General features: G+C 48.7%; 166 protein-coding genes, 1 tRNA gene and 1 rRNA gene (1 of these 168 cut by a window edge). 105 read left to right on the top strand and 63 right to left on the bottom strand.

Annotation, left to right across the window (positions count from 1 at the left end):
- Positions 1-83: ribosomal RNA gene (gene rrf / locus ACXAGX_RS12285) — 5S ribosomal RNA — on the top strand; the annotation flags it as partial.
- A gap of 68 nt (positions 84-151) precedes the next feature.
- Here rrf and ACXAGX_RS12280 read toward each other — a convergent pair.
- The 7 genes from ACXAGX_RS12280 to ACXAGX_RS12250 form a co-directional block, all read right to left on the bottom strand.
- The gene (locus tag ACXAGX_RS12280; RefSeq protein WP_474838644.1) at positions 152-694 is read right to left on the bottom strand and encodes an acyloxyacyl hydrolase; all 543 of its coding nucleotides are present in this window, start codon (positions 692-694) and stop codon (positions 152-154) included.
- A gap of 162 nt (positions 695-856) precedes the next feature.
- Positions 857-3,931 carry an error-prone DNA polymerase gene (locus ACXAGX_RS12275; RefSeq protein WP_474838658.1) on the bottom strand — a complete coding sequence of 1,025 codons (3,075 nt, stop codon included), beginning with the start codon at positions 3,929-3,931 and terminating at the stop codon, positions 857-859.
- Between the two features lies 1 nt (position 3,932).
- Entirely contained in the window at positions 3,933-5,333 is a 1,401-nt protein-coding gene (locus ACXAGX_RS12270) for a Y-family DNA polymerase (RefSeq protein ID WP_474838642.1), read from the bottom strand.
- A complete protein-coding gene (locus tag ACXAGX_RS12265) occupies positions 5,326-6,009 on the bottom strand; it encodes a recombinase RecA (RefSeq protein WP_474838640.1) in 684 nt (227 codons plus the stop codon). Before ACXAGX_RS12265 ends, ACXAGX_RS12270 begins: the two co-directional genes overlap by 8 nt.
- 72 nt (positions 6,010-6,081) lie before the next feature.
- A complete protein-coding gene (locus ACXAGX_RS12260; RefSeq protein WP_474838638.1) occupies positions 6,082-6,576 on the bottom strand; it encodes a hypothetical protein in 495 nt (164 codons plus the stop codon).
- Between the two features lie 28 nt (positions 6,577-6,604).
- A complete protein-coding gene (locus ACXAGX_RS12255) occupies positions 6,605-6,931 on the bottom strand; it encodes a DUF1820 family protein (protein WP_070126101.1) in 327 nt (108 codons plus the stop codon).
- 48 nt (positions 6,932-6,979) lie between these two features.
- Positions 6,980-7,549: a TetR/AcrR family transcriptional regulator gene (locus ACXAGX_RS12250; protein WP_474838635.1), complete on the bottom strand. Its 570-nt coding sequence runs from the start codon at positions 7,547-7,549 to the stop codon at positions 6,980-6,982.
- A 133-nt stretch (positions 7,550-7,682) separates the two neighbouring features.
- Here ACXAGX_RS12250 and ACXAGX_RS12245 point away from each other — a divergent pair, with 133 nt between their 5' ends.
- The gene (locus ACXAGX_RS12245) at positions 7,683-9,317 is read left to right on the top strand and encodes a M28 family metallopeptidase (RefSeq protein ID WP_474838633.1); all 1,635 of its coding nucleotides are present in this window, start codon (positions 7,683-7,685) and stop codon (positions 9,315-9,317) included.
- 86 nt (positions 9,318-9,403) lie between these two features.
- Here the strand turns inward: ACXAGX_RS12245 and slmA are convergent, their stop codons facing one another.
- Both slmA and coaBC read right to left on the bottom strand, forming a co-directional pair.
- Positions 9,404-9,991 (bottom strand): nucleoid occlusion factor SlmA, encoded by a 588-nt coding sequence (gene slmA, locus ACXAGX_RS12240; protein ID WP_474824157.1) that lies wholly within the window; start codon positions 9,989-9,991, stop codon positions 9,404-9,406.
- A gap of 114 nt (positions 9,992-10,105) precedes the next feature.
- On the bottom strand, positions 10,106-11,311 hold the full coding sequence (gene coaBC / locus ACXAGX_RS12235) for a bifunctional phosphopantothenoylcysteine decarboxylase/phosphopantothenate--cysteine ligase CoaBC (protein ID WP_474838631.1): 1,206 nt from the start codon (positions 11,309-11,311) through the stop codon (positions 10,106-10,108).
- Between the two features lie 145 nt (positions 11,312-11,456).
- Between coaBC and radC the strand changes: the two genes are divergently transcribed.
- The 9 genes from radC to mutM all read left to right on the top strand — a co-directional run bounded on the left by radC (position 11,457) and on the right by mutM (position 18,718).
- The gene (radC, locus tag ACXAGX_RS12230; protein WP_070126096.1) at positions 11,457-12,134 is read left to right on the top strand and encodes a RadC family protein; all 678 of its coding nucleotides are present in this window, start codon (positions 11,457-11,459) and stop codon (positions 12,132-12,134) included.
- 168 nt (positions 12,135-12,302) lie between these two features.
- The gene (locus ACXAGX_RS12225) at positions 12,303-12,656 is read left to right on the top strand and encodes a hypothetical protein (RefSeq protein WP_474838629.1); all 354 of its coding nucleotides are present in this window, start codon (positions 12,303-12,305) and stop codon (positions 12,654-12,656) included.
- 123 nt (positions 12,657-12,779) lie between these two features.
- The gene (locus ACXAGX_RS12220) at positions 12,780-13,463 is read left to right on the top strand and encodes a YjbF family lipoprotein (RefSeq protein WP_474838627.1); all 684 of its coding nucleotides are present in this window, start codon (positions 12,780-12,782) and stop codon (positions 13,461-13,463) included.
- Positions 13,460-14,191 (top strand): capsule biosynthesis GfcC family protein, encoded by a 732-nt coding sequence (locus ACXAGX_RS12215; protein WP_474838625.1) that lies wholly within the window; start codon positions 13,460-13,462, stop codon positions 14,189-14,191. Before ACXAGX_RS12220 ends, ACXAGX_RS12215 begins: the two co-directional genes overlap by 4 nt.
- Positions 14,188-16,293, top strand: a complete 2,106-nt coding sequence (locus tag ACXAGX_RS12210) for a YjbH domain-containing protein (RefSeq protein ID WP_474838623.1) — start codon at positions 14,188-14,190, stop codon at positions 16,291-16,293. The genes ACXAGX_RS12215 and ACXAGX_RS12210 overlap by 4 nt, the downstream gene beginning before the upstream one ends.
- A gap of 297 nt (positions 16,294-16,590) precedes the next feature.
- Positions 16,591-16,827 carry a 50S ribosomal protein L28 gene (gene rpmB, locus ACXAGX_RS12205; RefSeq protein WP_070126092.1) on the top strand — a complete coding sequence of 79 codons (237 nt, stop codon included), beginning with the start codon at positions 16,591-16,593 and terminating at the stop codon, positions 16,825-16,827.
- 11 nt (positions 16,828-16,838) lie between these two features.
- Positions 16,839-16,994 carry a 50S ribosomal protein L33 gene (gene rpmG / locus ACXAGX_RS12200; protein WP_012516577.1) on the top strand — a complete coding sequence of 52 codons (156 nt, stop codon included), beginning with the start codon at positions 16,839-16,841 and terminating at the stop codon, positions 16,992-16,994.
- Positions 16,995-17,422: 428 nt separating this feature from the next.
- On the top strand, positions 17,423-17,905 hold the full coding sequence (locus ACXAGX_RS12195; RefSeq protein WP_474838621.1) for a hypothetical protein: 483 nt from the start codon (positions 17,423-17,425) through the stop codon (positions 17,903-17,905).
- A 3-nt stretch (positions 17,906-17,908) separates the two neighbouring features.
- Complete coding sequence (mutM, locus tag ACXAGX_RS12190; protein WP_474838619.1) at positions 17,909-18,718, top strand: bifunctional DNA-formamidopyrimidine glycosylase/DNA-(apurinic or apyrimidinic site) lyase; 810 nt, start codon at positions 17,909-17,911, stop codon at positions 18,716-18,718.
- A 176-nt stretch (positions 18,719-18,894) separates the two neighbouring features.
- Here mutM and coaD read toward each other — a convergent pair whose 3' ends face one another.
- On the bottom strand, positions 18,895-19,380 hold the full coding sequence (gene coaD / locus ACXAGX_RS12185) for a pantetheine-phosphate adenylyltransferase (protein WP_070126089.1): 486 nt from the start codon (positions 19,378-19,380) through the stop codon (positions 18,895-18,897).
- A 60-nt stretch (positions 19,381-19,440) separates the two neighbouring features.
- A complete protein-coding gene (locus ACXAGX_RS12180) occupies positions 19,441-20,154 on the bottom strand; it encodes a 3-deoxy-D-manno-octulosonic acid kinase (protein ID WP_474824136.1) in 714 nt (237 codons plus the stop codon).
- A gap of 93 nt (positions 20,155-20,247) precedes the next feature.
- Here ACXAGX_RS12180 and ACXAGX_RS12175 point away from each other — a divergent pair, with 93 nt between their 5' ends.
- From ACXAGX_RS12175 to glpG, 8 genes are all read left to right on the top strand, one after another.
- Positions 20,248-21,261, top strand: coding sequence for a glycosyltransferase family 9 protein (locus ACXAGX_RS12175; protein WP_474838656.1), 1,014 nt, complete (start codon positions 20,248-20,250; stop codon positions 21,259-21,261).
- Positions 21,262-21,440: 179 nt separating this feature from the next.
- Positions 21,441-21,830 (top strand): type 2 periplasmic-binding domain-containing protein, encoded by a 390-nt coding sequence (locus ACXAGX_RS12170; RefSeq protein WP_474838616.1) that lies wholly within the window; start codon positions 21,441-21,443, stop codon positions 21,828-21,830.
- Positions 21,827-23,014 (top strand): TonB-dependent receptor, encoded by a 1,188-nt coding sequence (locus tag ACXAGX_RS12165; protein WP_474838614.1) that lies wholly within the window; start codon positions 21,827-21,829, stop codon positions 23,012-23,014. The genes ACXAGX_RS12170 and ACXAGX_RS12165 overlap by 4 nt, the downstream gene beginning before the upstream one ends.
- A complete protein-coding gene (locus ACXAGX_RS12160) occupies positions 22,984-25,497 on the top strand; it encodes a putative bifunctional diguanylate cyclase/phosphodiesterase (protein ID WP_474838612.1) in 2,514 nt (837 codons plus the stop codon). Before ACXAGX_RS12165 ends, ACXAGX_RS12160 begins: the two co-directional genes overlap by 31 nt.
- Positions 25,498-25,641: 144 nt before the next feature.
- Positions 25,642-26,835, top strand: coding sequence for a glycine C-acetyltransferase (locus tag ACXAGX_RS12155; RefSeq protein WP_474838610.1), 1,194 nt, complete (start codon positions 25,642-25,644; stop codon positions 26,833-26,835).
- The gene (tdh, locus tag ACXAGX_RS12150) at positions 26,836-27,858 is read left to right on the top strand and encodes an L-threonine 3-dehydrogenase (protein ID WP_070126085.1); all 1,023 of its coding nucleotides are present in this window, start codon (positions 26,836-26,838) and stop codon (positions 27,856-27,858) included.
- A 5-nt stretch (positions 27,859-27,863) separates the two neighbouring features.
- Positions 27,864-28,175, top strand: coding sequence for a thiosulfate sulfurtransferase GlpE (gene glpE, locus ACXAGX_RS12145; RefSeq protein WP_070126084.1), 312 nt, complete (start codon positions 27,864-27,866; stop codon positions 28,173-28,175).
- A 2-nt stretch (positions 28,176-28,177) separates the two neighbouring features.
- The gene (gene glpG, locus ACXAGX_RS12140; RefSeq protein ID WP_474838607.1) at positions 28,178-29,041 is read left to right on the top strand and encodes a rhomboid family intramembrane serine protease GlpG; all 864 of its coding nucleotides are present in this window, start codon (positions 28,178-28,180) and stop codon (positions 29,039-29,041) included.
- A 19-nt stretch (positions 29,042-29,060) separates the two neighbouring features.
- Here the strand turns inward: glpG and ACXAGX_RS12135 are convergent, their stop codons facing one another.
- Positions 29,061-29,474, bottom strand: coding sequence for a flagellar basal body-associated protein FliL (locus ACXAGX_RS12135; RefSeq protein WP_474824120.1), 414 nt, complete (start codon positions 29,472-29,474; stop codon positions 29,061-29,063).
- A gap of 173 nt (positions 29,475-29,647) precedes the next feature.
- Here ACXAGX_RS12135 and ACXAGX_RS12130 point away from each other — a divergent pair, with 173 nt between their 5' ends.
- Both ACXAGX_RS12130 and ubiA read left to right on the top strand, forming a co-directional pair.
- Positions 29,648-30,187 carry a chorismate--pyruvate lyase family protein gene (locus ACXAGX_RS12130; RefSeq protein ID WP_474824118.1) on the top strand — a complete coding sequence of 180 codons (540 nt, stop codon included), beginning with the start codon at positions 29,648-29,650 and terminating at the stop codon, positions 30,185-30,187.
- A gap of 2 nt (positions 30,188-30,189) precedes the next feature.
- Positions 30,190-31,071 carry a 4-hydroxybenzoate octaprenyltransferase gene (gene ubiA / locus ACXAGX_RS12125; RefSeq protein WP_474838605.1) on the top strand — a complete coding sequence of 294 codons (882 nt, stop codon included), beginning with the start codon at positions 30,190-30,192 and terminating at the stop codon, positions 31,069-31,071.
- Positions 31,072-31,140: 69 nt separating this feature from the next.
- Here the strand turns inward: ubiA and ubiK are convergent, their stop codons facing one another.
- Positions 31,141-31,401, bottom strand: a complete 261-nt coding sequence (ubiK, locus tag ACXAGX_RS12120) for a ubiquinone biosynthesis accessory factor UbiK (RefSeq protein ID WP_070126080.1) — start codon at positions 31,399-31,401, stop codon at positions 31,141-31,143.
- Positions 31,402-31,520: 119 nt separating this feature from the next.
- On the opposite strand from ubiK, the gene rep reads away from it, so the two are divergent.
- On the top strand, positions 31,521-33,536 hold the full coding sequence (gene rep / locus ACXAGX_RS12115) for a DNA helicase Rep (RefSeq protein WP_474838603.1): 2,016 nt from the start codon (positions 31,521-31,523) through the stop codon (positions 33,534-33,536).
- A gap of 13 nt (positions 33,537-33,549) precedes the next feature.
- On the opposite strand, the gene ACXAGX_RS12110 is transcribed toward rep, so the two are convergent.
- Positions 33,550-36,147 carry a sensor domain-containing phosphodiesterase gene (locus tag ACXAGX_RS12110; protein ID WP_474838601.1) on the bottom strand — a complete coding sequence of 866 codons (2,598 nt, stop codon included), beginning with the start codon at positions 36,145-36,147 and terminating at the stop codon, positions 33,550-33,552.
- Positions 36,148-36,324: 177 nt separating this feature from the next.
- Positions 36,325-36,723 (bottom strand): c-type cytochrome, encoded by a 399-nt coding sequence (locus ACXAGX_RS12105; protein WP_474838599.1) that lies wholly within the window; start codon positions 36,721-36,723, stop codon positions 36,325-36,327.
- 355 nt (positions 36,724-37,078) lie between these two features.
- On the opposite strand from ACXAGX_RS12105, the gene ACXAGX_RS12100 reads away from it, so the two are divergent.
- Genes ACXAGX_RS12100 through ACXAGX_RS12075 form a run of 6 tightly spaced genes read left to right on the top strand, consistent with a single transcriptional unit; the run spans position 37,079 to position 43,665 of the window.
- Positions 37,079-38,443, top strand: a complete 1,365-nt coding sequence (locus ACXAGX_RS12100) for an O-antigen ligase family protein (protein ID WP_474824107.1) — start codon at positions 37,079-37,081, stop codon at positions 38,441-38,443.
- 13 nt (positions 38,444-38,456) lie between these two features.
- Positions 38,457-39,386 (top strand): glycosyltransferase family 2 protein, encoded by a 930-nt coding sequence (locus tag ACXAGX_RS12095; RefSeq protein ID WP_474824105.1) that lies wholly within the window; start codon positions 38,457-38,459, stop codon positions 39,384-39,386.
- On the top strand, positions 39,387-40,337 hold the full coding sequence (locus ACXAGX_RS12090; protein WP_474824103.1) for a sulfotransferase family protein: 951 nt from the start codon (positions 39,387-39,389) through the stop codon (positions 40,335-40,337).
- Between the two features lie 7 nt (positions 40,338-40,344).
- Entirely contained in the window at positions 40,345-41,271 is a 927-nt protein-coding gene (locus ACXAGX_RS12085; protein WP_474838597.1) for a glycosyltransferase family 2 protein, read from the top strand.
- A gap of 53 nt (positions 41,272-41,324) precedes the next feature.
- Positions 41,325-42,170, top strand: coding sequence for a sulfotransferase domain-containing protein (locus tag ACXAGX_RS12080; protein WP_070126072.1), 846 nt, complete (start codon positions 41,325-41,327; stop codon positions 42,168-42,170).
- A 19-nt stretch (positions 42,171-42,189) separates the two neighbouring features.
- Complete coding sequence (locus tag ACXAGX_RS12075) at positions 42,190-43,665, top strand: lipopolysaccharide biosynthesis protein (RefSeq protein WP_474838595.1); 1,476 nt, start codon at positions 42,190-42,192, stop codon at positions 43,663-43,665.
- A gap of 8 nt (positions 43,666-43,673) precedes the next feature.
- Here the strand turns inward: ACXAGX_RS12075 and ACXAGX_RS12070 are convergent, their stop codons facing one another.
- The 4 genes from ACXAGX_RS12070 to ACXAGX_RS12055 all read right to left on the bottom strand — a co-directional run bounded on the left by ACXAGX_RS12070 (position 43,674) and on the right by ACXAGX_RS12055 (position 47,757).
- Positions 43,674-44,465: a hypothetical protein gene (locus ACXAGX_RS12070; RefSeq protein WP_474838593.1), complete on the bottom strand. Its 792-nt coding sequence runs from the start codon at positions 44,463-44,465 to the stop codon at positions 43,674-43,676.
- Entirely contained in the window at positions 44,462-45,424 is a 963-nt protein-coding gene (locus tag ACXAGX_RS12065) for a hypothetical protein (protein WP_474824093.1), read from the bottom strand. Before ACXAGX_RS12065 ends, ACXAGX_RS12070 begins: the two co-directional genes overlap by 4 nt.
- 104 nt (positions 45,425-45,528) lie before the next feature.
- A complete protein-coding gene (locus tag ACXAGX_RS12060; RefSeq protein ID WP_474838591.1) occupies positions 45,529-47,142 on the bottom strand; it encodes a right-handed parallel beta-helix repeat-containing protein in 1,614 nt (537 codons plus the stop codon).
- 78 nt (positions 47,143-47,220) lie between these two features.
- Positions 47,221-47,757, bottom strand: a complete 537-nt coding sequence (locus ACXAGX_RS12055) for an acyltransferase (protein ID WP_474838589.1) — start codon at positions 47,755-47,757, stop codon at positions 47,221-47,223.
- 237 nt (positions 47,758-47,994) lie between these two features.
- On the opposite strand from ACXAGX_RS12055, the gene ACXAGX_RS12050 reads away from it, so the two are divergent.
- Positions 47,995-48,071 (top strand) — tRNA-Arg (locus ACXAGX_RS12050).
- An 87-nt stretch (positions 48,072-48,158) separates the two neighbouring features.
- On the opposite strand, the gene ACXAGX_RS12045 is transcribed toward ACXAGX_RS12050, so the two are convergent.
- From ACXAGX_RS12045 to ACXAGX_RS12025, 5 genes are all read right to left on the bottom strand, one after another.
- Positions 48,159-50,099, bottom strand: coding sequence for a DUF262 domain-containing protein (locus ACXAGX_RS12045; protein ID WP_474838587.1), 1,941 nt, complete (start codon positions 50,097-50,099; stop codon positions 48,159-48,161).
- A complete protein-coding gene (locus ACXAGX_RS12040) occupies positions 50,096-51,472 on the bottom strand; it encodes a DUF262 domain-containing protein (RefSeq protein ID WP_474838585.1) in 1,377 nt (458 codons plus the stop codon). Before ACXAGX_RS12040 ends, ACXAGX_RS12045 begins: the two co-directional genes overlap by 4 nt.
- 189 nt (positions 51,473-51,661) lie before the next feature.
- Positions 51,662-53,716 (bottom strand): AAA family ATPase, encoded by a 2,055-nt coding sequence (locus ACXAGX_RS12035; RefSeq protein ID WP_474838583.1) that lies wholly within the window; start codon positions 53,714-53,716, stop codon positions 51,662-51,664.
- Positions 53,717-53,793: 77 nt separating this feature from the next.
- A complete protein-coding gene (locus tag ACXAGX_RS12030; protein WP_474838581.1) occupies positions 53,794-54,786 on the bottom strand; it encodes a helix-turn-helix transcriptional regulator in 993 nt (330 codons plus the stop codon).
- An 88-nt stretch (positions 54,787-54,874) separates the two neighbouring features.
- The gene (locus ACXAGX_RS12025; protein ID WP_474838579.1) at positions 54,875-55,687 is read right to left on the bottom strand and encodes a hypothetical protein; all 813 of its coding nucleotides are present in this window, start codon (positions 55,685-55,687) and stop codon (positions 54,875-54,877) included.
- A 338-nt stretch (positions 55,688-56,025) separates the two neighbouring features.
- On the opposite strand from ACXAGX_RS12025, the gene ACXAGX_RS12020 reads away from it, so the two are divergent.
- The 4 genes from ACXAGX_RS12020 (at position 56,026) to ACXAGX_RS12005 (ending at position 59,793) form a co-directional block, all read left to right on the top strand.
- Positions 56,026-56,454, top strand: a complete 429-nt coding sequence (locus ACXAGX_RS12020) for a DUF3010 family protein (protein WP_474838577.1) — start codon at positions 56,026-56,028, stop codon at positions 56,452-56,454.
- 66 nt (positions 56,455-56,520) lie between these two features.
- Complete coding sequence (locus ACXAGX_RS12015; protein WP_474838575.1) at positions 56,521-58,212, top strand: class I SAM-dependent methyltransferase; 1,692 nt, start codon at positions 56,521-56,523, stop codon at positions 58,210-58,212.
- Between the two features lie 202 nt (positions 58,213-58,414).
- Positions 58,415-58,570 carry a hypothetical protein gene (locus ACXAGX_RS12010; protein WP_474838573.1) on the top strand — a complete coding sequence of 52 codons (156 nt, stop codon included), beginning with the start codon at positions 58,415-58,417 and terminating at the stop codon, positions 58,568-58,570.
- A 380-nt stretch (positions 58,571-58,950) separates the two neighbouring features.
- Positions 58,951-59,793 carry a DNA ligase gene (locus tag ACXAGX_RS12005; RefSeq protein ID WP_474838571.1) on the top strand — a complete coding sequence of 281 codons (843 nt, stop codon included), beginning with the start codon at positions 58,951-58,953 and terminating at the stop codon, positions 59,791-59,793.
- 21 nt (positions 59,794-59,814) lie between these two features.
- Here the strand turns inward: ACXAGX_RS12005 and ACXAGX_RS12000 are convergent, their stop codons facing one another.
- Positions 59,815-61,530 (bottom strand): SulP family inorganic anion transporter, encoded by a 1,716-nt coding sequence (locus ACXAGX_RS12000; protein WP_474838569.1) that lies wholly within the window; start codon positions 61,528-61,530, stop codon positions 59,815-59,817.
- A gap of 244 nt (positions 61,531-61,774) precedes the next feature.
- Between ACXAGX_RS12000 and ACXAGX_RS11995 the strand changes: the two genes are divergently transcribed.
- The 7 genes from ACXAGX_RS11995 to ACXAGX_RS11965 all read left to right on the top strand — a co-directional run bounded on the left by ACXAGX_RS11995 (position 61,775) and on the right by ACXAGX_RS11965 (position 68,634).
- Positions 61,775-62,674, top strand: a complete 900-nt coding sequence (locus ACXAGX_RS11995) for a LysR family transcriptional regulator (RefSeq protein ID WP_070126055.1) — start codon at positions 61,775-61,777, stop codon at positions 62,672-62,674.
- Between the two features lie 91 nt (positions 62,675-62,765).
- Positions 62,766-63,995, top strand: a complete 1,230-nt coding sequence (locus tag ACXAGX_RS11990; protein ID WP_474838567.1) for an amidohydrolase family protein — start codon at positions 62,766-62,768, stop codon at positions 63,993-63,995.
- A 22-nt stretch (positions 63,996-64,017) separates the two neighbouring features.
- The gene (mhpA, locus tag ACXAGX_RS11985) at positions 64,018-65,595 is read left to right on the top strand and encodes a bifunctional 3-(3-hydroxy-phenyl)propionate/3-hydroxycinnamic acid hydroxylase MhpA (protein WP_474838565.1); all 1,578 of its coding nucleotides are present in this window, start codon (positions 64,018-64,020) and stop codon (positions 65,593-65,595) included.
- Positions 65,592-66,020 (top strand): GlcG/HbpS family heme-binding protein, encoded by a 429-nt coding sequence (locus ACXAGX_RS11980; RefSeq protein ID WP_474824064.1) that lies wholly within the window; start codon positions 65,592-65,594, stop codon positions 66,018-66,020. The genes mhpA and ACXAGX_RS11980 overlap by 4 nt, the downstream gene beginning before the upstream one ends.
- On the top strand, positions 66,021-66,908 hold the full coding sequence (locus ACXAGX_RS11975; protein ID WP_474838563.1) for a VOC family protein: 888 nt from the start codon (positions 66,021-66,023) through the stop codon (positions 66,906-66,908).
- Between the two features lie 22 nt (positions 66,909-66,930).
- Positions 66,931-67,755, top strand: a complete 825-nt coding sequence (locus tag ACXAGX_RS11970) for a fumarylacetoacetate hydrolase family protein (protein WP_474838561.1) — start codon at positions 66,931-66,933, stop codon at positions 67,753-67,755.
- Positions 67,756-67,773: 18 nt separating this feature from the next.
- Complete coding sequence (locus ACXAGX_RS11965) at positions 67,774-68,634, top strand: alpha/beta hydrolase (RefSeq protein WP_474838559.1); 861 nt, start codon at positions 67,774-67,776, stop codon at positions 68,632-68,634.
- 109 nt (positions 68,635-68,743) lie between these two features.
- Here the strand turns inward: ACXAGX_RS11965 and ACXAGX_RS11960 are convergent, their stop codons facing one another.
- Entirely contained in the window at positions 68,744-69,358 is a 615-nt protein-coding gene (locus ACXAGX_RS11960; RefSeq protein ID WP_474838557.1) for a glutathione S-transferase family protein, read from the bottom strand.
- Between the two features lie 6 nt (positions 69,359-69,364).
- A complete protein-coding gene (locus ACXAGX_RS11955) occupies positions 69,365-70,681 on the bottom strand; it encodes a glycoside hydrolase family 1 protein (protein ID WP_474838555.1) in 1,317 nt (438 codons plus the stop codon).
- 260 nt (positions 70,682-70,941) lie between these two features.
- Here ACXAGX_RS11955 and ACXAGX_RS11950 point away from each other — a divergent pair, with 260 nt between their 5' ends.
- Both ACXAGX_RS11950 and ACXAGX_RS11945 read left to right on the top strand, forming a co-directional pair.
- Entirely contained in the window at positions 70,942-71,442 is a 501-nt protein-coding gene (locus ACXAGX_RS11950; RefSeq protein WP_474838554.1) for a hypothetical protein, read from the top strand.
- Positions 71,443-71,614: 172 nt separating this feature from the next.
- The gene (locus ACXAGX_RS11945; RefSeq protein WP_474838552.1) at positions 71,615-71,851 is read left to right on the top strand and encodes an Lrp/AsnC ligand binding domain-containing protein; all 237 of its coding nucleotides are present in this window, start codon (positions 71,615-71,617) and stop codon (positions 71,849-71,851) included.
- Between the two features lie 83 nt (positions 71,852-71,934).
- Here the strand turns inward: ACXAGX_RS11945 and ACXAGX_RS11940 are convergent, their stop codons facing one another.
- The 6 genes from ACXAGX_RS11940 to ACXAGX_RS11915 form a co-directional block, all read right to left on the bottom strand.
- Positions 71,935-73,554, bottom strand: a complete 1,620-nt coding sequence (locus ACXAGX_RS11940; protein WP_474838550.1) for an alpha-N-arabinofuranosidase — start codon at positions 73,552-73,554, stop codon at positions 71,935-71,937.
- Positions 73,555-73,627: 73 nt separating this feature from the next.
- Positions 73,628-76,966 carry a glycosyl hydrolase gene (locus ACXAGX_RS11935; RefSeq protein ID WP_474838548.1) on the bottom strand — a complete coding sequence of 1,113 codons (3,339 nt, stop codon included), beginning with the start codon at positions 76,964-76,966 and terminating at the stop codon, positions 73,628-73,630.
- Positions 76,967-77,035: 69 nt separating this feature from the next.
- The gene (locus ACXAGX_RS11930) at positions 77,036-79,645 is read right to left on the bottom strand and encodes a TonB-dependent receptor plug domain-containing protein (RefSeq protein WP_474838546.1); all 2,610 of its coding nucleotides are present in this window, start codon (positions 79,643-79,645) and stop codon (positions 77,036-77,038) included.
- A 209-nt stretch (positions 79,646-79,854) separates the two neighbouring features.
- A complete protein-coding gene (locus ACXAGX_RS11925) occupies positions 79,855-80,526 on the bottom strand; it encodes an HAD family hydrolase (protein WP_474838544.1) in 672 nt (223 codons plus the stop codon).
- 37 nt (positions 80,527-80,563) lie between these two features.
- Positions 80,564-82,603 (bottom strand): phosphocholine-specific phospholipase C, encoded by a 2,040-nt coding sequence (locus tag ACXAGX_RS11920; protein ID WP_474838542.1) that lies wholly within the window; start codon positions 82,601-82,603, stop codon positions 80,564-80,566.
- Between the two features lie 90 nt (positions 82,604-82,693).
- Positions 82,694-85,033, bottom strand: a complete 2,340-nt coding sequence (locus ACXAGX_RS11915; protein WP_474824038.1) for a TonB-dependent receptor — start codon at positions 85,031-85,033, stop codon at positions 82,694-82,696.
- Positions 85,034-85,238: 205 nt separating this feature from the next.
- Between ACXAGX_RS11915 and ACXAGX_RS11910 the strand changes: the two genes are divergently transcribed.
- Together ACXAGX_RS11910 and ACXAGX_RS11905 are read left to right on the top strand one after the other, a co-directional pair.
- Complete coding sequence (locus ACXAGX_RS11910; RefSeq protein ID WP_474838540.1) at positions 85,239-85,997, top strand: DeoR/GlpR family DNA-binding transcription regulator; 759 nt, start codon at positions 85,239-85,241, stop codon at positions 85,995-85,997.
- Positions 85,998-86,054: 57 nt separating this feature from the next.
- Positions 86,055-87,362 (top strand): DUF5690 family protein, encoded by a 1,308-nt coding sequence (locus ACXAGX_RS11905; protein WP_474838538.1) that lies wholly within the window; start codon positions 86,055-86,057, stop codon positions 87,360-87,362.
- Here ACXAGX_RS11905 and ACXAGX_RS11900 read toward each other — a convergent pair.
- Positions 87,313-90,690 carry an ATP-binding protein gene (locus tag ACXAGX_RS11900; RefSeq protein WP_474838536.1) on the bottom strand — a complete coding sequence of 1,126 codons (3,378 nt, stop codon included), beginning with the start codon at positions 90,688-90,690 and terminating at the stop codon, positions 87,313-87,315. The two genes, ACXAGX_RS11905 and ACXAGX_RS11900, sit on opposite strands and share 50 nt — an antisense overlap.
- A 302-nt stretch (positions 90,691-90,992) precedes the next feature.
- On the opposite strand from ACXAGX_RS11900, the gene urtA reads away from it, so the two are divergent.
- The 14 genes from urtA (at position 90,993) to ACXAGX_RS11830 (ending at position 103,716) form a co-directional block, all read left to right on the top strand.
- Positions 90,993-92,279 (top strand): urea ABC transporter substrate-binding protein, encoded by a 1,287-nt coding sequence (urtA, locus tag ACXAGX_RS11895; RefSeq protein WP_070126030.1) that lies wholly within the window; start codon positions 90,993-90,995, stop codon positions 92,277-92,279.
- Positions 92,280-92,395: 116 nt separating this feature from the next.
- Complete coding sequence (gene urtB / locus ACXAGX_RS11890) at positions 92,396-93,997, top strand: urea ABC transporter permease subunit UrtB (RefSeq protein ID WP_474838534.1); 1,602 nt, start codon at positions 92,396-92,398, stop codon at positions 93,995-93,997.
- On the top strand, positions 93,997-95,109 hold the full coding sequence (gene urtC / locus ACXAGX_RS11885) for an urea ABC transporter permease subunit UrtC (RefSeq protein ID WP_474838532.1): 1,113 nt from the start codon (positions 93,997-93,999) through the stop codon (positions 95,107-95,109). The genes urtB and urtC overlap by 1 nt, the downstream gene beginning before the upstream one ends.
- Complete coding sequence (gene urtD / locus ACXAGX_RS11880; RefSeq protein WP_474838531.1) at positions 95,106-95,903, top strand: urea ABC transporter ATP-binding protein UrtD; 798 nt, start codon at positions 95,106-95,108, stop codon at positions 95,901-95,903. The genes urtC and urtD overlap by 4 nt, the downstream gene beginning before the upstream one ends.
- The gene (urtE, locus tag ACXAGX_RS11875; protein ID WP_474824023.1) at positions 95,896-96,591 is read left to right on the top strand and encodes an urea ABC transporter ATP-binding subunit UrtE; all 696 of its coding nucleotides are present in this window, start codon (positions 95,896-95,898) and stop codon (positions 96,589-96,591) included. Before urtD ends, urtE begins: the two co-directional genes overlap by 8 nt.
- 6 nt (positions 96,592-96,597) lie before the next feature.
- Positions 96,598-97,491, top strand: a complete 894-nt coding sequence (locus ACXAGX_RS11870) for an urease accessory protein UreD (RefSeq protein ID WP_474824020.1) — start codon at positions 96,598-96,600, stop codon at positions 97,489-97,491.
- A 21-nt stretch (positions 97,492-97,512) separates the two neighbouring features.
- Positions 97,513-97,815 (top strand): urease subunit gamma, encoded by a 303-nt coding sequence (ureA, locus tag ACXAGX_RS11865; protein ID WP_070126025.1) that lies wholly within the window; start codon positions 97,513-97,515, stop codon positions 97,813-97,815.
- Positions 97,816-97,828: 13 nt separating this feature from the next.
- The gene (locus ACXAGX_RS11860) at positions 97,829-98,167 is read left to right on the top strand and encodes an urease subunit beta (protein WP_474824178.1); all 339 of its coding nucleotides are present in this window, start codon (positions 97,829-97,831) and stop codon (positions 98,165-98,167) included.
- Positions 98,154-99,857, top strand: coding sequence for an urease subunit alpha (gene ureC / locus ACXAGX_RS11855; RefSeq protein WP_474838529.1), 1,704 nt, complete (start codon positions 98,154-98,156; stop codon positions 99,855-99,857). Before ACXAGX_RS11860 ends, ureC begins: the two co-directional genes overlap by 14 nt.
- A gap of 9 nt (positions 99,858-99,866) precedes the next feature.
- Entirely contained in the window at positions 99,867-100,418 is a 552-nt protein-coding gene (gene ureE / locus ACXAGX_RS11850; RefSeq protein WP_474838527.1) for an urease accessory protein UreE, read from the top strand.
- On the top strand, positions 100,351-101,103 hold the full coding sequence (locus tag ACXAGX_RS11845) for an urease accessory protein UreF (RefSeq protein ID WP_474838526.1): 753 nt from the start codon (positions 100,351-100,353) through the stop codon (positions 101,101-101,103). Before ureE ends, ACXAGX_RS11845 begins: the two co-directional genes overlap by 68 nt.
- A gap of 26 nt (positions 101,104-101,129) precedes the next feature.
- A complete protein-coding gene (ureG, locus tag ACXAGX_RS11840) occupies positions 101,130-101,741 on the top strand; it encodes an urease accessory protein UreG (protein ID WP_474838524.1) in 612 nt (203 codons plus the stop codon).
- Positions 101,742-101,756: 15 nt separating this feature from the next.
- Positions 101,757-101,939 carry a hypothetical protein gene (locus ACXAGX_RS11835; protein ID WP_474838522.1) on the top strand — a complete coding sequence of 61 codons (183 nt, stop codon included), beginning with the start codon at positions 101,757-101,759 and terminating at the stop codon, positions 101,937-101,939.
- 301 nt (positions 101,940-102,240) lie between these two features.
- The gene (locus ACXAGX_RS11830) at positions 102,241-103,716 is read left to right on the top strand and encodes a serine hydrolase (RefSeq protein WP_474838520.1); all 1,476 of its coding nucleotides are present in this window, start codon (positions 102,241-102,243) and stop codon (positions 103,714-103,716) included.
- A gap of 65 nt (positions 103,717-103,781) precedes the next feature.
- Here the strand turns inward: ACXAGX_RS11830 and ACXAGX_RS11825 are convergent, their stop codons facing one another.
- On the bottom strand, positions 103,782-105,875 hold the full coding sequence (locus ACXAGX_RS11825; RefSeq protein ID WP_474838518.1) for a TonB-dependent receptor: 2,094 nt from the start codon (positions 105,873-105,875) through the stop codon (positions 103,782-103,784).
- A 113-nt stretch (positions 105,876-105,988) separates the two neighbouring features.
- On the opposite strand from ACXAGX_RS11825, the gene ACXAGX_RS11820 reads away from it, so the two are divergent.
- From ACXAGX_RS11820 to ACXAGX_RS11770, 11 genes are all read left to right on the top strand, one after another.
- A complete protein-coding gene (locus ACXAGX_RS11820; protein WP_474838515.1) occupies positions 105,989-106,426 on the top strand; it encodes a BlaI/MecI/CopY family transcriptional regulator in 438 nt (145 codons plus the stop codon).
- Positions 106,426-107,346: a M56 family metallopeptidase gene (locus ACXAGX_RS11815; protein ID WP_474838513.1), complete on the top strand. Its 921-nt coding sequence runs from the start codon at positions 106,426-106,428 to the stop codon at positions 107,344-107,346. The genes ACXAGX_RS11820 and ACXAGX_RS11815 overlap by 1 nt, the downstream gene beginning before the upstream one ends.
- A gap of 186 nt (positions 107,347-107,532) precedes the next feature.
- The gene (locus tag ACXAGX_RS11810; protein ID WP_070126016.1) at positions 107,533-108,426 is read left to right on the top strand and encodes a response regulator transcription factor; all 894 of its coding nucleotides are present in this window, start codon (positions 107,533-107,535) and stop codon (positions 108,424-108,426) included.
- Between the two features lie 7 nt (positions 108,427-108,433).
- Complete coding sequence (locus ACXAGX_RS11805; RefSeq protein WP_474838511.1) at positions 108,434-109,999, top strand: tetratricopeptide repeat-containing sulfotransferase family protein; 1,566 nt, start codon at positions 108,434-108,436, stop codon at positions 109,997-109,999.
- A gap of 224 nt (positions 110,000-110,223) precedes the next feature.
- The gene (locus ACXAGX_RS11800) at positions 110,224-112,659 is read left to right on the top strand and encodes a TonB-dependent receptor (protein WP_474823996.1); all 2,436 of its coding nucleotides are present in this window, start codon (positions 110,224-110,226) and stop codon (positions 112,657-112,659) included.
- 54 nt (positions 112,660-112,713) lie between these two features.
- On the top strand, positions 112,714-114,186 hold the full coding sequence (locus ACXAGX_RS11795) for an agmatinase family protein (RefSeq protein ID WP_245680383.1): 1,473 nt from the start codon (positions 112,714-112,716) through the stop codon (positions 114,184-114,186).
- A gap of 73 nt (positions 114,187-114,259) precedes the next feature.
- Positions 114,260-115,051 carry a peptidyl-prolyl cis-trans isomerase gene (locus ACXAGX_RS11790; protein ID WP_474823993.1) on the top strand — a complete coding sequence of 264 codons (792 nt, stop codon included), beginning with the start codon at positions 114,260-114,262 and terminating at the stop codon, positions 115,049-115,051.
- Between the two features lie 3 nt (positions 115,052-115,054).
- On the top strand, positions 115,055-116,062 hold the full coding sequence (locus ACXAGX_RS11785) for a HupE/UreJ family protein (protein ID WP_474823991.1): 1,008 nt from the start codon (positions 115,055-115,057) through the stop codon (positions 116,060-116,062).
- A 41-nt stretch (positions 116,063-116,103) separates the two neighbouring features.
- Entirely contained in the window at positions 116,104-117,585 is a 1,482-nt protein-coding gene (locus ACXAGX_RS11780) for an agmatinase family protein (RefSeq protein WP_474823989.1), read from the top strand.
- A 194-nt stretch (positions 117,586-117,779) separates the two neighbouring features.
- Positions 117,780-119,294: an agmatinase family protein gene (locus ACXAGX_RS11775; RefSeq protein ID WP_474823987.1), complete on the top strand. Its 1,515-nt coding sequence runs from the start codon at positions 117,780-117,782 to the stop codon at positions 119,292-119,294.
- The gene (locus ACXAGX_RS11770) at positions 119,284-120,756 is read left to right on the top strand and encodes an agmatinase family protein (protein WP_474838509.1); all 1,473 of its coding nucleotides are present in this window, start codon (positions 119,284-119,286) and stop codon (positions 120,754-120,756) included. The genes ACXAGX_RS11775 and ACXAGX_RS11770 overlap by 11 nt, the downstream gene beginning before the upstream one ends.
- A 95-nt stretch (positions 120,757-120,851) precedes the next feature.
- On the opposite strand, the gene ACXAGX_RS11765 is transcribed toward ACXAGX_RS11770, so the two are convergent.
- The 7 genes from ACXAGX_RS11765 to ACXAGX_RS11735 form a co-directional block, all read right to left on the bottom strand.
- A complete protein-coding gene (locus ACXAGX_RS11765) occupies positions 120,852-121,862 on the bottom strand; it encodes a LysR family transcriptional regulator (RefSeq protein ID WP_474838507.1) in 1,011 nt (336 codons plus the stop codon).
- Between the two features lie 68 nt (positions 121,863-121,930).
- Positions 121,931-122,431 carry a c-type cytochrome gene (locus tag ACXAGX_RS11760; RefSeq protein ID WP_474838505.1) on the bottom strand — a complete coding sequence of 167 codons (501 nt, stop codon included), beginning with the start codon at positions 122,429-122,431 and terminating at the stop codon, positions 121,931-121,933.
- A 60-nt stretch (positions 122,432-122,491) separates the two neighbouring features.
- Complete coding sequence (locus ACXAGX_RS11755; RefSeq protein ID WP_070126007.1) at positions 122,492-123,040, bottom strand: methylamine dehydrogenase light chain; 549 nt, start codon at positions 123,038-123,040, stop codon at positions 122,492-122,494.
- A gap of 17 nt (positions 123,041-123,057) precedes the next feature.
- On the bottom strand, positions 123,058-123,663 hold the full coding sequence (locus ACXAGX_RS11750) for a thioredoxin-like domain-containing protein (RefSeq protein WP_070126006.1): 606 nt from the start codon (positions 123,661-123,663) through the stop codon (positions 123,058-123,060).
- A 13-nt stretch (positions 123,664-123,676) separates the two neighbouring features.
- Positions 123,677-124,213: a MauE/DoxX family redox-associated membrane protein gene (locus ACXAGX_RS11745; protein WP_474823977.1), complete on the bottom strand. Its 537-nt coding sequence runs from the start codon at positions 124,211-124,213 to the stop codon at positions 123,677-123,679.
- 9 nt (positions 124,214-124,222) lie between these two features.
- Positions 124,223-125,341 (bottom strand): amine dehydrogenase large subunit, encoded by a 1,119-nt coding sequence (locus ACXAGX_RS11740; protein ID WP_474823975.1) that lies wholly within the window; start codon positions 125,339-125,341, stop codon positions 124,223-124,225.
- Between the two features lie 77 nt (positions 125,342-125,418).
- Entirely contained in the window at positions 125,419-127,668 is a 2,250-nt protein-coding gene (locus tag ACXAGX_RS11735; RefSeq protein WP_474838503.1) for a TonB-dependent receptor, read from the bottom strand.
- 698 nt (positions 127,669-128,366) lie between these two features.
- On the opposite strand from ACXAGX_RS11735, the gene ACXAGX_RS11730 reads away from it, so the two are divergent.
- Entirely contained in the window at positions 128,367-128,672 is a 306-nt protein-coding gene (locus ACXAGX_RS11730; protein ID WP_474838501.1) for a c-type cytochrome, read from the top strand.
- 100 nt (positions 128,673-128,772) lie between these two features.
- Entirely contained in the window at positions 128,773-129,891 is a 1,119-nt protein-coding gene (gene glf / locus ACXAGX_RS11725) for a UDP-galactopyranose mutase (protein ID WP_474838500.1), read from the top strand.
- A gap of 65 nt (positions 129,892-129,956) precedes the next feature.
- On the opposite strand, the gene ACXAGX_RS11720 is transcribed toward glf, so the two are convergent.
- A complete protein-coding gene (locus ACXAGX_RS11720; protein ID WP_474838498.1) occupies positions 129,957-130,976 on the bottom strand; it encodes a glycosyltransferase in 1,020 nt (339 codons plus the stop codon).
- Between the two features lie 267 nt (positions 130,977-131,243).
- On the opposite strand from ACXAGX_RS11720, the gene ACXAGX_RS11715 reads away from it, so the two are divergent.
- On the top strand, positions 131,244-132,173 hold the full coding sequence (locus ACXAGX_RS11715; protein WP_474838496.1) for an AraC family transcriptional regulator: 930 nt from the start codon (positions 131,244-131,246) through the stop codon (positions 132,171-132,173).
- A 1-nt stretch (position 132,174) separates the two neighbouring features.
- On the opposite strand, the gene ACXAGX_RS11710 is transcribed toward ACXAGX_RS11715, so the two are convergent.
- The 4 genes from ACXAGX_RS11710 to ACXAGX_RS11695 all read right to left on the bottom strand — a co-directional run bounded on the left by ACXAGX_RS11710 (position 132,175) and on the right by ACXAGX_RS11695 (position 135,625).
- Positions 132,175-132,981, bottom strand: coding sequence for a sensor histidine kinase (locus ACXAGX_RS11710; protein ID WP_474823961.1), 807 nt, complete (start codon positions 132,979-132,981; stop codon positions 132,175-132,177).
- Positions 132,982-133,152: 171 nt separating this feature from the next.
- Positions 133,153-133,515 (bottom strand): RidA family protein, encoded by a 363-nt coding sequence (locus ACXAGX_RS11705; protein WP_474838494.1) that lies wholly within the window; start codon positions 133,513-133,515, stop codon positions 133,153-133,155.
- Positions 133,516-133,608: 93 nt separating this feature from the next.
- On the bottom strand, positions 133,609-134,388 hold the full coding sequence (locus ACXAGX_RS11700; RefSeq protein WP_474823957.1) for a glycosyltransferase family 2 protein: 780 nt from the start codon (positions 134,386-134,388) through the stop codon (positions 133,609-133,611).
- 139 nt (positions 134,389-134,527) lie between these two features.
- Positions 134,528-135,625 (bottom strand): MBL fold metallo-hydrolase, encoded by a 1,098-nt coding sequence (locus ACXAGX_RS11695; protein ID WP_474838492.1) that lies wholly within the window; start codon positions 135,623-135,625, stop codon positions 134,528-134,530.
- Positions 135,626-135,844: 219 nt separating this feature from the next.
- Here ACXAGX_RS11695 and ACXAGX_RS11690 point away from each other — a divergent pair, with 219 nt between their 5' ends.
- The 5 genes from ACXAGX_RS11690 to ACXAGX_RS11670 all read left to right on the top strand — a co-directional run bounded on the left by ACXAGX_RS11690 (position 135,845) and on the right by ACXAGX_RS11670 (position 144,650).
- Positions 135,845-136,051, top strand: coding sequence for a ParD-like family protein (locus tag ACXAGX_RS11690; RefSeq protein ID WP_070125995.1), 207 nt, complete (start codon positions 135,845-135,847; stop codon positions 136,049-136,051).
- Positions 136,044-136,814 (top strand): type I methionyl aminopeptidase, encoded by a 771-nt coding sequence (gene map / locus ACXAGX_RS11685; RefSeq protein WP_474838490.1) that lies wholly within the window; start codon positions 136,044-136,046, stop codon positions 136,812-136,814. The genes ACXAGX_RS11690 and map overlap by 8 nt, the downstream gene beginning before the upstream one ends.
- Before the next feature lie 414 nt (positions 136,815-137,228).
- Positions 137,229-140,111, top strand: a complete 2,883-nt coding sequence (locus ACXAGX_RS11680; protein ID WP_474838488.1) for a TonB-dependent receptor — start codon at positions 137,229-137,231, stop codon at positions 140,109-140,111.
- Complete coding sequence (locus tag ACXAGX_RS11675; protein WP_474838486.1) at positions 140,101-142,788, top strand: family 78 glycoside hydrolase catalytic domain; 2,688 nt, start codon at positions 140,101-140,103, stop codon at positions 142,786-142,788. Before ACXAGX_RS11680 ends, ACXAGX_RS11675 begins: the two co-directional genes overlap by 11 nt.
- 29 nt (positions 142,789-142,817) lie before the next feature.
- Entirely contained in the window at positions 142,818-144,650 is a 1,833-nt protein-coding gene (locus ACXAGX_RS11670) for a glycoside hydrolase family 2 protein (RefSeq protein ID WP_474823945.1), read from the top strand.
- Between the two features lie 116 nt (positions 144,651-144,766).
- On the opposite strand, the gene ACXAGX_RS11665 is transcribed toward ACXAGX_RS11670, so the two are convergent.
- The gene (locus tag ACXAGX_RS11665) at positions 144,767-146,779 is read right to left on the bottom strand and encodes a glycoside hydrolase family 3 protein (RefSeq protein ID WP_474838484.1); all 2,013 of its coding nucleotides are present in this window, start codon (positions 146,777-146,779) and stop codon (positions 144,767-144,769) included.
- Between the two features lie 23 nt (positions 146,780-146,802).
- Positions 146,803-150,435, bottom strand: coding sequence for a family 78 glycoside hydrolase catalytic domain (locus ACXAGX_RS11660; RefSeq protein ID WP_474838482.1), 3,633 nt, complete (start codon positions 150,433-150,435; stop codon positions 146,803-146,805).
- A gap of 488 nt (positions 150,436-150,923) precedes the next feature.
- Between ACXAGX_RS11660 and ACXAGX_RS11655 the strand changes: the two genes are divergently transcribed.
- The 8 genes from ACXAGX_RS11655 (at position 150,924) to ACXAGX_RS11620 (ending at position 163,280) form a co-directional block, all read left to right on the top strand.
- On the top strand, positions 150,924-153,584 hold the full coding sequence (locus tag ACXAGX_RS11655) for a TonB-dependent receptor plug domain-containing protein (RefSeq protein WP_474838480.1): 2,661 nt from the start codon (positions 150,924-150,926) through the stop codon (positions 153,582-153,584).
- Positions 153,585-153,706: 122 nt separating this feature from the next.
- Positions 153,707-155,086: an FGGY-family carbohydrate kinase gene (locus ACXAGX_RS11650; RefSeq protein WP_474823936.1), complete on the top strand. Its 1,380-nt coding sequence runs from the start codon at positions 153,707-153,709 to the stop codon at positions 155,084-155,086.
- Between the two features lie 99 nt (positions 155,087-155,185).
- Positions 155,186-155,971 (top strand): DeoR/GlpR family DNA-binding transcription regulator, encoded by a 786-nt coding sequence (locus ACXAGX_RS11645; protein ID WP_474823934.1) that lies wholly within the window; start codon positions 155,186-155,188, stop codon positions 155,969-155,971.
- A gap of 302 nt (positions 155,972-156,273) precedes the next feature.
- Positions 156,274-158,466 carry a bifunctional rhamnulose-1-phosphate aldolase/short-chain dehydrogenase gene (locus ACXAGX_RS11640; protein WP_474823932.1) on the top strand — a complete coding sequence of 731 codons (2,193 nt, stop codon included), beginning with the start codon at positions 156,274-156,276 and terminating at the stop codon, positions 158,464-158,466.
- Positions 158,467-158,476: 10 nt separating this feature from the next.
- Entirely contained in the window at positions 158,477-159,772 is a 1,296-nt protein-coding gene (gene rhaI / locus ACXAGX_RS11635) for an L-rhamnose catabolism isomerase (RefSeq protein ID WP_474823930.1), read from the top strand.
- Positions 159,773-159,868: 96 nt separating this feature from the next.
- Positions 159,869-161,014 carry an alpha-hydroxy acid oxidase gene (locus ACXAGX_RS11630; protein WP_474823928.1) on the top strand — a complete coding sequence of 382 codons (1,146 nt, stop codon included), beginning with the start codon at positions 159,869-159,871 and terminating at the stop codon, positions 161,012-161,014.
- Positions 161,015-161,287: 273 nt separating this feature from the next.
- On the top strand, positions 161,288-162,346 hold the full coding sequence (rhaT, locus tag ACXAGX_RS11625) for an L-rhamnose/proton symporter RhaT (protein ID WP_474838478.1): 1,059 nt from the start codon (positions 161,288-161,290) through the stop codon (positions 162,344-162,346).
- A 259-nt stretch (positions 162,347-162,605) separates the two neighbouring features.
- A complete protein-coding gene (locus ACXAGX_RS11620; protein WP_474823924.1) occupies positions 162,606-163,280 on the top strand; it encodes a hypothetical protein in 675 nt (224 codons plus the stop codon).
- A 116-nt stretch (positions 163,281-163,396) separates the two neighbouring features.
- On the opposite strand, the gene ACXAGX_RS11615 is transcribed toward ACXAGX_RS11620, so the two are convergent.
- A complete protein-coding gene (locus ACXAGX_RS11615) occupies positions 163,397-163,810 on the bottom strand; it encodes a TraR/DksA C4-type zinc finger protein (protein ID WP_474838476.1) in 414 nt (137 codons plus the stop codon).
- Positions 163,811-163,935: 125 nt separating this feature from the next.
- Here ACXAGX_RS11615 and ACXAGX_RS11610 point away from each other — a divergent pair, with 125 nt between their 5' ends.
- The 7 genes from ACXAGX_RS11610 (at position 163,936) to ACXAGX_RS11580 (ending at position 171,672) form a co-directional block, all read left to right on the top strand.
- Positions 163,936-166,329: a TonB-dependent receptor gene (locus ACXAGX_RS11610; protein WP_474838474.1), complete on the top strand. Its 2,394-nt coding sequence runs from the start codon at positions 163,936-163,938 to the stop codon at positions 166,327-166,329.
- A 32-nt stretch (positions 166,330-166,361) separates the two neighbouring features.
- Positions 166,362-167,723 (top strand): 5-methyltetrahydrofolate--homocysteine methyltransferase, encoded by a 1,362-nt coding sequence (locus tag ACXAGX_RS11605; RefSeq protein WP_474838472.1) that lies wholly within the window; start codon positions 166,362-166,364, stop codon positions 167,721-167,723.
- A gap of 148 nt (positions 167,724-167,871) precedes the next feature.
- Positions 167,872-168,372, top strand: coding sequence for a ZrgA family zinc uptake protein (locus ACXAGX_RS11600; RefSeq protein ID WP_474838470.1), 501 nt, complete (start codon positions 167,872-167,874; stop codon positions 168,370-168,372).
- Between the two features lie 39 nt (positions 168,373-168,411).
- On the top strand, positions 168,412-168,798 hold the full coding sequence (locus ACXAGX_RS11595) for a MerC domain-containing protein (RefSeq protein ID WP_474838468.1): 387 nt from the start codon (positions 168,412-168,414) through the stop codon (positions 168,796-168,798).
- Positions 168,799-168,838: 40 nt separating this feature from the next.
- Positions 168,839-170,041, top strand: a complete 1,203-nt coding sequence (gene zigA / locus ACXAGX_RS11590; protein ID WP_474838466.1) for a zinc metallochaperone GTPase ZigA — start codon at positions 168,839-168,841, stop codon at positions 170,039-170,041.
- Positions 170,041-170,694 carry a DUF1826 domain-containing protein gene (locus ACXAGX_RS11585; RefSeq protein ID WP_474823909.1) on the top strand — a complete coding sequence of 218 codons (654 nt, stop codon included), beginning with the start codon at positions 170,041-170,043 and terminating at the stop codon, positions 170,692-170,694. The genes zigA and ACXAGX_RS11585 overlap by 1 nt, the downstream gene beginning before the upstream one ends.
- 36 nt (positions 170,695-170,730) lie before the next feature.
- Complete coding sequence (locus tag ACXAGX_RS11580; protein ID WP_474823907.1) at positions 170,731-171,672, top strand: endonuclease/exonuclease/phosphatase family protein; 942 nt, start codon at positions 170,731-170,733, stop codon at positions 171,670-171,672.
- A 46-nt stretch (positions 171,673-171,718) separates the two neighbouring features.
- Here the strand turns inward: ACXAGX_RS11580 and ACXAGX_RS11575 are convergent, their stop codons facing one another.
- Genes ACXAGX_RS11575 through ACXAGX_RS11565 form a run of 3 tightly spaced genes read right to left on the bottom strand, consistent with a single transcriptional unit; the run spans position 171,719 to position 173,425 of the window.
- Positions 171,719-172,423 (bottom strand): DUF3299 domain-containing protein, encoded by a 705-nt coding sequence (locus ACXAGX_RS11575; RefSeq protein ID WP_474838464.1) that lies wholly within the window; start codon positions 172,421-172,423, stop codon positions 171,719-171,721.
- Positions 172,420-172,869: a hypothetical protein gene (locus ACXAGX_RS11570; protein WP_474838462.1), complete on the bottom strand. Its 450-nt coding sequence runs from the start codon at positions 172,867-172,869 to the stop codon at positions 172,420-172,422. Before ACXAGX_RS11570 ends, ACXAGX_RS11575 begins: the two co-directional genes overlap by 4 nt.
- Positions 172,859-173,425, bottom strand: coding sequence for a DUF3299 domain-containing protein (locus tag ACXAGX_RS11565; protein WP_474838460.1), 567 nt, complete (start codon positions 173,423-173,425; stop codon positions 172,859-172,861). Before ACXAGX_RS11565 ends, ACXAGX_RS11570 begins: the two co-directional genes overlap by 11 nt.
- A gap of 80 nt (positions 173,426-173,505) precedes the next feature.
- Here ACXAGX_RS11565 and ACXAGX_RS11560 point away from each other — a divergent pair, with 80 nt between their 5' ends.
- Positions 173,506-174,210, top strand: a complete 705-nt coding sequence (locus tag ACXAGX_RS11560) for an ABC transporter ATP-binding protein (protein WP_474838458.1) — start codon at positions 173,506-173,508, stop codon at positions 174,208-174,210.
- Positions 174,210-175,445, top strand: a complete 1,236-nt coding sequence (locus ACXAGX_RS11555) for an ABC transporter permease (protein ID WP_474838456.1) — start codon at positions 174,210-174,212, stop codon at positions 175,443-175,445. The genes ACXAGX_RS11560 and ACXAGX_RS11555 overlap by 1 nt, the downstream gene beginning before the upstream one ends.
- Positions 175,446-175,479: 34 nt before the next feature.
- On the opposite strand, the gene yjeH is transcribed toward ACXAGX_RS11555, so the two are convergent.
- Complete coding sequence (gene yjeH, locus ACXAGX_RS11550; RefSeq protein WP_474838654.1) at positions 175,480-176,742, bottom strand: L-methionine/branched-chain amino acid transporter; 1,263 nt, start codon at positions 176,740-176,742, stop codon at positions 175,480-175,482.
- A gap of 156 nt (positions 176,743-176,898) precedes the next feature.
- On the opposite strand from yjeH, the gene ACXAGX_RS11545 reads away from it, so the two are divergent.
- Positions 176,899-177,318, top strand: coding sequence for an Lrp/AsnC family transcriptional regulator (locus ACXAGX_RS11545; protein ID WP_119499538.1), 420 nt, complete (start codon positions 176,899-176,901; stop codon positions 177,316-177,318).
- Positions 177,319-177,356: 38 nt separating this feature from the next.
- Here ACXAGX_RS11545 and ACXAGX_RS11540 read toward each other — a convergent pair whose 3' ends face one another.
- Together ACXAGX_RS11540 and ACXAGX_RS11535 are read right to left on the bottom strand one after the other, a co-directional pair.
- On the bottom strand, positions 177,357-178,472 hold the full coding sequence (locus tag ACXAGX_RS11540) for a PepSY-associated TM helix domain-containing protein (protein ID WP_474838454.1): 1,116 nt from the start codon (positions 178,470-178,472) through the stop codon (positions 177,357-177,359).
- Positions 178,473-178,476: 4 nt separating this feature from the next.
- Positions 178,477-180,543 (bottom strand): TonB-dependent receptor, encoded by a 2,067-nt coding sequence (locus tag ACXAGX_RS11535; protein WP_474838452.1) that lies wholly within the window; start codon positions 180,541-180,543, stop codon positions 178,477-178,479.
- 63 nt (positions 180,544-180,606) lie between these two features.
- Here ACXAGX_RS11535 and ACXAGX_RS11530 point away from each other — a divergent pair, with 63 nt between their 5' ends.
- From ACXAGX_RS11530 to ACXAGX_RS11510, 5 genes are all read left to right on the top strand, one after another.
- Positions 180,607-181,557: a LysR family transcriptional regulator gene (locus ACXAGX_RS11530; protein WP_474838450.1), complete on the top strand. Its 951-nt coding sequence runs from the start codon at positions 180,607-180,609 to the stop codon at positions 181,555-181,557.
- Positions 181,558-181,657: 100 nt separating this feature from the next.
- The gene (locus ACXAGX_RS11525) at positions 181,658-182,269 is read left to right on the top strand and encodes a LysE family translocator (protein WP_474823887.1); all 612 of its coding nucleotides are present in this window, start codon (positions 181,658-181,660) and stop codon (positions 182,267-182,269) included.
- Positions 182,270-182,491: 222 nt separating this feature from the next.
- Positions 182,492-182,950 carry a hypothetical protein gene (locus ACXAGX_RS11520; RefSeq protein WP_474838448.1) on the top strand — a complete coding sequence of 153 codons (459 nt, stop codon included), beginning with the start codon at positions 182,492-182,494 and terminating at the stop codon, positions 182,948-182,950.
- Between the two features lie 749 nt (positions 182,951-183,699).
- Positions 183,700-186,765: a TonB-dependent receptor gene (locus ACXAGX_RS11515; RefSeq protein ID WP_474823881.1), complete on the top strand. Its 3,066-nt coding sequence runs from the start codon at positions 183,700-183,702 to the stop codon at positions 186,763-186,765.
- A 208-nt stretch (positions 186,766-186,973) separates the two neighbouring features.
- Positions 186,974-187,621, top strand: a complete 648-nt coding sequence (locus ACXAGX_RS11510) for a Qnr family pentapeptide repeat protein (protein ID WP_070125973.1) — start codon at positions 186,974-186,976, stop codon at positions 187,619-187,621.
- Between the two features lie 194 nt (positions 187,622-187,815).
- Here the strand turns inward: ACXAGX_RS11510 and ACXAGX_RS11505 are convergent, their stop codons facing one another.
- A complete protein-coding gene (locus ACXAGX_RS11505) occupies positions 187,816-188,679 on the bottom strand; it encodes a LysR family transcriptional regulator (protein WP_474823878.1) in 864 nt (287 codons plus the stop codon).
- 112 nt (positions 188,680-188,791) lie between these two features.
- Between ACXAGX_RS11505 and ACXAGX_RS11500 the strand changes: the two genes are divergently transcribed.
- From ACXAGX_RS11500 to ACXAGX_RS11485, 4 genes are all read left to right on the top strand, one after another.
- A complete protein-coding gene (locus ACXAGX_RS11500; RefSeq protein ID WP_474823876.1) occupies positions 188,792-189,106 on the top strand; it encodes a DMT family transporter in 315 nt (104 codons plus the stop codon).
- Positions 189,107-189,445: 339 nt separating this feature from the next.
- On the top strand, positions 189,446-189,670 hold the full coding sequence (locus ACXAGX_RS11495) for a hypothetical protein (protein ID WP_474823874.1): 225 nt from the start codon (positions 189,446-189,448) through the stop codon (positions 189,668-189,670).
- A 22-nt stretch (positions 189,671-189,692) separates the two neighbouring features.
- Positions 189,693-189,899 carry a hypothetical protein gene (locus ACXAGX_RS11490; protein WP_474838446.1) on the top strand — a complete coding sequence of 69 codons (207 nt, stop codon included), beginning with the start codon at positions 189,693-189,695 and terminating at the stop codon, positions 189,897-189,899.
- On the top strand, positions 189,887-190,042 hold the full coding sequence (locus ACXAGX_RS11485; RefSeq protein WP_474838444.1) for a hypothetical protein: 156 nt from the start codon (positions 189,887-189,889) through the stop codon (positions 190,040-190,042). The genes ACXAGX_RS11490 and ACXAGX_RS11485 overlap by 13 nt, the downstream gene beginning before the upstream one ends.
- Positions 190,043-190,102: 60 nt before the next feature.
- Here ACXAGX_RS11485 and ACXAGX_RS11480 read toward each other — a convergent pair whose 3' ends face one another.
- From ACXAGX_RS11480 to ACXAGX_RS11465, 4 genes are all read right to left on the bottom strand, one after another.
- On the bottom strand, positions 190,103-192,583 hold the full coding sequence (locus ACXAGX_RS11480) for a TonB-dependent receptor (protein WP_474823870.1): 2,481 nt from the start codon (positions 192,581-192,583) through the stop codon (positions 190,103-190,105).
- A 264-nt stretch (positions 192,584-192,847) separates the two neighbouring features.
- Positions 192,848-194,689, bottom strand: coding sequence for a tannase/feruloyl esterase family alpha/beta hydrolase (locus tag ACXAGX_RS11475; protein WP_474838442.1), 1,842 nt, complete (start codon positions 194,687-194,689; stop codon positions 192,848-192,850).
- Positions 194,690-194,698: 9 nt separating this feature from the next.
- The gene (locus ACXAGX_RS11470; RefSeq protein ID WP_474838440.1) at positions 194,699-195,955 is read right to left on the bottom strand and encodes a gallate dioxygenase; all 1,257 of its coding nucleotides are present in this window, start codon (positions 195,953-195,955) and stop codon (positions 194,699-194,701) included.
- Positions 195,956-195,958: 3 nt separating this feature from the next.
- Positions 195,959-197,209: an MFS transporter gene (locus ACXAGX_RS11465; RefSeq protein WP_474838438.1), complete on the bottom strand. Its 1,251-nt coding sequence runs from the start codon at positions 197,207-197,209 to the stop codon at positions 195,959-195,961.
- A 178-nt stretch (positions 197,210-197,387) separates the two neighbouring features.
- On the opposite strand from ACXAGX_RS11465, the gene ACXAGX_RS11460 reads away from it, so the two are divergent.
- The gene (locus ACXAGX_RS11460) at positions 197,388-198,290 is read left to right on the top strand and encodes a LysR family transcriptional regulator (protein WP_474823864.1); all 903 of its coding nucleotides are present in this window, start codon (positions 197,388-197,390) and stop codon (positions 198,288-198,290) included.
- 7 nt (positions 198,291-198,297) lie between these two features.
- Here ACXAGX_RS11460 and ACXAGX_RS11455 read toward each other — a convergent pair whose 3' ends face one another.
- Both ACXAGX_RS11455 and ACXAGX_RS11450 read right to left on the bottom strand, forming a co-directional pair.
- Positions 198,298-198,999: a FadR/GntR family transcriptional regulator gene (locus tag ACXAGX_RS11455; RefSeq protein WP_474823862.1), complete on the bottom strand. Its 702-nt coding sequence runs from the start codon at positions 198,997-198,999 to the stop codon at positions 198,298-198,300.
- 128 nt (positions 199,000-199,127) lie between these two features.
- Positions 199,128-200,968: the 3' portion of a methyl-accepting chemotaxis protein gene (locus tag ACXAGX_RS11450; RefSeq protein WP_474838436.1), read on the bottom strand. Its footprint extends 142 nt past the window's final position; the window shows 1,841 of its 1,983 coding nt (coding positions 143-1,983); its start codon lies beyond the right edge, outside the window — the gene reads right to left on this strand; the stop codon is at positions 199,128-199,130.

Below are 200,968 nucleotides of genomic sequence, written 5' to 3'. Positions count from 1 at the left end.
CCCATTCCGAACTCAGAAGTGAAACGCGTTAGCGGCGATGGTAGTGTGGGGCTTCCCCATGTGAGAGTAGCACACCGTCAGGCTCCCAATTATGAAAAAGCCCGCTCATTCGAGCGGGCTTTTTGCGTTTAAAGCCGTATAAAATAACGTTTTAAAAATGATAAGAATAAGACACGTTCAGAAAATCGAGTCCTGGATTGTCGCTGTTTAAACCACCATTTGAGTAATGCATATAGCGTAATGCTATCTGGTTATTCTCTTGTTCATCGAGACTCAGCAAAAAGCCTAGACGATCCTCGAACTGATAATGTGAACCAATATTTTTTCCTGCAAAGTGTCTGTCGTTTACTAAGCTGGCGCCAATGCCTGCTTCAAGGTAAAGAGGATACTTGTCATAGACGGTTGTAAGTCGTTTCATGATAACAGGGGAAATGGCGACAGCAAGGTTGGTGGCATGGCTGTTATCTTCACCATACTCCCATATATTAAAGCTGGCTTCCCAATAAAGTTTAATGTCACCAAACCAATCAGTGTAGAGATCATAAGACAAAGGACGATAGGCAAGTCGAACTCCGTCAATGTTGTCTGAGCCGTGTAAGTAATCGACAGCGACAGCTTGCCTGCCGGCATGGGCACTTAGTGAAAAGGCGGTGAGTATGATTGCGATGAATAAGTTTCGACGAACAAAAAGCATGATTCCTCCTCAGGTATTACCATACAAAAGGCAAAATACAGACCAGAGGAACGTGCATTTAAAATCAATAACTTAATGTTACGCTAATATATTAACATTCGTTAGTGTTTGTAAATTTGGGTAAAGATTAGAAAATATTTCATTGCCTAGTCAACTTAAAGATTAGTGAAAGTCTCTTGATCGAACGTTAATAGAGTCCAACCAATCTGTTCGATCAGTAAGTTTGCCGGCAATAATATGAATAACGCCTTCTGGCGAACGTTCGAGAATGCCGTCTACCTGCAAAAGTTGGGCTTTCAGGTAGGCTTGTTGTTGATGTCTGGCTGTGTTTTGCCACACCACAATATTCATATTGCCGGTATGGTCTTCCAAAGTGAAAAAAGTTGCGCCTGAGGCCGTACCGGGTGACTGCCTACACGTTACGCAGCCAATAACATGTATAACCGATCGGTTGTCACATTCATTAAGTTGATTAGCCAATCGAAGATTTTTTATTGCATGTTTTCTTAGCACTAACTCTATCGGGTGATGTTTCAGTGATAAAGATGTAGATGCATAATCTTCAAGCAAAGAATCGGTGTCATTTGGCAAAAAGTCGAAAGGCAACTGTTCGGCACTATTTCTGAACAAGGGGAGGGAAGTGTGGCTGTTCATCATTTGCCATCTTGCCTGATAACGGTTTCCTGCGATAGAAGAGAAAGCATCTGCACTGGCAAGTGCTGATAAATCTTTTTCAGATACGGCCTGTTGTTTAATGTGATCGAGGGTTTTAAATCCTGAAGAAGGCCTGTTCGTCAAAAGTGTTTGTATTGCTTCGGAGGATAAGTTCTTTACCAGATTCATGCCTAGCCTTATTGCTTTGTCCCCATTATTAAATACTAAAGTATGCTCTACTTCAGATGCATTTATACATACCGGTAGCACGGGGATACGGTGTCGCCTGGCATCTTGAATCAGTTGGCTGGCAGAATAAAATCCCATGGGAAGGCTATTTAGCAGCGCAATATAAAACTCAGCTGGGAAGTAATGCTTCAACCAACAGGACACGTAAGCAAGCACTGCAAATGACGCGGAATGTGACTCGGGAAAGCCATACCCACCAAACCCTTTGATTTGCTCAAATAGTTGTTCGGCAAAACTTTCAGAGTAACCTCTACCTGTCATGCCTTTTATAAGTCTGTCTCGAAACTCATAAATACGACCGTCTTTTTTCCAGCTTGCCATTGCACGGCGAAGCTGGTCGGCTTCACCCCCAGAGAAACCAGCTGCAACCATGGCGAGTTGTATTACCTGTTCTTGAAATATCGGCACTCCCATGGTTCTTGAAAGCACACTTTTTACTTCCTCTGAAGGGTAAGACACGGTTTCTCTGCCGTGTCTACGTAGCAAGTAAGGGTGCACCATGTCTCCCTGAATAGGGCCAGGCCGTACGATAGCTATCTGCACAACCAAATCATAATAGCAGCGTGGCCTGAGTCGGGGCAGCATGGTCATTTGTGCCCGTGATTCAATCTGAAAGGTACCCACGGTGTCGGCTTCGCAGATCATATCGTATACCTGCTGGTCGTCACCTAATCGCGTAATAAAAGGAATGGATACTTCCTGAGGATATTGTTTATTGATCAGCGCAAACGCTTTGCGAATAGCGGTAAGCATGCCAAGGGCGAGCACATCGACTTTCAAAAGCCCGAGTGTTTCAAGATCATCTTTATCCCATTGAATTACTGTTCGCTCAGACATAGCCGCATTTTCCACGGGCACCAGTTCATAAAGTGGTCCGGCTGAAATGACAAAGCCGCCAACATGCTGAGAAAGATGACGGGGGAATCCGACAATTTGTTCCACTAAACTGATTAATTGCTTAACCTTGCTGTTAGCAGACGACAGGCCGCAGTTTTCAATTTGCGTTTGCCAGGGAACCGTACGGTCACGGCGATTGATGTTTTTAATCACATAATCGAGCTGCGACTCAGCAAAGCCTAGAGCTTTACCCACTTCACGGAAGGCGCTTTTAAAACGAAAGGAAATCACGGTGGCAGCAAGGGCGGTTCGCTCCCTGCCGTACTTACTGTAAATATATTGAATGACTTCTTCGCGGCGACTGTGCTCAAAGTCTACATCTATATCGGGTGGCTCATCCCTTTCTTTGGAAATGAAGCGTTCAAACAATACGTTTATTTGCCGAGGATCGACGGCAGTAATCTCCAAGCAATAACACACTACTGAATTGGCCGCTGAACCTCGCCCTTGATACAAAATGCGGTTATCTCGGGCGAATTGAACAATATCGAAAATCGTCAGGAAGAAGTATTCGTACTGTTGTTCTTCAATAAGTTGTAGTTCCTTTTCAATGGTGGCCCGGATTGCGGGTGAAATCCCTTCAGAAAAGCGACGAAGAATACCGGCCTCAACACACTCTCGAAGGTAAGAGATTGCGGTGTAGCCATCAGGGACTAATTCTGATGGGTACTGATAACGAAGCTCATCTAAGTTGAATGTGCATAGTGAAGCAATTCGCACACTTTCTGCCAGCCACTTTGAAGGCAGCAGTTTTTTTAACTTAATCAGTGGTCTTAAACTTTGTTCAGCATTGGAAATCGCACTTTGTCCTAGCTTTTCTACTGTGGTGTTATTTCTAATGGCGTGCATAACTTGCTGCAAAGCCAGCCGATCATTGTGATGGAATAAAGCATGACTGCACGCGGTGATGGGCAGCGCATAGTCTGTATGTAAACGCTCGTATTCCGCAAACCGGATGTGATCATGGCCATCCAGGCGTCGCTGCGCGCCAATCCAAACTCTTGATTGATGATGCCTCAGTAGCCACTTAGCCCAGTGCTCATTTAATGCAGGATCTTTATCAGGAAGCCAGATGATGAGGCAGTGTTGAATGGTTTTTAAATCCCATTCAGCCAGTTGGTACTCACCCTTTGGGCTTCGTCTTCTCGCATTCGTTATGATGCGGCACAGTTCGCTATAAGCCGCTTTAGTTGGACAAAGTAATACGCAGGTTAATGTGTCACTAAGGGTAAATAAACTGCCCGTTATTAACTTAACCGGCAAATTATGCCGTTTAATTTCGCTATGCGCTCTAACAACGCCTGCCACGGAACATTCGTCGGTGATAGCCAATGCTTCGTAGCCCATAAATGACGCAGTTGTAACCAGTTCTTCCGGGCTGGATGCGCCGGTAAGAAAACTGAAATTACTTTGGCAAACCAGTTCCGCGTATTGCATGTCAGGCATACCAGCCATTTAAGAACCAGTTACCATTTTCCCGGAAGATTTGAATGCGCTGACCGTGTTGATTTCTGCCGATGAAGTAGTCACGTTTTTCTTTATTTTCATCCCACCAACCTGACTCAATTCTGACGGGCCCAAATTCAATATTTGGGGAATCGGTAAGCGGCTGCGGGTGTTTCAGCAAGTAGGTTGGGGTAAATTCTTCGAGATTGTCCTGCGTATTATCGGACTCACTTTCAACACCTGATGTAAAACGGTGATCCTGTAATGTGTGAGGTGCCGATATCGCGTCTTCGCCCAGTCTCGCTGCCAGTCGACCGAATAGAAGTTGGCGGGCAAAAAGATGCTTTCTGGAATTGAAGAAGTCAGCAGTGTCTGCCGCATAAGATTGTGGCTTTTCACTGCTAAATTCAAAATGCGTAACGGGTGCGGGTAGCTCAAGGGTTTCAAGCTTGAGTTTAATCAGTTGCTGCCACTCTGAAAAACTAAAACGGACATCAGATTTGCGGACTGATATTGGCATTTCAGGCGCTTCGCGAAAATACAGAGTAATGTTAATCGCCTGGCTACCGGCATTCCGCAGGCGCAGAAATAATTCCATATCTCTGAGGCATTGATCGATGTATCGCTGCAAACGTGTGGCATCTTCTACTTCGTAAGATAAGAGTACCGAATGAGAAAAGTTCGCGGGTGGATGATAAAACAACCGCTGAGGCTGACTTTCACCGCGTAGCGCAAAAAGGTATTTGAGCAGCTCGCTATCGAAACGCTTACCTAACTCGGTAGGAGGCAATTTCAGTAGTTCTCCTGCATGATGAATCCCGGCTCGTTGAAGGGAGTTGGTGTGTTTATCTGCAATCGACAAGGCTTGTACAGGTAACGCACCCAACATGTTCTCTATTTTCTTATCGCATAAGAGAAAAGAACTCTGCCCCCTTTTTGCCAGTGCTTCAGCGTTCTCAGGGCTCCAGCCACAGGCAAAAATGAAGTTAACTTTTCTTTGAAGCAGCGTCTTCTTTATTGCTAGCCAGATTTGTTGATAATCGCCGTAATACCGGACTAAATTATCAATACGAATGAAAAGACGACAGGGTGGTTGCAGGGAAATTTCTGCTGCGCATTGATAGAGACTTGCAGCCAGAAGCCGAAGTTGTGATTGTTCTATCTCTTCGACATAGTCGATGACAGTGAGGTTTTCACATAATGCCGCAGCATGGGCCAGCCCCATACCGACTTCAATACCCACTTTACGGGCACAGTTATTTACCTGCAGCACATTGTTGCTAGCCTGATGGTAAGCCACTGCTGGTTGTTCATAAGGCACGCTGCCATTCGCCTTGGCGTTATCAAGGGTTAACCGAAAGAAATGCAGGCACAGCCATCGTTGCCTAGCCATGTAGGGCATCGTCTTGTGAATGCACGGAATACTTACGCATCAAGCTAGTGATTGTGGTGTTATTTGGCGTGAAGCTGATAGGCACGACAATGTTTTGCTTCGGCCAGCCGCCCTGAAGCTTGCGTATATTGACCTGTAGACCTTCGTCTATGGCAGTAATAGTCAAATCCAGCGGTACCGGCAGAGCTGCGGATCGTTGATTTTCGGGTTCAAAAATGACCACCAGACACTCATGTTGTGCAGCGGCCACTTGTAGGCGTCTAACCTGAGCTGCGTTGGTACGTTCGCACCAAAGCAGTAATACCGAGCATGAAGCTGATTTTATGGCCTCTTCAGCCGCCCAGAGGCTTAATTCAGAGGAGGTCGACACCACATGCACATTTTCCGGCACGACATTTACCCTGCGTAGACTATTTGTAATCAAAACCCCCGGAGGATTTACAAACAGGTAAAAAGCGTTTTCACCTGTTTGCGTAAAAACATTTTTTAGCAACGAAAGCTCGCCAATGCCGGTGCGCCCACTTATACGCACAACGCCGTATTCAGGGAAGCCTCCAAGAATAGCTTCATCCAGCGGCAAGTATCCCGTGGCCAGCCTGCGAGACTGACCGATAGGAGCTTGATTTCCACGCCATATAGCGGGGTGCTTTTCAACTAAAGAAAGGAGACTTGCCATATAATTTACCTGTATATATATACAGTATTATAGGCAGAAGAATGGATTGATCAATACGTGTCTGATGGGAATTTATTCTTGTGGGCTAGATGCCCGTGGCGTCAATAAAGACAGGGTCATGATATCGCAAGCTTTTATAAAGCCATCAGCATGATTTTGTACCCAACTTATGCGTACATCATTAGGCTGTTCCTGCATCATGGCTTTAATATCATCCATGCTGAGTTCTGAGTCTCTGATTGCAACGGTGAGTGCTTGTTCAATAGAAAGGCCCTTTTCACAGGCATCAAATATTATTTTGGCTGATGAGCTCGTGATGAGCATCATAACCTCGTAATTTTTGCCGCTTATCAACCCCTTCTTGCTGGCCTGTTCAACTCTCTCGGTGAAGATTTTCTGTAGTGTTCTGGCTGTGATGCTAAGCACCGAATAAGCGGTGTTGGCTTTTTCAGCGTTTTGCCTGGCAAGACCACGGTTTGCACTGATTTGTTTATGCAGACTTTGTACTTTAAAAACAAAAAAAATCAGGATCAGAACTAACACGGCGATAATGCTGAATGCTAACAATGAACTGCCTCCTGATTCGTTGTAATGATTAATCTTTCCCTGGCGTATAAATAGGGCCCGGGAATGCGGTTACCTTATCGGAAAGTTGAGTAATCTTAGCAGTTCCCTGCTTTTTAACCGTATCTATGCGAAGAACATTGTGCATTGGAATATAAGTTCTTTCGACGTCGGAGAATTCTGACTTCAGTTTTTCATGACTGGTATCTACCACCAGACTTGTGTGGTTGTCCCAGACAAAATTTCCAATTTCGACAAAGCCAAAAAGACTACCCTGGCTAAGTTCTCGAACATACAGTTCATAACGTTCGCCATTGCTGATGAACTGAATGCGATAAATAGGTTCATTACTGCTCATGTTGAAAAACCTGATGTGACAACGGGAGCATGATTTTACGATAATTAACTAAAGCTGCAATGGGGTTAATAAGGCTTCAGTGGCAATGACCATCTCTTCTTTATTTTCAGCAAGAATGCCATTCACGGCAAAACCCTGCACGTAGCTGGTAAGTTGCAACGCAGCAGACTCAATATTGATTTCCGCTTTGATTTCACCGTTAAGACGCGCCTTTTCAAGACAACCGATGAAGTCCAGTTGAAGCCTGTCGAGATAATGTCTGCCCATTTCCCTTACTGTAGCGTCTTGTTTGCCGAGTTCGCATACACAATTTATTAGCAGGCAACCACGGCTGTAAACCAAAGGAATGTAACGCAGAAAGAAAGTATTGATCGCGGTGATGCCTTGGTGTGTCTCAAGTTCATTTACAACAGGCATCAATTGCGTGGTTTGATAGTGCTCAAGTACCTTATAAAGAAACTGTTGTTTAGAGCCGAATTCAAGATAAAACCCCCGCCGATTGAACGAGGTTCGGGCAATGATTTCATCCATGATCGCGCCATGAAAGCTATACTCGAGGAATATGTCCACGGCTTGCTGGAGAATTTCTTCTATGTCGTACTGTGCGCTTCTTGGCATAAGGTATATTTCTGTCAGTCCCTCTATTCAGCGTAGCGTAAACCATAGAACTATCAAGGGATATCGTTATTCACCTTGCTTATATCAGTCTCTAGGTTAACATGCTCGTGGTTTAAGCAGTTTGAAGACTATTATGATTAAAAAAATCCTTCTGGGCAGTTTGGTTGCGTTATCGTCGCTGGCCGCTAGCGCACAAGATAATGCACCGGAGAGCCATTTCTCTCCAGATACGAACAGAATTAAATCCCACCTTTATTTCCTGGCAGATGATCTACTGGAAGGGCGAGATACCGGCTCCCGGGGCCATAACATCGCGGCACTTTACATTGCCACTGAATTTGCCAAATACGGATTGAAGCCAGCAGGAACAGAAGGTTTTATGCAGCCTGTTCCGTTCCGTAAAGCAAACTTAGTACAAGAATCGCCGTCATTTGATTTTGAAAGTGAGAGCGGTAGCTTTTCATTGTCTTATCCGAAGGACTTTATTACCGGCCCTGATTTATTGTCTTTGGAATCCAACGTGAAAGGTGAGTTGGTTTTTGTGGGCTATGGGATTGTGGCGGAAGAGTTAAATCATAACGACTATGCCGATCTCGACGTAGACGGCAAAATTGTCGTTGTGTTATCGGGTAAACCGGCTTCTTTTCCTAGTGAAGAAGGGGCGCACTTTGGTTCTGGATACCAAAAGCAAAGTTATGCCGCTGAGCGTGGTGCCATTGGCATGATTACCTTGTCTACTCCCATTGCTGAAAAAGTACGCCCTTATCAGAGCCAGCTTAATTATATTCATACGCCGAGAATGGCGTGGCTTAATGATGAAGGTGTACCAGCCAACACGTTCGAACAATTAAAAGGCAGTGCTTTTTTGAGTATGCCAGCCGCTGAGCAGCTTTTTGCTAACGCTCCGGTATCGCTGAATGATATCTATGCGGCTCTCGAAGAAGATAAGTCACCGAAAGGATTTGCTATTCCAGGACAGATTTCGCTTTCGAAGAAGAGCCTGCATTCGCAGATTGTCAGTCCTAATGTGGTTGGCGTGGTAGAAGGCAGCGATCCTGAACTGAAAAATGAATATGTAGTTTTCTCTGCGCACTCTGATCATATTGGTTTCGCGCAGACGGTGAAAAAAGACAACATCAACAATGGTGCCATGGATAACGCGTCTGGTACTGCGGTTATGTTAGAGACTGCCCGTTTATTTAGTAATCTGGAACAGAAACCAAAGCGTTCAATTCTGTTTGTTTCGGTAACCGGTGAAGAGAAAGGCTTGCTGGGAGCGGATTACTTTGCCCGCAACCCAACCGTACCTGTTACCTCGATGGTTGCCGATGTGAATCTGGATATGCCTATCCTGACTTACCCGTTTGCTGACGTTATTGCTTTTGGTGCAAGTCACAGTGATATGAAAAAGTCGGTAGAGGAAGCGGCAGGTAACGCCGGCATTACGTTAAGTGATGATCCTTGGCCGCAACAAGCGTTGTTTACTCGCTCTGATCACTACGCATTTGTAAAACAGGGTGTGCCTTCAGTATTTATGGTGCCAGGGTTACAGTCGAAAGATCCTGATGTCGACGGCAGTAAGATATTTGGTGAATTTTTATCGACCCATTATCACAAGCCAAGTGATGATGTGAATCAGCCTTTTAACTGGGACGCAGCGAAGACTTTCACACAGGTAAACGCTGAGATTGGTCTCACGTTGGCTACTCAAGCACAACGACCTCAGTGGAACGAAGGGGACTTCTTCGGAAATACTTTTGGGCAGTAAGCGTTCAGTGATAACTGCTACAGAGTGTTAGGAAAGCTAAAACAAAAAGAGCGCTTTGATTCATTATCTCAGCGCTCCTTTTTTATTTAGATAAAGACCTGCTTAAACATCTGCCACTGTTCAGAGAACTGCTCCGTTGGCTTGCGGGTAAAGCCGCTGCGAATAAACTGGTTGATGCGTCCGTCTACATAGCAAATCATCATGTTAGCTACCACGCCTTCGTCAGCCGCCAGTGTGCGACCCTCGCGCAGTTTACGCTCTCTGAGAATTTGCTTGAGCTGGGTTTCCAGTCTTTCGAACAGTTTTGCAATGCGAGCTCTCAGGCGGTCCTGTTCACCCATCAGCGCATCACCATTGAGGATGCGGGTAATGCCCGGATTCTTCTCTGCGAAGCCCAGCATAAGGTGCAGGATTAACTGACAACGGGCAGCTGAATCTTTTTCTTCGTTAAGAATTTTGTTGATACGTGAGAATAACGTTTCTTCTATAAATTCTATTAACCCTTCAAACATGCGGGCTTTACTTGGAAAATGACGGTACAACGCTGCTTCTGATACACCGACTTTTTCGGCGAGTTTAGCTGTTGTAATACGCTGGCCCTGATTGGTTTCCAGCATACCGGCCAGGGCTTGCAGGATCTGAGCTCGGCGATTAGGTTTCTTTACCGCAGGCATAAGGCGAGTGTTTCCTCTGCTACCGGACCCGAAATACGCAGGTCCATGTTCCATTTTAAGTGGTTTGTTTTTATTTATTTGGTCACGCAGAAAACGTTATCGACCAGCAAACCATTATTTTGATTGTTTATTATTATATTGTTTTGTAATCAGGCCAATTAGCTGTTCGGCTAGTGTGGTCTTGGGGGCTGGTGGTAGTTTTTTATCTCCATCCTGCCAGATTACATGTAGCGCATTTTTATCGCTGTTAAAGCCGAGACCTTCAACGGTGATGTCATTAGCGGCAATCATGTCGAGGTTTTTCTTTTCCAGCTTTCCTCTGGCATATTCTTCCACATTTTGACTTTCCGCTGCAAAGCCAACGGTAAAGGGGGCGGGTGAAAGCGCAGCCACAGTTTTAAGAATATCAGGGTTTTTAACAAAAGTAAGTGTTAACTCATCATTGGATTTCTTTATCTTATTGGCCGCTTGATGGGCTATGCGATAGTCGGCTACCGCTGCCGCTGCAATAAAGATATCGGTATCACGCATTTCTGCCTGTACCGCTTTCAGCATGTCTTCAGCTGAGCTTACATTTACCCGCTTTACGGCGGGAGGCGTAGCTAAAGACACGGGTCCTGAAACCAGAACAACGTTAGCACCTTGTTCGGCTGCCGCTTGTGCGACAGCGTATCCCATTTTGCCGCTGCTATGATTGGAAATGTAGCGTACCGGATCGATAGGTTCCCGGGTGGGACCGGCGGTAATGACAACCTTTTTTCCTGCTAAAAGGTGGCCTGATGATGCAGCGATGAGTGCAGAAACAATGTCTTCTGGCTCAGCCATTCTGCCAGGACCGACATCTCCGCACGCTTGCTCGCCTGCTGCGGGGCCAATGAAGTTGATCGCCTGAAGTTGTAGCTTGTGAAAATTGTCCTGGGTTGGACGCGCTCGCCACATCTGTTGGTTCATCGCCGGTGCAATAAATACTTTGGCCGTGGTTGCGAGATAAAGGGTAGAGAGTAAGTCGTCGGCTAGTCCGTGCGCCAGTTTAGCCATACAGTGCGCGGTGGCTGGAGCTACCAGCAATATATCCGCCCATTTAGCCAGTTCAATATGGCCCATGCCTGCCTCAGCTTGTTCATCTAGCAACTGGCTATGCACCTGATTTCCGGAGACGGCTTGCAATGAAAGGGCGCTAACAAACTCTGCAGCGCCTTTCGTGAGGACAACCCTGACATCGGCACCTTCTGCCTTCAATTTTCTAACTAGATCCGGCGTTTTATAAGCGGCAATGCCGCCGGTTACACCCACTAAAATCTTTTTATTGAACAATTGCATAGTACAGTATTTAACCAGTTAGATTAAAACAAGACTACCAGATGTTTGCCGCTCACGACAATGTGCATGAGATCTGTCATTTCAGACAGTAGTGAGTTTACCGAACCGGCTATAGGCTATGAGCATATTGAAGAGAGGTTAAATCATGCTAGATATTCGCTCCTGGCCACTCATGGAAAGGCCCAGAGAAAAACTATTTATTAAAGGTGCATCTTCATTGAGTGATGCTGAAATACTCGCTGTGTTATTTGGCAGCGGTATTGGCGGGCAGGGGGCGCTGTGCATTGCCCACGAGCTACTCGAACAACTCGGTTCCTTGCGTAGTATCGTACATGCAAGCAAAACCGAGCTTTGCAATATCAAAGGCGTTGGAGAAATGAAGGTTGCCCAGTTAACAGCAGTAAAAGAAATTTCGCGACGGGTATTAGAGTCGACTTTACAAGAACGTCCGGTTTTTAATCAGGTGAGTGACGTAGAAGATTTCTTGCTCACAACCCTAAGGCACGAGCAAAAAGAGCATTTCGGTATACTTTGCTTGAACAGTCAGCATCACCTCATTGCGTTTAGAAACTTATTTTCAGGCACACTCAATGCAGCTGCTGTGTATCCTAGAGAGATAGTGCGTCAGGTAATCGAAGATAACGCCGCCGCAGTAATTTTGGTCCATAATCATCCTTCCGGCGTACCAGACCCTAGCGATGCTGATATAAGATTAACCCGCGATGTGAAACATGCTTTAAATCTTATAGACGTCAATGTGTTAGACCACTTTATCGTGGGTGACGCCACAATATGTTCATTGGCGCAGAAAGGATTGATGTAATTTTGATCCTTGCTATACTGAAGACTGCGATCCTGTCAGATCGTCGGCGATCCATGCGGCGAGCATGTGAAACGTATATTTTTTACGACCAAACTATGTTTAAAGAGTGGTCAGCTCTTGATTAATACTTTAGCATAGGGCGTCGGTGGATTATAAATAAGGACAATTATGAAACAGTCATTAATTTCATTAGCTCTTGGTGCGACCATGGCTTTTGGTGCAGTAGCACAAGACGACGGAGCTGAAGGCGGCGTAACCACTGGTGCGATTGCTACTGGTGTTGCTGTAGCTGGCGTTCTTGCAGCTGTAGTAAGTAACAACCGCGGTTCAGCAGATATCATCGATGATGGTGATAACGGTACTGACCCAACTTGTAACGACGGTGACGACCTGGTTGACGGTTCTTGCGTAGGTTCTACTACTACTCTGACTGAAACTGTTACTGTATCTGGTACGCAAACTGTAACAATCACAGTTCCTGTATCAGTTAGCTATACATACGCACCTTCTACTGCGCAGTAATTGCTAAATGCTTTTCGAAAGCCGCCCTATTTTGGAGCGGCTTTTTTATTTCCAATCATTAAGTCCGTCATCCGCGTGCTAATCATCAAATGCTAATTTTCAAATATAGTGACGTCTAGGAATATGTTCCGAAGGATTCTTCTACTACTCTCGTTCTGCACTTTTCTCGCAGGGTGTTCAAATACAAACAGAGCTTACTTCGATTCGATCAAGCTCGCTTTTCAACAACGAGACATCACCGCATCACCTGAAAAAATCAGAAATAACAAAAAGGATTTGATTGCTGTTAAGCATGGCGAGCGATATCAAGTCATCATGGCGCTTGCTTTCTCTGAAAATGGTATTGATACATGGCGTTCTGCGGATAATGCCCTCTTTTTCTTGCAAAACGACGTCATTGTTCAAACACATGGCTTAAATAATGATTTGGTGTACCAGTCTAATTTAAATGCAAACCCATTGGCGGCTGATAGTGCCACACAAACCGACTGGCATTATATCACCGACATTGAAGGCTACGGATACGGCCTTGATGTAGAGACAAGTTGGCGTCGAGCCGGTGAGGAATCGCTAAAGGTGCTTTCAAATGACTTCAATACCAACCTTATTGAGCAGCACGTGAAGTACACCGGTGCAAAGCCTTTTTATGAGTCTGAGCTGTCATGGATTAACCGGTACTGGTTTGATAAATCAAGCGGTGAATTGCTGAAGTCTGAGCAAAAGATTTCGCCTGCGAACGACTGGATTCGCATCACTTTCCTGAGTCGGGCGCAACGTCTTATCGATGCCGGGAGCGAAACAAAATGAAACGACTTATCACGCTCTTTTTATTCGCAGTAGTGTCAGCAAAAGCGTTGGCTGTGATTGATATCGATTTAAACGGGCAGCACTACCGTTATCTTAATCCGGTACGCCTATCACTTATTCTGCAAGTTAACGCGAAAAATGGTGATTGGTATTGGCCCGCCAGTGCTATCTACAAAATTGACCAGGAATATACCGAGTCGCTGCGTCAGGACGTGCTGCAATCTATTGATTCATTGGCGGTTGATTTAAGTGTCAACGACGATAAAGCCATTGCGCTGAATGCACTGCGTCAGCAGGTTCAGCAATGGACATTGGCTAAGCGATTGCCGGTAACCGTAAACAAAAACGCCGCACGGATTGATCCCAGTCTGAATCCTATGTTTCAGGACGGTAACTACATTATGCGCCTAAGTGGCAGGCCAACTGCGGTGTGGATGAGCGGTATGGTGTCGACACCGGGCTCTTACGAATACCGTAATCAGCATACTGCGGCAGATTATGCCGAAGGCGTAAAATTACGAAACTATGCTGACCCCGATTTTGTGTACGTGATTTCTCCTCGTGGAGAAGTGAGTAAACTGAATGTGGCATATTGGGGAGAATCTTATTCCCAACTCATGCCAGGAAGTCAGATATTTGTACCATTATTCAGTTGGTTATTGTCGCCAGCCGTTGAAGAGTTAAATGAGAAAGTTGCGGCGCTAGCCGTGCACAGGGTGTTGCCATGAAGTTGTTTAAAGGAATGCCCTCGCGGTGCGCAATTGCTGTAGCGGCGGCTTGTGTCAGTCAATCTGCGTTCAGTGATGACGCGGTTTCACTGCAAGTGAAACCTTCTCAAATGGTTCAAGGGGGCACTGGGCTCATTCAAACGCCAACATCCAGAATGGGTGAGGTGGGCGATTTGTACATGAACTACACCGACAACAACGAATATCGTTTCTGGTCGGTTAACCTGCAGCTTTTCGACTGGATGCAAGCGACTGCACGCTATACCGACGTACGAACGCGCCTTTACAGCGATGTACCAAGTTTCAGCGGCGACCAAACCTTAAAAGACAAAGGCCTGGATGTGAAATTCAGATTGCTTGAAGAAGGTTACTATTTCCCCGAAGTCTCGTTAGGTTTTCGTGATTTTGGTGGTACAGGCTTTTTTGAGAGTGAGTACGTAACCGCTTCTAAAGCTTATGGTCCTTTCGACTTTCACCTTGGTCTCGGTTGGGGTTACATGGGTACCGCCGACGATATTACCAATCCGTTTTGTAAGATCCGCGACAGTTATTGCGACCGTCCGTCAGGCTTTTCCGGGCGTGGTGGTAAAATTGATTACGATCAGTTTTTTAAAGGCCCGATGGCAGTATTTGGTGGCGTAGAATACCAAACGCCCTGGGAGCCTCTGCGCCTGAAGCTCGAGTTCGAGGGGAATAACTACCAGTACGACCGCGCTGGCGCGTTAGAACAGGATTCCCGTTGGAACGTGGGAGCTGTGTATCGCTGGAACAATTTTGATTTCACCGCTAACTATCAGCGGGGCAATACCTTTGGCTTCGGTGTCACTTATCATTTCAACATGAACACGGCGAAACAGTTGAAGTTTGACGATCCTCCTCGCGAAATCGTTGACGCGAAACCTGCGGCCTCACTGGCAGAGTTGAATAAGTCCCGCCTATATCGTTCTTTAGCGTACGACGGCGGTTTTATTCTTACTGACGCGTCGGTAGAAGAAGACGAGGCAATCTTTTACGGAAACCAGATTGCTTATCGCAATAAAGCGGAAGCGGTGAATCGTATTGGTCGCATTGCGGCTTCTGAATTGCCTGAATCGGTGAAGTCTTATCATATTGTGGAAAATGCAGGTCGCCTGCCTATGGTAGATACCGTAATAGATGCCGATGCCTTCAAAGTTGCCGCTAAGTATGAAGATATCGAAGCTGATATCACCCAAACTTACACGCGCGTCGCGCCGTCTGAAGACGTGCTTGAGAAATACGAGCCGAACCGTACCAACGGCTTCTTTAAAGGTGTGGATTTCTTTTACACCCAGAGCTTCGGTAACCCGGAAGATTTTTATTTATACCAAGGCGGTTTAATCTTCTCCGGCGGTTATGCTTTCAATGAAAACTGGGCGGCTGTATCGAGCGTACGAGCTACCTTGTTAGATAACTTCGATAAGTTCAGTTTCCGCATCGATCAAGACACCTCCACATTGCCTCGAGTGCGCACCATGGTGCGGGAATACGTGAGCAACGACTTATGGCTAGATACTGCTATTCTTCAGTGGAACGACCGCTTAAGCGATAATGTGTTCGCACAGGCTTATGGCGGCTATCTGGAAACCATGTTCGGTGGTATTGGTGGCGAAGTGTTGTGGCAGCCAGTAGACAGCCGCATTGCGTTTGGGGTTGACGTGAACTACGCCAAGCAGCGTGACTACGATGAACCGTTTGATTTCTTCGATTATGATGTCATTACCGGTCATGTCAGCGCGTATTGGCAGCCTGAGTTCCTGCCTGACACCATGCTCACCGTGAGCGCGGGTCAATTCCTGGCAAAAGATAAGGGTGTGAACATCGATTTCGCGAAGCGTTTCGACAGTGGCATCATTGTAGGCGCTTATGCGGCAATCACAAATGTGTCATCAGAAGAGTATGGTGAAGGTAGCTTTACCAAAGGCTTCTATATTTCAGTGCCCCTCGATCTCTTCACGCTGATGCCGTCGAAAGGACGTGGCTCGTTCCCATGGGTACCAATCTCACGAGATGGTGGGCAGATGCTTAAACGTCCTGGCAGATTGATTGATTTCACCGGGCCGCGATCATCATTCTTTGATTGATCTGATCATTGTTCGAAAGATCTACGATCAGATCGTTACAGGATCGTTTTTAGGTGGTATGATGCGCCCCCAATTGTGCACGATGGATGAGAAATCATGGTGTGTGCACAGCTCGAGAAGGCGAAAAAGTAAAAATATGTGCCGATTGGAAGGTTTTTAGCCTTTTTTATTGAAATGCACATATTTTTGCTGTATAAAATGCGCCCTCTTATTTATCGTAATATCGTCAACTGACCCAGAAGACTTTTAGGTGGGATCGATTGGCGCGACAGTTTTGTAGTTCTGGAGACAAATACAATGTCAAGAGTATGCCAAGTTACTGGTAAGCGTCCAGCGGTTGGTAATAACCGTTCGCACGCACGCAATGCGACTCGTCGTCGCTTTTTGCCAAATCTTCAAACTCACCGTTTTTGGGTTGAGAGCGAAAATCGTTTTGTTAAACTGCGTCTGTCTGCTAAAGGCATGCGTATCATCGATAAAAAGGGTATCGATTCAGTTCTGACTGACATGCGTGCCCGTGGTGAGAAAATCTAAGGAAGCCGACAATGCGTGATAAAATTAAATTAGTTTCTTCAGCAGGTACAGGTTTCTTCTACACCACTGACAAGAACAAGCGTAACATGCCAGGCAAAATGGAGATCAAAAAATACGATCCCGTTGTGCGTAAGCACGTTATGTTCAAAGAGGCAAAAATCAAGTAATAAAACTTGCTTTTGTCTCCACGAAAACCCGGCTCTTGCCGGGTTTTTTGCGTTTGGAGACCAGTCAGTTTATCTTAGGCGGCATAGGTGTTGGACCTACTGAATATGTTTAAGCGGATTGAATTCAGTTTCAGTGTTGTGTGGATGTTCAGAAACGAAATGGCGGTACACAAGAGTTGAAGGGCTTCAGAAACGAAAATGGCGGGACACCGGAGTCAGTGGGTGTTCATAAACCGTCTGCCGCAGGGAAGCGGCAGCCGAGGCCCCATGGATGGGTTTACGCCGTGTTTATGAACACCCGCTGACACAGGTAGCCATTTTCGTTTCTGAACCCCGCTAATGTAGCTTCAGCGTCATTTCGTTTCTGAATAGGCCCTGACAGTTGGTTTGGAATTCTCTTAAGCTAAAACATACAACAGAGTTAAAATATGGCCTTTCTGTCACAGCGCGGTATGAACAATGTGGTGATTTTTGCCATGCTGATTATGATCGCACTGTTTAATTTAGACACGTTTCTACCGTCAGCGAAAGCGCCTGCGGCTATGCCTCTGATCCCGGAAGAGGCTTATGTGCTGAAAATTGAGCAGGGAATGAATCAACTGGTGCGTAACGGCCAGGGCTGGCGACAGATCACTGAAGGTCCTGCGCCGTCTGTGTCGCCGGAGCAGCAAATTGCCGCGTGGCGTGAGGCAATGATGCACAGTCAGACTGATAGTGAGGATATTGCCGGTGAACCGATAATTGCGGTTGTGTGGCTGGCAGGGCAATCCGATGGTCTGGTTTTCGCGTTTTATCCTGGTGAACTTTCTGCTGATGGAGACGGGGCATTGCTGAAATATCAGAATCAGTGGTTTCGTCTTACCAATGCCTCATTGAACGCTTTGCTACCCTGGCAACAACCGGAGCTGTAACTCATGCCTGAATTACCTGAAGTTGAGGTAAGCCGTCTCGGTATCTCGCCCTGGCTACTTAACCAAACTATCGCCAAAATCATTGTGCGCGACAAACGTCTGCGCTGGCCAGTGCCCGATGAAATCCGTTTGGCAGAGGGCAAAACCATTGTGAACATCCGCCGCCGGGCAAAATATTTGCTCATCGATGTGGGCGACGGTGAAATCATTCTGCATTTGGGCATGTCTGGAAAATTGCGTGTTATCGATGCTGACTTTCCAACTATCAAACATGACCATATTGATATTGTACTCGGTAGCGGTAAATGCCTACGTTTTAACGACCCACGACGCTTTGGCGCGTGTCTGTGGCAGCCGAAGGGGGCAACGCACACGCTACTTAGCAAATTAGGGCCAGAGCCGCTCACAGACGATTTTGATACAGATAGGCTGGTGGAATTATCGAAAGGTAAAAAGAGCCCGGTGAAGACCTACATAATGGATAACGATGTGGTCGTTGGCGTTGGTAATATTTATGCAAACGAAGCGCTGTTTATGTCAGGCATCGATCCACGTCGTGCAGCAGGCAGAGTGAGCGCAAAGCGTTATGCGTTGCTAACATCCGCGATAAAAGAAGTGCTGGCTAAAGCCATAGAGCAGGGTGGCACCACACTGAAAGATTTCGCCCAGAGCGATGGCAATCCCGGTTATTTCGCCCAGCATTTACGGGTGTACGGTCGGGCAGGTCAGGAATGCGAAATCTGTAATACCGAAATTAAAAGCGTAGTAATAGGCCAGCGCAACACCTTCTACTGCCCTAACTGCCAGAAATAAGCGCTGACGGCGTAAGGTGAGCCGGACGAGCCACAATAAGTAGCGGAGGAGTGGGAGTGCGTGATAAACCGTCTGCCGCAGGGATGGGGCAGTCGAGGCCCCATGGATGGGTTTACGCCGTGTTTATCACGCTCTTCCTCACCCAACGAAGTTTTGGCGCCCCGATAGCTCTGCCATCACTTACCGTGAAAACGTTCCTGCAGGGCTTTTACTACAACCGGGTGGCAGAAGTCGTCGACTTTCCCCTTGTGTAGCGCGACTTCTTTTACCAGCGTTGATGAGATAAACGAATTTTCTTCTGCCGGGGTAAGAAAGACACTTTCCAACTTGGGATTCAGGCGACGATTCATATTCGCTAACTGAAATTCGTATTCAAAGTCGGAAACCGCGCGTAGTCCACGGATCAAAATGGTGGCATTAATTTCATCGGCAAAACCTGCCAGCAGGCCGGTAAAACCTCTGACTTCCACATTGGGTAAGTCTTTGGTGACTTCTTTAATCATTTCCACCCGTTCTTCCAGCGTGAATAACGGCTTTTTGCTCGGGTTCGAGGCTATCCCTACGATAACGCGGGAAAACATTTGTGATGCACGCTCTATAAGGTCGGCGTGTCCGTTTGTGATCGGATCAAAAGTACCCGGATAAATGGCTCGTGTGTGCATAGTAATTAACTTTTATGTTGTCCCGTTTGAAACATTACCGATTAACGCAAAGACATGCAATCAGGCCGACATCAGGCCATCAATAAACGCATCCCAATCGGTTTTTTGCCAATGAAACTGCTTGTTCTTGTTTTTCTCTTTTTCCAGCGAGCGCAGGAAGCGAGCAATATTTTGCGATTTCCAGCTGTCGCCGTCACGACATTCACAGCGGTCAAAATCGATGATCCATACCGTATCAGAGCTATCTACCATCACGTTGCGAACATTCAAGTCGTGATGATACACCCCGGCGCGATGCATCTTGGCTACCGCAACACCGATGTCACGCCATAAATCTTCAGCTATCGGCGCATTGCAGAGCATGGCATGTAAATCATTGCTGCCGGGGATCATGGCGGTAATGAGATCGCCGCGATAGACGAGTCCGCTTTGCACCGTTCTAGCGGCAATCGGCTGGGGTACATTTAGCCCCATCTCTCGCATGGCAAAGAGTAATCTGAATTCACAAAATGGCCGGGATTTCTCGACACCGGAAAAGAAATACTGATCCGACAATATTTTGCCTGGCAAGCCGCCTCGTCGGTAATGGCGTAACACCCAATTCTGTTCGTCGGCTTTCAAAAATAACGTGGTACCGCGGCCTTTAGCCTGACCTGTAATGGCATTTCGCTGGCGCCAGAAATCAGCCTCAAAGCTGTCGAAGCTGAGGGCACCTTCATACTGACTGTCGACCAGCATGTGCTGGTGGCCGCTGGAAACGTGTTTTATCGCCATGCTTTATTATTAATATGGTAAATTGGCCATTGTAATGAAAATTCCGCAGTTTTCAGCTGTAGAGGTGATTCCTTGAAGAAAAAGATTTGTTTGATGAGGTTGTCGGCCATTGGAGATGTTTGTCATGCCGCGGCGTTAGTTCATCGGATAAAAACACACTGGCCCGAAGCAGAGCTCACCTGGGTCATTGGGAAAATTGAATATCAGTTAATGAAAACCCTACCCGATGTGCGCTTTATTGTGTTCGATAAAAAGCAGGGCAAGCAGGCGGTGGCTGATCTAAAAGCGGCGGTACAAGGAGAGCAATTCGATGCGCTGCTAATGATGCAGGTGGCGATGCGGGCAAACCTTGCATCGCGGGTGATCAAAGCAAAGCAGCGGATAGGTTTCGACTGGGCCAGAAGTAAAGAGCTGCACTGGCTATTTGCAAATAAGAGGGTCAAAGCGCACGAGCACGCCCATGTGCTAGACGGCTTTATGGATTTCGGTGATGCATTGGGGCTGCCTGAAGCTTCAAAACCCCAGTGGAACATTCCTGTACCTGATTCCTCTCAGCGCTACGCCAGTGCATTGGCTGAAGAAATGGGGCGCTTTGCGGTTATCAGCCCGGCGGCAAGTAAGCAAGAGCGTAACTGGCTGCCAGAACGCTACGCCGAGGCTGCCGAATATCTTGTAAGCAAAGGCCTGGCGGTGGTGCTTTGCGGTGGACCGGGTCCGGTAGACCGTAAACTGGCAGATGCCATCAAATCGCATACTGATGCCATTAGCAAAGATATCGTGGGTGAAACCTCGCTCCACGATATGCTCATGGTAATCAAGCAGGCTGAACTGGTTATCGCCCCTGATACTGGCCCGGCACACATGGCAACCACGGTGGGCACGCCGGTCATTGGTTTGTATGCACACTCTAACCCTCGCCGCACAGGCCCGTATAACAGCTTAGAGTTTGTGGTGTCGGTATACGACGAGTGCATCAAAGAGCAAACCGGCAAGTCCTGGAAGCAACTTCCTTGGGGCAAAAGGGCAAAAGGAACGTCGCTGATGAGCAGAATCAACACTGATGCGGTAACAGAAATGATTAATCGGGTGCTTACCGCCGCTAAATAACTGCCTTCAGTCAATTAATTCAGTCACGTACGGGCAATCTGGCTAAAACCCTCTACACTTTAAAATAACGTCTGAAGACGTTTTCTTTAAGGATGAGGTGCCAATTGTCCGCGCTTTCCAAAATAGGGTTTCGCTTTTGTAATAAGTGCTTTTCTATACGGGTTATTGCCGTATGCCTTTTGCTGTGTGTTTGTTTACCCGTCAAAGCCATTGAATCGACTGTCATCATCAATAACGGTGTGGAAAAACGGCAATTTTCACGCACCGATATCCGCAATATCTTCTCCGCTCGAACCCAATACTGGTCTGATGGCGCAAAAATAACAGTTTATGTGCTTGATGCGCAGACTGAGGCACATAAAGATTTCTGCAGAGAAATGCTGAAGATGTTCCCGTATCAGCTTGAACGTATGTGGAACCAGATCACTTACTCCGGTCAGGGCGAACGTCCGCAAACGGTAGCAACCGAGGCCGAACTTATTGAGGCGGTAAAGAATACTCCTGGAGCAATTGGGTATGCCTACCACACCTCAGCATTGGAAAATGTCACGGAGGTAGCCATTCCATGAAATTCCATACACGGCGGTTGCTCGGGATATCGCTGTTAGGGGGGCTTCAGGGTTTCCCGGCTTCGGCTGAGTCAGCCTTTAGCTGGCATGGGTTTTTATCTCAAGGGGTGAGCCAGTCGGTGCACAGTGATTTTGTTTCCGATAACGAAGACGTGAGTTTTAGTCTCACCGAGTTGGGTATCAACATGCGTTACGATGTGAATGCGTCTTTGGCGTTTGTGGGCCAGGCGGTGTATCTCGACGGCGGTAATCGGTACGAGCAGGGTGGCAGACTCGACTATCTATATCTTGACTGGCGTTTGCCAGAGTTCAGCAATGCTACGCTTAATGTCAATGTGGGTAGATTCAAAAATCCACACTGGCTCTATTCTGCAACCCGCGATGTGCCACAAACCCGCGCTACCATCATACTTCCGCAATCTTTGTACTTCGATAATTTTCGCGACGTGGCGTTAGGTAGCGATGGCGTGCTGCTGCGCTATTACCACGCGGCTGAAGAAGGCAGTTTCAGAGTGAACTGGAGCTATGGAAAGTCACCATTGAGTACTTTTCAGACCAAAGCGTTGCTCGGTGAAATTGCTCAAGGTGAACTGGAGCAAGATTTTGCCCATCAATTCAGTGCTTATTGGCAGTCTGCCTCTCTCAGTTGGCAGATTGGTGCGAGCTATCTCGACTCCGATTTTACTTACAACCCTGCAGCCGTTGACTTTTACGTAGCCGCTGAAAGGGAAGTGCAGCTTTACACAATTTCCGTTGCGTACTTTGCTGAGAATTGGGAGTTTGCGACGGAACTGCAACGCAACCATAGAATAGACCAAGGCGGATACGCACCTGACTACATGGTGAACCAGCAGGGAGAAGGCGGTTATGTACAACTGCGTTACCGGATTGCGCCTTCGTACACCGTAACAACCAGCTACGACATGTATATCTCTGACCGGGAAGACCGGGATGGTGAAGTCCTCGAGGCGATGACAGGAGGCATGGTACCCGCGTACTACGGGTTTGAAAAAACCATCGCGGTTGGACTTCAGTGGGACCCAGCACCACATTGGCGAGTTCAGGCTGAGCATCATTGGGTGCACGGCGCTGGGCGACTTACTAGCCTGCCATCGTCGCAGAATACCCCTGAAACCAAAGAGCATTGGCGTATGTGGGCAATACAAGTGATGTACTGGTTCTGAATATGAAGGTACGCGTTTCCGTTACAACGAAGTTGCTGAGCATCGTCGTGGCGATGATGCTTACTGTACTGGTTTCCATTTCAGCGATGCTCATTGCTCAGTCTCGTGCAGAGGTTGAACAGCAGCACCGGGCTTTTCAGCTGAAAAACCAGAAACAACTGGCGCTGATTGACGAGCTGTTCGCTTTGCGCCTACTCGTTTGGATCGAAACCTTCTCGCAATGGGGGCAAACAGAAACGTTACTCGAAGACCAATTGGCGAAAGTGCTGGCCGATTCCTCCGATGCGCTTAGTGTCAGTTTGCACGTTAATGAACTATGGCTGTTTAATCCGCAAAATACCCTCTTACTCGGCAATGAAGCGATGATGCCTGTGAGTATACTCACCATGGTCCGCAACACCCGCGACCAGATGCGACCTCAGAATGCCTTTCTCTGCCGTGAATCCTGCTACCGGTTTGTCTCAGCACCCATAATGATTAAGAACGAACAAGTGGCGGTTATCGTTATGAATGCCAGTTTCAGTGAAATGCTGGCCACGCTATCGCAGTTCACCAGCGCATATAAAATTGCAGTAGTGAAACAGGCCAACCAGGAAAATGATTCGTCCTCGCTTTTAAATCCGGTAAGTCGCCTTTCTGCGTCTAACTTGAAGGTCATTCAGGATGTTATTAGCACCCTTCCAGCAGACACTACAATTCAAAACATGGAAGAGAGCGGGGTGATGGTAACCGCGGATAACAAACGCTTACTGGTGTCTCTGCTACCGCTTACTGACTCCGACTATTTCATTTTGTTTGTGCGCGATATATCGGCCATGATCAGCGCAGTAAACGACTACCAGAACCGGGTTATTGGCACCGCCGTGTTGTTGTTTTTCGTGTTCACCGCCATTTTGCTGATGATGATTCAGCAGTACCGGATTAAATTGCTCAAACTGGCAGACCGGCTACCACTGCTAGCAGATCGTCGGTACCAAGAGTTTGCGATACGCAGCAGTCACCAAAAGCAATGGGAAAAAAAAATACTTCCTGATGAACTGGATTTACTGGAAGCCACGGCAAGTAATCTCGCCAGGCAGCTTGAAGAACAAGAGTCTAAGCTCGCGGCGTCATCCCAACAGCTGGAAAATATGGCTATGTTCGATAGCCTCACCGGCTTGCCTAACCGCACAATGATGACCTTTCAGATTGAAAAGCAGATTGTTACCGCGACTCGCGAACTCAAAATGGCAGCCTTGCTGTTTCTTGATTTGGACGACTTCAAAAAAGTAAATGATAGCCACGGTCACAATGTGGGTGATCAGTTAATTATTGCTGCTGCTGAAAGGATTGTGGAGGCAGTAGACGATGCGGGCTTTGTCGGACGGTTCGGCGGTGACGAATTTGTTATTTTGTTAAACGGCGTTACCGCAAAGTCGAAGGTGGAATCTTTCGCGCATACGGTGCTGGAAAAATTCGAGACGCCTATTCAGGTAAACGAGCTACAGTTCTATGTTTCCGCTAGTATTGGTGCTGCTACTACCACGCAGTCAGACATGTCGGCGATGGAATTATTCCGGCACGCAGACATTGCCATGTATGAAGCGAAGGCAAAGAATGGTGGTGGCTTTAAGCTTTATGATTCGTCGATGAACGCTAAAGTCATGCGCAAAGTCGAACTGGAACGGGAAGCCCGGGAGGCTCTGCGAGAGCATCATTTCAGTTTGGCTTTACAGCCAAAAATCGACATCGAAACCCATCGGCTGAGAGGATTTGAAGCACTGATCCGCTGGTCTCACCCCATTAAAGGTGCCATTTCTCCTGGCGAATTTATTCCGATGCTGGAGAGTACGCCGTTTATGCTGGAACTCGATTATTGGGTGCTCAACCGTTCTTTGCGTATTCTAAGTGAGTTGCGTATGGCGGGATATCCCGACCTTAAAATAGCCATCAATATGTCTGCGGCCCAGTTTACCGATAACTCCTTGCCAGCGTATCTCAAAGAACAATTAGACACCTTCGAGATCCCACCAGATATGGTGGAATTGGAACTCACAGAAACAGCGTTAGTCTCCGATATGGACCTAGCGGTTAACGTGTGCCAGGCGCTGCAGGAAATGGGCTGTCTTGTGGCCATGGATGATTTTGGTACCGGCTACTCCTCACTGAGCTACCTCAAAGAACTGCCTGTGAATGTGGTAAAAATTGACCAGGGTTTCATACGTGGCATGTTGGATAACCCCGAAGATGCCAATATCGTCGAATCGACTATTGCATTAGTGCGAAGTTTAGGTAGAACGGTCATCGCTGAAGGGGTGGAAACACATGAGCAGTTTTCCATGCTTGGGCAGTTCCGGTGTCATCAGGCGCAAGGTTACCTGATTAGCCGACCCATTCCCGAAAATCAGCTGTGGGAACGGTTGAATGAAGCTGTAAGCGATGGGGTTTGGATTGGCGCATTAGATAGCCAAACACTGACGCCACAGCATCAGTTTGTGTTTTGATATTCAGCAGATAAATTTCATTCCCGCCTAGGTGTGGCGATATCTTTACATTGCCAAGTAAAGCCGGTGAACCCCTATAAACCAAAGGCTGTACCCAACATATCCCATTCATTAGAATACGTGTTTTCGACGACGGAGAGAAACATGACACAGGCGTTTATCACGCATTTGCAACAGCAGATCGAAGAAGTAAAACAAGAAGGTTTGTATAAAAGTGAGCGAGTAATCACTTCGCAGCAACAGGCCGATATTGCTGTAGATGATGGCAGTGAAGTTATCAACTTCTGTGCGAACAATTACCTCGGACTGGCGAATCATGACGACCTGATCGCAGCGGCGAAAGAAGGCCTAGACAGTCACGGTTTTGGCATGGCCTCAGTGCGCTTTATCTGTGGTACCCAAGATATTCACAAACAACTTGAAACTAAAATCAGTGATTTTCTCGGTACCGAAGACACTATTTTGTATCCGTCGTGCTTCGACGCCAATGGCGGTTTGTTTGAAACCTTATTAGGCCCGGAAGACGCCATCATTTCTGATGCATTGAACCATGCCAGCATCATCGACGGTGTTCGGCTGTCAAAAGCGAAGCGCTATCGGTATGCCAATAACGACATGGAAGCGCTGGAAGAACAGCTTAAACAAGCCGTAGCCGATGGTGCACGGTTTAAAATTATCGCCACCGACGGTGTGTTTTCTATGGATGGCGTAATCGCAAACCTCAAAGGTGTGTGCGATCTGGCTGACAAATATGACGCCATGGTGATGGTGGATGACTGCCACGCCACCGGCTTCCTGGGTGCAAATGGCCGTGGTAGTCATGAGTACTGCGATGTAATGGGTCGTGTAGACATCATCACCGGTACTTTAGGTAAAGCCCTGGGCGGTGCTTCAGGCGGCTACACCTCAGGTAAAAAAGAAATTGTTGAGTGGCTGCGTCAGCGTTCGCGCCCTTATCTGTTCTCTAATTCCGTTGCGCCACCCATTGTGTCTGCCTCGCTGAAAGTGTTCGACATGATGGCCGATGGTCACGCGTTACGTGAACAACTGTGGAAAAACGCCGTACATTTCCGCACTCGCATGGAAGAAGCCGGATTTACCCTGGCAGGGAAAGATCACGCGATTATTCCTGTGATGCTGGGCGATGCCCGTTTGGCGAGCGAAATGGCCGATAAGATGTTGAAGAAAGGCATTTATGTGGTTGGTTTTTCTTATCCGGTGGTGCCGAAAGGACAAGCGCGTATTCGAACGCAGATGTCTGCCGGTCACACCATTGCGCATGTGGATAAAGCAGTAGATGCCTTTATCGAAGTGGGCAAAGAGCTTGGAGTTATTTAAATGAAGTCACTGGTTAAAGCGCACCGCGAACCGGGGATCTGGCTGCAGGACACCCCTGAGCCGGAAGTGGGTCACAACGACCTGCTGATTAAAATTCGTAAAACCGCTATTTGCGGCACCGACATGCACATCTACAACTGGGACGAATGGTCGCAAAAAACCATTCCCGTTCCTATGGTGGTTGGCCATGAGTACGTAGGCGAAGTCGTGGGCATGGGCCAGGAAGTGGCCGGGTTTAAAATTGGCGATCGTGTATCTGGTGAAGGTCATATTACTTGTGGTCATTGCCGTAACTGTCGTGCCGGTCGTCGTCACCTGTGTCGCAACACCGAAGGCGTAGGCGTAAACCGCGCGGGTGCATTTGCTGAATATCTGGTGATCCCGGCGTTCAATGCGTTTCGTATTCCAGATAATATCAGCGATGATATGGCGTCTATCTTCGACCCGTTTGGTAATGCCGTACACACTGCGCTGTCTTTTGATTTGGTTGGTGAAGATGTGCTGATCACCGGTGCTGGCCCTATTGGTATTATGGCCGCCGCGGTCGCGAAGCATGTAGGTGCACGTCACGTGGTGATTACCGATCTCAACCCGTACCGTCTGGCGCTGGCAGAGAAAATGGGGGCAACCCGCGCGGTGAACGTCGGCACAACGTCATTGTCTGATGTTATGAAAGAGCTGGGCATGACCGAGGGCTTCGATGTGGGTCTGGAGATGTCTGGTGTACCGGTGGCCTTCCGCGACATGCTCGACAAGATGAATAATGGTGGAAAGGTTGCTATGCTGGGCATTCCGCCAACCGATGTGGCGGTAGACTGGAACCAGGTTATTTTTAAAGGTCTGACGATCAAGGGTATTTATGGTCGTGAGATGTTCGAAACCTGGTACAAAATGGCCAGTCTGTTACAAAGTGGCCTGGATATTTCGCCCATTATTACGCATCAGTTTGGTATCGATGAATTCCAGCAAGGATTCGACACCATGGGTTCCGGGCAATCAGGAAAAGTTATTCTTAATTGGTAATCAGCATGTCAGATTTTCAGCATATCAGTATTCAGGATGCGGCGGACAAACTCGAAGAGTTTGCTGTCGTTGATATTCGCGATCCGCAATCTTTCTCTATGGGCCATATGCCCGGTGCGTTGCATCTGAGTAACGATAACTTCGCTGAATTTCTTAATAACACCGCCGAAGAAAAACCGGTGCTGGTGGTGTGCTATCACGGTGTCAGTAGCCAGCAGGCGGCCACCGTGATCGCCCAGCAGGGCTTTAAAAATGTTTACAGCATGGACGGTGGCTTCGAAAGCTGGAAACTGTCTCAACAGGTGGTGACAGAATAAGCGTGAGCACTCCATTAATCGCCATCAACAACGAAAGTTATGCTCACCTTCTTGCCAATTACCTCACTAGTCAGCAATTAATTGCCCACGTACTGCCCTCTCAAAAAGAGGGGGAGTACGTAATCGTGCTAGAAGACGATGCACGAGTGGAAGACGCAAAGGCAATTTGCGAAGAGTTCCTTCGTCAGCCCCGTCATCCAAAGTACCAACAGGCGGCCTGGGAAAGTGGTGAGCAAGTCGCACTGCATCCATCCCGCACGAATAATCTCAAAATTGGCAACTTGATGAACTGGGCAAAAGAAGCGCCCTTCGCAGCTTCCGTTCTGTTTATCTGTACTCTGGTTTACGCCCTTTCCTGGCTTGGCTTTTTTGGTTACGTCGAGCAATATCTCAAGATGCAGCCATTCGGCCAGTTGCAACAAACCCATGAATACTGGCGGTTAATTACCCCCGCGTTTATTCACTTTTCCGCGATACATTTTATTTTTAATGTGCTGTGGTGGAGCATGATAGGCAGCCAGATAGAGCGTATATTTGGCTTTACTATGTTGCTGGTGGTTTTCCTGGTATCGGCCGTGGCGTCCAACCTCGCTCAGGCGATTGTAAGTGGTCCTGCATTTGGTGGGTTGTCGGGAGTGGTGTATGCCGTGTTGGGATTTGCCTGGTGGATTGGCTGGCTGAAACCGAACTGGGGATTGTACATTCCCAAATCTATCGTGATTTTCATGCTGATTTGGTTAGTGCTGGGTTATACCGATGTGCTGTGGGTAAACATGGCGAACACGGCGCACACCGTGGGGCTAATAAGTGGTTGCTTAATTGCCGCTGTTTTAGCGCTTGGCGCAGGCAGACGCAAATCTGCCTGAGCCGTTGCTCATAGTCGTATTAGCTGTGATACAGATACTTGGTGAAGATAACGTCTTTCACAATGGGCGCGCCAGTTTCTTTACGCATGTGATCTTGTAATGCTTTTAAAATTGCCTGCCGGATATCTTCACGTCCGGTAAGCGATTTCACTTTATCTTCAGGCTGCTGACCAAAAATTTCTATGGTGGTGGCGCGCAATAGCGGCAAGTGATGTTCAGCTATTTCCAGTACATCAACATTGTCTATCATCAGTTCTACGGTTACACGAACAAAGCCCAGTTTCTTCGACGATGTGCCAATGTAATTGGTAATGATATCCGGCTCCAGGCTCAGGTAACCAAAGTTTGGTGCGTCTTGTGCGTGAGAAGAAAAACTGAGCAGGCTACACAGAAGTGATATCGTAGCTAACAATCGCAGTGATAATTTTTTCATAAGATTCAATATCGTACCGATAGATGGCGTTGTTTAAGTCTTATTTAGTGTAGCAAAAGGCGGAAAATAAACACTCAATAAAAAGGCTAGAATAAGTATCTTTGTGAGAGGTTTTGGGCTATCGGATATACCAATGCTAAGATACGGCCTTCCGATTTTCAGGTGAACAGGCATTGCAACAGGATTTTTCGTTTCCAATTGGGCTGGATGTAGTCTGGGAACCACTTTCACGTTATCCCCACTTACCCAGTCATATTCGCAGCTGGCTTCAGGATAGCGGTTCACTGACTGATCGCATTGAAAGTGCGTGCAGCGTTTTTAATTTAACGCTAATTGGTGAAGGTGAGGCAAAATTACATGCTTGTGAACGTCAAAGTCTTCACATTAACGGCACCGACAATCACACCGTTCGCGAGGTATTGCTGTGTGGCGATGAACGTCCGTGGGTGTTCGCGCGCTCGGTTATTCCTCCTGAGCTCATGTCTTCTGAGTTTAACCAACTGGGTGAAGAGCCCCTTGGGCGCCGACTGTTTAACGATGCCCGATTCAGACGTGGCGAGTTCGAGGTTTGCCGCATTCGACATACTGCCTTCACACCTGAAATAGAATTGCCGCTGTGGGGGCGTCGGTCAGTTTTCTATTTTCAGCAGCACGCTTTATTGGTGGCAGAGTTGTTTCTTCCTGCATCGCCTTTGTATCAAACGGATAGTTAATTATGTCACTCGAGTTGTCATTCAGTAACTGGCGCGCCTACATGCAGCTTACCCGCCTGGATAAACCTATCGGCATTTATCTGCTGCTGTGGCCGACGATCTGGGCTGTAGTCATCGCCGCAGACGGCTTACCCAGTTTGGGTATTACGCTGATATTTATTGCCGGTGTGGTGCTAATGCGCTCTGCCGGATGCGTTATTAACGATTACGCCGACAGAAAAGTGGATGGCAGCGTAAAGCGCACAAACGCACGGCCATTGGTGGCGGGCACGGTAACTGAACGGGAGGCGCTGCAATTGTTCGCCTTGCTGGTGGGCTTATCGTTTATTCTGGTGCTCATGCTGAATTGGCAGACCATTGCCTTGTCGGTTGTGGCGCTATTTCTGGCGGCCAGTTATCCGTTTATGAAGCGATATACGCACATGCCGCAAGCGGTATTGGGAGCTGCATTTGGCTGGGCAATCCCCATGGCCTTTGCCGCCATTCAGGGCTCAGTGCCACTGGAAGGTTGGTTGCTGTTTATTGCAAATCTTACCTGGACCATTGCATACGACACGTATTACGCCATGGTCGACCGCGATGACGACCTAATCGTAGGCATAAAATCATCGGCTATCTTGTTTGGTCAGTACGACAGATTGATCATTGGCGTGCTGCAGGGGGTCACACTGATATTGCTGTTCACCATTGCCCAGTGTTTAGCATACGGGTGGCCGGTGTACTTTGCGCTGGTGGCGTGCGCGCTGCTGTTTGCCTTTCAGTCTTACGAAACCCGTGAACGAGAGCGCATGGCCTGTTTCAAAGCCTTCTTAGATAACCATTACGTAGGATTGGTTTTTGCGGTGGGGTTATTGATGGACAGAATTGCATTGGCAGCGATGTAAGCCAAAACGCTGAAGAACATTGCTAGCGCTGTTACCGGTTCGTCCGTTTCGGCAACAGCGCTCGGGATCTTATTCTTTCGGCAACGCGCTTTGCTTTTCTTCCAAGGCAGCTAATCGCGCTTCCATAGCTTCTAGCTTTTCTCGAGTACGGATCAGCACCTGGCTTTGAATGTCGAACTCTTCCCGGGTTACCAGGTCCAGTTTGCTCAGTTGCGCCTGCAAAACCTGCTTAACACGGGCCTCGGCACCTTCTGCCATATTGCGTACGCCCGGCGGCACAGCATCAGAAATTTGTTTGGCGATTTCTTCGAGTTTTTTCGGATCAAGCATAGTATTTCCTTTATAATGCGCATCATCGCGACTTTGTGTTTCATATTCTAAATAGATGCGACACACATGCAATTAAAAAACCGTCATTCTCTCAACCCCATAGCTCGCTCCCACTGAATATGAAGTTAAACGACGCTCAACAATCTGCCGTGACGTATGTTTCCGGACCTTGTCTGGTTCTGGCTGGTGCCGGTAGTGGTAAAACCCGCGTGATCACCAATAAAATTGCTCACCTGGTGCGCGAGTGCGACTTGCCCGCCCGGCAAATCGCAGCGGTAACCTTTACCAACAAAGCCGCCCGGGAAATGAAGGAGCGGGTGGGGCAAACCCTGGGTAAGCAGGAAGCCCGCGGCTTGAAAGTGTGTACGTTTCACACCCTCGGTCTGACCATTATTAAAGCGCACGTTAAAGAGCTTGGCCTGAAACCAGGCTTCTCGCTTTTCGACGACAAAGACTCCACTGCGCTGCTGAACGACCTGACCGAAGATACGATTGACGGTGATAAAGACCAGTTGAGCATGCTGCAAAGCTGCATTTCCAACTGGAAAAACGACCTGCTTCTGCCCGATGCGCTGGCGAAGAAAGCCACCAGTGCCGGTGAGCGTGAATTTGCCGAAGCGTACCGCCACTATCAGAATCACTTGCGGGCCTATAACGCATTAGATTTTGATGATCTCATTTTGCTGCCAACCTTGTTGCTGAAAACAAACGAGAGTGTGCGACTGAAATGGCAGAGCAAAATTCGCTATTTGCTGGTAGACGAATATCAAGATACCAACACCAGCCAGTATGAGCTTGTGAAGCTGCTTGTTGGCGAACGGGCACGGTTTACTGTGGTTGGCGACGACGACCAGTCAATTTATTCCTGGCGCGGAGCCCGCCCGCAGAACCTGCATTTACTTCAAGAAGACTTCCCCAAACTGAATGTGATTAAGCTGCAGCAAAACTACCGCTCCTCCGGCCGTATTCTGCATTGCGCCAACATACTCATTCAGAACAATCCCCATTTATTCGATAAAACTCTGTTTTCAGAAATGGGCTACGGTGAACCGCTCCGCGTGTTGTCGGCAAAGAACGAAGAACACGAAGCCGAGCGAGTTGTGGCTGAGCTTATCGCACATAAATTCATGAACCGTACGTCGTTCAAAGACTACGCCATTCTATATCGGGGTAATCACCAGAGCCGCTTGTTTGAGAAGCTGCTGATGAGTAACCGCATTCCTTACCGCATCAACGGCGGGATGTCGTTCTTTGGCCGCACCGAAGTAAAAGACATCATGGCGTACCTGCGCCTGCTGGTGAATCAGGATGACGACAATGCCTTTTTGCGCGTGGTAAATACGCCTAATCGGGGTATTGGTCGTGCTACGTTAGAGAAGCTGGGTAACTTTGCTAATCAGGTGGGCATTTCGCTGTTCGCCGCTACCACCCATTCCGGGCTATCTGGTGTGTTAGGTGAGTCTGCCTATCAGCGCGTTGCCGGTTTTGGACGCTGGGTTGTGGAAACCTCTGATAACGTTGTGCGCGGCGACAGTAAAGCCGTATTGCGAGACATGATTCGCTCTATGCAGTACGAAGAGTTCCTTTACGAACACAGCCCTAGCCCGAAAGCCGCTGAAATGGCCATGGCCAACGTAAGTACCTTATTTGGCTGGGTTACAGATATGCTGGAAGGAAACGACCTCGATGCGCCTATGACTATGCAGGAAGTGGTGAACCGCCTTATCTTGCGTGACATGATGGAGCGAGGCGAAGAAGACAGCGAAGCTGATCAAGTTCAGCTTATGACACTGCACGCCTCGAAAGGTCTGGAATTTCCGATTGTGTTTCTGGTGGGTATGGAAGAAGGCTTACTGCCGCACCAAAGCAGCATTGATGAAGATAACGTGGAAGAGGAGCGTCGCCTCGCTTACGTAGGTATTACCCGTGCACAGCGCGAACTGATTTTCAGTCTAGCTAAAGAGCGCCGACAATTTGGCGAAGTGATCAACCCTGAGCCAAGCCGTTTTCTCTATGAATTACCCGTAGACGACGTGGTATGGGAAGAGAAAAAGGCGAAACCCACCGCCGATCAGCAAAAGAAAACCAACGAAGCCGGACTGGCCAGTTTAAAAGCCATGTTGGGGAAGAAATAGTTCCCCATTCTATTTACGCACTTTTTTGTCGTGTTACCTGTTGTGGCGAAGACAGGATCTTTCCTTGCGCATAGTGACATTCAATTTCATTGAGCGCGTTGAGCTGCGCTTTGGCATTCACACCTTCAGCAATAACATCGAACTTAAGGTGCTCTGATATCAGCATGACCGACTGAATTAACTTAAGGTTGCGCTGAGAGCGGGGTAGAGACTTAACGAAACGGTGGTCTATTTTGATAAAGTCGAAGGGATAGGCAAACAAATAACTTAGCGACGCTAAACCGCTGCCGAAGTTATCCAATACGAGTGTTACACCTGCACGTTTGAGCTTCTTGATTGCAGGCAGGATATATTGCGAGCGGCGATTCAAATCATTTTCGTCGAATTCAAAAACCAAGCGGCCGGGCTCAATACCCCATTGTGTTACCAGATCTAAGATTTTATTCACCAGTGAAGCCTGAAGTAGATGATTTATCGAAACATTCACCGCAATCTTTCCAATTTCACCCGCCTGTTTTGCATCGTGTCTGATGAGCGAGCAGGCCTTATTCAACTGGTATAAATCGAGATCCAGGGTTAATCCACTGTGCTCAGCAACCCGTCTGAAGTTTTCTCTGTCTACCTTTCCATGTGCCGGATGCACCCAGCGAACATACATTTCGTGGTACAGCACGGAATTGGCGCGAAGATCGATGACAGGCTGCATATAACATTCGAATTCTTCATCGCGTAATGCACGACGAAACTCGTTTTCGAGTTCAAGCTCTTCTATTAGCCGGTCGCGCATAGACTTATCAAACATCACAAAGCGACCGCGACCAATGGTTTTCGCTTGATACATAGCTGCATCGGCATCGCGAAGTACTTCATCGGCGGTGCGATAGTAGGTTTCCAGGTGGGCAATACCGATACTGGCCCCGCTGTACATCTCTTTACCATCAAGCACAAAGGGTTGAGAAATGGCTTCGATTATCCGCGAAGCAACATCTTCAACGACCTCGGCTTCCTCAAAGTTATCCAGCAGCACAACAAACTCATCGCCGCCCAGGCGAGCAAGCAGATCATGGCCCCGAATACACAGAGAAATACGGTGCGCTACTTCTATGAGGAATTCATCACCTGCGTGGTGGCCTAATGTGTCGTTGATAGTTTTAAAACGGTCGAGGTCGATAAACAACACCGCGAATAAATTATCCGGATAGCGCTGTTTGTTGGCAACGGCAAGCTCTAAACGACTGGCAAACATGGCGCGGTTTGGCAGGTCGGTAAGGCTATCGTGGTGCGCATCGTGAATTAGCTTTAACTCAATAACCTTACGCTCTTCAATCTGCTGCTTCAGATAAGAGTTTGTGGCGTCTAACTCTCTTGTGCGCTCGGCTACTTTTTCTTCTAGTAACGCATTGTATTGCTGAATCGCGTCGGTACTGCGTTTTCGACCTATTGCCGCTGCAATGTGGTGAGAAACGAAGCGCAATAGCTCGAGATCTTTGCCTGTGTATTTGGCCAACTTACCGTAGGTCTGGATACCAATTACACCCGAAATTTTGCCATCGACAATGAGCGGTGAACCCAGCCAGGAGTTGGCACTTTTTAGCATTTTCTGAGCAGTGGATACATCCAACTCGCCACTTTCAGCCAGTTCAAGTACCCGGGGCGGGTTAATCAGTTCAGTTTGACCACTACGCAGTACAAATTCAGTAAGACCTAATCCCAACGGACGACGAGACACCGATTCGTTCATGGTATCGCTGAAATACGGGAAGTCGAGGTGGTTGCCCGATTCATCAAGGATCGCGATATAGCAGTTCGGTGCGCTAATCAAACGCGCCAGAATATTATGAATGCTGGCGTAGAAGGCATCCATATCGCCTTCAAGGTTGGCCGCAAGTTCAGATATCTCGTACAGCGCCTGTTGCAGTGTTTCTACTCGTTGACGCTCTAATATTTCTTCCTGGAGCTCATCGTTGATTGTACGAAGCTGTCGGGTTCTTTCGCGGATAGTGCGCTCTGTGAGCTCGCGGTTTTTCACCCGGTCTACCGTCGTCACAATGTGTTGCGACACAAACAAGAGTACTTCGAGATCTTCATCAGAGTAACTCACAGAACTATCGTAGGTTTGTACTACCATGGCACCAATAACCTGTGAACCCCGTTTCAGTGGCACACCGAGGAATTGATGAGGCGTAGCGCCTACCATGGAAACGCCGGTTTCGGCGGCGAAAGCATCTTGATTTTCGCTTTCAAGGAATACGTGTTTGCCGGTGCGAAGAATATGGCCGGTAATCCCGTCCATCAGAGACTCAGCAGGAATTTGTTTGATTGTTTGTTCGTCGAATTCGTCAACAAAGTAAGCAAAATCAATGAGGTTTGCTTCTTTTTCGTAAAACGCAACGAAGAAGTTATCTGCGATCATGAAGTCGCCGATAATTTCGTGAATGGCTGGATAAAGGCGACTAAGATTACTTACCGAACTGGCCAGTTCAGCAATATCAAAAAGTGCTTTTTGTACTCGTTCCGCACGTTTGTACTTATCAGTGAGTTGCTGTAACTGCGGAATAAGTTCCCGAAGCTCCTCTTCTGACAACTCATACTGCGTTGACTTTGAAGACATCAGATTTGTGTCGCTTTATTATAGGTTTTTATTTTCGACAATAAATTAACCGATCTGTATTAAAAACGCTACTTAATGAGACAAAATTGCGGTGAACGGGCTAGAAATGCCTTGTTCAGGTATGGTAGAGAATACCCGACAGCCTGTGGTGAAAACTGTCGGGGGTTTTAGCAGGTGTTAAATGCCCTCAATCATGTATTCGATGGTCGCTTTGATGTCGTCATCGCTACAATCTGTACACGTGCCTCTTGGCGGCATGGCGTTAATACCATTAAGTGCATTTTGCCAAACACCGTCCAGACCACGCTCATCTAAACGAGGCTGCCAGTCTGCAGCGTTATTAGCGCGCGGCGCACCCATCAAACCCGATGCATGACACATTGCACAAGCGCCGTTAAAAATTTCTTCCGGAGTACGTGCCTTTGCTGAGGTTGCTGCTGCAGTTTGTGCACCCGCAACATTTAATTCGCCATAGGGTTTTGTTCTTTCTTTAATCGCTTCGTCTGACATTTCCTGTGCATGAGCAACGCTCAAACCCAGCGAAACAGCCATAGCTATCAATGCTTTAACTTTCACTTTTGTCTCCAGGCAACGGTCTTAAAGTCTGTAATTGACTGATTATAGCGGTTAAAAAGTCTCCGACAACATTTTGAACATAAATACCTACAAAAACTGTGTGAAATAGCGTTAATAATGATTGATGTCATAAATTATCGCGATCTTTATGCTACAGATATCGTATAGCATACGATGGTGTTAATAAGGGCGCGAGCTTTAGTTGAATACGGTGTGAATACTGTTTATTCTGCCTGCTTTAAGCGCTAAATGTAGTATAACCCGGTACTGGAAGTGATGAATTATTGTTCGAATTGCATGGATGCTGAATGCAGCTCTACCTTGGCGCGTGTTAGTGCAATAAGGGGTTGTTGTTGTGAGTGAACAGCAAATAGCGCCCAACCGGCCTACCGCACACAAGTTTAAGCCCACTAATACCGAAGCTACTTCGCCATTTGGCTTCTTCTTGCTTTGTGTTTATACCGCGCTGGTATTTATTCGCCCCCATGAATGGCCGATATTTGAAACGGAACTGCCCATCCTGCGTACGTTCCTCATCATTACGTTTATCTTCTACGTCACAACGCTAAGTCCGAAGAAGTGGAACTGGCAAGCCACCATAATGGTGGTGATGTTCTTCTTCATGCTGTTGTCGGAAATGAGGGCGAGGCGATTCTTCAGTGATCTTACCTTCGTTACCGAGTGGGTAACCTCAGACATACTGCCGTTTATTCTGTTTCTAGGCTTTCTTGTGTCGCTTAGAAGGCAACGGATTATTCTGTTTATCTCGTTAATGGCCTGCGTCATCATGGTCCATCAGGCGTGGTTCCAGATTGGCGATCCGTTGGGTATGGGATGGGCGGAGAATGCGATATTCCGGGGTTCTGGTGATGACGCCATGATGCAGGTGCGTTACGTGGGTATTTTCCACGACCCTAACGATATGGGCATGTTCTTGGTGATGAACATTCCTATTGCCATGTATTTTCTGGTTAACACCAAAAGCTTTATGATTCGCATGCTGTCGTTGGGCATCATGGCGGCGCTATTTGTTGGTATATACTGGACCGGAAGTCGAGGCTCTTTGGTTGGGTCGTTAGCGGTGATTGCCGCGTACATTTTTGTGCGCTTCGGCCGGGTGAAGTTCATGATCCTCACGGCGCTTTCACTGCCGATAGTTGGGGTGGCATTAGCCTCGTTCCGTACCATCGGTTTAGAAGATAAAAGTGTACAAGACCGTCTGACAGCCTGGTATGAAGGTATTCAAATGGTGAAATACCGCCCACTATTTGGCTTCGGTAAAGATCGGTTTTTGGAATATCACTCCAAAGTAGCCCATAACAGTTTCGTTACGGTGATGTCAGAACTCGGGGCCATCGGTTATACCTTGTGGATGACGTTTATCCTGCTGATTTTTGTGATGGCGTACCGCATCGCAAAATTGCCCGCCATCGAAGGGCCAAAAGGTGACGCTTTACGCCAAGAGCAATCGTTAAATATCTACCTTTCTATTGCAATGATTGGCTATTGTTCCACCGCCTTCTTTATTAGTCGAAGCTATATTCTCTATTTCTACGTATTCGCCGCATTCGTAGCTGCGTCGTACATGCGGGTGCAAAAATCTTACCCTCAGTTCGACCTTAAAATTACAGCGGCAACAGTGGCCCGGGTTGCGGTGTGCAGCGCCGGAAGTCTGATCGTTCTGTATCTGATCATCAGATTCCTGCTCACAATTCGGTAAGAGGTTATTAAGTTTGAGTAATTTAAAAGCAAGCATCATTGTTGCCGTTTATAACGGCGCTAAAACGCTGGAGGCGTGCATCAATAGTTTGCTTGCGCAGACCTACAGCAACTTTGAAATCTTGCTAGTAGACGACGGCTCTTCCGATAATTCTTATGAAGTAATTCAGGCATTTGAAAGCGACCCGCGAGTCCGTTACTTCAAAAAGGAAAACGGTGGGGTGGCCTCTGCCCGAAATTACGGTATCGGTGTTTCTGAGGGCGATGTCATTGGGTTCTGCGATCAGGACGACCAATGGAAGCCAACAAAGCTAGAAAAGCAACTTCCTCGATTCGACGACCCTGACGTTGGCCTGGTGTACAGCTGGGTTGAAATTCAGCGCATGGGCGAAACCGATTACAGCAAACCGGAAATAGAAGGGCGCTGCTTTCACGAATTGTTAGATGTGAATTTCATTTCCTGCTGCACAGCACTGGTTAGAAAGTCCATTTTAGAAGATATCGGCGGTTTCGATGATAGCCGCGAACTGCACGGTGTAGACGACCGACATGTATGGCTGCGCGTAGCGCGTATCTCAAAACTGGCGGTGGTAAAAGAACCATTGGCGGTGTACTACATTCATGGCGAAAACTACTCCATGAATCAAATGAAAATGTTGATAGCCGATTTGGTCTGCGTGAGAAAAATTGCCGCAATGCCAGAGGTGAGCGAAGCTGAGCGCGAAGAATGTCGCCTAGCAGAACACAAAATCTACCTGCACTATGCCGGAAACCTTTTTTATCAGAACAAGCCGGACCTTGCCGGGCAGTGCTATCTCGATGCCTGGAAAATCAAACCGTTAAAAGTTCAGCTACTGATCAAAGGGATTGGTCTGAAACTTATGCCTGCGTCATTGCTGAAAAAAGCAAAAGCCGCTCGTAAATCAGTAAAAAGAGCAGCCTGAATGCAACAGAAAGCCATTATCGTTATAGGAATGCATCGCAGCGGCACGTCGGCCATTTCGGGCCTATTAGCTGAACTGGGTGTATTTATGGGGTCGTCGTTGTTCGCGCCGCAAAAAGGCGTGAATGAAAAAGGGTTTTACGAAAATTCCCTGGTTGTCGAAATGAACGAGCGCCTGTTCGATGAGAAATGCTGGTCGTGGGATGATCCACTCGCCCATGCGTTTGCCGACAACAACGACAGCGCCATTCAAAAAGCACTTCCTCATGCGGCAGATATGCTGAAAACCGACTATGGCAATAAGCCGTTATGGGGCATGAAAGATCCGCGCACCACATTGCTCATGCCATTCTGGAAACAGGTTTTTAATAAGCTTAATGTTAAAACTACATACGTGTTAATGGTGCGTCCGCCGGTAGAAGTGTGTGGCTCTCTGACTAAGCGAAATGGCTTTTCGTTAGATAAATCGCTAATGCTGTGGCTGAACCACACATTTACGGGTTACTTCTGCAGTGACGAGCAGGAACGCTGCATTGTGACTTATCCTGACTTACTCGAGCAGCCCAAAGCCATCGCGCGCAGAATTGCAGAGTGCGCCGCGCTTGATATCGATATAGACAGTATGGATCTGAATTTTGTAGATAAAAGCATGCAAAATCAGAAGCAGAAAACCATGCCCGCTGGCGAGTTGTCTGATATTGCAGTCGACCTCTATACCGCGCTTTCACAGCCTGAAGTGAGCGACGAAGATGTACGCGCAGTAAAAGCGCGCTACGAACAATACTTAAGTCGCATGAACCCTGTGTTGGTAGAGCATTTACGCTCAGTAAAGCAGGAAGAAGTCTATTTCCGTCACCTCTTTGTAAACGCATACCGTTCTTTATGGTGGAAACTAAGCTGGCCACTGAAGAAAATAGAAATGTCGTTGCGCAAAAAGAAATGGCAATGGTAAGCGTGCTATGAAAAACGTATTCATTTGTGTCATTACCTGCAGAAGGCCGCAATGGTTGGCTCGTTTACTCGATGGCCTGCTGGCCCAGCAAATTGATGAGCACATCAAGGCCAGCGTGCTGGTGGTAGATAACGCACAAGATGCGGCTACCAAACAAGTAGTTGAAGACAAAGCGGCAACCAGTGCGATACCGGTTATTTATGATGTAGAACCCCAGCCGGGCATCGTGTTTGCCCGCAACCGCTGTGCGCAGCGATTCTTGGAAGAGCAGGGCGATTATCTAGTATTTATCGACGACGATGAATGGCCGCAGTCACCAGATTGGCTGAATCGATTATGCGAAGGTTCTGATAAATATCAGGCCGATGTAGTAACCAGTCATGTGATTTCTGTCGGCGAGCCGGGTACGCCTGAATGGTCTGTCGATTTAATCTACGGCAATAATCCGTTTACGGAAGGGCAGTTCATTGATGTGTTTTACACCAATAATGTGCTTATTAGCCGAAACGTTATCGCCTCGCTTAACCCCTGCTTCGATGAGCGTTTCGCCATGACCGGCGCCAGCGATTATCATTTTGCTTTGCGCGCAAAGCACGCCGGCTACCGTTGTGTGTATATCGATGCACCGGTAGTGGAAGAATTCCCCAAGAGTCGCGCAACTATAAAGTGGTTCTGCCGTCGGGGCTATCGTTCAGGCATCGGTTATACCCGTTCGCACATATTCGAAGAATCATTTGGCAAGGCCCTGGCACGTTGTGCGGTGTTAAGTGGTGTCAGAGTGCTGCGTGGTTTAGGCAAACTTATCGTAGGCGCAGTAACTGGAAATAAAACCAAATACGTTGATGGTCTGTTTCGACTGTGTTCTGCCTGGGGAACCATTGTAGGGTTCTTTGGCGTGAAGCACGAAGAGTACAAAGTCATTCACGGAAAATAGCGTTCGCATTAAGCAACGAGCGCATAAACAGTTTATTAAAGAGACAAATTCAGATGCAAAACACACCCCAGCAATACGCCTTTCTGGTAGGTTCGGCGAAGTCAGGTACGACTAAACTGGCTGACTTGCTCGATTTGCATCCTGAAATCAGTGTGTCGTCGGACAAAGAGCCAGACACATTTGCCCGCAATGATGTTTCGGCGGCGGTGATGGCAGAATACGATACGCTTTTTGAACCGAACAGTACCATTCGTATTGACGCGTCCACGTCGTATTCTGAAGGCACCGATAGCCTGCAGATTGCCAAGCGACTAGCAGAGGTCGACCCTAACGCAAAAATTCTGTATCTGGTGAGAAACCCGGCTAAGCGCGCTTGGTCGTCCTATTGGCACTATGTACGAAACGGTACTGAAAAACGCGAACCAATGGCCGCCATTACCAACCAGACATCACCACATTTCGTCGGTTCTTGCTTTAACTTGCATGTGGCGAACTATGTGTCTGTGTTTGGTCGCGACAATGTGCGGGTGATCCAGTTCGAAGACTTCATCAAACAAGCCGATGATATTTATCAGCAGATCATCACTTTCCTCGGGCTGGAAAACGTAACGTTGGAGCAGGATGAGTCAACAAAAACTAAGAATAAATCTTATCAGTGGCGCGGTCCGGCCGCATTTTTAAAGCACGTGAATCCCAAATACATTCAGAAAACCACTAAAGTGCTGAAAAGCCTGCTGCCTGAATCGGCGCTGGAAAAGCTCAGAAACTCAGCCACTAAGCCCGTACCGGATTTAAACGATGCAGACTACGCCACATTGGCTGCGCTTTTTGAAGCTGACCACCAGTCGCTTCAACAAGATTACGCTGACCTGTTTATCAAACCTACATCGTCTAAATAAGCAGAAGTTAGCCTAAAAAATGAAGAAAAAACTCGCCAGCGCGGCGCTCTTTTCACTGGTTTCAAAAGGGCTCAACATTGTTTCGATGTTGCTGCTCACGCCTGTCATCCTGAATGTGATTGGCAAAGAACAATACGGTCTTTGGATCCTCATTCTTTCCATTATTGCCTGGTTTAACGTATTTGAACTGGGCTTCCCTGCTGCGATTTATCGCTTTGCCACCCTTTTTCTTGAGCAGAAAAAGTATGAACAGTTAAATCGCTATCTGGCTACTTTCCTGGTGGTGTTTGGTGGGCTAGGGCTTATTGCCGTTTTGGTGCTGGTGTTGTTCGGGTTTTTCCCTCATTGGTTCGATGTGGGCGACGACAACGCCGGGTTGTTCTCTTTCACCATATTCCTGTTCACCATCAAGGTAATCGTCGACTTTCTCTCGCACATTCCGAACAGTATCTTCGTGGCCAACCTGCGCATTGATATCGACGAGAAGGTCACCGCGTTTAGCCTGCTCATTAAGTTAATAGCGATTTACTTGCTGATCGACGACTTCGGTATTCTTACCTTAATCGGGGTAACGCTGGTAACCGAAATTGGCGCAAACCTGCTTAAAGTCGTTCTGGCTTACCGGTTGCTACCATCACTTAAGTTAGATTTGCGTTTCTTCTCGAAGGACGTTTTCAAAGAGATTTTTTCTTTCTCTAAACACGTGTTTATTCTGGGGATTGCGCGGGTACTTAACGACCGTATCGACCCGTTTATCATCGTAAAATTCCTCGACCTGAAAAGCGTTGCCATCTTCAACATCGCGAATAACCTGATCACTCAGCTTAATCTGCTGATCATTTCATTTTTTAAGTTTCAGGGGGCGATTTTCACCAAAAAAATAGCCGCTAAGCAGTCAGCTGAAAACCTCTACAATACCATTTGTACCGCCAATACCTATGTGGGGCTGGTGTTTGCAAGCTGTGTTGTCATTCTTGCCGACCCGTTCGTGCATTTGTGGTTAGGCGAAGAGTTTGAAGCCTCGGTAGGTCTGCTGTACGTGCTGGCGTTTGGTGTAGTTATTCGCCCCATCACTGCCACATCTAATCAGCTGTTGTTGGCGATGGCCACCCATAAATTGTTGGCCGTGGTGCAGTTCGTATGTGCCCTGGTAAACATTGGGCTTTCCATCGTGTTAATTGGTGATTACGGGCTGGTGGGTGTTGCCTTCTCTACAGTGTTCTCAAACCTGCTGTCGAACGTTATTTTGGTAAACGTGTTGCTACCCCGTTATACCGATTACAAGCTTACCGCGCTGCGTATGCGCATGATTTATTCGGTGGCGAATCTCGGCGTGGTAACGTATTTCTTTGCCGGTACTAACGTAATGGCGTTCGTAGACTCGTGGCTGATGCTGTTTGTGGCTGCTGCCGGCGTGTTTGCGGTATTAAGTGTGCTAAACCTGACTATCTTTGTTGGTCAGTTCGGTGCATTGCGAAGCATAATTAAACGCTGAGAAATTACTCAGCGTTCAGTCATACTGGCTTTCGACAGTTCAATCATCTTGTTACGAACATCGGTGTAATAGGCCGCAAGTTCTGCCATCCCATCTTCTGGAATGTCGATATCTGAATAGTTTGATTTCTGCTTGGTGATCACGCCTTTATTCAGATTCCCTGAATGATCGCCGCCCGAGCCAGAACCCGTGAGTGTTTGCTTCTTAAACTCCGGTTTTAATGGCTCTGAAAGCCCCAGTTCTGTTTGTAGAAATACTAATGACGCTTCGGTGTTATCACGCAGAGCATCGGCATCTAAGTACAGAAACTTGCCCGGCAGCGCGCTTGCGTAGCTTAGGAGTGTATTCAAACGTTGTACGTAGTAATCGCGGGCACCTTCAAAAGTAGCGCGTTCATGATTGTCAACCCGTTTGCCAACCTGGCTCATAATACTGGGAATGGTGTTTTGCGGTGAGCGCAGCGAAATAATGAACTGGCAGTCGTCTCGCTTGAGAATAGCAGGGTGCACTTCGTATTCGTTGTGCAGTAACTTATCGAAAATGAAGCGGCTGCCTGGCTTGAAACGGTGATGGTTCGCATGTTCAATTCGCTGATTCAGAAAAGCAAACTGTTTGCTGCCGTAGCCGATGTGCTTTTCGTAGTAGCCGTTAATCTCGTCGCTAGAACCAAAAATATGGCCCAATAAGCTCGTATTCGCGCGCATATGGCTTAATAGAAAGATATGGCGATAGCTGTCTTTGGCATGTTTATCGAGAGCGAACTTCGCGAGCTTTTTTATGAGCGGGGTTTTCTTTTTCACTGCTGCTTCCTCGCTTTATAAATTTTTGCCAGGCGCTCAACGTTCTCTTTGCTCATTTCCAGCTCTTTTGGCATTTTCTTCTTTTTGAAAATGTTGCGCTTCACTTCCAGTTTTTCTTCAATCACTTTCGGACGGCTATAAATGCCTGCCCAACAATCTATTAAAGCGCCGACATCCAAGGCGATACCGCCTTTAGCTTTAATCACTTCACAATAACCCTTACCAATTAAACCGGCACCAACAATAAATGGCATACCCGGATAATCTACCTGTATGGCATCGCAGATCTCGTTGTATGCTTCAGGGAAATGGGCAGCTTTTTGTTTGCCTTGTCGCGCACTTTTGTCTGGTACCTGATACAGCGAAACCGGCTTGCCGGTGGCCTTCTCTATATTTTTCGCGACACTCGCACGGGCCGTTACTAAGCCAACCTTATCGGCGTTCAGCATCAGTTGCGTCATGCCACCATTTAAGAAGTAATCGAAGGAAATCCACTGGCTGCAAAGGGTTTGCTTTGCCATTTGCATTTCATTGAATTGCTTGTACAACTTCGCTACGCGAATGGCGTCGAACGCCGAAATGTCCTGCTCGGTTTTGCGCAGGTGAAACTGCTTTCTGAACGTTTCCAAAAACCTGTCGCTGTAGCGTTCATTCATCAATGCGCAATCGAAATCCACATTCACGATATCATTACGAACGCCCAGAATATCGGCATTACGCGTGGCGCTAATCAGGTTTTGTTTGGCCTGATAAAGCTGTTCAATTGAAACCGTGCGGCCAAAATGCTCATTCAAATAAAGAATGTCATCAATCAGAGATTGTTCATCGAAATCGAGCAGGGCGCCTTCGCCGTCGCCCAATCGCAAAAACATAAACGGTTTACCGTCTTGTTGCGCTTGCTCTAGCTGCGTTTCAAACTGGATTTCGTCAATTAAAGTAATGTTGTCTCGGGTGTCCATTTACTGCCTACTATGGTAATTGCCCACGTTCCCGGAATGCGTATGATTATTAAGAGATAACGTGCGAATTTTCCAGTTTTTTATAGATACATGCCTATGCTTTCTTATAAGTCTGGCCAATCAGGTAACTGAATATAGCCGTCTTGTTCCGGGCGCATCTGATCTAGCGTGTCGCGCTGCAGGCGGCCGAAGCCTGAGGTGTCGTTGTCTTTTACGGTGATTTGCGGCTTTCCGCTCATAACGGCACCTTGCGCCGTGCGCTCCAGTAGCTTTGTGGTGCCAGTTACACGATTACCTGAAACCGTAATCACAGGCGTACCTTGTTCCCAGCCTGCATCTTTCACTTCGTCGGTTACCAGCGTGGTCTTTGTTGGCGACGCTAAATAGACTAACCGGTTATCTGTTACCTCCAGGCTATTTAAGCCCTGAAAAGTACGCACCATAGAGCGATTGTAATTACCGTCTATCACAAAGTAATTGCGCGCGAATACCGCATCGCCCCGTGACGGACTTTTGCCATCACCACCGGTCCGCGAACCTAATCCCGGCATACGATGCACCAGCATATTGTCGGTTACTTCATGGTGCTGACCATCAAAATCGTATTGACCGTCGTAACCAATCACTTCGACCAAATAACGGGATTGTTTCTCAGCACCGTTTTCAATCCAATTGTGGCGAATTACCGAATTCTCAAAACGGGATTTAACCGCATTGCCGCGCAAATCGTGCAGGTAGCTGTTCTCAAGGGTGAACGTTGCGCCGGGAAAGGTGTGCTGATCGCTTGCCACGTAGATGCCGTGATTCCACGGGCGGCCTTTTTCTTTTCCGCCGGCATCATATATTTCAACAGCATCGAGAGTTAGGTCGCCCGAATCATAGTCGGTAGACAGTACCCCGGTTTTACAGTGTCTAATGAGTACATTGCGCAACGTGGTATTGTCGGAAGCGTGACGAAAACACAAGCCGCCGCCCTGCAAAATGACGTTTTCTACAACCCAGTTGTGCGAGCTGGTAAGCCCCATTGTCCAGTTGAATCGTTTAGTGCCTCCTTCAATAACAGCCCGTTTAGACGCATCAGTGGCATTGCTTTTAAGCGTTATTGGCTGCGCGCGGGTGCCGGATATTTCTTTTGCTTCGAATGCCTGATAAGTGGCACCGGGCTCAAGAATAATGGTGTCGCCGGCTGAAAGCAGCTTAAACACATCCTTCACTTCGCGATAGGTGGGAGACGACGGGCCGACATGCCAGGTTTTCGGTGCGCGACTATCGTTACGGGTTTGCACCGGCCAGCGCAAGCGGAATACATCGCGACGTCTGTCAGGGTCGGTTTCGTTGAAAACCAAGCGATAAGTTTTGCCAACGCCATTGCCTACCGGGGCTTGCACACGCAGGCGGAGCGTATCGCCTTCTTTTATGGTGAATTCTCCGCCTGCTTTAAAGCTGTCGCCGTTGTGAGCAATCTCAATATCGCGGGAGGTTAATTTGAGTGGGTGAGGACCAACACCTTTCAGGCGTATACATTGTTCAAGCAGCGCGCCTGGCTCCTGTTCAATTTGAGCCGGCAAACCACCACGATGACGCAGCTTCCACTGGTAGTCTGAAATGTCGCGCTCCATACAACTGTCGTTGGCCGACGCGATACCAGAAAAAGAAATCAATACACCGAAAAGTAGCGTTTCAACATACATCGCGACAATCGCGTACCCTTTCTTCATTACAATCCTTCATCGTTAGAAATACACTGCGCCGGCAGAATAATGCGCACGTTAACCCGCATGATCATGCTCGGCGGTTTACACCACGTATCCTACGCCCTTATCCATTTTTGCGTTCATTTCCACTTTCATTTCCTCTGAAATGCCGTGGTCGACAGAGTAGGATTCATCGAATACCGGGCTGTTTTCCATTTCTTCCCGGCGCTTATCAGTGTATTCATCATACGAGCAGATAAAGCGTGCCGGTATGCCGCCATAAACGCTGCCCGAAGGAATGTCAGACGTAACAACGCTCCCCGCGCCTACAATTACTTTATCGCCAATGGTTACGCCTGGCAGCACAATGGTTCCTGCACCCAGAAATACGCGGTCGCCAATGACTACCTTCGCAAGGCGCGTATAGCCAAGCGCATGTTTGGTGCTGGCATCGTGAGCAAGAATATGAACGCGAGGGGCAAGGGTAACGTAGTTGCCAATGGTAATGTGCCAGGCGTGATCGGGGTCGATAATGGCACCGCTCAGCATATTAAAGTTAGTACCAATTGTTGCGCCGTTCTCACGCGCCTGAGCTGCCGGGCTCTTACGATTGAGTCGACGTAAAATCCGTTTAATCATGCCTGCACCACTAAAATTCTCACCGTTTATTTACTGCCGGTATTTGTACCACGATTACGCACGCATATACACTGTGCTCACGCAGTAAACAGCCCCAGCAGCCAATAAACGACAAGACAAACAATTCAACGGCCGAACACGCCGATTTTGAAAAGAAAACGGTTGAAGCAGGACGACGGCAACAGTATCATTGCGCCCCTATTCTCGATTCGTGCACTTCTTCGCACATCGACGAATGCACCCGTAGCTCAGCTGGATAGAGCGTTGCCCTCCGGAGGCAAAGGTCAGAGGTTCGAATCCTCTCGGGTGCGCCATTTGGATTCATCGGGTACGTCATTACTAATTTTTGAAAATCGCTGTTAAATCCTAAGAACTTCGAAACGACTGAATATAGCGGCTAATCAAGTATTACTACTTGTGTAATGTTTTTCCAACAATGCCAGCATGTTCTGTTGATGTTTTTCTATTTCGATAGTAGACCATTTGCTATCCGATTTTGTGTATGTTTCAAAAACATCTTTCAGCTTCAACGCGTCGTAACGTGGCTTAGCATCGAAATCTGCTTTTTTCTTTCCTACCGTTTGGTTGCTGTATGAAGAATTTTCACCAGGACTAAGGAGTACTAAATTACCAAACGCATTTAGTGAGGTGTTTTCAAGCTTCTGATTATACTCCTCATTTTGAGGATGAATGTGCTCAACAGAGTTTTTTGAAGTGATCCGATAATGTCTCAACTTTTCATTATTAGCTTTATCACTGTTTTTCCAGAGCAAGTATTCAAGCTTCTGAAACCAATAATGTTCGAATCGAGTTCCCAGAGAGCTTTCAAGATATGCTACTTGTTCTTTCCAAGGAATTGTTAGGGGGGACGACCCTGATGCTAACTTAAAACTAGCTTCCTTTTGCGTTTCACTGGTAAGTGACATCTGATTATCTATACGTTCCAATAGAGCGACCACTTCTTCTTCTTTTAAGTTTGGCTCTGCAACCAATCGGCTTAGAAATGCTGTTAGCCAATACTGGGCTGAACGATCGCCAGTAAAGTTGCGTACAGCTTGCAGTTGCGCTAGTAATCCTAGCTCTTTGGCTTTACGGTTGATATAGGCTTTATTCTTACTAATCGAGGTTAGACGTAACTGAGCATCTTCTCTGTCATCATGTTCGACCCATTTCACAACCCAAGTATCAAACTGGTAACGTACTGCCCATAGCAACTCTATAAACGATTTAATGGTTTTCTCATCTTGTTGTAGTAACCATTCAAAGCACAACAACAAATTGCCAGCGCGGATACGAGGAGCAAGGTCATCTTTAGATTTCTGGATGCAAAAAATTCTTAGTGTATGAATTAGAAGTAACTCAAACCTGATGATCGAACGGCAATAAACGGTCTCATCATCAAGTTCATCACTTTGACTTTCAGATCGTTTGGGGGCGACATCAAAGTTCAGTGGGCCGGATGCAATCTCAGCAATTGCCTTACCAGCATGTTGAACATCTTTGTCGGTACTGCCAAGAGGAAATTTCTCAGCCTTGTAATTCGCAAGGTCAACATATCCGAGTTTTTGCCAGTCGGCATTTTTGAATATTTGTCTTAAATTACGTTCAAAATAATTGTCTGTATGCTCACAGGCTTGCCAAATAGCACTGTAAACGGCTTTATCTGTTGTAATGTGTTTAAACAGTTTAGCTTTCAATAAATCAACTGGCTCTAGCTGTATGCCACCAGTATTTAAGCTCGAAAATAAGCGATTGAGATCCATAGTCGCTGGAACAATATTATTTACCCATTGCACTTGGTTCAAAATGTAGTCAGCAAAACCATGGATGTCGAAGTCTGGTTGCCCTGCCAATCTATCGACTTGCTGTTTTAGAATTTTGAGATTAGCTTCCAGGTGCACTAAATACTCATCCTTACGAATATCTTCTTCACCAGGTTTTGTAATCTTGTCCAGTCCGGCATAGCTGCCGAGCAAGTTACGCACTGACTCACGAATTTCGAATGTTAACCTTGGATTTTCACCTTTGATACTTACATGAGCTAGCTGAGTTTTAACTCCTACCGATTTGAAGGCAAGTGATAACAGCATTAATGTTGTGGTTCTTTGCTGACCATCGATTAACTCGTATTCGCTTTTGTCATCATTAAAGGCACTTAAGACACTACCAATAAAGTAATGTGGTTCTTTTGCTAAATAAGCATCGCGAATATCGTCAAATAACTTGATTACTTCTTCGTCACGCCATACGTAAGGACGTTGGTAGCAAGGAATAATAAAGCCTAAATTGTGAGTCGCGATGGCTTGTAGTGAAAGCAGCTCTGTTTCTACCTGCTGGCTCATGCCGCCTCCGTCATTTCAGTGATGTTACGGGTTAATGAGTTAGCAAAAGAAGTTGCGAAATGTTCTTGTGACAACCCCAGTTGGAAGTGTTTGCTTACTTCTGTAATAAAGCGCTTCTTAACGCTATTGGTATCTGATTCTAAATTGCTAGGATCGACAACTAAAGCAAACGCATCAAAAAAAGCAAAGCACTGCTTATACGTATAGCTCAGTGCAATCCAGTCCAAAACAGGGTAGTCCTTAACAAATTTTGGAATTGTATTTTCTCTTACCGCTTTCTGATTACTCACTCTGCGGGAGTAAACGACTCTAAATATTTTTTTCGCCGCCAACTCTAACTGATATTCTCCAAACTGGCTGATGTACATCATCAGACACGCTTCATAGAGATCTTGAAGATAACCACAGCCTTCCAATCCCTTAAGCCAGCAAATAAAACGGTTATAACTTTTTTGATGTGGCAACGAGGGAGTAACCCAGTATTGGTGATAGAGGTTTTGAAAATATTCCAGATAACGAATAGTGTTAATACCCGAATTAATCGGCTGTCTGATTTCGTATCCTTGTTGTGCAGCTTGTTGAAGAACTTCGCCTCCAATTCCGGTTAACCTCAGTACTTGACCATACGCGATGTCATCACCTTCTGTAGTTTGCTCTCCAAATTCAGCAACAATTTGCTCCCTCACCACTTTGGTTTGATTATGCGGTGCGAGTTCTCTCATATTCAATTTTTGCCAAAAACGCCCTTTCAAAAGGAATTTAACTGAGTTGTCTAAGTTACCCATTCCTTCCCATTGGAGCGCAAATCTTGTCTGATGAACCTTAGGAACGGCTCTTAAGTGATGAGCTTTGATAATATCGGGACCGCCAAGTCTAACACCACCAGTATTTTGCGTTTCAAAAAATCGATACGCATCATCCTCTGATTCAGTAATCACTAGTGAAAACTGAATACGTTCAAAATTGATAAGGTTCGCCCACTTGGGTTTGCGCTCTGCTAGCCAATCAATATTTATCTTAATTTGTTGTTGGCTAAGGGGAGATTCAAAACGTAGATCAAGCTGTAGGGCTTGTTGAGAGAGAAAACTGAATAAAGCCAATGTAGTAATACGTTGTTGACCATCGATAATTTTAAGTTGTTGTTCATCGTGATGAAGAATTAGGCTACCTAAATAGTACGGTAGCTCATCATGCTTATGAAAATGTTCTCTTAAATCTTCTAACAAGGTATCAATTTGCTGACATTCCCAGCAGTAAGGGCGCTGGTATTCCGGAATAACTAGCGCTCCAGTAACTTGCTTCCCATTTTTTGTCTGTATTATATGGCCATCAAAAAGTTGTTGTGCTGAACAAGTTGCGACACTCACCGTCATTTTACATCCTTATTTTTTAATCTTTCTGAAGCCTGTAGAAGTGAAGCTTTTTAGGTAAGAAAACTTGCTAATGCTTCAATAGCATTAGCAACTTGAATATTAGTGACTCTTTTCCCTTTTATTAGCTTTTTCTATTTATGGACTCTCTTAACTGTTTGGCAATCATGCGTGGCTTTGTGCTCTATTCTGCTAGATAAATCCGATGGGGCGACTTAGTGGTGATTTAAGAGCGCATTCGACCTCTAAGCTCTCGATAAAGTGATCAAGGGACGCGAGCGGTGAAAACCGGTGTCGCCTATGCACCGCTGCGAAGTCGCCCGGCGCTAAATTATTAAACGCTCGTATCGAGCTTTTCTGCTTAATTGTAGGTTTATCTAAACCGAGCGCTTTAGCGTACTGTGCCATCAGTAACTCAGCTTGGTCTGGTAATAGGTACGAGAACTCTATTTTTAGGTCAAAACGCCGTATTGCTGCTTTATCTAGATTGTTGACTAAGTTCGTACTCGCAAAGAAAAGCCCTTCAAAAGTTTCCATTTGTGTCAGCATTTCATTTACTAATGTCGCTTCCCAAGAGTTAACGGCTAAACTTCGATCACGAAGAAAGCTGTCCACTTCATCTAAGATTAACACTGCGCCATCATTCTGCGCACTGGCGAAGGCATTAGCAATATTTCTTTCAGATTGCCCAACATACATCGACATCAAATCTGAAACTTTACGGATATGCAAGGGCTTACCGAGTTCATTAGCTATATAGTTACAAATGGCAGTTTTACCTGTCCCGGGTGGTCCATAAAGGCAAACCCTTGCATTAGGTGAACGTTTCAGTCCTGCCAGAAGCTGATTTAAATCAGAATCGGTATTCAGATACGAGAGGCTGTATAGGCCTTTATTGTTTTGTCCAGACTTCTTTGGCTGCACTTTTGGAAGTCCTGCTACTTTCAAACCTTGATTTAGTAACTTGATAAATATTTTCTCGGTTTTCGCGTTCGAGGAAATGGTCGTAGTTACGTTTGCGGTGCGAGAAAGCAAGGCTGGTGAGATGTCATCTCGTCTAGCTAGCAACTCAATGGTAGATGCTGACAAATGCGTTTTACAGCAGCGTTCTACAATTTGCCTGCGCTGTGCAAGACTGGGTATCGGTACTTCTAAAACAATATCAAAACGACGAAGATAAGCTGGATCTATCCCGGACACACAATTTGACAACCAGAATGTCGGTACCGGATTAGTTTCTAGCATGTTATTCATCCATGCTTTATGTCGTGATGCAGTACTAGGCAAAAATAACCCGCCATCTTCGAAGATATCCTCAATTTCATCGAAAAGCAGAATACTCGATTCTGGAGTAAGTAAATTTTGTCCCAGTTTGTACCTCTGCATCCGCTGATAACCTTCGATAGCCCTATGATTATCACCTTCGGTTGCAACTTCGTAGAGCTTGCATTTGGTCATATCAGCAATGAGTCGTGTGAGTTGAGTTTTGCCAGTGCCCGGGGGGCCGTATAGCAAAATATTGCATCCCTGCTGTTTATTTTTCAGATAGTTAAGCAAAAGAGATATATCACTTCTCAAATGATCATAATCTTTTGCCTTTAAAACGGCGCGTGGCGCTAGTGTTACAGCGTGTTCGAGCAGTTTTTCACTGGTAAACTGATCATCGAATAGTACTTCGATGATGCTCTCATTAGGTATATCTAGTCTACCGCTCAAGCCGTCGGTAAAAGGCCGGTTCTCAACTAAGCCTGTTTGGTGAAGGCGACTTGATTCACGCAATGCTTCTTTGACATCACAGGTTGGGAGATGTAATAAAGTTGATACATATACACTAACCTGGCTAAGTGTCCTTACGCTGATGTGCTCGATTAGAGTTTCGAGTGGCGGGCAAGAGTGCAAGTGCACAATGAACTCCAGTACCATAACAGAAGTCCTATCCAAATTGGCTATACCCGCAAATTCCTCGAGGTTTTCTCGTAAAATTTGGCTTTGTGAAGAGAGCTTAAGCGGCTTGTTTTCTAATTCATTTAATAAAGACTTAACCTGTTCCTTTACACCTTTCTTGCCATGTTTTCTGACAAAACCACTTGTTAGTCCTATCTGTTTAGCCAGCGAGTCAGAACTAAACTCCTTGCCGTCTATTATTTGGTTGAGTCCGTCTAAGTCGAGTATGGCGCGAAAAGCCCACATGCGCTGTAGATCGTCGAGTAAGATGGTTTGTTGAGGAAGGACCAATTCGTCAAACATAAGCTAGATGCACCTCTTCTGTTAGCAACAGTGATAGCATCTCATGAGGGTGCGACAAATTGTGTCGCTTGGGAGGTTTAACCATGTTGAGTTTGTAAGGTTAACCCTGCTTGCAATTGGCTGACGATCCGCTGCTGTAGAAAGAGAGGCTTTATTATCCGTATGCTATCGATATGCCCCTTAATCCAGTGCTCCAGTTCAAAGGTATGTTTGAGTGTTGCTGAAAAAAGCCACCATGTCTCGTCAACTTTATCGAGCCTTTGATTTTTCCCTATTGTGGACTCTTGCAGCATGGTAGCTGCAACACCTCTCACCTTTAGCTCTAGAACAATGTCATCTGCAACGATAAGGTTTCTGGGGGCATCTGAATCAACGTATTCGGCAAGATTGAAATCTTCGGCAAAGCTAAATGTGGTCAATTGAGCATGCTTAATTCTGTGGGCAACGATAATACGCACATCATTATAAGCATCAAATATACAAGGGATAACGAGTTTGTTATTCCTGATAATCAAGCCGAGAGGTTTGATTCTTCGCGCGTTTTTGAGTCGACCATAGGTCACCTCGATCATCTTGTTTTCTAGAATGCCTGCATAAATTACCTGGCTAATCTCAAGCGGTATTTCATGAGTTTTAATATCCAGTCCTGGTGGTATAACGGCAACCTTTTTGCTCCACTGAGCATAGGCAGGCTGTTGACTGATTACATCATCAGCCTTTTTAAATAACGTGTTGAGCGTATTAAAGACGTTGGCAGGCAAAAATAACTTAAGATGCTGTTGAGTCATTTTAAGCGATAAGGCTTCTTCAACGGAAAGTGAAGGCAGAAATACCTGTTTTGCATCTCTGCTAAACGACCACTTTCTTCCCTCTGAAGCCTCTTCGTCTACTAACTCAAACAATGAGGATACATTGTTCAAATCCCGCTCGACAGTGCGCTTGCTAATGTCAAAGCCTCTGGCGAGCAGGGCTGTGTGAAGCAGTCGCGCGGTTGTCCACCTCGGATAGATTGGGATAAGCCCTAGCATGCTTACAATGCGAACTAGGGTATCTTTAGCTTTAGCGCTCATATTAAATTAGCCATCATGGTGAACAGAAATATTAAAGATCTGTCCACTTATTTCACACACTCTATACTCAACGTTGAATAAAGCTTGGCTAGGCGAACCAACGTTTTTCTGCGTCTCTGGCTGTTCGATACTCGGCATCCCCATCGTTGAAAGTCAAGCGACCAAAGTCTTGAAATAGGGGGCCATATTCGTCTAAATAAGTTAGTTCAAGTCTTGTCGGAACTGGAACGGGTAGTGACTCATATTTTTGTTTCTTGTAAGAGGGAAGGTCAAGAAGGCCATAAATATTGGATTGTTTTTTCTCCTCTGGTGGCAAAGAGCTTTCTGATTTGTGTTGATATATCTGCGCTTTAAGCCAAATTTTTATGTTTCCCAATGAAAATTCAAAAAGAGAATCATCAAGGCGACTATCTTTTCTGTCGTCTGCTTTTTTCCCCGCGAATATGGTCATTACTAATGCAATAGAGAATTCGTTTTTACCTATTGTAATCGTAGGGTCATCGCATTCACAAATATGATCCTCTGGAGAGAAATTGAATAGACGTCCGCGTCTGATGTCGCTAGGACTTGTAATGTTTTCCTCACCAAGCACCCAAGGGTGTGTATGAAATGTTCCCAGATGTTTATAGCCATCGCCAAAAACTCTTGCAATATCTTTTTTTAAATCAAGTACGGAGGCTGCAACAGATACCGAGCCTCTTTTTTTATTGGCTGAACTGTCAACCGATATGTGTTTTATCTCACAGCTAAAAGGAAGACGCTTATTAAAGCTACCCCACAATTGAGCGTGAGTTTCGATTGCAACATCCTTTTTACCCTGATGTTTAATTGCGTAAGCTTCAAGCCCTTCAAGTAATAGAGAAAAGAATGCGCTGTTGGTCAACTTGATGGTTGCTGTCAAAATTAAATTCCTTTTGGTGAACTATGCTGGTGATGGCGATAATCAGTGAAGAGAGCGACTGCTTAAAAAGTATAGACTAATAGAATTATAATTCTGGTGGGGTATATCTATTGAGTGGAAGATATACACGCTAATAATTTGTTCGATTTACGCTCATAATTATGTTTTTCATTTTATGGTGAAAAGCCGATTGTCGTCAGAACCACAACGCGTCTCCTTATCGCCTTCTAACTAAATGAAATAACTAAAAGAGAGTCAACCATAAGCAGAAAAACTAGCCCGCGAACCCAGTAGATCCGATATACTCAGGGCTTATATATTTTTATGTGGAGCAAGTAATGCGTGTATGTGGTGTAGAACTGTCGGCAAATGATGCAAATATCGTTCTGCTGAATCTGGATAGTGGTATGTTTCGCCTGCCTGAATGCCGCACCCGTAAAGTGAGCCTGCAAAAAGCGGCTACCGCCCACGAGCTGAAGTATTTTCAGAAAACCTTCGCGCAACTGGTGCAGGATTATAAAATCGAAATCATCGTTATCCGCCAGCGTCCGATGAAGGGTAAGTTTGCTGGAGGTGCCATTGGTTTCAAATTAGAGGCTGCGCTTGAGCTATTAACGGGTGTAGAAGTTATCGTGATGCCGCCAACTGAGATAAAAACGGCGTTAAAAGAGAGTCGCACCTATATCGATTTTAACGATACCGGGTTAAAAGTTTTCCAGAAACCGGCTTTTGAGACTGCGCTAGCCTACGTTAATCAACACCTATAAATCTTGCCGCTAGGCCAGCTTGAGGGCCATCGCATTGATCAATTATCAGCAAGGAAGCGCTGCAAATTGTCTGAAAACATCCATTTTTATACGAAAAACGCTGAAAAGCTGACGGAGCAGTATAACAGCGTAGCATTCGAGCAGGTGCACCAGAGCTGGTTGACGGAAATTCCTGACGAAGGTTTTGTACTCGATGTCGGTGCAGGATCTGGGCGAGATGCACGCTACCTTGCTGCTAAGGGGTTATCTGTCTTTGCCGTCGAGCCTGCAAAAGGTATTCGCGAAAGGGCACAGCAGTACACCGTAAATCAGAATGTTCACTGGCTCGATGACAAGCTTCCTGCGCTTGAAAAGGTATTTAATCTTCAGACTAAGTTCGACCTCATACTTCTAAGCGCGGTGTGGATGCACATTGCGCCTTCTGAGCGCGAGCGGTGTATTCGTAAAGTCAGTTCGCTGCTAAAAGCCAGTGGCCGGATTGTTATTTCGCTACGCCACGGCGCATGTCACGATGAACGAACGATGCATCAGGTGTCGGCCGATGAGCTTGCCGGGTTCGCCAGAAAGTTTGGCCTTGCATTCAAATTGCTCGACGATGAAAAGAGCAAGGATGAGCTAGGCCGTAATGAGGTGAGCTGGCAGACGGTAATCCTTACATTACCTGATGATGGCTCTGGCGCTTTTCCGCTGCTACGTAATATCATCATGAACGACAGCAAGTCTTCCACTTACAAGGTGGCGCTGTTACGAACGTTATTAAGGATTGCTGAGGGACACCCTGGTGCGGTAATCAAAAGAGATAAAAACAGGGTCGCGCTACCTCTAGGGCTTGTTGCACTTTACTGGATACGACTTTACAAGCCGCTTATCGATCATCATCATATCCCGCAGCACGGCCAGTCGAGAGGCTATGGTTTTATTAAGTCCAATGGCTGGAAGCAACTCGAATCCTATCCTGCGAGCGAATTTTATGTAGGGGCTACCTACACCGATCCTGCATTTGCGAGAGCGGTGTTTAACACCATAAAGCAAACCGCAGAACTGATTGAAATCATGCCCGCTAATTACATCACCAATCCTGGCTCAGGGGCCAATGTGTTTACGGTAAACAGGCTTCAGCCAAAACGAGCTGGTCAGGGTATCTGCTTAGATAGTCGGTTTCTTGGTGCTTTCGGTGAGTTTTATGTGCCAGTCCATATCTGGGATGCGCTCGCCCGGTTTAGTGCATGGATAGAACCTTCTCTGGTGAACGAATGGGCTTCACTAATGGCTGGCTATTGCGAAAAGAAAGATATCTTTAAAAACAAAAGTGAGCTGCTTGAAGCCCTAGCCTGGACAGATCCGAAGAGAACCACGACAAAGGTGAGAAGCAGGGTAAACGAGCTTCTGGCTGAAAGCACAGTGCATTGCTGCTGGTCGGGTAAGGCTATTCGCAAAACAGCTTATGCTGTGGATCATGCTATGCCTTTTGCTCGATGGCCAAATAACGATTTATGGAATTTATTGCCGACTAAATCCGAAGTGAACAGTCGTAAATCTGACAGGTTGCCAACGTCTCTGCGGATGATGGAGAGCAAAAGTCTGATAACTGAATGGTGGGAGCAAGCCTGGGGTGTTCACGCTGATGAATTTTTTGTGCAGGCGAATCTTAGCCTGCCTAATCTTAGAGCCAGTAACAGAAGCTTCACTGAAGTTTTTGAAGCCATGTCTATACAGCGAGATCGCATAAAAGACTTCCAGCAACTGGAAGAATGGTAAGTTTCTATAATAGTTATTTTTCTCAGCTTCATGGAGCTCCCTTTTTCATAAACTAAAGCCAGACGATCTGTTATTCAGCGACTACAGAGAAAACTGCGCCAATCAACAAACACTCCCTGAGTGCAGTTTGCAAACGAATGCTTATCGGTAAACTCGATCTTGCCTTCATGAGAAGGAATTTGAAAATAAAATAAGGAACGTTGTGAAAACTTTAGATACGAATGAAGTCAATCAGGTATCAGGTGGTGATGCTTGCACGAATGCCTTTGAACTAAGCTATGGTGCTATCGGCGGTTCACTCGGACTGATTTTCGGTCCCGCCGGCGGTTTTTCGCTGAAGGTAACATTGTGCTTATAAGAAAATATCTGGTTTGCTCCTACGTTCTTTTGATAGCACTCATCATCAAGATCGTCAGCATTCTCATAGATAATCAACCAATGACTAAATTTCAATTTGTATTGTTGTTGTCGCTGTTTTTCCTGTGGTTATTAAGAGCGCGAATTTCTATTCAGAACGGTGAATTGACTGATTACAGAGTATTCTCTGCACGGCAACATGTGAAGCTGAATGAGGTCTCTGATATAGAGCAGATCAATAGTTTTGGCTTCGTTCTGAGGCTGCGAACAGGCGAATGTATCAAAATTCACTGCGAGCGCTTTCAAGTGAATAAGATGCGTCGTGCGTTATCAGGCCAAGCTGGCCCGAGCTCTTTATAAGCACGACTCCGGAGCCAAAAAATGATCACTATTTTTTTAACTCTGTTACTGACATTCACTTTACCCGCGGAGCTTGCCGCAGCCCCCCTACAACTCCCCAAAACCTATAATCAAAACGACAATCTAAACATTACAAACTACCTCATAAGCGAAAAGCTCGACGGCATTCGCGCTCGCTGGACGGGCTCAGAACTGCTCACCCGAAATGGCAACCGTATTCACGCACCTGCGTGGTTCACTCAGAACTGGCCTGCTGAACCGCTCGATGGTGAGTTGTGGACGAAGCGGAACGACTTTCAGCGCATAGCATCCATTGTGCTGAGTGAAACGCCGGATGAACGCTGGCGGGAGGTACGGCTGATGGTGTTTGATTTACCGGCATCGAATTCACCGTTTGCGAAGCGCGTGGAGCAAATGAAGCGGATCATCAAGACAACAGAATCCCAAACGCTGCAGCTAATTCCACAATTCACGGTGTCGTCGGAAGCGGAGTTTGAGCAGCGGCTAGATGAGGTGGTTAGAGCGGGCGGGGAAGGGCTGATGTTACATCATCGTGACGCACGTTATCAGGATGGCCGCAGCGAATACTTGCTGAAGGCAAAGCGCTTTGAAGATGATGAGGCGCGGGTGATTAAGCATCTGCCGGGCAACGGCAAATACGCGGGCATGATGGGTTCGCTGCTGGTGGAGGCACGCGATGGTTTACGGTTTAAAATCGGCAGTGGCTTTACCGATGCTGAACGGTTGAATCCACCACCTATTGGCAGCTGGGTTACCTACAAGTTTTATGGCAAAACGAAGAAGGGATTGCCGCGCTTCGCCAGTTTTCTGCATGTACGGCCAGAGGGTGATCGTCCAAAATAATAAATAATACTCAGCGGCCGTCTACGCGGAATATTCTTTGGCCCGAAGCACCGTCATAGCCTCATCAGCAGTATAGAACATCTGTCCGGGCTTAAGCTTTTCCTCTATATCCGTGAACTTCAATCTGTCTTGAACCATACCCTTCACATCGGATAGGTGCAGGGTAATGCCAGCGTTTTTCAGGTTAATCAACAGCCGCTCCAGGCTTTCCAGTGCACTTTCATCCACAAAGCTAACCGAGCTGAAAATCAGTACCAGGTGCTCAAGCTTGTCGCTTCTCGCGCAGCGTTTCATTATCGCGCTCTCAACGTATTGCACGTTGGCAAAGTACAGGCTCTCATCAATGCGCAGAAAAATGGTGTTTGGCAGGGTTTCTACGTCTAGCCGGTTAATGTTTCTAAAGTACCCGTTTTGGGCTCTGCCTACCTCGGCAATATGTGGCTGACTGGCCCGTTGTAACAGCAGAATGATGGAACAGGCGATACCGGCCCAGATGCCCAGCTCTACACCCAGCAATAAGGTAGCGAAAAAGGTAACCAGCAAACTGATGGCATCAGCTTTGTTAAACTGCCAGCGCTGACGCAGATTATTCAGCGCAATCATTGGCAGTACCGACATGATCACAATAGCGCCAAGCACCGCTTGGGGAAGGTAGTAGAACCACGGCGTAAGAAACAAAATGGTAATAAGCACTACGAAGGCTGAAACCACATTGGCAATTTGCGTGGCGGCACCGGCTGAATAGTTCACCATGGAACGACTTACGCTACCGGCCAGGGCAAAACTGCCGATAAGTGCAGAACTCAGGTTCGTTATGCCTAGGGCCAGTAACTCCTGATTCGCATTTACCCGTTCATGATCTTTACTGGCCAGGGTAGAGCCGGTGGAAATGCTGGTGAGAAAGCAAATTAGCGCAATGGAAAATGCCGGCAGTGCGAGCTCTCGCCACAGGCTAAACTCAATTAGCGCCCAGCTCAGTGACGGCAGACTGTCTGGAATGGCACCGAGCACGGCAACGCTTTGCGTGGTATTGAGTGACCACAACGCAACCACCAGAGTACCGGCAATCACGGCGAAAATGGGTCCAGATTTATTCAGTGCAATCGCGGCTGTATCGGGCAGGTTAAGCTTATTGGCGAGCACCGGTAACAGCGATTTTCCCGCCCATAATATGACAAACGCCATTGCGCTTAACAATACAACGGAAAGGTTCGCAGAAGCCAGCGAAGCGGGCATTCGGGAAATGGTATCGATAAACGTTGCGCTTTTATCACCTTCAATACCGAGTACCAAGTTAAGTTGGCTGGCAGCAATGATTAGCGCCGACGCACTGGTGAAACCGGTGATCACCGGGCTACTGATCAATTTGGCAAAACTCCCCAACCGCAAGGCACTCATGGCCATCAGAATAAGCCCAACGAGCATGGCCAGGTTCACGGAAATTTGCATATAGGCTTCTGGCGAAGCGGGGGCAATCTGACCAATGGCGGAAGCAATCATCAGACTAATTAACGCAGCGGGACCAACCACTAACGTTCGGCTACTACCGAACAGCGCATAGCAAATCAGTGGTAATAGCGAGCTGTAGAGGCCATATTCGGCGGGCAATCCGGCGAGTTGCGCGTAGGCCATGGTTTGCGGTACGGCAATAAATGCGGTCACGCAGCCGGCCACCAAGTCACTTATGAAATGGGCACGGCTATAACCTTTCAGCGCTTGAACAAGAGGTACTGGCAACACATCTTCCTTATTGCTTGCGAGTAGGAACGCCGGGTAATTCACAGCATTATTCAGAAAATTCAGTATACACCATTCGCTTTGCGAGTGAGCCTTACGGTACAAGGCCGTCTTTACGCAACTTATACGCTGTGCAACTAACGTTGATGTTGTATTTTTTTAATAATTATTTAACACTTCGGCCATTCAAATATTTATGTATCTTTTTAAAAAGCATAAGCAGAGTTAATGGTAGGAGTGATAAATGCGCATCGATCCCCGAACGCTTCGTTTATTTCTCGCGGTTTGTCGCGAGGGAACCATCAGTGGTGCTGCCAGAGCAGAACACCTTTCTCAGCCATCGGTTTCCGTGGCGATTAATCAGCTTGAACGGGTGCTGGCAACCAAACTGTTTGAACGAAACCGGCAAGGTATCCAGCTCACTCCCGCCGGCGAAGCATTGAAGATTAAAGCCCAGGCTGTCGACAGCTTGCTGCTCTCTGCTCAGGAAGAAATTAAGCTGCTGGAAGATGATGTAGGCGGGCCGCTGAATATCGGTGGTACGCCAGGCGCGCTGGCATCGGTGATGGGCAAGGTGATTAGCAGTTTCAGCAAAGAATATCCTCGCTTTAATCTGCGGATAACCGAATGTCATGATGCAAAAGCCCATCAAATGCTGAAAAATTATGAGCTCGACCTGGCTATTCTCACCTCAGGCATGACAAGCTCTTCCGACAGTTTCTGCGAGTTACCGGTGTTCAGCGACCCGTTCTCAATTGTGGTGGGTGAAGCTAACTATCATTTACCTGAAAAGCTAAATTTGCGACAGCTGGCCAGCGCCCGTTGGGTACTGCCCGATAAAGTGGGTGGGTTCCGTCGTCAAATCGATGCACTTTTTATCAGTAGCGACGCAGCCATTCCCAATAACGTGATTTCTTCTGACTCATTATTGAGCACAAAGTACATTGTGCGCGCGTCAGATTACATCACAATCTTGCCTCGGGAAGTGGTGAAATCAGAACTGGAAAATGGCAGTTTGCGCGCCATCGAGATTGATGGAATTAACTTTAAACGCAAGGTGGGTCTGCTCTGGCTGGCAGAACGTAAATTGCCAGCAATCGCGCAGGCGTTCATCGACCACACGGTGCAATGTCTCGATGTATAGTTTTTACCTATATTTAACAAAAAAATAAATATTTGAACAAATATAGGATGATGCCAACATAAGCTAAAACCAAGAACAACAGGTGGCGCTTATGCGTACAATTATTAACAATGCCAATATTTTCGACGGAACCGGTAGTGCCTTAACGTCCGGTTCAGTCGCTGTTGAAGATAAACATATTGTTCTCATCAGCGAGCAACCTATTGAAGCCCAACCGGGCGATCGGGTTATTAATGCCGATGGAAAAACGCTGATGCCGGGGATGGTTGAAGCCCATGCGCATCTTACCTGGCCTACGTCGGTAGAAAAATTCGTTCCTGGCATGTCTCTGCCACCTGAGGAGTTGGCATTAACCGCTGCTCGCAATGCCCGTATTCTGCTCGACCACGGATTCACCAGTGCCTATTCAGCTGGCGCGTTGAGCAAAACGCTGGAAATCTCGCTGAATGCGCATCTTAAAGATGGCGGCATGCCAGGCCCTCGCCTGATTCCTTCTTCTGTTGAACGTGAGCCGCCCAACGATTCCGAGCTCGATCCCGGTCACGTTGAGCTGCACGCACGCGGCCCGGAAGGTGTGAAAGAGTTTGTAAAAGAGTGCGCCGATATTGGTGCCAAAGCCATTAAGTTTCTGATCTCGGGCGAAAGTGCGCTGAAGCCAGGTGCATCGCTGGAGCTGCTTTATACCGAAGAAGAATTGTTGGCGGCAGGCGAGCAAGCCCGCGAAAGCGATGTGTGGCTAACCGGCCATGCCCACGCTTGCGATGCCGTTAAGTTCGGCATTAAAGCGGGCTTCCGTATTCTTTATCACTGTACCTACGCCGACGACGAAGCCATCGATATGCTGGTGGCGAAGAAAGACGAAATGTTCGTCGCGCCCACTATCGGCATTATTCAGGCCACGCTGAATGCAAACCCGCCTCCGCATATGGACATGACCCATATGAAAGAAGATGCGGCCATTGTGATGTCACGACTAAAAGCACTGGTACCTAAGCTCAAAGAGAAAGGGGTACGCATTCTCCCAGGTGGCGATTACGGATTTCCATTCAACCCTAACGGACGCAACGCCCGCGATTTAGAACTGTGGGTTGAGCACTTTGGCTACACCCCTGCTGAAACCCTGCACGCTGCCACGCAACTTGGTGGTCAACTAATGGGCATGGGTGAAGAACTTGGTTTGGTGAAAGAGGGCTATTTGGCCGATCTGTTGCTGATAGACGGCGACCCCACACAGAATGTTTCTATTATTCAAAATAAGCAGAATATCACCATGATTATGCAGGAAGGACGCCTCTATAAAGCGCCTTTAAGCATGAGCTAGCCCGCCAGAAGGAATACCCAAGATGTTTGATATTGCAATTATTGGCTGCGGGCCGGTAGGGGCGCTTGCGGCCAATTTACTGGGGAAACGGGGCTTAAGCGTGGTGGTTTTAGAGAAAGAAGCCAACCCATATCCGCTTCCCCGCGCCGTTCATCTCGATCATGAAATGGTGCGTTTGTTTCAGTCTATCGGTCTGCACGACACCATTTTAAAAGACATGCGTGACACCGACGGACACCTGCACATTGGTGCCGATCATGGCGTTATTCGCTATATGGGCACGGTGGGTAAACCGCGTCCATACGGTTGGTCTAACGATTACTTCTTTTATCAGCCCGAGCTTGAAGAGCACCTTCGCGATGCACTTACACGTTTCGACAATGTCTCTCTGCGCTTAGGCACTCAGTGCACGGCGCTAATTCAACAAGACAACGCGGTAGACATTGCCACGTTATGTAACGGCGAAACTGACAACGTGCGTGCCCGCTGGGTGATTGCCTGTGACGGTGCCCGTAGTGTTATCAGAAAGTCGCTGGGCGTGAAGCTCGATGATCTGCAATTTGAAGAGCCCTGGCTGGTGGTCGATGCTGAAGTGGACGGTGCCATTCGATTCCCTGATTTGAGTGGTTTGCCAGATGATGCTGATGTTCAGCAATTATCGGTGATGATGTGCGATCCGAAACGTCCCGCCACTGTGGTACCAGGAAGAGGGAATCACCGCCGCTGGGAGCTGATGTTGCTGCCGGGCGAAGACGATAAGGAAATGATGAAACCTGAGAACGTGGCTGCGTTGCTCGCGCCCTATCTCGAAGGTGTGCCGCATAACATCGTGCGCGCCGCAACCTATCGTTTCCACGGCTTGGTAGCCGAGCAGTGGAAAGTGGGCAATGTGTTTCTGGCCGGTGATGCCGCGCACCAGACACCGCCGTTCTTTGGTCAGGGTATGTGTCATGGCTTCCGTGATGTGGCAAACCTGGCGTGGAAACTCGACCTGATTGCCAATGGCAAAGCGAATGAATCCTTGCTGGACACTTACCAGCCAGAGCGAGACCCCCATGTACGGGCCGTCATTTCAGCAGCGGTAGGCGCAGGGCGCTATATCTGCATGCTTGACCAAGAAAAAGCGGCTGCCCGTGATGAAGAGATTCGTGAAAAAGTCCGCAAAGGTGAATTGCCCGCCACCGCGGCGCATCTTATTCCGCCGGTCACGGCTGGCATTGTTGCCAACAACACGGCTGAAGCAGGGCGTCGTTTCATTCAGCCTCGCATTACCGTAGATGGCAAAGCGCAACTGCTTGACGAACTGGCAACCGGCGACTGGCGCTTGTTGGTGACCAGCGAATCGCTGGCTGCGGAAGCAACACAACATATCGCCAGTACTCTACCTTCACTGAATATTGAAGTGACCAATATCACTGCCTGGCAAGACCCACAGCTGAACGCGTGGATCGAAGAGGCGGGGGTAGATGCAGTACTGCTGCGCCCGGATTTCTATGTCTATGGCACGGCAAACAACCAGGTAGCGCCATTGCTCGAACAGCTGAAAGCTCAGTTAGGCGACGCCACGAGCAAGCCGCACCAACAGGAACAAATAGCATGACACTCACACTCGCATTAGCTGAAAAAATTATCGACGGCACGCGACTTTACGCAGCCGAAAACAACATTAAGCCTTTGGCAGTGGTGGTGCTGGACGCCGGCGCGCATCCGATGGCATTCAAGCGAGAAGACAAGGCAAGCTTGTACCGTTTCGACATTGCCATGGCGAAAGCCAAAGGGGCGCTGGGTATGGGGTTTAACACCCGTGGCATTGCTGAGAAAGCAAAGAACAACCCGGTATTTTTCGCCAGCGTAACGGCCATCAGTGGTATTGAGCTGGCGCTGTCGCCGGGTGGAAACCTGATCAAAGACGCCAACGGTAACATTCTCGGTGCTATCGGCATCAGTGGCGACACCGGTGATAACGATGAATTATGTGCGCAGGCAGGTATCGATGCCGTTGCCGCGCAGTTGGAGAATCTGTAAATGAAATTACGTAGTATCGAAATGGTGCTGCCCGATGCCGCCGACGCCGCCGATTTTCTGGTGAACGTTTGGAAAACCAACCTGGCAGCGGTACAAAACAACACCCATTACATTCGTGGTTCTGGCGCATTCCCGTACCTTGTCGCACTGGAAGAAGGCGACAGCAAATACGTGCGCAGCGTAACTTTTGTGTGTGACAACGACGAGCTTTCTGCCCTAAAAGACCGTGTGACTCAGTCCGGCTTCCCTTGTCGGCCTGAAGTCTGCACGGATCTGGGTGGCGGTGAAGGCATTGTTGTTGAACTGCCAGAAGGCGAGTTGCTGCGTTTTCTGGTTAACGCCGAAGAAGCGCAAACCATCGACGATGATGACTTGCCGGTAAAACTCACCCACGTTGTGTTCAACGCCACCGATGCTGAGCGTACCGCTGACATCGTGGAAGAAGTGCTGAATTTCCGTGTATCCGATCGCACCAAAGGCATGGTGTTCGTGCGTTGTAACGATTCCCATCACAGCACGGCGTTTGCCCGCGCCGGCTTTAGTTCGCTGAATCACATCGCCTTTGAAATGAAAGATACCGATGCCGTGATGCGTGGTGTTGGCCGTCTGCGTGACCATGAGCGCACGCCTGCCTGGGGTCCTGGCCGTCATGGCCCGGGCGATAACGTGTTTGCTTACTACATTGCGCCATTCGGTGCTGTAGTGGAGTTTTCAACGGCAGTAGAAAAAGTGCCTGAAGACTACAAAGTTGGCGCACCGGAAGACTGGACCTGGCCAGAAAACCGCATCGACCAATGGGGCATGTCAGACAAAGATTTTGCCGGCCTGAAAGTGGCTGAAGAAACGTTCCGTTTTCATCGCACCTGGCAACCCGAGCCTCTGAATTAATCGTTTTTAGGAAGAACAAATTATGAAATACGTAAGCTTTACGACTGCCGATGGCAAAGCGGGTTTCGGTCGACTGAATGGCGAAATCATTACCGACTTAACGGCCACCGCTGCCGATTTAAAAACGGCTATCAACGACGGTACCCTGGCGTCGCTGGAAAGCGATGCAACGCTGGCTCTGAATGATGTCACATTAGCCCCGGTGATCCCTAATCCGGGCAAAGTATTCTGTGTGGGCCACAACTACGAAAGTCACCGTCAGGAAACCGGGCGTGCGGCTACCGATCACCCTTCTATTTTCGTGCGTTTTGCCGATTCTCTGTCTGCCCATGAACAACCGATTGTGATGCCGAAAGTGTCTACCCAACTCGATTTCGAAGGCGAACTGGCGGTAATTATTGGCAAAGGCGGGCGTTATATCTCAGAAGAAGAGGCCATGTCTCACGTTGCCGGTTATGCCTGCTTCAACGATGCGTCGGTACGCGACTGGCAGTGGCACAGCCGCCAATTTACGCCGGGTAAAAACTTCCCAACCACCGGCCCGTTCGGTCCTTACATGGTAACGCCGGACGAGGCAGGTGATCTTTCAGAAGTGAACGTAACGACTCGCCTGAACGATAATATCGTGCAACAGCAACCTATTGGTGACATGATTTTCCCTATCGCCACGGTGATTGCGTATATTTCCAGCTTCACTCCATTGAAACCGGGTGACGTGATTGCCAGTGGTACGCCGGGCGGCGTTGGCGCAAAACGTAACCCACCTCTGTGGATGAAACCTGGCGACACGGTAACGGTAGAAATCGGCCCTATGGGCACACTGGTAAATACCATTACTGCAGAATAATCAGAACAGGAGCTCACCATGCAGGACCCGGTTGTGCGACAACAAATTGCAGCCCTTGGACGGGAGCTTGGCCCCGCTATGATGCAGGGCATGCAACAGGCTTTCGATAAAGAGCAGCGCGCACTGGTGCAGCGCCAGCCCGCTACGGCCACCGATGTACTCTACGGCGAGCACGAAAGGCAAGTGCTGGATATTTACGGGGGCGAGCCCGACGCTGCAACCTGCAAACCAGTATTTGTTTTCGTGCATGGTGGCGGCTTTCTGAAAGGTGACAAAGGCGACGACGAACGCTGGTATAACGCCTGCGTAGGCCGTATGGCTGCAGAGCAAGGTTGGCTGGGCGTAGTAATAAACTACCGCTTGGCTCCGGAATTCGTATGGCCAACCGGTGGTGAAGATCTTGGGTTGGTGGTGCAATGGCTGAAAAGCAATGTTGCTGCACACGGAGGCGATGCAGACAAAATCGTATTATGCGGTACGTCTGCAGGCGCCTGCCACGTTGCCACCTATCTGCAACTTCATGCAGATAAGTCGGATGTACGCGGTGCTGTGTTACTGTCGGGCTTATACGGTGCAACACCACTGGACGAGCGTGATACCCAATATTATGGTGAACCTGCATTGTATTCAGAGCGCATGCCGTTACCAGCTTTAACCGCTTCAGCGGTACCTTTGATGGTGGTGTGCAGCGAGTTCGATCCGCCCCGTTTCCAACAGGAATATCTGGGCTTGTTACAGTTCCGCCTGGAAGCCAACCAGCAACTCGATCAGAGCATGGTGCTTTCTGGCCATAATCACTATTCAGTGGCTGGGCACTTAGGAACGTCTGATACCCGTTTGCGGGATGAAATTGCGGTATTTGTTTCGAAAGTGATTTAACCGCATGCGCTCAATATGAGCACTGCGCCGGTTCGCAAAACCAAAAAAAAGCAGCCTTTCAGCATTAGCTGATTGGCTGCTTTTTTAATGTCGTGCTTTTTAAAACGGCTCACAAAGCCCTTTCTTTATTCAGCGCCCGTTTAATCACGGGGTCAGAGAGCAAACGTTGATAATGTTGTATAACCGTATCGGCGTAGGCGAACGAAAATCCGGCGCGTTTGAGTCGGTTTACTGTCCAGAACAGGTAAATATCCAGGGCATCCCAGCTGTTGCCATACCAGAATAGTTGGGTAGAAAGGCGTTCCTCAATGCTTCGGTAGGCGGCCAACAGTTGCTTCTCAGCATTGGCTTTCACTGCGGCAATATCATGACTCACACCCAATAGCTCGGGCTTACAATAGCGGGTAATAAGCGGGTGAATGGTGCTGGCAAACCAGCTCAGATCGCTTACCGCTTCAACGGTACTTACCTGGGAAGACAATATTCCCGCATGTTGAAACTGACCGTTCAGAAAAAGCAAAATCGCCGGGGTTTCTGTAATCACGCCTGTATCTGTCAGCAGAGCCGGCACTTTCCCTTTGGGATTTACAGACAAATATTCCGTGGTTTTGTGTTCGCCCTTAGCAAGGTGCACGGCGCGCAAGGCATAATTTACCTGCGCTTTTTCCAACATGATGATTGAAATTTGCGAACAGGCGCCTGGTGAGGCGCACAAGGTTAACATAACGAATTACACGCGGTTTTGTTTGAGAATTTTCGAATAAGCCAACGCGCTGGGCTTGGGCTTCCGCTCGAAGGTTTTTCTGTCTACGGTGTGTAAACCAAACTTCGGCTCATAGCCTGATATCCACTCGAAGTTGTCCAGCAGCGTCCAGTGAATATAACCTTTCACCGGCACGCCTTTATCAATCACACTCTGTAAATGCTTCAGCGAGTTTTTGATGAAGCGCTCACGTTGGCTGTCGTCTTCAGTACCAATACCGTGCTCTGTCACAAGAATTGGCTTGCCGGTTTCTGCGTAGGTGTAGGTGACGCAGTTTGCCAGCGAGGAAGCCTCTATCCAGCTGCCTGAGTGGTTTTTCTCTGCATCTTCTGGCGTGGGAACATGACCATTCTTATCCCACACGACTTTTTCGTAGTTTTGTACACCGATAAAATCGGTTTCTGTCACCTTCAGCCAGTCGCCGTAATTATATTGGCGCTTTTCATTGCGAACAGAACCCGGCCCGGCCTCCTGATCATCCAGCATTGCCAGTGTGAAACCGACATCCAGATTACTGCGCTCGGCTTTAATGGCCTGACGGGCCGCTTTATGACCTTCTATCAGAATGGGGTTCATTATATCTAAATCCTGCATGCGCGCGGCATTTAGGCCGGTAAAGTGCTCAGACTGCGTGGCCCGACCTGCGGCTGCCAGCATTTTCTCCTGCATGTCCCACACGAACGGCGGTATGCCGAGCACTTTTAGCAAGCGAAGCAAGTTGGGTTCGTTGAAGGTAACCGCGTAACCAATACCATCAGCTAATTGCGCCGCTACTTTGCTGCAATAATTTGAGAACAACGCAGACGCTTCCGGGTTGGTCCAGCCGCCGCGGGCAGCAAACCATACCGGGCTGGCAAAATGATTAAAGCTGACCAGAGGCACCATGTTGCGCTTGTGACAACCGTCGATAATACGCTTGTAATGATCAATCATGGCCTGGCTGAATAAGCCCGGCTCTGGCTCAATACGTGCCCATTCAATAGAAAAACGATACGCGCTGAATCCCAGATTGCTACACAAATCCAGATCGGTTTCCCACAATTCAAAACTGTTACAGGCATCGCCAGACTGCTCTTTAAAGAGCGTGGGCTTTACGTTCTCTAGCAACCAAATGTCTGAATTAACGTTATTGCCCTCAACCTGATGTCCGGCGCTGGCTGCACCCCAAAGAAAATTATCGGGAAACTCACCGCCAGCAGGTAAAGAAGAAGAGGCGGCTTTGGCAAAAAGCGGTGCGCTCATAGTGGCGGAGGCCATAGCAAGGAATTGTCTGCGGTTGATCATGGTACGTCCTGATGTCAAAAATTAATTTCTTAACTGTAAAAATAACGTGAATTAACCGTCAGGAATAATAATCATTTTTGGCGGTTGTATAGTCTGAGTTAATGGTTAATTTTCGTTATCGAGAAGGGGGCGGTGCAGAAACGACTGGGTGTTTTATCCATAGTTTTTATCAATACATGCTATCAAATAAACGATTTGTTCGAATTGCAGAAATTTCGTAAGTTACATTTTGTTAAAAACTTGAAAAGGAAAATAACAAAATGAGCACTATGACCCTAAGCCGCTATAAAAGCATTGAAACCGTGGTAGGTGCGGTCATCAATGGCTTATTCAGCTTATTTTTTGTTTTCCTGATCTTCGGTGGGTTAGACGTAGTGCCCATGCAAGGCGACAGTGGGCTGTTTATCGATAGCATTCCCCAGGGGCTGGCAATCGGCTTTATGGGGGCGTTTTTTCCGTCTTTTCTAACCCGGAAGCGCATCCGCAGCGGGCAGCTTCATGTGGATGAACATTCGGCTCAAGCGTCGTGGCTACCTTCTCATCCTCTTCTTCGCGCGCTCATTTTTGCAGTATTTGGTGCTGTATTGTCAGTTGCCTTTTTTGCGGTACTCACCTTCGCGATAAACATCGACGCCTTAGCTTTCAACAACGCAGCGATGTTGAAAACACTGTGGGGAATTTGTCTGGGTGGGCTGGTTGCCGCCATTACCATCCGTCTCGCGCTGAACGATTACGCACAAAAAGAAGAAGCATCAATATGACTTTGCACCCGTTTGTCAGTGGTGTTGCCCTGGTGAAGGCCGGGGCTTTTTAATTATTTCGATTTTTCCACTTATCCAGAACTGCCTGCGCAATGCCCAGTTCCTGCGTGGCAACACCGGTTACGCCGCTAAGGTCGACCTCACCGCACTTGGGTATGCTGTATCTGCTGTTGTGAGAATAAAACCTTTCGTGGGTTGTGAGCCCAAGGTCATCCGGTTTATTCAGTCACAGCAGTGCGTGGTTTCTGCGTACAACGTAACCGGTGAATATGCCTTTGTGATGAAAGTGTCGTTGGAGTCAACGAAAAGTCTGGATGCCTTGCTGGAATCAATGAGCGAGTTCAGTCATACCGACACCTCTGTGATCCTCTCGGCAATAGATTGCGGGGGGTTGCTGTTTAATTCATGATTTTTCAAAGGCTTAAGAAGGCTTGCGAGCTGTGCGAGTTGCATGCCGCATGCAACTCTTTCTACATTCGAATGATGTAAATATTATTCGTCCAGCATCACAACAGTAACGGATTTAGGCGGCAAGGTAATTAACATCCTGCCGTTTTGCTTACGTTTGAAAGCAACCGGCTTGGCCACTACGGTATTCGGCTCGTCAAAATTGTTAACGGCGTTCACTTGCGGCGCTGTTAACACTGAACCAGTCGCCTCTCTATAACTCTCCGCTTCTGCAAGAGGTTCAATTTCAACAGAGTTTACCGGATCAATGTTGATCAACGCCATCCAAAGCTGACCGTCGTTGTTTTTTACGGTAACAACATCGAACTGCGGCAATGTTTCATTGTTTACCGTTATTGTTTCCGCTTGGAAAGTTGAAGGCAGTAATGTGCTGTCCTGGAATGGAACATACATCTTATAAAGATGATAAGTGGGGGTAAGCACCATCTCATCATCTTTCGTCAGGATCATGCTCTGAATAACGTTAACCATTTGCGCAATGTTGGCCATTTTTACCCTGTCTGCATGACGCATGAAGGTATTCAGGGTGAGCCCGGCTGTAATGGCATCCCTAAGACTGTTTTGCTGCTTCAAAAACATCGGGTTTTCGCTGATGTCGGGTTTCAGCCAGTTGCCCCATTCATCAACAACAAGTGCCACACGTTTCTCCGGATCATATTTGTCCATAACGGCAATGTGTTGATTCAGTACATCTTCCATCTCCATCGCCATAGAAACAAAGCGTACATACTCCGCCTGACCAAAGTTAACGGACGAGTCTGACATCGGCCCTCTGGACATGGTGTAATGATGAATAGACATGGCATCGAATATGGGAAGGTAGCCGGGTGCCGATGCCCAACTTTTCATCAGGCTTTCAGTAAAGGCAGTATCGTCGTCATTTGGACCGGCAGCTACTCTTACCATGGCGTCGGGATTGCTGGCACCGTGATCAAATAACAAATCAATTCCCGAAAAACGCTGCTGCGGATTGTGATTCAAAGCAAATACACTGAAAGGTTTCAGTTTAGCAAAGTACTCGCTAGCAGACATCGCGCCGCCACAACCCCATGCTTCATTGCCAAAACCGATGTATTTAACCCGGTAAGGTTCGGGGTGCCCGTTCTCAGCCCGCAATGAAGCCAGCGAGGTAGAATTATAAGACGTGAGATACTCAAGCCAGTCAGCGGCTTCTTTTACCGTGCCGGACCCCACATTAACCGTGAGATAAGCTTCACTGCCAATCTGCTCAGCCAGTTCCATAAACTCGTCTGAACCGAACTGGTTCGGCTCAATCACATTACCCCACGCATTACTACGGGAGACACGGGTTGTCTGCGGGCCAATGCCTTCCCGCCAGTGATACTGATCGGCAAAGCAGCCGCCTGGCCATCTCACCACCGGCACATGTAACTGTTTTAATGCGCTGATGACATCATTTCGTAATCCGTTTGTGTTCGGTATATCAGAGTCTTTACCTACCCAGAGGCCGCCATATACACCTTCACCGATGTGTTCGACAAATTGGCCGAATATATCTTTATTTACCACCGGACCGGGCTGATTAACCGCTATTTGCACCTGTTCTGCCGCTGTGACCGGGAAAAAGCATGGTGGCAGTGCAAGTAATACGCTGACGAAGGATAACGCTGTAAATTTTTTCATGGAGCGACCTTTGGATAAAAGATAGGTTTATAAGGAAAAAAGGCAATCTGCGGTAACAGATTGCCCGGTTTTCTTACCACTTCAGCGACACATCGCCCAACAGACCAGAAGGTCGAAGCGGTGCGTCCGGCACATAGGCGGGCAGGGTGGTGAAGGTATACTTCTGCTTCACATCCGGCTGCGCGTCACCGATTAGGCGGTTCACCCACAGGTTTGTGATATTCAGCGTTACCGTATTCTCACCGGCTTTCAGGTAGTCCGATACGTCTACGTCGAACGGCGGCTTCCACAGCGTGTTCAGTACCTGTCCGTTCACCACCACTTCCACCACATCCCGCACATCTTCAATATGCAACTGCACAGGTTTGCCCTGTATCGCTTTGTCAATGTTGAAAGATTGGGTGTAGCTGGCGGTGCCGGAGAAATAACGGATACCGGTATCGTCCGACTCTGCCCAGTTACCGGCTGATAAGGTCGCTTTGGCTGGCGCGCCACGGTCTTGCTGGAAGGTTACCTGCCATTGGTCTTTCAGCGTTTTTGATTTGCTGAACGTGGAAGCAACCTTACTCACTTTTGCCGGTGAATCACCGAATACCACATAACCCGATTCGTAAGGTGCCAGGGTCTTTTCAATCACGGTGATCCCGTCTTTTACTTTGCTGTTTAAGGCAGTCACGGCACCGGTAACCGCGTTGTAGTGATATGGCTTCTTGCCCGACACATTGAACGACAAGGTGACCGGTTCTTCACGGTTTTTACGGTTGGTGTAGTAATAAATCTCTTCGCTGTCTGTCTGACGGTGAACGAAGTACAGGGTGGTATCGTTATGCTTTCCAGCATAGCGGAAATCCGGTGTGACACCGGCTTCTTTAATACCGCTCTCTACGTTGTCGGCGTTGATAACACGGCCTTTACCGGTTTTGCCGCTCCACAGCTTATTGGCAAGATCTGTAAACCGGGCGGCATCGTCTGCCAGCGACGGGCTGGCAAGAGGCTGCTTGCCAATCACCGTTGCACCGTTCGTCACCAGTTCAGCAATCCGCTCAAGCACCGGTAAGGTCATGTATTGCGAGGTACCGCCAAGATACAACACGGCATAGCGCTGGCCGGAATCTGTGCATAAATCCTTACCGCAGTTTTCGAGCAGCTCAGTAATGATGTCGTTATTCACATAGTCATACGCATTTTCCAGCGGCACATCTTCTGAGGGCTTGTCGTTGTAAAGCGCGGTAGGCGGCGTGTCTTCACCGTAGAAGTAAGCCACATCCGCTTTGAAGTGACCCTGCTGCAGCATGTAAGCGTTACGGCTGATGTAGGTTACCCAGGGTTTGGCATATTCTGCCCAGGTTTCCAGACGGTTAAAGTACTGTCCAAACACAAATAAACTCAGGCCGGGGCCTTCGTCGTTGGGCTGGTGAACCGATGTATGAATGATGGGGCGATTAACTCCCAGCGCAAACTCCATGTCTATCATGGGCTGCAAATCCCGAGGCGAGAAGGCCCAGGGCGAAGACGCCGACGTCAGCGATTCTGCCGCTACCAAGTTTTGCCCGTAGATGTGCGCCACAGATGCCGCTTCGCGGATATCTGCCCAGTACTGCGGCTGCGGCCCAACCTGATTTTCGGTATCGAAGGCCCACATGGCGGCCATGGGCACATCGGCATTACTGCGAATACGCATGCCGTCCCCCAGAGTCGGACGACCATTCTCTAGCGCTTCGGAGTAATGTTTCAGGCCCGCTTCTTTTACCCGCTTGCTGATCACGGCGTAGTGGTTGTCTGCCAGCATTTCGCCTAAGGTTAAGCGGTAGTCGTAGAGAAATTTATCGGTTTGTACCGCATCACCAATGATCACGCCAACCAGGGCCGGTAACCAGGGCGTTAAGTCGTAACCTCGACGCTGCTTGAATTCCGCAAACATGTTCGGCGTCCAGTTCGATGCGCCCACTTCAATACTGTCGTTGAGTAACGCTTTTACGCCTTCACCTAAGGCGTACTCGCCGCTGGCGTCTTTGTATATGTTGAGATAGTGGTCGATGTATGCATTAACCGCGTCTGCATCGTATTTATCGACTTCCAGCCCGGTGGCTGCCACTGTCGCCGGATGGTTTTCTTTGCCGGTTAAGCTGTAACCCAGGCGGATAATTTTCCATTGCCCTTTTTCGGGGTGCCAGTTCAGTGAGCCATCTGCGTTGAGCTTGTCGGTAATATCAATAACGGCGTCTTGGGCGATGCCTTGTTCATCGTGTTGATACGACAGTGGATAGTAGTCTTCAACAATGCCGAAACCGGCTTTATCTTCGAAGCGATGCACTTTTGCCTGCGGGTAAAAGGCCACTTCCAGCAGGTTTACCGGCTCTTGTTTCTTCTCACCGGTAGGTAACTGAAAGCCCGGCGGTGGCGCAGCGCCCGGCGCGGCAGAAGACGGTAACGCAAACTTACCGTTCGGGTTTGCGGTCATCACAATTCGCATATACTGCGCGTTAACCGCTGGAAAGCTGATGGTGGTTTGAGTGGTTGAACCTACCGGAATGGTGGTGACATTTTCAAAGTTTTTACCATCAACACTGGCTTGCAGGGTGGGTAAAAAGGCCGCCGGGATAAACATGCCCGGTGGTGGCATGGCAAAAGATAAACTGCTGACGGTTTTGCTTTCACCGAAATCGAAGGTGATTTCCAGCGGGGTATCCGGGTGTGACGTACTGTTTGTGGATGCGCTGAAAGAACTGTCACTTAATACCGCTAAATCCAGCTTATCATCATTGTTGGTGCTTACCGAAACTGGCTGAATGCGTTGGTCGTGTACCGGTACCGCCAGCACGGCGATGTCTTCGTAATGTACCGGCAAAGTTTTGTGACCATGGGCCGGATCAGCAAAGATTTCGTCCGAACCATAAAAATCCTGAAAAACGCCGGTATTGGTGGGCGGTTGGGGTACCCGAACGGCTTTTTTCTGTCTAGCGTCGATGGTAATTTCGCTCCACGCCAGCTTTTTCATGCCTTGTTCCGGCTTCACCCAGGGGCCACCAGTTTCACTCCAGCCCGGCGACGCGGCGATACCGAATTCAAAATTGTGTTTATTCGCTTCGCCCAGCGCATATTCAAAGGTGTCTTTCCAGGCCGGTGTCATGTATTCCAGTGTGGTATCAACAATCTTCGGTGTCATTAACTGGGCATCAAAGTTCTGCACGCCGCCAATGCCCACACGGTTCATCCAGTCTAAATCTTTGCGGATACCCTCTTGCGTAATATTCCCGCTCATCCAGTGCCACCACACTAAAGGTTTGGCAGATTGAGGCGGGGTGAGGAAGTCGTCTTCGAGGGTGCTTGCAGCGCTGTAAAATGAAAGCAGAGAAAGGCCCAGCGCCACTTTGGATAATGTGAATAGAAACGGTTTTACGGGTTTGGTCATAAACTTGCCCCTTAAAAATGATAATGAGGGCTGGCACTTTCGTGGCAGCCCTCAGCGTAGGAAGATTAATTAAAAACGGGTTCTGAAGCCAACGGATAAGAAGCGGCCCATGCTCTTATAAGCCACACCCTCATCGATGTTGCGGAACGGAGGATCTTCGTCCGTTACGTTATCAATGTTGAACGTCACCTGCGTATCCATGCTGAAGTCGTAACTGGCGAACAGCGACAAGGTGGTGTAGGAATCGATATGTTCCTCTGCCACATCAGCACTGCCACGGTAGTAAACCGTACCGGAGAAGTACCAGTCGTCACGACGTAAGCCCAGCGTGGCCACACTGTTGAAGGCTGAAATGGCTTCGTTGAAGTCACCTAGCGCCAGCGTGTCGTTAAAGCCCGCGCCTTTTACGTTCTCTTTGTCACGGTTCATGATGTAGGTACCGCTTAACGAGAAGTCCAGCTCGCCTAAGTCGATATCGCCAAACCATTGCACTGAGTAGTCCAGACCATCAACTTCGTAAGCGCCCATGTTCGATTTACGCTGGTCGCTTACCACATAAGGTAAGCCGTAAATGTCGACCATTGTTTGCAGGCTGTCATAACCCTGAGTAGGGAAGTCGCCGAATTTCGCGATGATTTCTTCCACCGATGACGGGTTCACAATGTAGTAGTCTTCATTCACTGCCGCATCGTAATACGCCGGGCCGAAGTAGAAACCTGCGTTTTGATCGAGACGGTCTTCGTAAGCAATGCTCCAATATGTCAGTGACACCTTCGTGGAGTCAGTCACGTACCAGTCGGTCCCTAACGACATGGTTTCTGCAGTTTCAGGCTTAATGCCTTCTGACGCACCGCCCAAAGTGAATGACGGTTTAAAGAAATCCGGGAAGAATGGACTGTCTGATGAACGCAGCGGACTGATTGGCAGGAACAGTTCATACTGCAGCGGTGCCGCTAAGTCAGCCAGTGCCGGCGCGTGGAATGATGTGCCCCAGGTACCGCGAACGGTAACGTCTTCTGTTGGGTTCCAGGTCACCGCAATTTTCGGGTTTGAACTTGAGCCTACATCGTTATACTTGTCGTAACGGCCGGAGATCGACACGTCCAGATGCTGGATACCCGGCATCATGTTGCTATCACCGATAATCGGGATATAAATTTCACCGAAAACCGATTTTACATTGCGGTCTATGTCGCGTGTTGAAGAGGTCGACGGGTTACCTACTTCACCAGCCGTGACTTTCTGATAAAACGATTCTTCACGGTACTCAGACCCAACAGCTGCTCGCATCATGCCACCGGCAATTTCGAACAAATCACCATTGGCGATGACTTTGAATTCCGTTAAATCCTGATCGGTACTGGTATCGTCCAGCCAGTTATTGATGCCTGCCAGCACTGAGGCACTGGTTTGCGACACATCATAAGGGTTTAGTGCCGTTTCTGTGGTGCTGGCAGAAAGCGCAGCTAGTTGCGCATTCGCGTTAATAGAGAAGTCGTGATAGTAAGACGTACTCTTACCGTAGTTCACGGTACCTTTTAACTTCCAGGTATCAGTTAGCTGATAAGTCAGGGTTGGCGTGATTTGCCATTGCTCATACATGGACGGGTTCGCGCCAGCGCTGCCCCATACATCCGCATACGAGAATGAAACGGTGTTAGAGGTTTCATCACCTACAGCCACAAAATAGGGGTTGTCAGAGGTAATCGTTGCAGAAGCACGAATATCGGAAGGGTCGTAATCGGTTGCTTCACGGCGAGAATAGTACGCCAGCACATCTAAACTCAGGCGGTCAGACAATTCCTGGGTCAGGTTGGCAAACAGCGAATAACGCTCTTCTTCCGGATAGTAAGACTGATCGTCGTAGGTAGAACAGTAGTTCGGCGACGATGCATCAACACCCGGCATGCCGTATAAAGTATTGTCCAGCAGGATGTTGCCCGGTGTACAAGATGTTGAGCGATAGTCGGCGCCGCCAACATCGGTGAGATCTTCTTTAATGAAGTCCTGATCTTTACCGTACATCGGTGAACGGTCGCCGTACGAGAAAGCCGTCACTAAGGTGCCTTTATCCCAGCTGGTACCAAAGCCGCCAGAAATATCGATGCGATCGTAATCGCCATGGCCCATGCCATACTGAGCGCTGATTTCGCCGCCTTCCATATCCTTTTTAGGAATGAAGTTAATGACACCGGCAACGGCATCAGAACCATAGATAGACGAACCACCGTCAGGAATCACTTCTACACGTTCCAGCAAACTTGCCGGAATCATCGACGAATCAACCCAGTTCATCGGGCCCACTGGCACTAAACGGTTACCGTTCAGCATAACCAGCGTTGCCATACCACTTAAGCCGCCAATACCGCGAATTTGTGGTGGCTCAAAAGGAATGGATGCTGTGAGGGTGTTTTCCGGCACGGCGTTGAAGTCGGCCATTTGTGGAATGCGACGAAGCAAATCGGTGGCAGAAGTTACACCCTGCTCAATGATTTTCTCTTCGTTCAACCCGATGACATTGGAACCAACAGGGTTAACGCCTTCAATCAACGTACCGGTAACGGCGATGACTTCAACGTCTTCCTCGTCTTCTGCTTGTGTGTCCTGAGCAATGGCAGTAGCGCTTAATGAAACGCTTAATCCTGCTATTACAGCCAGGGAAAGTTTATGTAGTGGCATGGTTTTGTGCATTGTTTTATCTCTCAGTGTTAACCGACAGGTGCTTAATTTGTTAACAAGATTTAACAATGCGTATACAAAAGTAAAATACTATATTTTTAATAATGTATTGGCTGAGACTATGGAAGCGCGGGTGTGCAGAACTGGAAAGGGTTGCAGGCTGGCTAAAATTAGAGTGAGTGAATGTAAATAAGGTGAAAAAGTATTATTTAGGCTGTTCTCCAAGACAAAATTTCCCAATTTTCACGTCTGGCTATCTCAGTCACAAAAGGGTCGGCATTCACCACCATGGCCTTTTGGGCGTGGTTAAGCAGCGGTAAATCGTTGCGGGAATCGCTGTACATTGTGGAGAGCGGCAAGCCGGTTAATTGATGTTCCTGAAGCCATTGTTCTAAACACAAAAGTTTGCCTGCACCAAAGCTGAAAGGCTGAAAAGCCTGCGAGGTGAACTGGCCATTTTCAATGGCTACATCAATGCCAATGGCGTGCTTAATGCCTAACAGCCGAGCAATGGGGCGCACCACCAACGAAGGGCTGGCGGAAATAAGCATTACGATGTCACCCCGCTGCAGACACGCTTTTACATGGGCAATGCCTTCAATGAAGATATGTGCGTTTACCGTTTGAAACGCAAACTCTTCGGCCAACGCCTCTATGTCGTGAACTGGCTTACCCATAATGGGCTGAACCCATTCGGCCATATAAGCCTGCATATCCATTTGCCCACTGGTATAGCTTTCCATTATGGCTGCACAGCGGGTTTCAGCGTAGCATGCGCCCGGCCAGTTTTTCTGCTTCAGAAAGGTCAGCCAGTCCTGGGCGCAGTCTGCATCAATGAGGGTGCCGTCTAAATCGAAGACGACCAGAGCCGGTTGCGACATTGGGTTTCCATGTTGATAAATACTACTGAACAATGCCTTAAGACGGTAAACGACCGGCGTATTGTACAAAGCTAGTGGCGCTACCTGGCAGCGAAAGGGTTAAATCATACCGGCCATTTTCATCAACCGGTACCGGCACTTTTACGCCCACCGGCAGCGGTTGCTTTGCAAGTTTCGCGTTATTCAGCGACAGCGCATAGCCTTTTGCATAAGCGGTGATAAAGCAACCTTCCGTATTGGCGGTAAGGGTTATCTTTTCAAGCTGGTTAAGTTGCGTTTTGTCTATGCTAACCCGACGATGAAAGCCTTCCGGCCCCATTATCTGCAAATCAAATTGCGATGAGCCGTTTTTCTCATGGGCTTGCCAGGACGAGTTGTGCTTACTGGTCGTATCAATGGTGAAACGCCGGGGGATCTCATCAAGAGCCATGCGGTCGTAAACGTGGAAAACAGCAGCGCGACTGCCACGATTAATGAAAGACAGCGAAAGCGCGCCTTCAGTCGTTTCCAACTCTACATTGATATCGTAAAGGTTTGGCCGCTGAGGCCGACGTCCTTTTTCCTGTTGTGGCATGGTCATATCACCGGGTATCACCGGCACGGTGCGCTCTGGGAGTTCTCCTGCCAGCCGGGCATCTTCACGCGGATCGGGGAATACCGGTAAACTGCCTTTATTTGGCGTTTGAAAATCAAAGGCACTGACAAAATCGCCGCAGACAGCCCGACGCCACGGTGTGATATTGGGTTCCATTACGCCGAAGCGTTGCTCCAGAAAACGGATCACCGAAGTGTGGTCCATGACTTCTGAACTCACAAAGCCACCGCGGCTCCAGGGTGAAATAACATAAGCCGGCACCCGCGGGCCAAGGCCATAAGGATTCCCCATCAGATCGGGTCGCTCCAGGCTTTTATCTGCTTCGGAGACATGCTGGTGGTATTCGCCGTTTGTGGCAATCTGTGAATGACCAGCAAACTCGCCGTTTGTGCTTTTTGATGGCGGCGCGGGCGGCGGCATGTGATCAAAGAAGCCGTCGTTTTCATCGAACATGATAAACAGGGCGGTTTTCGACCACACATCAGGATTCGCGGTGAGCGCATCTAATACATCAGCAATGTACGCTGCACCCTGCGCCGGACTTGACGGACCGGGATGTTCCGAGCCTTCCGCCGTGGCGATGATGTAAGAAACCTGAGGCAAACTGCCCTTTGCGGCATCGTCGCGAAGTTTATCCAGCGCGCGGGTGGTGAGCGCCCGTTTGGCTAATTCGGGGTCACTGTCAGGTGTGCCAGCGTAGGAATCCTGGAAGGCTTTGAAGCCCACCAGTGGATTGTCGGTAAAGTTATCCGCCATGTCCTGGTAAATGGTCCAGTCGATACCGGCTTCCTGCAGACGCTCAACGTAGGTTGTCCAGGAGTACGCTTCAGCATAACCGCCGTTTTCCGGCAGATTGTCGTGGGAATTACCAATCGCCGGACCACCGTGTGTGGCATTGCCGTCGTTGGTGCCCGACCATAAAAAAAGACGGTTAGTATTGGTGCCGGTTTGCGATGAACAATAATAGGCATCGCAAAGCGTAAAGGCTTCGGCAAGGGCAAACTGAAAGGGCATGTCGTCCCGGTTAAAGTAGCCCATGGCGTGTAGGTATTTGGCATCTGGCCAGTGGCTCATGCGGCCGTGATCCCAGGCGTCCTGTGCATCAGGCCAGGAGTGCGGTGTGCCTTCAACCCGCATGTGGGCGAAATTCTGGCGGGTATTCAGCGGAAACGGGTGCACCCATTCCGGCCCTTCTTTGGTGGTATTTTGCTGAAGAAAAACATCCCTGTTCTGTTGTTTTTCCGTTGCTTTCGCTGGCGCCGGGTAGGGATCGGAGAACCCACGTACGCCAGAGAGGGTACCAAAGTAGTGATCGAACGACCGGTTCTCCTGCATCAGAATAACAACATGCTCCACATCTTTAATACTGCCGGATTTCACATTGGCGGGAATAGAAACGGCGCGGGCAATAGATGGGAAGGCTGCGAACAGTCCGGTTGCCCCGGAAGCGGCCAGAAACTGACGACGGTTAATATCGGCCATACAATCACCTTGAATTCGTTAAAAGAATATTCCCCCGAAAAGGGCGGGGGAATGTTAGTCTTGCTTTATGACAGATTAAGGGCTGACTAATTAAAAGTCTGCACCAACTGTCAGGGTAACGGTACGCGGCGAGCCCGGGTAAACGCTGTTAGTGCCCACACCAATGATGTATTCACGGTCCAGCAGGTTGTTTACGTTCAGGCGAACGTGCACTTCTTTAAGCTGCGGTGCAACGTCGGTGAAATCGGCACCAATGTAGGCATCAACCACTTCGTAAGCCGGCGCAGAAGCGCTGTTTTCAAAGTTGATGTAACGGTCGCCAATGTGACGCAACGACAAACCTGAGCTCATGGCTTCACCCATGTAATCCACTGCCAGTGAGTAGAAGGTTTCTGGTCCACCGTAAACTTGGTTACCCGCTACGATACCTGAATTGGCATCCAGACCGGCATCACCAGTACCCAGATATTCAGAATCATCGAAGGTATAAGAACCGGATACACGCAGGGCACTGGTCAACTGATAAGACGCCAGTACTTCCACACCGCGGCTCTTCTGACCACCGGCGTTGATGTATGAGCCGTCGACCTCTTCCTTATAGTCGATGCCTTCCAGTACGTTGGTATCGAGCTGAACGATACGGTTTTCAAACTTGATGTCGTAGAACGTTACCGCCGCTTTGAAATCACGATTGTTAAAACGGAAACCCACTTCGATGTTGTCGGAGGTTTCAGGATCGATGGTGCCAAGCTCGTTGTTCGACAGGCCAGAATCGATGATTCCAGGGGTAATAGACTTGTAGTTTTCGGAGTAGCCGGCGAACACTTCCAGGCCATCTACCGGCGTAGTGTAAGTTGCACCGACATACAGCAGCGGATCAGAAGTGTTATCCAGTTCTGCCGTGCGGTCGTCGTTGTAGAAATGGTCTACGGTGGTGTCTACCTGGAACTGCTTCACACCAATGCTGGCCGCTAACGGACCGACTTCCAGATTTTCCTGCACGTAGTACATCAACTCTTTCGTATTGGCTTCGGTTTTGTACTGTACCCAGTATGGCGTGCTGCTGAATTCCACGCTGGTTTGCGGGTTATTGATCAGGTGCCATTGACGAGTCACATCGGCATCGTAATTTTCATACCAGAAACCGGCGCGCAGGGTGTGCGCCACATCGCCGGTGGTGAAATCGTAAGAGGCATCACCGGTCAGGCCATAGCGACGGTTTGAGTAGTTAGACGTGCGGTAAGAGCTTACCGGCTCCACGTTGCCTACATAACATTCCGGGTCCTGCGCGGCGCTCAGACCAAAGCGGCCAGTACAGCTGCTCATTACTGAACCCGGCGTGGTAGTACCGGCATTTACGAAGTAGATATCGTCGCCGTTGTAATCGCCGTACAAGGTGTCGCCAGACAATTCTGCATCCAGTGTGCCGTCGCCGTCTACGTCAGTGACATAAGGCGGGATCCAGTCGCCACGACCATCCATGCGATGGAAGTAAGCCGAGGTGTTAAACGCGAAATCGCCAAAATCTTTGTCCAGTTTCAGGCTGTAGAATTTGTTGTCACGCAGGGCGCGCCAGCCGTTACGGTTATTTTCATCGAGGCTTGGCAAACCCGTCCAGTTGGCGTGCAGCGCATCGTGACGCGGGTTCTCGGCGTATTGTTCCAGCGAAATATACTCGTACTCATTTTCGTTGGAATCGTTGAACGTGGCGAACGCGGTAATGTTGTAGCCGTTGTAAGCGGTGATGAGCTTACCGGTGAGATAGTCTTTTTCGGTTGTCGCGGCATTATCCCATACGTCTTTGTTTTCAGACGAAGAGCCGCTGATGAAGAAGTACGTATCCTGGGCTATTTCGCCAGAGTCGTAACGGAAGCGGTATTTACTGGCATCCTGATCACCGGCCATGTAATACACGCTGATGTTCTCATCCATCATCGGGTCGGTAGTGATAAAGTTCAGCGTACCGCCCAGTGCTTCGTTCGAGCGCGAGCTGATGTCTGCCGTACCCTGACTCACTTCAACGGTTTCCAGATCGAACACGTCGATGAATTTGTTCGCCTTACTGCCGCCGCCGTAGCCTGAACCGCCGTTTGGCATGCCGTCGAGGGTGGTACCAATCTGACCATTATTGGTGTTAAAACCGCGCATGCGGATGTTGGTCATCCAGTCAGAAGAACCAAAGGTATCGGCCTCCTGCACGATTACACCCGGCAGCTCCTGCACCACGGTATTTACCGAGGCATTGGCCGGACGACGGGAAATCATATCCATAGAAACGGTATTTGAGGCAAACGTTTGCTTCTGACCAATGACGACAATCTCTTCAGTCTGCTGTTTTTGTTTTTCTGTTTCAGCTTCCTGTGCAACAACCGTGGCGCTAGCCATGGCAAGCATGAGTGGTGAAAGGGCAAAGCAGCTAAGCTTTTTCATTTCGATTCCTTGTGTGTGGTTTTCTGTGTGATTTCTTTTTCGGTCGGAAAGGCGCTACCCGACGCTGTGACGGCAGTCAGACTAGGACTGAAATATGACAGTTTGTGTGAATTGGTGTGACATTTTGTGGATTTGTGTGGTTTTGTGCTTGAGCCAAAACGCGAAGCAGATATACTTGCGCCATCATTTTCCCGGAGTGTTATTCATGACAGACAGGCGAACGGCAATGCTGGAATTGGTGGAATTACACCGTTCTATGTCGGTATCAGAGCTTTCCAAACAGTTTGCCGTTTCGGAAGAAACCATCCGCCGAGACATCAAACAATTGGAGTCTGCGGGACGAGTGGAAAAGATCCACGGTGGCGTGCGCTTGCCCGCTACCCAGCTTGAGCCGCCTTACTGGCAACGGGTAAATCGCAGCGCAGAAGTGAAAAAGCGCATAGGCCTGAAAGCTGCCGAGCAGGTACAAGACGGCATGACGGTATTCATCGACAGCGGCACGACCAGTTACTGGCTGGCGAAGGCACTTACCAGCCAGAAAAGCCTCACTGTGATCACCAATTCATTGGAAGTGGCGGCAGAGCTTGCTGGCAGACCAGATTGCAAATTGGTGATTGTGGGCGGTGTAGTGGATATGGATTACCGGGCCGCCTTCGGCGTTGAAGCCATTTCCCAGGCGAGTCGTTATGTGCCTGATATTCTGTTTCTCTCTGCTGGTGGTGTAAGTGCAGACGGGGGCTGGCTGGATTTCAGTCATGACGAAGCAGATTTTAAACGGGCACTACTGCCGCTGGCCCGCAAAAAAGTGGTGGTGACGGACTCATCGAAATTTGAAGCCCCAGGCACTGTGCAATTTGCTGCGTTAAGCGAGATAGACGGCGTTGTTTGCGAGCTGCAACCGTCTGCTGCGCTAGCCAGTGCGCTGCAAGCTGCAGGGGTAGACGTGGTGTGTGCGCCTCAATAAATTGTTCATATTTCATTGCTAGACTGAGCGCATCACTTTTCTTTTGAACCGCGGGCAATGCCTGAACCCAAAGTCACTTTCCCGGCACGCGAGCAATGGTTGTTTGTACTTAGCGCCGCCATCGCCGCCTTCTCTACCTATTTCTGCATGTATGCTTTTCGCAAACCCTTTGCGGTGGCAAGTTACGAGCAGGCCGATGGGGTATTCGGGCTGGATTTCAAAAGTGCCCTGATCATCGCTCAGGTATTGGGTTACGCGCTGTCGAAATTTATCGGCATTCGGGTTATTGCCCAGATGACCGCAGCAAACCGGGCAAAAGCCATCTTGATGCTGGTGATGACATCGGAAGTCGCACTGATTGCCTTTGCCCTGCTACCCGGCGAAAGTAAATTGCTGGGCCTGTTCTTAAATGGTTTGCCGTTAGGCATGATTTGGGGGTTGGTGTTCAGTTATCTGGAAGGGCGGCGCACTACGGAAGTGCTTGCAGCCATTCTGTCTGTCAGCTTTATTGTGTCTTCTGGTGTCGTCAAATCTGTTGGTTTATTTTTTATGCTGGAGCTCGGCGTCAGTGAGTACTGGATGCCCGCCGCCACTGGCGCGTTGTTCACTTTGCCACTGTTTTTGTCGGTGCGTTGGCTCGCCAAAACACCGCCACCCTCTGCGATGGATATTGCCTCGCGTCGTGCCCGGAAGCCCATGTCTCGCCACGATCGCCTTGCGTTGTTGAATCAGTATTTTGTGGGTTTGTCCTGTCTGATTATTGCCTACATGTTGTTGTCTGCCATTCGTGATTTCAGCGATAATTTTGCGGCTGAAATCTGGCAACATCTGGGCTATGGCGATGCGCCGGGCATTTTCGTCATGTCCTCGCTGTATGCTTCTCTCGTCGTGCTGGCCCTCATTGGCTGCGTAATGTGGATTAAACAGCACTTTCGCGCGCTAATGGTGAATCATCTCATGGTGGTGGGCGGCTTTGCTGGTATGGGTTTAAGCGCGTTGCTGTACCAGCTACACATCATTTCCGGCCTGAGCTGGATGATATGTCTGACCATCAGCATTTATCTGGCGTACGTGCCTTTTAACTGCATTATCTTTGAAAGGTTGGTGAGCCTGATGAATGTGCGGGCAAACGCAGGTTTTCTGATTTATGTTGCCGACGCCACGGGTTACGCCGGTGGCGTTGCAATTCTGCTGTTTAAAAGCGGCTTCGACGGTAACATCAGTTGGACCCGCTTTCTCATCGACAGTGCCTATTTTGTATCGGTATCAGGCATGGTATTGATGTTGGCGGCAGCACTTTACTTCCGCCGCCGGTTTATTCACTCGCTGCAATCAGCCCATCAAGAATTTCCACGACTTTCTTAAACTGTATTTTTGAGGCTAACTGCCGTAGCGCTTTGGCTTCTATGGCCGGAATAGTATGGGTTTCACTGATGGCGTCCAACTTTGAATTAAAGCCAGACAAATAGCCAATTTCCGCCATGGAGCGCAACGACACATACTGGTTTTTACCTGCCGGTGGTAGTGTCGATTCTGGCGTTTCAGCTTCTTGCGGTAGTTCCGGTTTTTGTTCGTAAACCCACTGAATACCCAGCCAATGACCTACTTTGTCCAGAAGATCCGGAATGAGGAACGGTTTGGTCAGATAGTCGTTGTGGAAGTGCTGGGCGTTATCGTCGGCATCCAGTTCCCGCACATTTGCAGAGATAATAATAATAGGAATTTTGTTCTGCGCTTGGCGAATCAATCGTGCTACTTCCCAACCGCTGATTTCAGGCATTTTAAGATCGAGTAGCAACAAATCGGCTTCGCCCTGCATTACCCGCACAATACCGTGTTTAGCCGACTCCGCTTTAATCACATCGAAGCCAAGGGGCGTGAGAATATCTGCCAGTAAATCCCGCTGACCGGCCTCATCGTCGATGGTGATGATGGTTTTGCGTTCACCTTCGTAGCCGTAGATTTTCTTCTCTTCCAGAATGACTGCCCGGTTTTCATCGGTAAGACGTGGCAGCATTAAGCTCAGCCGGAACTTACTGCCTTTTTCCGGTTCGCTGGTCACGCTAATTTCACCCCCCATGAGTTCAGCCAGAGCACGGGAAATGGTAAGGCCAAGACCGGTTCCGGCAACGGTCGTTTCGGTACCGGCTACCCGCTCGAAGGGATGGAAAATGGTCTCAAGATCTTTCTTCGCAATACCCGTACCCGTGTCTTCAACCGTAAAATGGGCCACTTCGTTGCGGTACGTCACCGTGAAATTTACGCTGCCCTGACCGGTGAACTTAATCGCGTTGGAGATGAGGTTGATCAGAATTTGTCGCAGGCGTTGTTTGTCTCCGGAAACCAGTGCCGGCAGATTTTTGGTAAAGCTACAGTTAAACTCGAGGCCCTTCGACGACGCCTGCTGTTCAAACATATTCACCATCTGTTCAAGAAAGCTGTGAAGCTGAATGTCTTCTTTGTGCACCGATAAGCGTCCGGCTTCGATTTTCGAGACTTCCAGCACGCCTTCAATGAGGTCTCCCAGGTGCTCGCAGTTGCGACGCATGGTGTTTAGCGGGCCCTGAATGCGGGTAGGGAGCTGGTCGTCTTTGAACAGCAATTGTGAATAGCCAAGCAGTACATTCAACGGGGTGCGTAATTCATGGCTAAGCCCGGCAAGATAACGACTCTTCGCTTTGTTGGCCGATTCCGCTTCCTCTTTGGCAATTTGATACGCCATGGACGTTTTTTCGTGGGCTGCCACTTCGGTAGCCAATGCCATGGTTTGAGAACGGAGCTCTTTCAACGCAGAGCTATTACTGATTTTGGCCAGCGTAAACAACCAGCTCACCACACCAATAATAATGAGCAGAAAGAAAAACACCTTGAATAGTGTCTCGCGTAATATCTCTCGAAGCTGAATGGATTCTGGCGGAATTTGCCAGTAAATCAGTGAAAGAATGGCGGCTGATATCACGCTGAGTACAAGTGTAAGAGCCAAACTCAGCGCAATGGGCGACGTGAGCAATTCGATAGTTTTCGGACTAAAGCGATTACGGAAGTAAGCTAGCGCCTGTGCCGATAAAGTGGCCCCTGGACGGCATTGGTCATTACAGCGCACATCCAGGCTACAGCACAGCGAACAAATGGGTTGTTGATACGCCGGGCAAAAGCTCATGTCTTCACGGTCGAAAGTGTGTTCGCAAATGCAGCAAGCTTGTTGGTCGCCCTCAAGATGCGCATGGGTTTGGTTGGGCACCAAATAATACTTGCCCTGTGTCATATAGCCGATAAGTGGAACGGTAATAAAGGGCAGAAAGAAGGCGATAAACGACCCCATCGCCACACCATATTCACCTAATAAGCCGAAGTGCGCACCGAAGCCTACCAGCGAGGCGAAGAACATCGAGAAAGTCCCTACAGGGTTGATATCGTATAGCTTGGAGCGTTTGAACTCGACGATGGGAGGGCTAAATCCCAACGGCTTATTAATCAATAAATCGGCCGCCACCGAACTCAGCCATGACAGCACGAGTACGGAGTAAATCTGCAGCATTTCTTTGATGGTTTGGTAAATCCCAAGCTCCATGAGAAGCAGGGCAATCAGAATGTTGAAGATCATCCACACCACCCGGCCGGGGTGATTGTGGGTAACGCGGCTGAAAAAGTTCGACCACGCTAGCGAACCGGCGTAGGCATTCGCCACGTTAATTTTGAGCTGTGAGATGATCACAAAAGCCGTGGCGATGACCACGCTGGCAGTGGTGTTGTTAAAAATGTACCCAAACGCCACCTGATACATGTGGGCAGGATCTGATGCTAAATCTCGGGTGACGCCTTGTTTCAGCGCCAGGTAGGCCAGAAACGAACCTAGAAACAGTTTTCCAGCACCAAAAATTATCCAGCCCGGACCGGCCATGATCAGCGCAAACCACCATTTGTGTGCACCTTCATTTTTCGGTTTTGGCGGCAGGAAGCGCAGCACATCAACCTGTTCGCCAATTTGCGCTACCAGCGATAACAGCACGGCAGAGGCCGCACCAAACATAAAAATATTGAAGGTGCCGGGCGACACTTCGGCATCGCCGGTGAAGTTCACCCATTCCCGCAAACTGGAGTCAGGATGGTTAAACACATACAGCAGGGGGATCAGTTGTAGCACTATCCAGATGGGCTGAGTCCACACCTGAAAGCGGCTGATATAGGTAATACCGTGGGTCACCAGCGGCATCACTACCAGCGCACTAAGGGCGTAACTTAGATACAGCGGCAGACCAAAAAGTAACTCCAGCGCCATACTCATAATGGCGGCTTCAAGAGCGAAAAAGATAAACGTGAATGAGGCGTAGATTAACGAGGCTATGGTAGATCCGATGTAACCAAACCCGGCTCCCCGGCTCAGTAGGTCTATATCGACACCGTATTTTGCCGCGTAATAACTGATGGGCGTGCCGCTAATAAAAATGACAAAGATAAGCGCAAGTATTGCCCAGGCGGCGTTTGTGAAGCCATAGTTTAAAGTTATGGCCCCCCCAATTGCTTCGAGCACCATAAACGACACAATGCCCAATGCGGTATTGGCAATTCGCGAGTAAGACCATTTTCGGGCACGGATGGCAGTGAATCGCAGGGCGAAGTCTTCCATCATCTCGTTGACCACGAGTTTATTGTAGATCCGGCGGCCGGTAGTTATTTTCGGAGTAGGCTGCATAAAGGTTTCTGGCCCGGTTTATGGCGATAAAAAAACATTCTGGTGCCGCGCAGAAATCGTCAGCGAAGCGTTGTACGAAATCATACTCGTAGTTTGGCATTTAGAGTATGGGAATAACGCGAGTATCAACTACGTAATTTAACTCATTCTTTTCTTTGAAGTCTCACCATACCATTTAGCCATAGGTATAAGGTATGACGCCAATCAGCAGTTTCTTACGATTTGCTCACCTTCCATAATCTCGCGTCGAGATGACACAAAACGCCAATAATAAAACGCCGGAACAACTTGAAGGACATCACATGAAACTAAAAAAACTGACACTGGCTGCGGCCCTTATTGCCAGTTCACTCGCTTCCTCAGTCACGTTCGCAAAAGATGACGATACCATCAAAGTGGGTGTGCTGCATTCTCTTACCGGCACTATGGCCATCAGTGAAACCACACTTAAAGACACCGTACTGATGATGGTGGATGAGCAGAACAAGAAAGGCGGTCTGCTGGGCAAGAAGATTGAAGCGGTAGTGGTTGACCCGGCGTCGAACTGGCCTTTATTCGCAGAAAAAGCCCGTGAGTTGTTGGTGCAGGAAGATGTGGACGTGATCTTCGGCGGTTGGACGTCGGTTTCCCGTAAATCTGTTCTGCCGGTTGTGGAAGAGCTGAACGGGATGATGTTCTACCCGGTACAGTATGAGGGTGAAGAATCATCGAAAAACGTGTTCTACACCGGCGCGGCGCCAAACCAGCAGGCCATTCCTGCAGTTGATTACCTGATGAACGATATCGGCGCAGAGCGTTGGGTACTGCTGGGTACCGACTATGTTTACCCGCGTACCACCAACAAAATCCTTGAAGCGTACCTCAAAGCCAATGGTGTTGAAGATAAAGACATCATGATTCAGTACACGCCGTTTGGTCACTCGGACTGGCAGAACATCGTATCTGACGTGAAGAAATTCGGTTCCACCGGCAAGAAAACCGCTGTAGTTTCTACCATCAACGGTGACGCCAACGTGCCCTTCTACAAAGAGTTAGGTAACCAGGGCATTTCTGCGGAAGACATTCCGGTAGTGGCGTTCTCGGTAGGTGAAGAAGAACTGTCTGGTTTCGATACGTCACCACTGGTGGGTCACCTGGCGGCATGGAACTACTTCCAGAGCATTTATACCGATGAGAACGATGCCTTTATTGCCAAGTGGAAAGCATTCATTGGCGACGAAGACCGAGTAACGAACGACCCAATGGAAGCCACCTACATTGGCTTCAACATGTGGGCAAAAGCGGTAGAGCAAACTGGCACCACCGACGTAGACACCGTTTCTGATGCATTGATTGGTATGGCAACGCCTAACCTGACTGGCGGTATTGCTGTAATGAACCCGAATCATCACCTGTCTAAGCCAGTATTCATTGGTGAAATTCAGGATGATGGCCAGGTTGAAGTGGTCTGGGAAACGCCGGGAACCGTGCGCGGCGATGCCTGGTCCGACTATCTCGAAACTTCTAAAAACCTGATGTCTGATTGGAGTGCACCCATGAACTGCGGCAGCTACGACGTGGTTAAAGGTGCCTGCACCGGCGCCAAATAATCCCTGCTCTGGCAACCGGGGCTGGCTCCCGGTTGCGCTGAACGAATCGGTTATCATTTAGCAAATCAAGCTCGCAGCGGTAACCCCATCCATTTCGTATTAGCGAAGGAATCTTCATGGTTAAGCCTTTCCTGGCCTTATTCTTTGTTCTGTCTTTTCTGGGAATGGCGTTTAACGTCGGTGCCGAAGAGCAGAGCTTTGAAGAACTGGTCGCCGAACTCCCCGATACCAATTTCAAAACCTTGCCTGCCTTGCTCGATAAATTTGCTGAGCAGGAAGACCCGCGCACGGCAACCTTGCTGACTAATCTGCTGGGTGGAGACGTGTATTATCATCCACGCTCTCAACAAGTTATCACCATGACGAAAGTGCAGGGTGAACGTCAATTTACCGATGTATTAACCGGCGAAGTCATAGCAGAACCGTCGGGTGTTCGCCTGCGTAAAGTGCGCGTGAACAACAGCGTGCGTAGTCATATTCGTCAGTTGCAAGCACAGCAAAATATCAGCGACAGCAATCCTGATGTGCGCTTGAAAGCCGTAAAGAACCTGCTTTCCGATGTCGATCAAATTTCCCCTCAGCTACTAGCGAATCGTTTGCAGAAAGAGCAAGACAGCGACATACATGCGTTGCTGTCGGCAATCGCCGCGCTGCAGGAACTCAATAGCGGTGATGAATCTAAGCAACTCGATGCGATTAATACCCTGCGTGGCAATCTGCAGCCAGACGTGCGCATTGCGTTAATGCAACTGCAGCAACAAGATGCGTTGCCAGAAACCGTGCGCGATGCACTGAACTCTACCCTGGCGGGTATTGAAGCGCAGCGTAAATGGTACGGCTGGGCAGAAAATATTTTCTTTGGCGTGAGCATGGGCTCTGTGCTGTTACTGGCGGCCATTGGTCTTGCCATCACCTTTGGTGTAATGGGTGTGATTAACATGGCGCATGGCGAGATGATCATGCTGGGAGCTTATACCACTTACGTTATTCAACAAGCCTTTCCGGGTTTAATTGAATACTCTCTGCTGATGGCGGTGCCTGCGGCCTTTCTGGTTTCCGGGTTCGTGGGCATAGTCATAGAGCGGAGCGTGATTCAGTTCCTCAAAGGTCGCCCGCTGGAAACGCTGCTGGCCACTTTCGGCATCAGCCTTATTCTGCAGCAATTGGTGAGAACCGTGTTTTCACCACTGAACCGTCAGGTGGCAGCACCGGAATGGATGAGCGGCTCATTGCAAATCAATCCGGTTTTCTCGGTTACCTACAACCGTCTGTACATCATTCTGTTTTCTCTCACCGTGTTTTTCGCGCTGATGATTTTCTTGAAGAAATCGTCGCTGGGTCTGCACGTTCGCGCCGTGGCACAAAACCGCGATATGGCTCGTGCACTTAGTGTGAAAAGCAACTGGGTGGATGCCGCAACCTTCGGTCTAGGTTCTGGTATTGCCGGTGTGGCTGGCGTGGTGCTGAGTCAGCTGACCAACGTGGGTCCGAACCTGGGACAGTCGTACATCATCGATTCCTTCCTGGTAGTGGTGTTTGGTGGCGTAGCGAGCTTGTGGGGCACGCTGGTATCAGCAATGACATTGGGTATTTTGAACAAATTCCTGGAGCCGGTCACCGGTCCGGTACTGGCTACGATTATCGTGTTGGTGGGATTAGTGTTCTTTATCCAGAAACGTCCTATGGGCCTGTTCCCGCAAAAAGGGAGAGCTGAATAATGTTGAATAAGTTTATGCAGCTAAGCAGCGTGCAGCGGGTTGTATCCATACTCGCCATCGTCGGTATTTATGTAATTCTCGCTAACACTCTGTTTCCTGAAGGCTCGTTGTTTCATGTGAGCAGTTATTCGGTGAATCTGCTGGGCAAATACCTGTGTTATGCCTTGCTCGCACTGGCGCTGGATTTGGTGTGGGGTTACTGCGGTATTCTCAGCCTCGGTCACGGCGCGTTCTTTGCGCTGGGCGGTTATGCCATGGGCATGTACCTCATGCGTCAGATTGGCGATCGCGGCGTGTACGGTAACCCTGAACTGCCAGACTTTATGGTGTTCCTGAACTGGGACAGTTTGCCGTGGTTCTGGCAGGGTTCCGACAGCTTTGTGTGGATGATTGCCATGGTGGTACTGGCGCCGGGTCTGCTGGCTTATGTGTTCGGTGCCATGGCGTTCCGTTCCCGGGTAAGCGGTGTGTATCTGTCTATCATGACTCAAGCCATGACTTACGCACTGATGCTGGCGTTCTTCCGCAACGAAATGGGCTTCGGCGGTAACAACGGCATGACCGACTTTAAAGACATTCTTGGTTTCTCGCTGCAGTCGGATACCACCCGTTTAGTGCTGTTCGGTTTGACGGTGGTGATCCTGGCGGCGGCCTACTACCTGTGCGACCGCATCGTGACCTGCAAGGCCGGTAAAATCATTACCGCTATCCGCGATTCAGAAAGCCGTGTGCGCTTCGTGGGTTACAACTCCGCGTCGTATAAGGTCTTCCTGTTTACCTTCTCTGCTGTGCTGGCCGGTATTGCCGGTGCGCTGTACGTGCCACAAGTTGGCATTATTAATCCCGGTGAGTTCTCACCGATTAATTCTATCGAAATCGTGATCTGGGTAGCTATTGGTGGTCGCGGTACGCTGTACGGCGCCATTATCGGTGCGGTGGTGGTGAGCTTTGCCAAAACCCGCCTTACCGGCATCATGCCAGAAGCCTGGCTGTTTGCATTGGGCGGTTTGTTCGTGCTGGTCACCTTACTGTTACCTAAAGGGCTGGTGGGATTATTCGATAAACGTTTCCCTGCGAAGAAAAGCACCACAGCACAGGAGAACGCCGCATGAGACCCGCTATGATGACGCCGGAACAGACCGGCCCGGATACCCGTCACGGTATGATTCTGTACATGGAAAACGTGAGTGTGAGCTTCGACGGTTTCAAAGCGCTGAACGACCTGAACCTGTATATCAAAGAAGGCGAACTGCGCTGCCTGATTGGTGCCAACGGTGCGGGTAAGACCACACTGATGGACGTGATCACCGGTAAAACTCGCCCAGATACCGGCACCGTAAGTTATGGTCAGCAGTTCAACCTGCTGCAGCATAACGAAGAACAGATTTCCCGCTTAGGTATTGGCCGTAAATTCCAGAAACCCACGGTATTTGAAGCGCTAAGCGTAAAAGATAACCTGTACCTGAGTCTTAAAATGGACAAGGGTATTTGGACTTCCTTGTGGCATAACCTGAGCGGCGAACAGAAAGATGATATCGACCGTATTCTGCACACTATTGGCTTAACTGAACATCGCGACCGTCCTGCATCGGTGCTCTCTCATGGTCAGAAGCAGTGGCTGGAAATCGGCATGTTACTGGCTGCGAAACCAAAACTGTTGCTGGTGGACGAACCGGTAGCAGGGATGACGGTCTCTGAGGCCGAGCGTACCGCTGAATTGCTTACCTCACTGGCCGGTGAACACTCGGTAGTGGTGGTGGAACACGACATGGGCTTTGTGCGCGCTATTGCTCGCACGGTTACTGTACTGCATCAAGGTAGCGTGTTGGCAGAAGGCACCATGGATGCCATCCAGAGCGATCCGGAAGTGAAAAAGGTGTATCTGGGGGAAGAAGGTAATGATTAATATTTCTCAGCTGAACCAGCGTTACGGCGGCAGTCACATTCTTTGGGATGTAGATATGAACATCGCTCAAGGCTCCCGTACCTGTATTATGGGCCGTAACGGCGTAGGTAAAACTACCTTGCTGAAATGCTTGATGGGTCTGCTGCCATCGGCCAGCGGTTCCATTACCATTAACGATCAAGACGTGACAAAAAGCAGCATCGAAACCCGAGCCAATATCGGCGTGGGCTACGTGCCACAAGGGCGGCATATTTTCGGTCAGCTTACTGTTGAAGAAAACCTCAAAGTTTCGCTGAACTGCAAACGTCAGAAATCTCGCACCATCCCGGAAGAAGTGTTTGAGTACTTTCCGGTGCTCAAAGAGATGCTGCAGCGTCGCGGTGGCGATTTGTCTGGTGGTCAGCAGCAACAACTTGCTATTGCCCGGGCATTGGTGCTTAATCCGAATATGCTGATCCTCGATGAACCCAATGAGGGCATTCAGCCAAACATCGTTCAGCTCATTCGTGATGTGCTGCTGCGACTGAATAAAGAAAAGAACATGACCATCGTGCTGGTGGAACAGAAGCTGCCATTCGCCCGCGCCGTCGGTGAGGAATTCTACCTCATGGAGCGGGGCAAAGTGGTGTCCCACGGGGAGATGCCAGCGCTTACTGATGAACTGGTGAAACAGTATCTGTCTGTTTAGGAATTAATGACTACAGCAATACCTCAGGTAGCGGCCGCCTATGAACACTGGCTGGCCCGCCTCGACATGACGTTTAAAGCCAGGCAGGGAAAAACCCGCCTGGTAGACACCAAACGCGAAGGCCCGCTGAGCGTTCAGCGCGCCTTTTATCCTGAGCGCAGTGGCGCAGCTCATCTTTATCTTCTGCATCCGCCCGCTGGCATTGTGTCTGGTGATGAGCTGAACATTGCCGCACACCTCGATACCGATTGCGAAGTACTGCTCACCACGCCAGGGGCTAATCGGTTCTACCGCGCCCGTGACGCTGTGGGTATTGCCAGCAAACAAAGCCAGCACAATCGCTTTTATGTGCAGGATAACGCCCGGCTGGAATATCTGCCTCACGAAACCCTGGTGTACGCCAACGCCAACGCGTTCAGCACTACGGACATTTTCGTGGAAGGCAACGCCAGCTTTGTGGGCTGGGATATTGCCTGCCTTGGTCTGCCGCATATTCAGCAGCCTTTCAACAAAGGCCGTTTTACGCAAACCTTAAGCCTGTATCACAACGGTCGCATCCGTTTCCATGACCGCCTCGCGGTAGAAGCCGAGGACGACATGTGTCGCTCGCGCATCGGTCTTGCCGGTCATCATGTGGTGGGCAACATGGTGTTGTTCAATGGTGAACATGCCGGTTCAACGGCCATGGCAAAGCAACTGGTTGAGCTTGCCCGCAACGCCTCAGAGGCGGAGCATGAAAACGGTGAGCTGGCCATTACACAATTACAGGGCGTGGTGATTGCCCGCTACCTCGGTGACGACAGTGAAGCCTGCCGGGAATGTTTCGCCCGCATATGGGCGGCAACCCGGCCGCTAATGTCTGGCAGAGACGCGGTGCCACCGCGGATCTGGTACACCTAACCGCATTTTCAGGAGAGAACGTTGGAACTATTACCCAGAGAAAAGGACAAGCTGCTGTTATTCACAGCAGGTCTGCTGGCCGAGCGGCGTCTGAACCGCGGCCTGAAGCTAAATTATCCGGAAGCCGTGGCATACATCTCGCTGGAAATTCTTGAAGGCGCCCGGGACGGTAAAACCGTGGCAGAGCTGATGGATTACGGACGCACCGTGCTCACCGCCGAGCAGGTCATGGAAGGCGTACCGGAAATGATCCACGACGTTCAGGTGGAAGCTACGTTCCCCGACGGTACCAAGCTGGTTACCGTTCATGACCCCATCGTGTAAGCAAGGAGGCAACATGATCCCCGGCGAGTTTATTACTGACGATGGCGATATCGAACTGAACGCAGGTTTACCGGTGACGAAAATCACCGTGGTGAACAGCGGCGACCGTCCTATTCAGGTAGGTTCTCATTATCACTTTTATGAAGTGAATCCGGCGCTGCAGTTTGACCGCGAAGCTACCAAAGGGCTGCGTCTCGATATTACCGCAGGCACGGCTGTGCGTTTTGAACCCGGCCAGAAACGCAATGTGGAGCTGGTGCCCTTCGGCGGTACGAAAACCATTTACGGATTCCGCGGTGACGTAATGGGCACCTTGTCTGACGAAGAGGATGCAACTGATGTCAAAGATTGATCGACACGCTTATGCCCACATGTTCGGGCCTACTACTGGCGACCGCGTGCGTCTGGCCGATACTGACCTTATCATTGAAGTAGAAAAAGACTACACGCGATACGGCGACGAAGTGAAGTTCGGCGGCGGTAAAGTGATTCGTGACGGCATGGGGCAGGGGCAGTTCAGCTGCGAAGAAACGCCGGATCTGGTGATCACCAACGCGCTCATACTCGATTACTGGGGCATTGTGAAAGCCGATGTGGCAGTGAACAATGGCCGTATTGCTGCCATTGGCAAAGCCGGTAACCCTGACGTGCAGGACGGCGTGGATATTCTGATAGGTCCGGGTACGGAAATCATTGCCGGTGAGGGCAAAATCCTCACCGCCGGCGGCATCGACGCCCACATTCACTACATCTGTCCGCAGCAGGTGGAAGAGGCGCTGATGTCCGGCGTGACCACTATGATTGGCGGCGGCACCGGTCCGGCAACGGGCACCAATGCGACTACCTGTACACCGGGGCCGTGGAACATCGCCAAAATGATGCAGGCCACCCAGGATATGCCGATGAATTTTGGTTTCCTCGGTAAAGGCAACGCCAGCCTGCCCAAAGCGCTGGAAGAACAGATTGAAGCCGGTGTGTGCGGCCTCAAACTGCATGAGGACTGGGGCACCACTCCAGCCTCGATTGATAACTGTCTGGCGGTGGCCGACCGTTACGATGTGCAGATTGCCATTCACACCGACACCCTGAATGAAGCCGGTTTTCTCGAAGATACCCTGGGCGCGTTCAAGGGCCGTACTATCCACACCTATCACACCGAAGGTGCCGGTGGTGGTCACTCGCCGGATATTATCCGTGCCTGTGGCGAGGCAAACGTATTGCCGTCGTCCACCAACCCGACACGGCCTTACACGGTTAACACCATCGATGAACACTTAGACATGTTGATGGTGTGTCACCATCTCGACCCGTCTATTCCGGAAGACGTGGCCTTTGCCGATTCCCGTATCCGCAAGGAAAGTATCGCTGCCGAAGACATTCTGCAGGACTTGGGCGCTATTAGCATGATTGCGTCAGACAGTCAGGCCATGGGGCGGGTAGGCGAGATGATTTGCCGTACCTGGCAGACCGCCCACAAAATGAAAGTGCAGCGGGGGCCGTTGCCGGAAGATTCTGAGCGCAACGATAACTACCGCGCCCGCCGCTATGTGGCCAAGTACACCATTAACCCGGCCATCAGTCACGGCGTGTCTGAGGAAGTAGGTTCGGTGGAAGTGGGCAAAATGGCTGATTTGGTGCTGTGGAAACCGGCGTTCTTCGGCATTAAACCAAGCCTTATCCTGAAGTCCGGCTTTATTGCGGCTGCGCCCATCGGAGATGCCAATGCCTCTATTCCCACGCCACAGCCAGTGTATTACCGCCCTATGTTCGGTAGTTTCGGTAGCGCCGCATCGCAGATTTCGGTGACCTTTGTGTCCCAGGCCTCGCTGGATAACAACATCGGTGAGCAGTACGGCATTCACCGCCAACTGATTGCGTGTAAGAACACCCGCAACATCACCAAAAACGATATGAAGCTGAACGACTGGCAGCCGGATATTACCGTGGATCCACAGACTTACGAAGTGCGCGCCAATGGCGAACTGCTGACCTGTGAACCCATGGAAGTATTACCGCTGGCCCAGCGTTACAGCCTGTTTTAAGAGAGTTTTATGCTGACATTTCAGGAACGCCTGAACCATTTCTACGGCGACATCATTGATACGGTAACGCTGGACTTCGACACTCGCCAGAAAGCGCGGATCAAAACCGTTACCGACGGCGGCAGTGACATCGGCATTTTCATCGAGCGCGGCAAGCCGCTGCTGGTAGATGAATGTCTGAAAAGTACCTGCGGCAAAGTCATTCAGGTCAAAGGGGCCGATGAACCGGTGACCACCGCCAGCACCGACGACTGGCTGACCTTTTCCAAAGTGTGTTACCACCTTGGAAATCGTCACACCCGTTTGCAGGTAGGCGAGCGCTGGCTGCGTTTCCAGCCCGACCATGTGTTAAGTGAACTGGCGACCCTGTACGGCCTTACGCTGGATAATACCCCGGCGGTATTCGATCCGGAAAGCGGTGCGTATCAGGTGGGCGGGCATTCTCATGGGCACTCACATAGTCATGGCCACTCACACGACCATGATCATTCCTATGAGCACAGCCATTCGCATAGCCACAGTCATTCTCACAGTCACTCCCATGGGCATGACCATGACTGATCTCAGTGCCCTGCGATCAGCACGACTGCTTCAGCTTTGCAGCGCGAACCTGCCGGTGGGCGGGTTCTCGTTTTCGCAGGGGCTGGAACAGGCGGTGGAGCGGGGCTGGGTGAATTCAGCACCGGCGCTGGAAGAATGGCTGACTGTGTTGTTAAACGGCAGTGTGGCTCATGCAGATGTGCCGTTTCTGAAATTACAGTTCGAGGCTGTGAGTGCTGCTGACAAGCAGGGCTTTGAAGCACGAGACGCCTGGATAGCTGCCACCCGTGAAAGTGAAGAGATTCTGCTTGCCGAGCAGGCCATGGGCAAAGCGTTAAAACGCCTTCTGAAGAATCTTATTGATAAACCCGACGGCACAGCGGGACAGTGGGTAACAGAGGCTGAAGCCGATTGCTTTATCAGCCAGTTCGCGCTGGCCGCCCATTTGTTCGGTTTGGATTTACCCGCCTGTCTCAGCGGCTACGTGTGGACGCTGCTGGACAATCAGGTGGCAGCGGGCACCAAACTTATTCCACTTGGCCAGACTGATGGCCAGAACTTGCTGTTTCGTCTTACTCGCAATATCGCCGATACATTGGATATTGCTGCCCAGGTTGCGCCGGAGAATATCGGTCAGTCCATGCCGTCAATGGCCATGGCGAGCGCTTGGCACGAACAGCAATATTCAAGACTATTTCGATCATAGACGTCGATCATAAGGACTCAGAAACAATGCAAAAACAGACATTACGCGTAGGCGTTGGCGGCCCGGTTGGTTCAGGTAAAACTGCACTGCTGCGAGCGCTGTGCTCGGCCATGCGTGAAAAATACAACATGGCGGTAGTCACTAACGATATCTACACCCACGAAGATGCCCAGTTCCTTACCCGTCACGGCGCGCTGGATGAAGACCGCATCATCGGCGTGGAAACCGGCGGTTGCCCGCATACAGCGATTCGTGAAGATGCCTCCATGAACTTAGCGGCTATCGATGAGCTGCAGTCGCGCCATGCGGATCTCGACTTTGTGCTGGTGGAAAGTGGCGGCGACAACCTGAGCGCTACTTTCAGTCCGGAACTGTCTGATCTCACCTTGTATGTGATTGATGTGTCGGCTGGTGATAAGATCCCCCGTAAAGGCGGCCCGGGTATTACGAAATCCGATCTGCTGATCATAAACAAAACCGACATCGCCGATATGGTTGGCGCGTCACTGGAAGTCATGGATCGCGACTCTCGCAAGATGCGTGGCGACAAACCGTTTGTATTTACCAACCTGAAAGCCGGTGAAGGTCTTGACGACATCATCAGGTTTATTGAGGTTGAAGGTATGCTGGTTAAATAAATAAGGACACACACCATGAAGAAAATTTCTGCGCTATTTGCATCCCTGTTCACTGCGTCGGCTTTCGCCCACGACGACAAACTGCTGAACCCGACATTCCACGAATTCTATCACGCGCTGTTTTACGGCCTGCTGGCCGCGCTGGTGGTGTGCGCCGGCGTGTGGGGCATCAAGCGTATGAGCAAGAAAAAAGACTGATTTTCAGTTTATCTGTCAAAACGCCCGGACTGATAAAGCCCGGGCGTTTTTGTTTGTGCGGTAATTTCATTTTTATTTCTTCGTTTGCCGCCAAATCATGATCGGACAGAGTAACGGCTGAGCGCATTGTCACGCCTGTTTACAATTTAGCCGCTCCGTAGCATTGATTAAACCCTCAACGACAAGCCACTATACAGTGCTCGAACTGGCCGTGGGGCATTTTCCGGGGCGCCGGAAACCACAGAACTTCTTGTCCTGCCAGGGCGACTGGAATATCAATTACTCAAAAATGGAGTTGGTGATGCGTATTAATATTGTGCTGATGATCGTCTTTACGTTCATCGCAGGTAAGACTTGCGTGGCCGCAGAAAACAGTAAGTTCAAAACCATCAATGAATACCTGTCGGCATCAGTCGCTGAAGGTTTCAGTGGCGCGGTACTGATTGCTCAGAAAGGCAGCGTGCACTTTAAAGAAGGCTATGGGCTCATCGACAGAAATCAGGACAAGGCTATTACGGCCGATACGTTGTTCGATATCGGCTCTGTCACTAAGCAGTTCACAGCGGCGGCTATTATGCACCTTGTTCAGGAGGGCAAGCTGAACACCAGTATGCCGCTCAGTAAATTCTTTAACGACCTGCCACAGGATAAACAAAACATCACACTGCATCAGCTTCTTACTCATTCTGCCGGCATTACCAACGGTGTGGGAGCCGGGGACTTTACCCATGTACCAACCGAAGAGTTCTTCAGCCGGGTATTTAAGGCACCATTGTATTTTAAGCCGGGAGAAGGCTACGCCTACTCCAATGCGGGTTACAGCATTCTTGCCCGGGTGATTGAGCTGGTCACAGATATGCCCTACGAGGCGTATATTCAACAGAATCTGTTTGCGCCGGCAGGTATGGAGAGCACTGGCTACCTGGCGCCGGAGTTGGCTGAGTTACCGGCAGCGACGGGGTATCTGTACGGCGTAGTGGACACCGGCAGTACCCGGGATCTGTATTTTAAAGACAACGCTATCGCCTGGCCGCTTAAGGGCAATGGTGGCATCTTGTCTAGCCTCAACGACATGTACTTGTGGGCACAGGCGCTGCAAAACGAATCGGTACTGAAGGCTGAATTTCGCGAACCTTTGTTTGCGCCTCATGTAGCTGAAAATGAGGAAGGCAGCAGCCATTATGGTTATGGCTGGGCGGTCATGCCGACCCCACGTGAGACGACCCTGATTGGTCACAACGGCTCCAACGGTACCTATTATTTTGACTTTCTCTGGTTTCCCACCGAGCAGACCGTGATCCTGTTTGCATCCAACGCCCTGGTGGAAAGTACCATGGCGCTGCCGTTCCATGTCGAGGCGTTTCTGTTTGATGGCGAGCCACTACCGGCATTTGAAAGCGGCCTCACCAGCGACATTGTGCGGATATCAGCGAACACATCCGGTGAGCCTGAGCAGAAGAAAGCAGTGTTGCTCAAACACTTTGCCGGTGCTATCGACGATAAGCGTACGCTTAATCGTGCGGGTATCCGGCTCATGGATAAAGGGGTTTATGACGACGCCATCGCACTGTTTTTAGTCAACGTGGAGTTATACGGTGACGATGGCAACCTGTGGGACAGTCTGGGCGAAGCATATTTCGCGAACCAGCAGTACGAGCAGGCAAAGCATGCCTTTACTCAGGCGATTAAACGTCAGCCTGCGGAAGATTGCTTCTGGTGCGAGAACAGCAACGAGAAGCTGAAACAGATAGAAGGTAAGCAAGCCATCAGGTTGTGACAGATGAAAACGCCCGACTTAGAAGCCGGGCGTTTTTTGTATTGCTGCGTTTTAAATATGCCAGATCAGAACTGATACATCACCGAGGCGCGCAGGGTGCGAGGCTCAATCAGGTGATAATGCAGGCCTTCTATTTCAGCGCCCGCCGGGTCAGACTGCAAACGCGATGCGTAGTAATAGTCGATATCGTGTGCATCGGAGTCGGTGAGGTTGAGTACGTCAAGCTGGAAGGTCCAATCGTTGACGCGGTAGCCCGCGCGCAGATTCACAATGGTGCTGTTATCGGAGCTGACTGAACCGTCTTCAATTAACGGACGACTGCCAAAATAGCGTGCTCGCAAGCTGCCGAAAAGACCGCTGTCTAAATCCACTGATACACCGGTTTGCAATACGTTTTTAATCGCACCGGGAATGTTATTACCCTCCGGCGCATCGTCGGTAAATTCCGCATCGGTGTAGGCGTATTCGAAGTCGAACATCCAATCTGGTGCGAAGCGATAATACAACGCCAGTTCCGCGCCTTTGCGTTTTGATGCGCGGCTGGCTTCGGTGTTACCGGCATCGCCAACAAACAGCAGTTCACTGTCGAGTTTCAACTGCCACAGCGAAAGCGACAGGTTGAGTTTATCGTTAACGAAACCGCGTAAGCCTGCTTCTACCCCGGTAGAGCGCACAAGTGGATCTACTTGTTCAACGGTTTCTCCGGTTCCTGGGTCAACATTAATGGTGGTGCCTCGGGCATCGTTAGAATGAAGCCCCTGACCGGCCGACAGGTAGGTTTCCCAGTTGTCGTTCACGGTGTAAACCACACTGCCTTTTAGTGACGTCATACTGTCGTCGTTAGTGCCGCTGTTGGAGGATAAATCCACACCATTGGCGTTTACCCCAATACGGTCATTTACATCAAAATCGAAGTAATCATTGCGCAGGCCAATTATCGTGCGCAATTCTGTCGACCAGTGAATGGTGCTTTCCACAAAAGCGCCAATACTGGTTTCTGTTACGTTGTCGCTACGAATAGCACCGAGGCGCTCCCGGGCGGCAGTGTGATACAAACCCACTTCATCGATGTCGTCGATGCGCAGCTCGCCGCCCACACGGGTAGAGGCGTCGTGTCCGAAAATTTTGTGCTCAAACGTGTACGCCGCATTACCACCATAAATTGCGCGGTCGTCCACCTGTTCGAACTGGTCGCCGTTTACTGGATCGTCAAGGAAGTAGGTGAAGTTCGACCACAGGTTCATGGAGTAGGACATCACATAAGCGTTAGCAGTAAAATTACCGCTGCGATATTCCGTGCTCAAACTATAGCGATCAGACTCGCCGCCCACGGTGGTGTCTAGCGAGCCCAGCGCATCAATAATGCCCTCATCCACGGCGCGGCCGGGGATTTGGTCGGCACTGTTCCAGCTGTTGTCGTAACCCATGAACGTCAGCTCAAAGTGGCCGTCTTCCAATTCATGGTTCCACTTTGCCAATACGTTGGTTTTATCCAGATCTTCTTCGATGTCTGTCCAGGGGCCATCGTAGGTATTGCGCTCGGCGGCAACGAATAAGTTGTCTTTGTCGCTTAAGGCAACGCTGTCCATGGCCATTAAGCGCACGTAGTTGTTCTCGCCCAAGGTTGCACTTACCAAGCCTTTGTCGGTCTTGCTCAGGGTATGAAAGCTGGCGCTGCCTGCGCCGCTGAAATCACCCACATCGGCATAGCTCACGCCTTTTTGGTAGCTCAGAGACTGCACCACTTCGGGAATGATGAAGTTAAGGTCGGTGTAGCCCTGACCATGACCATGGGTACGCATGTTCACCGGCATACCGTCGACGAAAGTGGCGAAGTCAGTACCGTGGTCGAGGTTGAAACCGCGAAGGAAATATTGGTTGGCTTTGCCTGTGCCCGAGTGTTGGGTCACTACCATGCCAGGCACAAACTCAAGAATTTCACCGGTGCGCAAAATAGGGCGCAGTTTAATGTCTTCTTTGCCGACGATGCCTTCAGAAGCCGTAGAAGCGCGGCCCAACAAGCTAGTGTCGCGACCAGAAATTTCAATATGTTCTATATCACTGTCATTGCCACGTTCCACTTCCTCGTCGGCAGCCAAAACGAAGGTAGGTGCCTGTAACGACAATGAGGTAAGCAGGGCAAGATAACTGATTTTCATTTTTTTCCTTCGATTTTTTTTAATGTCAAAACTACGTCAATTGCGCACTATCTGATACATTCAATTCCCGTAGTATTGAGGTATTCCTTAAAACCGATAAGAGGTCGGTGTTCATGAAAAACTTCTGTCAGAATTTGTCAGCCTGGTTGGGCGGAAAAAAAGCCACTGACTCACTTCCTGCTCTGGGTAGTCGAGAAATCGATGTACTCAAATTAGTATGGCAGCATGGGGAGCTTAGTGCGCAGGAAATGGTGCTTTATTTTTCCGAGGAGCAACTTTCTCTGAGTACTATGCAAAGCACGCTCGAGCGCCTGCACAGAAAAAATTTACTCAAAAGGCACAAAGTTGGTCGCGCATACGTATACACCGCAGCAGTGTCGCAAAGTGACATTGTTAGCCGCTTGATGGATGACATTGCGCAGCATCTTGGCAATGGCAATTCCGAAGTAATGATTAGCGGTTTTATGTCTTACATTGAGAACCAGGGCGACGACGCCACTCACCAATTAATGAAAACTCGGTTTAAAAAGGATTCTGGTACCCAAAAATAATGGCAATACTGACAGAGCTGTTCAGCTGGTTAATTCTTCTTGTACTCCTTTCCTGGTGCGTATCTGGTCTGTGGGCGGGCATAACGCGGCCGGTGGAAAAGCTGGTGCCGTCGTTGCAAATTCACACCATGATGTTACTGGTGGCAACCCCTGTCGTTGTAGCTACCTTCACCCTTTGGTTTTATCAATTTCCTGCCTTTTCAGATTGGCTGGTGCGAGAGCATTGCCACGATGGTAACTGCAGCCCTCATTCTCTTTACTTACCCGCATCGTTATCATTCAGCCATATTTTGCTGCTGATTGGTGTTGTGGCCATTGCCATTGCCATTCTTATTGTTATTCGAACGGTGCGGCTTAATGCGCGCTATACCCGGGCGCTCAAATCATTTTCAAAGCGGGCCCCGGAAAGCTTGTATCGGGTGGTCGACAGCGAACAAGTCAGTGCCTGGTGCGCGGGTTTCTTTAGTCCGCAGGTGTACGTAACCAGTGGGCTGGTGGCCTCTGCATCGAAGGATGAACTGCATCTTATTGTTCTACATGAGCTTAATCACGTACGTAGGTTGGATAATTTGAAGCGCGCCTTGGCCAGTGTGCTGATGTGTTGCTGGCTGCCGCCGATACGGCGCGCCTTTTCCAGTCAGTTGGCTAATGCGCTGGAAATTCGCAGTGATGTGTACGCAATGAAAACCGCTGACGAAAAAGACGTTGAAAAGTTGCCGGTGGATCTCTGTGCCCGTGATGCCACAACCAGTATTCACTCTGAAGGGCGTCGCGCCATTCTCGGTGCACTACTTTCCAGGCCAGATGCCTCTATTTACGGCGCCGCCATGGTTTATCTTGCAATGGCGCTGTGGTTGTTACTGCTGTTTGCTATTACCGTTAGACTAGCTCACCCGTTATTGGAATATTTACTTCAGTAAACGACTGTCGATGATTAAAGTAATTGTAAATTTATGCGACAAAGCCTGGCGCTTTGTTATTACTATTTTATTTACAATGAGTTAGCTTAATCTACGCAATACTCCCCATATCGACCTATGGCCGCTATAGGTATAGTATATACCTATCCTCCAGTATTGATGACAACACTAACTCTGTGAGTAACTATGTATACGGTATTAGTAGTTGATGACTCTCCGGACTCACTGAGTCTGATAAACGATATTCTCGAAAAAGAAGGGATCAGCACACTCGTAGCTTTGGAAGGCAGTCAGGCAATTACCATTGCTGAGCAAATCAAGCCCGATATTATCCTTCTCGATGCCATCATGCCGAAACTGGATGGTTTTGAAACCTGTAAACGGTTGAAGCAAAACCGTGAACTGCAGCATATTCCGGTGGTATTTATGACCGGCCTCACCGACACTGAAAGCACCTTAAAAGGGCTAAATGCCGGTGGTGTGGATTACATCGTCAAACCCGTTAATCCCGAAGAGTTGATTGCGCGCATTAAAATTCACGCGAACAATGCGCAGATCGCCTCCAGCGCGCAGCAGGCTCTGGACTCCATGGGGCAAAACCTGTTTGCCGTGGACCAGTCAGGTGAACTCTTGTGGGCCACGCCCCAGACCCATGATTTTCTTTCTCGCATTCCCAATGCTGATAACTGGTTTAACGACACACTGTTACCTGCGGTGAAGCAAATTCTCACCAACGGTAGCGACAAATCGGCGAATCAAAAAGTGCCCTATGATGGCGGCGACTGTGAGTTGGCCTTGCTGTTCCATCGTCCAAATGGTGAGTGCACATTCCGCATTAGTCATGCGGTGGAAAATATTTCCGGCGAAGAAAAGCTACGGACTAAATTGCAACTTACTGCCCGGGAATCCGAAGTGCTGTACTGGTTATCCAACGGTAAAACCAATAAAGAAATCGCATTGATTTTAGATATTGGTGCCCGCACGGTGAACAAGCACCTGGAGCAGGTATTTTCCAAATTGAAAGTCGAAAACCGCACCACGGCTGCCGGCATTGCCATCAGGACGTTAGCGGAAGGGTAGTGATGCAATGGTAGTAAATTTAGATGCCTCAGGCCGGTTGAAACAGGCTAATGCGTTGTTCAGCGCCGGAGACATCAAGCAGGCTCACCAAATCTGTGTCGACCTGATCCAACAGCGCTTGCTTATCGGCGATGCCTACCACTTACTTGCACAAATTCACCTTTCCCTACAACAGTTTCAAAAAGCGGCTGAGTTATGTAAGCACGCTATTAAAAATCAAGATAAGACAGACTTCCGGGTAACCCTGTGCCGAGCTTATGCGTTGCTGGGACAAACCGATGCGGTGCTTGCCATCGCAGGTACTGTGCCGCCGTCAGCTACCACAACAGCCTACCAGGCAGACACGCTGGGCGTGGCCCTTTCAGGCTGTAATGAGCACGAAAAGGCGCTGGAATATTTTACTCAAGCTGTGGATCGTAGCCCCACTGCCGCGTATCTGTATAACTACGCGGTAAGCTGTAAGTTCTGCGGCGAGTTAGAGGAAGCGCAACACGCATTGCATCAGCTTCTCGATACTGACCCTGATTTCTATCAAGCGCACTTTGCGTTATCTGAGCTCACCACAGGCGATCAGGCACACACCCATATTCAGGTGTTGCAAAACAAGCTAAGTAACAGCGAACTAGCCCTGGAGCCTTACCTGCATCTTAGCCATGCCCTGGCCCGTGAGCTTGAGAAGCAAAAAGACTATCACCGCGCATTTACTGTGCTGCGTGATGCGAAAGCAAAAAAACAGCGCGACCAGCCGTACAACCCCGAAGCTGACAAGGCGCTATTTGGTTATCTAAGTGAACAATTTACCCAGACAGACGCCATAACTGCGAGTACGCCGTCTCAATCGACTTCAGATCGGCCCATTTTCATTGTTGGTATGCCCCGCTCGGGCACAACACTGGTAGAGCGTATTCTGAGTAGTCATGCCGATGTATCGTCAGGGGGCGAACTGCAAGATTTCAGTATGCTGCTTAAGCAGATATCTGGCGCGGGTGGACACCAGGTGCTGGATGTCCCTACCTTGCAACAAGCGGAAACCGTAGATTACAACCTTATCGCCAGTGCCTACTTACAGCGCACAGCACACATCGGCAAAACCAAGCATTTTGTCGACAAGCTACCGTTCAATTTCTTTTATTTACCATATATTCGCCGTGCCTTTCCGAATGCGAAAATACTCTGCCTGTTACGGGACCCGCTGGACACCTGTGTAGGCAATTACCGGCAACTGTTCAGCATTCAAAATCCTCACTATCACTACACCCAGACACTGGAAGACTGCGCCGATTTTTACCGGCAGTTCAGCGACTGGGTGCACCAATGGCAAACCGTGGATAGCGACAACTTTCTGCTGCTGAGCTACGAAGCGCTTACCGCAGAACCTGAAAAGCATATCCCTGCGCTGATTGAATTCTGTGGACTGCCCTGGGACGACCGCTGTTTGGCAATGGAAAACAACACCGCACCGGTATCGACGGCCAGCAAAATGCAGGTAAAAGAGCCGATAAATCAGCGATCTGTAGGGCGTTGGAAACGCTATCAGCCATTTACAGATGTCATTGAAAGTCGTTTTCGATAAAGACATAAATCAATATTTCAATATTGAAACATTTATTTAACATATTGATGTGAAAGCATTTTCTGCGTCAAATAACGTAGTTCAAATAGCAATAATGCCAGTATTCGTTGCAAATCCTTCAGCACATACTTAATTCGCTGAGGAGATTTACTAAGACCAAAAAGAACGAGAAGCGGTTTGTACATTTCTTTTGGGTAATCAAACAACATAAAACGAGTACACCAATGATGAAAAGCAATGAACAAAGGAAAGTCAGCAAGCTTGCAACAGCTGTAGCTGCAGCGCTTATTCCCATGAGCGGCGTTATTTATTCACAAACGGCTTTTGCGCAGGAAGCTGCCGAGAGTGGCGTTGAGAAAATTGAAGTTACCGCTACTCGCCGTGCTGGCTCACTTCAAGAAGTGCCAATTAACATTTCTGCCGTGACGAACGATCTGATGGAACAGCAGGATATCGAAGAAATTGAAGATATCGCGCGCTGGGTACCGGGTCTGACTATTTCAGATCAAGGCGGTCGTGATTCATCACCAATCATTGTTCGTGGTCTTAACACCAACTCTTCAGGCGGTGGTTCAAATGGTACCGTTGCCACTTATGTGGGTGAAGTACCGCTATTTGTTAACTTGCGTCTTTTCGATATCGACCGTGTAGAGGTACTCATTGGGCCTCAAGGTACGCTTTACGGTGCCGGAACACTGGGCGGTGCTATTCGTTACATTCCTAAGAAAGTCGACCTGGACTTTGTATCCGGTTCGATTAACGGCGACCTGTACAAAACGGCTGAAAGCGGCAGCATGGGTGGTGAAGCCGGCTTCGTGTTCAATGCGCCAATCATTGAAGGTGAGCTGGGTTTCCGCGCCGCCTTTAACTACTCTGATGATCCTGGTTTCATTGATTACAATTACCTCGTTCGTGAGTCTGGTACATCACTGCCTGATCCTGATTTTTCAGACCCTGAAGCCGTAGCAGCGAACCTGTACTCAGAAGAAGACGGCAACACGTTCGAGCAGACGGCTGCCAAGCTGCAGCTGCGTTGGGCGCCGACTGACTGGTTTGATTCCACACTGGGATACACCTATCAGAAGGACGATATTGGTGCCAGTGCCGATACTCACTATCAGTCTCTTTCAAGCGAAAACCCGCTGAGTTCGCTGGTCGGTGAATACGACAACGCATCTCGTTTCCTTGACCCTATGGAGCGTGAAACGGAACTGTTAAGCCTGGAAATGAGCGTAGATTTAGGTTTCGCCGAGTTGGTTTCTTCGACCGGTAAATCTAAAACAACCCGCGATCTTAGCGGTGACGTTACCGATTTGCTGATTCGTCTGAGCTACGGCTACGAAGAATTTCCGGCATTCTCTGGTGTGACACAAAGCTACAGCGAAGAAGAAAACTTAACGCAGGAACTGCGCCTGGTTTCTACTGACGATGGTCCGCTAAGCTGGATTGTGGGTGGTTACTACAACAAAAACGATTACCGCCGCGACTATCGTGAGTTAACTGAAGGCTTCGATGAATTTGCCATTAACACCTGGGGGGCTACTGGTCCGTTGCGTCCTGATAGCATTGAGTACATTTCTTACGGTATTGATGCCGTGAAAGAAATGGCGATTTTCGGTGAGCTGAGTTACGAAGTGACTGACAAGCTGGATATTACGCTGGGTATGCGTCAGTACAAGTACGAAGTTGAAACGGAATCAGATACCGACTTGCCGTTATACCAGACTGTATTTAATGGCCGCGATCCAGACTCCATCGTATTCGAACCGAATACGGCTGAAGGCGATGACAACGGTAACCTGTTAAAATTCAACGCCAGCTACCAGTTTACTGATGACCTGATGGGTTACGTAACGGTAAGTGAAGGCTTCCGTATTGGTGGCGTAAACACGGTGGCGGCATGTCCTGACAACGTAGACGAAATTGAAAACCAGCTTATTTGTGCCCGTGCAGACGAAATCATGTACGAAGCCGATACCACCACAAACTATGAAGTGGGCGTAAAAGCAAGCTGGCTGAAGAACAAGCTTACTACCAACCTGGCGGTGTTCAACGTAGACTGGGATGATCCACAGGTTGCTGGTATCACTGAAAACGGCGCGGTAGGTATTACCACTAACGCTGGCGGTGCAAACGCAAAAGGTGTCGAATTAAGTGTTCGTGCCTCACTCACTGACGAACTCACCATGTATAGCGCCTATTCTTACGCGACTACAGAAATGACCTCAGACGCCTACGGTATCTTCGGTAGCACTGGCGATGTGGTTTACGACGGTGATCGTTTGCCGGGTGCGCCTGAGCATCAGATTTCTGTTGGTCTGAACTACGCCACTGAGCTGTGGAGCCGCGCCCTGGACCTAAGCTATGGTCTGACTGCCCAGAGCGATTCATACTCTACCTTAGGTCTTAAAAACTTTGGTGAAGTGGTACCGGGCTATGCACTGAGCAACTTAAGTGCGAAGCTGTCTGATGACGACTGGGATGTGACCTTCTACATCAACAACCTGTTTAACAAGTATGCGTTCACCAACCCGTCACGGAACTGGGGTGATATCCTCGACCCAGAAATGAACCGTACCGACCTGCAACGTGGCTACTCGCACTATGTGCTAACCCCGCGCACCATCGGGCTGAAGTTCCAATACCGTTTCGGTATGTAAGCTAAAAGGGGTTCGGCACAAGCCGGCCCCTGTTTTGTTTAAGGAAGAAGAAAATTGAAACAACGCACACGCTTTATGAGCGCTCTAATGAGCGGATTGCTGGCCTGTTCTTTGGGCTTTTCTGCGTTTGCTGAGGAAGCTGAAACGCCAATGCCAGACAGCTTCAAAGCCAAAATTAAAAACATTCCGGAAGAAAAACTCGAAATTCTCGAATCGCCCATGCCAGAGATGCTGCTGGGCACCATGGAACGCTTTTACAAAGCCATGGAGAAGAAAACCCCTGAGCAGGTTGAAGCTTATCTCGACGGTATGATTGAAGTGGCAGAAGCCAGCAAGTTCAATCCCGAAACCGATATGGCGTCCATTCCGCTAAATACCGAATCTAAAGGCTTTAACTCGTGGAAAACTGAGCGCCCACAAGTGCTGAACCCAAAGCGTGAGCCGGGCCCTATTCATTTGAGTCGCTATATGGGCGGCTGGAACACCGGCATTAAAACCTTTGCCAATGCCCCCCTGGCTATTTACCCCGACGACCTGATTGCCGGAGATGTAGACGTGGCTATTGTCGGTGCACCGCTGGACATGGGGTCGTATTATCGCGGTCAGAAATTCGGGCCTCAGGCCATGCGCAACGAATACGGCGCTGGTGGTGTAGACATGAACACCATGGTCGATCCAAGCCGTGTGTTGAGCATTGTGGATTATGGTGATATTGCCATCGACAACATGAGCACTGAGCTATCGGTTCAACATGTGCGGGAACGGGTTCGTGAAATCGCTGAAACTGGCACTATTCCATTCATTGTGGGTGGTGATCACTCACTGGAATATCCTGACGTGGCGGCGCTGGCGGATGTTCATGGCAAAGGCAGTTTCGGTGTGGTTCACTTTGACTCCCATTACGATGCTGGTAAAGGTCGTCCACACTGGCTGACACACGGACAACCGGTTTACCGTGCGGTGAAAGAAGGGCACGTGAATCCCGAAAACTACATCCAGATTGGTTTGCGTGGTCCATGGCCGGGTCCGGAAGGGTTCGAATGGATGCGTAACAACGGCATGCGCTATCACACCATGGCGGAAGTCGAGAAGAAAGGCTGGAAGGAAGTGATGGAAGCGGCGCTGGCAGAAGCCCGTGAAGGTGGCAAGAAGCTGTACATATCTTTCGATGTTGACGTAATCGACCCCGCATTTGTGCCTGGCACGGGTACACCGGTTCCTGGCGGTTTGACCATGCGTGAAGCCATTCCAATCGTCCGTGGCCTGTGTGCGCAGAACGACATGGTGGGTTTTGAAATTGTAGAACTCGACCCGCTGCTCGACCCGACTTATCGTTCAGCACTGAACTCCAACTTTGTCATGCATGCTTGTTTAACCGGTATTGCCATGCGTAAGGAAGGCATTGCCGATCCCCATTATTTCTCTGAACTCACCACCGAACACATGCAGCCGGAAGCGGGCATTAAAGGTCGCGAGGAAGGGTTAAGGGAAGAAGTGGATGTTAACTACGCGAAACCTCAGCAGTAATTAAACAGTAAGTCTGGCCGGTGGCACACCCTGCCGCCGGCCTCATAGTTTTATATTTACAGGTGCAGTATTGATGCTTAAGAAATTTTTGCGGGACCCGCTTCTCATGTTTGTGGTGTTGGGCGTAGTGGTATTTGCGTTGTATTACAGCGTGGAAGATACCAGCCAGGAAGTGGTGGAATTAAGTGAAATTAACCGCAAAGTCTTTGCTGAACAGTTTGAAATGCTCACCGGCCGGGAAGCGACCGCAGAAGACCGGGAAAAAATAGAAAGTGATTATATTCAGGAAGAGGTGCTGTTCCGGGAAGCAATAAAAGCGGGCATGTACCTTACCGATCCGGAAGTGCGCTCGAAGCTTATTGAGGAAATGCGCTATCAGGTAACGGGGGCCATTCCAGAGCCCGAAGAAACCGAGCTGGTGGCGTATTACTTGGAACACATCGACCGCTATTTCGTTGAAGCCACTTATAGTTTTCGTCACGTTTACTTTGAACAGTTACCAGAAAACGCCGATGCCATTCTTGCGCAGTTGCAGGCGGGAGAAGAGGTTGCCGGTGATGAATTCTGGCGTGGTCGTGTATTGCCCAATTACGGTATCAGCATGATTCGCGGTATGTTCGGTAAAGCCTTTCTGGATGAACTGGGCACGCACATGGATGGGCAATGGTATGGCCCGGAAGAATCCCTGCTCGGCTGGCACTATGTGCTGGTGACTGGCGCCACTGAACGCTCGCCGCTGAGTTTCGACGAAGCACGTATGCAGGTCACTAACGACTACACGGTAGATAAACTGCAGCAATCGGTAGAAGACTACATCGACGGCTTGGGTGATGAATACAAAATCATTCGTCACAGCGGAGAATAAGTCGTGAGCAGAATATTCTCACTTTGCTCTGCGCTTATCTTTTCATTACTGATGCTGTTGGCGGGTTCCGCTACGGCAGATGTGTTCAACGCTGCAGAGTTTCGTCTTACCGATGATGAACACGGTGATGGCTATCGCTTCACTGCTCAGCTACCTACTTCTGTGGCGGTAACCGATATTCTTGAAGTACCCGAGAACTGTCAGGTTGAAGGTATCAACCAGCAACGCTTTGGTACAAATACCTTATTTACCTACGATATTGCCTGCTCAGGGCCACTGGCCGACGATGCGGTGATCATAACGCCCTGGTATCTCGATGGCGGCAAACTGCAGGTAAATACCCGAGATGATCAGTTTGCTACCACGCTGAAACGTTCTCTAAACACCATGGAAATTCCCATGGTGAAGGCTGGGCCGCTTACGTTAAGCGCAGAGGAAACAATAAAGCGTTACCTGTGGCAAGGCATGCTGCATATCTGGTTTGGCTGGGATCATCTGGCGTTTGTACTGTGCTTGTGTCTGCTGGCCAGTGGTTATCGATTATTGGGGCTTATCAGCACCTTTACGGTAGGGCATTCGCTTACACTGGCGCTGTCTTATTTTCAGGTGTTGCAGGTTCCAATCGCGCCCATTGAAGTACTGATTGCCCTGTCAATTTCGCTCATGGCCCGGGAAGCCATTATGCGTATGGGCGACCAACAAAAGGTGGCGATGACAGCCAGCATTGGTGTGGTCATTCTGTTCGGGCTGATCCATGGCTTAGGCTTTGCCAGCGCATTGTCTGAACTGGGTGTGCCGCAGAATGAAGTGGGCTTAGCCTTGTTGTTCTTCAACGTGGGTGTGGAAGTCGGGCAGGTGGTATTTATTGGCTTAGTGTATCTCGTCGGCCAGTTATTAAAAGATACCAAAGCGGACAGACCGGTGCGCTACAGCGCGCTGGCATTTGTCGGCACCCTGGGCATGTTCTGGGTGATTGAACGGATTAACGGATTTGGTGGCGGACTGCTTTAAGTCAGACGCCGCAATAATAAAAATTTAGAGGAATAAAGACCATGGCGAAGAAAAGATTGGGACTGCTGCTATTAGCCTGTCTATTAAACAACCTGCCATTGCACGCCGCAGAAGAGAACAAAGCCGCGGAAACTCAGCCGTTACCGGCCTGGTTCCAGGAAAAAGTAAAAGGCATGTCGGAAGACGATCTTGCCGTACTACACACGCCCATGGTGGAAATGTTATTGGGCACCCGTGAGCGTTTCTTCGACTCCATGAAGGAAAAGTCGAAAGAAGAGATTGCAGCTTACATCGCGGGCATGAACCGGGTACGCAGCGACAGCTTGTTTAATCCAGAGAAAGACATGGCCTCGATTCCACTGAATACGGAATCTGAAATGTTTAATTCATGGAAAGTGGAGCGGCCGAAAAGCTTAAACCCCGAGCGCGAGCCGGGCCCGTTCTATCTTTCTCGCTACGCCACAGCTGGTCGTCAGCAACCCGGCGTGCAAACCTTTGTGGGCGCACCGGTGGCGATTTATCCTGACGACTTAATCGCCGGTAAAGTGGATGTGGCCATTGTTGGCGCGCCGCTGGACATGGGCTCTTACTATCGTGGTCAGCGTTTCGGGCCACAGGCTATCCGTTCCGGTCGTTACCGTGGTGGCATTGATATGGCCACGTTGGTCGACCCTAGCAAAGTGCTGAGCATTGCCGACTACGGCGACATTGCCATCGATAACATGAGTACCGAAATCTCTATTCAGCACGTACGCGAGCGGGTGCGAGAAATTGCTGAAACCGGCACCATTCCGTTCATTGTCGGCGGTGACCACTCGCTGGAATACCCGGATGTTGCCGCATTAGCCGATGTGCACGGCAAAGAGAGCTTTGGTGTGATTCACTTTGACTCCCATTATGATGCGGGTAAAGGCAGCGTGCACTGGATGACTCACGGGCAACCGGTTTATCGCATTGTGAAAGAAGGGCACGTTAATCCGGAAAACTATATTCAGGTGGGACTGCGCGGCCCTTGGCCAAGCCCGGAAGGGTTTGAATGGATGCGTAACAACGGCATGCGCTATCACACCATGGCCGAAGTCGAGAAGAAAGGCTGGGATGCGGTGGTAGAAGAAGCCTTAACCGAAGCGCGAAACGGCCCTGAGAAACTGTATATCTCGTTTGATGTGGATGTTATCGACCCGGCATTTATTCCTGGCACCGGCACACCGGTTCCTGGCGGTTTAACCATGCGTGAAGCCATTCCATTGGTGCGTGCACTGTGTGCAGAACACGATATCGTTGGCTTTGAACTGGTAGAGCTAGACCCGCTACTCGATCCAACATACCGTTCTGCGCTGAACGCCGGTTATATTATGCAGGCGTGCTTAACCGGTGTAGCCATGCGAAAAGAAGGCATCACCGACGGTAAATATCTGTCTGAATTGTCTACCGAGCACCATCAACCGCAAGCGGGTATCGAAGGCAAAAAAGCCGGTAAGCGTGAAGAAGTCGACCCGGATTTCGCTTATCCTCAGCGCTAATTAACCTTAGCTAGCTACCCCAACAAAAGCCGTCTGTAAGCACTACGCTCAGGCGGTTTTTTTTCGTTAAAACACTGTTCAGTTTTTCTACTACGTCATTTTACGGGGGAGATGACTTATTGTTCTGCAACACCCCGGATTTTATAGTCATTCTACGTCTTCTTATAACGTAAGCTCCTATAACGTAAATGATTATGAAAGCGAAACTTGTTCCTCTGGTTGCCGCCACCCTGGCAGCCCTGTATTGCTCTACGTCGCTTGCCGCTGCAGATACCGAGGAGGCCATTGAAAAGCTGCCTCCTTCACTGCCAGGACAAGTCCACGCAAGAATTGATTCTGCCACACCGGGACTGATGCCGGTTAAGCCTCTCGAAGAGGTGCCAGACGATATTATGGCCATGCTAAACAAACTGCCTGAGGCAAAACGGGAGTTTGTGCTTAGCGGTAAAGGTGCTGGCGTGCTAAAGCCCGACATTATGTACGAATTACTGCGTAAAGCCTCTGCGGCTGAAGTGACTCAATATGTCGATACCATGATGGAAGTGTACGACCGGGTGCAGTACAAGAAAGGTCGCGACACCGACCAAATTGAAATGAATCGTTCTGCAGAAAATTACAATACCTGGCGCGTTAAGCGTCCGGCAGAGCTCGATCCTGAACGTGAGCCGGGGCCCATCTCACTAGGGCGGTATCTTGGCGGTGGTCGTTCTGGCATTCCTACGTTTGCTGGTGCGCCTGTGGCGAAAACGCCGGAAGATTTAAAAGCAGGGGAAGTGGATGTGGCCATTCTGGGTGCGCCATTAGACATGGGGTCGGGTTGGCGTGATGCCATTCATGGCCCACTGGCCATGCGTATGAATGGCCGTGGACTTGGCGGTACCGATGTATCTACCATGGTAAACCCTGGCGCAGTATTGAATATCGTGGATTACGGTGACGTCGCTATCGATCAATTAAGCACGGAACGTAGCATGCAGGAAGTACGCAGCATGGTTCGCGAAGTGGCGGAAACCGGCACCATTCCGTTCATTGTCGGGGGCGATCACTCCCTCGAATACCCTAACGTAGCCGCCATGGCCGACGTTTACGGCAAAGGCAAAGTGGGCGTGGTGCATTTCGATGCGCACTTAGACACCGGTCGCGGCCGGGTGCACTTGCTTGACCACGGTCAGCCTATCTATCGGCTGATGAAAGAAGCCCACGTTCGCCCCGAAGATTACATTCAGGTGGGCTTACGTGCGCACTACAGCAAAAGCTACTACGAGTGGGAAAAAGAAATTGGTATGCATTATCATTCAATGGCGGAAGTTGAGCGCCGTGGCTGGGATGCAGTAATGGAGCGTGTGGTTGAAGAAGCGTCTACCAATACCGAGTATTTGTATGTGTCGTTCGACGTAGATGTGCTCGATCCCGGTTTCCAGTCGGGCACCGGCACACCGGTTTCTGGCGGCCTCACCATGCGTGAAGCCATTCCTATTGTGCGCCGTTTGTGTGCTGAAAGTAATCTGGTGGGTTTCGACATCGTTGAACTAGCCCCTGCGTTGGATGCCAGCTACGTAAGTACATTAAACGCTAACAGCATCATGTTTGCCTGCCTCACCGGTGTAGCCATGCACAAGAAGGGTATTAAGCAGAAGGGCTTTATCAGTGACCTGTCTTCTGAACACGGTCAGACCGACTACTACGGAGACAGCAAAGATGAAAAATAAGATCACCGTTTCTGGCCGTTTGGGCTTGATAAGCAGCGCAGTTGTCGTTGGCCTAACCCTAGGTGGCTGTGAGTCTACGGCGAAACCGGCAGCAGAAATGCCGGAAGTGACCATAAACGCGCACACCGAACTTTTTAATCAAACAGAAAAAGCGTTCATTGCTGATGCGCGAAGTTTGGCGGTTTTTGGTCTCACTCCTGACAAAATGCAGGTGAAGCTTGCCGAGAAGTCGCCGGAAGAGGCTAAAAAGCTGGTTGCGGCCATGATGGCCACCCTGGCTCAGCGTAGTTATTCTTCAATTACGCAGCCAACCAGCGATACCGATGAAAACGGTATTCACGAGCCCATGTCGATTATGGCAGACACCGGTATTGTGCCGCTAAACCCCGATGCGGGTGGCTACAATGGTCGCACTGTGTTGCAGCCTGCACTTTTCGATAAATACAAGCGTGAACCAGGCCCGTTCAGTCTCGACCGTTATCTTGACGAAAAAGGCGGGATCCCAACCTTCGCTGATGCGCCGGTGGCGATTCGCCGGGCTGATTTAGAAGCCGGGAATGTGGAAGTCGCTTTCGTCGGCGTACCGCTAGCGCTAAGCTCTGGCTGGCGTGACTCGAAAAACGCACCCACCATCATGCGCGGCATGTACGGACTTTCCGGCTATAACGTGACCGGCGGTGTTGATCCGTCGCTGGTACTGAACATTGCCGACTACGGCAATATTTCAGTAGACAATATGAGCCCGGAACTGAACGTTGAACACGTTGAAGAACAGCTTTCCGACATGATAGCGGCGGGCACAATTCCGTTTATCGTTGGTGGCGACCATTCGCTAATGTATCCCAGCGTAAAGGCGGTAACGGCAAGTTACCCTGAAGAGAGCGTAACGGTGCTGCATCTCGATGCTCATTACCGTGGCGAGCGTGGCCTCGACCATTATTATTCTGATATGCAGAGTGTGTCTAATTTGATTGAGCAGGATATTTTGCCTGGCAGTCAGTTGGTACAGCTTGGATTACGCGGAGCATCGCAGGATAAAGAAGCGCTGACCTGGTTACGTGAGCAGAAAGTGAAATATCACACCATGGCCGAAGTCGACAGCAAAGGCTGGGAGCCGGTGATGGAAGCGGCATTAAGCGAGCTGAAAGCGGGTAAAGGGAAAACCTTTATTTCCTTTGATATGAGCGTTGTCGATCCATCGCAAGTAAGCGGCGCGGGACAGCCGGTGGCGGGAGGCATTTCCGTTCGCCAGGCCATGACTACCGTACGCAGGGCCTGTGCGGAAACCGATGTGGCGGGTTTCGAACTACTGGGTATGGCGCCGTATCTCGACCTCACCTACAACTCCGCACTGAGTGCGAATCAAATCATGCATGCGTGTCTCACCGGCGTGGCCATGCGTAAGGAAGGCATAAACAAAACAAACTATGTCGACCCAATGGCCCTGTCACACGGTGGTTAACTGCACGTCTGCAATCTGAAGCAAAAAAGAAGAGGCTGACGCCTCTTCTCTATTGTGTCTCCCTGTTAAAGCCCGTCAGAAATGATGGGCTTTGTTTATTTACAGGCTGCGAGATAATTTACATTGCTTTTCGACTGGCAAAGCTCAGTTTCAGAGTTGCGATAGATAAAGTCGCCGGTCCATGCGCCGCTGACGTTGGCTTCACGGGAAAGCGAAACCACTTTATCAATCACCAGGCTCATCGCTTTGGTAATGGTTTTATCTACGTGGGTGTTTATGTTCACTTCGCGCTTGAGCTCTTCATCTCGTAGTGGCACTAACTTAACCAGTCCATGCTCGGCTAAGTGATAGGCGGCTGAGGAAGGCACAATCATAAGTCCCTTGCCATCAGTAATCACACGTAGGGCGGTAGAAAGTTGACCAAATCCGGGCAGCAGTTTTAACTTCTTGCTGTGCTTGTCTTCCATGCTTTTTAGCACATCGTATAGCGACTCTTTGTGGCCCGGTGTCATGATTTCCAGATTACACAGTGCATCAAAGGTCAGAGCATCGAGGGATAGGAGCTGCCGGTAGGTGTTGCATTTCCCTTTTGTACCCACCGCAAGATATAAATCTTCCCGCAGTAGCGGCTTACTCAGAATATTCGCTGTTGGCATTTCTTCTTTATAGCTCAGCGCAATGTCGATTTCTTTGTCGGCCAGGGCTTTATTGAGAATTTTAGAGGGCAGCGTGGTGATCTGAACTTTAATGTCGGGGAAAGACTCGCAAATACTTTCGATAAGCGGAATAGCGAGCACGTTACCAATCGCTTGGGTAAGTCCAAGGGAAACCGTGCCGCTGGGGTATTTGGCTAAATCAGTAATAACCGCTTTAGCGTGAATCATCCGGTTAAGGAGTTCGGTGGCATGGGTGTAAAACAGCTGCCCACTTTCGGTTAGCTGCACGCCTTTGTAATTACGCTCAAACAGCGCGTTTTTTAATTCGTACTCTAAGTTCGCGAGTTGCTGGCTTATGCTGGGCTGAGCAACATCGAGTTCTCTGGCTGCTGCGGTAATGCTTCCGTGTTTAGCGGTGGCAACAAAATATTGAAGTTGCTTGAAGTTCATCAGTGATTCTCCATTTTACCGGTACACCGTTGTGCGTCCTGACAGTGTTTAGCCTCCGTAAAAAACCACTAATTCCACGGGTAATGGTCGGGCAGTGCTATCCCTCTTTTTTCCAGTCTCTTGCTGATATCACGGCGCAGTTTTACGAGATCTTCAGGGGGATTTTCCCGTAGTTTAGCAACCTGTTCGGCGGTGAACCTATAAGTTGAATTAGGGACACTTTCCGCGCCAAATGACGTAATTACATAGTTCATAATATCTGCTGCATCCTGATCGCTAATTCCCGCGCTCATGACACCGCCTACATTCACCATGTACCAGGCACCTTCTTCGTCATACAAAAACGCCCCAATTCTAGGTGGCATCATTGGTACATCGGCTTCAATTTCTCCCTTGCCATCAAGGCCATGGCAACCGCCACAAAACAGCGCGTATTTGTTGGCTACTGGTGCGTCATCGGCAATGCCGTGAATAGAGGAAAGATTGCCGTTAGCAAAAGTTGGAGCACTAAGCAGCAAGGCTGCCGGGAGCAGGGCGCGACTGAAAATTTTCAGCGTTATTGGTTTCATTATTACCCTCCGATAAAGCCGGCCGAAGCCGGCTTAGTTTTAGAAATTACGTATTAAAATTTACGCAGTACCGACAATGGCAGCAACAGTACAGTGATAGGCGTTTTTATTGTTCGCCATACACCAGTTAATGCCATTGTGCAGACCAAGACGGTATCCCGGACGCTCACGCTCGTGATTACTGCAACGACAGCCATTACAAGACATCTTGCCGCAACAGTCGTTATAGCTGATGAGGTAAGACTTTTCGTCGTCTGGGTTTTCACAGGTACCAATCCACGACACTTTTGAGATGTCGCTGCCAGGAGGGCAGTCGGTTACTGAACCGCCGCAGCAAGTACATAAGGTGCCCGACAATGCACAGTAGCGCCAATAGTCGCACTGCTGATCGTCGGCGCTAAATGCGCTGTCACCTTTTTGTTCGAATTCTGCAGCAGCCGCTTCGCCAAAACGGTCGTAGGGCAACATGGGCACTACCGCCATGCCTACCATGGCTTGGCCGGCTTTAGCCAGAAAGCTTCGGCGACCAGAATTAGTAGCCTGGCGACGGACGGAACGTTCAGCCACGCTATCTAACTTGTCTTTAAGTTTAGATAAAATTTCTATCATTATTGTCTCCTTCGGGGTTATGCGTGGGCAGAAGTTTCCGCCTGCTCAATATAAGTTTGTACCGATGCAACACCCATTTCCTTGGCGTTGAACAGGCTTTCGATTTGTTCACGGTTGTTTACCAGACCTTTCGCCAGTACGTTGCCGTTTTCACCAATTAGCACCGCGAACGGCAGACGGCTAACGCGGAATGCCAGGCCCAACTCAGTAGACAGTAGGTAAGGGAACGCAGACAGCTTGTGCGACTCAATAAACTTCGCGTGCTCTTCTGCCTTGCCGTCGCTGGCCAATACCACGTTCAGCCAGGTACGCTCGTCGTTCTGAATTTTGTTCAGTAGCGGAATAAGCTTCTTACATACCGGGCAGGTAGGTGATAGGAAGAACAGCAAGGTGCTGTGCGACTGCTGACCACCTACACTTACCGCGCCAGTGCCACTTAATGACTGAATATCGAATTGCGGAGCAGGCTGGCCAACAGCGGGACCGCTATCGGTAACCAGTGCTCCTAATGGCGCTACACGTTCAAACAGAATGCCGGTTTGACGGGCCAGCGCCCACACGGCAACAACCAGTGCCAGCACCACAACGAAGAGAACACCAACAATAATGTCAATTGCTTCCATAATATTTTCCTTATTAACGTAACTTTGATACCACGATGTGGGCTTTAATTTTGAGAAGTTGTTCGAATAGCATGATGCCGCACCACAGCATGACGATGCTCAGCACGCAGGTGGCCGCAGGGGCAAAACCGCTGATTTGTTCAACCGGCAACAATGCCGCTGTTGCGGCAATAGCGGCATACACGCCGTTGCGCAGTAAATGCCACGGCGTAATACCCTGACCGGTACCGCCACAGCCACAGTCGATAGAAACCCGACCGCGTTTGAGGTTGATACCGATTGATGCAGCATAGGCCAGCAACATTGCCATAGCGCCTAATGCGCCTGCGCTTCGCAGCGACGGGACCAGCAGTGAAACGGTAATGGCCAGTTCAGCAATGATCACCAGCACGGTAACCGCAGGCACAGTGGCTTCAGGTAACAAACGGTAGTCCCGAATGATGCCCTGTGTTTCGAAAAAGTTGAGCAGCTTGCCTACCGCTGCTTTAGCAAAGATCAGTGCGATAAGACCGGCACTGATGGCGGATAACATGGCAATTCCGGAATCCATAAGCACTCCCTACAGCACAAACGCTGACGGACGGTCCATCTTCATGAACTTGTCGCGACGCAGGGTATAGGCAGCGTTAGGATCAACGAAATAGCGCACCAGACCGTGAGACTTGGTACCCAGGAACAAATACTTGCCATCTCCCGAGTAGTACTGCACAGAGATGCCGTCGGAAATGGTGCTGCGCGACACTATCTTGTTGGCTTTGTAGTCGTATACCCAAGCTTCGGTAGCCGGTTCGATGTGCGAGCCGTCCCAGGCTTCTTCCTGCATCAGGATATACAGGTAGCTGGTGCCTGGTATTTTGCTCATTAGCTGATAGCCGCTGGGCTTATAGTTGCCTGGCTCACCTTCAGGAACGATTTGCTTTTTGCTTTTCAGTACGGCGCGGTCGCCGCTGATATCGATGGTGTAGAAATTGCCGTTGAAGGAAACGAAGAACAGGGTGTCGCCATCACGCTCAGCAAAGACAAACAGTGGGTCTTGATCCACATCGAAAATCACGTCGCTACGCTTGGTGGAGTCGTATTCGCCAGAGTCTTTCACGGTAACCGTGGAAATACGGCCGTCACCACACAGAGCCGCAAAGCGGTCTTCGTCTTTCATCACCGGATACACGCCCCAGCAACCCGGTAGAGGCACTTCTGCAGCCTGTTCTTTGGCTTTCACATCAAACACGGTGACCGAGGTGGCCGGTGTCGCGTTTTGCATGAACAGCCACTTCTGCTTTGCTGAACCTTGCATGAAGGGGATTTGCATGCCGGTCATGGCAAGTTTGTCGGTAATAGGCACTTCCAAAGTGGGCTCTAGAGTTTCTAAGTCCCAAAAGCGGATGTTGTCGTGCTTGGCACCCTCACGACCTTTATCGTAGTAAGTGCGGGTGGTGTAGAGCGTTTTTTTATCCAGCGACATCACTTTCTGCGTCGCTTCTGAAATGGTGCCCTGATGAGTGAAATCTTCAGGGTTGATCACATGAGAGCGTTCCCACTCCGACACAATGATGTGCGGGGTGTCAGGGAGCTTTTCGACTTTGCCGACTTTCTCAATAGCCAGTTCGGCACTGGCTGAATGCACGATAGCCGCGGCAGAAAGTGCCGAACAAACCGTGATGAGCTTGCGTAGTTTCATAGTGTTCCTCTTTTTATGAAGGGCGCGCAGCAAATCTGCGCTATGTTCCTGTTTTAACTGCCTGAAATAACGGGTTATCAAAATGTGTATTCAACGCTGCCGTATAGCGTTCGTGGTGTTCCCATTTTGTATGAGCCACTGTCGGTTTCGCTGGTACTGATGGCCGACAGGTAGTCCTCATCCAATAGGTTGTAAAAAGCTAACTGGAAGCGCATGTTGGCGAACTTACCGGTATCGTCGCCTACCCAGCCTACAGAGCCGTTTACTAGCGTGTAGGCATCGGTTTCTTCGGTATTAATGGCGTTGGCCCAGCGACTGCCGGTGTATTTCACATCCATGTTGAAAAAGTAGTTATCACCCTTCCATGCAGCTACCAGACTGCCGCTCACTTTCGGTTGGTCGAAAATGTATTTGCCTTCAACCGGGATCAGCACATCGGTGTCGGTATCGGCGTCGTAAGTGAAATAGTCGTTTTTATACTTGGAGCTGTTGTAAGAAAGCGACGCGGTAAACTTCCATTGGTTATCAGGGCGATATTCACCTGATAACTCCGCACCGTACGTTTCCATGTCACCTACGTTGGTGTACGCCGAGCCGGAAATGGTTTGAATATTCCGCGACGCGATAGACACAATGCGATCCTGATAATCAATGCTGTACAGCGCGAGGTATCCACTCCATTTCTCGCCGCTGGTGCGCACACCAATATCAATATTGGTAGATTGTTCAGGTGAGATATCCGGGTTAAACACGGTGGAAACTAATGCTGCACTGGGCGCGCCGGCATAGTTTTCTGCATAGTTGGCGAATACCTGCGTATCAGGTGTAACGAAGTAGCTCACACCGGCCTGTGGCTGAAACAAATCCTCATTTTTCACGTCAAAATCACGGTAGGTGTTGGAGTTGTAGTCAGTCAGGTTCGCGATGCCCTCAAAGTGACGGTCTACGGTGAGTGCTTTAGCGCCCACTTCCACCGTGAGGTCGTCGTTTAAGAAACGCAGGGTGTCTTTGATGTAAAAGTTCGCCGTTTGCGTGGAGAAATGACGATCGTAGCTCCAGCCAATGATTTCATTAGTGATGGTGCCGTCGACCAAACTGGAGTTTTGCAGCGGCAAATTCGGGTCGTAATCGTAGTCTTCATACCAGCCACCGAAGGCGAGTGTATTGGTGGCAGAGATATCCCACACCGCATTTACCGTTGTACCGTAGCGTTCGCCAGGACGCTGGCCATTTCGCTGGGCCATGATGCCGTTCGGTTCATATTCGATATCAGTGCGACCGCCGGCAATGGCGCTGTCGTACAATGACTGGGCGTTAGCCGGGGTTACCGAGAACCAGGCGTAGCCGTGCTTCTTCTCGTAATAAGGTGTAACTTTCAGATTGAAGTTTTCGGTGAGCCAGAAATTCCCTTCCAGGTTGTAAAGCCAGGTACGGCGGCCATTACGCCAATACTCGTAATACATCCAGTCGATTTCCGGGTCGCCGGTAAGGCCATCGAGAATGGTCCACCAGGCTGCAGGATTGCCGTCGATGTCGTATTCCATGTAATCGTGGTCGTCGCGATTGTCCCAGGTCATGCGGAAAGTCAGGCTATTGTCGTCCCAGCTTTGTTTAATCTTCGCTTCAACGTGATCGTTAGACAGCGTGGCGTTATCAATTTCGAAGGTGTTGGAACGCAAGCGTGCGCCAGAGATATAGGCCGTTGGACCGCCATCCCATAGTTCGCCGGTATCCACACGGATAAAGCTGCGTTGGAAATTGTAAGAGCCCACGGTAAATGAGGCTTTTCCGCCGACTTCATCTTCAGGATCGCTACTGAAATACCGAATAGCACCACCCAGCGCATGTTGCGTTGGCTGACTTACATCACCCGAACCTGGAGACACTTCTACGCCCGCTAAGTTTTCACTCAGCACATAACGCATAATGGTGCCGCCTTCGCTGTTGTTGACGGATTCCAGCGGCACACCATCTACCGTCACACCTAACTGTCCAGCGTTAAAACCGCGAATGGAAATGGTGTTAATGAGCTCGTACATGCCGTATGGATCAGACGTTTGAACGGTAACGCCGGGTAAGTCTTTCAATAAGTTTTGTGGCGCAATCCCCGGTGCTTGTGCTTCGATATACTCGTTGGTAATCGCTGCCGTCGTGCGGGTTGTTTTGGCGCCGATAACACTGATTTGCTCGATGTCGCTATCGTCGGGTACACCAGCAGCGTCGGCTTCTTCGGCGTTTGACTGCATGGCGGCTAGTGCGAGGCCTATCGCAGTAACCAGTTTGAGCTTTTGTTTTTGTTTCAAAAATGCTGATGTGCTTTCTTTCATGGCAATACCTGTTTCAATTTTTTGTGTAAAGGTATGCCTGCAGTAGTCGTTTACCGTACTAGATAACTTCTTGAGTCTATTGATTCGCATTGCCAGGACAATTCGTGTTCTTCTTATTTCCCTGCAGACCGAACTTGCCGTATCACAAACCACATACTCCTCGTGAGACAGACATGATTACCATGACAATCCGAAAGGAAACTGTGAAGAATCATTCCCCTATGGCCGGACAAGTAAAAAACTATGTACGTCAAATACCCCCCATTTTTTGAAAATGAAAGAATGCCCTACGCGGCTATTTATGAATGCAGAAAACTGAAATGGTGTGTTATTCCAGTGTTTTTATTGTGTAAATATCGCGATGAAAGGAGTGAAAATGAGGGCGACTAGCAAAAAATATGAATATAAAAGGTGAAAGTAATATTTACTCTATGAATAATTGACTGGGTATTTATGTGATATTTTAATGAGTTTAAATTAGACTAAAGTCGAATGCTTATGATCATGAATGCAAGGGGGATGAAATTTTAAATTTAACTAGATTGTTGATTTTTATTGATTAAATGTATTTTTAAAAGATGTGTTCGTCGATTGACGTATATTGCTGCTGAATAAATATGTGTAATTTTCCAATATTCAAGCGGGATTATCACCACAAATCATTACGCCCCATTACATAATAAAGGATCAAATCGACGATGATACGCAGCTTAACAATATTGAGTTTATTGATGTTTGGTTCGTTCGCTAAGGCCGAGAGCGATGACAAGGGGGCCGAGGTTTATAATCAGGCTTGTGTTATGTGTCACGCTGCGGGCATTTCCAACGCCCCGTTGGTGCACAATCAGGAACAATGGAATGAGAGAAAAGAGAAAGGCATGGACGTGTTACTCAAAAATGCGATTTCAGGTATCAACCAAATGCCACCGCGAGGGCTTTGTATGACCTGCAGCGATGAGGACTTGCAGGCAGCGATTGATTATATGATGTCTTCCCAGCAGTAAAGAAGCTAAACCAGCGAGAGTCGGGCAGTTTCATAATCATCATTCATTGTCACAAGGATTTTGCTATTATTCGGCAAACTCTTTTATACAACGACATCTGATGCAGAAAAAATACGACTATCTGATTGTAGGCGCCGGACTCTTTGGCGCTGTATTTGCCCGTGAAGCCACCCAGGCAGGAAAGCGGGTTTTAGTGATAGATAAGCGGGACCATATCGGTGGAAATATCTATTGTGAGCAGATAGAAGGCATCAATGTGCACAAGTATGGTGCTCATATCTTCCATACCAGTAATAAAGAGGTATGGGATTACGTGAATCAGTTTGTCACGTTTAATCGATATACTAATTCTCCAATCGCCAATTACAAAGGCAAACTCTATAACCTGCCTTTCAATATGAATACATTTAATCAGTTGTGGGGTGTAAATACCCCCGCTGAAGCCAAGGCGAAAATTGATGAGCAGCGAGCACCATACCTGGATAGCGAACCTCAGAACCTGGAAGAGCAGGCGTTATATTTGGGCGGACCAGACATATACGAAACCTTAATCAAGGGGTATACCGAGAAACAATGGGGCCGTCCTGCGACTCAAATTCCTGCGTTCATCATTAAGCGTTTACCATTTAGATTTACTTTCGATAACAACTATTTCAACGATTTGTATCAGGGTATTCCCGATGGCGGATACAACGCTTTGACGGACAAGTTGCTGGAAGGTATTGAGATCAAGACTGGCATTAATTACTTTGCCGACAAAGCCGAATTGGACGCATTGGCGGATAAAGTTTTATATACCGGTAAAATCGACGAATTCTTTGATTGTCGCTTTGGTAAGCTTGAGTATCGCAGTCTGCATTTCGAAACAGAAATACTCGACGAAGACAATTTCCAGGGTAATGCAGTGGTAAATTATACCGAGAAAGACGTGCCTTATACCCGTATTCTTGAGCACAAGCATTTCGAGTTTGGTACCCAGGAAAAAACCGTGGTAACTCGCGAATACCCTCACGAATTTAGCAAAGACAATGAGCCGTATTATCCAATCAACGACGAGACCAACAATGCCCTGTTGGAGCAATACCGGGCCTTGGCGAATGAAAAGGAATACAGTGATAAATACATTTTTGGTGGGCGTTTAGCAGATTATAAATACTACGACATGGACGACACGATTGAAGCATGTCTTAAGTTGGTGAAATCAGAGTTGTTAGCCTAACAAAAAGCCCGGCGCCCAATCGCATTGGTGCCGGGCAGCTTAATTATTAGATGAATCAAAGATTGTTATAACGTGATGGCTTTTTCTAAAGCCGTTTTCAGATAAAAGCCACCCCCCACTTTTTCAGCTATTGCTTCGGCGTTCACCTTCATTGTCGCATAATCTTTGTCAGACAATTTGGCGAGCGCTGCGTTAATGTCTGCCAGCGAAGCAACAGCTAGACCAGCGTTATTATCTAGTACATATTTTGCCATGGCTGCCTGATCCCAAATAATGACCGGGATACCTGCACGCAGGTACATAGATGTCTTGTGCGGATTGTTTATTTTCAGATATTCCCCGAAACTACCGGCACATTCTTCTAGCGAAATCCCGTCCCATACCAGGCCGAATTCGCCCTCAATGCGACTGACAATCTCAGTGGCCGGAAATACGCCTTTGTAATCTACTACCGTGCTTTGGGGTAACGCAGAGCCGTCAAAGCCGGGACCATAAAGATTAAAACCAAAAGAAATATCTGTAAGAGTATCGATGGCATAAAGAAAGCCATTTTTTCGCTGATCAAGCTGACCGGCAAAAATGATGTTGTAGCCAGGAGTGGAAGGCGTATTTTCGGTCTTCTCTGAGTCGTTAAAATAATCGAAGATTTCCAACTCGACCAGCTTACACGTTAGTCCGTTTTCTCGTAACCATGCGCTCATTTTTACATTATGAGAAATGATGACATCGTTTTTATTCAGCAAAGACATCTCGTTTGAGATATCCATCTTTTGCTTACGGTGAGAGCGTAAGTCATGAATGATAGTAATAACTTTACACTTCTTCAGCCGGGCTACGCTGAGCATAAGATTGTAGTATTTCTTTGTGGGATATTGCAGCACGAGCGTACTGCCCGTGGGCAATCTTAGTAATCCGATTATGACGCCGGCCAAAGTGAGGAAAAAACCTTTAAATGAACTAGGAGTAGTGGTTCTCTCCAAGCCGAGATTTTTGAAGCCAGATTGCTCCATGACCTTTTCACAGTCGATTTTTGCTTTACCGGCTGCAGAAGCCTGAGCTTTGTAATTTCTAGAAATAAAGAACATGAAAAATACCGTATTTTAGTGCGCTGGCGTCGCTGTTGTTATCTTTAGCAGGATACCAGCAATATGGTTTTCGCACATTAGCAAAATGTTCTGACTGCTCAATATGGCATGGCAAGTGAAGCACTACAGCGGGGGCATACGATTAGATAGAGCTGCGAAAAGTCGATTTTCTCGGACTATTAGGCAAGTTTTCCAGAGTATGTATGTAACCATTAGCTCGTGTTTAGCGGTACTATAAAACAAGGCAGCGAGTGGAGAATGACGCCAATGACAAACCATAAAGATGCGATTGACGTAGTTTCAGAAAATATTGCCGAGCGAATAAAGCACCACGTTGGCAGTACTTTTAATCTGGAGACCTCCATTCCCGGACTGATGTTTTATCGCCAAAATTCTCCAACACAATGCACCACTTGTGTTGCTGAACCAAGCATCGCTGTGGTGGTGCAGGGCCAGAAAATGATGGCACTGTCAGACAAATCTTTTCATTTCGACCGCTATAACTTTCTGGTTACCTCCCTAGATTTACCTGCAAGAGTGCAGATTAAGCAGGCAGAAAATGCCGTGCCTTATCTTGGCTTCGTTCTTAAATTAGATTTTGCCGTACTCAGCGAATTACTTATGCGAATGCCCATCGATATTAAGAAGCCGAAAGCGCCTTCAAGTGGTATGGGAATGGGCGTTACCACGCCAGACCTTTTGGATGCCTGTTTTAGGCTCATTAAACTGCTCGATGACGAAGCATCTGCGCCCATACTGACGCCGCTTATTAAAAAGGAAATCTTCTGGCGCGTACTGAACAGCGATCAGGGTGTTAGGTTAAAAAACATTGTATCTGCTGGCAGTCACGGATTGCGCATCGCAAAAGTGATTGAGTGGTTGAAGGCGAACTTCAGCGAGTCTTACGCTGTTGAGGAGTTGGCTGAACGGGCACAAATGAGCAAATCGACTTTCCATCATCATTTTCGTGAAATGACATCAATGAGCCCGTTGCAATACCAGAAAAGTCTGAAGTTAATGGAGGCGCGGCGTTTGATGGTCGGTGAGCAAATCGACGCATCAAATGCGGCTTATCGGGTGGGATACGAAAGTCCGTCGCAATTCTCTAGAGAGTATTCACGCTTCTTTGGGAATTCACCAAAACGAGACGTTGAGGAACAATGGCGACTCATTGAGGGCCAGGTACAGGCCAGTTAATTTATTCTTCCATAAGATTATGCAGTTTGAAGGAAATGGTAAAACCTTCTTCGGGCTTGCTCTCGTTATAAACGTTACTGGCCAGTGTTACCTTGATCAGGTTGAACACCACACTTAATCCCAAGCCCGCATTGCCACTGCCTCGCTTCGTGGTATAGAAAGGCTCGAATACCTTTTTCAGTTCTTCCTCGGAAATACCGACTCCGTCATCTGAAAACGTAAATTGGTAACCGTCACCCGCAGGGGCAATAGTGATGGTGATTGTGCAATGCTCGTGATTAGGGCCAGCGGCATGGATCATTACGTTGGACGTTAATGCCGTAAGGATTTGAGTAATTACCGCTGGGTAAGTCGAAACAATAATGTTTGGCGGAAATCTGGGAATAAAGGTCAGTGACTTGTCTTGAGAATGGTGCTCGTAAGACGCAATGAATTCCGTAACCAGTTCTGAAACATTGGTTTTTTCAAGCAGACTGGCTTCTTCAGACTTTTTAACAGCAACTTTCTTGAAGCTTGTGAGGAGCTTAGAGGCGCGCTGCATGTTTTTTAGCATACTGCTGGTGATGTCCTGAGAGGTCGTCAGAAAGTCTGCAAACTTCTCGGCGTCGAGTTCGCCGCCATCGAAATCCTCTTTCAGTTCTGCAAGCAACTCCATCAACAACGTACAGTTGGCAATGTTAACACCCAATGGCGTATTGATTTCGTGGGAAACACCGGCCACCAGGCCGCCCACAGCATCCATTTTTTCTGCTTCAAATTGCTTTTCCTGATCGGAAATCTCAGGCGTGGTAGGGATTTGTTTTTTCATGCAACGTCTGCTCTTTAAACAACCCCAAGCAGCAGCAAACAGGCTATCGGGACTGTATTACTATTCAGATAACAGCGTAGCGGTAAGTAACAACTTTGGCAAAATATTGATGATAGACTTTTGGCGAAGCATAAAGCGGTTATCCTTCGCCAAATTTAGAATGCAAATAACTTAAAGGTAGTCTTCGCCAGCTGCAGTAGTAAATGCCATTTCCACGAGCCATGTTGGGTCGGCTAGCTCTACTTTTACGCAAGCTCGGCTCGGTGCTGTACCTTCGTCAAACCAGGCATCCCACACTGCGTTAAGTCGGTCTACATTGGCAAAATCAGTAATGTAAATTGTAACGGTGAGAATGCGTGACTTATCGCTACCTACCATCGCTAGCATGGCTTCGGCTTGTTCAAATACAGCCTTTACCTGGTCTTCTATGGTTTCTGCTTTTTCGTCTTCCGGTACTTCAACAAAGTTCGCAATGCCGTTGAATACTGTTACTTCAGACCAGCGACGGGTGGGATTAATTCTGTGGATTTTCATAGCTTTTTTCTGTTTCATAAAAAACCCATTCTGCCATGAATAGTTCGCTCATTCTATTCAAGACCAGACCTAACATTACGCACTTAAGCCGTATTATTTGTTATTCGCGGCCTTTTTCTCAGCAACCAGTGTCGCCAATGTCGCATATTTATTAAATGCATATTGCCCGAGAACTATCGCCATAAGAAATCCGCGCCAGCCATCAAGAAATCCACCACGTAGGAAAAATTGTTGAATGAAATCTGTAAAAAACCTCAGGACAGCGTAAGCGAGCCCCGACTTTTTTCCGCGCTGAAATTTGTCCTCCGCACCTAAACTCGCATATTGAACATGCTTTTCCTGACAATGACGAAAGCTACGCCAGCTGTAGTGAAGTATGGGGGACTTCAGGTTGCGAGTTTTAACATAAGGAAGCACGATGGTTTCGTGAACTTGACGATGTTTAAAATGAGCTCCTTCTTTATGAAAGAGTTTGCCTTGAGGGGCTGAGTAGCGGCCGTGTTTCAATAAGCGCCCGAAAAAGTAGGTGTGCCAGGGCATTTTGATGAAGTTTGCATCTAAATCTGGTTCTGAAAGCACCTTATTTATTTCGTCTTTTAGCTCTGGGGTGAGTACTTCATCTGCATCTACCGTCATTACCCAATCGTATTTACACCAAGCTAGCGCGCGATTGCGTTGCGGGCCAAACCCGGGCCAGTCAGTCTGATGCACTTCATCTGTGTATTGTCGGGCTATTTCTACCGTTTTATCCTTACTACCAGAGTCAACCACAATGAGTTGATCGGCCCAGCCGGCCAAAGACTCTAAACACGCACCAATTCTGTCTTCTTCATTACAGCAAATTACAAAACACGAAATTTTACGAGTGCGCATTCTTTGGCTTTTCCTTTTCGATCAGGTCAGATAGAACATGACATATTCATGGTCGACCACAACGGTCAATCACGTTGCATATTACCTGAATATTACTGCAGTTTATCGCAATATATTATCGAAAATAGGAGCCTGAACACTACCACCACGTCTCGCCTATTGGGTAATCCAATTTAAAGGTTTGCCCAATGTAGGGCGTAGCGACGTTAAGATCGGTACTCGATGCTGCTTGTCTGAAACGAATCACAGGTTCGTTCCAATTGTGGAAGGCCAAGTCGAATTTTCCCCAGTGAATCGGCATGACATTTCTTGCTTTTACGTCGAGTGCAGCCTGTACAGATTCTTCTGGCAACATATGGATTTCAGGCCAGTATGGGCTGTAAGCGCCATCTTCCATGAAGGCGATATCGAAAGGCCCATATTCCTCACCAATCATTTTAAAGTCAGGGTTGTAACCGCCATCACCGCTAAAAAATGCCTTTAGTTCTGGCGTGTTAATTACCCACGAGCCCCATAAGGTATCATTGCGCACACCCGGTTTACGGCCACTAAAATGCTTCGACGGCGTAAATACGAGCGTGTTACCGCCAAAGTCAGCTTCTTCAAACCAGTCCAGCTCAGTGATTTTCTCGTCAGAAATGCCCCAACGCAAAAGGTGAGCGCGAACGCCAAGTGGCACATAGAAATGACCCACTTTTTCATCTAATTCAGCGATGGCTTTCGCATCGAGATGGTCGTAATGGTCGTGGGAGATTAACACTGCGTCGATATTTGGCATCGATTCAATGGTAAAAGAGTGATCAAAGGCATAAGGGCTGCCCACCGGCCATACGGGAGATGCACGATAGAAAACGGGGTCAGTGAGAAGTCGCAGTTTGCCAGTATCAATTAAAACAGTGGAATGGCCATACCAGGTAAAAGTGGGCTCACTTTGATGAACGTAGTTCGGCGTTTTAGTTGGCAGTGGGCTGTCAGGATGCTTGCCCTGAGGCGGAAAAAGTACCGATTTCAACCAGTCGATCATTGGCGGCTTCGGACTGTCAGGATCATCGGAAACAGGATGACGATTAACGAAACTGTCGTTCTTGAAGTTGTCAGAGGCCAGCATCCGCGATTTCGTTTGTTCGTCTGGCGCACCGCCAAACACAGGTGAAAACTTCACAAATACGAAGCCGCTGATTACGAGCAGAATGATTATGGTCAACGACCAGAACAGAAACTTTTTGAATACGCCCAATTCAATACTCCAACATCTCAATTATTCACTGCGCATTATAGGAAAAGCGTAAGCAGGAATCTGCGGCAAATATGGCCCTTTATGCATTCGAGCTGCAACTATGCCGCTCTGACAGCCCTCAAAGCAATAGCTTCTTTTTGCGAATAGCACTCAGGACTTTTTTGACTCTTTCAATAGTGTGTAGCAATATGTAGCAAATCATATTCTATTGGTGTATTCATGGGCATTGTTAAAATCTCCGAACAATTGCACGAAGAAGTGCGTAAGAATAGTGTGGTGATGGAGCGTTCTATCAATTCACAGGCTGAGTTCTGGATGAAAATCGGGAGACTTGCAGAGCAAAACCCCACGCTCACCTATGAGCAAATTCTGGAACAGGAAAAACGTCAGCAAAACGTATCAACAGTGAGACTGGTTCATGAGTAATGTATCGATAAAAAATGCTCAGGAAATCGAACTGATGCGCGAATCTGGTCGGTTACTGGCCAGTGTATTTCATGCGCTGGACAAAGAAATTCAGGCCGGCATGACCACCATGGAAGTGAATGATTTCGTCGATGCATTCATCACTGATACCTTGCAGGCAAGACCGGCCAGCAAAGGGCAGTACGGCTATGAATATGTGCTTAATTCATCGGTAAACGAAGTGGTATGTCACGGCGTGCCGTCAGTTGCGAAGAAGTTGCGGGAAGGGGATATCGTGAATGTGGATATCACGCTTGAGAAAAATGGCTTTATTGCCGACAGCAGCAAAATGTATTGCATCGGCAAAGTAACACCCACTGCGAAAAAGCTGGTAGATACGACTTACGAAGCCATGTGGAAAGGCATCGAAACCGTAAAGCCAGGCGCGACACTGGGTGATATTGGTCATGCCATTCAGTCGCATGTAGAAAAAGAAGGCTTCAGTGTGGTGCGGGATTACTGCGGACACGGTATTGGCCGCGAAATGCATGAAGAACCGCAAGTTGTGCATTATGGCCGCAAGGGCACTGGCATGCATTTAGTGCCAGGCATGACATTTACCATAGAGCCGATGATTAACCAGGGCAGCTATAAAACCAAGCAGAAGAAAGATGGCTGGACAGTGGTGACCCGCGACAAAAAACTCTCAGCACAATGGGAGCACACCATTCTGGTGACTGAAACCGGATTTGAAGTGCTTACGTTGCGGGATGAAGAGCACTAAAACAAAAAAGGCAGCGTTCGCTGCCTTTTCAATATCTACACACCAAAAATCAGAACGTCAAACCTTCACGGCGCTTATACAGCGGGTTTTTGCTGTCGTCTTTGTGCGTATCTGAAAACATTATCAGGACCACAACATTTCCTATCATACTTCCTTCATATTGCGATTTTGGTAAGGCCTATTTTCCTATCTCGCCTTATATTTGCAAATAAACTGCCCCAAATGTCGACTTAACACCTATTTTCAGCCAAATTTGAAAAAAATTAAATAAAATTGGTCAAGCCACTTGATTTGTTGTTAACTAAAAGTTAACTTTGATGGGAAGTGATTGCTTGTGCGTGATTTTAATTAACAATTGTAGCAATTTGATGAATTGATTTTGCTGCAATACTCCTTTAATTCGAGGGATTTGGCATGATTAATTCGAAAGAAAATGGATTTAAAATTAGTAGTTTGGCGGCTTCAGTTAGCTTAGTTCTCAGTATATCTGTGATGAGCGTTAACGCTCAGGAAGCAGAAGTCACAGACGAGGACATCGAAACTATTGAGGTACGAGGTGCGTATAGCCGAAACCTGCAGGATGCACTTCAAAACAAACGCAATTCTGACTCTATTGTTGATGGAATTTCTGCCAATTCAATGGGGACATTTCCCGACTTAAATTTAGGGGAATCACTACAGCGAATTACAGGCGTGCAGATTAATCGCAGTAATTCGAACCCCAATAACAGTCCAAGGGATGCAAGTATTAATCTCCGGGGGTTACCCGATGACTTTTCCAGAACTTTAATAAATGGGCTTCCGTTTGCTGATCCCGTTGATGAAGGTGGTACATCATTTGGGGTATTTCAGTCTGACTTGTTTTCTGGTCTGGAAGTGATGAAGTCACCCACCGCTAGCACACCAGCAGGTGGATTAAGCGGTGTCATTAATTTGAAGACTTCTAAGCCATTGGACTTGAAAGATGGTGCGACAACTATAGGAGTGAAAGGGGCATATGAATCACTGACGGAATCGACTAATCCGTCAGGTTTCCTTTCTACTACCCAGCATATTAATGATGATCTCGGTGTTACTTTTGCCGTTGTAGCATCACAGGACAACTACCGTCGCGATACCACATTGGTAACTCGATATTCCCAGCTCAATGATGAGAGTGGCAATCCGGTTACAATGGCTGACGGCGGAAACGTTTATTATCCAGGTCAAGCTCGTCAAATCGTATCTAGTTATGACGGTAACAATCTTGGAGTTTCAACGGCCCTTCAATATAAATTGTCCGATAAAGTAGAAACTCAGCTTTCAATTTTGTATTCGAGCAGAGATATGGATCGTCCTTTTGACATATGGGTTGTATCAGATCAGGGAAGCACGACAAACGTAGAAGCGCTAAGCGATCCTGTTTTCGCTGGAAATAACGCAAGCGGAGATCCCGAGTATGTGGTAACTGATGTCCGCCTGACAAATGTTGATACAACGCAGGGCCCACGCCCTGGTTCGATGAAAGACGAAGTTTTGAACATCAACTGGGCTTGGAACTGGATGCTGGACAATTGGAATATTGATGCAGCCATTGCGCACTCCAGGGGGAAAAATGAAACCCGGACTATTCAATATGATTACCGTTATGGCGGCGAAAATGGACTTGTTGCAGATCTCTTTACAGGCGGCGCCGACTGGAAAGGGTTTTCCATGGATGTTACAGATGAAGCGGGAGTTGGCTTCGCAGATGTAGGGGATCTCGGTAATGTTCTAGGGGATTACGTTGCTTCACCTCCGCATGTACTGGAAGCACCTGCAGCTATTGGCGGATACAATCGAATTATCATTGCCGACACCGACAGTGATATAGAAACAGACATGAATGTACTTAGCGTGAATGCCAAACGTTACTTGGATTTCGGTGCGGTGAATGGACTGGAGATTGGCGCTTTATACACCGATGGAACAGAAGAAAGTATGCGTCAGCGACATACTGTTCTGGGCATAGATAACCTGTCGTCAGACTTTATCAATAACGATTTCGTCAATGATGTTCATTATCTTGGTGGCGCTTCTTTCATGGGAGGAGAACTCTCTACTCTGAATAACTGGACATCAATTGATCCGTCTGTCTTAGAAAGCCGCTTGCAACCTGTAACTGTGCCAGAAGGGTATGCGTTAGGCACTGCTGGCTGGGTTATAAATCCGTTCGATGGGGCTGTACTCAATGGCAACTATGAAGCGAAAACAAAATCCACAGATGTTTACGCTAAGTTATTATTCGATGGTGTATTTTCTGGCTTTGAATACCGAGGCAATATCGGCGCTCGTTATGTTGATTACACCACTGATCTACAGTCCTTGCGGAATAACAATGGTGTCATTGAGCAAATTTCGACTACCAATGATTACGATGACCTTTTGCCCTCGGCTAATGTTGCGATAAACCTAAATGAAGACCTTATTCTTCGTCTCGCCTATAGCAACACTATTGTGAGACCGCTGAACCGCGATAACTCGCCAGCTCAGACTGTTTCGGTATCAACAGACACGACAAATCCAAATCCAATTAGTGCTACTCTGGGTAACTCAAACCTTGAACCCTATAGCGCAAACTCCTACGACATGTCATTGGAATGGTACAACCGACCTGGCGGTGCGATTACCGTGGCGCTGTTCAAAAAAGAAATTGACGGCTTTATTACATCGGTGAATTTATGTCCAACAGATGGTGGTGGCCTTCCGTTCAGTTCTCTTACGGGCACAGGCGTATTAGATAGTGAGGGTGTATTCGACTGTTACACGCCAGATGGCACAGGCATTATTGTTTCACAACAGCAAAATACGGCTGACACTATTAATGTCACTGGTGCCGAGCTATCAATACAGCAGAATTTAGATTTCTTGGACGGATTCTGGAGTGGTTTCGGAGGTCTATTCAACTTTACTTTCATTGATGTCAGTGGGCAAATAAACGGAACGGATGCCGTATTAGCAGGCGTATCTGAAAGAAACTACAACGCTGTTGTGTTTTACGAGGCTGATAGTTACGCCATTCGTTTTGCTTACAATTGGCGAGATGAGTACCAGATGGCTGCTGGCGGCACATTCTCGGGAGCTGCACGTTCTGTTGATGCCAGAGGACAGCTAGACGCCTCAGCATCCTATAACCTTACAGAAAATGCAGTGCTTACTTTTGAAGCATTTAATTTAACTGAAGAGCCGCTGGTAGAATTCGAGGGAAATATGAATCGCCCCAGAAGAACTGATTTTGACGGCAAAACATTTATCGTCGGGGCTCGATATGCGTTCTAAACAGCAAATTGATAATGGGCGACGCCACGTAATTAAAGCTGGATTAGCTATCGGTGGCGGTGCGCTGGTGTTACATCAAGTCGGCTGTGCGTCTAATTCTACTGCTAGTTCTATCGCTGAGCGTCCTGGCAAGCTGATGTTGGCACTAAGAGATGAAGCTCTCGGTGTCGATTCTGAGACTTTGCGCTTTAGTTGGCTTTTACCAGAATCACAAGCTATCCAGATAGCTAGCCAGGTGCAGATAGCTTCGTCAGAAGAAGCGCTAGAGCTTGGTAACACGTTATGGGATAGCGGTAAAAGTATCTCGGCGCAATCATCCTCGGTCGAATTTAGCCAAGATATTCTGTTGCAGCCTGATGCTGTCTATTTTTGGCGTGTACGTACATGGGATGAGAAAAATGTATCTCAGTGGTCGGCACCACACAAGATTATTACTGCTCCCCAAACTGGGCAGTGGCCAGCGAAACCAATTTGGCTGCCAGTGACACATAAGCAAAATGACTGGGCATTCTTTCGTAAAACGTTCGCTATCTCCGATAGCGGCATAGCGCATGCCTGGCTAAAGTTGTCAGGAGGCAGTACTAAGCCCTCCAGGCAATACGTTTACAAATGCTGGCTCAATGGCGAAATTGTCGGGGTTGGGCCTGTCCGACCAATGTCATCGGAACATCGATTCCATACCTATGATGTCACGGGTTTAATTGCAGAAGGCGACAATACGCTCGCTGCGCAGTGTTTCAGTATTGATGAACAATTTTTCACTGCAGAGCTCATTGTTCAGTTCAAAAATGGTTCTCGCCTGCAAGTCTTATCTGATGAAAGCTGGATGGTGATGGGGGTTGAAAGATGGATGCCGGATGCTGGCACCTTTACAGATATGTATTACCACGGCCCTAATGAATTTATCGACGCACGATACGAACCAAAGAATTGGAAAAGTGCGGGCAAGCAAAGTGGAGAGTGGGATTCAGCGGCTATTGCTGATGTTGCATTGTCAGATATGCGTCCGGCCAAGGTAGATTCTGCTCAGCTTACAAAGCGGCTACCAGCTTCTATCGAGAAGGTGGGAAAACACCACTGGATCCTTGATTTTGGTAAGGAGGTTGTTGGTGGAATCGCATTCTCAGGGCATGGAATAGCAGGACAACATGTTGAAATTCGTTTAGGTGAAGAGCTAAACCCTGACGGTACTGTCCGCTATAAGTTGCGGGCTTTCCCGATTTATCGAGATGTGTGGACTCTTCGAGATGGACAACAGTCACTCTCTCATTGGGGATACCGGGCCTTTCGTTGGGTAGAAGTTATCACAAACGCACCATTAGATATTTCATCATCAATCACCGCTGAAGTTCTAGAGATGCCTTGGGACGAAACGCAGTCGTCGTTCATTAGCAACCTGGCATCGCTGAATAAAGTCTGGGATCTCTGTCACTACTCAATAAAAGCCACTCGACAAGATTTATATCAGGATACACCAACCCGAGAACGCGGCCCTTATGAGGGTGATGCAATTATTAACCAGCTATCCGAATACTATACTCAGCGTTCATTTGGGTTGGCTAAATACTCCGTCTCTTATCTGATTCGTAATCCTACCTGGCCAACGGAATACCGTTTATTGACATCAACGCTAGCGTGGCAAGACTATCTTCATTCTGGTGATGGGCATCAACTCGCCGAAGATTATCCGTTGATGTTAGAGAATCAGTTATTAGAGAACATCAATCCAGTTGGACTCGTGCAAAAGCCGCCTGGGGAATCCAGCAAGGTTAATGGCGACCTGGTGGATTGGCCAGTGTCGAATCGTGACAACTTTGATTTTAAAGAAGTGAACACTGTTGTTAATTGTTGGCAGTATGCGTCTCTTATCGCAATTGCGAACATTGCTGGCGTGCTCGGTAAGACAGAAGATCAACGTCGGTTTAATCAGATTGCAGAGAGAATGCGACAGGCAATTAATCAATATCTATTCGATAACGCTGCCAGCCGATATCTTGACGGGCACTTATCTACACACGCTTCACAGCATGCCACTATCTTTGCGCTCGCGTTAGGTATCGCTGAAAAATCAAAACTACCTGCCATTGGCGAAGCGCTAACTAGAGATATTAAAAAGCGCGGCGTTCAAGTGAGTGCCTATGCAGCGCAGTTTCTTCTGGAGGGGCTGTATCTGACGGGGCAATATGAAACGGCTCTTAGCGTAATGACCAGCGATGCCACATTCAGTTGGCTAAATATGATCAATAAACACGATGCGACTATTGTCATGGAGGCCTGGGACCCGGACATTAAACCGAACACGACCTTCTCACATGCGTGGGGCTCGGCACCGGCCAATATCATACCCAGATTCCTTGCTGGTATTCGAGTGTTGTCCGCGGGAGCTGCCAGGATATCTGTATCTCCGGCACCAGCTTCTGTTTCCTCGTTTGACATAACAGTGCCGACGATTAGAGGGGTCGTCGAAATGAGTTACAACTCCGCCCGTGTTGCCTCGCCACTTATGTTTTCAGTTCCACCCAATGTCGTGGCAGAAGTTGATTTGAGTAAGTTGGGCTGGGCTAGCACAGCGACGATATCTATAGCCGAATCGAGCAAGGGGACTATTTTACCGAATCAGAAGGCTTCTGAAATTTTTGTGCTTAGCGGTGGTAAGTACGTAGTTTCGCCTCGCTAGCAACACAATGCTTATTAAAGGATGTAATCATGGAAAAAAGGCAATATAAAATTATGATGCGCTGGATTGTTATGGGAATAGCTGTTTTCAGCAGCACAAAAATACTGGCAGATGTAATTCCTGATCTTTACCTGCATGACAAACAAAGTCTGAACGGGAAATGGAAATATCATGTCGATCCTTACGAACTGGGGTTTTATGACTATCGCTGGCAGCAGCGAGATCAAAAAGAGAACCCTACTCGAGATGCATTCTTCCTGGATTCAAAGCCGCAAAATAAATCTGACCTTATAGAGTATAGTTTCGACAAAGCAGAAGAAATTACCGTTCCCAGTGACTGGAACACGCAAAGTGAGAAACTCTATTACTATGAAGGTACGCTGTGGTATCGCAAAATTTTCACCGCAGAAACGAATAGTGACCGCACTTTCCTCCGCTTTGGAGCGGCCAATTATCGTGCTGATGTTTATCTGAACGGGAAAAAACTAGGCATGCATGAAGGTGGCTTTACACCTTTTGCTTTTGAAGCTACAGAGCATCTTCGAAACGGCGAGAACTCCCTCATTGTGAGGGTTGATAATAAACGCTACAAAGAAGCAATTCCTACCCTGAACACAGATTGGTGGAATTACGGTGGTTTGACTCGTGATGTCGATCTCGTTTCTGTGCCTGATACTTTTATTTCAGGCCATCAGATAAAGCTAACAGATCATAAATCAGGCAGCATAAAGGGTGAGGTCCAGCTGTCAGGTAAGAAATTAAAGCAGGCTATTACGGTCTCTATTCCTGAGTTGAACAAGTCGGTTCAAGTGAAAACTAACAAGCAGGGTTTAGCTTCGTTTAGTATTTCGGCACCACAGCTTTCACTGTGGTCTCCTGAATCACCTAAGATTTATGAAGTTGAAATAATGAGTGAAACCGACAGTATCACCGACAAAATGGGTTTTAGATCCATTGAGACAAAAGGTAAGCAGATTTTACTTAATGGTGAGCCGGTGTTTCTAAAAGGAATAAGCCTGCACGAGGAGTTCGCTAAGAATGGCGGGGGACGAGTAAGCTCTCACGAGGACAGAAAAACGCAGCTAGATTGGGCAAAATCTTTGGGAGTGAACTTCATTCGGTTAGCTCACTATCCTCATAGCGAAGATATGGTGCGTTTGGCTGAAGAGCGCGGCATCATGGTGTGGTCTGAAATTCCGGTGTACTGGACAATAGCGTGGACTAACAAAGAGACGTATGAGAATGCGGAGACTCAACTGTCTGACATGATTATTCGCGACCGCAATCGCGCCAATGTTATCATCTGGTCTATTGCTAACGAGACGCCGGTTAAAGCTGAACGGACTAAATTCCTTACCGATTTGATTGATACCGCTCGTGAACTCGATGGTACTCGCCTGATTTCTGCAGCTATGGAGAACCATTGGGACAGTAAAGTTGAAAACCTGACAGTGGTTGAAGATCCGCTGGCGGAAGCAGTCGATATTGTTAGTTTCAATCAATATATTGGTTGGTATGGTGGTACACCTGAATTACTTACGAAAGTGTCGTGGCGTATTCCTTATGACAAACCCGTGTTTGTAAGCGAATTTGGTGCTGGCGCGAAATATGGTCTACATGGAGAGAAAGACGAGCGATGGACAGAAGAATATCAAGCAGATCTTTACGATAAAACTGTCACCATGTTGGATAAAATTGATGGGTTAAGTGGTATGTCCCCTTGGATTTTGACCGATTTTCGCTCTCCTCGTCGATTGCTTCCCGAAATACAAAACGACTTTAATCGCAAAGGCCTCATGTCTGAAAAAGGCGAGAAAAAACAGGCTTTCGACGTGCTTAAGCGATACTACGAGAAGAAGTAGGCGGACTCCTTTAATATTTCATGATATCAGAGCTGACTGCATCAATGAAATGACGAAAACTAAAAATAACAAAGGCAGCCGAAGCTGCCTTTTTCATTAGCGCTTAAACATCAGGATTAGAACGTCAGTCCTTCACGGCGCTTATACAGCGGGTTTTTGCTGTCGTCAGCGTAACCGGGCTTCTGTGCTTCTACGGCTTCATCAGAAGAAGGCAGTTCCAGCGGCAGGGTGCCGGTGGGTGATACCTTGCCAGTAAGCACATCAATCACGGCATCGTCTGCACTACCGAAGTTAGCCAGAATAGCGCCTGCGGTATTGTTCAGTTCACCCATGATCATGGGGCGTTCCAGGAAGACGGATAAGATAGTTGGCACTTGCTGGCTAACGGCCAACATTTGCTGATATTTCTCATCGTCTTCGCGGAATGACACGCGGCCTTCATTCTGGCGGCTGCCGAAGAAGTGATTCGGATGCAGCTTTTCACTTGGCGTCGAGAAGCGGAAAATCGCAAAGTCGGCTTGGGCCGGGTCGGTCACAACTTCAAAACCACGAGCGGTCAGTGCCTCTGCATTTAAGCCATCAACGAACACTTTCTTCATAGAGTCTGCCAGTGGCAGCAGCTTATCTGCATTTTTCAGTAGCACTTGGGATTTTGCCTGAACCTCACGAGCCAGTGCCCGCCATTCCGGTTTACCCACATTCGATGCTGCAGTCGCTTCATCCACGTAGGGGTTGTCGAATAAACCAAGCTCAAACTTCAGTGTAAGAATACGGGTGGCCGACTCATCGATACGCGCTTCTGTCAGTTTGCCTTCATGTACCGCGTTAACGATGATCTCAGGCTGGTCTTCACCGCCGAACTGGTCGATACCTGCGGTAATACCTTTCACGAAACGCTCAGGAATAGTCAGGTCTTCCACACCCCATGGCGTCGCAATTTCCCGCACGCCCTGTGGTTTAGTCGGTGCCTTACATTCTTTACTACAGTCCCGGGTTACCGCCCAGTCTGAAACTACAACGCCTTTAAAGCCGGCATCGCCGCGCAGCAGGTTTTGCAGTATTTGTTTGTTGAAGCCCGGGCTTACTGCTTCTACTGGTTCACCGTCTACAGTGATGCCGTGTAAGATAGGATAAGCAGGCATAATGCCGGTGGTTTTTGCTTCGAATGCACCGTCAAATGCGCGGATATGATCTTCAAAGCTGGTATCATCCAGTTGTACATTGCGGCCGTAGTAGTTATGGCCATCAAAACCTTCTACCGCTGCACCGTAACCCACCCAGTGTTTGGTCACGGTTGATACGCCTTCCGGCGTGATGCCATTAGAACTGCCTTGGAAACCACGAATGTACGCGCCCACCTGCTGACTCACTTCACCAGCATCGCTACCAAAGGTGGCAATGATACGAGGCCAGCGAGGCTCGGTGGCTAAATCAGCCTGCGGTGATAACGCCATGGTAAAACCGGTTGCGCGGTATTCCTGACGGGTAATGTCACCAAACTGTTCGGTCACTTCAGGATCGTTCAGCGCACCAAAACCAAGAGGTTCAGGCCACTGCGTGAAACCATCGGTAGACTCAGCAGCCCCTAACACGTACTGGAAGTGGTTGCGCGGATCGGTACTGATGATCGCCGGGATGCCTAGTCGGGTTGTTTCTGCCAGCGCCTGGACTTTATTGTTCTCAACGGCCAGATCTGCCGGCGACATATTCAGACGGCTGATGTAACTGCCGATGTGTTTGTCTTTGAACAGGGAAGCAGCGACATCGATGTCATAGCCGTCCTGAGAAAAACCAGCAAAGCCATTTTTACCCGGCAAGGTGCCATGTACCATTTCACCAGCTTTTTCTTCCAGCGTCATGCGGGCAACCAAGTCGGCCACACGTTCTTCAACGGGTAAACGCCAGTCTTCATACGGGGTAAGTTTGCCATCGGCATTCAAATCGCGGAACGTTTGGCCGTCCTGTTCGATAACCGCTTTGCTGGTGGTTTTAACCGCCACCTGGCTTACAGGGGAGGCATCTTTCTTCGGTTGCTCAACCTGGGCGGGCGAGGGTTTCTCGCCACAACCAGTAAGCATAGCGGTAGTGATTAGGCAGGCACTACCCAATGTTGCTGTATGCTTTTTCATTAATCGTGTCCTTGACCGGATAATTATTCGTTAACGGCGCCTGTGATTTGGTAAGTACCAGAGCCGAGTGAAAAGGTGTTCATTTCATCGGTACGGGAAACGTTAGTTACGAACTTACTGGCATTCACATTCTCGCCGTCAATCTTCAATGCTTGCTGCGCACCGGGTAACGAAATTGTTGCTGTAGTGTTAGCAGGAATGGTTACCCGGTAGTCAAACTTACCATCTTTTACTTGCCAGTGGCTCGAAATTTTTCCGTAAGGTGAATCATATTCTGCTTTTACCCAGTCAATTTCGTTCTGCGGATCAAACTCTGGCTTCAACGCAAAGGTTTTAAAACCGGGGCTCAGTCGTTGAATACCGCCTGAGTGACTGATTAACCACTCACCAATAGCACCGAACGAATAGTGGTTAAAGGAGTTCATGCTGTTATTGCCACCGAATCCGTCTTCAACAGTGTAACCGTTCAGGCGTTCCCAAATTGTTGTTGCACCCTGGTCGATAGGATACAACCACGACGGATACTGGTCGTTGAGCAATAAGCGGTATGCATCATCGGTATAGCCATTCTCAGACAGCGCTTTGCTGATCCAGGCCGTGCCGATAAAGCCGGTCATCAAGGAGTAAGCAGGGCGGGTTTTCCCTGCATCGTCAACGTTTTGTGACGATACCGAGTGGGTAAGTTTCTCTGCCATCGCCGCTGCGTTGTCTTCGTTGAATGCGTTCATTGCCAGACCAACTGCAAACGAGGTTTGGGTGTCTGCAACTGCCCATTCTGCCGGTGGAGCCACCGGATTAAACATACTAGGGCCACCCACCAGACCAACTGTTTGCATTTCATCATTCACAAACTTATCGTTGAAGAAAGCTTTTCGCTCGTCATATTGCTCGCGGTATTCATGGGCCATGGCGTCATCATCAAGAATAATGGCAACCTGTTTCATAATATCCAGCGCATAAATGTGATAAGCCGTAGCCAGATAATCTGCGCCCAGTTGATTATTCTGCGGCCCTAACCAGTCGCCCAATCCTGAGTCTGTGCTTAATCCGGTTTCGCTGTCGATGGAGTCATGTAGGAATGTCATGTATTCATTCATTGACGAATAATGTTCTGCCAACAAGCCTTTATCACCATATTGCCAGTACGTTTCCCACGGTACGGTAATACCGGCTACGCCCCAAAGCACGCCACCGAAGCCGCCGCCAACCGGGGCGACATCAGCATAGCGACCGCTCTCAGCCTGGGTATCGCGCATGGCCTGTAAGTGCCGGCGCATAAACTGGGAGGCATCGCTAACATAGGTTGCGGTAGGCGCAAATACGTTGATGTCGCCAGACCAGCCCATACGTTCGTTACGCTGCGGGCAATCTGTAGGAACAGATAAGAAGTTGTCTACATTCGACCAGGTAAGGTTAGACCACAGCTGGTTTACCTTCTGATCAGAACTTTCGTAGCGCGCAGTAAGCGCCTGTACTGAACTGACTACCACACCGTTAACGGCTTCTAACGGTAATGGCTTGTCTACACCCGTTATCTCAATGTATTGGAATCCGTGCGAGGTGAAATGAGGCTCAAAGGTTTGCTCGCCGTCAGTCATGATGTAGATATCCTGGCTGAGGGCGGCACGATAATTTTCGGTCATGATCATGCCCACGTTCGGGCCTGATTCTGGTAAGTCCGGATAGAGCATTTCGGCAAACCGTACGGTAACGGCTTCACCGGCTTTACCATTCGCAAAATGTAGTCGAGGTACGCCAACGATGTTTTGTCCAAGGTCGTAGACAAATACACCAGGACGTACCTCTTCCACACTTTTTGCCTGAACAGTGGTAAATTCGCGGGCGGGTTCACCAATTTGCCCTACAAGCTTCATGTTGTCGTAAGACAGCGTTTGCGCCGGGCGCATCATGTTTGGTTGTACATTCTGCGCTTTAGTTGACTCTAGTGAAATTTCGGCAGCCGGTTCCCATTCGCGCTCGAACGATGTGGTAGCCCAGCCTGCCTGTTCTTCTGCGATACGGGCATCGAACACTTCGCCCATCGATAAGCTACCGTACACCACTGGCGAGCTGTCGCTAAATTGCCAGTTGCCTGGTTCGGTGATCACAACACTTTCCGAGCCGTCTTCGTAAGTAATGATTAACTGCGCGAGCAGCGACTGGCGATCACCAAATCCATTCCAGGTGTTACCGAAGCCGAGCATGCCACTCCACCAACCTTCGCCTAGTCGGGCGCCCATGGCGTTTTCACCGTTCTGAACGGCATCAGTGACATCGTAAGACTGGTACAAGTGGGTTAAGTTGTATTGCGTTAAGCCAGGGTTGTAGTAATCGTTACTCACCTTTTCGCCGTTCACGTAGTATTCGTAAATGCCCCGGGCGGTAACGTACAAGCGCGCTTTGCTAACCACTTTGTCCGCGACATCGAATTCTGTACGCAGTTGGGGCATACCGTTACTTTGGGTATCAACAACCACGAGCTGACTGTCTTTAGAACCGGTGAATCTAATACCGGCCTTGGTATCGCTTACCTGGCTGGATTTCTCGGCAAATGCAGCGCCATGTTCAGCGCCACTAAACAGCACACTGTGCGGCGTATGCATGTTGCTCACTGTCAGGTTGCTTACTGTGACGGTTGAACCCGCATCCGCGGCTACACCGACATCGTTGAGCATGCCATAGGTGACGTAGTCGTGGTTGTGACCCAGAGGATTGAGCTGAACCGTGGCCCCTTCAACCAGTGGCGGGAACATTAACTGAAAACCAGATTTCTCTTCCGATTCAGCACCGACCCAAAAAGCCGAATTACCATCTAACTGAACGGTAACATTGCCGAATTCATTGTTGATAAGCAGGTTGTGAGGCTTGTGGCGGTTATAAGCGTTTAGCAAAGACGGCTTAATAGCAAAGGATTTAACCGGCGTATCCGGGGTGTCGTTTTGCGTATAGCCTGCACGGTAAAAATTCAGCGTTGCCGGTTTACCGTCTTCAACGCCGGCTACATCCAGTTCAATTTTAAAATAGCTCTCGTCTTCGCCACTTTCTACCTGATAGATGTTTTTGAACTTGTCCATCATACGCGGATCATTCGCAGCAAATACAATACCGCCAGCCGTGCTTCCTTCTTCAATGGTTACGTCTGCGCTAATGCGGAACAGTGGCAAATAATCACCGTAAAGGGGAAGGGCATCATCATCGCCGCCTATCCAAGTTGCGCCGTTCCAGGCGTTCAAAGAGGGATCCAGTAAGCCGGTTTCAAAAGTGGACATGGCCTGACTTTCATCGCCATCGTTGTCCCACACTGTGAGGTGCCAGGTGTATTGGGTACGCGGGCGCAAGGGCGTGCCTTGATAGGTAATGTGAAGCGCTTGTGCGGAGTTTTGCTTGCCGGAATTCCATACCTGCGCGCCGTTTTCGTCAGTCACACGGATTTGATAAGCAGACTGGCTTAAGCCTTTCTCTTCTCCCTTTGCAGCCAACTGCCAGCTAAAGCGAGGCGCGGTGACGTCAATGCCAATGGGCTGGTTGCGGTACTCAGTTTTAAGCGCCGCTAAATCAAATGGTGCAGATGAACTGCCGGCACTGTCTGTGCCGCTACAGGCTGAAAGTATTGTTACAGGTGCTGCAACAGCAAGAGTGAGTATTAGTTTGCGCATGCAAATCTCCAGTACGTACCTGGTGGCAATCTGTTCAGTGAAACCTGCGAGTAGCGCAAGTTATCTGAAATGTTATGATTGAAAGTGATTGGCATGTTGCCCTATCTGAATAGATGTTGTCAATGTGTTAACAGCCACGTGACGAAACTAGCACAAGATAATCGAGCCGAGATACTGGTCGGCGGGTGAAATATAGCGCATCGGGCAATGACATAAAGCATGCGAAGCGCGCTGCAAAGCTTATTTAATCTACTTTACATTCAATCCTATTCATTTCTGTTGGTTAACTGCGTTTGTGTATTTTTTATTCATTAAATTTATGGATAGCAGGTATTAACCATATTTGTTTGTGATTGTTATTGACTGTTTATGATTGTCGCTGTACTTTGTTGCTCCAATGTTAATTAAAATCGAGCAGTTTTAATAAAAATAACATGCTGCCAAAAAGTAAGTTAATCACTGACACACAACCACGCAAGGAGATGAAAATGGCTTCATTTTCAGGACTAACCGCTACACCAGCATTCCGTCGTTCCGCACTCGCGGTAATGATTACGGCTTCTTTTTCCCATTGTGCAATCGCTCAGGACGTTGAGTCTGCCCAATCCGAACCCGATCCTACTGTAGAAACTATTGAGGTACGTGGTTCTGCAACCGGTACACTTATTCGCGGTGCAACGCCAGTCGGTACGAATGTGGTGGGTATTTCTGAAGAAGATGTGGCTGAAATTGGTGTACCTGACAGCAACGAACTCCTTGCGCAAATTCCGCAAATGACTAGCACCTTTAATAGCCGTCCAACAATGGCGACAGATATTGGTCAGGGCATGCCAATGCCTAAACTTCGCGATATTGGTACCGGCGGCGGTAGCACAACACTCGTACTGTTAAACGGTTTACGCTTACCAGGCTCAGGCATTATTCAAACGGTACCAAACGCGGCAGCCATTCCTCCTTCTGTATTAAGCACAGTAGAAGTGGTTATGGATGGTGGCTCTTCAATTTATGGTTCCGACGCCATTGCTGGAGTAGTTAACTTTATTACCCAACGCCCAAAAGATGGCGTTACGCTGAACCTGGAAGGTGGATTTGGTGACAGCTACACCGCAGGAACGCTCAACTTAACCGCCGGCACATCTTGGGATTCTGGTGCGGCGATGCTGTCGTTTTATCATGCGGAAAACGGCGATGTGATGGGTTCAGATCGTGATTTCATTACCGCCGACAATACTGCAAACGGCGGCGGTGACTATCGTACTCGCCAGTGTAGCCCTGGCAATATCACGGCAAACGGCACCAGCTACCGCATGGATACGCTCACCGAAGGCAGTAACTTATGTGATCCTAACGACGGTATTTCGTATGTACCTGAACAAAAGCAGGACACCATCTTCCTGGCCCTTGAGCAGGAATTTTCTGACAACGTTTTCCTTAATCTGAACACTTACTACAGCGACTGGGGCGTAGACATTACCGGCGACGCAACCAACGCACTTACGGATTTAGGTGCTTCGGGAACTATCACTTCCGATAACCCTTACTTTACTGCAATTGGCGATGAAACGTCGCAGACCGTAGACTTTAACTTTTCTGATGTCGTAGGGCCTGGTGCGAAAAACAGCAGCGACTTTAAAGCATTCTCTTTCATGCCGGAACTCACGGTTGAGTTACCAAATTACTGGCGTTTGAAAGCGGCATACAGCTACGGCTGGGCTGAAACCCATGGTGAAGAAACCGGGGTAAATGCTACCGCCGTTGCCGCCGCGCTGGCAGGTACCGACGAGTCCACTGCACTGAATCCTTATAATGTAGCTGCAACAGATCCTGCGGTACTGAACAGTATCCTTTCTTACTACGGTACACTGGGTGATGCGAAGCAAACCCATCATCAGATCCGCCTTACACTGGACGGCGCCATTTACTCTTTACCAGCCGGTGATGTCATGCTGGCGGTGGGCACAGAGTACTTCAAGCAAAACTACGACGTTTCATTTGGCGGTGGCGCAGCAAACGCACTGCAAATGACAGAAACGTCTGCTTCTCGTAACGTTAAGTCCGTATTCAGTGAAGTGGTTGTGCCGGTGATGGACGATCTTGATGCCGGAACCATCGACTTTACTGCGTCCATTCGTTACGACAGTTACAACGATGTGGGCAGCACGACCAACCCGAAGATCGGCGTAGACTATTCTCCGACTGAAAATTTACGTTTGCGTGCGCAGTGGGGAACGTCATTTCAGGCGCCTAGTTTGGCGGATTCCGGTGCAGCCGTTGATACCCGCGCTATCACGTTAGGCGTGAGTCCTTTCATGGCACCAGACGCAGCTGATTCTGACTTCTTCCGCGGCACCATTATTTTGGCAGGCGGTAGCGATGGCTTGCAACCAGAAGAATCTGAATCTTACAGTGTAGGTTTCGACTGGACGCCAGAGTTCTCTGACGATCTGAAAGTGAGCATGACCTACTTTGACGTGGACTATTCCAGTGCAATCAGCCTGGCACCGTTCTACACGCCAAGTGTATTGTTTAGCACACCGGGCTATGCCGATTACTACACATTGAATCCAACACTGGATGAAGCGCTGGCAGCAGCAGATGGTATGCGTATCGACGGGCAATCAATTGAAAGCCTTTATGCTGACGGAAACTCTGCCTACGTACTGTTTGACGCACGTCGTAATAACATGACGGCCACCAAGTTATCGGGTATCGACTTTGACATCAGCAAAGTATGGCAAACCAGTTTTGGTAGCGTGAACGCCAGTGTGGCAGGTTCCTACACCTTAGACAGAACCTTCCAGCCTGTGCAGGGTGCGGCCTATCAAGACGAAAAGAGCACAGACGAGCGTGGCGACTATAACTTGTTAGCGCAGGTGGGTGCGACTTACGAAAACATGCTGGGTACCGTTCGCATTCTTCACACTGACGGTTGGGAAAATGCGGTTGCCTCTGCAGATTCGCTCACTACTGTAAACTTGTTCGGCAAGTACGATCTGGGTGAGTATGAGTTTGTCGAAGAAGCTTCAGTGACGGTGAATGTCGATAACTTGTTCGATGAAGACGCTGTCTACTATGATGACGCAAACGGCTTTATCAGTGGCTCAACACTGGGGCGCGTGATTTATCTGGGACTGAATCTGAAGATGTAATCAGTGTAAGTCTAAGAGCGGAGTCGGCAGACTCCGCTTTTTGTCGTTCAAGGCCTGAATGCAAAAACAGGTATCACTATTGGTAAGTCGTCGTTAAGGAAAATTATATGCAGGAGAAGAGCATGCTTAAAGCCGTATTGGATATTGGAAAAACCCACATCAAATTGCTTTTGGTGAAAAATGGTAAAGAATGTGCCAGCTTCAGCTGCAAAAACGCACCCATCGAAGGCATGTATCCGCAAGCCGACGTTGATGGCATTTGGAACTGGTTAACTGAAACCTTACGTTCGTGTTCATTAACGCCGCAGATCGAGGGATTTGTTGTCACCACCCATGGTGCCACTGCCGCGCTAATCAACGACGCGCAGCCACGAGAAGATGCGCTTGTACTACCCGTACTCGACTACGAATTCGCGGGTATTGAAGCATGTACAGACGACTATCAGAAAGTACGGCCCGATTTTGAAGACACCTTGTCTCCAGCACTGCCTGCGGGGCTGAACCTTGGGCGTCAGTTGTTTTGGCTGCAATCAAAATTTGCTGATCAGTTTTCCTTTGCAACGACAATTTTGATGTATCCCCAATATTGGGCATGGCGCTTAGGCGCGGACATGGCCACCGAAGTCACGTCGCTGGGTTGCCATACCGATATGTGGAACCCGCAAAAACAAGACTATTCAACGCTTATAAGCGCCTGTGGATGGCAAGAAAAGCTGCCAGAATTGCGCAATGCCTGGGACTGCCTAGGAAAAGTATCTGAGGATGTCGCTAAGCAAACCGGACTCTCAGAGGATTGCGAAATCTTTGCGGGAATTCACGACAGTAACGCCAGTTTGCTGCGCTATTTGTCGATGGCCCAAGATGGCGAAAGCTTCAACGTCATTTCTACAGGTACCTGGACCATTCTGATGCAGGTGAACGGCAGCACCGAAACGTTGGCACAGCATCGCGATACTTTGGCAAATGTGGATATTCATCGTAACCCGGTGAGCTGTGCCCGTTTCATGGGCGGCCGGGAATATGAAAAAATCTGTACTACCCTGGGGGGCAATATTCGTATGAGCGCCGAAGCGGCGGATATCCAAAAGGCGTTAGATGAGGGCTGGATGGTAACGCCAGATTTCAGTCAGGGTAACGGCCCGTTTGGCGGTCTGACACCACAACTATTGTGTCCGCCATCACCAGAAGCGCCACAGGCCATTGCCACACTCTACTGCGCACTTTTGATTGATCAGCGATTGAGCGACCTGAATTCAACGGGCACGATATATATAGAAGGGGCATTTTTGAAAAACCCTATGCTATGTCAGCTAGTGTCGCAGTTGCGCCCACAGCAAAAAGTGATGCTGTCTCGTGACAATACCGGCACGGTAATGGGCGCAGCAAGCCTGGTGCACTACAACAGTAATGAACAGTCAGCGTTGGATGTGATTACCTGCGAGCCTGCCGCATTTGAGGGTTTAGAAGCGTACCGGGCGAAATGGTTTTCATATATTAACTAAAAGTATCACTTTCAATCAAAATGCGCGTATTTGATTGATCGCATTTGCACAGGTGACTATATTATCTCCCACACATATAACAATTACACAGGTAATACCATGCTGGAGAAGCAACGTCACCAGCTCATTCTGGACATCCTTGATGAGAGTACTTTCATCAGTGTGCGCGACCTTTGCGCTCAGCTGAATTCGTCCGAAGCGACTATTCGCCGCGACCTTAACAAACTGGCAAGTGCAAAAAAGATTCGAAAAATTCGTGGTGGTGCGCAGGTACTCGATAACAAAACCGTCTCGAATATCCGTCTTTCAGGAAATGCTTTTCTGGTGGACCGGGAGCGCAATGCCAGTACTAAACAATTGATTGCTAAAGCCGCCACCGACATGTGCGAAGACGGCGAGTCTATTATTATCAACGGCGGTAGCTCTACCTTCATGATGTCTGAGTATCTGGTAGAGCGAAAAATGAATATTCTGACTAACTCGTTCGTGCTTGCCCACGAACTGCTTGAAAATAGCCAGAATCAAGTAACGCTACCTGGCGGCGAGGTTTACCGTAAGCAAAGCATTATTCTGAGTTCTTTCGAGAACGACACCACACAGAATTATCGCGGCAGCAAAATGTTCATGGGTTCGCCTGGTGTGAGTGAATTTGGCGTAATGGAAACCGATCCATTACTCATATTGGCTGAACAGAAGTTACGTAAACGCGCTGACAAGCTCATTGTACTGGCAGACAGCAGTAAGATAGGTATTCGCGGCAATCTTATTTTCTGTGGCCTGGACGAAGTCGATACGGTGATTACTGACAGCAAAGCAGACCCTGAAGCGCTCGACCGTATTCGCGAACACGGTGTGAATGTGATTGTGGTTGAAAACTGCGACTAAAGCTGCCCGGTTCTGATTAATCTCTAAGCGATAGTACGTTCTGTGCTATCGCTTCCTTTACGCTTGCCCAAATCCCTCTTTGAAGTTTCATATTTGGTACCAAACTGTTAACAACTGCGGTTTTTTACATCAATACTATCTAGTCTAAGGTATATTCCCTTTAAAATTAATGTAACAATTCTGTTATATTGTGATTGGAAATGATTGACAAAGATTGCAATGGATGTATATTGATTTGTATTCAATCAGCGGCTTTGCCATGAAGACCCGATTCACTAAATAACTTCACAGGATGCTCAGAAATGCCTTATCAGCCAGATGAATACAAACACGTCAAATATCTGTGGGAAGACGAGGTTGCCGACAAACTCGATCCCGTAGATAACCTGGTATACCGCTCCAACAAGTTGGGCGAAGACCAGCGCATTACCAATACCGGTGGTGGTAACACGTCAGCCAAACTGATGGAAAAAGATCCGCTTACCGGTAAAGATGTGGAAGTACTTTGGGTAAAAGGTTCTGGCGGCGACCTGCGTACGTCAAAGAAAGAAAACTTTTCATCACTGTACCAGGACAAACTGAATGCACTGGACAGTGTGTATCAGGATTACAGCGATAAGGGTTACAAGTCTGCCGGCGAAGACCGCATGGTTGGTATGTTCAAGCACTGTAACTTCTGCCTGAACCCACGTGCATCGTCTATCGATACGCCTCTGCACTCAATGATTGACGAAAAGCACGTTGATCACCTGCACCCGAATGCGGTGATTTCAGTGGCATCTTGTAAAGCACAGAAAGAGCTGACAGAAGTGATTTGGGGCGGCAAGCTGGCTTATGTACCGTGGATGCGTCCTGGTTGGGAAGCGGCGAAGCTGTGTGAAGACACCTATGCAGCGAACCCCGATATCTGGGGCATTTTGCTGGGCCAACACGGTCACACCAACTGGTCTTCTGAAAGTAAAAGCTGCTACGAAACTTCTCTGTGGGTAATTGAAACCGCAGCGCGCTACATCGAAGAGCATGACAAAGGCGAAATGACCTTTGGTGGTCAGAAGTACCAGTCGCTAGACGATGCGGCACGCACCGATTTGCTGAAGGACTTCTTACCTGTAGCGCGCGGCTTACTTTCAAACAAAGTGAAGTTTATCGGTACTGTTCAAACTGACGACGCCACGCTGCGATTTGTGAACAGTGTTGATGCGCCGCGTCTTGCTGAGTTAGGTACTTCTTGTCCTGACCACTTCCTGCGTACCAAAATTAAGCCTCTGTTTGTCGATTTCGACCCACAGAATGATGACTTCGATACCTTGATCACCAAGTTTAAAGCGGGCCTGGAAAAATACCGCGAAGATTACACTGCGTACTACGAAGCGTGTAAACGCGAAGACTCTCCAGCAATGCGTGACCCAAGCCCAACAGTGGTATTGATTCCGGGTGTAGGCATGATTTCCTGGGGTAAGAACAAGAGTGAATCTCGTGTAACTGCAGAATTCTATAACTGTGCCATTGAAGTAATGCGTGGCGCAGAAGCGATTTCTGAATATACCGCGCTGCCAGCTCAGGAAGCGTTTGATATCGAATACTGGGCGCTGGAAGAAGCAAAACTGCAGCGTATGCCGGCTGAAGCCCCTCTGGCTCGCGACGTGGTTGTGGTGATTGGTGCCGGTGACGGTATTGGTAAAGCGACAGCCCACCGCGTTGCTAAAGAAGGCGCGCACGTTGTTTGTGCCGACTTGAACCTGGAAAACGCGCAGCGTACCGCTGGCGAGCTTACAGATAAATATGGTCAGGGCATCGGCGTTGCCGGTACAGGCATTTCGTCATGTGGTCCTGCGGTTGCTATGCAGGTAGATATCACCAAGCGTGAAACCGTTGAAGCATTGTTTACCCAAGTACTTTTGGCCTACGGCGGTCTGGATAAAGTCATCGTTACTGCGGGTGTGTTCATTGCTGAAGGCAGCGACCTGGCGAAGAATGATTCCATCTTCGACATCAGCTTTGGCGTGAACGTGAAAGGCGGTTACGTGGTCGGTTCCACTGCACAGAAGATCTGGGAAGCACAAGGTCTGAAAGGTGCCATGGTGCTGACAACCAGTGTTAACGCTGCCGTTTCGAAGAAAGGTTCGCTGGCTTACGACACCAGTAAAGCGGCAGCAAACCACTTAGTGCGTGAACTGGCAGTGACCTTGTCTCCACTGGTAAACGTGAACGCATTGGCACCGGCTACGGTAGTGCAGGGCAGTAACATGTTCCCCCGAGACCGCGTGATTTCCTCGTTAACCAAGTACGACATTGCCCATGATGAAAGCGAAACCACTGAGTCACTGCGCAACAAGCTGGCGGAATTCTACGCCCAGCGCACCCTGACCAAACAACCTATTACACCGGATGACCAGGCCGAAGCGGCTTATCTTCTTGTATCCGGTCAACTAAGCAAAACAACCGGGCAGGTGATCAGTGTAGACGGTGGTCTGCATGAAGCCTTCCTGCGATAAGAGGTGAGTTATGTTACGAAGAATTGATGCATCCGTTATTAACGACGAAAACGAAAAGTTAAAGAGCCACCTGGACGCCGATTATGCTGCGCTGGCTGACAAACTTGCCCGCGACAATATTGATATTGAAACCATTACGGCAAAAGCCGGTGAGTTTCAGGTAGCCGTGCCTTCTTGGGGCACCGGCACCGGCGGTACGCGTTTTGCCCGCTTCCCGGGCACCGGTGAGCCACGTAATATCTGGGAAAAGCTGGAAGACTGCGCTGTTATCAATGAAATGTCTGGCTGTACCGACAGCGTTTCACCACACTTCCCATGGGACAAAGTGGACGATTTCTCTGAACTGAAAGAGAAAGCTGATGCATACGGACTAAAATGGGTATCGGTTAACTCTAATACCTTCCAGGATCAAAAAGGTCAGGAATACTCATACAAGTACGGCAGCCTGAGCAACACCAAGAAAGAATCCCGTGACCTGGCCATTCAGCACAATCTGGACGTTATTGAATACGGTAAGCAACTGGGTGCGAAAAGCCTGACAGTGTGGGTGGGTGACGGTTCTAACCATCCTGGTCAGTCTCACTTCCAGCGCGCTTTCGAGCGCTATCTTGCGAGCATGGAAGAAGTGTACAAAGGTCTGCCTGACGATTGGGAAATGCACATCGAACACAAAATGTTTGAGCCTGCATTCTACTCCACCATCATCCAAGACTGGGGTTCAAACCTGCTGGCTGCTATGCACTTAGGTCCCAAATGTAAGTCGCTGGTAGATCTGGGTCACCATGCACCGAATACCAACATTGAAATGATTGTGTCGCGCCTGATTCAGTTTAAAAAACTGGGCGGCTTCCACTTCAATGACAGTAAATATGGTGACGACGATCTGGATAGCGGTTCACTGCATCCGTATCAGCAGTTTCTGATTTTCAACGAACTGGTCGATGCCGAATACCGTGGTCAGGAAGGTTTTGGTCCAGCTTACATGCTTGATCAGTCGCACAACGTAACTGACCCGGCAGAAAGCTTGATCAACTCTGCTATTGAAGTGCAACGTTCTTATGTAAAAGCACTGCTGGTGAATCGTGAAGCGCTGTATGGTTATCAGGAAGACAACGACGCATTAATGGCATCGCTGGAACTGAAAAACGTATTTAATCTCGACGTTTCACCTATTCTGGCAATGGCCCGTTACCGTAAAGGTGCGCCAATCAATCCTCTGGGTGTATACCGCGCTGCAGGTTACCGCGAAGGTATGGCGAAACAACGTCCGCAGGATCCAAACGCCACCGGTTCTGGTATTGTCTGATCACGCCGTAATCAGTATGTAAATTTACAGCTCGCTACGGCGGGCTGTTTTGTATGTTATGCAGTGTTACCTGTTCAGGGAAATGGAAAAAGAGCAATGCGATTAAGCCAGTGTCATAACTTTCATGACTTTCGGAAGTTGGCGCAAAAGCGTCTTCCGGGGCCGATTTTTAACTACATCGACGGTGGAGCCGATGACGAAACCACGCTAAAACGCAACACTTCAGCGTTTCGCGAATGTGACCTCATTCCCCGGGTACTTACCGGTGTGAAAGACATCGATTTAAGTGTTGAAGTGATGGGGCAGAAGCTTGCGCTTCCGGTGTATATGTCACCAACGGCGTTACAGCGGTTATTCCATCATCAGGGCGAGCGTGCTGTTGCAGCAGTGGCTGAACAGTTCGGTACCATGTTTGGTGTATCGTCTCTGGGTACTGTGAGCATGGAAGAAATCGCCAAACAGTACGATACGCCTCAGGTGTACCAATTCTACTTCCATAAAGATCGTGGACTTAATCGTGCCATGATGGAGCGGGCAAAAGAGTCTGGCATCGAGGTAATGATGTTAACGGTAGACTCTATCACTGGCGGTAACCGCGAGCGCGACTTGCGAACTGGTTTCTCCATTCCGTTTCGTCTGAACCTGGCAGGGTTGTGGCAGTTTGCCACCAAACCGATGTGGGGCATCAACTATGTCACCCACGAGAAGTTTTCTTTGCCGCAACTCGATGCGCACATCAACATGGGTGGCTCTAGCAGTTCTATTGGTGACTACTTTACTAATATGCTCGACCCTTCCATGAACTGGAAAGATGTGGAAGAGATGGTGAAGTTCTGGGATGGACAATTCTGCCTTAAGGGCATTATGAGTGCAGAAGATGCCCGTCGCGCTGTGGATATTGGTTGTACCGGTATTGTGATTTCCAATCACGGTGGACGACAGCTAGACGGTTCCCGAAGTTCATTCGATCACCTGGCAGAAATTGTTGATGCTGTTGGCGATGAAATTGATGTGATCTTCGACAGTGGCATTCAGCGCGGTACTCATGTGCTTAAAGCGCTGGCGCTGGGTGCAAAAGCGGTTGGTCTTGGCCGCTACTACCTGTTTGCACTGGCAGCTGCGGGCCAAAAAGGCGTAGAACGCGCAATGAAGCAAATGGTGGCTGAAATCGAGCGTGACATGCGTTTGATGGGGTGCAGCAAGATAAGCGAACTCAATCGCGACCACGTGCGTTTTCGCTAACATTTACCTTTCTTTTCAAAGGGCCGTTAAGGCCCTTTTTTGTGCCTTTAATTTATCATTAACATCACGATTTTCCTCAACTTAGCAATCATGCTATGTAACTTAATACTCAATTGCAATCACGCTTAGCTTTCGTAATTGCAAAAATATGATTGAAACTGACTAAAAGTATGTGATCGGCGTTAAAAATTTGTGTATGCTGGCCCTTCAAGTGTTTCAATGATGTAAATCCGTTACTAAAAAATTACATGCGGGTGGTTGAGGGAGTTAGGTATGACGCCGAATCCAATGTTAGGTGTTTTGTTTCACTGGTTAGGGGGGCTGTTCTCCGCCAGTTTTTACGTTCCATATAAACGCATTCAGCGATGGTCTTGGGAAATTTTCTGGTTAGCGGGTGGTATATTCAGCTGGTTTCTTTGTCCGTGGTTTTTTGCCTGGATCCAAACAGAAGATCTGCTCGGCGTATTAGGCGCAACAGACATGTCTACCTTGCAGCAGTGCTTCTTATGGGGGCTGGGCTGGGGCTTCGGTGGCCTTACGTTTGGTTTGGCTGTGCGCTACATGGGGATTTCTTCAGGTATGGCTATTGTACTCGGCCTTACCACGGTACTAGGTACGCTCGGTCCGCCAATCTTCGACGGTACTATTGGCGCGGTATTAGCCACAACAGCAGGACAGTTCGCCGTTGGCGGAACCTTAATGACCCTTGCGGGCGTGATTGTGGTGGCACGAGCAACTGCAGAGAAAAATCGGAGTTTGGGCACAACGTCTGATGCTGAAACCATCGATATGAAAAAGGGGCTGGCCATTGCCGCATTCTCTGGTGTGATGTCGGCTTGTTTTGCCTTCGGTATCGCTGCCGGAAAGCCTATTCGCGAACTCACCCTTGAAGCCGGTACAGACCATCTGTGGCAGGGATTACCTGTACTTTGCGTGGTTTTGCTTGGTGGTTTAACTACTAATGCCGTGTGGTGTATTTATTTGATCATAAAAAATGGAACTGCGCGTGAATTCCTCGGTCATACCAATACGAGCATTGAGAAGTTGCCTGGCAGCACGATGTTGAAAAACTATCTGCTGGCCGCCCTGGGTGGAGCATTCTGGTATTTCCAGTTTTTCTTCTACACCATGGGTGAAAGCAACATGGGCAAATACGAGTTTTCCAGCTGGACCATTCACATGGCCAGTATCATCATCTTCTCAACCCTTTGGGGTTTAGCGTTGATGGAATGGAAAGGCAGCAATAAGAAAAGCAGAATGTTATTGCTAGCAGGTATTTCGCTACTGGTTCTCGCCACGCTGGTTATCGGTGTGGGCAACTCGCTCCAATAATTTTACGGTCCCTAGCGCCTTCCTCGGTTTGGTTTCCAGTGGGTTGGCGCGCTCCCCCTCCTTCTTTTTTGCATTTCTTTACGCTTATCTGTTAGTGTGCACAAAATCTACAAACGCCTGAGTCACAAAGAAAAACATATAAGATCTCATACCTAAAGGTTCTTAATTTTATAAAAAGGTATTTTTTTTAGAACCTGCAAACCCAAGCGAATGTGCTACGTTTTTAATCAGTCAACGTAGCGAACATTCAGGACGGATTATGAAAAAGTTAGTTAGTGCAGCAATGTTGGTGGCAGCCGCCGCATCTTCTCCGGTACAAGCAATCACAGAAGGTGATTACTATTATTTGCCCAGTAATTTGTGTGAAGCCGCCGAGACAGTAGCAAGCGAAAATAAGCTTCTTACTGTTATTGGTAACGACTTCCAGTCGCAGGTACAAATTAATCTGGCTTTGTTAACTGATTATCCGGCTACAGGTGTTGCTTACCTTGAGCGTGCACAGAATGTCGACCAAATCGCTATCGTTGAAAAAGCATCGAAAAACTGGACGCCTTTTAGTCAGGACAACATGTATATTCTGGGCAAAGAGAAGATCCCGTTCTCTGAAGCCGCAAAGTTGCCAACCATCCTCGCCAATTCGCCAGAACGCGCCCAGGCTTATCTCGCTAAAGTTGAAGCGTTTAAGAATAAATATCATATATCCGACGATGAGATTGTGACTGTTCAAACCGGCGCACGGGTGCTTGTTCAAGACGAAAGCGAAGAAGTTTTTCTGAAAAATTTCTTCACCACCTTTGATGTTGGCCGTATTGAGAAACATATCTTATCCATCGATCATCACACACCAATGATGGAGTCGCTGGAAGTGGCTTACCTTGAAAAACGTAGCCACGGCGCCTGCGGTATCAAAGCTCAGGGAATCGCTAAACTTTAATACAATCTTTTAATTGTTGCTCCCAGGTAGTTAATACCTGGGAGCACTCGTTTCCAACATTCAGAATCTTCATAATCACTTCAGAGTAAATGCGTTAGTCAGGTACGCTAAACGCGTCATTTTCTGCCTGAATAGTAATGCTGTTCTTTTCCTTCATTCATTTGCTTAATATCAGCACAATACTCAGAAACTGGGCGGATAAGCAGTCGTGGGATACCAATGGGGTCACCGCTTTCAAGACAGTAGCCGTAGCTCTTGTCTTCAATTTGCTTCAACGACTTGGCGATCTTCCCTAATAGAAGCCTTTCACGGTCTAAAATACGCAGCGCAAGACGAGACTCCTCTTCATACTGCGCCCTGTCCACATCATCGCTGAATTCTGGCGGTGAACTTAAGGTCGTCTTCACTTCTTCAATGTGATTCATGGTGGTTTGTTTTAAATCGAGCAAATACTGTTTAAAAAAAGCTAATTGCTCGTCGTTCATATAGTGATCTTCTGGCGCTGCCAGTAATTCATCTTTAGTCAGCATAACTATCCTGCATCTATTTCTCAGACCAATTTCTGTTGTACTGAGCATGACAGAGGTTGTGTTTGTAATTGTTACATTATAACATTGTGTAAATTGTTACAATATAACATTTCATTGGAGAGGCAATGTTCAGAGTAAGTCAGTTGGCGGTGGCAGTAGCTGCATTGCTGCCCGCTATTTCTGTTGCACAAGGACTGCAAGGCACTGTTAAGAATGCAGCGGGTGATGTGCTGTCAAATGCGTCCGTAGAAATTGAGTCATTGGGAATAAGTGTGAAGTCCGACAGTCAAGGGCTGTTCAAATTTCCTCAAGTCGCGAATGGCGACTACATTATTCATGTTTCTGCACCAGGCTTTGCACACCTGCATCAAAACATCACGGTTGCTGGTTCTCAGCCAACTGAAGTCAATTTATCGTTAGCATCTACCTCCATAGAGGTTATTGATGTAACGGCAACCCCCATGCACTTATCAAGCATGGAATCTGCGTCGCCCGTCAGCGTCCTTTCAGGCGAAACACTTCGACGTCAACAAGCTGCAACGTTAGGCGACACGCTGGAGAACCTACCGGGTGTCCAATCTAACTTTCATGGCAATGTGGCCAGTACGCCAATTATTCGTGGCCTGAGCGGCCCGCGAGTACTGATTGCGCAAAACGGTTTGGATGTAAGCGATGTGTCTCGCGTCGGTCCGGATCACTCGGTTGCATCAGAAGCGTCTACCTCTCAACAAATAGAAGTGCTGCGCGGCCCGGCAACGCTGTTTTATGGCAGTGGCGCCATTGGTGGTGTTGTGAATGTGGTTGATGGCCGCGTTCCCACCGATAACGACACTCGCGGTGAGTGGTTGCTGGAAACCGATTCAGTCAATAATCAAAAACTGGGCTCGTTCAACGTGACCTCTGGTGCCGGAGATTTTGCGGTATATGCCGATGGCTATTGGCGTGAATCTGATGACTACGATACTCCCGTTGCACCAGATAATGACGAAGACGGCCAAAATGGCGAACACGTTGTTAAAAACAGTGCAGAAGAATCCAATGGTTTGACGCTGGGTGGCAGCTATCTCATGGATAACGGCTATGTAGGCGTTGCGGTTGAACGGTTTAACCGTGAATACGGCATTCCCGGGCATTCTCACGGTGGCGACGAAGAGGTTGCCGTGCTGGCAGATCTGGAGCAAACCAAAGTACAACTGCTGGGTGAATATAACCTGAAAAATAACTGGCTTGATCGTGTAAGTTTCCGAGCCGGTCACACCGATTACGAACATGCTGAAATTGAGCTGGGCGCAGTGGGTACCACTTTCGAAAACAATACTGATGAGGTAAGAATTGACCTGATCCATAGTGTGTTTGGCGGGTGGAATGGCGGTCTTAGCCTGCACTATAAAAACAGTGAAGTGATGGCTGTAGGTGAAGAAGCCTTTACGCCGCCGTCCGAGGCAGAAATGATTGCCTTAGGGTTGATGGAAGAACGCCATTTCGGCGACTTTCTTGTGCAGCTTGGTGCTCGTGTTGAAAGGGTAACGCTGGATGCCGCTGAAGCACGACTGCCGCAGTTGGCTGCCCATGCACACGACGAAGAAGGCGAGGAAGAAGAGCACGACCATGAGCACGAGGAAGAGGGTACTTCGGTGACTCGCGTGTTTAATGTTGCGCAGGAATTTACGCCAGTCTCTCTGTCTGCCGGTGTGGTGTGGGATTTCACCCCGGGTTACAACATCGGTGTGTCGTTATCCCGTTCGCAGCGCGCGCCATCTGCGTCTGAATTATTGTCTTTTGGCCCACACATTGGTACGGGTACCTATGAAGTCGGTGCGCTGTTTGCGCTTACTGGCGACGAAGAAAGTGCATTTGGATTAACTCAGAATGCCCTCGACCTGGAAACGGCTAACAATATCGATGTGACGTTCCGTAAAACCGAAGGTGAAGTTGGGTTTATCTTAAACGCGTTTTACAATCAGATAGACAACTACTATTACCAAATCGAAACCGGATTGTACGCAGAAAGTGGTCACGACCACGATCACGGCGAGGAAGACGAAGAGACCCATGACCACAGTGACGAACTGCCGGTTTACCTGTTCCGGGCAGACGACGCAATTTTGCATGGCTTTGAGGCGCAGGTCGCCTGGCAGGTCACGCCTGAGTTTAAAGCTGAGGTATTTTCTGATTATGTTCGGGCTCGTCTGAAGGACGGTGGTGATTTACCTCGCACGCCGCCGCTGCGCTTTGGAACACACCTGAGTTACCAAACCGAAACGCTAACCGCAAACTTGGATGTGACACATTACGCCAAACAGGATCGCATCAGTGAATTTGAGACTGAAACCGACGGCTATACCCTGGTAGACGCCTTTGTTTCCTATGACATGCAACTGATGTCTCAAGATGTGTCGTTATACCTTAAGGGCACCAACCTCACGGACACTGAGGCTCGAGTGCACTCTTCATTCCTCAAAGATTTGGCTCCAAGACCGGGCAGAAGTATCGGTATTGGCCTGAGAGGGTATTTCTGATGTTCCCGCTAAATTCATCAATGGAATCGAAAATGAATACAACGAAAAAACTGACCTACCTGGCAACCCTGGTAAGCGCATTACTACTTACTGGATGTGGTGATGCTGAAACTGAAATCAACGAATTACCTTCAGTAGTGGAAGACAGTGATGATGCTCACGACCACGGTGAGGAAGAGCATGTAGAAAATGCGGGTCGTCTGTCGGTATTGGATGCCGCGTCTAACACGCTGGCCATTTATAACCTCGAAGACAACTCGCTGCTGGATACATTTACCACTACTTACGAAGGAAGTTCGCTAACCAGTTCTGCGGGCAGCCGCTTTGCTGTGATTACCAGTCGCACCAATGACCTGGTGGAATTTGTCGATGGTGGTTTGTGGCAGGAAGACCATGGCGACCACCTTCATGCTTACGAAGAAGCACCAACAGCGTCAGCGTTTACACTCAGCGGCAGTCGACCAACGCACGTAGATAGCCACGACGGCCAGCTAGCCGTGTTTTTTGACGGTGATGCTGATTCAGGCTTGCCCGCGATGGTTCAAGTCGTGACCGACAGTAACATTGCCAATGAATCTGCCGAAATCGCTACCCTTGATTTCACGGTGAACATGCATGGTGTGGCAAAGCCAGTAGGCGATATGTTACTTGCTTCAGTAAGACGGGAAGACAGCGTTACCACATCGGCGAATGCGGTGCTGCCAGATAGCGTTGGTGTTTATCACTTGCATGATAGCGAGTATGAACAGGAGCAGCTGTTCGAAGGTGAATGTCCTGATTTGCATGGCGCTGCGGTAACGGACGACTTTGCCGTATTCGGCTGTAGCGACGGTGTATTAGTGCTTGCTGCAGAAAACGAAGTGTATACCTCTTCAAAAATCGACAACATCGATGCGGTAGGCGATCTTCGAGTTGGTTCGGTTTATACCCACCATGATGCCGCTTCTTTCATTGGTGTTGCGTCGGCCCACGGCGGCGGGGCGGCAGTGTTAGTCGCTATCGATACAGACCATGGTGAAATGGAAGAGATTGACTGGGAACCACAGACGGATGCCAGCCCCATCTCTTACGGATTCTCTTATGACGGGGCACATTTTTTGATTCTCGATAGCCAAGGCTATTTGTCAGTGATGGCCGCCCACGCCCACGACGACCATGTTCATTGGGAGCTAGAAAATCGTATCGATATCAGTGAGCAGGATATTGCATCTATGCCAGACGATGTGAATTTTTCGATGGCCGTGTCACAGAGCGCTAATGCGGTTTATGTGGCCGACCCAATCGCGTCTCATATTGTGATTATTGATATTGAAGCGGCTGAAATTACCAGTGAAGTGGAACTCGACTTTGTTCCTGTGTCATTGGGCTGGTTAGGGATTGCCGAAGCCCACTGATAGGCGCAGCTATAGGTAAGGACGGCATTCTCACGCTTTCTGGCCGTCCTTACGTCAAAATCCCAACATAGAGGAAAATACTATTAACGTTTTCACATCCCAACGGCTTTTCACCGTCATTGGCACTACCACGGCGATGGTGCTTTCAATGTCTGCATACGCTGCAGACAAACATGTGCACGGCCACGGCCAGCTTTTAGTTGCTCAGGACGACAGTCAATGGCAACTGCAATTTTCCATACCGGCAGCTAATTTATTGGGTTTCGAGCACGAACCAGAGGATCAGAAGCAAAGAGATAAAGTGCACGCTATGGAAACGGCCTTGAGTGAGTTCAGGAATGTCGCCAGCATTAGCGGAAGTTGCAAAGTAGCTCAGCAGGACATCCATATACCTCATGCTGAGCATCACGAAGATCATGAGAGTCACGCCGGACATGCTGGCGATGATGTTCACGAAGCACATGAACAGCACCAGCATGAAGATATCAGCCTTACCTATCAGCTTTCCTGTAATGGTGATATCTCAGCGCTCACCATAAATATGTTTGGGCTGGCCCCCTCTTTAAGTTCGCTCGAAGTGCAGTGGGTGACGGATAGCGGTCAGGGCATGACAGATGTAACGCCCCAGGCAGCAACCATTAGCTGGTAAATGACTATGCAACCATCATCTGTTTCTCCCGGAGATCCCATGCCACGAATTCAGGCTATCGGTGACAAAATTGCCATAGCGCTTTCTTCTCTTTGTGTGGTGCACTGCATTATCACGCCAATTCTTCTTATCGCGTTACCTGCGCTGGGCGGCGTCGCATTTCTCGATCACGAGGTCTTTCATCAAATTCTTCTTTTCTTTGTGCTTCCTATCGGGGTCCTTGCACTTACCGCGGGCTATCGACATCACAAAAGCGCGGCCATTCTGGGCAGTGGTCTGCTCGGGCTCCTGCTGCTTACCCTGGCGGGTACCGTCGCTCACGATGTAGTTGGCGAGATAGGAGAAACCGTACTCACTATCGTCGCTTCTCTATTTATTGTTTATGCGCATATCCAGAATTACCGGCAACGTCGCCACCGTTGCTAAAACGTAAACCCTGACTTAACAAAAAACAGGCATCACCACCATGAAACAGAATCGACTACCCGTTACTGTGCTGTCCGGATTTCTCGGCGCCGGTAAAACCACGTTGCTAACGCACATTCTGAATAATCGCGATGGCTTGCGAGTCGCCGTGATCGTGAATGACATGAGCGAAATCAACATTGATGCATCATTGTTGAAAAATGATGTTTCACTGAACCACAGCGAAGAAAAGTTAGTGGAAATGAGCAACGGGTGTATTTGCTGCACCTTGCGAGAAGATCTCCTGATTGAGGTACGCAAGCTTTCTGAGAGCGGCAAATACGACTATCTGGTGATCGAATCTACAGGAATTTCAGAGCCTTTACCGGTAGCCGAAACATTCACCTTTGCCGACGAGGATGGCGTGTCTTTGTCTGACGTTGCAAAACTCGACACCATGGTCACGGTGGTTGATGCAGTTAATTTCCTACGTGATTTTGATGAAGCCAAATACTTGCAGGAAGCCGGCGAGTCACTGGGCGAGGAAGATGAGCGAAGTGTGTCAGACCTGCTGATCGATCAGGTGGAATTTGCTGACATCATTCTCATGAGTAAAACCGACCTGGTGGATACTGAGACCGTCGATAAACTCACCGCTATTTTGAAAACGTTAAATACCTCGGCGAAAATAATTCCCATTGCCAATGGCAGTATCGACATTCGCAAAGTATTAGGTACCGGCTTGTTCAATTTTGAAAAAGCCCAGCTCGCGCCGGGATGGCTCAAGGAACTGCGTGGCGAACACGTGCCTGAAACGGAAGAATACGGTATCAGCAGTTTCACTTACAAAGCGCGTCGCCCTTTTTATCCTGATAGGTTTCACGCGTTTCTTCACGGTAGCGAAAATTTCGGCAAGTTACTGCGTTCAAAAGGCTATTTCTGGCTGGCATCACGGCCTGAATTTGCGGGCACATGGAGTCAGGCCGGCGGCATTGCACGTTATGGTTTTGGCGGCATGTTCTGGAAAGCTATTGACAAAACCCAGTGGCCAGATGACGAAGACTACCTGAAAAGTATTGCAGAGCAATGGGTAGAACCATTTGGTGATATGCGACAGGAACTGGTGTTTATTGGTCAGAACCTAGATGAGCAGGGGATTACTGCTGCGTTGGATGCCTGCCTGCTGGAAGATGAGATGCTTATTCAGGGCAAAGCCGTTTGGCAAACCCTCGATGATCCATTTCCGTCCTGGGAGGCAGCATAATGGGGGCTGCGATAAAACTGAACAAACCCCGTCGAAGCGCTTGTGGTGATATCCCGGAAATTCTGGCCGACATCTATCAGGACGACGTGAATCTGGCAATCTGGCAGCGTGACAATGTCGACTCGCTTAGTCTGTTTGTGGCAGAGCAATTGGCAAAAGAAGAAACGCTTAACGTTACCGAAGAGGTATCTGCTACTGATCCGCTGGAAGCGCTAAAGAAAAATACGGCACTTCAATCCTGGGGCGAAGCGCTGACCAAAGACATCGCCCAAATGATTGAAATGTTCAGTTATCTTTTTGAGATTGAGAATGTAGGACTACGCATTCGTACGCTGGACAAAGCAATGTGCCCCCGCTTTCATATCGACAGGGTGCCATGCCGGTTTATTACCACTTATGCGGGGCAGGCAACCCAGTGGCTGGAAGACAGCCAGGTAAACCGGAGTAAGCTTGGGCATGGCAGCAATGGGTTACCCGATGACAAATCTGGACTGTTGTTATCACCAGATAACATTCAACAGATGCGGCCCGGCGATATTGCGTTGTTAAAGGGCTCTGCCTGGGCTGGTAATGAAGACGGCGCAATCGTGCATCGCTCACCCATGATTCAACCGGGTGAGAAACGCCTGCTGATGACACTGGACTTCATGTGAATATAGAATAGGTGTGACATCAATGGAGAAATTGTCTTGAATACGCACCTGTCTATAATCTCGCTCGCTACCGCATTCTTTTCTTGCGTAAGTTGTTCTTCTAATCCTGATAAGACGGATTTAGTACCAGATACTGGCATTCCCACGGCCAGCGGCCTGAAAGTGGCGACCTGGAACATGGAACATTTTGCCGCTGAAAGCGCACAGGGCTGCCGGCTTCGCTCTTCTGCGGAATACGCTGCTTTAAAACTATACGCCGAAACTGTGAATGCTGATGTATTTGCGATTCAGGAAGTGGCATCTGTAAAAGCGCTGCGCGCAGTATTTCCAGAGCCACAATGGAATATTCACTTTTCTTCACGGGCAGACAGTAAAAGCTATGAATGCCGGGAAAACGGAAGAACCTCAACCCAGCAGAAAGTGGCGGTGATTACCCGAAAATCACTGAGTGTGACGGAAACTGAGCAGTTTGCAGCACTAGGACTGAATGAAAATGGTTTACGCTATGGCGTGGAAGTGGATGTAGCTATTGCAAACGGCGCACTTTCGATACTGGCTGTTCATTTGAAAAGCGGATGCTTTGTTGAAGATTATCGGCAAAAAGATAGCCGGTCCTGCAATCTGCTTGCGCGGCAGATCCCCGAACTAAAGCGCTGGATCAAACAGCACGAGCAGGCAGGGCTGCCTTACCTGATTCTTGGCGACTTTAATCATCGCCTTGCAGAAGCCGGGAATGTTTTTGCCAGTGAAATAAAAGCCAGTGTAACTGCGCAATCTCAGCTCACCCTAGCCACCGAAAATTCAGTTGGTTGTCACCCCTGGTATCCGGCTCCCATCGACCACATTTGGGCTGGTGGATTTAATACTGCCGGTATTCAGCAGCAAATAAGCGTGTGGCCTTATGAGAACATGGCACCCGACGCTATGTTAAGTGACCATTGTGCGGTGAGTGTTTCGTTACCTTTAACTGGAAGCTAAACATATTTAGTTTTTCCTTTATCCTCAAGAACCGGCAAGCTTAACTTCAGTAAGTTTGCAGTTCATGATCTCGCACATCATCTGGCTTGCCTGAAAACGGTTTAATATTCACAGCATCCATCAGGTAAGCCGAAGTACCCATAGGGTCTTCAAACATTGCCACCTGAAGCAGCCCCGTTACCGTGTAGGCATCGCTACTACCATCAAGGGTGAACCCTTCTGGCGTGCGTACATAAACCATCTGGTTTGGCGCGGGAGGGGGAAAGTGAATGCAAGCGCCGAAGTAGGGCACCAGGAAAAACGACAGAATTTCTCGACTGTCGTTCACATCTACCGGCACAATAAAACCGTTCATTGCGACAGGTTTGTTATTCAGCCCCTGCACCGTATTCATCGATGTCTGCATTGACTGGTATTGGCTATCAAAGGATGCCTGAAGCGACTGAAACACTTGATCCGATAAAGGCTTGGACTTGTCGGGCTGGTATTTTTCCATCAAGGCTGCCTCGTCTTGTGGCATTAGTGCTTTCCAGCCAAGCTGTATCACTGACGAAGATTGTACATGCTGGATTAGGGCATTGTCGTTTGATGAATAGAGGCTACCTGCCTCAGTGTTATCGGAGGACCAGGGCCAGATAGTGCTATTGGAACCACCGTTTTCAATCAGCAGTAGGCCGATGCCAATACCGGTGATCAGAGCCAGCGTCACAATAAGACTGACTTTACTCCAGCCCGGCAAAGAACACATCATACGGATTGGATTTTCACCGTTTTCTCAATTTCTACCGGCACCGAGCCACGCTTTGCTTTCACCCTAACGGTAATTGCGTGTTCACCCTTTTCAAGGGTGCGGAAAATCATGGTGTTCTTTTTGATTAGGCCGGTGACATCAAAAGACTGTTCAGACAGCAACTCCACGTGTTCACTGCCCGCAAGGCTTACACTTACATCGTAATATGACGTGGGTACAAACAAAGAGAGCTTGCTGTTGGTTTCTTTAGCGGTTTGGGTGCTGACAATCTGATCGACTTTCAGACTGATGTATTCCATCTGTGTGTCGGCCATGTGTCGCTGCATCATCGGGTGGTAAGCCGCAAACCCTGCCATGCTATCGCCGTGGTAAGCACAGGCCAGCGTACTTGAAGACAAGGCGAGAGCGGCGACGCACAGCACGCCGTTAAGTGTTTTATTCTTCATAGAGTTCATAGTTGTCCACATTCAGTGTGTAAGCGGCGGTACCAAGTTCATGATGACGAGTCTGAATATCGACTTCACCTTCAAACCAGAAAGGTTGCTGCAAATCTTCAAGTTCCAGACCTTCCTTCAAACTGATATAAATAATCTGATTAGGCGGTGGTGGCGGCATGTGTAAACAAGCGCCGAAGTAGGGAACCAGAAAAAATTCGGTGACTTGCTTCTCGTCATTCTGTTGTAATGGCACGATAAAGCCTGGAATACGAATAGCGCGACCATCATACTCAGGAATGACCTGTGTAGAATTCAGTGCTTGTTGAAAGCGCTGCGCTTTCTCATCACTGAATTGCTGTTGCGAAAACGCATCCACCGAGTCTTGCTGTGAGCCATCAGCCACGTTGTTAAGATAGTCTGGTGGGTCCATCAGTGCAGCCAGATCCGATTCAGGCATCAGGTCAATCCATTCGGTTTGCTGATATTCAGTGGCGGAAAGCGAAGCGCTACAAAGCAGCGTTGCTGCGCAGATGACAGATGCAAATTGTCTCAGGATTTGTCTCATTAAAAGTGTCGCTATTGGTTAGTGAAATTCGTAAATGTTATAACATCACGTAATTATTATAGTAACGATAAGAGTCCTCTTTGAATAGTCAGCAAAACAGAAATTCATCCCTTTCAGTGGCGATACGTCTCAAAGACGTGCAACACCGGTATCCGAAGAGTCAGGTTACCCTGTCTATTCCGCACTGGGAGGTGCAGACCGGCGATAAAGTATTCCTGCATGGTCCCTCGGGCACAGGAAAAACCACGCTACTTAACCTGCTTGCCGGTGTATTGCAGCCTGAGAGCGGTGAGATTGCTTTGCTCGACCAGCCCTTTTCCTCGCTGCCCACCCGTAAGCGCGATAAATTTCGCGCTAAACATATTGGTGTGGTGTTTCAGCAGTTTAATCTGGTACCGCATCTCAGCGTGCTGAAAAACATTCGTTTGGCCGCCTACTTTGCTGACAACAAAGCCAGTGTTGATAGTAAAGCTGCCGCAATGATTGAAGCGCTGCGCCTGCCTCCGGAAGTGCTTCATCAGTCTGCTGGTAGTTTGAGTGTGGGGCAGCAACAACGAGTGGCAATAGCCAGGGCACTGATTAATGAGCCTGAAATTCTGCTGGTGGATGAACCTACATCGGCGCTGGATACTGATGCCCGCGATGCTTTCATGAATATGCTAACCGCGCTGTGTGAAACGCAAAACACCACGTTAATTTTTGTGAGCCATGATAAAAGTTTGGAGAAATACCTGTCTTCATCGGTATCGCTAAGTACGCTGTGTACACTGAAGGAGGCTGAATAATGTTGTTATCCTTTGCCGTAAGCAGCCTTAAAAGCCGTGCAAAATCTGTGGTGCTCACGTTCTTATCGTTGCTGATTAGTATCAGTGTATTGCTCAGTGTTGAGCATGTGCGAATGCAGGCAGAAAGCAGCTTCAGTCGTACTGTGTCTGATGTTGACCTTATTGTTGGTGCGCCCAGTGGTCAGTTGAATTTAATGCTTTACAGCATTTTTCGTATGGGCAGTCCCACCAATAATATTAGTTATGAAAGCGTGGAGATGCTCAAAACGCATAGTCAGGTAGAGTGGGTTATTCCGATTTCGCTGGGCGACTCTCATCACGGGTTCCGGGTACTGGGTACTAACCAGGACTATTTCGAACACTATAAATACGGCGATAAACAGCCTCTGGCATTTGCTTCCGGGCAGCCATTTTCTGGTGTGTTTGGTGCAGTCATTGGCGCGGATGTAGCAAAAAAACTCGGCTATCAGATAGGCGATAAAATTGTCGTCGCCCACGGTACCGGCATGGTGAGTTTTACTAATCATGATCAGTCGCCGTTCACCATCACCGGCATTCTGGCAGCCACCGGCACACCGGTAGATAAAACCGTGCATGTGAGTCTGGAAGGCATAGAGGCCATGCATTTATCGTCGTCTAAGCTCAAACCGATTGTTGCGAATCCTGATGACACCAGTAACCCGCTTATTCAACCCGATGATGTAACGGCGGTGATGTTAGGACTGAAATCAAAATTCGCGACCTTTACTTTGCAGCGAGAACTGAACAACTATCAGGACGACAGGTTGATGGCCATTTTGCCGGGCGTGGCCATGGCTGAGTTGTGGAAGATGATGGGCACCGTGGAGAATTTGCTGCGGATAATCAGTGTGCTTGTGCTGGTGTCATCACTGTTTGGCTTGTCCACCATGCTATTGGCTTCCATGCAGCAGCGAGAAAAAGAAATTGCTGTGTTGCGTATTCTCGGCGCAGGTGGCGGCACCATTTTCATGTTGTTGCTCACCGAAGCCCTGCTCATTGCCATCGCCGCGAGCATAGTGTCTACCAGTCTGCTCACGGTGCTCTTCTCGGTATCGAAAGGCTGGTTGGCCAGTGAGTACGGCTTGTTTATGTCAGCCAACTTCTTCAGCGTACACAATGCCATAGTGATTGGCGCGGTACTGGCAGCAACTATTGTGACAACCCTGCTACCCGCTATCGACGCTTATCGTAAAGCCATACATTCCCGCCTTTAAACAGCAGGCGGAATAAATGCACGCGGGGTAAAGTTTAGCGCTGCAACTGGCGCTCAGCTTTGCTGTCTGCAAGCCGCTGCTGATACCAAAGCAGTGGCGCGCACACGCAAAATAATCCCAGCGCATAAAGCATCTTTGTGCCCAGTCCCACAGCGATAGTGGCGCAAAACAGGCAGCTTAGCATTACCAGTGGACGGTGCTTTGATGATAAAAGACGGACAGCCGACAGCATGCTTGCCAGGTAAATGAGTACAAACACGCCATTAACCCAACCAATCAGGTCTTCCAGGTTGTACGCACCGTAATGGGTGACAACCAGGGTGAGTGTCATGACCACAAGTACGCATTGCAGTGCCCGTTGAGGCACGTTGTGCTGGTTCAGGTTCTGGAAGTAACCCGGTAAAACTCTATCGTTGCTTAAACTCCAGGTTAACCGCGCCAGACTGGCTGTGTACACATTTGTGGTTGCCAGGCCGCCTGCCACACCGAGTGCACCGATAACCGCCGCGCCACCACCGGAGAATATCTGGTCAAATACGATGACCATGCTCAGAGCATCTGACACTGGCGTGTCGATAAGCAGCCAGGTACAACCCAGGTAAATTAATCCCACCAGCAATGTGCCAGTCATGATAGCGGGCACTAAATCCCGCCCGGGATTTTTAAAATCGTCGGCCAGATGGGAAATGGCTTCTATGCCGAGAAAACTCCAGAACGCGATGCCCATGGCGGCCAGCATAGGATTCATATCAAAGGGCGTAGACGTTGCCTCAGGGATCAGTTCTCCCGACGCCACAGGCTGACCTGCCAACATAGCGATGACCACTAAGGTAATCACCAGGGTAAGGATAAGCTGCAAGGTGGAAGAAAACTGAATACCCCGATAATTAAGCGCAAATAGCAGCGCGATAATACCCAGCTGAACAGGTAGCGCCCAGTCTGGTGAGAGACCAAACAGCGTTTCGATAAACCAGTACGTCATAATGATGGCAGCAGGCGCGCCAATTGGTACCACAAACAAGAACAGCATACCGATAGTTCTGCCAGCAGATTTACCAAACGCCTTTTCTACAAAATAGGCCGGGCCGCCAGCATGAGGGTAGCGGGAAGAGAGTTTAGCAAACACCATGGCAACGGGTAGTATTGCCACTGTTAGCACAAGCCAACTGATCATTGCCCAGTGGCCAGCGGTGTTAATGGTCATCTGCGGCAGAATAAATACGCTGGTACCCAGCAAAGTGGTGGTTAGCAGCCCAGCGCCCTGCCAGCGTCCAATTTTGTTATTTGCATCGTGCATGGTGATAAACAAACCCAATCGTACTGCGTTAATTTCAATTGCGTAATATACTGCGTTTTTGCGCTTCATAACGTGTTACTTTGCGTGCATTCAGCGCGTTATTGCCGTCATTTTGACGGCAGAAAGACTTTTTACCTGCAAAATGACGGAATCACGATGGACAAATTCGATCAGGCTATTCTTGCTCAGCTCCGGCAAAATGCCCGAGCCAGTATTTCAGCGATTGCCGATGAAGTGGGCCTGTCACGTTCCGCCGTCACAGAACGGATCAAGAAACTGGAATCGAACAATGTGATCCGCGGCTATCAGGTAATGTTGTCAGAATCGCAAAAAGAGGGCGTTGCCGCCTATCTGGAAATTCAGCATAAGCGGGCGCGGTGTGCAGACGTGGTGCCCTATTTTCGCGCCATTCCAGAGGTGGTGTCGTGCTATGGTGTTACCGGCGAGTGCGATCTTATCGTGCTGATAAAAGCAGACACCATGCGCCGGCTTCATGAAATCCGTGAGCATATCGATACCATCGACGACATTATCAAAATCAAAACCCACGTGGTGCTGAATCAGTGGTTAGGGTAGCTTTGGTTTGAAAAGCTTGGGTTTTAGTGTTGTTGGTTTTAGATATAGCGGGTGCGCAGCATCCAGCGCCAGATACCCAGTACAAAAAGCCCCAGTGTCAGCACGCCGGTGAGTATCCACAAAATCCGGCCTGCAAGGGTAAAGTAGGTGCCGTCATGTAACGGATGCAGCCAGTTCATGATGGTATTCGTCGCACCTTGTTGCTGATAGTCAAAAACCTCCAGTACCTCTCCGGACACGCCATCGATATAAACATAACTGTGAGGGAAGCGGCGGGAAGGGTCGCCTGATACTTGCAAACGAATGCGGTAGTGCGCGCGGGGGCCTTCGGCATCCGGTGTTTCAATCCAGGCGCCTTTACTGTCAGGCAAAGCCCGTTTTGCGATACCCAGTGCCTGTGCTGGAGAAATAACGGGTGGTGCAGACGTGGCATTTTCCGGGGCAAATTTTGCGAACTGCGATTGGCCAAAAACAGGTTCTAGCATAAAGCGGGATTCTGTAGGTAGTGCCAGCATGACGCCAGTCACACAGAGTAGTAGAAGCGGGATAGCACTGAATAAACCTAGAGTTTTGTGCCAGTCGTATAGCAGCCCGATATTATTCGTCTTGCGCTTAAAACGCAGTTGCCTCGCCCATTGTCCCTGTTTGGGCCACCATGCAATCAAGCCACTTATCAGCAAGTACGTGCACGCAAGCCCCAGGTATCCCACTATGATGCCGCCGGTTTTACCCAGCAATAAACGAAAGTGCAGATTGTAAATCCAGGTAACAAAATACTGCCCCCAGAAGTCACGACGTAGAACAGTGGTGCCATCGGCGGTTAGCCACACCATCATAGGTGCAAAGTCTTCTCCTGCCGTCTCTTTTGGATTGTAATAGCGGGCCGGAATAACACCAGCGTCGTTTGTGACTTCAAAGCGCCATGAACGGGTTTTATCAGGGTAGGCCGTACGCAGTGTTTTAAGTGCGGTGTCATAGTCTGGCGAGACTGCAGCTTGTTGTGGCTGCGTAGCGGGTAAATTTAGGGCGCTATCGAGTTCGTTATAAAAAACAAGAATCGCGCCGGAAAGCGCGATGACGGTAAATAGTATTCCTACAGACAAACTCAACCACAGGTGGATTCGTCTGTGAACCTTTCGCCAGTTGATGCCCATGTCGTCAGAACTTCAGCATGACTGAAACTGCGACGGCGCGCCCTTCACCCGGACTATGCAGACTTTGGCTACCATCCCACCAAACATATTCATAATACTCATCAGTTACGTTCTTCAACTCCAGTATCACATCGGTGTTCTCTGATACGCGGTATCGGGCCAGCAGATTCAGCAGAGTAAAGTCACCGAACGTTCCGGCGTTATTGGCAGAGTTCAGTTCGTAATCTGTCTGGCCACGCAATACCGCTGACAGCATGATTTCTTCATTCAGATAATAATCGGCACCGGCAGAGTAAACCCACTCAGGAACATGATCAATATCGTTGCCCGCCAGTTCGGGTTGATCCGGAGCGGGCGTTTCAATTTCGGCTTGCTGCCAGGCTAGCGTTGCCCACAAAGAAAAATCTTTCGATGGCGACCACGAACCCTGCAAATCAATACCTTGCCGTTCAGTGGCCCCCAGGTTTTCAAAATCACCATTTGGATCGTTCAGTCGACGTTTCAGTTCGCCGCTAGCTGTTTGATTCCAAAGCGTAAGGCGGGCACTCGTGCTGGCATCTGATTTGTAGGCGATACCCGCCTCCCAGCCACGGTTTACTGAAGGTTCCAGATTGGTCTGGCGAGGCGGAATAAGATAAGCGCCTGAGCCCACACCAATTTGAAAGGTTTCACCCCAGTTAGCAAATAGGGTAATGGCATCTGTAGGTAACACCGCCACAGACAGTTTGGGCTGACTAATCGTACCGTAGTCATTTACTGGTGCCGTCACATTATTTAACCGGTCCTCAAAATCACCGGTTACTTTATCTACCCGCCATGCAGGAGTTATACGCAACCAGTCTACCGGCGCTATTTCACTTTGAATGTACGCGCCTTTAACACGAAGTCTGAAATGCTGATCTCTGGTTTGGGTGTCGGCAATACGGTTGGTACTCAGGTAGCGGGCGGAAATATTGTCTTGTCCCTCTATGCTGGCACCGGCTTCAAAAAACAGACCACTCAGGCCCGAATTGTGAACAGTAAAAGTTGCCGAAGCCTGCACACCGTAATGCTCTTCTTCGGTGTAACGGTTCTGTTGGCTGACTCCAGCCGAAAAAGTCACGTAGCGGTCGTCTTCAAGCTTGTTCAACCAACTGGTGACTTTGTAAGTAATATTATTCGCTGGTTCGCCGTGCAGTCCCAGGCTGTATTGCTGCATTTCCCGGGTCCCCATATCTGACGCGTTATAGTCATTAGTGGCACGGGGATTTGAATAGGCTATTTCGCGGGTGAGGTAGCCGGCTTCCTGCGCATCGCTGTCGTAATAACGCGCGCTGGCATTTGCAGACAACGTAGAGGAAATGGCATAACCCCATTTGCCCGCAAGACTGGTGCGGTCAAACTCGCCATGATCCCGGTATCCGTCACCCTCTCGATAGCCAATGGCGTAATTCTGGCTGAAATCACCCGATTCGTTTCCAAGTGCTGCCTGTACATCATACTTGCCAAAGCTACCTGCAGACAGTCTTGCGTCGGTGTAATCGCCCCCGGTGCGGGTAATGAAGTTCACATTGCCTGCAATGTTGTGCAGACCGTAGCGTGGGTCAGTCGTGCCCCGCACCAGCTCCAGGGTGGAAATCTCTATGGGTAGGATCATATCGAGATAGGGCATGTTGCCACTGTTTGCGTTTGACGGAATATCATCGATTAATAGTTTGGCCGCATTCACTTCGCCCTCGCCGTTAAATCCACGAAATGAAAGTTTTCCGCTGGTTGTACCCTGGTTAAATTCGGTCAGTACCACACCGGGCATTCTGCCCGCCAACTGCCAGGCGTAATCAATATCTGGTTGGCGAACCGCATCACCGGATAAACGGTCTACAGAGGTAAGCATTCGGCTGGCGTCTGCGGATGCTTTCGCTGTCACCTCAATTCGTTCACCAACAGAAAAGCTTATGTCGCCTTTGCGGTTATTGTCTGCATTTGTCGCATCCGTTTCCTGAGCGTTCAGCGATAACGCGATAAACAAAGTGGAAAGCGGAAAAAGCAAAACGGGAGAAACAGGAAGAAACCGGGCGTTTTTGGAAGGCATAAAATCTCTGACTGAAAGTTTAAAAATCAGCGCGGATTATTCCTTCTCACAGGGTCTGCTACAATGCGACATAATGTCGCACCAGAGCCCGTCATCATGCTCAGAAATACCAACCTCAACTTGCTTCGCACGTTACATGTATTGTTGCAGGAAGCCCATGTGAGTAAAACAGCGCAACGTCTTCATATCACCCAGTCAGCGGTGAGCAGGCAACTGGCGCAGCTTCGGGATATCTGGCAGGACGAGTTGCTGGTACGCAATGGTAATGTGCTTGTCATGACGCCAAAAGCTGAAATGCTGAAAGCGAAGCTCGATACCCTGATGGACGATTTTGATTTGCTATTGGCAGAAACCGTGTTCGACCCTGAAAATTGGTTTGGTGAGCTGGTGCTGTCGTCGAGTGATTATGTCGCCCAGTATGTCATGCCGGACGTATGCAAGCGGCTCAGTATGCAGGCGCCAAACCTGACGGTGAGCTTGCGATTGTGGGAGCCCGAATACATTCACCGGCTCCACGAACTCAATATCGATATCGCTTCCACCATGTTGCCGCATAAACCGGACGGCATTTCTGGTATCCGCATTGGCGCGGACCATTCGGTGCTGGTGATGCACCAGTCACATCCACTGGCTTCAAAAAAGCATGTCACCGTGAATGAACTGATTGCTTATCCGCATATTAAAATTACCGGTGGGGCAGATAAAGATACCTTTGTTGATGACATTCTGCGACAGCAAGACTTACAGCGCCGGGTTCATTTGCGGGTGCCCTTCTTCAATGCGGCATTAAGCCATTTGCAAGTATTCGAAGGGCTAATGGTGATGCCAGAGCACATTGCTGAGAGTTTGGGAGACAGCTGGAATATTGTGTATAAGCCATTGCCTTTCGACGTTGACGAAAACCAGTACTGGCTCATCTGGCATCCAAAATATGATAACGATATCAGACATAAATGGGCGCGGGAGCAGGTAAAAGACGCTATTGCCCATTGCGAAAGCTCAATCCAACTTTGACCGCTTTTCGGTATTACTTTAAATCATAACTGTAATGATATCTTATGATTTCCAGTTATGATTGTGATGCTTCTACAATGCAGGAAATTGGAGGGGCATCATGACCATCGTTGTATTTTTCACTTTATTTTCTGTTTGTTTGTTGGGAGCCATGTCTCCTGGTCCGAGTCTGGCGGTTGTGACTAAACATGCGCTGTCCGGCGGGCGCTTTAACGGGCTTTGTACTGCATGGGCTCATGCGTCGGGCGTTTTCTTCTATGCGTTATTAACCAGTTCAGGGTTGGCCGTGTTACTGCAACATTCACCGGCCTTGTTTAAAGCACTCACCTGGCTGGGAGCCGGGTATCTGGCCTATCTTGGCGTAAAATCGCTGATGTCGAAAGGTGGCATTCAGGCGCAATTACAGTCTGGCAAAAAAGTCTCTGCACTGGCGGCAGCAGGGGATGGCCTGGCAATATCATTGTTCAATCCTAAGATCGCACTCTTTTTTATTGCCCTGTTCAGTCAGTTTATCGGCGTGGCCGACAACATGGCGGAAACCGCGGTTATCGTTGCAACCCCTGCATTAATTGATGGGCTGTGGTACACGCTGATTGCCGTGGTGATGTCCAGTCAGGCGGTAGTGCAAAGGATTCAGGCCAAAGCAGGGATCATTGATAAGGTAACAGGCGGCGTGTTGATTTTATTGGCAGTGAAAGCCGTTTCACTATAAAAACGTGCGAAGACGGCTGTCTGGGAACACTTTCCTTGCAAACGGCAGTATATTCATCTTTGGCAGTAAGATCTGCAAGTCGGCAAAGAGCACGAACATTCAAAAACAAGTCCTTTCAGTGGCGTTCATCATCCAGAATGCTGCCACCGTAACTTGCGGGGTGCTGAAATTTCAGTAAGAGCACTGGCAAGTGATAATCTGACTTTTTACTGGGACGCAGCCTTGCTGGATTCAACTTTCGATGAATTTGCACAGGCATCCTGTACACCAGACTCAACAGAGTGTGGCCCTGATGATGCTTTCGTTGATGCATCCGGGTATTCCACACCACTGGCAGCAGATTTCACATCCACGCTGAAGGCACAGTACGAGCAGGAAATTACGGCAACGGTTTACGGATTCCTTAATGCCAGTGTTTATTACCGGTCTGATATTAATTACGGTATTGCATCGCCTTCAACTGAGCTCGATGCCATCACTACGTTTAACATCAGTGCCGGTTTTGAAACCGATGAAGGCTTACTGGTGTGGATATTCTGTAATAACCGTATCGATGAGAAGTACCCCGTCTCTACGGGCTTTGCTCCCGGTGAAAATAACCGCGGCTTCGCCTCAATCCACCAAACCTGGGGGCTCAGCTCAGTGCGCTCACTCGGTCTGGCTGCCTCCTGGGCATTTTAATCTCATCCAAAGCCAACTCACCGGGAGTTGGCTTTTTCTTTATCGAGATTATCTGTTGCGCGGGTTGTGCCTGGTGGGTGCGGTTTACTTCATCTTCAGAAGCAAATTCAGTTAAACAAAAAACAGCTTTGATGTTGTTAACATACAAAGCTGCTTTAGGAAAAATGGGTCGTTAGGAGGAGGATGACTCAGAAATTTCAGGGGCTTCCTCTTGTTCATCTTTTTCAATAACTTCTGGATTGCACATCGTTAAAAAATCACAAAGAAAATACATCATTTGGATCGTCTCCCGTCTGTAAGTTGTATCGAATATAACGCCTCTTCAATTAATTTACAATAAATTAACTTTGCGCTCACGCACCTTTCTTTTCCAGTCCTGGATTGCCGAGATAACAACCAGAAATTGCTTCATCATCATAAAGTTCAAAAGCATTGAATGAAAAATAGCCGTTTATGGTAACAGCGTGTCGTGATACTGGAATGACCACCGATGTCATTTGTTAAGATTCTTAACAAAATGCTTGCTTAGTAACCAGTGTTTAATATATAACCTAGTTGTTACAATTGATTAACTTAATAGGGGGTTAAATGTAACAATCGCTGCGATTAAGGGAAATTTCAGCGTGAAGCGGAATGTGTGATGGGTATAGCGGCCAATGATCAAATATTGATGACATCGGTGTCAAAGGGCGCTTAATAAGGGACACATATTTCAACTGTGTTAGTTAATTCTTTTTGGAAACCAAGATATGTTTAAAAAAACAAAACTTGCATATGCAGTAGCGGGCACACTGGGCGTTGCCGTTGCTTCTCAAGCGTATGCACAGCAAGCACCAGAAGAAATGGAACAAATCGAAGTAAGGGGCGTGCGCGGTTCCTTATCACAGTCAATGAATGTTAAGCGTCAGTCATCAGGTGTTGTCGATGCTATCTCGGCAGAAGACATGGGTAAGTTCCCAGATACAAACCTGGCAGAATCACTGCAACGTATTACTGGTGTATCTATTAACCGTGTTAACGGTGAGGGTTCTGAAGTAACCGTACGTGGTTTCGGTGGTAACTTTAACCTGATCACGTTAAATGGCCGTCAGATGCCTGCGGCAAACGTTGCATCTATCACCGGTAACTCCGACGACCAGGGTGCTTCCGGTTCTACCCGTTCATTCGACTTTTCTAACCTTGCCTCTGAAGGCGTAAGTGGTATTGAAGTATACAAAACGGGTCGTGCAGCCGTACCGTCAGGCGGTATCGGTGCAACTATCAACATTAACACCATCAAACCATTGTCCCAGGGCGAAAACCGCATGTCCTTTGGCGCGAAAGCGATGAAAGACGAAAGTGGTGAAGGCGTAACGCCGGAACTGAGCGGTATGGGGAATTGGTCTAACGACGACAATACTTTTGGTGTTGCTGTATTCGGTTCTTATCAGGAACGTGATTCCGGTAGCCGGGTGATGAACGTGTCTCAGTATCAGCTGTTTAACTGGGATTCCACTTCACCGGGTACCTTTGGTCTGGTAGACGGTGCTACTGTTACCAATCCGCCCGAAGAAGGTCAGCTGGTGGCGATGCCGCCTAACGTAGGTTATGGCGTAAACGAAGACAGCCGTGAACGTTTGAACGGTATGATCACGTTGCAGTACGCGCCTTCTGAAACATTAACACTTACTGCAGATGCAACTTACGCTAGTAACACCATGGAATCTACGTCAATTACCGACGGTGTGTGGTTTGCTCGTCAGTTCACTGACATGGAATTTGACGGTAACCCTATTGTTGCCACACCTATTCGTTTCAGCGAAGACATCGACGGCGGTAAAGACTTCTTCTTCCAAAACCTGGCCCTGGCAGCGAAAGATGAGATGCACTCATTTGGCTTCAATGCTGATTGGTGGGTATCTGACGAACTGAACCTGCGTTTCGACGTTGCTTCATCAGAAGCGAAAAGTGGTGGTGATGGCCCTTCTGGCAAAAACGTTGTTCGTATGAACGTGGCCGGTGCGACCGCAGGTTGGCAGACGGTTGACCTGTCTTCAGGCTTCCCACAAGTGAGCATTGTGGTTGACGATTCTATTAAAGGTAACAACAACGGTATCTTTGATATGCCGGACGTAGGTCCTCAGGTTGCTCGTGCTATCGAATCTAACCAGAAACAAACTGTTGATCAGTTCCGCTTTGATGGTACCTGGGACCAGGGCGCAGACGTGAAAATTGATTTCGGTATGGGATACATTTCTACTGAAATGAACCAAAACCGTTACGAGTCTGAAGCGCAACTGGGTGGCTGGGGTGTAGCTGATGTTGGCAACATTCCTGAAGGTCTGTTGGAAGTGACTTGTACCGCTTGTGCGTTTGAAGATACTGCAATTACCGGTGTGCCGGGCGCAGATTCGATTGCCGTTCCTGCGGGTTCAACAACCATTCCATTAGGTAGTGTCTCTTTCAAAGGTAATGCCGTTGAATTGGTTGATGTTATTGCACCAATGTACGGTTACACGCTGGATACCTTCAACGCGATTTCTTCTGCCGACAACACTGTAAAAGAAGATATCTTGTCTCTGTACGCAATGGCGTCAATGGACGGTGAACTGGGTGGTTTTGAAACCAACTTAGTTGTAGGTGCGCGTTATGAAAAAACAGATGTAGAGTCTATTTCTTTACAAACTGTACCGCTGCAAATCAACTGGGTATCAGATAACGATTTCCGCATGGTACTGGGTGACGAAACAGAAGCGCTTTCACAGAAACATTCTTATGAAGCATTCCTGCCGAATATCGACTTCTCAATTAACCTGACTGACGACTTGAAAGCCCGTGCTTCTTACAGCATGACACTGGCGCGTCCAGCCTACAATCAGATGTACACCGCTACTACAGTGGGTGCACCTGGTCGTCCTACCTACCTGGGCGGACAAGGTTCTGGTAGCCGCGGTAACGCTGCTCTTGATCCGCTGGAGTCAAATAACTTCGACCTGTCGTTAGAGTATTACTACGGTGATGCGTCTATGGTATCTATCGGTTACTACCGTAAAGACGTAGACAACTTCGTGGGTACACAACAGGTTTCTCAAGGTCTATTCGGGTTACTTGATGCAACTTCAGGTGCACCAGGTACCGTATCTGCTGAAGCGATTGCTGAACTCGAAGCTCGTGGTGTGGAAGTAACAGAGCGTAACTTCTTCACAATGACAGCACTGCTGACTAATCCAGAAAACTTCCCTGGCGGTGCGAGTGAGTTTGAAGAAGGTCAGGCGTTTGCTGATGCGGTATTTGCGTCAAACAACGTTGAGCCACAAGCCGGCGACCCAGAAATGCAGTTTGAGGTTACTCAACCTGTGAACAACCAGAGTGCCCGTATTTCTGGTTACGAATTCGCATGGCAGCACTTCTTTGGTGACAGTGGTTTCGGTTACCAGGCTAACTTCACAATCGTAGACGGTGATATCGGTTACGATGTGGGCGCAAGCCCGGCTATCGAGCAGTTCGCATTGGAAGGCTTGAGTGACAGTGCTAACCTCGTATTAATTTACGAGAAGAATGGTCTGTCTACGCGTGTTGCTTACAACTGGCGTGATGCGTTCCTTGCGGAAGTTAACCGCTCTGTATCATCACAGCGTAACCCGCTGTTCATTGATGAATACAAGCAGTTAGACTTAAACGTGAGCTATGACTTCACTGAAGACTTCACCATGAGCCTTGATGTCATCAACTTACTGGAAGAAGGTCAGCGTCAGTATGGACGTACACAAAACAACACGTTCTTTGTTCAGGAACTGGACAGACGTTTTGTACTGAGTGCCCGTTATAGCTTCTAATTGAATCAGTAACAAAAGTGAAGCCGCACCTGATAGTTGAGCAGGTGCGGTTTATTTATGCGTTTTTAAATTCGCTAACTAACAACCTATTATTGACATTTTAATAGTTCACCTATGTTATTAGCCCATTGTTATCTGAATCTTTGCAGCTTCCGCGTCCCAGATGGGCATTCGTTAAATAGCAAAGCATTATCCATGGAAATCCACTATGCATTACCAGGGCGAGCAGTTTGAGGGAAAACATTTTGATGAAGACCTCGAAGCCGTAAAATTCGAGAATTGCCGGTTTATCGATTGTGACTTTACCCGTGCAAAACTATCAGGCGCAGAGTTTTCCGGTTGTGCCTTTACCACCTCCGACGGCGACAAAGGTTGCAGCTTTTCATTTGCTGATATTCGCGATACCAGCTTCCGAAATTGTCGTTTGGCACTGGCCAGTTTCCGTGGCGCCGACGGATTCGGCGCTGAATTCAGAGACTGTGATTTAAAAGGCGCTGATTTTAGGCAGGCGTCTTTTGCTAACTTCATTACCACAAAATCTTACTTCTGCTCAGTATTCATTACCGGCTGTAACTTAAGTTATGTTGACTTCGAGGGGCAGCTTTTCGAAAAATGCGAACTCTCAGAAAACATTTGGCGCGGCGCGAATCTCAGCGGCGTGAGTATGGATGGTGCAGACCTCAGTCGTGGAGATTTTTCTTCAGACAGCTGGGGCACATTCAGCCTGAAAAACTGTGACCTCCGCCATGTGGATTTACATGGCCTCGACATTCGCAGAATGGATTTAACCGGCGTGAAAATTTGCGACTGGCAACAGGAATCCCTGCTCAGTCCTCTTGGGTTGGTGGTGAGCTAGAGATAGAAACAACGCATAACGAGAGCAGTAGCTGACGCAGAACGTATATCACCGCCTTCAGAAGCAAAGCTTGTATGGAATATGAGCGTCAGATTGGCTTCACACATTCACACAACGATAGGGTGAATTGGGAAACGCATCGGGGGCGTTAGGGAAACAGGGAACCAGTGGCTTTTCTTTCGTGATCTGCCAAATCAAAACTCAGTTGCCAGCGTCCTCTTTAACTCATTACTGAACCATTGCACCACGGGCCCGTGCTGGCGTCCCCGTGGCGTGATGATGTCTACCGGCACGCTCCAGGTTTTATGATCAAAAACCATGTCCATTTGCGTAAGTTTGCCGGTTTTCAGCGCATCTTTTGCCATAAACGCTGGCAAGTACGCCCAGCCAATTCCCTGCAGAAGTAGTGACAGTGCGTGCTGGTAGCCTGAACACCACCACACGTTAGATGCCATGCTGATTAAGAATTGAGATTCACGTTTTGCGCTGCCGCGAACGGCTATCTGTTTGTGCTGTAGCAGTGACGTTGAAGATATCTTGCAGGCATCTGCGAGGGGGTGTGACGGGTGACACACCGCGATAAAAGGTACATTGGCAACGAAGAAGAAGTCTGTGGTTTTCATGGATTCAATTTCCGAAAACATGAGACCCAAGTCAATATCACCGTTTTCAACGGCGAGAGCGATATCATGAGAAGGAAGGGTAGCGAAGTCTAATTCCAGTGTAGAAAACCGGCTTTCTAGTCTGGCTATTAACGCATAAATGGCAGGTGTCAGCATGCCGTCGTCGATGGCGATACTCAGCCGCGTTTCCTGAGACTGACTGATTGCCGCGGCTGTTTTCGACAGCTCATCAGCTTGCACTAACAGACCCTGGGCCATTTTCAGTAAGCGTGTTCCTGCTTCCGTGAGTATAGGTTGTCTGGATGTGCGGTCGAACAATGTCACGCCTAAGTCAATTTCAAGGTTATTGATTGCCTGACTTACCGCCGACTGCACTTTCCCTGACTTGCGGGCACAGGCAGAAAACGAGCCTTGTTCTGCGGTGATAACGAACATGCGGATATACTCAAGGTTTAACATATCAGTAAAAGTGATGGTTGCTAACTGGTCTTCATTATAAATAAAGATAGTATGCCGCCCAATAGTTCATCATTTAATGAGGAAAACGATGAGTTGGATTTATCTGGTGCTGGCAGGGTTAACCGAAATTGGCTGGCCTCTAGGCCTGAAGTTATCTCAAAGCGGTCAGTATAAATGGGGTGGCATCGCCATGGCGATTGCATTTATGGGTGTCAGCGGTTTCTTACTGTATCTGGCACAACGGGATATTCCTCTGGGCACCGCGTATGCCGTATGGACCGGCATAGGCGCTGCCGGTACGTTTCTGGTGGGCGTTTTTGCCTTTGGCGACCCAACATCACTGCTGCGCTACATCGGCGTATTTTTGATTATATCGGGTGTGGTGCTGCTGAAAGTAGGATGAAAAATGTGAGGTGAATATCACCTCACGGTCAAATGCTATGATGGCAGTCTGAGTACTTAATCGCCCGTGGTAGCCACTAAGCCAAGAGTAACGCCAGTAAAGCCACCGGCTGAGGCTGTACTGAGATAAGACGTTTCGCCATGCCAGGGAAGTGTGTGTAACATTATCGCTGTTTATGTTGCTGCCTGATACCCAGGTAAGCAGGTAATCCTTTTTCACTGAGTTTACTCGAGGTGGCGGTTATCGTGGTCCGGTTGTCGGGACCAACGGCGTTGTGTTTGTAGTCGTTTGAGAAGAAACAGCAAAGGGAACTGCGTTTTTAGCGAATCAATTTTCTCTTTGGGTGAGAGCGGTTTTTCCGATATTTCGACCCGTGTAGCCGGTGTTAACCTGGCGCTTAACGAAAACTGGGCAGTGCAAACCAGTTATCTGGATTTGAATATCGGTACCCTGAATAAACAGCAGATTGAGGTGGCTTCTATCCGCGCAGCGTATTCCATTAATAACAACTGGCAAATTGGGACGGGGGGTACAGCACAAACGGGTTGCGAGTTGGGGAAGTGATGACACGCCGATTTTTTGGGAAGTGAGTGATATTGTCTCTACCACTAACGAAACCGCACCGCTGATCTTCACCCGCTATATCCTGCCCGGCAGCGCGCCAGGTGAACAATGGCAAATGGGCATGTCGTATGTCCGCGGAAACAGAGAAAGAACTATGGAAAGTAGCGTGGTTTATCAGCCTCACCCCGGTTGGCTGGTGGGGCGCACTACAAAAATGTGGATAACCTGATTGATAATGCTTCGTCAGATATCATCAAATTTACCGTGGGCCATAACTTTACTGACAACGCCAGTATGCAGCTGATTTTTGAAACTGACCTTACCAATGGTGGTACGCCTACCGCGAATATCTTTGGTGTGTGGGTGTTTTGATAACAAGAGAGGTGCGCTTAAATCAGCGCACCTTTATCACTGTAGATAAGTATTCGCTTATCAGAACTCGTAACTTAAATTTGCGAATACCATTCTTGGTCTGGCGTAGGCGGCTTCAGCATAGCCACTGCCTGAACCTAATGATGAGTTACCAGATACGCGGTAAATCTCATCGGTGGCGTTATTAATGCCCAACGCTACCTTCCAGTCCATATCCGGCGACTCGATAACTACCGAAATATCAACCAGCGTATAGGCATCGTTTTGCGCAATGGCTTCGGTGTTTGCCGCATCAAAATATACCGGGTCGCTGTAGGAAATATCAATGCGAGGCTGAATACCGTAGCCGTCAATTTCGCCGTAGTAACCAATACCGATATTCCCTTGTAATTCAGGCGCGAAAGGTAACTGATTGCCTTCTGCGGGCCCTGCACTTACCGGGCGGCCGGGTACTTCTATTTGAACCGCTTCATCAATAGACGTATCGAGGTAGCCTAAGCCGCCTTCGATAATCCAGTTATCGTGAGGGATCCAGGTGAATTCCAGTTCGGCACCATCAATGGAAGCCTTTCCTGCATTGAACAGCCACGGCGCAATGAATACCCGGTAACTGAATTGTAGGTTCGAATAGTCAGAGCTGAAAACCGCACCGTTTAAGCGGAATTCGCTGGTAATGTCAGATTTAAAGCCTAATTCATAGGTTTTCACTTCTTCCTGATCGAACAGGTGTCCGGCGTCAAGGTCAGACTGCTCAAGGGCGAAGTTAAAGGTTGAATTCCAACCGCCGCCTTTAAAGCCTTCGGAATAGCTGGTGTACACCATGGTGTCTTTGGATACCGTATAGCTTAAGTTCGCCGCCACTGTGGTGGCCGAGAAGTCATGTTCATACAGCTTCTTTTCCAGGTATTTGGTGTCCGGGTCGGCGTAATCGAACTGATCAGGAATTGAGCCTTTGGTTTCTGAGGTATAACGAATACCGAACGTACCGGCCAGCTTGTCGGTGAGGTCATAAGTGGCCTGAGCAAAATAAGCCATGGCTTCGTTATCGGTGATATTGTTGTCGCTGTCGAGGTGGCAACGGTTTGTGCCTTCCCCACAGGTAAAGCCGTCACCTCGGTCGCCTACCTGTACTGTCAGAATGTCCGTCACTTTTTCAGTGTAGTAAAACGCCCCGACAATGGCCGACAGGTCATCACCGGTGTAAGTCAGTTGCAGTTCCTGACTGAACTGGTCGCCTGAGGAATCAAAATCGGTGTGCAGGATAGTAAATGGCGTGTTGTCAGCATCCCGTTTGCCGGTCCAGGCTAAGTCGCGGTATGCCGTAACAGATTTAAGCTGCAAGTCGCTGTTTATGGCATATTCGAGGTGTAGAGATGTCCCCCAGTTTTTCAGTTCACTGCCAACTTCTGCGGTGCCATTGCTGGTAAACGGGCCGCTGTTCCACTGATTGTTCGCACAGGCCGAATCGGTATTCTCACCCACGTAACCACGGGGACCACCGCCCACCGTCACAAGACCTGAAACGTCCAGCGCCGAGCCTTCAGCGGTCGTGACCGGGCGGCCAGGAGGACCAGGCAGTGCAACCCAGGCGTCGCTGCAACCTGCCGCTACACTCTGGTTTGCTGCAAACCAGCCGGGGTTGGCCGCCGCGCCAGTTTCATTCACGTCGTTATTGTTGTTGTAACCGGCAAACACCAGCGGAGAGCCGTTTTCATCGGCTTCGGTGTAGTCAAAATTTAGCTTAGCGGTAAAGTTACCGGCGGGTTCGTATAAAAATTTAGCCGTTGCAGTGGTGTTATTGGTGTCACCTAAATCCAGACCGTCGTAGGCGCGGGTAACATAGCCATCCTGCTTTTTCGTACCAAGGGTGAAGCGGCTGAACAAGTCATCTGCTAAGGGTATATCCACTGCACCGGAGAGTTCCATTAAGCTGTCACTGCCGATGCCGGCTTTGACTTTGCCCCCAAATTCATCGCCGGGTTGCTGCGTATTAATGATAACCGCGCCACCAATAGTGTTGCGACCAAACAGGGTACCTTGCGGGCCGCGTAGTACCTGAACACTTTCGATATCTCGCATTTCCATGGTGCCGCCGACGGATTGTCCCATGTACACATCGTCAATGTACAACCCGACGCCCGGATCCGTATTGGCCCTTGAGCTGATTTGTCCTACGCCACGAATAAACACAACCGAAGAATTATTGTTACCTGCTAAAGGCGCATTATTAGTAAATTGCAGGTTAGGGGTAATTTTGCCGATGTCGTCAGTACCGGAGATTTGGCGGCGTTCCAGAGCATCGCCGTTGAATGATGTCACTGAAATAGGCACTTCCTGCAAGTTTTCAGTCACTTTACGGGCAGTTACCTCTATGGTTTCCAGTTTATATTTGCCCTGATTTTGGTTGTCATCAGTTTGTGCCGACGCACCGAGGCTTGTCAGTCCGCCATGCAAAGCAATGGTCACGGCCACAGCCAGACCTTTGCGGGAAAATAATACCGCACCGGGAGAGCGCGCTTTCTTCGTTTGGGTAGGATTCATGGTTACACCTGCTCATGGTTTTATGTATTTTTGTTTTTGTCTGGTTAGGCAGCAGAAACTGCGATCTCCAGACTTGTCTGAAATGTTAAAACCGTTAACTTGGTGTAACAATTGGCCGTATTGAAACAGTTTGTTCGCCGATGGGAAACAATGGCGGGGATAATATGCGGTGATAAAAAAGCCTCGAATCTCTGGGAGATGACGAGGCTTAATTCACTGTCAGATTGTTGCTGGTGCAAACAACAGCACAGCAGGGAAGCAAATTTAGTGTGCGGCTTTTTCGCAGCGAAATGAACCTTCAATCACGCTGCAGTTCAGTTGGCTATCGGGCTTGAAAAAGCGATTGCCTGCCCAGTCATAATAGGGCATAGATGGCTCCGTAACCGGTTTGTAATTTGCCGCTACGCGCCAGTCGCCTTCGCCAGTGTACGCTGCAACTGTTGGGTAGGGGTAAACGGGCCAGCTTCGTTTCACATAGTTAACGTCTACCACCGTCGCGGCTTTTCCGTCAGGTGAACCCATTATCGCTGGGGCTTTTGGCTTATCGTCTTTTCGGGGCGGGCCGGCATGCTGTTTACCTGCGGTGCCGTCATGACTGGCAATAATCACCTCTGGCTTTATGCCCTGTTCTACCCACGCCATCATTGGGGTGAGTAAATCGAAATCATGTGGACCCGTGCCGCCATCGCAATGATACATGCCCGGAAATAAATAGAGCTGCATAAAATCACCAACGTCCTTGCCGCCGGAAGATACCTTTTTTGCCGCTTCATAATAGGTAACCGTATTTACCGGAGAAATATGCGGGTCCTGCATTCCGTGCCAGATGATCAGCTTACCGCCGCGCTCACGGAAGGCATTGATATTAGGGTTTGTGCCGCTGTACAAACCGTTCAGAGGCCTTATTTTATTGAAGTTGTCTTCGGTGAACTGAAAATCATCGAGGGTGTATTCTGAAGGTGGATTATGTTGATAAATCAGGTTTTTAATCGCACCATCAGCAATCATTGTACTGAATATCTGCTCGCTGCCTGCCCGCGGCACATATACGCCAACCCAGGACAGTTCAGAGCCAGGTTGTGGGCCGCCCAACGTTAATGCCTTTCCGGTGGCGGGATCTTTCGGGCCGTCGTACAGTTTTTTCGCGGCATCTATTTTTTCCTGTGTCAGGCAGTTCTCGCTGTCACCTTCCTTGCATAGGGTAACCTGCGGATCAAAGTCACACTGGAAAGGCTGTGCAATAATGCCGTCTTTAAGTCCGTCTTGTTTGTCACAAGCCGCGACGGCTGCGTTATAAAGTACCGGCATATCTGCTGCGTGTAAGATGGCGTTTCCGTCGGCACCGGTATTCGAGCGTGCCTGCCAGCCGTGGAAGAAGCTGTTCTGCACAGAAAAGTTCATTGCCGGCGCACCGGCGATGATGCCGTCAAAGTCATCCGGATAACGCTGTGCTTCAACCAGCGCTTCCCGACCACCATCAGAGCAGCCGTTGAAGTAGGCGTACTTTGCGGGCTGGCCGTAGTATTCTTCTATCAGTGCTTTCGACGCCAACGCGGTAATATGCACACCGCGATAGGCAAAATCGATGCGCTTCTGCGGGTCCTGGCCAAAATCGCCGCCCATACCCGAGTGCCCCATGTCTGTACTGGCTAACACAAACTCATCAGATTTCACGGCAGTACAGCCGTCGGCAGCACCAATATTCATGTTTATCATACCGCATAGACCACCGCAGCCCAGTTGCATAAAGCGCTGCGTCCAGGCATCTTTTGGCAGCGTCACTTTGAACCCCACTGCAGGCGCCATGGTGCCTTCAACCACGCAGCTTGTTTTGCCGTTGGCGGTTTGCTCTGACGCCGATGTGATCTTGCTACCTTCACCTCCGATTTCAGTTAAATCGAACGTCAGCAGACTTTCACAGCTCGCTACTGGTGTAACGATGTTCAATGATGGTGGAGAGTTCAGTGATGATGTGGAATCCGCAGCGGGTAGTTCGCTTTTAGCTTCTGATTTCTTATCAGTTGCCTGCTGACCGCAGGCGCTGAGAAAGGCACTGAAAATAGCAATACAAGCGACGACCAGTGAGGTTTTGTGTCGATAAAACATAAGCGTTCCTTATTTGTTTTTGCCCGATACCGAATAGGTCATCGCGACTTTCCGAGTTTCCAAAAACGCTTCCAGTGTTTTTCCACTCATTTGTGCGTACACATCCAGGTTGGTCATACCCAGTACTGCCGCCATCTTTTCCAGACTGAAGAAGATTACGCCATAATGAATAAGACCAATCCAGTCTCGCTGATCAAGCAGTTCACACTCCTGCTCTGATAAGTCGAATTCTTCAAATAATGCCTGTGGCTCATTAACAAAGCGCTGGCGATGTGCAGGTTCGATGAGACGATGCAGGAAGTCATTGAGGCGATACGCACGATGAGAGACTTCCAGCGTAAACGGGTGCGTGCCCTCAATCTGCTCAACGTTTTTCAGCTGATGGCCAACGTGAATACGATGTGCTTCTCTGGTGGCTTCACTGGTGTGGCTTTGATTTTCAAAAATAATGGTGGCCATATTGGTCATCGACGGGCAGTGGGTGGTTTTATGCACGCACGTAACATTAGAAGATAACGCGCCGCGCATAATTAACCACATAATAACTTCCGCGCCTTCCATCCCACCAAGTTCTGCGTACTGCGCATGCGTGATGTGGGTCAGCGCTTCGGGATCGTGTTCCAGTAAGGTCAGAAATTTCTCATCCCAGGCTTCATTATTAAAACCACAGCGCTCACCGTGCACCTGATGCGACAGACCGCCGGTTGCCACAATCGCCACATCAAGATCTTCAGGGTAACTTTCAATGGCTTTACGCAAAGCTTTACCGAGGTTGAAACAGCGCTTTGCGGTGGGTATTGGAAATTGCAATACACCCACCTGAAGCGGCACAACCGCACCTGACCAGGCGTTACCGCGGTCAGTCATCATGGAAAGTGGCGAGAACATGCCGTGATCAACGGGTTTGTTTTGAAAAAAAGACAAGTCAAATTCATCGGCAAACAAAGAGTGGCCAATATGCCTGGCCAATTCAGCATGTCCGGCTACAGGCGGATACTCGCGGGGACCACCACCCTCATCAGCGGTTTCGTATTTTGAGTCGACACCTAGAACAAAAGGCGAGTAGTGGTCGAAAAAGAAAGAGGTGATATGGTCGTTATAAATCACAAACAGGACGTCAGGCTGTTTCTCTTCCAGCCAGGCGGTGACGGGCTCAAAAATGTCAAATGTGCCGGTCCATTGAGCGTCTGCTTTGGTGTGTCTGTCTTTTGCGAAGCCAATGGTTGGCGTGTGAGAGGCACCGATGCCGCCAATAATTCTGGCCATGATTCAGTCCTTTTTAACGGGTTGATGATTAATTTTGAGAATGGTTGCTGTGGCGACCAGCAGGGGAATACTGAAGATAATGAACATCCATCCCACGGGAATGCCTGCGCCAATCAGAACACCGGCCAATGCAGGGCCACTGACGGCACCAACGCGTCCAGCCCCGATTGCCCAACCAACACCGGTGGTTCTGATCGACGTGGGATAGAGGCGGGCCGCCACAGCATATAAACCGGTGAAACCGCCTTGCACAAAAAACATCAGAACAAAAATGGCAACGATGGCGCCGGCCACATTCATGTCGACAGTGCCATACATCACAGACGCGATGGCACCTAAAATGAAGAACACTGAAATAACCCTGATAAGCCCCATTTTTGAAGACAGCCATCCCAGCAGTACAGAGCCAAAGAATGCGCCCAGGTTTAATGAGATCCCCGCCAGCATGGCATCTTCTACGGGGAGTCCGGCATCAACGGCAAGTTTCACAACCCAGCTCAACAGAAAGTAGAGGCTGGCAAAAGCCATCATGAATGCTAGCCACAGCAGCAGCGTAGCACTGCGCAAATTGCTTGTGAGCAGAGCGGATAGTCTGGCAGAGGTTGTGGCTTCGGCTTCGACACGGGGGAGGCTGGACACCACAGTATGCCTTAAGCTGAGTAAAATACGGTTTACTTTTTCCAGAGCCTTGGCTGGTTGCCGTGAAATTAAGAAATCCAGCGACTCGGGTAATAAAAACAGGGCCAGCGGTAGCGCACACAGAGATATCAAAGCGGTCACTTCAAACAGTGGCTGCCAGCCCCATTGCGGCAGAATATGTGCTGCCATAAAGCCGGCGATAATTGCGCCTATGGGATAGCCGGCGTGAAGGATGAGAATTGCCTGATTCCGGTATTTATCTGGTGCATATTCCGACACCATCGAGGTGAGGCTTGCCAACATTGAGCCAATGCCGAGACCCGCCACAAAGCGGAAGAAGGCCAGTTCGATTACTGAATCTGAAAGGGCAGTAAGCCACATGCCTGCGGTGATGGTGCAAATGCTACCGACGATAATTTTCTTGCGGCCCAGCTTGTCAGAGTAGGGGGAAACGAGCACAGCGCCCAGTGCCATGCCCACCAGAGCGGCACTAAACACAATGCCTAGCGCACCCGGTGACACATCCCAGGCATCAGAAATGAATGGCGCGGCGAATGAAATAACCAGCACATCCATGCCGTCTAACATGTTTAACAGGAAGCAAATTCCCAGCACTCGCAGATGGAGTCCTGTAAGCCGTGGTGTATTTATAATTTTATTCAGATTCATGGCTACAACTAATTACTTGCTTTCGAAGTAGAGTGGATGTTATTAGTGTTAAGATGTTGTAACAATCTGTTCAAAAGAAACGCATTGTTCGCATTTGGGAAACAATGAAAAGTAGGTGCTGGCAGTGGAAAGAAAGTGGAATATTGAACATTTACCCGTGTTTGTTCAGGTGGCTGAAACACTGGGGATCTCTGCCGCTGCCAATCAATTGGATTTGCCGAAATCCTCAGTCAGCAAAATCATCAGTCAGCTGGAAAAAGCCCTTGGTGTAAGGCTGCTGGAGCGAAATTCGCGAAACGTACGTCTGACTACAGAAGGCGAGGTGTTTTATCGCGAAAGCATCCGTATTCTGGAGCAGGTTGATGAAGCCTCACACACCATGCAGGGACTTGTGAGCCACCCATCTGGCCGCCTCACAGTGGCAATGCCCATCGCCTTTTCCAGAGAAATTATGGCACCGCGGTTAAGTGAGTTTGCCGCGCTTTATCCTGATATCGCTCTTGAAATCGTGGTCACGAATCAGGCGCTGGATATCATCAAAGAGCAAATCGATCTGGCGGTGGTGGTCGGTGCGCTTAACGACTCAGATTTGATTGTGAAAACGCTGTACCACAGCCGGTTGTGTTGTGTTGCTTCTCCTACATACGTACAGGCAGAGGGACTGCATGACGAAATGGTTAACCTGCAGTCTCACGTCCGAATTGCAGAGTCTCGATATGCCATGCGTCGTTTCCCGATAAGAATCGATCAAACCAAAAGTCAGATCGATTTATATTCAAAGGTGTTCCGGGTGAATGATCCACTTTCGGTAAGGGATGCGGTAATTAGCGGTTTTGGCGCTGGGCTAGTGCCTTATCAGTATTGTAAAAAACAACTGGCAGATGGCACGCTGAAAGAAGTGTTCCCCAAAGTGAACTTTGATGTGACCGCCGCGACACTCTCGGTGATTTACCCTACACGCAGGCTGCTGTCTAACAAATCCCGGGCATTTATCGATTTTCTTACCGATACCTGTAACGCCATTTAGCCTTTCTCTATTTATTATCGGTTTCTAGGGCATTCATGTCTTGCTCAATCGCATTGGAGATATGAACATACATCGCCAATCTTGCGCGGGAAGGATCTCGTGCTTTAAGTGCGTGATAAATTTTGCGATGTTCGTCAACGTACGGGTGAACGCCTAAATCACGGAGCCGCTGGTGAAAGGTGGAGCTGAGCGCTGATTGGTTGCGTAATCCCCACAACCATTTCACGTAAGATTCCAGTGCACTGTTGCCCGTCGCGCTGGCGATGGTGCTGTGAAAGCGCTCGTCAGCCTGCTCTTTTTGTTTTTCGCTGGCTTCACTGTTGTCCATTGTGCAAATCGCCTCTTCTAAATCAGCAAGCTGTTCATCGCTAATCCGAGCTGCGGCTAAACTCACCACTTCCGGTTCAACTAATAAACGGGCTTCAAGTACTTCGAAGGGGCCAGGGGCATCGTCGAGTTGCGCACCATTGAGTTCGTGTTGTTCAAGGGCGTAAATACCTGAACCTGTGCGAATTTCTACCAAACCAGCAATTTCAAGGGCGATCATGGCTTCGCGAATGGTGGGGCGACTTACTTCAAAGCGTACCGCAAGATCGCGCTCAGATGGCAGACGGTCACCCGGCTTTATACTTCCTGTGCGAAGCTGCGCTTCGATTTGCGTGGCGACTTCCATGTATAAACGACGGACTTTTACGGCTTCTACTTTCATTATTAAATGTGGTCAGTTAACTAACTAGATTAACTGACAACATTCAACGAGATAGGCCAGAGTGTCAAGCCAATTCCAGTATTGGTGACACATGATAGCTTTGAGGTGTCCATCGACCATTGTCGGTATCAACGCAGGCGGAAATGCCCCATGGTTTTGTCGAGTTCCTGATTATTTTGTCTTAACTCCTCAGCTAGCCGGTTTAATGCCTCTGCCATTTTTGCTTCGTGCGTGGCAGCTTCCTGCACACTTGTTACGTTTTTAGCGATGTCGCGAGCAGTAGTAGATTGTTCCTCTGTCGCTGCAGACATTGAATTTGCCTGTTGCTCCAATTCTTCTGCACGGCGTTGAACCTGTTCTGCTGCCTTTTCACCTTCTTCTGTGGTCGCCAGTGAAGCGGTCGCACGCTCGTTATTACTGTTAATGCCACTAATCACGGCGTTACTTACATTGGTCAGGTTATCAAGCAGATCGGATATTTTGTCGGTGGACTCACGACTGGCCGTGGCGAGTTGGCGCACTTCGTCAGCAACCACAGCAAAGCCACGCCCGTGTTCACCGGCTCTCGCTGCTTCAATGGCCGCATTCAGCGCAAGTAAGTTAGTCTGCTCTGAGAGTTTATTAATGGTATTGATAATACTGCCAATTTCGGACATTTGTTGCCCCATGGTTTGCGCTTGCGCAGACACCTCGTCCATCTCTTTGGTCAGCCCTTGCATGGCAGATTTGATATTGCGGTTGGCTTGCAAAGAACTTTGCGCAATGTCCTTCAATTGTTGGCTGGCATCTAAGGTGTTAGAGGTCGCTCGGGCGATTTCTTCACTGGTGGCCGCCATTTCCTCTATAGCTGAAGAGATTGTCATTGCACGGCTCGAAGTATCGTCGGCATCATGCAAAATCACTTCCGTCGACCTATATAAATCATCGCCAATCCGGTTCGAAACAATCAACGATTCTTTCAGATGCACAATGAGATCTTTAATATTGGAAATGGTCTTCTCAATGTAAACAGAAATGACACCCAGCTCGTTATCACTGTTCAGTTGCGGGCGGACGGTGAGATCGCCGTCACTGGCTCTATTCAGATTGTCAGATAAGCTCTGAAGTTGTTTCGATAGCATTGAAATCATATAGAAATAAATACCGCCGATTAAAACCGTAACAATAATAGAAAGCACTATGATTGTGATAAGCTGGAAATCCGCATCGCTGGCTTTCTTTTCTGCAGTGTTTCCAATGGTGCGCCACTGTTCGTCAAGGAGGCCTTTTACCGCGCCGATTTGTTGTGTGGAAGCTTTAAACCAATCGGCTGATGATGGCAGTACGGTGTAATCCACATTGCCTTTCTGAAGTGCCGTTACAACACTTTCCATAAGCCCGCTGTTAGACGAGTCGGAGACATTTGAAAACGCGGTAAGCTCCTGGCCGGATAAAATGTTCTTAAGCTGTCGGTGAATATAGCCAATGTCATTGCTATAACTGCTGATGTCAGATAGCGCAGCCTGACTTAGCGATTGCTTAGCTAATACTCCGTTTACTTTGCCACGTACTTGGCCAAGTCGCTCTTTTAGCCAGGCAAACTGCACCGCGTTGGCCAGTTCAGACGCGGCTTGAGCGCTGGAAATATTGAAGGTAAGGGAGGTTACCGCATCCAAGGCGGATTTATTCAGCAGGCTGTAATAGGTAAATGCATTACTGCCATTGCGATTATTAACTTCGCCACGAACCTTTCCTTTCGATTGCAGAATTTTCGACAGCACCGCGGTTTTGCTGGACACCGCAAATTCAGCAGGCCAGTCTTCTTTTAATAGACCTTGAAGTTGCGATTCCGCAACATCGGCCTTGTCTCTTTGTGCAAGCATCTTTGCCCGCGCCTCATCACTGCCAGAGCCAAGAAAGCCCGCCGTCAAGCCACGTTCAACCGCATGGTGATGTGCTGTTTTTTCAAGCGCATCTAAAAGACGAATAA

The organism is Alteromonas sp. ABV4_515, from assembly GCF_056160345.1.
This window is presented reverse-complemented; position numbering and strand designations above follow the sequence as displayed.

Bases quoted from the DNA above. Each gene is read 5' to 3' on its own strand.
- ACXAGX_RS12280 (WP_474838644.1), bottom strand. From the start codon at position 694: ATGCTTTTTGTTCGTCGAAACTTATTCATCGCAATCATACTCACCGCC.
- ACXAGX_RS12275 (WP_474838658.1), bottom strand. From the start codon at position 3,931: ATGCAATACGCGGAACTGGTTTGCCAAAGTAATTTCAGTTTTCTTACC.
- ACXAGX_RS12270 (WP_474838642.1), bottom strand. From the start codon at position 5,333: ATGGCTAGGCAACGATGGCTGTGCCTGCATTTCTTTCGGTTAACCCTT.
- ACXAGX_RS12265 (WP_474838640.1), bottom strand. From the start codon at position 6,009: ATGGCAAGTCTCCTTTCTTTAGTTGAAAAGCACCCCGCTATATGGCGT.
- ACXAGX_RS12255 (WP_070126101.1), bottom strand. From the start codon at position 6,931: ATGAGCAGTAATGAACCTATTTATCGCATTCAGTTCATCAGCAATGGC.
- ACXAGX_RS12250 (WP_474838635.1), bottom strand. From the start codon at position 7,549: ATGCCAAGAAGCGCACAGTACGACATAGAAGAAATTCTCCAGCAAGCC.
- ACXAGX_RS12245 (WP_474838633.1), top strand. From the start codon at position 7,683: ATGATTAAAAAAATCCTTCTGGGCAGTTTGGTTGCGTTATCGTCGCTG.
- slmA (WP_474824157.1), bottom strand. From the start codon at position 9,991: ATGCCTGCGGTAAAGAAACCTAATCGCCGAGCTCAGATCCTGCAAGCC.
- coaBC (WP_474838631.1), bottom strand. From the start codon at position 11,311: ATGCAATTGTTCAATAAAAAGATTTTAGTGGGTGTAACCGGCGGCATT.
- radC (WP_070126096.1), top strand. From the start codon at position 11,457: ATGCTAGATATTCGCTCCTGGCCACTCATGGAAAGGCCCAGAGAAAAA.
- ACXAGX_RS12225 (WP_474838629.1), top strand. From the start codon at position 12,303: ATGAAACAGTCATTAATTTCATTAGCTCTTGGTGCGACCATGGCTTTT.
- ACXAGX_RS12220 (WP_474838627.1), top strand. From the start codon at position 12,780: ATGTTCCGAAGGATTCTTCTACTACTCTCGTTCTGCACTTTTCTCGCA.
- ACXAGX_RS12215 (WP_474838625.1), top strand. From the start codon at position 13,460: ATGAAACGACTTATCACGCTCTTTTTATTCGCAGTAGTGTCAGCAAAA.
- ACXAGX_RS12210 (WP_474838623.1), top strand. From the start codon at position 14,188: ATGAAGTTGTTTAAAGGAATGCCCTCGCGGTGCGCAATTGCTGTAGCG.
- rpmB (WP_070126092.1), top strand. From the start codon at position 16,591: ATGTCAAGAGTATGCCAAGTTACTGGTAAGCGTCCAGCGGTTGGTAAT.
- rpmG (WP_012516577.1), top strand. From the start codon at position 16,839: ATGCGTGATAAAATTAAATTAGTTTCTTCAGCAGGTACAGGTTTCTTC.
- ACXAGX_RS12195 (WP_474838621.1), top strand. From the start codon at position 17,423: ATGGCCTTTCTGTCACAGCGCGGTATGAACAATGTGGTGATTTTTGCC.
- mutM (WP_474838619.1), top strand. From the start codon at position 17,909: ATGCCTGAATTACCTGAAGTTGAGGTAAGCCGTCTCGGTATCTCGCCC.
- coaD (WP_070126089.1), bottom strand. From the start codon at position 19,380: ATGCACACACGAGCCATTTATCCGGGTACTTTTGATCCGATCACAAAC.
- ACXAGX_RS12180 (WP_474824136.1), bottom strand. From the start codon at position 20,154: ATGGCGATAAAACACGTTTCCAGCGGCCACCAGCACATGCTGGTCGAC.
- ACXAGX_RS12175 (WP_474838656.1), top strand. From the start codon at position 20,248: ATGAGGTTGTCGGCCATTGGAGATGTTTGTCATGCCGCGGCGTTAGTT.
- ACXAGX_RS12165 (WP_474838614.1), top strand. From the start codon at position 21,827: ATGAAATTCCATACACGGCGGTTGCTCGGGATATCGCTGTTAGGGGGG.
- ACXAGX_RS12155 (WP_474838610.1), top strand. From the start codon at position 25,642: ATGACACAGGCGTTTATCACGCATTTGCAACAGCAGATCGAAGAAGTA.
- tdh (WP_070126085.1), top strand. From the start codon at position 26,836: ATGAAGTCACTGGTTAAAGCGCACCGCGAACCGGGGATCTGGCTGCAG.
- glpE (WP_070126084.1), top strand. From the start codon at position 27,864: ATGTCAGATTTTCAGCATATCAGTATTCAGGATGCGGCGGACAAACTC.
- ACXAGX_RS12135 (WP_474824120.1), bottom strand. From the start codon at position 29,474: ATGAAAAAATTATCACTGCGATTGTTAGCTACGATATCACTTCTGTGT.
- ubiA (WP_474838605.1), top strand. From the start codon at position 30,190: ATGTCACTCGAGTTGTCATTCAGTAACTGGCGCGCCTACATGCAGCTT.
- ubiK (WP_070126080.1), bottom strand. From the start codon at position 31,401: ATGCTTGATCCGAAAAAACTCGAAGAAATCGCCAAACAAATTTCTGAT.
- rep (WP_474838603.1), top strand. From the start codon at position 31,521: ATGAAGTTAAACGACGCTCAACAATCTGCCGTGACGTATGTTTCCGGA.
- ACXAGX_RS12110 (WP_474838601.1), bottom strand. From the start codon at position 36,147: ATGTCTTCAAAGTCAACGCAGTATGAGTTGTCAGAAGAGGAGCTTCGG.
- ACXAGX_RS12090 (WP_474824103.1), top strand. From the start codon at position 39,387: ATGCAACAGAAAGCCATTATCGTTATAGGAATGCATCGCAGCGGCACG.
- ACXAGX_RS12085 (WP_474838597.1), top strand. From the start codon at position 40,345: ATGAAAAACGTATTCATTTGTGTCATTACCTGCAGAAGGCCGCAATGG.
- ACXAGX_RS12080 (WP_070126072.1), top strand. From the start codon at position 41,325: ATGCAAAACACACCCCAGCAATACGCCTTTCTGGTAGGTTCGGCGAAG.
- ACXAGX_RS12075 (WP_474838595.1), top strand. From the start codon at position 42,190: ATGAAGAAAAAACTCGCCAGCGCGGCGCTCTTTTCACTGGTTTCAAAA.
- ACXAGX_RS12065 (WP_474824093.1), bottom strand. From the start codon at position 45,424: ATGGACACCCGAGACAACATTACTTTAATTGACGAAATCCAGTTTGAA.
- ACXAGX_RS12060 (WP_474838591.1), bottom strand. From the start codon at position 47,142: ATGAAGAAAGGGTACGCGATTGTCGCGATGTATGTTGAAACGCTACTT.
- ACXAGX_RS12055 (WP_474838589.1), bottom strand. From the start codon at position 47,757: ATGATTAAACGGATTTTACGTCGACTCAATCGTAAGAGCCCGGCAGCT.
- ACXAGX_RS12045 (WP_474838587.1), bottom strand. From the start codon at position 50,099: ATGAGCCAGCAGGTAGAAACAGAGCTGCTTTCACTACAAGCCATCGCG.
- ACXAGX_RS12040 (WP_474838585.1), bottom strand. From the start codon at position 51,472: ATGACGGTGAGTGTCGCAACTTGTTCAGCACAACAACTTTTTGATGGC.
- ACXAGX_RS12035 (WP_474838583.1), bottom strand. From the start codon at position 53,716: ATGTTTGACGAATTGGTCCTTCCTCAACAAACCATCTTACTCGACGAT.
- ACXAGX_RS12030 (WP_474838581.1), bottom strand. From the start codon at position 54,786: ATGAGCGCTAAAGCTAAAGATACCCTAGTTCGCATTGTAAGCATGCTA.
- ACXAGX_RS12020 (WP_474838577.1), top strand. From the start codon at position 56,026: ATGCGTGTATGTGGTGTAGAACTGTCGGCAAATGATGCAAATATCGTT.
- ACXAGX_RS12005 (WP_474838571.1), top strand. From the start codon at position 58,951: ATGATCACTATTTTTTTAACTCTGTTACTGACATTCACTTTACCCGCG.
- ACXAGX_RS11995 (WP_070126055.1), top strand. From the start codon at position 61,775: ATGCGCATCGATCCCCGAACGCTTCGTTTATTTCTCGCGGTTTGTCGC.
- ACXAGX_RS11990 (WP_474838567.1), top strand. From the start codon at position 62,766: ATGCGTACAATTATTAACAATGCCAATATTTTCGACGGAACCGGTAGT.
- mhpA (WP_474838565.1), top strand. From the start codon at position 64,018: ATGTTTGATATTGCAATTATTGGCTGCGGGCCGGTAGGGGCGCTTGCG.
- ACXAGX_RS11980 (WP_474824064.1), top strand. From the start codon at position 65,592: ATGACACTCACACTCGCATTAGCTGAAAAAATTATCGACGGCACGCGA.
- ACXAGX_RS11975 (WP_474838563.1), top strand. From the start codon at position 66,021: ATGAAATTACGTAGTATCGAAATGGTGCTGCCCGATGCCGCCGACGCC.
- ACXAGX_RS11970 (WP_474838561.1), top strand. From the start codon at position 66,931: ATGAAATACGTAAGCTTTACGACTGCCGATGGCAAAGCGGGTTTCGGT.
- ACXAGX_RS11965 (WP_474838559.1), top strand. From the start codon at position 67,774: ATGCAGGACCCGGTTGTGCGACAACAAATTGCAGCCCTTGGACGGGAG.
- ACXAGX_RS11960 (WP_474838557.1), bottom strand. From the start codon at position 69,358: ATGTTAACCTTGTGCGCCTCACCAGGCGCCTGTTCGCAAATTTCAATC.
- ACXAGX_RS11955 (WP_474838555.1), bottom strand. From the start codon at position 70,681: ATGATCAACCGCAGACAATTCCTTGCTATGGCCTCCGCCACTATGAGC.
- ACXAGX_RS11950 (WP_474838554.1), top strand. From the start codon at position 70,942: ATGAGCACTATGACCCTAAGCCGCTATAAAAGCATTGAAACCGTGGTA.
- ACXAGX_RS11940 (WP_474838550.1), bottom strand. From the start codon at position 73,554: ATGAAAAAATTTACAGCGTTATCCTTCGTCAGCGTATTACTTGCACTG.
- ACXAGX_RS11935 (WP_474838548.1), bottom strand. From the start codon at position 76,966: ATGACCAAACCCGTAAAACCGTTTCTATTCACATTATCCAAAGTGGCG.
- ACXAGX_RS11930 (WP_474838546.1), bottom strand. From the start codon at position 79,645: ATGCCACTACATAAACTTTCCCTGGCTGTAATAGCAGGATTAAGCGTT.
- ACXAGX_RS11925 (WP_474838544.1), bottom strand. From the start codon at position 80,526: ATGTCGCAACCGGCTCTGGTCGTCTTCGATTTAGACGGCACCCTCATT.
- ACXAGX_RS11920 (WP_474838542.1), bottom strand. From the start codon at position 82,603: ATGGCCGATATTAACCGTCGTCAGTTTCTGGCCGCTTCCGGGGCAACC.
- ACXAGX_RS11915 (WP_474824038.1), bottom strand. From the start codon at position 85,033: ATGAAAAAGCTTAGCTGCTTTGCCCTTTCACCACTCATGCTTGCCATG.
- ACXAGX_RS11910 (WP_474838540.1), top strand. From the start codon at position 85,239: ATGACAGACAGGCGAACGGCAATGCTGGAATTGGTGGAATTACACCGT.
- ACXAGX_RS11905 (WP_474838538.1), top strand. From the start codon at position 86,055: ATGCCTGAACCCAAAGTCACTTTCCCGGCACGCGAGCAATGGTTGTTT.
- ACXAGX_RS11900 (WP_474838536.1), bottom strand. From the start codon at position 90,690: ATGCAGCCTACTCCGAAAATAACTACCGGCCGCCGGATCTACAATAAA.
- urtA (WP_070126030.1), top strand. From the start codon at position 90,993: ATGAAACTAAAAAAACTGACACTGGCTGCGGCCCTTATTGCCAGTTCA.
- urtB (WP_474838534.1), top strand. From the start codon at position 92,396: ATGGTTAAGCCTTTCCTGGCCTTATTCTTTGTTCTGTCTTTTCTGGGA.
- urtC (WP_474838532.1), top strand. From the start codon at position 93,997: ATGTTGAATAAGTTTATGCAGCTAAGCAGCGTGCAGCGGGTTGTATCC.
- urtD (WP_474838531.1), top strand. From the start codon at position 95,106: ATGAGACCCGCTATGATGACGCCGGAACAGACCGGCCCGGATACCCGT.
- urtE (WP_474824023.1), top strand. From the start codon at position 95,896: ATGATTAATATTTCTCAGCTGAACCAGCGTTACGGCGGCAGTCACATT.
- ACXAGX_RS11870 (WP_474824020.1), top strand. From the start codon at position 96,598: ATGACTACAGCAATACCTCAGGTAGCGGCCGCCTATGAACACTGGCTG.
- ACXAGX_RS11860 (WP_474824178.1), top strand. From the start codon at position 97,829: ATGATCCCCGGCGAGTTTATTACTGACGATGGCGATATCGAACTGAAC.
- ureC (WP_474838529.1), top strand. From the start codon at position 98,154: ATGTCAAAGATTGATCGACACGCTTATGCCCACATGTTCGGGCCTACT.
- ureE (WP_474838527.1), top strand. From the start codon at position 99,867: ATGCTGACATTTCAGGAACGCCTGAACCATTTCTACGGCGACATCATT.
- ACXAGX_RS11845 (WP_474838526.1), top strand. From the start codon at position 100,351: ATGAGCACAGCCATTCGCATAGCCACAGTCATTCTCACAGTCACTCCC.
- ureG (WP_474838524.1), top strand. From the start codon at position 101,130: ATGCAAAAACAGACATTACGCGTAGGCGTTGGCGGCCCGGTTGGTTCA.
- ACXAGX_RS11835 (WP_474838522.1), top strand. From the start codon at position 101,757: ATGAAGAAAATTTCTGCGCTATTTGCATCCCTGTTCACTGCGTCGGCT.
- ACXAGX_RS11830 (WP_474838520.1), top strand. From the start codon at position 102,241: ATGCGTATTAATATTGTGCTGATGATCGTCTTTACGTTCATCGCAGGT.
- ACXAGX_RS11825 (WP_474838518.1), bottom strand. From the start codon at position 105,875: ATGAAAATCAGTTATCTTGCCCTGCTTACCTCATTGTCGTTACAGGCA.
- ACXAGX_RS11820 (WP_474838515.1), top strand. From the start codon at position 105,989: ATGAAAAACTTCTGTCAGAATTTGTCAGCCTGGTTGGGCGGAAAAAAA.
- ACXAGX_RS11815 (WP_474838513.1), top strand. From the start codon at position 106,426: ATGGCAATACTGACAGAGCTGTTCAGCTGGTTAATTCTTCTTGTACTC.
- ACXAGX_RS11810 (WP_070126016.1), top strand. From the start codon at position 107,533: ATGTATACGGTATTAGTAGTTGATGACTCTCCGGACTCACTGAGTCTG.
- ACXAGX_RS11805 (WP_474838511.1), top strand. From the start codon at position 108,434: ATGGTAGTAAATTTAGATGCCTCAGGCCGGTTGAAACAGGCTAATGCG.
- ACXAGX_RS11800 (WP_474823996.1), top strand. From the start codon at position 110,224: ATGATGAAAAGCAATGAACAAAGGAAAGTCAGCAAGCTTGCAACAGCT.
- ACXAGX_RS11790 (WP_474823993.1), top strand. From the start codon at position 114,260: ATGCTTAAGAAATTTTTGCGGGACCCGCTTCTCATGTTTGTGGTGTTG.
- ACXAGX_RS11780 (WP_474823989.1), top strand. From the start codon at position 116,104: ATGGCGAAGAAAAGATTGGGACTGCTGCTATTAGCCTGTCTATTAAAC.
- ACXAGX_RS11775 (WP_474823987.1), top strand. From the start codon at position 117,780: ATGAAAGCGAAACTTGTTCCTCTGGTTGCCGCCACCCTGGCAGCCCTG.
- ACXAGX_RS11770 (WP_474838509.1), top strand. From the start codon at position 119,284: ATGAAAAATAAGATCACCGTTTCTGGCCGTTTGGGCTTGATAAGCAGC.
- ACXAGX_RS11765 (WP_474838507.1), bottom strand. From the start codon at position 121,862: ATGAACTTCAAGCAACTTCAATATTTTGTTGCCACCGCTAAACACGGA.
- ACXAGX_RS11760 (WP_474838505.1), bottom strand. From the start codon at position 122,431: ATGAAACCAATAACGCTGAAAATTTTCAGTCGCGCCCTGCTCCCGGCA.
- ACXAGX_RS11755 (WP_070126007.1), bottom strand. From the start codon at position 123,040: ATGATAGAAATTTTATCTAAACTTAAAGACAAGTTAGATAGCGTGGCT.
- ACXAGX_RS11750 (WP_070126006.1), bottom strand. From the start codon at position 123,663: ATGGAAGCAATTGACATTATTGTTGGTGTTCTCTTCGTTGTGGTGCTG.
- ACXAGX_RS11745 (WP_474823977.1), bottom strand. From the start codon at position 124,213: ATGGATTCCGGAATTGCCATGTTATCCGCCATCAGTGCCGGTCTTATC.
- ACXAGX_RS11740 (WP_474823975.1), bottom strand. From the start codon at position 125,341: ATGAAACTACGCAAGCTCATCACGGTTTGTTCGGCACTTTCTGCCGCG.
- ACXAGX_RS11735 (WP_474838503.1), bottom strand. From the start codon at position 127,668: ATGAAAGAAAGCACATCAGCATTTTTGAAACAAAAACAAAAGCTCAAA.
- ACXAGX_RS11730 (WP_474838501.1), top strand. From the start codon at position 128,367: ATGATACGCAGCTTAACAATATTGAGTTTATTGATGTTTGGTTCGTTC.
- glf (WP_474838500.1), top strand. From the start codon at position 128,773: ATGCAGAAAAAATACGACTATCTGATTGTAGGCGCCGGACTCTTTGGC.
- ACXAGX_RS11720 (WP_474838498.1), bottom strand. From the start codon at position 130,976: ATGTTCTTTATTTCTAGAAATTACAAAGCTCAGGCTTCTGCAGCCGGT.
- ACXAGX_RS11715 (WP_474838496.1), top strand. From the start codon at position 131,244: ATGACAAACCATAAAGATGCGATTGACGTAGTTTCAGAAAATATTGCC.
- ACXAGX_RS11710 (WP_474823961.1), bottom strand. From the start codon at position 132,981: ATGAAAAAACAAATCCCTACCACGCCTGAGATTTCCGATCAGGAAAAG.
- ACXAGX_RS11705 (WP_474838494.1), bottom strand. From the start codon at position 133,515: ATGAAAATCCACAGAATTAATCCCACCCGTCGCTGGTCTGAAGTAACA.
- ACXAGX_RS11700 (WP_474823957.1), bottom strand. From the start codon at position 134,388: ATGCGCACTCGTAAAATTTCGTGTTTTGTAATTTGCTGTAATGAAGAA.
- ACXAGX_RS11690 (WP_070125995.1), top strand. From the start codon at position 135,845: ATGGGCATTGTTAAAATCTCCGAACAATTGCACGAAGAAGTGCGTAAG.
- map (WP_474838490.1), top strand. From the start codon at position 136,044: ATGAGTAATGTATCGATAAAAAATGCTCAGGAAATCGAACTGATGCGC.
- ACXAGX_RS11680 (WP_474838488.1), top strand. From the start codon at position 137,229: ATGATTAATTCGAAAGAAAATGGATTTAAAATTAGTAGTTTGGCGGCT.
- ACXAGX_RS11675 (WP_474838486.1), top strand. From the start codon at position 140,101: ATGCGTTCTAAACAGCAAATTGATAATGGGCGACGCCACGTAATTAAA.
- ACXAGX_RS11670 (WP_474823945.1), top strand. From the start codon at position 142,818: ATGGAAAAAAGGCAATATAAAATTATGATGCGCTGGATTGTTATGGGA.
- ACXAGX_RS11665 (WP_474838484.1), bottom strand. From the start codon at position 146,779: ATGAAAAAGCATACAGCAACATTGGGTAGTGCCTGCCTAATCACTACC.
- ACXAGX_RS11660 (WP_474838482.1), bottom strand. From the start codon at position 150,435: ATGCGCAAACTAATACTCACTCTTGCTGTTGCAGCACCTGTAACAATA.
- ACXAGX_RS11655 (WP_474838480.1), top strand. From the start codon at position 150,924: ATGGCTTCATTTTCAGGACTAACCGCTACACCAGCATTCCGTCGTTCC.
- ACXAGX_RS11650 (WP_474823936.1), top strand. From the start codon at position 153,707: ATGCTTAAAGCCGTATTGGATATTGGAAAAACCCACATCAAATTGCTT.
- ACXAGX_RS11645 (WP_474823934.1), top strand. From the start codon at position 155,186: ATGCTGGAGAAGCAACGTCACCAGCTCATTCTGGACATCCTTGATGAG.
- ACXAGX_RS11640 (WP_474823932.1), top strand. From the start codon at position 156,274: ATGCCTTATCAGCCAGATGAATACAAACACGTCAAATATCTGTGGGAA.
- rhaI (WP_474823930.1), top strand. From the start codon at position 158,477: ATGTTACGAAGAATTGATGCATCCGTTATTAACGACGAAAACGAAAAG.
- ACXAGX_RS11630 (WP_474823928.1), top strand. From the start codon at position 159,869: ATGCGATTAAGCCAGTGTCATAACTTTCATGACTTTCGGAAGTTGGCG.
- rhaT (WP_474838478.1), top strand. From the start codon at position 161,288: ATGACGCCGAATCCAATGTTAGGTGTTTTGTTTCACTGGTTAGGGGGG.
- ACXAGX_RS11620 (WP_474823924.1), top strand. From the start codon at position 162,606: ATGAAAAAGTTAGTTAGTGCAGCAATGTTGGTGGCAGCCGCCGCATCT.
- ACXAGX_RS11615 (WP_474838476.1), bottom strand. From the start codon at position 163,810: ATGCTGACTAAAGATGAATTACTGGCAGCGCCAGAAGATCACTATATG.
- ACXAGX_RS11610 (WP_474838474.1), top strand. From the start codon at position 163,936: ATGTTCAGAGTAAGTCAGTTGGCGGTGGCAGTAGCTGCATTGCTGCCC.
- ACXAGX_RS11605 (WP_474838472.1), top strand. From the start codon at position 166,362: ATGAATACAACGAAAAAACTGACCTACCTGGCAACCCTGGTAAGCGCA.
- ACXAGX_RS11600 (WP_474838470.1), top strand. From the start codon at position 167,872: ATGTCTGCATACGCTGCAGACAAACATGTGCACGGCCACGGCCAGCTT.
- ACXAGX_RS11595 (WP_474838468.1), top strand. From the start codon at position 168,412: ATGCCACGAATTCAGGCTATCGGTGACAAAATTGCCATAGCGCTTTCT.
- zigA (WP_474838466.1), top strand. From the start codon at position 168,839: ATGAAACAGAATCGACTACCCGTTACTGTGCTGTCCGGATTTCTCGGC.
- ACXAGX_RS11585 (WP_474823909.1), top strand. From the start codon at position 170,041: ATGGGGGCTGCGATAAAACTGAACAAACCCCGTCGAAGCGCTTGTGGT.
- ACXAGX_RS11575 (WP_474838464.1), bottom strand. From the start codon at position 172,423: ATGATGTGTTCTTTGCCGGGCTGGAGTAAAGTCAGTCTTATTGTGACG.
- ACXAGX_RS11570 (WP_474838462.1), bottom strand. From the start codon at position 172,869: ATGAAGAATAAAACACTTAACGGCGTGCTGTGCGTCGCCGCTCTCGCC.
- ACXAGX_RS11565 (WP_474838460.1), bottom strand. From the start codon at position 173,425: ATGAGACAAATCCTGAGACAATTTGCATCTGTCATCTGCGCAGCAACG.
- ACXAGX_RS11555 (WP_474838456.1), top strand. From the start codon at position 174,210: ATGTTGTTATCCTTTGCCGTAAGCAGCCTTAAAAGCCGTGCAAAATCT.
- yjeH (WP_474838654.1), bottom strand. From the start codon at position 176,742: ATGCACGATGCAAATAACAAAATTGGACGCTGGCAGGGCGCTGGGCTG.
- ACXAGX_RS11545 (WP_119499538.1), top strand. From the start codon at position 176,899: ATGGACAAATTCGATCAGGCTATTCTTGCTCAGCTCCGGCAAAATGCC.
- ACXAGX_RS11540 (WP_474838454.1), bottom strand. From the start codon at position 178,472: ATGGGCATCAACTGGCGAAAGGTTCACAGACGAATCCACCTGTGGTTG.
- ACXAGX_RS11535 (WP_474838452.1), bottom strand. From the start codon at position 180,543: ATGCCTTCCAAAAACGCCCGGTTTCTTCCTGTTTCTCCCGTTTTGCTT.
- ACXAGX_RS11530 (WP_474838450.1), top strand. From the start codon at position 180,607: ATGCGACATAATGTCGCACCAGAGCCCGTCATCATGCTCAGAAATACC.
- ACXAGX_RS11525 (WP_474823887.1), top strand. From the start codon at position 181,658: ATGACCATCGTTGTATTTTTCACTTTATTTTCTGTTTGTTTGTTGGGA.
- ACXAGX_RS11515 (WP_474823881.1), top strand. From the start codon at position 183,700: ATGTTTAAAAAAACAAAACTTGCATATGCAGTAGCGGGCACACTGGGC.
- ACXAGX_RS11510 (WP_070125973.1), top strand. From the start codon at position 186,974: ATGCATTACCAGGGCGAGCAGTTTGAGGGAAAACATTTTGATGAAGAC.
- ACXAGX_RS11505 (WP_474823878.1), bottom strand. From the start codon at position 188,679: ATGTTCGTTATCACCGCAGAACAAGGCTCGTTTTCTGCCTGTGCCCGC.
- ACXAGX_RS11500 (WP_474823876.1), top strand. From the start codon at position 188,792: ATGAGTTGGATTTATCTGGTGCTGGCAGGGTTAACCGAAATTGGCTGG.
- ACXAGX_RS11480 (WP_474823870.1), bottom strand. From the start codon at position 192,583: ATGAATCCTACCCAAACGAAGAAAGCGCGCTCTCCCGGTGCGGTATTA.
- ACXAGX_RS11475 (WP_474838442.1), bottom strand. From the start codon at position 194,689: ATGTTTTATCGACACAAAACCTCACTGGTCGTCGCTTGTATTGCTATT.
- ACXAGX_RS11470 (WP_474838440.1), bottom strand. From the start codon at position 195,955: ATGGCCAGAATTATTGGCGGCATCGGTGCCTCTCACACGCCAACCATT.
- ACXAGX_RS11455 (WP_474823862.1), bottom strand. From the start codon at position 198,999: ATGAAAGTAGAAGCCGTAAAAGTCCGTCGTTTATACATGGAAGTCGCC.